Source organism: Streptomyces sp. NPDC002896 (assembly GCF_040295225.1).
Classification (GTDB): Bacteria; Actinomycetota; Actinomycetes; order Streptomycetales; family Streptomycetaceae; genus Streptomyces.
In genome coordinates, this window is sequence record NZ_JBEOVA010000001.1 from 172711 (window position 1) to 403396 (window position 230686).

193 protein-coding genes, 5 tRNA genes and 1 pseudogene (2 of these 199 running past the window's edge) are annotated in these 230686 nt (G+C 70.5%); 109 read left to right on the forward strand and 90 right to left on the reverse strand.

Annotation, left to right across the window (positions count from 1 at the left end; genetic code table 11):
• Positions 1 to 93, reverse strand: partial view of a tetratricopeptide repeat protein gene (locus tag ABT009_RS00650; protein WP_351287831.1) — the start only. 1422 nt of this gene lie to the left of the window's left edge; only the first 93 of its 1515 coding nucleotides appear in the window; the start codon lies at positions 91 to 93; its stop codon lies beyond the left edge, outside the window.
• Positions 94 to 190: 97 nt separating this feature from the next.
• On the opposite strand from ABT009_RS00650, the gene ABT009_RS00655 reads away from it, so the two are divergent.
• The 3 genes from ABT009_RS00655 to ABT009_RS00665 all read left to right on the forward strand — a co-directional run bounded on the left by ABT009_RS00655 (position 191) and on the right by ABT009_RS00665 (position 4103).
• Entirely contained in the window at positions 191 to 1561 is a 1371-nt protein-coding gene (locus tag ABT009_RS00655; RefSeq protein WP_351287833.1) for an FAD-binding oxidoreductase, read from the forward strand.
• Between the two features lie 156 nt (positions 1562 to 1717).
• On the forward strand, positions 1718 to 3259 hold the full coding sequence (locus ABT009_RS00660) for an RDD family protein (protein WP_351287836.1): 1542 nt from the start codon (positions 1718 to 1720) through the stop codon (positions 3257 to 3259).
• Between the two features lie 112 nt (positions 3260 to 3371).
• Positions 3372 to 4103, forward strand: a complete 732-nt coding sequence (locus ABT009_RS00665) for an RDD family protein (RefSeq protein ID WP_351287838.1) — start codon at positions 3372 to 3374, stop codon at positions 4101 to 4103.
• A 34-nt stretch (positions 4104 to 4137) separates the two neighbouring features.
• Here ABT009_RS00665 and ABT009_RS00670 read toward each other — a convergent pair whose 3' ends face one another.
• Positions 4138 to 4506: a hypothetical protein gene (locus ABT009_RS00670; protein ID WP_351287841.1), complete on the reverse strand. Its 369-nt coding sequence runs from the start codon at positions 4504 to 4506 to the stop codon at positions 4138 to 4140.
• Between the two features lie 493 nt (positions 4507 to 4999).
• Here ABT009_RS00670 and ABT009_RS00675 point away from each other — a divergent pair, with 493 nt between their 5' ends.
• Together ABT009_RS00675 and ABT009_RS00680 are read left to right on the forward strand one after the other, a co-directional pair.
• Positions 5000 to 7351, forward strand: coding sequence for an immune inhibitor A domain-containing protein (locus ABT009_RS00675; protein ID WP_351287844.1), 2352 nt, complete (start codon positions 5000 to 5002; stop codon positions 7349 to 7351).
• 123 nt (positions 7352 to 7474) lie between these two features.
• Positions 7475 to 7801 (forward strand): hypothetical protein, encoded by a 327-nt coding sequence (locus ABT009_RS00680; RefSeq protein WP_351287847.1) that lies wholly within the window; start codon positions 7475 to 7477, stop codon positions 7799 to 7801.
• A 32-nt stretch (positions 7802 to 7833) separates the two neighbouring features.
• Here ABT009_RS00680 and ABT009_RS00685 read toward each other — a convergent pair whose 3' ends face one another.
• On the reverse strand, positions 7834 to 8418 hold the full coding sequence (locus ABT009_RS00685; RefSeq protein ID WP_351287850.1) for an isochorismatase family protein: 585 nt from the start codon (positions 8416 to 8418) through the stop codon (positions 7834 to 7836).
• Between the two features lie 270 nt (positions 8419 to 8688).
• The gene (locus tag ABT009_RS00690; RefSeq protein ID WP_351287853.1) at positions 8689 to 10017 is read right to left on the reverse strand and encodes a nicotinate phosphoribosyltransferase; all 1329 of its coding nucleotides are present in this window, start codon (positions 10015 to 10017) and stop codon (positions 8689 to 8691) included.
• Positions 10018 to 10210: 193 nt separating this feature from the next.
• On the opposite strand from ABT009_RS00690, the gene clpS reads away from it, so the two are divergent.
• From clpS to ABT009_RS00725, 7 genes are all read left to right on the forward strand, one after another.
• Entirely contained in the window at positions 10211 to 10528 is a 318-nt protein-coding gene (gene clpS / locus ABT009_RS00695; RefSeq protein WP_351287856.1) for an ATP-dependent Clp protease adapter ClpS, read from the forward strand.
• 73 nt (positions 10529 to 10601) lie between these two features.
• Positions 10602 to 11207 (forward strand): DUF2017 domain-containing protein, encoded by a 606-nt coding sequence (locus ABT009_RS00700; RefSeq protein ID WP_351287859.1) that lies wholly within the window; start codon positions 10602 to 10604, stop codon positions 11205 to 11207.
• Positions 11208 to 11578: 371 nt separating this feature from the next.
• Complete coding sequence (locus ABT009_RS00705; protein WP_351287861.1) at positions 11579 to 13030, forward strand: amino acid permease; 1452 nt, start codon at positions 11579 to 11581, stop codon at positions 13028 to 13030.
• Between the two features lie 86 nt (positions 13031 to 13116).
• Positions 13117 to 13542 carry a M67 family metallopeptidase gene (locus tag ABT009_RS00710; protein ID WP_351287864.1) on the forward strand — a complete coding sequence of 142 codons (426 nt, stop codon included), beginning with the start codon at positions 13117 to 13119 and terminating at the stop codon, positions 13540 to 13542.
• A 131-nt stretch (positions 13543 to 13673) separates the two neighbouring features.
• Positions 13674 to 13775, forward strand: a complete 102-nt coding sequence (locus ABT009_RS00715) for a putative leader peptide (RefSeq protein WP_351287867.1) — start codon at positions 13674 to 13676, stop codon at positions 13773 to 13775.
• 112 nt (positions 13776 to 13887) lie between these two features.
• Positions 13888 to 14166: a MoaD/ThiS family protein gene (locus tag ABT009_RS00720; protein WP_181660636.1), complete on the forward strand. Its 279-nt coding sequence runs from the start codon at positions 13888 to 13890 to the stop codon at positions 14164 to 14166.
• Between the two features lie 5 nt (positions 14167 to 14171).
• A complete protein-coding gene (locus ABT009_RS00725) occupies positions 14172 to 15122 on the forward strand; it encodes a PLP-dependent cysteine synthase family protein (RefSeq protein ID WP_351287870.1) in 951 nt (316 codons plus the stop codon).
• 32 nt (positions 15123 to 15154) lie between these two features.
• On the opposite strand, the gene ABT009_RS00730 is transcribed toward ABT009_RS00725, so the two are convergent.
• Entirely contained in the window at positions 15155 to 15682 is a 528-nt protein-coding gene (locus ABT009_RS00730) for a type II toxin-antitoxin system PemK/MazF family toxin (RefSeq protein WP_351287873.1), read from the reverse strand.
• 237 nt (positions 15683 to 15919) lie between these two features.
• Here ABT009_RS00730 and ABT009_RS00735 point away from each other — a divergent pair, with 237 nt between their 5' ends.
• Entirely contained in the window at positions 15920 to 16672 is a 753-nt protein-coding gene (locus ABT009_RS00735) for an MBL fold metallo-hydrolase (RefSeq protein WP_351287875.1), read from the forward strand.
• A gap of 124 nt (positions 16673 to 16796) precedes the next feature.
• On the opposite strand, the gene ABT009_RS00740 is transcribed toward ABT009_RS00735, so the two are convergent.
• Positions 16797 to 18056 carry a PTS transporter subunit EIIC gene (locus tag ABT009_RS00740; protein ID WP_351287878.1) on the reverse strand — a complete coding sequence of 420 codons (1260 nt, stop codon included), beginning with the start codon at positions 18054 to 18056 and terminating at the stop codon, positions 16797 to 16799.
• Positions 18057 to 18439: 383 nt separating this feature from the next.
• Here ABT009_RS00740 and ABT009_RS00745 point away from each other — a divergent pair, with 383 nt between their 5' ends.
• From ABT009_RS00745 to rdgB, 4 genes are all read left to right on the forward strand, one after another.
• On the forward strand, positions 18440 to 18673 hold the full coding sequence (locus ABT009_RS00745; protein ID WP_351287881.1) for a PTS sugar transporter subunit IIB: 234 nt from the start codon (positions 18440 to 18442) through the stop codon (positions 18671 to 18673).
• A 136-nt stretch (positions 18674 to 18809) separates the two neighbouring features.
• Positions 18810 to 19541, forward strand: coding sequence for a ribonuclease PH (gene rph / locus ABT009_RS00750; RefSeq protein ID WP_351287884.1), 732 nt, complete (start codon positions 18810 to 18812; stop codon positions 19539 to 19541).
• Between the two features lie 161 nt (positions 19542 to 19702).
• Positions 19703 to 20095 (forward strand): hypothetical protein, encoded by a 393-nt coding sequence (locus ABT009_RS00755; RefSeq protein WP_351287887.1) that lies wholly within the window; start codon positions 19703 to 19705, stop codon positions 20093 to 20095.
• Between the two features lie 68 nt (positions 20096 to 20163).
• Entirely contained in the window at positions 20164 to 20766 is a 603-nt protein-coding gene (gene rdgB / locus ABT009_RS00760; RefSeq protein WP_351287890.1) for an RdgB/HAM1 family non-canonical purine NTP pyrophosphatase, read from the forward strand.
• Between the two features lie 120 nt (positions 20767 to 20886).
• On the opposite strand, the gene ABT009_RS00765 is transcribed toward rdgB, so the two are convergent.
• A tRNA-Leu gene (locus ABT009_RS00765) sits at positions 20887 to 20970 on the reverse strand.
• A gap of 44 nt (positions 20971 to 21014) precedes the next feature.
• A complete protein-coding gene (gene bcp, locus ABT009_RS00770) occupies positions 21015 to 21482 on the reverse strand; it encodes a thioredoxin-dependent thiol peroxidase (RefSeq protein ID WP_351287892.1) in 468 nt (155 codons plus the stop codon).
• A 194-nt stretch (positions 21483 to 21676) separates the two neighbouring features.
• Here bcp and ABT009_RS00775 point away from each other — a divergent pair, with 194 nt between their 5' ends.
• Together ABT009_RS00775 and ABT009_RS00780 are read left to right on the forward strand one after the other, a co-directional pair.
• Positions 21677 to 21997, forward strand: a complete 321-nt coding sequence (locus ABT009_RS00775; protein WP_351287894.1) for a DUF3618 domain-containing protein — start codon at positions 21677 to 21679, stop codon at positions 21995 to 21997.
• Positions 21998 to 22040: 43 nt separating this feature from the next.
• Entirely contained in the window at positions 22041 to 22382 is a 342-nt protein-coding gene (locus ABT009_RS00780) for a GroES family chaperonin (protein ID WP_351287897.1), read from the forward strand.
• Positions 22383 to 22540: 158 nt separating this feature from the next.
• Here ABT009_RS00780 and ABT009_RS00785 read toward each other — a convergent pair whose 3' ends face one another.
• The gene (locus ABT009_RS00785; protein WP_351287900.1) at positions 22541 to 25087 is read right to left on the reverse strand and encodes a transglycosylase domain-containing protein; all 2547 of its coding nucleotides are present in this window, start codon (positions 25085 to 25087) and stop codon (positions 22541 to 22543) included.
• Positions 25088 to 25316: 229 nt separating this feature from the next.
• Between ABT009_RS00785 and ABT009_RS00790 the strand changes: the two genes are divergently transcribed.
• From ABT009_RS00790 to ABT009_RS00805, 4 genes are all read left to right on the forward strand, one after another.
• Positions 25317 to 26126 (forward strand): ABC transporter permease, encoded by an 810-nt coding sequence (locus ABT009_RS00790; RefSeq protein WP_351287903.1) that lies wholly within the window; start codon positions 25317 to 25319, stop codon positions 26124 to 26126.
• Positions 26127 to 26202: 76 nt separating this feature from the next.
• Complete coding sequence (locus tag ABT009_RS00795) at positions 26203 to 27036, forward strand: ABC transporter permease (protein ID WP_351288571.1); 834 nt, start codon at positions 26203 to 26205, stop codon at positions 27034 to 27036.
• Positions 27037 to 27066: 30 nt separating this feature from the next.
• Positions 27067 to 28062 carry an ABC transporter ATP-binding protein gene (locus ABT009_RS00800; RefSeq protein ID WP_351288573.1) on the forward strand — a complete coding sequence of 332 codons (996 nt, stop codon included), beginning with the start codon at positions 27067 to 27069 and terminating at the stop codon, positions 28060 to 28062.
• 10 nt (positions 28063 to 28072) lie between these two features.
• Positions 28073 to 28984, forward strand: coding sequence for a DUF1707 SHOCT-like domain-containing protein (locus ABT009_RS00805; RefSeq protein ID WP_351287906.1), 912 nt, complete (start codon positions 28073 to 28075; stop codon positions 28982 to 28984).
• A 30-nt stretch (positions 28985 to 29014) separates the two neighbouring features.
• On the opposite strand, the gene ABT009_RS00810 is transcribed toward ABT009_RS00805, so the two are convergent.
• A complete protein-coding gene (locus ABT009_RS00810; RefSeq protein ID WP_351287909.1) occupies positions 29015 to 30355 on the reverse strand; it encodes an SGNH/GDSL hydrolase family protein in 1341 nt (446 codons plus the stop codon).
• A gap of 385 nt (positions 30356 to 30740) precedes the next feature.
• Between ABT009_RS00810 and ABT009_RS00815 the strand changes: the two genes are divergently transcribed.
• Positions 30741 to 32054: a DUF445 domain-containing protein gene (locus tag ABT009_RS00815; protein WP_351288575.1), complete on the forward strand. Its 1314-nt coding sequence runs from the start codon at positions 30741 to 30743 to the stop codon at positions 32052 to 32054.
• 70 nt (positions 32055 to 32124) lie between these two features.
• Here ABT009_RS00815 and ABT009_RS00820 read toward each other — a convergent pair whose 3' ends face one another.
• Positions 32125 to 32439 (reverse strand): hypothetical protein, encoded by a 315-nt coding sequence (locus tag ABT009_RS00820; RefSeq protein ID WP_351287912.1) that lies wholly within the window; start codon positions 32437 to 32439, stop codon positions 32125 to 32127.
• A gap of 80 nt (positions 32440 to 32519) precedes the next feature.
• On the opposite strand from ABT009_RS00820, the gene ABT009_RS00825 reads away from it, so the two are divergent.
• The 5 genes from ABT009_RS00825 to ABT009_RS00845 all read left to right on the forward strand — a co-directional run bounded on the left by ABT009_RS00825 (position 32520) and on the right by ABT009_RS00845 (position 37969).
• A complete protein-coding gene (locus ABT009_RS00825; RefSeq protein WP_351287915.1) occupies positions 32520 to 33341 on the forward strand; it encodes an alpha/beta fold hydrolase in 822 nt (273 codons plus the stop codon).
• A 173-nt stretch (positions 33342 to 33514) separates the two neighbouring features.
• A complete protein-coding gene (locus ABT009_RS00830) occupies positions 33515 to 35107 on the forward strand; it encodes a MauE/DoxX family redox-associated membrane protein (protein WP_351288577.1) in 1593 nt (530 codons plus the stop codon).
• Positions 35108 to 35273: 166 nt separating this feature from the next.
• Positions 35274 to 35747, forward strand: a complete 474-nt coding sequence (locus ABT009_RS00835; RefSeq protein ID WP_351287917.1) for a cupin domain-containing protein — start codon at positions 35274 to 35276, stop codon at positions 35745 to 35747.
• A gap of 44 nt (positions 35748 to 35791) precedes the next feature.
• Positions 35792 to 36391: an SMI1/KNR4 family protein gene (locus tag ABT009_RS00840; RefSeq protein WP_351287920.1), complete on the forward strand. Its 600-nt coding sequence runs from the start codon at positions 35792 to 35794 to the stop codon at positions 36389 to 36391.
• 123 nt (positions 36392 to 36514) lie between these two features.
• Positions 36515 to 37969, forward strand: coding sequence for an FG-GAP-like repeat-containing protein (locus tag ABT009_RS00845; RefSeq protein WP_351287923.1), 1455 nt, complete (start codon positions 36515 to 36517; stop codon positions 37967 to 37969).
• Here the strand turns inward: ABT009_RS00845 and ABT009_RS00850 are convergent.
• Together ABT009_RS00850 and ABT009_RS00855 are read right to left on the reverse strand one after the other, a co-directional pair.
• Positions 37930 to 38169, reverse strand: a complete 240-nt coding sequence (locus tag ABT009_RS00850; RefSeq protein ID WP_351287926.1) for a DUF397 domain-containing protein — start codon at positions 38167 to 38169, stop codon at positions 37930 to 37932. The two genes, ABT009_RS00845 and ABT009_RS00850, sit on opposite strands and share 40 nt — an antisense overlap.
• Complete coding sequence (locus ABT009_RS00855; RefSeq protein ID WP_351287929.1) at positions 38166 to 39014, reverse strand: helix-turn-helix domain-containing protein; 849 nt, start codon at positions 39012 to 39014, stop codon at positions 38166 to 38168. Before ABT009_RS00855 ends, ABT009_RS00850 begins: the two co-directional genes overlap by 4 nt.
• Before the next feature lie 219 nt (positions 39015 to 39233).
• On the opposite strand from ABT009_RS00855, the gene ABT009_RS00860 reads away from it, so the two are divergent.
• Complete coding sequence (locus tag ABT009_RS00860) at positions 39234 to 39878, forward strand: ATP-binding protein (RefSeq protein WP_351288579.1); 645 nt, start codon at positions 39234 to 39236, stop codon at positions 39876 to 39878.
• On the opposite strand, the gene ABT009_RS00865 is transcribed toward ABT009_RS00860, so the two are convergent.
• The gene (locus ABT009_RS00865; RefSeq protein WP_351287932.1) at positions 39875 to 43039 is read right to left on the reverse strand and encodes a DEAD/DEAH box helicase; all 3165 of its coding nucleotides are present in this window, start codon (positions 43037 to 43039) and stop codon (positions 39875 to 39877) included. The two genes, ABT009_RS00860 and ABT009_RS00865, sit on opposite strands and share 4 nt — an antisense overlap.
• Positions 43040 to 43227: 188 nt before the next feature.
• The gene (locus tag ABT009_RS00870) at positions 43228 to 44274 is read right to left on the reverse strand and encodes an SEC-C metal-binding domain-containing protein (RefSeq protein ID WP_351287935.1); all 1047 of its coding nucleotides are present in this window, start codon (positions 44272 to 44274) and stop codon (positions 43228 to 43230) included.
• 242 nt (positions 44275 to 44516) lie between these two features.
• Here ABT009_RS00870 and ABT009_RS00875 point away from each other — a divergent pair, with 242 nt between their 5' ends.
• The 3 genes from ABT009_RS00875 to ABT009_RS00885 all read left to right on the forward strand — a co-directional run bounded on the left by ABT009_RS00875 (position 44517) and on the right by ABT009_RS00885 (position 47254).
• The gene (locus ABT009_RS00875; RefSeq protein ID WP_502989799.1) at positions 44517 to 45329 is read left to right on the forward strand and encodes a class E sortase; all 813 of its coding nucleotides are present in this window, start codon (positions 44517 to 44519) and stop codon (positions 45327 to 45329) included.
• A 72-nt stretch (positions 45330 to 45401) separates the two neighbouring features.
• Positions 45402 to 45695: a DUF3311 domain-containing protein gene (locus ABT009_RS00880; RefSeq protein ID WP_351287938.1), complete on the forward strand. Its 294-nt coding sequence runs from the start codon at positions 45402 to 45404 to the stop codon at positions 45693 to 45695.
• Between the two features lie 38 nt (positions 45696 to 45733).
• Positions 45734 to 47254, forward strand: a complete 1521-nt coding sequence (locus ABT009_RS00885) for a sodium:solute symporter family protein (protein ID WP_351288583.1) — start codon at positions 45734 to 45736, stop codon at positions 47252 to 47254.
• Positions 47255 to 47260: 6 nt separating this feature from the next.
• Here ABT009_RS00885 and ABT009_RS00890 read toward each other — a convergent pair whose 3' ends face one another.
• Positions 47261 to 48721 carry an MFS transporter gene (locus tag ABT009_RS00890; protein ID WP_351287941.1) on the reverse strand — a complete coding sequence of 487 codons (1461 nt, stop codon included), beginning with the start codon at positions 48719 to 48721 and terminating at the stop codon, positions 47261 to 47263.
• Between the two features lie 129 nt (positions 48722 to 48850).
• Here ABT009_RS00890 and ABT009_RS00895 point away from each other — a divergent pair, with 129 nt between their 5' ends.
• From ABT009_RS00895 to ABT009_RS00910, 4 genes are all read left to right on the forward strand, one after another.
• Positions 48851 to 49381: a winged helix-turn-helix transcriptional regulator gene (locus ABT009_RS00895; protein WP_351287944.1), complete on the forward strand. Its 531-nt coding sequence runs from the start codon at positions 48851 to 48853 to the stop codon at positions 49379 to 49381.
• Between the two features lie 123 nt (positions 49382 to 49504).
• On the forward strand, positions 49505 to 49813 hold the full coding sequence (locus ABT009_RS00900; protein WP_351287947.1) for a DUF6412 domain-containing protein: 309 nt from the start codon (positions 49505 to 49507) through the stop codon (positions 49811 to 49813).
• A 163-nt stretch (positions 49814 to 49976) separates the two neighbouring features.
• Positions 49977 to 50834 carry a YidC/Oxa1 family membrane protein insertase gene (locus ABT009_RS00905; protein ID WP_351287949.1) on the forward strand — a complete coding sequence of 286 codons (858 nt, stop codon included), beginning with the start codon at positions 49977 to 49979 and terminating at the stop codon, positions 50832 to 50834.
• Positions 50835 to 50982: 148 nt separating this feature from the next.
• Positions 50983 to 51840, forward strand: a complete 858-nt coding sequence (locus ABT009_RS00910) for a fumarylacetoacetate hydrolase family protein (RefSeq protein WP_351287952.1) — start codon at positions 50983 to 50985, stop codon at positions 51838 to 51840.
• Between the two features lie 192 nt (positions 51841 to 52032).
• Here the strand turns inward: ABT009_RS00910 and ABT009_RS00915 are convergent, their stop codons facing one another.
• Together ABT009_RS00915 and ABT009_RS00920 are read right to left on the reverse strand one after the other, a co-directional pair.
• Positions 52033 to 52509, reverse strand: coding sequence for a heme-degrading domain-containing protein (locus ABT009_RS00915; RefSeq protein WP_351287954.1), 477 nt, complete (start codon positions 52507 to 52509; stop codon positions 52033 to 52035).
• Positions 52506 to 53585 (reverse strand): Gfo/Idh/MocA family protein, encoded by a 1080-nt coding sequence (locus ABT009_RS00920; RefSeq protein WP_351287957.1) that lies wholly within the window; start codon positions 53583 to 53585, stop codon positions 52506 to 52508. The genes ABT009_RS00915 and ABT009_RS00920 overlap by 4 nt, the downstream gene beginning before the upstream one ends.
• Positions 53586 to 53847: 262 nt before the next feature.
• Between ABT009_RS00920 and ABT009_RS00925 the strand changes: the two genes are divergently transcribed.
• From ABT009_RS00925 to ABT009_RS00945, 5 genes are all read left to right on the forward strand, one after another.
• Positions 53848 to 54729, forward strand: a complete 882-nt coding sequence (locus ABT009_RS00925) for a hypothetical protein (RefSeq protein WP_351287960.1) — start codon at positions 53848 to 53850, stop codon at positions 54727 to 54729.
• 168 nt (positions 54730 to 54897) lie between these two features.
• Positions 54898 to 55677 (forward strand): HAD-IIA family hydrolase, encoded by a 780-nt coding sequence (locus ABT009_RS00930; RefSeq protein ID WP_351287962.1) that lies wholly within the window; start codon positions 54898 to 54900, stop codon positions 55675 to 55677.
• A gap of 127 nt (positions 55678 to 55804) precedes the next feature.
• Complete coding sequence (locus tag ABT009_RS00935; RefSeq protein WP_351287965.1) at positions 55805 to 56401, forward strand: hypothetical protein; 597 nt, start codon at positions 55805 to 55807, stop codon at positions 56399 to 56401.
• Positions 56402 to 56413: 12 nt separating this feature from the next.
• A complete protein-coding gene (locus tag ABT009_RS00940; protein WP_351287968.1) occupies positions 56414 to 57082 on the forward strand; it encodes a class F sortase in 669 nt (222 codons plus the stop codon).
• Between the two features lie 418 nt (positions 57083 to 57500).
• Positions 57501 to 58577 carry a glycoside hydrolase family 6 protein gene (locus tag ABT009_RS00945; RefSeq protein ID WP_351287971.1) on the forward strand — a complete coding sequence of 359 codons (1077 nt, stop codon included), beginning with the start codon at positions 57501 to 57503 and terminating at the stop codon, positions 58575 to 58577.
• Between the two features lie 88 nt (positions 58578 to 58665).
• Here ABT009_RS00945 and glxA read toward each other — a convergent pair whose 3' ends face one another.
• The 3 genes from glxA to ABT009_RS00960 all read right to left on the reverse strand — a co-directional run bounded on the left by glxA (position 58666) and on the right by ABT009_RS00960 (position 63217).
• Positions 58666 to 60603 carry a radical copper oxidase GlxA gene (gene glxA, locus ABT009_RS00950; RefSeq protein WP_351287974.1) on the reverse strand — a complete coding sequence of 646 codons (1938 nt, stop codon included), beginning with the start codon at positions 60601 to 60603 and terminating at the stop codon, positions 58666 to 58668.
• Entirely contained in the window at positions 60600 to 62618 is a 2019-nt protein-coding gene (locus ABT009_RS00955) for a glycosyltransferase family 2 protein (RefSeq protein ID WP_351287977.1), read from the reverse strand. Before ABT009_RS00955 ends, glxA begins: the two co-directional genes overlap by 4 nt.
• Positions 62619 to 63143: 525 nt before the next feature.
• Positions 63144 to 63217 (reverse strand) — tRNA-Lys (locus ABT009_RS00960).
• A gap of 207 nt (positions 63218 to 63424) precedes the next feature.
• On the opposite strand from ABT009_RS00960, the gene ABT009_RS00965 reads away from it, so the two are divergent.
• The 4 genes from ABT009_RS00965 (at position 63425) to ABT009_RS00980 (ending at position 68916) form a co-directional block, all read left to right on the forward strand.
• Entirely contained in the window at positions 63425 to 64789 is a 1365-nt protein-coding gene (locus ABT009_RS00965; RefSeq protein ID WP_351287980.1) for a peptidoglycan-binding protein, read from the forward strand.
• 11 nt (positions 64790 to 64800) lie between these two features.
• Positions 64801 to 66135 (forward strand): SPFH domain-containing protein, encoded by a 1335-nt coding sequence (locus tag ABT009_RS00970; RefSeq protein WP_351287982.1) that lies wholly within the window; start codon positions 64801 to 64803, stop codon positions 66133 to 66135.
• A gap of 348 nt (positions 66136 to 66483) precedes the next feature.
• On the forward strand, positions 66484 to 67083 hold the full coding sequence (locus ABT009_RS00975) for a lytic polysaccharide monooxygenase auxiliary activity family 9 protein (protein ID WP_351287985.1): 600 nt from the start codon (positions 66484 to 66486) through the stop codon (positions 67081 to 67083).
• Between the two features lie 288 nt (positions 67084 to 67371).
• Complete coding sequence (locus ABT009_RS00980) at positions 67372 to 68916, forward strand: MFS transporter (protein ID WP_351287988.1); 1545 nt, start codon at positions 67372 to 67374, stop codon at positions 68914 to 68916.
• Positions 68917 to 68997: 81 nt separating this feature from the next.
• On the opposite strand, the gene ABT009_RS00985 is transcribed toward ABT009_RS00980, so the two are convergent.
• Positions 68998 to 69894: an SCO0930 family lipoprotein gene (locus tag ABT009_RS00985; RefSeq protein WP_351287990.1), complete on the reverse strand. Its 897-nt coding sequence runs from the start codon at positions 69892 to 69894 to the stop codon at positions 68998 to 69000.
• Positions 69895 to 70323: 429 nt separating this feature from the next.
• Entirely contained in the window at positions 70324 to 71898 is a 1575-nt protein-coding gene (locus ABT009_RS00990) for a hypothetical protein (RefSeq protein WP_351287991.1), read from the reverse strand.
• Between the two features lie 159 nt (positions 71899 to 72057).
• On the opposite strand from ABT009_RS00990, the gene ABT009_RS00995 reads away from it, so the two are divergent.
• The 3 genes from ABT009_RS00995 (at position 72058) to ABT009_RS01005 (ending at position 82516) form a co-directional block, all read left to right on the forward strand.
• Positions 72058 to 77481, forward strand: a complete 5424-nt coding sequence (locus tag ABT009_RS00995) for a hypothetical protein (RefSeq protein ID WP_351287994.1) — start codon at positions 72058 to 72060, stop codon at positions 77479 to 77481.
• A gap of 159 nt (positions 77482 to 77640) precedes the next feature.
• Positions 77641 to 77937 carry a WXG100 family type VII secretion target gene (locus ABT009_RS01000; RefSeq protein ID WP_351287997.1) on the forward strand — a complete coding sequence of 99 codons (297 nt, stop codon included), beginning with the start codon at positions 77641 to 77643 and terminating at the stop codon, positions 77935 to 77937.
• 100 nt (positions 77938 to 78037) lie between these two features.
• Positions 78038 to 82516, forward strand: a complete 4479-nt coding sequence (locus ABT009_RS01005) for an FtsK/SpoIIIE domain-containing protein (protein ID WP_351288000.1) — start codon at positions 78038 to 78040, stop codon at positions 82514 to 82516.
• A gap of 266 nt (positions 82517 to 82782) precedes the next feature.
• Here ABT009_RS01005 and ABT009_RS01010 read toward each other — a convergent pair whose 3' ends face one another.
• The 3 genes from ABT009_RS01010 to ABT009_RS01020 form a co-directional block, all read right to left on the reverse strand.
• Complete coding sequence (locus ABT009_RS01010; RefSeq protein ID WP_351288002.1) at positions 82783 to 83406, reverse strand: hypothetical protein; 624 nt, start codon at positions 83404 to 83406, stop codon at positions 82783 to 82785.
• Between the two features lie 37 nt (positions 83407 to 83443).
• Positions 83444 to 83737, reverse strand: coding sequence for a hypothetical protein (locus tag ABT009_RS01015; protein ID WP_351288005.1), 294 nt, complete (start codon positions 83735 to 83737; stop codon positions 83444 to 83446).
• Between the two features lie 271 nt (positions 83738 to 84008).
• Positions 84009 to 84470, reverse strand: coding sequence for a COG4315 family predicted lipoprotein (locus ABT009_RS01020; RefSeq protein WP_351288008.1), 462 nt, complete (start codon positions 84468 to 84470; stop codon positions 84009 to 84011).
• A 246-nt stretch (positions 84471 to 84716) separates the two neighbouring features.
• On the opposite strand from ABT009_RS01020, the gene ABT009_RS01025 reads away from it, so the two are divergent.
• The 8 genes from ABT009_RS01025 (at position 84717) to ABT009_RS01060 (ending at position 93747) form a co-directional block, all read left to right on the forward strand.
• Positions 84717 to 85688 (forward strand): CHRD domain-containing protein, encoded by a 972-nt coding sequence (locus ABT009_RS01025; RefSeq protein WP_351288011.1) that lies wholly within the window; start codon positions 84717 to 84719, stop codon positions 85686 to 85688.
• A gap of 227 nt (positions 85689 to 85915) precedes the next feature.
• Complete coding sequence (locus ABT009_RS01030) at positions 85916 to 86884, forward strand: DUF1996 domain-containing protein (protein WP_351288014.1); 969 nt, start codon at positions 85916 to 85918, stop codon at positions 86882 to 86884.
• A 76-nt stretch (positions 86885 to 86960) separates the two neighbouring features.
• A complete protein-coding gene (locus ABT009_RS01035; protein ID WP_351288017.1) occupies positions 86961 to 87536 on the forward strand; it encodes a sigma-70 family RNA polymerase sigma factor in 576 nt (191 codons plus the stop codon).
• Complete coding sequence (locus tag ABT009_RS01040) at positions 87533 to 88246, forward strand: zf-HC2 domain-containing protein (RefSeq protein ID WP_351288020.1); 714 nt, start codon at positions 87533 to 87535, stop codon at positions 88244 to 88246. Before ABT009_RS01035 ends, ABT009_RS01040 begins: the two co-directional genes overlap by 4 nt.
• 499 nt (positions 88247 to 88745) lie before the next feature.
• A complete protein-coding gene (locus tag ABT009_RS01045) occupies positions 88746 to 90068 on the forward strand; it encodes a Gfo/Idh/MocA family protein (protein ID WP_351288023.1) in 1323 nt (440 codons plus the stop codon).
• An 83-nt stretch (positions 90069 to 90151) separates the two neighbouring features.
• Positions 90152 to 91168, forward strand: coding sequence for an ABC transporter ATP-binding protein (locus ABT009_RS01050; RefSeq protein ID WP_351288026.1), 1017 nt, complete (start codon positions 90152 to 90154; stop codon positions 91166 to 91168).
• Positions 91165 to 91941, forward strand: a complete 777-nt coding sequence (locus ABT009_RS01055) for an ABC transporter permease (RefSeq protein ID WP_502989783.1) — start codon at positions 91165 to 91167, stop codon at positions 91939 to 91941. Before ABT009_RS01050 ends, ABT009_RS01055 begins: the two co-directional genes overlap by 4 nt.
• A gap of 90 nt (positions 91942 to 92031) precedes the next feature.
• Positions 92032 to 93747 (forward strand): glycosyltransferase, encoded by a 1716-nt coding sequence (locus tag ABT009_RS01060; RefSeq protein ID WP_351288028.1) that lies wholly within the window; start codon positions 92032 to 92034, stop codon positions 93745 to 93747.
• A gap of 181 nt (positions 93748 to 93928) precedes the next feature.
• On the opposite strand, the gene ABT009_RS01065 is transcribed toward ABT009_RS01060, so the two are convergent.
• Positions 93929 to 95338, reverse strand: a complete 1410-nt coding sequence (locus ABT009_RS01065) for a glycosyltransferase (RefSeq protein WP_351288031.1) — start codon at positions 95336 to 95338, stop codon at positions 93929 to 93931.
• A gap of 740 nt (positions 95339 to 96078) precedes the next feature.
• Between ABT009_RS01065 and ABT009_RS01070 the strand changes: the two genes are divergently transcribed.
• From ABT009_RS01070 to ABT009_RS01105, 8 genes are all read left to right on the forward strand, one after another.
• Entirely contained in the window at positions 96079 to 97971 is a 1893-nt protein-coding gene (locus ABT009_RS01070) for a fatty acyl-AMP ligase (RefSeq protein WP_351288033.1), read from the forward strand.
• Complete coding sequence (locus ABT009_RS01075; RefSeq protein WP_351288036.1) at positions 97968 to 101567, forward strand: alpha/beta fold hydrolase; 3600 nt, start codon at positions 97968 to 97970, stop codon at positions 101565 to 101567. Before ABT009_RS01070 ends, ABT009_RS01075 begins: the two co-directional genes overlap by 4 nt.
• Positions 101564 to 103126 (forward strand): PfaD family polyunsaturated fatty acid/polyketide biosynthesis protein, encoded by a 1563-nt coding sequence (locus ABT009_RS01080; RefSeq protein ID WP_351288039.1) that lies wholly within the window; start codon positions 101564 to 101566, stop codon positions 103124 to 103126. Before ABT009_RS01075 ends, ABT009_RS01080 begins: the two co-directional genes overlap by 4 nt.
• A 208-nt stretch (positions 103127 to 103334) precedes the next feature.
• Positions 103335 to 109589, forward strand: a complete 6255-nt coding sequence (locus tag ABT009_RS01085) for an SDR family oxidoreductase (RefSeq protein ID WP_351288042.1) — start codon at positions 103335 to 103337, stop codon at positions 109587 to 109589.
• A gap of 35 nt (positions 109590 to 109624) precedes the next feature.
• Positions 109625 to 118189, forward strand: a complete 8565-nt coding sequence (locus ABT009_RS01090; protein WP_351288044.1) for a beta-ketoacyl synthase N-terminal-like domain-containing protein — start codon at positions 109625 to 109627, stop codon at positions 118187 to 118189.
• 165 nt (positions 118190 to 118354) lie between these two features.
• Positions 118355 to 120181, forward strand: a complete 1827-nt coding sequence (locus ABT009_RS01095; RefSeq protein WP_351288047.1) for a glycosyl hydrolase family 18 protein — start codon at positions 118355 to 118357, stop codon at positions 120179 to 120181.
• A gap of 334 nt (positions 120182 to 120515) precedes the next feature.
• Complete coding sequence (locus ABT009_RS01100; RefSeq protein ID WP_351288050.1) at positions 120516 to 120905, forward strand: helix-turn-helix domain-containing protein; 390 nt, start codon at positions 120516 to 120518, stop codon at positions 120903 to 120905.
• Positions 120906 to 121183: 278 nt separating this feature from the next.
• Entirely contained in the window at positions 121184 to 121444 is a 261-nt protein-coding gene (locus ABT009_RS01105) for a hypothetical protein (RefSeq protein ID WP_351288053.1), read from the forward strand.
• An 85-nt stretch (positions 121445 to 121529) separates the two neighbouring features.
• Here ABT009_RS01105 and ABT009_RS01110 read toward each other — a convergent pair whose 3' ends face one another.
• Together ABT009_RS01110 and ABT009_RS01115 are read right to left on the reverse strand one after the other, a co-directional pair.
• Positions 121530 to 121841, reverse strand: a complete 312-nt coding sequence (locus ABT009_RS01110) for a hypothetical protein (protein ID WP_351288055.1) — start codon at positions 121839 to 121841, stop codon at positions 121530 to 121532.
• 395 nt (positions 121842 to 122236) lie between these two features.
• Positions 122237 to 122497 carry a hypothetical protein gene (locus ABT009_RS01115; protein WP_351288058.1) on the reverse strand — a complete coding sequence of 87 codons (261 nt, stop codon included), beginning with the start codon at positions 122495 to 122497 and terminating at the stop codon, positions 122237 to 122239.
• 345 nt (positions 122498 to 122842) lie between these two features.
• On the opposite strand from ABT009_RS01115, the gene ABT009_RS01120 reads away from it, so the two are divergent.
• The 8 genes from ABT009_RS01120 (at position 122843) to ABT009_RS01155 (ending at position 127213) form a co-directional block, all read left to right on the forward strand.
• Complete coding sequence (locus ABT009_RS01120; RefSeq protein WP_502989784.1) at positions 122843 to 123058, forward strand: hypothetical protein; 216 nt, start codon at positions 122843 to 122845, stop codon at positions 123056 to 123058.
• Positions 123059 to 123088: 30 nt separating this feature from the next.
• Positions 123089 to 123304, forward strand: a complete 216-nt coding sequence (locus tag ABT009_RS01125) for a hypothetical protein (RefSeq protein WP_351288061.1) — start codon at positions 123089 to 123091, stop codon at positions 123302 to 123304.
• Positions 123305 to 123334: 30 nt separating this feature from the next.
• Positions 123335 to 123550, forward strand: coding sequence for a hypothetical protein (locus ABT009_RS01130; protein WP_351288063.1), 216 nt, complete (start codon positions 123335 to 123337; stop codon positions 123548 to 123550).
• Between the two features lie 66 nt (positions 123551 to 123616).
• Positions 123617 to 125482 carry a zinc metalloprotease gene (locus ABT009_RS01135; protein ID WP_502989785.1) on the forward strand — a complete coding sequence of 622 codons (1866 nt, stop codon included), beginning with the start codon at positions 123617 to 123619 and terminating at the stop codon, positions 125480 to 125482.
• 40 nt (positions 125483 to 125522) lie between these two features.
• Entirely contained in the window at positions 125523 to 126203 is a 681-nt protein-coding gene (locus tag ABT009_RS01140; RefSeq protein ID WP_351288068.1) for a hypothetical protein, read from the forward strand.
• A 108-nt stretch (positions 126204 to 126311) separates the two neighbouring features.
• Positions 126312 to 126605, forward strand: coding sequence for a helix-turn-helix domain-containing protein (locus tag ABT009_RS01145; RefSeq protein WP_351288071.1), 294 nt, complete (start codon positions 126312 to 126314; stop codon positions 126603 to 126605).
• A complete protein-coding gene (locus ABT009_RS01150) occupies positions 126605 to 126895 on the forward strand; it encodes an IS3 family transposase (RefSeq protein WP_351288074.1) in 291 nt (96 codons plus the stop codon). Before ABT009_RS01145 ends, ABT009_RS01150 begins: the two co-directional genes overlap by 1 nt.
• A 75-nt stretch (positions 126896 to 126970) precedes the next feature.
• Positions 126971 to 127213: a hypothetical protein gene (locus tag ABT009_RS01155; protein ID WP_351288077.1), complete on the forward strand. Its 243-nt coding sequence runs from the start codon at positions 126971 to 126973 to the stop codon at positions 127211 to 127213.
• A 28-nt stretch (positions 127214 to 127241) separates the two neighbouring features.
• Here the strand turns inward: ABT009_RS01155 and ABT009_RS01160 are convergent, their stop codons facing one another.
• The gene (locus tag ABT009_RS01160) at positions 127242 to 127649 is read right to left on the reverse strand and encodes a helix-turn-helix domain-containing protein (RefSeq protein ID WP_351288080.1); all 408 of its coding nucleotides are present in this window, start codon (positions 127647 to 127649) and stop codon (positions 127242 to 127244) included.
• A 105-nt stretch (positions 127650 to 127754) separates the two neighbouring features.
• Between ABT009_RS01160 and ABT009_RS01165 the strand changes: the two genes are divergently transcribed.
• The gene (locus ABT009_RS01165; RefSeq protein ID WP_351288082.1) at positions 127755 to 128402 is read left to right on the forward strand and encodes a GOLPH3/VPS74 family protein; all 648 of its coding nucleotides are present in this window, start codon (positions 127755 to 127757) and stop codon (positions 128400 to 128402) included.
• A gap of 4 nt (positions 128403 to 128406) precedes the next feature.
• Here ABT009_RS01165 and ABT009_RS01170 read toward each other — a convergent pair whose 3' ends face one another.
• Together ABT009_RS01170 and ABT009_RS01175 are read right to left on the reverse strand one after the other, a co-directional pair.
• On the reverse strand, positions 128407 to 129279 hold the full coding sequence (locus ABT009_RS01170) for a 3-hydroxybutyryl-CoA dehydrogenase (RefSeq protein WP_351288085.1): 873 nt from the start codon (positions 129277 to 129279) through the stop codon (positions 128407 to 128409).
• Positions 129280 to 129396: 117 nt separating this feature from the next.
• Positions 129397 to 130614, reverse strand: coding sequence for an acyl-CoA dehydrogenase family protein (locus ABT009_RS01175; RefSeq protein WP_351288088.1), 1218 nt, complete (start codon positions 130612 to 130614; stop codon positions 129397 to 129399).
• A 231-nt stretch (positions 130615 to 130845) separates the two neighbouring features.
• Here ABT009_RS01175 and ABT009_RS01180 point away from each other — a divergent pair, with 231 nt between their 5' ends.
• The 7 genes from ABT009_RS01180 to ABT009_RS01210 all read left to right on the forward strand — a co-directional run bounded on the left by ABT009_RS01180 (position 130846) and on the right by ABT009_RS01210 (position 138598).
• Positions 130846 to 131676 carry an enoyl-CoA hydratase/isomerase family protein gene (locus ABT009_RS01180; protein ID WP_351288091.1) on the forward strand — a complete coding sequence of 277 codons (831 nt, stop codon included), beginning with the start codon at positions 130846 to 130848 and terminating at the stop codon, positions 131674 to 131676.
• A gap of 135 nt (positions 131677 to 131811) precedes the next feature.
• Entirely contained in the window at positions 131812 to 132444 is a 633-nt protein-coding gene (locus ABT009_RS01185) for a hypothetical protein (protein WP_351288094.1), read from the forward strand.
• Positions 132441 to 135038, forward strand: coding sequence for a putative PEP-binding protein (locus ABT009_RS01190; RefSeq protein WP_351288097.1), 2598 nt, complete (start codon positions 132441 to 132443; stop codon positions 135036 to 135038). The genes ABT009_RS01185 and ABT009_RS01190 overlap by 4 nt, the downstream gene beginning before the upstream one ends.
• A complete protein-coding gene (locus ABT009_RS01195) occupies positions 135035 to 136174 on the forward strand; it encodes an acyl-CoA dehydrogenase family protein (RefSeq protein ID WP_351288100.1) in 1140 nt (379 codons plus the stop codon). The genes ABT009_RS01190 and ABT009_RS01195 overlap by 4 nt, the downstream gene beginning before the upstream one ends.
• A gap of 66 nt (positions 136175 to 136240) precedes the next feature.
• Positions 136241 to 136672: a Zn-ribbon domain-containing OB-fold protein gene (locus tag ABT009_RS01200; RefSeq protein ID WP_351288102.1), complete on the forward strand. Its 432-nt coding sequence runs from the start codon at positions 136241 to 136243 to the stop codon at positions 136670 to 136672.
• Entirely contained in the window at positions 136669 to 137823 is a 1155-nt protein-coding gene (locus tag ABT009_RS01205; RefSeq protein WP_351288105.1) for a thiolase family protein, read from the forward strand. The genes ABT009_RS01200 and ABT009_RS01205 overlap by 4 nt, the downstream gene beginning before the upstream one ends.
• Before the next feature lie 55 nt (positions 137824 to 137878).
• On the forward strand, positions 137879 to 138598 hold the full coding sequence (locus ABT009_RS01210) for an SDR family NAD(P)-dependent oxidoreductase (protein WP_351288108.1): 720 nt from the start codon (positions 137879 to 137881) through the stop codon (positions 138596 to 138598).
• 43 nt (positions 138599 to 138641) lie between these two features.
• On the opposite strand, the gene ABT009_RS01215 is transcribed toward ABT009_RS01210, so the two are convergent.
• Positions 138642 to 139295 carry a TetR/AcrR family transcriptional regulator gene (locus tag ABT009_RS01215; RefSeq protein WP_351288111.1) on the reverse strand — a complete coding sequence of 218 codons (654 nt, stop codon included), beginning with the start codon at positions 139293 to 139295 and terminating at the stop codon, positions 138642 to 138644.
• Between the two features lie 159 nt (positions 139296 to 139454).
• On the opposite strand from ABT009_RS01215, the gene ABT009_RS01220 reads away from it, so the two are divergent.
• Positions 139455 to 140063, forward strand: a complete 609-nt coding sequence (locus ABT009_RS01220) for a TetR/AcrR family transcriptional regulator (RefSeq protein WP_351288114.1) — start codon at positions 139455 to 139457, stop codon at positions 140061 to 140063.
• Positions 140064 to 140083: 20 nt separating this feature from the next.
• Here the strand turns inward: ABT009_RS01220 and ABT009_RS01225 are convergent, their stop codons facing one another.
• From ABT009_RS01225 to ABT009_RS01240, 4 genes are all read right to left on the reverse strand, one after another.
• Positions 140084 to 141643: a dihydrolipoamide acetyltransferase family protein gene (locus tag ABT009_RS01225; protein WP_351288117.1), complete on the reverse strand. Its 1560-nt coding sequence runs from the start codon at positions 141641 to 141643 to the stop codon at positions 140084 to 140086.
• Positions 141640 to 142665: an alpha-ketoacid dehydrogenase subunit beta gene (locus tag ABT009_RS01230; RefSeq protein ID WP_351288120.1), complete on the reverse strand. Its 1026-nt coding sequence runs from the start codon at positions 142663 to 142665 to the stop codon at positions 141640 to 141642. The genes ABT009_RS01225 and ABT009_RS01230 overlap by 4 nt, the downstream gene beginning before the upstream one ends.
• 5 nt (positions 142666 to 142670) lie before the next feature.
• The gene (locus ABT009_RS01235; RefSeq protein ID WP_351288123.1) at positions 142671 to 143720 is read right to left on the reverse strand and encodes a thiamine pyrophosphate-dependent dehydrogenase E1 component subunit alpha; all 1050 of its coding nucleotides are present in this window, start codon (positions 143718 to 143720) and stop codon (positions 142671 to 142673) included.
• Positions 143721 to 143825: 105 nt separating this feature from the next.
• Entirely contained in the window at positions 143826 to 144329 is a 504-nt protein-coding gene (locus ABT009_RS01240; RefSeq protein WP_351288126.1) for a VOC family protein, read from the reverse strand.
• A 250-nt stretch (positions 144330 to 144579) separates the two neighbouring features.
• On the opposite strand from ABT009_RS01240, the gene ABT009_RS01245 reads away from it, so the two are divergent.
• From ABT009_RS01245 to ABT009_RS01260, 4 genes are all read left to right on the forward strand, one after another.
• Positions 144580 to 145845, forward strand: coding sequence for an aromatic ring-hydroxylating oxygenase subunit alpha (locus ABT009_RS01245; RefSeq protein WP_351288129.1), 1266 nt, complete (start codon positions 144580 to 144582; stop codon positions 145843 to 145845).
• A 29-nt stretch (positions 145846 to 145874) separates the two neighbouring features.
• A complete protein-coding gene (locus ABT009_RS01250; protein WP_351288132.1) occupies positions 145875 to 146666 on the forward strand; it encodes an SDR family NAD(P)-dependent oxidoreductase in 792 nt (263 codons plus the stop codon).
• Positions 146667 to 146697: 31 nt separating this feature from the next.
• On the forward strand, positions 146698 to 148434 hold the full coding sequence (locus ABT009_RS01255; protein WP_351288135.1) for a PEP-utilizing enzyme: 1737 nt from the start codon (positions 146698 to 146700) through the stop codon (positions 148432 to 148434).
• A gap of 184 nt (positions 148435 to 148618) precedes the next feature.
• Positions 148619 to 148933, forward strand: coding sequence for a putative quinol monooxygenase (locus ABT009_RS01260; RefSeq protein WP_351288138.1), 315 nt, complete (start codon positions 148619 to 148621; stop codon positions 148931 to 148933).
• A gap of 95 nt (positions 148934 to 149028) precedes the next feature.
• Here the strand turns inward: ABT009_RS01260 and ABT009_RS01265 are convergent, their stop codons facing one another.
• Genes ABT009_RS01265 through ABT009_RS01280 form a run of 4 tightly spaced genes read right to left on the reverse strand, consistent with a single transcriptional unit; the run spans position 149029 to position 152087 of the window.
• Positions 149029 to 150069, reverse strand: a complete 1041-nt coding sequence (locus ABT009_RS01265) for an NADP-dependent oxidoreductase (protein WP_351288141.1) — start codon at positions 150067 to 150069, stop codon at positions 149029 to 149031.
• Positions 150070 to 150073: 4 nt separating this feature from the next.
• Positions 150074 to 150292 carry a transposase gene (locus ABT009_RS01270; RefSeq protein ID WP_351288144.1) on the reverse strand — a complete coding sequence of 73 codons (219 nt, stop codon included), beginning with the start codon at positions 150290 to 150292 and terminating at the stop codon, positions 150074 to 150076.
• 5 nt (positions 150293 to 150297) lie between these two features.
• Entirely contained in the window at positions 150298 to 150693 is a 396-nt protein-coding gene (locus ABT009_RS01275) for a 2Fe-2S iron-sulfur cluster-binding protein (RefSeq protein ID WP_351288147.1), read from the reverse strand.
• The gene (locus ABT009_RS01280; RefSeq protein WP_351288150.1) at positions 150678 to 152087 is read right to left on the reverse strand and encodes an aromatic ring-hydroxylating oxygenase subunit alpha; all 1410 of its coding nucleotides are present in this window, start codon (positions 152085 to 152087) and stop codon (positions 150678 to 150680) included. The genes ABT009_RS01275 and ABT009_RS01280 overlap by 16 nt, the downstream gene beginning before the upstream one ends.
• A 251-nt stretch (positions 152088 to 152338) precedes the next feature.
• On the opposite strand from ABT009_RS01280, the pseudogene ABT009_RS01285 reads away from it, so the two are divergent.
• A pseudogene (locus tag ABT009_RS01285) lies at positions 152339 to 152488 on the forward strand (NAD(P)-dependent alcohol dehydrogenase); the annotation flags it as partial.
• 255 nt (positions 152489 to 152743) lie between these two features.
• On the opposite strand, the gene ABT009_RS01295 reads toward ABT009_RS01285, so the two are convergent.
• The 3 genes from ABT009_RS01295 to ABT009_RS01305 all read right to left on the reverse strand — a co-directional run bounded on the left by ABT009_RS01295 (position 152744) and on the right by ABT009_RS01305 (position 155679).
• Positions 152744 to 153541: a ThuA domain-containing protein gene (locus ABT009_RS01295; protein ID WP_502989786.1), complete on the reverse strand. Its 798-nt coding sequence runs from the start codon at positions 153539 to 153541 to the stop codon at positions 152744 to 152746.
• A gap of 3 nt (positions 153542 to 153544) precedes the next feature.
• On the reverse strand, positions 153545 to 154309 hold the full coding sequence (locus ABT009_RS01300) for an SDR family NAD(P)-dependent oxidoreductase (protein ID WP_351288153.1): 765 nt from the start codon (positions 154307 to 154309) through the stop codon (positions 153545 to 153547).
• Between the two features lie 95 nt (positions 154310 to 154404).
• Positions 154405 to 155679 (reverse strand): acyl-CoA dehydrogenase family protein, encoded by a 1275-nt coding sequence (locus ABT009_RS01305; RefSeq protein WP_351288155.1) that lies wholly within the window; start codon positions 155677 to 155679, stop codon positions 154405 to 154407.
• Positions 155680 to 155867: 188 nt separating this feature from the next.
• Here ABT009_RS01305 and ABT009_RS01310 point away from each other — a divergent pair, with 188 nt between their 5' ends.
• The 4 genes from ABT009_RS01310 (at position 155868) to ABT009_RS01325 (ending at position 160905) form a co-directional block, all read left to right on the forward strand.
• Positions 155868 to 157403, forward strand: coding sequence for an AMP-binding protein (locus ABT009_RS01310; RefSeq protein ID WP_351288158.1), 1536 nt, complete (start codon positions 155868 to 155870; stop codon positions 157401 to 157403).
• A gap of 50 nt (positions 157404 to 157453) precedes the next feature.
• Positions 157454 to 158059: a histidine phosphatase family protein gene (locus ABT009_RS01315; protein WP_351288160.1), complete on the forward strand. Its 606-nt coding sequence runs from the start codon at positions 157454 to 157456 to the stop codon at positions 158057 to 158059.
• 85 nt (positions 158060 to 158144) lie between these two features.
• On the forward strand, positions 158145 to 159155 hold the full coding sequence (locus ABT009_RS01320; protein WP_351288162.1) for a PDR/VanB family oxidoreductase: 1011 nt from the start codon (positions 158145 to 158147) through the stop codon (positions 159153 to 159155).
• A 511-nt stretch (positions 159156 to 159666) separates the two neighbouring features.
• Complete coding sequence (locus ABT009_RS01325) at positions 159667 to 160905, forward strand: acyl-CoA dehydrogenase family protein (RefSeq protein WP_351288165.1); 1239 nt, start codon at positions 159667 to 159669, stop codon at positions 160903 to 160905.
• Positions 160906 to 160997: 92 nt separating this feature from the next.
• On the opposite strand, the gene ABT009_RS01330 is transcribed toward ABT009_RS01325, so the two are convergent.
• The 12 genes from ABT009_RS01330 to ehuB all read right to left on the reverse strand — a co-directional run bounded on the left by ABT009_RS01330 (position 160998) and on the right by ehuB (position 170812).
• Positions 160998 to 161582 (reverse strand): GAF domain-containing protein, encoded by a 585-nt coding sequence (locus ABT009_RS01330; protein WP_351288167.1) that lies wholly within the window; start codon positions 161580 to 161582, stop codon positions 160998 to 161000.
• A 42-nt stretch (positions 161583 to 161624) separates the two neighbouring features.
• Positions 161625 to 162224 (reverse strand): GTP-binding protein, encoded by a 600-nt coding sequence (locus ABT009_RS01335; protein ID WP_351288170.1) that lies wholly within the window; start codon positions 162222 to 162224, stop codon positions 161625 to 161627.
• Entirely contained in the window at positions 162202 to 162597 is a 396-nt protein-coding gene (locus ABT009_RS01340) for a DUF742 domain-containing protein (protein ID WP_351288173.1), read from the reverse strand. Before ABT009_RS01340 ends, ABT009_RS01335 begins: the two co-directional genes overlap by 23 nt.
• Positions 162584 to 163012 carry a roadblock/LC7 domain-containing protein gene (locus tag ABT009_RS01345; RefSeq protein WP_351288176.1) on the reverse strand — a complete coding sequence of 143 codons (429 nt, stop codon included), beginning with the start codon at positions 163010 to 163012 and terminating at the stop codon, positions 162584 to 162586. The genes ABT009_RS01340 and ABT009_RS01345 overlap by 14 nt, the downstream gene beginning before the upstream one ends.
• Before the next feature lie 38 nt (positions 163013 to 163050).
• Positions 163051 to 164586 carry a sensor histidine kinase gene (locus ABT009_RS01350; protein ID WP_351288179.1) on the reverse strand — a complete coding sequence of 512 codons (1536 nt, stop codon included), beginning with the start codon at positions 164584 to 164586 and terminating at the stop codon, positions 163051 to 163053.
• A 420-nt stretch (positions 164587 to 165006) separates the two neighbouring features.
• Positions 165007 to 166182 (reverse strand): glycosyltransferase, encoded by a 1176-nt coding sequence (locus tag ABT009_RS01355; RefSeq protein WP_351288589.1) that lies wholly within the window; start codon positions 166180 to 166182, stop codon positions 165007 to 165009.
• A gap of 239 nt (positions 166183 to 166421) precedes the next feature.
• Positions 166422 to 166498 (reverse strand) — tRNA-Lys (locus ABT009_RS01360).
• A 238-nt stretch (positions 166499 to 166736) separates the two neighbouring features.
• Positions 166737 to 167495 (reverse strand): IclR family transcriptional regulator, encoded by a 759-nt coding sequence (locus ABT009_RS01365; protein ID WP_351288182.1) that lies wholly within the window; start codon positions 167493 to 167495, stop codon positions 166737 to 166739.
• Between the two features lie 198 nt (positions 167496 to 167693).
• On the reverse strand, positions 167694 to 168512 hold the full coding sequence (ehuA, locus tag ABT009_RS01370) for an ectoine/hydroxyectoine ABC transporter ATP-binding protein EhuA (RefSeq protein WP_502989787.1): 819 nt from the start codon (positions 168510 to 168512) through the stop codon (positions 167694 to 167696).
• On the reverse strand, positions 168502 to 169152 hold the full coding sequence (gene ehuD / locus ABT009_RS01375; RefSeq protein WP_351288185.1) for an ectoine/hydroxyectoine ABC transporter permease subunit EhuD: 651 nt from the start codon (positions 169150 to 169152) through the stop codon (positions 168502 to 168504). The genes ehuA and ehuD overlap by 11 nt, the downstream gene beginning before the upstream one ends.
• Positions 169149 to 169892: an ectoine/hydroxyectoine ABC transporter permease subunit EhuC gene (gene ehuC, locus ABT009_RS01380; protein ID WP_351288188.1), complete on the reverse strand. Its 744-nt coding sequence runs from the start codon at positions 169890 to 169892 to the stop codon at positions 169149 to 169151. Before ehuC ends, ehuD begins: the two co-directional genes overlap by 4 nt.
• Entirely contained in the window at positions 169889 to 170812 is a 924-nt protein-coding gene (ehuB, locus tag ABT009_RS01385; RefSeq protein WP_351288191.1) for an ectoine/hydroxyectoine ABC transporter substrate-binding protein EhuB, read from the reverse strand. Before ehuB ends, ehuC begins: the two co-directional genes overlap by 4 nt.
• Before the next feature lie 118 nt (positions 170813 to 170930).
• On the opposite strand from ehuB, the gene ABT009_RS01390 reads away from it, so the two are divergent.
• Positions 170931 to 171431 carry a DUF3830 family protein gene (locus ABT009_RS01390; RefSeq protein WP_351288193.1) on the forward strand — a complete coding sequence of 167 codons (501 nt, stop codon included), beginning with the start codon at positions 170931 to 170933 and terminating at the stop codon, positions 171429 to 171431.
• Here the strand turns inward: ABT009_RS01390 and ABT009_RS01395 are convergent, their stop codons facing one another.
• Together ABT009_RS01395 and ABT009_RS01400 are read right to left on the reverse strand one after the other, a co-directional pair.
• A complete protein-coding gene (locus tag ABT009_RS01395) occupies positions 171432 to 172832 on the reverse strand; it encodes an amidase (RefSeq protein WP_351288196.1) in 1401 nt (466 codons plus the stop codon). It abuts the gene before it with no gap.
• A gap of 79 nt (positions 172833 to 172911) precedes the next feature.
• Positions 172912 to 173859 (reverse strand): D-2-hydroxyacid dehydrogenase, encoded by a 948-nt coding sequence (locus tag ABT009_RS01400; RefSeq protein ID WP_351288199.1) that lies wholly within the window; start codon positions 173857 to 173859, stop codon positions 172912 to 172914.
• Positions 173860 to 174262: 403 nt separating this feature from the next.
• Here ABT009_RS01400 and ABT009_RS01405 point away from each other — a divergent pair, with 403 nt between their 5' ends.
• The 3 genes from ABT009_RS01405 (at position 174263) to ABT009_RS01415 (ending at position 177032) form a co-directional block, all read left to right on the forward strand.
• Positions 174263 to 175069 (forward strand): maleate cis-trans isomerase family protein, encoded by an 807-nt coding sequence (locus ABT009_RS01405; RefSeq protein WP_351288201.1) that lies wholly within the window; start codon positions 174263 to 174265, stop codon positions 175067 to 175069.
• Positions 175070 to 175102: 33 nt separating this feature from the next.
• Positions 175103 to 175840 carry a maleate cis-trans isomerase family protein gene (locus ABT009_RS01410; RefSeq protein ID WP_351288204.1) on the forward strand — a complete coding sequence of 246 codons (738 nt, stop codon included), beginning with the start codon at positions 175103 to 175105 and terminating at the stop codon, positions 175838 to 175840.
• An 82-nt stretch (positions 175841 to 175922) separates the two neighbouring features.
• A complete protein-coding gene (locus ABT009_RS01415; protein WP_351288207.1) occupies positions 175923 to 177032 on the forward strand; it encodes an LLM class flavin-dependent oxidoreductase in 1110 nt (369 codons plus the stop codon).
• Positions 177033 to 177164: 132 nt separating this feature from the next.
• Here ABT009_RS01415 and ABT009_RS01420 read toward each other — a convergent pair whose 3' ends face one another.
• Complete coding sequence (locus tag ABT009_RS01420; protein ID WP_502989800.1) at positions 177165 to 178922, reverse strand: putative bifunctional diguanylate cyclase/phosphodiesterase; 1758 nt, start codon at positions 178920 to 178922, stop codon at positions 177165 to 177167.
• A gap of 491 nt (positions 178923 to 179413) precedes the next feature.
• On the opposite strand from ABT009_RS01420, the gene ABT009_RS01425 reads away from it, so the two are divergent.
• Positions 179414 to 180748: a M6 family metalloprotease domain-containing protein gene (locus tag ABT009_RS01425; RefSeq protein WP_502989788.1), complete on the forward strand. Its 1335-nt coding sequence runs from the start codon at positions 179414 to 179416 to the stop codon at positions 180746 to 180748.
• Between the two features lie 65 nt (positions 180749 to 180813).
• On the opposite strand, the gene ABT009_RS01430 is transcribed toward ABT009_RS01425, so the two are convergent.
• The 7 genes from ABT009_RS01430 to ABT009_RS01460 all read right to left on the reverse strand — a co-directional run bounded on the left by ABT009_RS01430 (position 180814) and on the right by ABT009_RS01460 (position 187684).
• Positions 180814 to 180887: transfer RNA gene (locus ABT009_RS01430), tRNA-Lys, on the reverse strand.
• Positions 180878 to 181552 carry a bifunctional DNA primase/polymerase gene (locus tag ABT009_RS01435; protein WP_351288213.1) on the reverse strand — a complete coding sequence of 225 codons (675 nt, stop codon included), beginning with the start codon at positions 181550 to 181552 and terminating at the stop codon, positions 180878 to 180880. Before ABT009_RS01435 ends, ABT009_RS01430 begins: the two co-directional genes overlap by 10 nt.
• A 147-nt stretch (positions 181553 to 181699) precedes the next feature.
• Positions 181700 to 182050 (reverse strand): DUF8844 domain-containing protein, encoded by a 351-nt coding sequence (locus ABT009_RS01440; protein ID WP_351288216.1) that lies wholly within the window; start codon positions 182048 to 182050, stop codon positions 181700 to 181702.
• Positions 182051 to 182502: 452 nt separating this feature from the next.
• Positions 182503 to 183834, reverse strand: coding sequence for an AAA domain-containing protein (locus tag ABT009_RS01445; protein WP_351288595.1), 1332 nt, complete (start codon positions 183832 to 183834; stop codon positions 182503 to 182505).
• A gap of 122 nt (positions 183835 to 183956) precedes the next feature.
• Positions 183957 to 185582, reverse strand: a complete 1626-nt coding sequence (locus ABT009_RS01450) for an amino acid adenylation domain-containing protein (RefSeq protein ID WP_351288219.1) — start codon at positions 185580 to 185582, stop codon at positions 183957 to 183959.
• Positions 185583 to 185640: 58 nt separating this feature from the next.
• A complete protein-coding gene (locus ABT009_RS01455; protein WP_351288597.1) occupies positions 185641 to 186765 on the reverse strand; it encodes a hypothetical protein in 1125 nt (374 codons plus the stop codon).
• The gene (locus tag ABT009_RS01460; protein ID WP_351288222.1) at positions 186716 to 187684 is read right to left on the reverse strand and encodes a phosphatase PAP2 family protein; all 969 of its coding nucleotides are present in this window, start codon (positions 187682 to 187684) and stop codon (positions 186716 to 186718) included. The genes ABT009_RS01455 and ABT009_RS01460 overlap by 50 nt, the downstream gene beginning before the upstream one ends.
• A 262-nt stretch (positions 187685 to 187946) precedes the next feature.
• Here ABT009_RS01460 and ABT009_RS01465 point away from each other — a divergent pair, with 262 nt between their 5' ends.
• On the forward strand, positions 187947 to 188549 hold the full coding sequence (locus ABT009_RS01465) for a histidine phosphatase family protein (RefSeq protein WP_351288225.1): 603 nt from the start codon (positions 187947 to 187949) through the stop codon (positions 188547 to 188549).
• 54 nt (positions 188550 to 188603) lie between these two features.
• Here ABT009_RS01465 and ABT009_RS01470 read toward each other — a convergent pair whose 3' ends face one another.
• Positions 188604 to 190061, reverse strand: a complete 1458-nt coding sequence (locus ABT009_RS01470) for an NsdA family TPR-like regulatory protein (protein ID WP_351288228.1) — start codon at positions 190059 to 190061, stop codon at positions 188604 to 188606.
• 328 nt (positions 190062 to 190389) lie between these two features.
• Here ABT009_RS01470 and ABT009_RS01475 point away from each other — a divergent pair, with 328 nt between their 5' ends.
• Together ABT009_RS01475 and ABT009_RS01480 are read left to right on the forward strand one after the other, a co-directional pair.
• Positions 190390 to 190908, forward strand: coding sequence for a hypothetical protein (locus ABT009_RS01475; protein ID WP_502989789.1), 519 nt, complete (start codon positions 190390 to 190392; stop codon positions 190906 to 190908).
• A gap of 170 nt (positions 190909 to 191078) precedes the next feature.
• The gene (locus tag ABT009_RS01480; RefSeq protein ID WP_502989790.1) at positions 191079 to 191954 is read left to right on the forward strand and encodes a spermidine synthase; all 876 of its coding nucleotides are present in this window, start codon (positions 191079 to 191081) and stop codon (positions 191952 to 191954) included.
• A 95-nt stretch (positions 191955 to 192049) separates the two neighbouring features.
• Here the strand turns inward: ABT009_RS01480 and ABT009_RS01485 are convergent, their stop codons facing one another.
• The 5 genes from ABT009_RS01485 to ABT009_RS01505 form a co-directional block, all read right to left on the reverse strand.
• Positions 192050 to 192829, reverse strand: coding sequence for an SDR family oxidoreductase (locus ABT009_RS01485; protein ID WP_351288230.1), 780 nt, complete (start codon positions 192827 to 192829; stop codon positions 192050 to 192052).
• A 151-nt stretch (positions 192830 to 192980) separates the two neighbouring features.
• Positions 192981 to 194405 (reverse strand): GH1 family beta-glucosidase, encoded by a 1425-nt coding sequence (locus tag ABT009_RS01490; RefSeq protein ID WP_351288233.1) that lies wholly within the window; start codon positions 194403 to 194405, stop codon positions 192981 to 192983.
• Positions 194406 to 194782: 377 nt separating this feature from the next.
• Positions 194783 to 195676 (reverse strand): carbohydrate ABC transporter permease, encoded by an 894-nt coding sequence (locus ABT009_RS01495; protein ID WP_351288236.1) that lies wholly within the window; start codon positions 195674 to 195676, stop codon positions 194783 to 194785.
• Positions 195673 to 196701, reverse strand: a complete 1029-nt coding sequence (locus tag ABT009_RS01500) for a carbohydrate ABC transporter permease (RefSeq protein ID WP_351288239.1) — start codon at positions 196699 to 196701, stop codon at positions 195673 to 195675. The genes ABT009_RS01495 and ABT009_RS01500 overlap by 4 nt, the downstream gene beginning before the upstream one ends.
• Entirely contained in the window at positions 196698 to 198026 is a 1329-nt protein-coding gene (locus ABT009_RS01505; RefSeq protein WP_351288242.1) for an ABC transporter substrate-binding protein, read from the reverse strand. The genes ABT009_RS01500 and ABT009_RS01505 overlap by 4 nt, the downstream gene beginning before the upstream one ends.
• Positions 198027 to 198459: 433 nt before the next feature.
• Between ABT009_RS01505 and ABT009_RS01510 the strand changes: the two genes are divergently transcribed.
• The 3 genes from ABT009_RS01510 (at position 198460) to ABT009_RS01520 (ending at position 202486) form a co-directional block, all read left to right on the forward strand.
• Positions 198460 to 199515, forward strand: a complete 1056-nt coding sequence (locus tag ABT009_RS01510) for a LacI family DNA-binding transcriptional regulator (RefSeq protein ID WP_351288244.1) — start codon at positions 198460 to 198462, stop codon at positions 199513 to 199515.
• A 484-nt stretch (positions 199516 to 199999) separates the two neighbouring features.
• On the forward strand, positions 200000 to 201733 hold the full coding sequence (locus tag ABT009_RS01515) for a choice-of-anchor A family protein (protein WP_351288247.1): 1734 nt from the start codon (positions 200000 to 200002) through the stop codon (positions 201731 to 201733).
• Positions 201734 to 201835: 102 nt separating this feature from the next.
• Positions 201836 to 202486, forward strand: a complete 651-nt coding sequence (locus tag ABT009_RS01520; RefSeq protein WP_351288603.1) for a L,D-transpeptidase family protein — start codon at positions 201836 to 201838, stop codon at positions 202484 to 202486.
• A gap of 71 nt (positions 202487 to 202557) precedes the next feature.
• Here the strand turns inward: ABT009_RS01520 and ABT009_RS01525 are convergent.
• From ABT009_RS01525 to ABT009_RS01535, 3 genes are all read right to left on the reverse strand, one after another.
• A tRNA-His gene (locus ABT009_RS01525) sits at positions 202558 to 202630 on the reverse strand.
• Between the two features lie 95 nt (positions 202631 to 202725).
• Positions 202726 to 203352, reverse strand: coding sequence for an oligoribonuclease (orn, locus tag ABT009_RS01530; protein ID WP_351288250.1), 627 nt, complete (start codon positions 203350 to 203352; stop codon positions 202726 to 202728).
• A gap of 10 nt (positions 203353 to 203362) precedes the next feature.
• On the reverse strand, positions 203363 to 204571 hold the full coding sequence (locus ABT009_RS01535) for a helix-turn-helix domain-containing protein (protein ID WP_351288252.1): 1209 nt from the start codon (positions 204569 to 204571) through the stop codon (positions 203363 to 203365).
• Between the two features lie 930 nt (positions 204572 to 205501).
• Between ABT009_RS01535 and ABT009_RS01540 the strand changes: the two genes are divergently transcribed.
• Together ABT009_RS01540 and ABT009_RS01545 are read left to right on the forward strand one after the other, a co-directional pair.
• Positions 205502 to 206026, forward strand: coding sequence for a universal stress protein (locus ABT009_RS01540; protein ID WP_067280917.1), 525 nt, complete (start codon positions 205502 to 205504; stop codon positions 206024 to 206026).
• 178 nt (positions 206027 to 206204) lie between these two features.
• Positions 206205 to 206774, forward strand: coding sequence for a GPR1/FUN34/YaaH family transporter (locus ABT009_RS01545; protein ID WP_351288255.1), 570 nt, complete (start codon positions 206205 to 206207; stop codon positions 206772 to 206774).
• Between the two features lie 177 nt (positions 206775 to 206951).
• Here ABT009_RS01545 and glmS read toward each other — a convergent pair whose 3' ends face one another.
• A complete protein-coding gene (gene glmS, locus ABT009_RS01550) occupies positions 206952 to 208769 on the reverse strand; it encodes a glutamine--fructose-6-phosphate transaminase (isomerizing) (RefSeq protein WP_351288258.1) in 1818 nt (605 codons plus the stop codon).
• Between the two features lie 66 nt (positions 208770 to 208835).
• Positions 208836 to 209093: a hypothetical protein gene (locus tag ABT009_RS01555; RefSeq protein WP_351288605.1), complete on the reverse strand. Its 258-nt coding sequence runs from the start codon at positions 209091 to 209093 to the stop codon at positions 208836 to 208838.
• 165 nt (positions 209094 to 209258) lie between these two features.
• On the opposite strand from ABT009_RS01555, the gene ABT009_RS01560 reads away from it, so the two are divergent.
• Entirely contained in the window at positions 209259 to 210824 is a 1566-nt protein-coding gene (locus ABT009_RS01560; RefSeq protein ID WP_351288261.1) for a purple acid phosphatase family protein, read from the forward strand.
• Between the two features lie 48 nt (positions 210825 to 210872).
• Here ABT009_RS01560 and ABT009_RS01565 read toward each other — a convergent pair whose 3' ends face one another.
• From ABT009_RS01565 to ABT009_RS01600, 8 genes are all read right to left on the reverse strand, one after another.
• Positions 210873 to 211790 carry a DUF4429 domain-containing protein gene (locus tag ABT009_RS01565; protein ID WP_351288264.1) on the reverse strand — a complete coding sequence of 306 codons (918 nt, stop codon included), beginning with the start codon at positions 211788 to 211790 and terminating at the stop codon, positions 210873 to 210875.
• A gap of 123 nt (positions 211791 to 211913) precedes the next feature.
• Positions 211914 to 213686, reverse strand: a complete 1773-nt coding sequence (locus tag ABT009_RS01570) for an IucA/IucC family protein (protein ID WP_351288266.1) — start codon at positions 213684 to 213686, stop codon at positions 211914 to 211916.
• Positions 213683 to 214330: a GNAT family N-acetyltransferase gene (locus tag ABT009_RS01575; RefSeq protein WP_502989791.1), complete on the reverse strand. Its 648-nt coding sequence runs from the start codon at positions 214328 to 214330 to the stop codon at positions 213683 to 213685. The genes ABT009_RS01570 and ABT009_RS01575 overlap by 4 nt, the downstream gene beginning before the upstream one ends.
• On the reverse strand, positions 214327 to 215610 hold the full coding sequence (locus ABT009_RS01580) for a lysine N(6)-hydroxylase/L-ornithine N(5)-oxygenase family protein (RefSeq protein ID WP_351288268.1): 1284 nt from the start codon (positions 215608 to 215610) through the stop codon (positions 214327 to 214329). The genes ABT009_RS01575 and ABT009_RS01580 overlap by 4 nt, the downstream gene beginning before the upstream one ends.
• Entirely contained in the window at positions 215594 to 217036 is a 1443-nt protein-coding gene (gene desA, locus ABT009_RS01585; protein ID WP_351288271.1) for a lysine decarboxylase DesA, read from the reverse strand. Before desA ends, ABT009_RS01580 begins: the two co-directional genes overlap by 17 nt.
• A 175-nt stretch (positions 217037 to 217211) precedes the next feature.
• On the reverse strand, positions 217212 to 218090 hold the full coding sequence (locus tag ABT009_RS01590; RefSeq protein ID WP_351288274.1) for a siderophore-interacting protein: 879 nt from the start codon (positions 218088 to 218090) through the stop codon (positions 217212 to 217214).
• 168 nt (positions 218091 to 218258) lie between these two features.
• Positions 218259 to 219305 (reverse strand): ABC transporter substrate-binding protein, encoded by a 1047-nt coding sequence (locus ABT009_RS01595; protein WP_351288276.1) that lies wholly within the window; start codon positions 219303 to 219305, stop codon positions 218259 to 218261.
• 181 nt (positions 219306 to 219486) lie between these two features.
• The gene (locus tag ABT009_RS01600) at positions 219487 to 220326 is read right to left on the reverse strand and encodes a patatin-like phospholipase family protein (RefSeq protein ID WP_351288279.1); all 840 of its coding nucleotides are present in this window, start codon (positions 220324 to 220326) and stop codon (positions 219487 to 219489) included.
• 111 nt (positions 220327 to 220437) lie between these two features.
• On the opposite strand from ABT009_RS01600, the gene ABT009_RS01605 reads away from it, so the two are divergent.
• Entirely contained in the window at positions 220438 to 221106 is a 669-nt protein-coding gene (locus ABT009_RS01605; RefSeq protein ID WP_351288282.1) for a TetR/AcrR family transcriptional regulator, read from the forward strand.
• 99 nt (positions 221107 to 221205) lie between these two features.
• Here the strand turns inward: ABT009_RS01605 and ABT009_RS01610 are convergent, their stop codons facing one another.
• The 4 genes from ABT009_RS01610 to ABT009_RS01625 are packed head-to-tail and all read right to left on the reverse strand — an operon-like array spanning position 221206 to position 227031.
• Positions 221206 to 222366: an acyl-CoA dehydrogenase family protein gene (locus tag ABT009_RS01610; RefSeq protein ID WP_351288609.1), complete on the reverse strand. Its 1161-nt coding sequence runs from the start codon at positions 222364 to 222366 to the stop codon at positions 221206 to 221208.
• Positions 222367 to 222374: 8 nt separating this feature from the next.
• Complete coding sequence (locus ABT009_RS01615) at positions 222375 to 223319, reverse strand: hydroxymethylglutaryl-CoA lyase (RefSeq protein ID WP_351288285.1); 945 nt, start codon at positions 223317 to 223319, stop codon at positions 222375 to 222377.
• Complete coding sequence (locus tag ABT009_RS01620; RefSeq protein WP_351288288.1) at positions 223316 to 225391, reverse strand: ATP-binding protein; 2076 nt, start codon at positions 225389 to 225391, stop codon at positions 223316 to 223318. Before ABT009_RS01620 ends, ABT009_RS01615 begins: the two co-directional genes overlap by 4 nt.
• Positions 225392 to 225399: 8 nt before the next feature.
• Complete coding sequence (locus ABT009_RS01625) at positions 225400 to 227031, reverse strand: carboxyl transferase domain-containing protein (protein WP_351288291.1); 1632 nt, start codon at positions 227029 to 227031, stop codon at positions 225400 to 225402.
• A gap of 164 nt (positions 227032 to 227195) precedes the next feature.
• On the opposite strand from ABT009_RS01625, the gene ABT009_RS01630 reads away from it, so the two are divergent.
• From ABT009_RS01630 to tesB, 3 genes are all read left to right on the forward strand, one after another.
• Complete coding sequence (locus ABT009_RS01630; RefSeq protein WP_351288293.1) at positions 227196 to 227807, forward strand: SACE_7040 family transcriptional regulator; 612 nt, start codon at positions 227196 to 227198, stop codon at positions 227805 to 227807.
• A gap of 134 nt (positions 227808 to 227941) precedes the next feature.
• On the forward strand, positions 227942 to 229099 hold the full coding sequence (locus ABT009_RS01635) for an acyl-CoA dehydrogenase family protein (protein ID WP_351288296.1): 1158 nt from the start codon (positions 227942 to 227944) through the stop codon (positions 229097 to 229099).
• A 55-nt stretch (positions 229100 to 229154) separates the two neighbouring features.
• Positions 229155 to 230033, forward strand: coding sequence for an acyl-CoA thioesterase II (tesB, locus tag ABT009_RS01640; RefSeq protein ID WP_351288299.1), 879 nt, complete (start codon positions 229155 to 229157; stop codon positions 230031 to 230033).
• A gap of 43 nt (positions 230034 to 230076) precedes the next feature.
• Here tesB and ABT009_RS01645 read toward each other — a convergent pair whose 3' ends face one another.
• Positions 230077 to 230686: the 3' portion of a phosphatase gene (locus tag ABT009_RS01645; protein WP_351288302.1), read on the reverse strand. 188 nt of this gene lie beyond the right edge of the window; only the last 610 of its 798 coding nucleotides appear in the window; its start codon lies beyond the right edge, outside the window; its stop codon occupies positions 230077 to 230079.

The following is a 230686-nucleotide window of genomic DNA, read 5'->3' on the forward strand; positions in this document are numbered from 1 at the left end:
GGGAGTGGCCCGGGGCCCCGCCCCAGGCGCGGCCGGAACCTGCTGCCGCCCGGCCTCGGACGGCGGACCCTGCTGTCCCTTTTCGATCTCCATGACACAACTGTGCGCCAATACGAAGATCGCATCGCCGCCACACGAACGGCCTCGCCGACGGGTTCACACCGATGGCTGCGGGTGTCACGCTGTGATCATGAGCCGTACTCTCGTCGAACACCTCAGCGCAGGTCTGCCGGCCGAGGCGATCCTCACCGACCCCGACATCACGGCCTCCTACTCCCACGACATGGCGAGCTTCTGCGAGGCGGGCGTGCCCGCCGTCGTGGTGCTGCCGCGCACCGTCGAAGAGGTGCAGCACGTCATGCGCACCGCGACCGAGCTGCGCGTCCCCGTCGTGCCGCAGGGCGCCCGCACCGGCCTGTCCGGCGGCGCCAACGCCACCGACGGCTGCATCGTGCTTTCCCTCGTCAAGATGGACCGCATCCTGGAGATCAGCCCGGTCGACCGGATCGCGGTCGTCGAGCCGGGCGTCGTCAACGCCGCCCTCTCCCGCGCCGTCGGCGAACACGGCCTGTACTACCCGCCGGACCCCTCCAGCTGGGAGACGTGCACCATCGGCGGCAACATCGGCACCGCGTCGGGCGGCCTGTGCTGCGTGAAGTACGGGGTGACCGCCGAGTACGTCCTCGGGCTCGACGTCGTCCTCGCCGACGGCCGCCTCATGCACACCGGCCGCCGCACCGCCAAGGGCGTCGCCGGATACGACCTGACCCGCCTGTTCGTCGGCTCCGAGGGCAGCCTCGGCATCGTCGTACGAGCCGTCCTCGGCCTGAGGCCGAAGCCGCCCCAGCAGCTTGTGCTGGCCGCCGAGTTCGCCTCAGCGGCCGCCGCCTGCGACGCGGTCTGCAAGATCATGGAGGGCGGGCACGTCCCGTCCCTGCTCGAGCTGATGGACCGCACGACCATCCGGGCCGTCAACGCCTTCGCGAACATGGGCCTGCCCGACACCACCGAGGCCCTGCTGCTCGCGGCCTTCGACACCCCCGACCCGGCCGCCGACCTGGCCGCGCTCGGGGCGCTGTGCGAGGCCGCGGGCGCTACCCAGGTCGTACCGGCCGAGGACCACGCCGAGTCCGAACTGCTGCTCCAGGCCCGCCGGTTGTCGCTCACCGCACTCGAGGCCGTCAAGGGCACGACGATGATCGACGACGTGTGTGTGCCGCGCTCCCGGCTCGGCGAGATGCTCGAAGGGGTCGAGCGCATCGCGGAGAAGTACGGCCTGACCATCGGAGTCTGCGCGCACGCCGGGGACGGCAACACCCATCCCACCGTCTGCTTCGACTCGGCCGACGCCGACGAGTCCCGGCGCGCCCGCGAGTCGTTCGACGAGATCATGGGTCTCGGCCTGGAGTTGGGCGGCACGATCACCGGTGAGCACGGTGTCGGGATACTCAAGAAGGAGTGGCTGGCGCGCGAGATCGGACCCGTCGGAGTCGAGATGCAGCGCGCGATCAAGCAGACGTTCGACCCGCTGGGCATCCTCAACCCCGGCAAGCTCTTCTGACCGCCTCGACCCGGGCAAGCTACTCCGACCCCCGGCCGGCGTTCCGCGACAGTGCCCGAAAAGGGGTGCTTCCCGCGGGACCCGCCCGGGGGCGTGCACCGGTCTGATAGATGTGGACCCCAACTCCAGCCCCCGAGCAGATACGGGACGACGGACATGAGCGCCCCAACCCCGGCCCCCGGCGACGACAGGCCCCGCGAAGGCTACTACCCGGACCCGTCCATCCCCGGCTACGTCCGGTACTGGAACGGCGCTGCCTGGGTGCCCGGTACGAGCCGTCCGGCGCCCAGCGACGGCGAGCCCCTGCCCCCGCCTCCCGGTGCGGCCCGGGCCGCTGCGCCCGCCCCGGCCACGCCGAGGGCGGAGGAGACCGGCCCGGTCTTCCTCGACGAGGATCCGTCCGCCCCGAGGGCGATGCCCGGAGAGGCGCAGCACGGCATCAAGCCGGAACCCGCATCGGCGTGGGGCGCCGACGCGTCCCGGCAGACCGGCTTCGGCGGTGACCAGGACCGCCGCGTCTCCTGGGGCTCCCAGCAGCCGCAGTCGGCCGACCCGCGAGTGCCGCGCCCCACGGACGAGCCCGAGAGCGCGGACGCGGGAGGGACGCCCGGCACGGTGCGGATGCGTGCCGTGAAGCCGGGCCCGGCGGCGGGCTCCGGCCCGGCCGCGGGCGGTGACGCGGGCCGGGGCGGCGCACCCACGCCGACGGACGGCACCGTGACCTTCCGTCGCCCCAACGCTGCGGGCCGGCCGGCCGGTCCTGGTGGCGGGAGCGCTTCCCAGTCCGCCGCGTCCGGTGCGGCGTCCGGGCAGAACGCGGCAGCCGCCGCGGGCAGCGACGGCACCATGGCCATCCGGGCGTTCCCCGGAGCGGCCGCCGAGCGCGGTGCGGGCCAGGCCGCCACCCCGACGGCCCCGGCCGCTCCCCAGCAGTCCGCTTCCCAGCAGGCGTCCGCCCCGGCGACGCAGCACTCCGTGCCGACGCCGGGCGCTGCGTCCGCCACCCCCGCCATGCCCCGGCAGCCGGGCACGTCCGCACCGTCCCCGGTGACGTCCGGGCCCGGCGGCGGACAGCCGTCCTGGGCCCAGCAGGTGCACCGCCTTGCGCAGCCCGAGTCCGGCCCGGCGGCGTCCGCGGGCGGCGGCGAGCAGCCGGTCGTGCCGTGGAAGCCGCCGGTCCAGGACCCGTTCCTGGCCGCTGCCCAGGCCCAGGCGGCGGCCCGCCCCGCGGGCCTCGGCAAGCGGTTCGCGGCACGGCTGATCGACACCATCGTCGTCGCGGGCGTGACCGCCGCGGTCGCCGTACCGCTCGCCGCCAAGGCGGTCGACCACATCAACGCCAAGATCGACGCCGCGAAGCTCTCCGGCGAGACGGTCACGGTCTGGCTGGTCGACGGCACCACTGCGGGCTACCTCGGCATCGTCCTCGGCGTTCTCCTCCTCTTCGGTGTCGTCTACGAGGCGCTGCCGACCGCCAAGTGGGGCCGCACGCTCGGCAAGAAGCTGTGCGGGCTCGAGGTGCGGGACATCGAGGAGCACGCGCCGCCCTCGTACGGTGCCGCGCTGCGCCGCTGGCTGGTGTACAGCGTGCCGGGCGTGCTGGTCGTCGGCGTCGTGGGCGTCCTGTGGTGCCTGTTCGACCGGCCGTGGCGCCAGTGCTGGCACGACAAGGCGGCACGTACGTTCGTGGCGGGCTAGATGGTTCCCCGCGGGCCGGTGGGAGTCCACGTACGGGCGGTTCGGGATCGGCCGTACTCCGGACGGCGGCCCGCCCATTGCGGACCCGAGGGGTTCGCGGTCGACTCGGGCCATGAGCACCCAACCGCCGCCCTCCGGTTCCGGCGAGCCGCCGGAAGACGACCCGTTCAGGAAGAAGCAGCCACCTTCGGGTGCTGAGACCCCGCAAGGCGGTTCCCCGTACGACGCTCCGCAGGGTGGCTCTCCGTATGACACCCCCCAGGGAGGCGGCCCGTACGGCGCTCCGCCGCCCGGTGGCGGCTCCCCGTACGGCGGCGGGCAGCAGCCTCCGCCGCCCTATGGAGGCGGGGGTCCCTACGGCGGCGGCCCCTCCGGTGCCGAGGAACCCCTGGCAGGCATGCCACCGCTGGCCGACAGCGCCCGGCGCACACTGGCCCGCATCATCGACATGATCATCGTCGGCATCGTGGTGGCGCTGCTGTCCTGGGCGTTCGGGCTCAACAAGGTGTACGTGGACGAGAACAACGTCCAGGCAGGGCCGCTGTACGGGCGGGCGATCATGGCGGCCGTGCTCTACATCGCCTACGACACGTTCATGATCGCCAAATCGGGGCAGACCCTGGGCAAGCAGTGGATGAAGATGCGCGTGGCGAACCTCAGCGACGGCTCGACGCCCAGTGTGCAGACGTCGCTCGTCAGGGCGGCCGTGCTGTGGCTGCCGTTCGCCTTCTGCTGCTACTGCATCTGGACGGCGATCTGCGGCGGCTGGAGCTTCTTCGACAAGCCGTACAAGCAGGGTCTGCACGACAAGGCGGCCAAGACGGTGGTGGTCAGCACCGCTTGAGACCCACCTGTCTCCGGCTGACGAGAGCCGGCAGTCAGGGCTGGCGTACCCGCTCGGCACCCGCATGCGCGGCGGCGTGCCGTGCGGGCACCCGTGCTTCGGAGCCCGAGGCGGAAGCCGGAACGGGCCGGGAAGCGGATGCGGTGGCGGCCGCCGAGGCCGCGGCAGGTGTGCGGTCCGCGGCATGCCCGGTGGCCTCGGCGTCGGTGGGAACCGCGGTCGGGGAGACCGTCCTGGACTGAGGCATGGTCAGGGCGACCAGAAGGCCCAGCCCTAGTGCGGCAAGGGCGATGACGGCCACCCCCACGCCCGAACTCGTCTGTGACAACAGCAGCATGGCCAGGGTGCAGAGGACAACGGTTGCGGAACCGTAGGCGAGCTGTGCGGCGGTCGGACGAGGCATGACGTATCCGTCCTCGGGATGGGGGTTCCCCCATGCCCTCGTGTCATGGGGGAGGATGCGGAAATCAACGAGGGTGCGTACCTATGTCGACTTGTCTGTAACGCGCCGTCAAATGACTCTAATCGGCTGCATGCCCGAGTGGAACGCCGGTAAGCGTGACCTTACCCACGGCGCCGGTGCACAAGGGGCGCACGGAGTCATCGAGTCCACCAAGTGGACGGTCGAACGCGCCCGTTGAGGGTCAAGTCGCCCCATGCCGGTTGTCCGGTTGCCGAACTCCCCCTGTTGCATAGTGCAGTTGGCGTGCTCAAGTCAAGATCTGTCTTTTCACCCGTAACTCCGGTCCAATAACGGCACTGTTGACGCGCGTATATCCGCGCCGCGCGGCCCTCTGCGACCGAGAGCGTGACCTGCCGCGCCGGGGTCCCCTCTGCTCGAGCGAAGCCGAGAGCTTGGGGGAGGGAGCGACGCGGGGGAAAGGACGGACAGTCAGGTGACCATCAGACGACGGACGTTCAGAGCCACTGCGGTGGCCGTGGCGTTGGCCACGGCCACCGCGGCGTTCTCGGTCGGCGCCACAGCGCAGGCCGAGGAGGGCCAGGCCCCGGGAACGGCGGCCATCGACCGCCACGACCCGGCGGCGGCCAAGGCTCAGGTGGACCACGACCTCAAAGGCCCGCTGACGGACCGGCAGGAGGCGCAGCGCGAGGAGGCCCTGAAGCAGGTCATATCCGGCGACGCCGAGGTGAAGGACCGCGACGGCTCGCAGGTCGTGCAGCTCGACAGCGACAAGTACGTGGAGCTCGGCCGCGAGAAGACCGACCAGATCTTCACGATCCTGGTCGAGTTCGGCGACCAGATCGACAGCAGGTACGGCGGCACGGCAGGCCCGGGCGACAACGAGATCGCCGAGCCGGACCGCACCCAGGACAACAGCACGGCCTGGCAGGCGGACTACAACCAGCAGCATTTCCAGGACCTCTACTTCGGCACCGGCGCCGGCGTCGAGTCGATGAAGAAGTACTACGAGAAGCAGTCGTCGGGCCGCTACTCGGTCGACGGCGAGGTCTCGGACTGGGTCAAGGTGCCCTACAACGAGGCCCGTTACGGCTCCAACTACTGCGGTTCCAGCACCTGCGCCAGCGTCTGGAACGTCGTCCGCGACGGCGTCACGGCCTGGGTCGCACAGCAGGAGGCCGCGGGCAAGTCCGACGCGGACATCAAGGCCGACCTCGCGAAGTTCGACCAGTGGGACCGCTACGACCACGACGCCGACGGCGACTTCAACGAGGCCGACGGCTACATCGACCACTTCCAGATCGTGCACGCCGGTGAGGACGAGTCCGCGGGCGGCGGTGTCCAGGGCGAGGACGCCATCTGGGCGCACCGCTGGTACGCGTTCGGCACCGACGCCGGTGCCACCGGCCCGGACGGCAACAAGCTGGGCGGCGCCCAGATCGGCGACACCGGCATCTGGGTCGGCGACTACACCATCCAGCCGGAGAACGGCGGACTCGGCGTCTTCGCCCACGAGTACGGCCACGACCTCGGCCTGCCGGACCACTACGACACCTCCGGCGGTGGCGAGAACTCCACCGGCTTCTGGACCCTGATGTCCTCCGGCTCCTGGCTCGGCACCGGTGAGGACACCATCGGCGACCTGCCCGGCGACATGAACGCCTGGGACAAGCTGCAGCTCGGCTGGCTGAACTACGAGACGGCCAAGGCCGCGACCCGCTCCACGCACACACTGGGCGTGGCCGAGTACAACACCGACAAGGCCCAGGGCCTGGTCGTCGAACTGCCGAAGAAGGAGGTCACCACCGAGGTGGTCACCCCCGCGCAGGGCTCCACCCAGTGGTGGAGCGGCATGGGCGACGACCTGAAGAACACGCTCACCCGGTCCGTGGACCTCACCGGCAAGACCTCCGCGACCCTCAGCCTCGACGGCTGGTGGGACATCGAGGCGGGCTACGACTACCTCTACACCGAGGTGTCCACCGACGGCGGCGCCAACTGGACGGCGATCGACGGCACCGCCAACGGCCAGCCGATCAGCCGCGACGGCAGCGACAAGCCCGCCCTTGACGGCACGGTCGACGCGTACCAGAAGCTCGTCTACCCGCTCGACGCCTACGCGGGCCAGAAGATCGACCTCCGCTTCCGCTACGCGACGGACGGCGGCGTGGCCCAGAAGGGCTTCGCGGCCGACTCGATCACGGTCACCGCGGACGGCTCGGCGGTCTTCTCCGACGGCGCGGAGAGCGCGGACGCCGCCTGGACGGCGACGGGCTTCTCGCGCATCGGAGCGTCCTTCTCCAAGGAGTACGAGCAGTACTACATCGCGGAGAACCGCCAGTACGTGTCGTACGACAAGACCCTGAAGGTCGGCCCGTACAACTTCGGCTTCTCGACCACGCGCCCCGACTGGGTGGAGCACTTCCCGTACCAGAACGGCCTGCTGATCTGGAAGTGGGACACCTCCCAGATGGACAACAACACCAGCCAGCACCCGGGCACGGGCCTGGTGCTGCCGGTCGACGCCCACCCGCAGGCGCTGAAGTGGTCGGACGGCACGCTGATGCGCAACCGCATCCAGACGTACGACGCGCCGTTCACCGAGTACCGGACGGACGGGTTCACGCTGCACAAGGCGGACGTCGCCACGGTGATCAAGTCGCAGCCGGGCAACCGGATCTTCAACGACCACCTGAACACGTACTACGACGAGAGCAACCCGACGGGTGGCGTCGAGATCACTGACACCAACACCAAGATCGCGATCGTGAAGGAGTCCCCGAGCGGCTCGACGATCACGGTCAAGGTCTCGGAGGCCACGAAGTAAGACGCGTTGTCGCAGGTCAGAGCATGATCGGCCGTTGCCCCTCTGGCGGGCGGCGGCCGATCGTGTTTAGGTGCCTCCTGTGGGTCCGTTATTGACACGACGTCTTACGGGGGTATGGCACGTATGGCCGCAGGAGGCTTTTGCAAGCTGCCGGACGGAAGCGTGGTCGTCGCGCTGACACTGCCGAACCCCGCCGCGTGCGGGGACGGCCAGAATGTCCGGGTGGTCGTGCAGGCGGGCAACCGGGCCCGCGCCCTGACGCGGTTGCGCAACCTCGGACTGCGCGCGGTCTACCTCCGCGGGAACCTCGCGCCGCCCACGCCGGACGAGATAACGGCGGTCCTGCACCATCCCGAGAACCTGGTGTGGCGCACGGCGCCGGACGACGCCAGGGAGCTCTACCACCCGATCAAGGCGCTCTTCCGGGGCCCGGTGGCACAGAGATCGTGAGCGTGGCACGGGGCGCGCGATGCGCCGGGCGGCTACACGACGGGCTTGCCCGTCAGCTCCACGCCCGCCTCGCGCATCTCCTCGAGCGCCAGCTCGGTCGTCTGCTCGTCGACTCCCGCGGTGAGGTCCAGCAGGACCTGGGTGCGGAAACCCGCACGGGCCGCGTCCAGCGCGGTCGCGCGCACACAGTGGTCCGTGGCTATGCCCACCACGTCGACCTCGGTGATCTGGCGGTCCCGCAGCCAGTCGGTCAGCGGCGTCCCGTTCTCGTCGACGCCCTCGAAGCCGCTGTACGCCGCCGCGTACGCGCCCTTGTCGAAGACCGCGTCGATCGCGCCGGAGGCGACCGCGGGTGCGAAGTTCGGGTGGAAGCCCACGCCCTCCGTGCCCGCCACGCAGTGCGCGGGCCACGAGTGGCGGAAGTCCGGCCGGTCCGAGAAGTGGTCACCGGGAGCGATGTGGTGGTCGCGGGTGGCGACCACATGGCGGTACCCGGCGGGGGCCTGGCCGATCAGTTCGGTGATGGCGGCAGCGACGTCGGCACCCCCTGCGACCGCGAGGCTGCCACCCTCACAGAAGTCGTTCTGCACGTCTACGACGATCAAGGCGCGGCGCATGGTGGCTGTCCTTCGGCTGGCTGTGACGTCCCGGGGAGGGCTCCCCGGGCCCCCGGCCGGGGGTCTCGGATGGCGCGGCTCGGCCTGTGGAACCGAGCCTAGAGACTTCAAGTGCGTTGCGGGAGGGGGTCCTTGCCCGCCTGCGGATTCAGGTGTGCGCTGTCGTTGCATTCCCGCTCACCCCGCGTTCATGCGCGGGCGTTCCCAGCCGTACGGTTCCGCACCGGCAGCCCCAGACGTACGCAGGCCGGCGGCCCGCCCCGGGCGGTGTCAGACGTACTCGGTCGGGATCACCGGCTCCCCCCGGGACAGCTGCGTCGCCGACAGCGGCAGCCGGGCGCGGGCCTCGAAGTGCCGGTCGCGGACCACGTCCAGCGGCTCGCGGGCGACCACGTCCCCGCCCTTGACGAATTCGACGAGCAGCTGCTGGTCCCGCAGCTCGTCCGGGACCGGGCCGGTGCCGATCACCTCCGCCTCGGCGGCCCCGTACTCGTCGAGCCGCCGCGCGGCCCACTTGCGGCCGCCGATCGACGTCTTGCCGCCCGTCGCCTTCTTCGCGACGGGGATGAGCGGAGCAGCCGGGGCGTCGCTCTCGGCGCGCGCCACCAGCTTGTAGACCATCGAGCAGGTGGGGTGCCCGGAGCCGGTCACCAGCTGGGTGCCGACGCCGTACGCGTCCACGGGAGCGGCGCGCAGCGACGCGATCGCGTACTCGTCCAGGTCCGAGGTCACGACGATCCTCGTGTTCTTGGCTCCCAGCTCGTCCAGCTGCTGGCGCACCCGGTGCGCGACCAGCAGCAGGTCGCCGGAGTCGATGCGCACGGCGCCCAGCTCGGGGCCCGCGACCTCGACGGCGGTGCGCACGGCCTCGGCCACGTCGTACGTGTCGACCAGCAGCGTCGTACCGGTGCCGAGCGAGGCCACCTGGGCCTGGAAGGCGTCGCGCTCGGTGTCGTGCAGCAGCGTGAAGGCGTGCGCGGACGTGCCGACCGTCGGAATGCCGTAGCGGAAGCCCGCGGCGAGGTCGGAGGTGCTCGTGAAGCCGCCGACGTAGGCGGCCCGCGAGGCGGCGACGGCTGCCAGCTCGTGGGTGCGGCGGGCGCCCATCTCGATCAGCGGGCGGTCCCCGGCCGCCGACGACATGCGCGATGCGGCCGCGGCGATCGCCGAGTCGTGGTTGAGGATCGACAGGATCACGGTCTCGAGGAGCACGCACTCCGCGAAGGAGCCCTCGACGCGCAGGATGGGGGAGCCGGGGAAGTAGACCTCGCCCTCGGCATAGCCCCAGATGTCGCCGCTGAAGCGGTAATCGGAGAGCCAGGCGAGCGTGGGCTCGTCCACGATGCCGCGCTCGCGCAGGAAGCCGAGGACGCCCTCGTCGAACCGGAAGTTCTCCACGGCGTCCAGCACCCGGCCGGTGCCGCCCACGACTCCGTAGCGGCGCCCCTCGGGCAGTCTGCGTGTGAAGACCTCGAAGACCGACCGCCGGCCGGCCGTGTCCGCGCGGAGGGCGGCCTGGAGCATCGTCAGCTCGTAGTGGTCCGTGAAGAGGGCCGTGGACGGAACGTCCACCGGCAGGCGCAGGTCCGCAGCGTTCACTGTGGATCTCCTCGCGATGACTCGTGACTCGTGGGGCACCCCGGTCGGGGGCCGGGGTCCGGGGGGTGTGCCCCCGGAATTGCGGCATACGAGCGATGCTACCCCTAAATCTCGTCACTTTGACGATTTCGGTGGTTCATTTGTGGCGGGCACCGCCGGGCCGTTTGTGCGGTCCCCCACCCCAAGTGGCAGCATGGGGCCTGTGACGGCCCCAGCACCCCTAGAAGTCGAACGCCCCGAGTCCGCGGAGGAGTCCTTCGCCGTACCCGAGCCCGACGTCCCCTGGGTCACGATCGTCCACAACGACCCGGTCAATCTGATGAGCTACGTGACGTACGTCTTCCAGAGCTACTTCGGGTACTCCAAGGACAAGGCCACGAAACTCATGCTCGACGTCCACCACAAGGGCCGGGCTGTGGTGTCCAGCGGAACGCGCGAAGAGATGGAGCGCGACGTACAGGCCATGCATGGCTACGGCCTGTGGGCCACGCTCCAGCATGACCGGAAGTAGCGACTCTCCTTCGGATCGCCAAGCACCGCAAGCAGCGACTCTCCCCAGGACCGGAAGCAGACGACTCTCCCTCATGCCAGGACATTTCGAACCGATCTCCGGGGGCGGCGCGGCCGTCGCGCTCGACGAGGTCGAGATCTCCATCATCCGGTCGCTGGCGGTCCAGCTTCTGGAGCTCGTCGGGCCGGGCCCGGGCGGCGACGCGTCCGACGACCCGCTCGCCGAACTCTTCGCGGAGGGCCCGAGCGAGCCGCCCTCCGACCCCGTGCTGCAGCGGCTCTTCCCGGACGCCTACAGCGGGCCCGGCGGCGATGAGGCGGCGCCCGGCGAAGCCGACGAGCTGCGGGCGCACTCCTCGGAGTTCCGCCGCTTCACCGAGAACGATCTGCGGGCGAAGAAGCGTGAGGACGCCCTCGCGGTGATCCGCTCCCTGGATTCGCTGACAGTCGCGGGCCGTGGCGGCGCCGTGCTCGAGCTGACGGCCGACGAGTCCCGGCAGTGGCTCGGCGCGCTCAACGACCTGCGCCTGGCCATCGGCTCCCGCCTCGACATCGCGGACGAGGAGGACACCGATGTGCTCTACCGGCTGCCGGACGAGGATCCGCGTAAGCCGATGGTGATGGCGTATCTGTGGCTGGGCGGGCTGCAGGAGACGCTGGTCGACACCCTGATGCCCTGACGTACCGCCCGAGGCGCTCCCCTATGTCCCGACATGGGGGACTTGCCATGACCAAGGGGTGACACCGGCGTTCGCTCAACGGACGCTCAAATCCGGATAACGATCCAGTCACCAACTCGGCGACTTATGGCGTGTCGAGCCCCTTTTGTCCGCTTCTTCCTGTGGCGTGTGCCATATCCGCCTCAGTCGATCACCTCTGCGGCCGTGATAGATCTTCACGACCACCCGTCAGGAGCCACCCATGCCCTGAACGGGGGCGCCCACGCCGGCAGACCGCCGGTCGGCACAGCTCCATCACATCCAGGGGGATCGAGACCCGGTCCGAAGCCGCCAGGTGGCTCGGATCGGCATGGAGAAAGGCGCACACCAGCATGACCTCTGCGCAGGTCGACAAGCATTACGACGGCAATGAGGCCGTGGGCGGCGACGCCCCCGAAGAGGGGTACGAGCGCGGGCTCGGCAGCCGTCAGGTCCAGATGATCGCCATCGGCGGCGCCATCGGCGTCGGCCTGTTCCTGGGCGCCGGGGCGAACATCGCCAAGGCCGGCCCCAGCCTCATCCTGATGTACGCCCTCGCGGGCGTGATCATCTTCTTCATCATGCGGGCGCTCGGCGAGCTCCTGCTCTACCGCCCGGTCTCGGGCTCCTTCGCGGAGTACTCCCGCGAGTTCCTCGGCCCGTTCTTCGGTTACTTCACCGGCTGGACGTACTGGCTGATGTGGGTCGTCACCGGCATGGCGGAGCTCACCGCCGCCGCGATCTACGTCAACTACTGGTTCCCGTCGATCCCGCGGTGGGTCACGGCCCTGGTCTTCCTGGTCGTCCTCTTCGTGGCCAACCTGATCTCGGTGAAGCTCTTCGGCGAGATCGAGTTCTGGTTCTCGATGGTCAAGGTCACCGCGCTCATCGGCATGATCGTGATCGGCCTCGGCGTCCTCACGTTCGGCTTCAGCGCCGCGGGCGACACCGCCGCCGTCTCCAACCTCTGGGCCTTCGACGGCTTCTTCCCCAAGGGCGTCGGCTCCTCGCTGATGACCCTGCAGGGCGTCATGTTCGCCTACCTCGCCGTCGAGCTCGTCGGTGTCACGGCCGGTGAGTCCGAGAACCCCGAGAAGACGCTCCCCAAGGCGATCAACACCCTGCCCTGGCGTATCGCGCTCTTCTACGTCGGTGCCCTCACGGTCATCCTCTGCGTCGTGAAGTGGACCGAGTTCGCGCCCGGCGTGAGCCCCTTCGTCGCGGCCTTCGCCAAGATCGGCATCCCGGCCGGCGCCGCCATCGTGAACTTCGTGGTGCTCACCGCGGCCCTGTCGTCCTGCAACTCCGGCATGTACTCCACCGGCCGCATGCTGCGCACCCTGGCCGACAACGGCGAGGCGCCCAAGGTCTTCAACAAGCTGTCCGCCTCCAAGACGCCCGCGTTCGGCATCACGGTCTCCGTGCTCTTCATGGGCATCGGCGTGATCCTCAACTACATCGTCCCGGAGAAGGCCTTCGGCTATGTCACCTCGGTGGCCACCGCGGCCGGCATCTGGACCTGGCTGATGATCCTCGTCAGCCACATCCTGTACCGCCGCGCGGTCGACGCCGGGCGCCTGCCCGCGTCCTCCTTCCCCGCCCCCGGCGGTGCGGTGTGCAGCTGGATCGCCACCGTGTTCCTGCTCTTCGTCACCGGCCTCATCGCGTACGACGCCGACTCCCGGATCTGCCTGTACGTCATGGCCGGCTGGGCCGCCGCACTGGCCATCGGCTGGTTCGTCCTCAAGGCCCGCAACCCGCAGGTCGCGCAGCGCGGTGAGCGCACCCTCGAGAAGGTCGGCTGACCCGGGCCAACGCCCACGATGTCCAGCATGCGGGCCGCCTGTACCACCCTTCGGTACGGGCGGCCCGCCCGCTTATCCTGAGCGGCATGCTCACCATCACCCAGGCCCTCCACGACCAGATCGTCGCGCACGCGCGCCAGGACCACCCCGACGAGGCGTGCGGCGTCGTCGCGGGCCCCGTGGGCTCCGGCCGCCCCGAGCGGTTCATCCCGATGCTGAACGCCGCCCGCTCGCCGACCTTCTACGAGTTCGACTCCGGCGACCTCCTCAAGCTCTACCGCGAGATGGACGACCGGGACGAGGAGCCCGTGATCATCTACCACTCGCACACGGCGACCGAGGCCTACCCCTCGCGCACCGACCTCTCGTACGCCAACGAGCCGGGCGCCCACTACGTGCTGGTGTCCACGGCGGACACCGACGACGCCGGCCCCTTCCAGTTCCGCTCGTTCCGCATCGTCGACGGCGAGGTCACGGAGGAGGAAGTGAAGGTCGTCGAGGCATACGGCTGAGCCGCGGCCGAACCGGAAACCGACGAAAGAGCGCGGCCCTCGGCGGAGGCTGGTCCGGCTGGCGAACGGCAATCGTCCAGTCCGTGAGATGCCATTCCGGAGCCCGGACCGGGAATCGATACGATGACCCCATGGTTCTCATCGACGTGAGCGACAAGGCGCCGGGCATGCTGCTCGTGGCGCGGCTGCACGTCGACCTGTGCAGGCTGGCGAGCGCCATCTGTCCGCGCTGAGCCGCCCCGCCGTACGGCCGTGAGCCGCGGCGCCCCAAGCTCCACGCACGCATCCGCATGCAGCGCAGCCGCGCGCCCACCGACGAGATTTCTTCCGACAGGAGCCCACCCCATGGCCATCGAGGTCCGCATCCCGACCATCCTCCGCCAGTACACCGACGGTGCGAAGGCCGTCGAGGGCAGCGGGGACACCCTCGCCGCGCTCTTCGCCGACCTCGAGACCCGGCACGCCGGGATCCAGGCCCGGATCGTGGACGGCGGCGAGCTGCGCCGCTTCGTCAACGTCTACCTGAACGACGAGGACGTCCGCTTCCTCGACGGCATCAACACCAAGGTGGCGGACGGCGACAGCGTGACGATCCTGCCGGCCGTCGCCGGCGGGATGGCCTGATCGGCATGCGCTACGACTCCCCCCTCGCAGCCGTCGGCAACACGCCGCTCGTCCGGCTGCCCCGGCTCTCGCCGTCCGAGGACGTCCGGATCTGGGCGAAGCTCGAGGACCGCAACCCGACCGGCTCGGTCAAGGACCGCCCCGCGCTGCACATGATCGAGCAGGCCGAGAAGGACGGGCGGCTCACGCCCGGCTGCACCATCCTCGAGCCGACCTCGGGCAACACCGGCATCTCGCTCGCCATGGCCGCGAAGCTCAAGGGCTACCGCATGGTGTGCGTCATGCCGGAGAACACCTCGCAGGAGCGGCGCGACCTGCTCGCCATGTGGGGCGCGGAGATCATCCCCAGCCCCGCCGCGGGCGGCTCCAACACCGCAGTACGCATCGCCAAGGAGCTCGCCGCGTCGCACCCGGACTGGGTGATGCTCTACCAGTACGGCAACCCGGACAATGCGGGCGCGCACTACGCGACCACCGGCCCGGAGATCCTCGCCGACCTGCCGTCCGTCACGCACTTCGTGGCGGGCCTCGGCACGACGGGCACGCTCATGGGCGTCGGGCGCTATCTGCGCGAGCACAAGCCGGACGTCAAGATCGTCGCCGCCGAGCCGCGCTACGACGACCTCGTCTACGGCCTGCGCAACCTCGACGAGGGCTTCGTGCCCGAGCTGTACGACGCGTCCGTGCTGACCACCCGCTTCTCGGTCGGCTCCGCCGACGCCGTGACCCGCACCCGGGAACTCCTCCAGCAGGAGGGGATCTTCGCGGGCGTCTCCACGGGGGCCGCGCTGCACGCGGCGATCGGGGTGGGGAAGAAGGCGGTCAAGGCGGGGGAGTCGGCGGACATCGTGTTCATCGTCGCCGACGGCGGCTGGAAGTATCTGTCGACCGGGGTCTACACCGCGGCGACCACGGAAGAGGCCATCGAGACGTTGCACGGGCAGCTCTGGGCCTGAGCCGGAGTCCGCACCACCCGCAGATTCGGCGCCTAGCCCGCGAGATGGCGGACCTGGTCCCACAGGACCGGGTCCGCCACGCCCGCCCGTCGGCGGAACTCCCACACGGCCACGTTCCGCAGTTCGTCCGTCTCCAGGAAGCTCGGGCGGCCCTGGGCATCGCCCACGGAACCCGGGGGTAGCGGGATCACGCCCGGGCGCTCGTCGCGGTACTTGCTGGTGATCTTCGCCACGAGCGCGGTGTCGCCGTGCACCGACAGCACCAGACACGGCCGGTCCTTGGCCCGCGCGGCACCCTGCGTCGCCCGTCCTGGACGTCCCGAGGCGCCGCCGTCCGGCTCGTACGGCACGTTCGCCCACCAGATCTCCGCCGGCTTCGGCCTGGGCGGGGCGGCCACCCGCCGCCGCGGCCGCTCCGGCCGCTCACCGGGCCGTCCCGGCGCCCGGGTCCTGCCGCCCGGCCGGCGACGCGTACGGTGCGGCCCCCAGCCGTCGGCCAGCGCCGCGACCAGCGCGAGCAGCACCACGGCGGCCAGGGCGAGCCACCAGGACGTGTCCATGTACCGACGGTACCGGCGGGCCCGTCCCGCTGCCCGCCCCGGTTACCACACCCTGGGAGCTGTGCGGCGGATCAGGGTCGGCAGGCCTTCACCGCACAGCCATCCGATCCGGTGACACAGCAGGTGAGTTCGCCCACAACAGCCCGTGACGGAGAAGCGACGAAGGCTTTTGCGCCTTACGCTCGACGCACCGCACGACCCCCGTTTTCTCATACTGCCAGCGGAGGTTTCTGCTCCATGAAGCTCACCGTCGTCGGCTGCTCGGGGTCGTTCCCGTCCGCGGAATCGGCCTGCTCGAGCTACCTCGTCGAGGCCGACGGCTTCCGGCTGCTCCTCGACATGGGCAACGGCGCCCTTGGCGAGCTGCAGCGCCACTGCGGTCTCTACGACCTCGACGCGATCTTCCTCAGCCATCTGCACGCCGACCACTGCATCGACATGTGCGCCTATTTCGTGGCGCGCTACTACCGGCACGACGGCGGCCGCGCCGCTCCCCTCCCCGTCTACGGACCCGAGGGCACCGAGCAGCGACTGACCACCGCCTACGGCGACACGCCCTCCGCGTCGTCGATGAGCGAGGTCTTCGACTTCCACACCGTCAAGCCGGGCACCTTCGACATCGGCCCCTTCACGGTGCACACGGAGAGGGTGCGCCACCCCGTCGAGGCGTACGGCATCCGCCTCGAGCACGGCGGTTCCTCGCTGACGTACTCAGGGGACACCGGTGTGTGCGACTCCCTTGTCGAACTCGCCTTCAACACCGATCTGTTCCTGTGCGAGGCCGCGTTCACGTACGGCAAGGAGAGCATCCCCGACCTGCATCTCAACGGCCGCGAGGCGGGCGAGATCGGCCAGCGCGCCGGGGTCCGGCGCCTGATGCTGACCCACATCCCGCCGTGGACGGACCCCGAGGTCAACCTCGCGGACGCGCGTGCCGTGTTCGACGGGCAGGTGGAGCTGGCGGCGCCCGGAGTGACGTACGAGATCTAGCCGTACGAGATCCAGACGTACGAGGTCAGCCGCCACGAGGCCGTACGAGAGTCGGCCTCTACGACATGGCAGAGGCCCCCGGAGCTTGACTGCTCCGGGGGCCTCTGTGCTGTCCAGGACCTGCTTACGCCTTGGTGAGGTCCTCGACCTCGGCCTCGGGCTCGCGGCCCGGAGTCGGCAGGTCGAACTTGGTGATGGCGAAGCGGAAGACCACGTAGTAGATCGCCGCGAAGACCAGGCCGATCGGGATGATCAGCCACGGCTTGGTGGCCAGGTTCCAGTTCAGTGCGTAGTCGATGAAGCCCGCCGAGAACGTGAAGCCGGCGTGGACGCCCAGCATCCAGGTCACGGCCAGCGAGATCGCGGTGAGCACCGCGTGGATCGCGTACAGCACCGGCGCGATGAACATGAAGGAGAACTCGATCGGCTCGGTGACACCCGTGACGAAGGAGGTCAGGGCGAGCGAGATCATCATGCCCAGGACGGCCTTGCGGCGGTCGGGGCGCGCGGAGTGCGCGATGGCGAGGGCGGCGGCCGGGAGGCCGAACATCATGATCGGGAAGAAGCCGGACATGAACATACCGGCGTGGGGGTCGCCCGCGAAGAAGCGGTTCAGGTCGCCGTGGACGACCTGGCCGGCGGAGTTGGTGAAGTCACCGAGCTGGAACCAGGCGACGGTGTTCACGAACTGGTGCATGCCCACCGGGATCAGCGCACGGTTGATGGCACCGAAGAGACCGGCACCGGCGGCGCCGAGACCCGTCATCCACTCGCCGAAGCTGCTGATGCCCTCGCCGATGGGCTCCCAGACCAGACCGAAGACGACGCCGACCAGGGTGCCGACGAAGGCCATGATGATCGGGACGAGCCGGCGCCCGTTGAAGAAGCCGAGCCAGTCGACCAGCTTGGTGCGGTGGAACTTCTGCCACAGCACGGCGGCCAGCAGACCCATGACGATGCCGCCGAGCACACCCGGGTTGTTGTAGGTCGCGGCTATGTCCGCGCCCTTCTGGATCTTGGCCTCGGTGACCGGGAACGCCTTGAGCACATTGCTGTAGACCAGGAAGCCGACCAGCGCGGCCAGCGCGGTGGAGCCGTCGGCCTTCTTGGCGAAGCCGATGGCGACACCGATACAGAAGAGCATCGGCAGGTTGTCGAAGACCGCGCCACCGGCGGTGGCGAAGACCGAGGCGACCTTGTCCCAGCCGAGCCCGTCGGCGCCGAAGACGTCCGGCTGGCCGAGACGCAGCAGGATGCCCGCGGCGGGCAGCACGGCGATCGGCAGCTGCAGGCTGCGGCCGATCTTCTGCAGGCCCTGGAACAGGCCGGCTCCCCGTTTCTTCGCGGGGGCGGCGGTGGCCGCGGTGTCGGTACCGGTGCTCATGAACGTCCTCCGTGTGCCGGGTGCTGCCGGGGCATGGGGGAAGATGGGGATGGCAGCAGGGGATGTGGTCTACACCACTGATTGGTGTAGACCTGTTGTAGCACGGTGAAGGCCGGATAAGGAACCCGCGAATTTTGTGGCTCGAGACATATCGGGAAATCGTGCCATAAAGCAGGGCGCAGCGGTCGGGGTGGCGGTGTGGTGTGCGTTATAGGGGACGGCGGGGGCGTGCCGATCAGTCCCGAATGAGGCCTGGGCCGGGCTTGGCGGCGGTTGGAATACTGGTGTAGACCAGTGGTTGCAGCGGGTGACATGACCGCTCGTGAAGACGGCCCGACCGTGGGTTACCGTGACAAAACGGGTCAAGGTGAACGGAGCAAGAAATGGCCACCAAGGCTGAGAAGATCGTTGCCGGGCTCGGCGGCATCGACAACATCGAAGAGATCGAGGGCTGCATCACCCGCCTGCGGACCGAGGTCGTCGACCCGAGCAAGGTCGACGAGGCCGCGCTGAAGGCCGCCGGAGCGCACGGCGTGGTCAAGATGGGCACGGCGATCCAGGTCGTCATCGGCACCGACGCCGACCCGATCGCGGCCGACATCGAAGACATGATGTGACGACGTCGACGACATGATGTGACGACGTCGACGACATGATGTGAGCCGAGGGCACGGCCGCGCCGAGGCCGCCCGGCAGCCCCGTTCCGCACCCGACCGGAACGGGGTCTTCACCATTCGGGCTAGGCTCAGCAGCATGTCTCGAATCGACGGCCGTACGCCTGAACAGCTCCGCCCCGTCACGATCGAACGTGGCTGGAGCAAGCACGCCGAGGGCTCGGTCCTCATCTCCTTCGGCGACACCAAGGTCTTCTGCACCGCCTCGGTCACCGAAGGCGTCCCGCGCTGGCGCAAGGGCAGCGGCGAGGGCTGGGTCACCGCCGAGTACGCGATGCTGCCCCGCTCCACCAACACCCGCGGCGACCGCGAGTCCGTCCGCGGCAAGATCGGCGGCCGCACGCACGAGATCTCCCGCCTCATCGGCCGGTCCCTGCGCGCCGTGATCGACTACAAGGCGCTCGGCGAGAACACCATCGTCCTCGACTGCGACGTCCTCCAGGCCGACGGCGGCACCCGCACCGCCGCCATCACCGGCGCCTACGTCGCGCTCGCCGACGCCGTCGCCTGGGCGCAGAAGAAGAAGCTCGTCAAGGCCGGCCGCAACCCGCTCACCGGCACTGTCTCCGCCGTCTCCGTCGGCATCGTGGGCGGCGTACCGCTCCTCGACCTCTGCTACGAGGAGGACGTGCGCGCCGAGACCGACATGAACGTCGTCTGCACCGGCGACGGCCGGTTCGTGGAGGTCCAGGGCACCGCCGAGGCCGAGCCCTTCGCCCGCGAGGAGCTCAACTCGCTGCTCGACCTGGCCGTTTCCGGGTGCACGGAACTCACGGCCATCCAGCGCGCCGCGCTCGAACAGCAGCGGTAGCGGCGCCTTCCGCCTCGGCTCGCACGGGTGCCCGGCGGGCAAGGGCGACGAGGGGAAAAGGTAAAGAAGGAACCAAGAAGGCTCCTCCTCGCGTTATTACGGGTGCGGGCGTACGGGCCAAACCGTGCGCCCGTCCGCAACTCCCGGGAGGAACCGCCGACATGGCACCGCGCCGCCGACGTATCAGCACCGCCATCGCCCTGGTGAGCCTGGCGCTCGCCGCGCCGCTCGCCGCCGGCTGCAGCGCCGTCGACAAGGCACTGGACTGCGTGCAGACCGCCGACGCCATAGCCGACAGCGTCACCGAGCTCAAGCAGGCCGTCGACAACGCCGCCAACGACCCGACCCAGGCCGGCGAGGCGCTCGACTCCATAGAGAAGAACCTCGACGAGATCGGCGGCAAGACCGACAACGCCGACGTCGACAAGGCGGTCGACGACCTCGGCAAGGCCGTCACCAACGTCCGCGAGGCCATCGACAGCGGCGACGAGACACCGGACATCAGCCCGGTCACGGACGCGGCGGGCGAACTGACGAAGGTCTGCACGCCATAGGGGCGGCGGGGGCGCGCCCGTCCGGGGTACCGGACGGGCAGCCCTCACACCACCGCGATACTGGTGGCATGACCCGCCTGATCCTCGCCACCCGCAACGCCGGAAAGATCACCGAACTCAAGGCCATCCTCGCCGATGCAGGGCTCACGCACGACCTCGTCGGCGCGGACGCCTACCCGGACATCCCTGACGTCAAGGAGACCGGCGTCACCTTCGCCGAGAACGCCCTGCTCAAGGCCCACGCGCTGGCGCAGGCCACCGGCCTGCCCGCCGTCGCCGACGACTCGGGCCTCTGCGTCGACGTACTCGGTGGCGCCCCCGGCATCTTCTCCGCCCGCTGGGCCGGCCGCCACGGCGACGACCAGGCCAACCTGGAGCTTCTCCTGGCCCAGCTCGGCGACATCTCCGACGAACACCGCGCCGCCCACTTCGCCTGCGCCGCGGCCCTCGCCCTGCCCGACGGCACGGAGCGAGTCGTCGAGGGCCGCCTGACGGGCACCCTCCGCCACACCCCCGCCGGCGCGAACGGCTTCGGTTACGACCCGATCCTTCAGCCGGAGGGCGAGACGCGTACGTGCGCGGAGCTCAGCCCCGAGGAGAAGAACGCGATCAGCCACCGCGGCAAGGCGTTCCGCGCGCTGGTGCCGGTGGTGCGGGACCTGCTGGGCTGAGCCGCCCCGGCACGGGCCGCTGAACCCGAAGGTCCGTCGAGCACGAAGTTCCGTCGAGTGCGCAGCTCCGTCGAGCACGAAGGCCCCGTCCGGTCGTGCCGGACGGGGCCTTCGCATACGTGCGGCCGGAGGGACTCGAACCCTCACGGGTGTTACCCCACTGGGACCTAAACCCAGCGTGACTGCCAGTTCCACCACGGCCGCCTGCCGTCCGGTCATGCTACTGGCCGGACGGCCCGGGCCGGGTCTCAGATCCCCAAATCCTTGATGATCTTGGCCACGTGGCCCGTGGCCTTCACGTTGTAGAGGGCGCGCTCGACCTTGCCCTCCTCGTCGACGATCACCGTGGAGCGGATGACGCCCGTCACCGTCTTGCCGTAGAGCTTCTTCTCGCCGAAGGCGCCGTAGGACTCGAGGACCGACTTGTCGGGGTCGGCCAGGAGGGTGACCTTCAGGTCCTCCTTCTCGCGGAACTTGGCGAGCTTCTCCGGCTTGTCGGGGGAGATGCCGATCACGTCGTAGCCGGCGCCGGCCAGCACCTCGAGGTTGTCCGTGAAGTCGCACGCCTGCTTGGTGCAGCCCGGGGTGAGGGCGGCCGGGTAGAAGTAGACGATGACCTTGCGGCCCTTGTGGTCGGAGAGGGAGACCTCGTTGCCGTCGGCGTCGGGCAGGGTGAAGGCGGGGGCGGTGTCGCCGGGCTGGAGTCGCTCGCTCATGTTCTTCGGTCTCCTAGCAAGGGGGGCGGCAAGGGGGCGGATCCCCCATGGCTGGTTACGGAACGAGGGTAATAGGGGTGCCGTGGGGTGAGGTGGGCCGGAAGCTGACAGACTGTCGACCACAACAGCAGGTCGGCCCGAGAACATCGGCAGACCGGCGGAAGACCATCGGATACGACCACGGAGGCAGCGCGGTGTCGGATGCCAGGACCCCTGCGCAGATCGAGGCGGACATCAGGCTCCGGCGTGAGCGGCTGGCCGAGACCCTCGATGAGATCGGGATGAGGGTGCACCCGAAGACGATCGTCGGGGATGCACGAGCGAAGGTCGTCTCCGGTGTCGATCACACCCTGGGACGGGCGTATGTCGGCGTCAACCGGGCCGTGAGCGGTGTGCGGTCGCGGCTGGTGTCGGAGGAAGGGGCGCCGCGGCTCGAGCGGATCGTGCCCGTGGCGATCGTCCTCGTCGGCGTCGTGGGCCTGCTGGCCATGAGCTCGCGCAGGCGGAAGCGCTGACCCTCCGGGGTGCGGGCGAGGTGGAGACAGGTAGGTTCGGAGCGTGAGCGAGAAGACCCACCACGACAAGTTGCCCATCCGGATGCTGCACGACCGTGTGCTGGTGCGGCAGGACGCCAACGAGGGCGAGCGGCGTTCCGGCGGCGGCATCCTGATCCCCGCGACCGCGGCCGTCGGGCGGCGGCTGGCCTGGGCCGACGTCGTCGCGGTCGGGCAGAACGTGCGGACCGTGGAGGTGGGCGACCGGGTGCTGTACGACCCCGAGGACCGGGCCGAGGTCGAGGTGCGGGGCGTGGCGTACGTCCTGATGCGCGAGCGCGATCTGCACGCCGTGGCCGCGGACCGCTTCGAGGGTTCCCAGGACTCGACCGGGCTCTATCTCTGACGTAGCCAGGTCCCACGTCTCGTAGCCACGGTCTCCTGGCTGCGACGTACGGCTTGTGCCATGACGCGCCTTCGACCATGACGCCGTAAGGCCTGGTGACCTCCCCGGTCACCAGGCCTTACGTATGAGCCGCCGTATCACCGGGCGGCGGCTCGTCCTCAGCCCCGCCCCGGAGTGGCCTGGCCCTGCGGGACGACCGTCGTGCCGCCTGCGGGCGGCGCCTGGGGCCGGATGTCACCGGTGCCGCCCTGGGGCTGGCGGGGACTCTGGGGCCGGTCCCCTCCGGTCAGTCCAGGAGGCCGTTCCTCTCCGGCACCCTGCGTCGGGCCCGGCTGGGGCGCACCCTGAGCCGGTCCCTGGGTACGGCCGCCGGTCTGCCCCGGACTCTCCTGCGTGCGGCCCTGCTTGTCGCCCTGCTTGTCTCCCGGCTTACCGCTCTGCTTGGCGCCCGGTTTCTTGCTCGGCTTCGCTCCCGGCTTCTTGCTGGGCTGAGATCCGGGGAGTCCTCTGTGGCGCCGGTACCACTCCTCCTCGGCCCAGTCCTCGAAGGGGTCGGGTTCGTCGGCGCCCTCGGCCAGCTGCAGGTCGAAGTCCTGGACGTCCCGGCCGGCGAGGGCGGCCTCCGTGTACTGCGCCCAGATGCGGGCCGGGTAGTCCCCGCCGTTGATCCGCGACTCGCCGAGCGCTCCGTACAGGGGGGTGTGTTCGCCCGTGACCGGGTTCTGGCCCATGACGACGACGACCGTGGCGAGATCGGGTGTGTAGCCGGCGAACCATGCCGCGGTGTCGTTCTCCGCGGTGCCCGTCTTGCCGGCGGCGGGGCGCCCGGCCGCCTGGGCGGCGGCGCCGGTGCCGTCCTCGACGACGCTCTGCAGCATGTAGGTCGTCGTGTCGGCGGACTCGCGGCTGACGGCCTGCTGGGTGTGCTGTTTGGGCAGGCCGACGGACTCGCCCTGCCTGGTGACCTTCTCGACCAGCGTGGCCGCGCCGTATCTGCCGTGGTTGGCGAGGGTCGCGTACGCCTGCGCCATGTCGAGGACGCTGGCGGTGGCCGTGCCCAGCGCGATGGACGGCGAGGCGCTCAGATCGGGGGTGTCCTGGGGGACGCCGAGGTGGACGGCGGTCGACTTCACCCTGTCCGGGCCGACGTCGGCGGCCATCTGTGCGTAGACGGCGTTGACGGAGTTGTCGGTGGCGTCGCGCACGCTGATGGGGCCGTAGTCGGTCTTGTCCTCGTTCTCGGGGGCGTAGGGCGTGCCGTGCCAGCCCTCCACGCGGCGCTTGCTGTCGCCGTCGTAGATCGTGTTCGGGGTGATGGGGCGGCCGTCCTGGGTCCTCGACCCGTTCTCGACGGCCGCCGTGAAGACGAACGGCTTGAAGGTCGAGCCGACCTGGTAGTCGCGGCGCGTCGCGTTGTTGACGTACTGCTGTGTGTAGTCGATGCCGCCGTACATCGCGATGACCTTGCCGGTGTCGGGGTCGACGGACGCGCCGCCCACGCGGACATTGCCGTCCACGGGCCGGCTGTCCTTGCTGACCTGGGACATCACCTGGTCGTCCACGGCGTCGACGAAGGCCTGCTGCTCCTTCTTCTCGATCGTGGTCGTGATCCGGTAGCCGCCGACGGACTCCAGGGCGTCCTCGTCGAGAATCTTGTGGCTGATGAGGTAGTCGTTGACGGCCTGCACGATGTAGCCGCGCTGTCCGGACATCGCGGCGGCGGGCTTCGCCTCGTGGGGGACGGGGAAGTGCATCGTGGTGCGCTCGGCGGGGGTGAGCCAGTTCTCCTTGACCATGCCGTCGAGGACGTAGTTCCAGCGGGCGATGGCCCTGTTCATGTTCTGGGGGTGCGCCACGACGTCGTAGGCGCTCGGCGCGTTGAGGAGGGTCGCCAGGTAGGCGCCCTGCCCGGTGTCGAGGTGCTCCACGTCGACGCCGTAGTAGGCCTGGGCGGCGGCCTGGATGCCGTAGGCGTTGCGGCCGAAGTAACTGGTGTTCAGATAGCCCTCGAGGATCCGGTCCTTGCTCGCCTCGCGGGCCAGTTTGATCGAGATGAAGAACTCCTTCACCTTCCGGGTGACCGTCTGCTCCTGGCCCAGGTAGTAGTTCTTCACGTACTGCTGGGTGATGGTGGAGCCGGACTGCTTGCCCTTGCCGATGAGGGTGTTCCAGGCGCCGCGGATCATCGCCGCGGGATCGACCGCGGGCTCCGAGTAGAAGTCCCGGTCCTCGGCGGCGAGAACGGCGTGCTGCACCGTCTTGGGGATGCTCGCGAGCGCCACGTTCTCGCGGTTGACATCGCCGTCGCGGGCGAGCGGGGAGCCGTCGGAGTACAGGTAGACGTTGCTCTGCGCGACCGCGGCCGCGTTCGCCGGCGGGATCTGGACGAGCAGGTAGCCGGCGGCGAAGGCGCCGATGCAGAGCAGTGCCAGTCCGAGGCAGCTGCCGATGACCGTGCGCCAGGTGGGGACGGCCCGGCGCCAGCCGGTGCGCTTCGGCTGCCGGGGGCCGCCGGGCTTCGGCGCCCCCTCCTGCAGCTTGCCGGGGGTGCCCGCGGCGGCGGGCCCGAGCCGGCCGGACGCACCGCCCAGAACCAGGGCCGCGCCGGTGCCCGGGGTCGGGCCCGTGGCCGGGGCCCCGGGCGCCTTGGGCCCGGCGTCCCGCGGCGCCCAGCCTCCTTTGCTCTGCTGCGGCTCGTCGCTCATTTTGTGCGGTACTCCTGTTTCGAGTCGTACGCCCCCTTGCATACTCCTTTGCACACTTTCGCATCATGAGTTCCGCGCTGAGGGGTGGCGCGCACCGCGCGCCGTAATCAAGTGGCAGGCACCCGCGTATGCCCGTTAGGCTCTTGCACTTTGGCCCGGAACACCTGGAACGGGCTGGGCGGAGGCCGGTCGGCCGCCGGGCGGGCGCGGCAGTCGGGGGAGGTTCTTCGTGGGGAAAGGGCGGTTGTACACGGCCGTCGCGGTGAGCGCGTTCCGGCGGTACGCGACGTACCGAGTGGCCACGGCTGCCGGGGTGTTCACCAACACCGTCTTCGGCGTGATCCTGGCGTACACCTACGTCGCGCTGTGGGACGAGCGGCCGGAACTCGGCGGGTACGACCAGGCGCAGGCCCTCACTTATGTGTGGCTCTGTCAGGGGCTGCACGCGGCGGTGGCCGCGATGGACCGCGGCATGGAGGTGGAGCTGATCGGGCGGATCCGTACGGGCGACATCGCCATCGATCTGTACCGGCCGGCCGATCTGCAGGCGTGGTGGCTGGCGAGCGATATGGGGCGGGCCGCGTTCCAGCTGCTCGGCCGCGGCTTCGTGCCGATGGCGTTCGGTGCGCTCCTGTTCGAACTGGCGGTTCCCTCGGACCCGCTGACCTGGCTGGCCTTCCTGGTCGCCGTCGCGCTCGGAGTGGTCGTCAGTTTCGCGATCCGCTACCTGGTGGCGCTGTCCGCGTTCTGGCTGATGGACGGCGCGGGCGTGGTGCAGATGGCGTCGCTGACCGGGATCTTCTTCTCCGGGATGCTGCTGCCGCTGAACGTCTTCCCGGGCGCAATCGGCGAGATCGCGCGGGCGCTCCCGTGGTCGGCGCTGCTGCAGAAGCCCGCCGATGTCCTCCTCGGCGAGCGCACCGGCGTCGGGCTGCTGGAGACGTACGCGTTCCAGGGGGCCTGGGCGGTGGCGCTGCTGGCGGCCGGGCGGCTGGTGCAGTCGGCGGCGATGAGGCGGGTGGTGGTGCAGGGTGGCTGAGCTTCCTGCCGGTTCGCGGCTCACGGACGGGCTGCGTACGACGGACGGGCTGCGTACGAACGCTCCGGGTCGGCCGATGGGCGGAATCGGCCAGGACGGTCCACGGCTCAGGGACGGGCTGCGTGCCTACCGGATGATCGCCGGGATGTGGATCCGCTCCACGATGGCGTACCGCGCGTCGTTCGCGATGACCGTGGTCACGGACTTCGCGGTCACCGCACTGGACTTCGCCGCGATCCTGCTGATGTTCTCGCAGGTCGACGTGATCGGCGGCTACACCCTGCCTGAGGTCGCCCTCCTCTACGGCACCGCGGGCATCGCCCTCGGCCTCGCCGACCTGGGGTTCGGGTCGATCGAGCAGCTGGGGCAGCGGGTGCGCGACGGCACGCTGGACACCCTGCTGGTGCGTCCGGCGCCGGTGCTCGCGCAGATCGCCGCAGACCGCTTCGCGCTGCGCCGCCTCGGGCGGCTCACCCAGGGTCTGCTGGTCCTCGGGTACGCGCTGGCCGTCCTCGACATCGCCTGGACGCCGCTGAAGGTGCTGATGATCCCGCTGATGCTGCTCAGCGGGGCCGCCATCTTCGCGGCCGTGTTCGTGGCGGGCGCGGCCTTCCAGTTCGTCGCGCAGGACGCCTCCCAGGTGCAGAACTCCTTCACGTACGGCGGAAACACGCTCCTGCGGTACCCGCCGACCGTCTTCGGCAAGGAGCTGGTGCGCGGCGTCACCTTCGTGCTGCCGCTGGCCTTCGTCAACTGGCTGCCCGCGCTGTACGTGCTGGGGCGGCCCTACCCGCTGGACCTGCCGCAGTGGCTGGCGTTCGCGCCGCCGCTGGTGGCCGCCGCGTGCTGCGCCGGGGCCGGGGCGGCATGGCGCGCGGGACTTCGTTCGTACCGCAGTACAGGGAGCTGAGCCGTGATCGACAGCAGCGACGTGAGCGACATGAGCGACGACGAGTTCATCCGCCTGGACGGCGTGGAGAAGGTCTTCGACGTATGGCGCAGAACCGGCTTCCTGCGCCGCGAGAAACACCAGGTGCGCGCCGTCGACTCGATCTCCTTCACGGTGGCGCGCGGTGAGATGGTCGGCTACATCGGGCCGAACGGCGCCGGAAAGTCGACGACGATCAAGATGCTCACCGGGATTCTGACGCCGAGCGGCGGCCGCCTGCGCGTCGCGGGTATCGACCCCTCGCGTGAGCGCACGCGGCTCGCGCAGCACATCGGCGTCGTGTTCGGGCAGCGCACAACCCTGTGGTGGGACCTGCCGCTGATCGACTCGTACCGGCTGATGCACCGCATGTACCGCATCCCCGACGCCCGTTACCGCGCCAACCTCGACCGCTGCGTCGAACTTCTTGAGATGCGCGACCTGTTGGACGTCCCGGTACGGCAGCTGTCCCTCGGTCAGCGCATGCGCGGCGACATCGCCGCCGCCCTGCTCCACGACCCGGACGTGCTCTACCTCGACGAGCCGACCATCGGCCTGGACGTGGTCAGCAAGGCGAAAGTACGGGAGTTCCTGCGCGAGTTGAACGCCGAGCGCGGCACGACCGTGCTGCTCACCACCCACGATCTGACCGACATCGAGCAGCTGTGCAAGCGCGTGATGGTCATCGACCACGGGCGGCTGATGTACGACGGTGCGCTGTCCGGGCTGCACGAGGTGGGGGAGAGCGAGCGGACCCTCGTCGTGGATCTGGCCCGTGAACTGCCGCCGGTCGACATCGGCCCGCTCGCGCGCGTCGTGAGGGTCGAAGGGCCGCGGCAGTGGCTGGCGTTCCCCACATCGGAGTCGGCGGCGCCCCTGGTGGCACGTATCGCGGCGGAGTATCCGCTGGTGGACCTGTCCGTGCGGGAGCCCGACATCGAGGCCGTCATCGCAAACATGTACGCAAGTGGGGGCGACCTCCTGCAACCGCAGGCCGAGAACTCGTAGGCTGCTCCGTATGACGGACGCTGTGCCTTCTCCCGGGGCGAACCCGGGACCCGAGGACCCTGATCTGCGAGTCTCCGAGCCCGATCTGCGAGCCTCCGACACCGACCGCGAGCGGGTCGCCGAACACCTCAGGGATGCGCTGGCCGAGGGCCGCCTCGACATGGCGGAGTTCGAGGAGCGGCTGGAGGCCACCTACAACGCCCGTACGTACGGGGAGTTGGTGCCCCTCACCCGCGACCTGCCCGCCGGCTCGGTCGCCGTGCCCCTCGTGAAGCCGTCCGCCGACTCGCCTGCGCAGACGGGTGGCTGGGCCTCGCGGATCGGCGGCGAGGGCACGTCCTCGTGGGGCGTGGCGATCATGGCGGGCTTCCAGCGCAAGGGGCAGTGGACCGTGCCGCGGCGCTTCACGTCGTTCGCGTTCTGGGGTGGCGGCGAGATCGACCTGCGTGAGGCGCGGTTCGCCGAGCGCGAGGTCGTCATCAACTGCATCGCGATCATGGGCGGCATGAACGTCGTCGTACCACCCGGCGTCGAGGTCGTCGTACGCGGCATCGGCATCATGGGCGGCTTCGACCACCGAGAGGAGGGCGTGCCGGGCGAGCCCGGCGCACCGCGCGTCATCGTGACGGGTCTCGCCTTCTGGGGCGGCGTCGGCGTCGAACGCAAGATCACCCGAGCGGAGAAACAGCGCCTCAAGGAGGAGCGGCGCCGGGAGAAGCTTGAGCGCAAGGAGGCCCTCAGGGAGTTGCACACGTCGTTCCGTGACGACGTGGAGGATGCTCACCGCAAGATGCTCGATGGGCACCGCGACCTGAGGCGCGACCTGCGCGACGAGCGCCGCGAGCGGCACGAGGAGCACCGCGAACGCCGGAGGGCCCGCCGCGAGGAACGCGAGGAGCGGCGCCGCAGGGACTGGGACTGACAGCTCCGGAGCGCCTCGGCCCGGGGCGGGTCACAGCTCCGCGGGCGCCGACCCCTTCAGATGGGCGAGATTGAACGTCTCGGCCATCCGCCGGTACCCCGCATCGCTCGGGTGGAGGTGGTCCCCCGAGTCGTACTCGGGCCGCAGCCTGCGCGGGTTGTACGGGTCCTGCAGGGCCTTGTCGAAGTCCACGAACTCGTCGAACACGCGGCCTGAGCGGATCTGCGCGTTGACGGCCTGCCGGACGGTCTCCAGACCGGGCAGATACCCCCGGTGCCCCTGGAACGGCATCAGCGTCGCCCCGATGACCCGCAGCCCCCGGCTGTGCGCCTGCCGGGTCAGCTCCCGCAGCCCTTCCGTGATCTTGTCGGGATCGGTCTGATGCGGGGTCCGCAGGATGTCGTTGACGCCGAGCGCGATGACGACGGCCTTGACGCCCGTGCGGCTGAGCACGTCGCGGTCGAACCGCGACAGCCCGCTCGGGTTGTCCGCTGTCCGCTTCTGCCCGACGGCGCGCTGCCCCAGCCCGTCGGCGAGGATGCGGTTGCCGCTGATTCCCTCGTTGACGACGCTGTAGCGCGGCGCGCCGGACTCGTCGCGGAGCCGGTCCGCGAGGACGTCGGTCCACCGATGGTTGGCCCCGAACGTGGACGTCACCCCGTCGGTGAGCGAGTCGCCGACGACGACGACGGTGCCCGTCGACTCGTGGCTCAGCACGTCCAGCGCGGTCAGGTACCGCCAGTACGGGCTCTGCTCGGTGTACGCGGCCCCGCTCACGTCCTCGGTCCGGTCGCCCTCCGCGACGTACGAGATCTGGCGCGCCTGCGGGTGGTACGTGACCGGTCCTGACGGCGTCGGCGAGTACGTCGTGACGAGCATGTCCGCGTCGTGCGGTACCTCCATGCGTACCGCGTCGCTCACCACCTGCTGCCCCGCCGGGATCACCACCGAGGTGTTGCCGGAGAACGTCAGCCGCCGCAGCGTGCCGGCCGCGGCCGTCGCGTTGCTGGGCGCGGCGGCCACGGCGATGGAGGCGTGCGTGATGTCGAGCGGCTGCTGTCCGTACAGGTTCGACAGCGTGATGCGAGCGCTGGTGCCGCCGACGCTGGTGTGGACGACGTTGCGGACGGAGTGGCCCGCGAGCCCCTCCTGCTCCGTGCCGGGCTCGGCGGCCGCGGGCGAGGTGGCCCAGGAGCCGACCCAGGTGCCGGCGGAGGCAGGGGCCGCGGAGTTCTGGGGGTTCCGGGGCCCGGCCAGGGTGTCCTGGGAGCTGGTGTCGGCGCGTGAGACGCCGAAATATATGGCGGACGAGACCACCACGACCACCGCGACGATCGCGGCGAGCAAGGCATAACCATGACGCTTGGTCATGCGGTGCGTTTCTCCTCGGGCAAAGGGAGCCCGAGGCTCCGATCTTGGATTCCCCATGATGAGGCATGGGGTGGAGGGCAGCAGAGGGCACCCCCCGACCTCTCAGACGCCGGGAACTCATGGAGCGTTCCGGGAGTCGGTCAGTGAAAGGAGTGCGTTGGAGCACACGGCGTGGGCGGGCCGGCGCGAGGGGCGAGAAGGGCACAGAAGGGAGCGGGAAGGGACAATGCGTACGGGGGACGGCGACGGCGGTGACGCCGACGAGAACGGCGACAACGGCGACAACGGCGACAACGGCGACAACGGCGGCGACGGCGAAAGGTCGAACGGGCCGGTGGATCGGATGGAACGTACGAAAGCGGATGAAGCGGACGTAGGTGCAGGCATGGGGCAGCATGCCCGTGACAGGGGACCCTCACACGAGGTGTCCCCCGAAGGGTTCACCTACAGCGCCGCCGACGAGGAGAAGCAGCGCGGCGTGCGCCGTATGAAGGCCACCGCGAGCGGCCTCCTGCTGCTCGTCGCGCTCATCTACGTCCTGGCGACGTGGGCGCGGAGTGCCGGCGCCGGCCCGTGGACCGGCTATGTCGCTGCGGCCGCGGAGGCCGGCATGGTCGGTGCCCTGGCCGACTGGTTCGCGGTCACCGCGCTCTTCCGCCGCCCCCTCGGCCTGCCCATCCCGCACACCGCGATCATCCCCACGAAGAAGGACCAGCTGGGCGTCTCGCTCGGCGAGTTCGTCGGCGACAACTTCCTGTCCAAGGACGTCGTACGAAAACGGCTGCGCGCCGTGGGCATCGGCGGCCGCCTCGGTGCCTGGCTCGCCGAGCCCTCGCACGCCGACCGCGTCACCGCGGAGCTGGCCGCTGCGCTGCGCGGCGCCCTGACCGTCCTGCGCGACTCCGACGTCCAGGCCGTGGTCGGCGAGGCGATCAACCGGCGGGCCGACGCCCAGGAGATCGCGCCCGGCCTTGGCAAGATGCTGGAGAAGATCGTCGCCGACGGCGGCCACAAACGGGTCGTCGACCTGGTGTGCGTACGTTCCCACGACTGGCTCGTGGAGCACGCCGACTCCGTCATGGACGCGGTGCAGGGCGGCGCCCCCGGCTGGACCCCGCGGTTCGTCGACAAGAAGGTCGGCGAGCGGGTCTACAAGGAGCTGATGCGCTTCGTCACCGAGATGCGCGACATGCCCGAGCACCCCGCGCGCGGCGCCGTCGACCGCTTCCTCGCCGACTTCGCCGTCGACCTGCAGTCCGACACGGACACGCGGGCGCGCGTCGAGTACCTGAAGCGCGAGGTCCTCGGCCGCGGCGAGGTCCAGGACCTCATCGCGTCCGCCTGGTCCGCCGTCCGCTCCATGATCGTCGCCGCGGCGGAGGACGAGCGCAGCGAGCTGCGCCTGCGGGTGCGGGCCTCGCTGCTCTCGCTCGGCGCCCGGATGGCCGTCGACGGACGCCTGCAGAGCAAGGTCGACGGCTGGGTCGAGGGCGCCGCGGTGTACGTGGTCACGACGTACCGCGACGAGATCACGTCCCTCATCACCGACACGGTCGCCGGCTGGGACGCCGAGCACACCTCGAAGAAGATCGAGGCCCACATCGGCCGCGACCTGCAGTTCATCCGGATCAACGGCACGGTGGTGGGTTCGCTGGCCGGGTTGTTGATCTATACGGTTTCGCGGGTGTTCGGGGCGTAGGCCGTGGCCCGTCGCCCATCAGACGTGCTGGGCTACGCGGCGTACCGGCCTACGCGGCGGTCGGAGCCGACTACGAGGCGCGACGGTCGGCGATCGCCCAGGAGGCGAGCGCGACGCCACCCGCGACGGAGAACACGGCGGGCCAGGCGCCCATCTTCTTGGCCAGCGGATGGGAACCGGCGAAGGCGGCGAGGTACGCGGCGGTGAGCGCTCCGGCGGCCTTGCCCCCGGCCTCCCGCCGCCACTGCTGCGCGGCGGCGGCCCCGGCCACGGCGAGCACGGCCCCGCCGAGCTGACGCTTCTTGGTCCACCGGGCGACGCCGTAACCGCCGATGAGCCCACTCGCCGCCACGACCGCGGACGGTACCTTCTGTACCTTCGCCATGACCTGTCTCCTTGCCTGTCGGTCTGTTTCTGCAGGCTAACTCGGGGCCAGGCGGCGGTTCGTAAGGGGGGACACCGACGATGGACCACGTCGAGCGTGAGGGGGTCCGGCTCGCGTACCGGGACCGCGGCGGTCGCGGCGGCAGAGGCGAACCGGGCAGCCCACCGATCCTGCTCTTGCACGGCCTGGCCGGGCACATGGGGGAGTGGGACGCGCTCGCGGAGCTGCTGCTCGCCGACGGCCACCGGGTGGTGGCGTACGACGCCCGAGGCCACGGAGCCAGCACGCGCCGCCCACCGGACATGACGCGAGCGGCGTGCGTACGGGACGCGGTGGCCGTGATCCGCGCACTGGACCTCGCCCCGGTGACCCTGCTGGGCCAATCCCTGGGCGGCCACACGGCTCTGCTCACCGCGGCCGCGCACCCGGACCTGGTGCACGCCCTGATCCTGGTCGAGGCGGGCCCGGGCGGCCCGAACCCGGAACTCCCCACGCAGATAGGCGACTGGCTGGACGGCTGGCCGACCCCCTTCAAGTCCCTCGCCGAGGCCGAGCAGTTCTTCGGCAACGAGGCCTGGGCGAGGGGCCTGGACGAGCGCCCCGACGGCTGGCACGCGCGCGTGGACCGCGACGTCATGGTCGCCGCCGTTGCCGAGCTCGCCACGCACGCGTACTGGGACCAGTGGGAGCGGGTCCGCTGCCCGACGCTCGTCGTACGGGGCTCGAACGGCACGATGCCGGAGGCGGAGACGGCGGAGATGCCCGCCCGTCGCCCCGGAACGACGCAGCTCGCGGTCATCCCGGAGGCGGCCCACGACGTACATCTGGACCAGCCGGCCCGGCTGCACGCGGCGGCTGCGGACTTCCTGGCCGGTGTCGAAGGCCCAACTGGCCGCCGTTGAGGGGCCTCTTGGCCGGTGTTGAAGGGCCAACCGGGTGCTGTTGGAAGGCCCGGGGGCTGTTCCCGTACGAGGGTCGGTAGGAGTGAGTCGCGGGCGCCGCGTCGTGGGGCGGCCCGTTGGGCGGCCCTGTGTCCCCATGTCGAAGGTGCGGAGAGCGATGTGGGGTGAGCGGTATGGGTATGGACGTGGACCGCGTGGCAGCGATGGCACTGGCCGCAGTCTTCGCAGTTGCCGCGGTCGCCAAGCTGACCGATCGGGGTGGGATTCGCCGGGCGATCGCCGACTTCGGCCTGCCGGGCAGGGCCGCGGCGCCCCTGGGTTGGCTTCTCGTGGCGTGCGAATTCGCTACCGCGGTGGCTCTGGCGGTACACCCGTGGGCTCGTGGAGGTGCGCTGGCGGCCCTCGTACTGCTGATGGTCTTCAGCACTGCCATCGCTCTCAACGTGTCCCGCGGGCGGACCCCCGCCTGCCACTGCTTCGGTGGGCTGCAGGCGGCTCCGGTCGGGTGGTCGACCGTCGCGCGCAACGGGCTCCTCGCAACCTTCGCGGGATTCGTTGCCGCTGACGGTCACTTCGCCTGGCTCTTCGCGATTGCCGCGGTCGCCGTGTCGGCGGCCTGGGCGGTACTGGCCGGACGAACCGGACTGGCCGGACGGGTCGGCCTGCGGACGCACCGCATCAGGAGGGTACGGCCGGGCAGGCCCGCACCCGTCTTCTCGCTGCCGGACGAGGGCGGGCAGACGTGGACGCCGGAGCGCCTGCTGACGGGGCGCCGGCCGCTTCTCCTCGTCTTCAGCGACCACGCTTGCGGCGTCTGCAGCGCATTGCTGCCCGAGGTGGCCCGGTGGCAGGACAGCCACGGCGAGCGCTTGACCATTGCCGTCGTGAGCGGGGGTTCGCGGCCGGCGGCCCTGGCCCCGGTCGGCGCAGGCGACTCCGGGCCCGGGCCGAGACGGCTGCTGGCGGACCCCGACCGGAGAGTGCTTGCGGCCTACGGAGTCACGGCCACGCCCAGCGCCGTACTGATCGACGCCGAGGGCATCGTCGTGGCCACGCCGGCGCTCGGTGCGACGGAGATCGGCGAACTGGTCGCCAAGGCGCTGAAGCCTCGCGGCAGGTCGACGATCGCCCGGAGGGCGGTGCTCTTCGCGTCGGCCACGCTCGTCCCCGCTTTCGCCTCGGCCTGCGCGGCGGCCCGCAACGTCACGGGCGCCGCCCCCTCCGGAGGCAGTCCGACCCCCACCGGGTCCGGTCGGCCGAAGGAGCTCAAGGAGGGCGACACATGGTTGTGCGAACAGCGCTACGCACTGTGCACCTCGGCTGCATGCGAGCAGTCGCCCACCGATCCAGGCATCGTCATCTGCCGCTGCGAGGTCAAGGACGGGTACTCCGCCGGTCTCACCTCATGCGCCGAGCGCGCACCGGTCGGCGACAGACTGTTCTCCAATTTCTCGGTGCAGAACACCACCAGCCGTACGCACGCCATGACCTGCCCGAACCGCGGGCTATGGGGCAACTGCCTCGACGTGGTCTGCCAGATCGATCCGAAGAACCCCCAACGGGCACTGTGCCAGTGCAAGTCGGTGGAGAGCGAGAACTTCCTGACGTTCGGCGGCAACTGCGACACCCGCACCTGCACCACGGTGATCTGGTCCGCGGCAACCCAGCAGCTGCCGGGCGTGGCCGAGTACCAGAGCGCCATGAAGAAGATCGGTCTTCCGGTCACGTTTCCGGAGGCGTGTCCGAGCGGTACGCCGCGGACGTGAGGGCCTACGTGGGGCGGCATCCATGGACCCGAAGCCACACTGACGTATAGGGCGGCGAGCCAACCGTAACCGGAAGAATGCGACCTGATTTCCCGGTTCACCCGTGAATCAGTTGAATGTCGGGGAGGCTGGAGTCGGCCGCAAGTGACTGGATCGAGGGGGAGTCATGGGCGCCGACAAGGGCTACGCGTTGAGCGCAGGGGAAGGTCGAGGCGGCCCGAGCGGCTTCCTCGGCACGCCGGTGCGCATGCTCGTCGGCGGCGAGGAGACCGGTGGCGCTTACACGCTGCTCCAGCAGGCGGCGGAGAGGGGCTTCGGACCACCACTGCACGTTCACCACAGTGAGGACGAAGCGTTCTATCTGCTCTCCGGGAGCCTGCGGGTCGTGTGCGGAAGCGACCAGTGGGAGGTCGGCGCCGGCGGTTTCGTCTTCCTGCCACGGGAGGTACCGCACTCCTTCCTCGTGACGTCCGAGACCGCGGAGGTGCTCCAGCTCACCACCCCGTCCGGCTTCGAGCACTTCGCCGCCGATCTGGCCGACGTACCGCTGATTGAGGCGAACATCCCGCGGATCGCCGAGGCCTCCCAACGGCACGGCTACGAGATCCTCGGGCCGCCGCCGTTCCCCCGCGGGGCGTAAGGTCGCCGCGGTGAGCACCCAGATCCATGCATGAAGGAGCGGCAGTGGGCGGGAACGCTGAGATAGCGGCGCTGGCGGAGGTCGTGCCCACGACGCAAGGAGTGGCCGAGCAGATCGATTGGAGTGAGCTCGAGGAGATCTGGGGGACCCGGTTTCCGGCCGACTACGTCGCCTTCATGGAGACGTACGGGGCAGGGCAGCTCAGCGAGGAAATCGGAATACTGCTGCCCGTTCCGCTGCCCGATTCCTATTCGGACGGGAGCGGCCTACGGAACGAGACCCTGAACGCCCGTGACACCTGGAAGATGCTCGGCGGCAGACGGGGCCCCGCCCTCGACGTGGACCCCGACTCCATCCTGGCCTGGGGCGTCACCAGCGGAGCCGACATCTATTGCTGGCTGACCACGGACGACGTTCCTGACCGATGGCCCGTGCTGATCTACGGGCGGCACACGGATCCGACCTTCCAGATCCACCCTTTCGGGATGGCGGAGTTCCTACGCCGACTGCTTACCGATGAGGAATTCCAGGAGGAGACGATCAGCGTCGTCCTTCCGGAGGAGCACTCCTTCATCAACTGGCGCGAGCAGAAACGGCGTGTGGATGCCGACCTGGACCCCTCTACGGGGAAGCCCTGGTATTAGCAGCTTCAGGAGCCGTGGGGTACGGCTGTGCGGCGGGCTGACCGATGGCGCAGTGCAACCGTTCAACCGCCTCAGGAGTCACTTGTGTGACCACAATCCCAACATGAGGTGAAGAGGGACGACTTGCGAAGAAGACTTCTGGCAGCCACCGCTGTGGCTGCGATGACGGCCGGCGGCCTGGCCCTGCCCCTCGCCGCTCCGGCCTCCGCCGCCGGCGCCACCGCCGACGACTTCAACGGCGACGGCTACACGGACCTGGTGGTCGCCACCCCCAAGGCCAAGGTGAACGGAGGGTCCCAGGCGGGGCAGCTGACCGTCCTGTACGGCTCGGCGTCCGGGGTTTCGCCGAATCGTTCCGCCTTGATCAGTCAGAACACTGCAGGAGTGCCCGGCGCGGCGGAGGCGTACGACAAGTTCGGCGCGTCCTACGCCACGGGCGACCTCGACGGCGACGGCTACACCGACCTGGCCGTCGGCGTGCCGGGAGAAGACTCGACCGCTTCCGACATAGGCATCGTCCAGATCCTTTGGGGCGGCTCCCGAGGACTGGTGAACGGTGGGCTGACCGTGTACGGAGCGTCGGACTCGCGTTCCGCCTACCTGTACGGCTCCAACCTCGCGGTCGGCGACTTCGACGGCGACGGCCGCGACCAGCTCGCCGTTACCGGCTACGCCGGAGTCTCGGTGTTCGACGACGGATTCACGCGGTCCACGACTCCCGCCCGGACCGAGTTGTCCACCGGCCCCTCCCAGTTGTACCGGGGTACCGGATCGATCGTGGCGGGTGACTTCGACGGCAACGGCGCCGACGATCTGGTGGTGTCCGGGGACAGTGATCTCGAGGACGACGACGCCGCGGGCGTGTGGCTCGGCTACTACGCGGGCGGCTCCGACGGCATGACGTTCACCGAGAACCTCGGGACCGTGCCGCTCGACGCCGCGCACGTGCGGGCGGCGGGCGACCTCGACAAGGACGGGTACGACGACCTGGTCACCTACGGGAAGGGGGCCTCCGGAGCGGGCACCATCGCCGTTCACTATGGCGGCTCCGGTGGCATCCCGGGCAGCTCGCGCAGCGCCCTGATCGACCAGGACACCCCGGGCGTCCCGGGCGTGAACGAGTCGGGCGACGCGTTCGGCGCCGGCGTTTCGATCGGCGACGTCAACGGCGACGGCTATCCGGACGCAGCGGTGGGCGCGCAGGGCGAGGGTGTCGGCACCGTCGAGTACGCCGGGGCGGTCTGGCTGCTCAAGGGTTCGGCCTCCGGCCTGACCGGCAGCGGTGCCCAGTCCTTCACGCAGAACACCACGGGTGTACCCGGCATCGCCGAGCGCATGGACCGGCTCGGATTCGATGTTCGGCTTCAGGACCTGAACGGCGATGGCCGCGCGGATCTCACCGCCGCCGCCGTCGGCGAGGACGTCTTCGACGACGACGTCCACTACGCCGACGGTGCCGACTGGGTGCTGCGCGGCAGCGCCTCGGGGCTCACGACGTCCGGCGCCGTGTCGTTCAGCGAGAAGGCGTTCGGTCTGACCTACCGCAACAAGTCCTTCGGCTCGGTACTCGGAAGCTGACCTCGGCCGAGGCCCTCAATGAAGGTCCGCCAGGCGCCGGCCCGGAAGGCGACGACAGGGCCGGCCGCCTGCTTGGAATCGCGTATGAGTGCGCCGTCGACGGTGTGCGCACACTCGACGCACTCGCCGCCCGCGCCGTTGCTGTACGAAGACCTGAACCACAACAGGCTGTCCCCGAAAGTCGACTCTGCACTGGTCATCGTGTGTATTCCTTCAGAACGGACTTGATCAACTGGTTGGAACGCTGGGGGCTGAGAGCGGCGGCCCGCAGGCCGTCGAAGGCCCTGGTGTACTCGCGAACGTGGTGTTCGCCTTCCAGATATGTGGCGTCGGTAATGCCGTCCCGGTACACGATGTCCGGGTCTTCCGGATCAGGGAAGCCGAGCATGGTGAACGAGCCCGTGGCCGGGTAGGTGCCGGAGTCGAAGGACAGGACCTGCAAGGTGACGCTCGACAACTGGGCTGACTCCAGGACCCGCTCGAGTTGTTCGCGCATCAGCGCAAGGTCCCCGATGACATTGCGCAGAGCGCCTTCGTTCACGATGAACCAGGCGTCCGGGGCGTCGGGTCGGGTGAGCATGTCCTGGCGCTCGAGGCGAACGTGAACTGCCCGGTCGATGTCCTCCACCGACATATGGGCACCGGTCGTGTGGAGCTCCCGGGCATAGGCAGCGGTCTGCATGAGGCCGGGTAGCAACTCGCACTGGTACTGACGGAACGTGGAGGCGTCCTGCTCCAGACCGATGTAGATGTTGAACCACTCGGGCACGCCAGAGCCGTGGACCTGCCACCAGCCGCGCGTCTTGGCCTCCCTGGCCAGTGACTTGAGGAACTCACGCAGCTCGTCGCTGGTTTCGTAGAAGCGGCACAGGGCGTCGACGTCGGACGGCTGCACCCTTCCGCTGCCGGTCTCCATGCGGTTGACCTTGGAACCACTCCAGTCCAGCGCCGCACCGACCTGGGCGCAGGTGAGGGCGTTCTTCTCGCGGAGCTTCTTCAGCTCGATCGAGAGGCGACGACGGCGTGCCGTCGGTGAACCAGCCATCTCAACCTCCGTCTTGCTAGCGGGGGTTCAGTCTCCGCGCCAAGAGGCGTGCTTGCCAATCACCCAATGGTGCGAATCCCTTCGTGCACATTGCATGGCGGGATGTGTCGCCGTCATTCTGGCTAAGCGCTACGCACCGCATGGACAGGTAACGCTGCGCTGTCCTGCCGGGGACCTGGCGGGCGTCGAGAGGAGCTGGGCGTGATCCAACAAGCATGCATGTCGAGGAAGCCGTGGGATCTGGCCTTCGTGGCCGAACCCGAGGCGGTGTCGGCTCTGCGTCGCATCATGCGCACGCACCTGGGCCTCTGGGGCCTCCACGAGACGGTGGACGCCGCCCAACTCTGCGTAAGCGAACTCGTCTCCAACGTCATCGCGCACGTGGGCGTCGGCACCCCGATCACTCTCGCCGTCTCCATGAGCGGCACATACCTACGGATCGAGGTGCACGACCCCGACACCCGAGCCCTGCCGACGCTCCTCGCCGCGCCCACGGACTCCGAGTCAGGCCGCGGCATGGCACTCGTCGAAGCCGTCTGCGACCGCTGGGGAGTCCAACTCCGCGCCGACCGGAAGGTGGTCTGGTGCGAGCTGGCGACCGGGCTCTGCTCGCCCGACGGCCACAGCGGCGGTGCCCGCGTGACCCGGGTTGAGGCGATGCTCAGCCTCTACGAAGCGGCAAAGCTGCCTCGCCCGGCGAGTCTCGACCCGAGTCCTCTGAGCGTGGCGGTCGCGCAGGCGACGGCGGTCGACGCCATCGCCGATCTACTCCACTGGCTACGGGCCCACGGCTGTGATCCTGACGAGGCATTGGATCGGGCGCAGATTCACTTCGAGGCGGAGTGCGGTGGCCGATTGAACTAGCCGGCAGCAATGGCCGAGTATGTCCACACGTCGGCCGGAATCTGGTGCTTGAGCTTCCATGTGATCGCCATTGGCTTGGTGCCCTTGTGCTCGACATACTCGGCTGGGCCGAGCAGCATCCATGGCTGGGCTCCGCCGATATCGGTGCTCTTGTAGCGGCGTACGAAGAGCAGGACATGGCTGCCCTCAGCGGCATGACGCTGGTAGCGCAGTCCGGTGCGTGAGGTGTCCGAGGTCTGGTTCTGGGACTCCCAGTGGAAAAGCGTCTCGCTCAACGCGTAGTCGTGATAGCGGGTCTGTGGCGAAAAGTCCTTCTCGTCTTTGTCAAGGGTGATGAGTAGTGCGTCGGTCCGGATCGACTCGCACCACTTCACGCCCTCGCGGAAGTCGCCTGGCATAAAGCCACCGATGTACGACTGGCCGAGTGCCGGGAGGATCTCCTCACGGCTGTAGGAAGCGTGCACGGTCAGCGGGAGGCCCGTCGCGCCTCCGAGTCCGAGCAGAGGGATCGGGACGTGCTCTGTGTGGTCGAGGTTGTACTCCAGGACCTGACGCAGCTCGCTGCGCACAGCGTGTTGATTGCGCAAGGTCGCAAACCCGGCGTCGTAGTCCGCGAAGCCTTTACGGATGGAGCCCCCGAGCGGCCAGAGCTGGAAGAAGAGCATCCGGGCGTATGCCTGCCCCTGTTCGTCCAGTTCGCCGTATGCGGGAGCGTCGTCCTCCAACATGCGGGTGTACGCCGCAACCCGCAGCGGGTCGTCCACGTGGAGGAAGGCGGGGACGCGCTTGAGTAGCGCGGCTTCGCCTTCCGGTGCCTCGCCCTTCAAGAGACCGGAGCGCCGTAGCAGTCCGGTCCACGAGTTTCCGCTTCCCCGGTAGAGCTCTTTCAGTTCCCGACTGCTCTCGTGGAGATATCTGCTGAGCTGCGGCTCGGCATAGGCCGCGACTTCGCGGGCCAGGGCGGTGACGTTGACGCCGATCTGATCCTTGATATTGGCGATTACCGTGCTCTTGGCCTTCTCCTCGAGGATGATCTGGCAGCCCGAGGGAAGCTGCGGAAAATCATGCTTGATGTTGTCGAGTAGTCGATTGCGTGTGAGGTTCGTCAGAGCTCGGAACTGGTTCTCGAAACGGAACTCCTTGCGGTGTTGCCCGATGAAGTCCAGTACCGTGAGAACCGCTTTGTTCTCGCTACGGCGCAGGCCTCGGCCGAGCTGTTGCAGAAATACTGTCGCGCTGGATGTCGGGCGCAGCAGGAGCAGTGTGTCCACGTCTGGGATATCGAGTCCCTCATTGAAGAGGTCCACAGAGAAGATCACTTGCAGCCCGCCGTTGTTGAGATCGATCAGGGCCTGCTTGCGCTGTTCGGCCGGGGTTTCCCCGGACAGGGCCACGGCGTTCAGTCCGGCGGCGCGGAAGTACTCGGCCATGAAGTGGGCGTGCGCGACCGAAACACAAAAGCCCAGTGCTCGCATCGTGCCCGGTTCGGCGATCTTCTCTTCCACGGCCTTCACTACCAGCCGGGCCCGCGCATCGTTGCCGGTCAGCACATTGCTCAGAGCCGTCGCGTCATATGCCCCACGCTTCCACTCCACCGCGCTCAGGTCGGTGTTGTCACTGATGCCGAAGTAGTGGAAGGGGCTGAGCAGATCGTTCTCCAAGGCCTCCCACAGCCGCATCTCAGCGGCGATCCGCCCATCGAAGAATTCGTCCTGGATGTTCCTACCGTCCATGCGCTCGGGTGTCGCAGTCAGCCCGAGCAGTTCTTGGGGAAGGAAGTGATCGAGAATCTTCCGATACGTCGGTGACGTCCCGTGGTGGAACTCGTCGATCACGATCACGTCGAAGTGGTCCGGGTCAAGGCGGTCGAGGGCTCGTGCGTTGAGTGACTGCACGCTGGCGAACACATGCGTCCAGCGCTCCGGGATCTCCCCGCTATGCAGTGGCTCGCCGAAGTTTGCGTCCACCAGCACGTCCTGATAAGTCCGCATCGACTGCTGCAGAATCTCCCTGCGGTGCGCAACGAATAGCAGTCGCAGGTCGCGACCATGCTTTTTGCGTAGCTGCTTGTAATCGAGCGCGGCCATCACGGTCTTACCCGTCCCAGTCGCGGCCACGAGCAGATTCCGGTGCCGGTCATGGACATCGCGCTCCACCTCGAGCCGCTCCAGCATGTCGCGCTGATGGGGATAGGGCCGTACCTCCAGCCCAGACAGCGAGATCCTGCGGTCTGCGGCCGACCCCGAAGACGTACCGCCCGCGATGGCCAGAGCTTCTTGCAGACGTTCCCCGTCAGCATCGGGGTCGTACGTCTCGAAGGAGGGATCGTTCCAGTAGGCGTCGAAGGTCGCTTCGAACTTCCGCAGAACATCGGGCGTGGCCACGGACGACAGCCGCACGTTCCATTCCAGGCCGTCCAGCAGAGCGGCTTTGGAGAGATTGGAACTACCGACGTATGCCGTGTCGTATCCACTGTCGCGCCGGAACAGCCATGCTTTAGCGTGGAGTCGAGTCGACCGCGTCTCGTAGTTCACTTTGACTTCGGCGTTGAACTCGTTCACGAGCCGGTCGAGCGCGCGCCGCTCGGTCGCCCCGATGTACGTCGTCGTGATGACTCGAATCGGTACCCCTCGCTCGTGCGCCGCCTTGAGGGACTGCTCGATGATGCGCAGGCCATGCCACTTCACGAAGGCACAGAGCAGGTCCACGCGGTCGGCGGTGGCGAGCTCGGCGCGCAACTCGAAGCCGAGGCTCGGGTCCTCCGGGGAGTTGGTGATGAGAGCGGTGTCGGAGAGCGGGGTCGCCGGCCGGACAGCGTAGACACCAGGGGCCTCTTGGCGGGTCAGCGCGAGGAGCTGACGCGGTCCGTCGGCCACCAAGTCCACCCATTCTCTGGCCCCATCCAGAGTGCTGATGGAATCCAGAATGTGGTTCGCGGCGTATACCCGCTCCTCGGCAGGAATGCCTTGCAGTACGCGCCGTACCGTGCTGGCGACATGCCCTGCCAAGACATGCGGAACCGATTCTTCCCCGACTCGATCTCTCAAGGGGCGCCACCCGATGCCGGCCAGCTCCTTCAGTCGCTGCTCAAGGCGCACCGTGATGAGCTGCTCGTACAGCCCAGCCGACGGCGTTGCGGTGTCGCTGGCGATCTGAGGCATAGGCCCGCTCCATTGAACTCGTGATGGACGCAGCCGTTCTATCAGGGAGCACCGACATTCCCCTTGTGCCTCAAGAAAATTCGGATGAGCGAAGTCATAGGGAGCCACGCCGAGTACCTCAAACCACGGCACCGCCTCGATTTGGCGCAGTGCTTACGGCGGTGGTGCTGTCGCTTCGCCTCTCGCCGTTACCCGTCCGTCCCGTGGCACTCCCCATAACCCCGCCCCGACCCGCACCAACACCCCGCATCCCGCCGAGGCGGCCAAGCCACCGCCCGTCCCCGGGCCGCCAGTGTCGTCGCGTACTGCGGGAGCAGCGACGCGTCCGACGGGGACGCGGCCTCCGAGGCGGCGAAGGCCTCGTAGGACGGGACCGTGGCTGTGACGATGCCGAGGTTGGGGGTGCCGGAGGCGGCGAGTTCGCGGAGGGAGGTTTCCACTGTGGTGAGGTGTTGCTCGTGGGACGGGTACTCCGAGGCCAGGTCCGGGTACGCCGTGAGGAGTTCGGTGAGTTCGGGGGCCGGCCAGTGGAGTACCGCGACCGGGAAGGGGCGCGAGAGGGCCTCTCGGTAGGAGCCCAGTTCCGCTTGGAGGCGGGAAATCTCGGCGCGGAGCTCCGCGGGGTCCTCCGAGCCCAGGGACCATACGCGCTTGGGGTCGTGGAGTTCGTCCAGGGGCACCCGGGCGGGTGCCGTGGAAGACGTGTGCGCAGCGTGCAGTTCGTCGGCCAGTGTGTCCCACTCGTCGTGCGGGGCGCCGAGCATACGGCGGACGCGGTGGCGGCCGAAGAGGACCGGGTGCACCGTCTGCGGCGGCTCCGGGTCGCCGGCCAGCAGGAGGGTGACCGCCTGAGTGAACGTTTCCTGGGACGCCTCGAGCTCGTCGTGGGCCTCGAGCGCCTCGGCGACGATCACCCACGGCGCGGCGTCCTTCGGTGCCGCCGCCCGTAGGCCGTCGATGATCGCGCGGGCCTCCGCCTCATGGCCGTACTCCCAGAGGTTGGCGGCCTTCAGGGCCTTCACCAGCTGGGGGTTCTCCAGGGCCGCGGGGGAGGACGGCGAGAGCAGGCGGTCGTAGAGCGTCGTCGCGCGTTCTCGGTCCTCGGCCAGTTCGAGGTGGGCCGCGGCCTGCAGGAGCAGGTGCTCCGCGTCCTCGGGGTAGAGCCCGGCCGTGCGCACCATGCGCTCGGCTTCGGCGATGTGGTCGACATGGTCGGCAGGCGTGTCGGGGCGCATGGGGGACACCGTACTGCGGACAGGTGGCGGTGAAGAGGCATGTGTGCGTCAGTGTGGGCGGCGGTGCGTGATCTTTAGGCTGTGCCGCGCGTGGTCTCGGGGTGTGCCATGTGTGGTCTTTGGGCTGTCCCGTGCGTGGTCTTTGCGCTGTCCCAACGCTTCCCTTCGTGGCCCTGGTCACTTGAAGGCCCAGCACCTATTGTGCGGGCCGGTGCGGGCCGGCGGAGGGAGAGGCCGTGCGGGTGTGGTCGCGGGCGCGGGTTCCGGTGGTCGTGCAGGGGCAGCTCCGTCGGCGTGGGGCGGCCGCCCGGGTGCTGTGGACCGGCGCCGAGGTCGCCGTCACCGTCGGACTCGTCCTGCTCCTCCTCGTCGTCCATCAGCTGTGGTGGACCAACCGGCAGGCGCAGCAGGCCGCCGATCGGACCGTGCAGGCGCTTGAGCGGGAGTGGGGGAGCGATGGTACGCCGGGCGGTGAGGACAGCGGCGCGGACTCCGCCGACAGTGACGGTGGGGAGCAGGGCGCGAACCACGACGGTTCGTCCTCCGCCGCGGGCTCGTCCCCTGGTACCAGTACCCGAACCCGGCGCGCCACCGCCCCCCGCTGGGATCAGGCCTACGCCGTCCTCGCCATCCCCCGACTCGGCCTCCGCGTCCCCGTGGCCGAAGGGATCAGCAAGACGGGCGTCCTCAACAAGGGGTACGCGGGGCACTACCCCGGCACCGCCCAGCCCGGCCGTGCCGGGAACTTCGCCCTCGCCGGGCACCGCAACACCCACGGCGAACCGTTCCGCTACATCAACCGCCTCCGGCGCGGCGACGAACTGCGCGTCGAGACAAAGACGGCCGTCTACACATACGTCGTCGACAAGACCCTGCCGCAGACCTCGGCCCGCGACGGGGGCGTGATCGCGAGCGTGCCGCGCAGCCAGGTCAGGAGCGGATACGGGTACCGCGAGCCCGGCTACTACGTCACGCTCACCACCTGCACCCCCGAGTACACCTCCAAGTACCGCCTCGTGGTGTGGGGCAAGTTGCAGTCCATGCGGCCGCGCTGAGCCGGGCGGCGGATGGCGAGCGGCGCATGCTGGTGACCGGCCCGTACCGGTCGGTCGATAGGCTCGCCTTCCGTGAGCGCACCACCACCTGAACGGTCGGCCGACCGTCCCGCCGTTGTCCCCCGGTACCACCTGCTGTGGCTGCTGACCCCCTTCGTCCTCTATCTCGGGGCGCTCCCCTTCGTGAACCGCGTACAGCCGGTTCTCCTCGGGCTGCCGTTCCTCTTCGTGTGGCTGCTCGCCGCGACACTCCTCACGCCGCTCGCCGTGTGGCTCACCTGGCGGGGAGACCAGCGTCGGCGGAAGCAATGCCAAGGCCGTACGCAGGCCGAGGAGCGTACGCAGGCCGGCGGAGGTCGTCCGTGAGCGCCGCCACGATCGCCACCTCCGTCTTCGGCGTCTTCATGGTCGCCACCGTCGTGCTCGGTCTCCTGGCCGTGCGCGGCCGCGGTTCCGGCGGCGGGCTCGCCGAGTGGTCCGTGGGCGGGCGCAGCCTCGGGGCCGTGTTCATCTGGGTGCTGATGGCGGGGGAGAGCTACACGAGCTTCAGCTATCTGGGCGCGGCGGGCTGGGGGTACAACTACGGCGCCCCGGTGCTCTACGTCGTCGCGTACATGTCCTGCGGGTACGCGGTCGGCTACCTGGTGGGGCCGATGCTCTGGGGGTACGCACGCCGGCACGGGCTCGTCGGCATCACGGACATGATCGCGCACCGCTACGGGCGGCCCTGGCTGGGTGCCGTCGTCGCCGTGCTGGCGACCGTCTGCCTGTTGCCGTACATCCAGCTGCAGATCACCGGCATGGGCGTCGTCGTCTCGACGATCTCGTACGGTGCCATCAGCCTGAACTGGGCCTATTTCATCGCCTTCGCGGTCACCACCGCCTTCGTGGTCGTCAGCGGGCTGCGCGGCAGCGCCTGGGTCTCCGTCCTCAAGGACGTCCTGGTCATCGGGACGCTCGGCTTCCTCGCCGTCTACGTACCCCTGCACTACTTCGACGGGTACGGGCCGTTCCTCGACCGGCTGGTCGCGGAGAAAAGCGCCTGGCTCACCCTGCCGGGCCACGGCGGGGGCGCGACGGGCGGCGGCAGTGGACTCGGCCAGGCGTGGTTCGTCTCGACCTCGCTGCTCAACGCGCTGACCGTCGTCATCTTCCCCACCACCGTCGCCGGTTATCTGGGCGCGCGGGACGCGGACGCCCTGCGCCGCAACGCCATCTGGCTGCCCGCCTACAACGTGCTGTTGTTCGTGCCGATGCTGCTCGGCATGGCCGCGCTGTTCGTGGTCCCGGGACTGGCCGGCGCCGACTCCAACCTGGCACTCTTCAAGCTCGTCGTGGACTCGCTGCCCGCGTGGGCGGTCGGCGTGATCGGGGTCGCGGCCGCGCTGTCATCCATCGTGCCGATGGCCGTGTTCATGCTGGTCATCGGCACCATGTGGGGGCGGAGCGTGCTCCCGCTGTCGCCGCGCTGGCAGAGCCAGGGGCGGCAGAAGCTCGCCTCGCAGACCGTCGTCCTGGCCGCGGGCACGCTCGCGCTGATCATGACGTACGCGGCGCCCAACACCCTCGTACGGCTGTCGCTCATCTCCTACGAGGGGATGGCGCAGCTCGTGCCGATGCTGCTGCTCGGACTGGTGTGGCGGCGGCTCACGCTGATGGGTGCGCTGAGCGGGCTGGTCGCCGGCGGAGGGCTCGTCTGCTGGCTGGTCTTCTCCGGCCATGATCCGGTGTTCGGGGTCAACGCCGGGATCGTCGCGCTCGCCGTGAATCTCGTCGTGGCGCTCGTGGTGTCGTACGCCGGTCCGGGCGAGCGTGACGGGCGGCCGGACTCCGACGTGCTGGCGGTGCGCGACGCGGACGGCGGCATCGTCAGCGAGGACGCCCCGGCGGTCGCGGGGGCCGCTCCCGCAGCACCGGCCCCGTGAGCGCTGTCAGCGACGACGCCCCGTCCCTCGCGGGGGCCGTTCCCGCAGCGCCGGCACGATGAGCGCCGCCAGCAGCCCGAGCGCGGCCGAGAGGACGAGGATCGTGTTCGAGCCGTTGACGAGCGCGGCCGGCGAACCCGACGACGCAGCGGGTCCCGCCGAGGTGGCCACGGCGATCGTCAGCGCGACGCCCGCCGACGAGCCGATGTAGCGGGCCGTCTGGTTGGCGCCCGAGCCCATCGCGGCACGCTCGGCGGGCACCGACTCGACGGACAGCAGCGGCAGCGCGGCGTTCAGCAGGCCGCTGCCCGCGCCGGCGACGACGAGACCGGGCAGCAGCCGCGGCCAGGAACCCGCCGGGACGGCGCCCAGCATCGCCAGTACGCCGACGCTGTGCAGGACGAAACCGAGGGCGAGCTGATGGCGCGGGGTCACGCGGCCCGCGAGCCGCCGGGCCTGGAGTGCAACCAGGAAGGACACACCCGACCAGAGCAGGAACAGCCACGCCGTGGCCATCGCGGACATGCCGAGCGTCTGCTGGAGCAGCGCGGGGAGGAAGCTGAACAGGCCGATCACGGCGAGGCCGGTGAACAGGCCGCCCGCGAGCGAGGCCAGGAACGCCGGGCGCCGCAGCAGTCCGAGGTCGATCATCGGCACCGCGGTGCGCCGTTCGACGAGTACGAACAGGCTGGTCAGGACCGCGGCGGCGGCCATGAGCACGCCGATGGACGGGCGCAGCCAGCCCTCCCGGCCCAGCGTCAGCGCGGCCAGCACGGCGACCAGCGCCAGGCCGAACGCGAGTGCCCCGGCCAGGTCGGGGCGGCCGCCGCGCGGGGCTTTGGACTCCGTCAACGACCGGCCGCCGAAGGCCGCCAGTACGAGGGCCGCCGCGCCGAGTACGGCGTACGTCAGCCGCCAGTCCAGCTCCGCCAGGCCGCCCGCGAGCAGCGGGCCCACCGCGATGCCGCCGCTGACGAACGCGCCCCAGACGCCGGTCGCCCTGACCCGGCCCCGCGCGGTGGGGAAGGCGTGCACGATCAGGCCGAGGCTGCTGGCGAGGATCGCCGCGCTCGCCGCGCCCTGGGCCACCCGGGCGAGGGTGAACAACCAGGTCGAGGTCGCGAGCGCGCCGAGCGCGGTGGTGATGCCGAGTGCCGTGGTGCCGGCGAGGAAGATCCGGCGGCGGCCGTAGTCGTCGGCGAGGCTGCCAGCCACCAGCAGGAGCGCGGCGAGGCCCAGCGGGGTGCCGTTCAGCAGCCATGCCTGGGCTGAGAGCGGGGTGCCGAGGGACGCGGCCGTGAGGGGCAGCGTGACCATCGGTGCCGTGTAGATCATCAGGGCCACCGCGGTGGCGGCGCTGGTGAGGGCGAGGGTGGCGGCGGGGCGGGGGCGCGGGCCGGGGCCTGTGTCCGGGCCTGGCCTCGGTGGTGCGGTGGCCGCGGCTTCGGTGGCTGCGATCCGGGGCATGTCCTGTCCCTTCGAAACCCGAGAGTCCGACCTGATGGTTCATTCATTGAACCTAGGTCGTCACGCCACCGTAACAGCCACAGTTCAATCACTGAACCAAGTCAGCGAAAAATGACTACAGTGGACGCCATGGCTCTGGGTAAGGACTACGCCGCGCAGGAATGCTCCATCGCCCGCGCGCTCGAGGTCGTCGGGGAGCGCTGGACGCTGCTCGTCGTCCGCGACGCGCTGTACGGGGTGCGGCGGTACAACGACTTCCTCGTCCACCTCGGCATCCCGCGCGCCGTCCTGGCCACGCGGCTGCAGGCGCTCACGGCGGCCGGCATCCTCGACAAGCGCCGCTACCAGGAGTCGCCGCCACGCGACGAGTACGTCGTCACCGAGCGCGGCTGCGCCCTCTGGCCGACCCTGCGGTCGCTGGGCCTCTGGGGTCGCGAGCACTTCTCGGACGCCGAGAAGCTGCGAATCTTCCGGCACGCCGCCTGCGGCACGGAACTCGGGCCGTACGGCGAGTGCCGCGCCTGCGGAACCGTCGTACCCGTCGAGGACGTCGAAATGCTGCCTGGACCGGGACTCGACCCCGACCCGGCGGATCCGGTCAGCCGCGCGCTGCTCAAGCCGAAGAGGCTGCTCGAGCCGGTCGAGACCGATCCTGCTTAGGCCGATCCTGCTCACAGCGACGAGGCCTGCAGGGACCGATCCTGTATAACGGCAGGCAGGGTATTGCAGACGACGCGCGTGAACGGAACGGAACGCGCCGGTCAGGACAGGAGGTGGTTGCCCGTGATCGGATCCTGGGCGCCCCTGCGTCCGACCGCCCTGCTGCTCTTCCTCCTCGTCGAGACAGTGCTGGCCGACACCGGCAGCCTCACGGCCGCCGTCGCCCTGGCCGCCACCGCCGCGGCCGGCTCCGCCTTCGCCGCGTGCTCCCTCATCGGCTCGCGCTGCGCGCCCGCCGTGCCGCCCACCCGGGTACGCACGGCCATCCGCGACCGTGAGCATCGCACAGCGTTCCTGCCGCAGCGGGACCCCGACGCATCGGGGCGTACTCGACCCAGGGCACCCGGCCGTTCCCTTCTGACGGCCGCGTAACGGACCCGCACAGCTCCAACAGCTCTGGCAGCTTCGACAGCCCCATCGGGCGGGCGCTTCGGGTCGCGTCTTCGTCGTATCGCGGTCGTCATGCCGACCTCTCGTCCTTCCGGCCGTACTACCGGCCGTTCCCGGCACGATGAGACCCTCGGAGGGCTCCCGCATGTCCGTTTTCTCGGCTTTCGCCGATGTCGTCGAGCATCTCGCCGACCTCCTCCAGCCGCTGTTCCACGCCTCCGCGGCCGCCGCCGCGATCGTCCTGTTCACAGCGTTCGTACGACTCCTCGTCCACCCCCTGTCGCGGGCCGCGGCGCGCGGGCAACGGGCGCGCGCCGAGCTCCAGCCCCGGATCGCCGAACTGCGCAAGAAGCACGGCAAGGACACCGAGAAGCTGCAGAAGGCGATCATGGAGCTGCACAAGGAGGAGAAGGTGTCGCCGCTCTCCGGCTGCCTGCCCAGCCTGTGCCAGGTGCCCGCCTTCTTCCTCCTCTACCACCTGTTCTCCAACACGACGATCGGCGGCGAACCGAACGCGCTGCTCGGCCACTCGCTCCTCGCCGCACCCCTCGGAGACCGGTGGGTGGACGCGCTCGCGCACGGCGGGATGTTCGGCGCGCAGGGTCTGGTGTACGTCGGGCTCTTCGCGGTCGTCGCGGCGGTGGCCACGTTCAACTACCGGCGTTACCGGCAGCAGATGGCGGTCATGCCGCTGCCGACCGCCGGGGGCGACGGACAGCAGGCGGGCTCGGCGCAGCAGATTCCCGGCCTGGGCGCGATGACCAAGGTCATGCCGCTGATGTCGTTCCTGACGCTGTTCACCGTGGCGGTGGTGCCGCTGGCGGCCGCGCTGTACGTCGTGACCAGCACCACCTGGAGTGCGGTCGAGCGGGCCGTTCTCTACCGGGGCATGCCGGGGACTGCGGGCGCCGAGACCGCGGGCGCCGGTGCCGCGGGCGGCGGGTCGGCGAAGGCGGTCGGAGCACGCGCCGCTTCCGAGAAGTCACTGCGGTCCAGTACGTGAGCCGGGTATTGCGGACTGCACGCCGAGATTGGAGGATCAACCAGTCCTCCGATGGCTGCGTGCGTGCGATGACCGTATGGCTTGCATGGACCGCAGTGGCGCACCGTCCGTCGGCTGGGCTGGCCGCAACCAAGGGAGATGGACAAGCATGAAGCTGCTGCGTGTCGGTACGGCGGGGGCGGAGCGCCCTGCTCTGCTCGATGCCGACGGGACCCTGCGCGACCTGTCGGGGATCGTCGAGGACATCGACGGTGAGCTGCTGGCCGACGAGACGGCGCTCGGTCGTGTCCGGTCCGCGGCCGAGTCCGGTGAGCTGCCCGCGCTCGACGCCACCGGGCTGAGGGTCGGGCCGCCCCTCGGCCGTATCGGCAAGATCGTGTGCATCGGGCTGAACTACCACGACCACGCGACCGAGACCGGTGCCGAGCCGCCCGCCGAGCCGGTCATCTTCTTCAAGGCTCCCGACACGGTCGTCGGGCCGCACGACACCGTGCTGGTGCCGCGCGGCTCCGTGAAGACCGACTGGGAGGTCGAACTGGCGGTCGTCATCGGGCGTACCGCCCGCTATCTGGAGTCGCAGGAGGAGGCCCTGGCGCACGTCGCGGGGTACGCGGTGGCGCACGACGTGTCCGAGCGCGAGTTCCAGGCGGAGCGCGGCGGCACCTGGGACAAGGGCAAGAACTGCGAGACGTTCAATCCGCTGGGGCCCTGGCTGGTGACGGCCGACGAGGTTGCGGATCCACAGGCGCTCGGCCTCCGGCTCTGGGTCAACGGTGAGCTGCGGCAGGACGGGAACACGTCCGACCAGATCTTCTCGGTCGCGGAAGTAGTCCGGTACGTCAGCCAGTTCATGGTGCTGTACCCGGGAGACGTCATCAACACCGGTACGCCGGCGGGGGTTGCGCTCGGGATGCCCGAGCCCAAGCCGTTCCTTCGGGCGGGGGATGTGGTGGAGCTGGAGATTGAGGGGTTGGGGCGGCAGCGGCAGGAGTTCAAGGACGCGTAGCGCCTCCGGCGGGGTGTGCGGTTGAGACGGGCCCGGCCACTGGGGGTGCCCCCGGTAGCCGGGCCGCTGTCATTTGAGGCGGTACTCGCCGTCGTGGTGCTGTGCCCACCTGTTCCGCCTGCGGAACGATTGCCCACAGCGGGAGCGGCGCGTCTGCCCACAGCGGTAGCGGCGCGTCTGCCCGCAGCGGGATCAGCCCTTGAAGCGCTCCAATGCCTCCACCACCAAGGCGTGGTCCTCGATCTGGGGCAGGCCCGAGACCACCACCGTGCCGATTACTCCTGCGCCCTCGATCGTGATCGGGAAGGCGCCGCCGTGGGCCGCGTACACGTCGGGGTCGAGGCGGGAGGATGCCTCGAACGTCGTGCCCTTGGCGCGGAAACGAGAGCCGACCAGGTAGGAGGAGCAGCCGTAGCGCTCCACGACGCGGCGTTTGCGGTCGATCCAGGCATCGTTGTCGGGCGTCGAGCCCGGCAGCGCGGCGTGGAAGAGCTGCTGGCCGCCGCGGCGGATGTCGATCGCGACCGGCGCGTTCCTCGAGCGGGCCAGCTCCACCAGCAGCGCCCCGAGGGCCCATGCGTCGTCGTACGTGAACTGCTTCAGCACCAGGCGGCGTTCCTGGTCCTCCAGCTCGGCGATGTCCGGGGCGCCATTGCTCGCGGTGCTCACAGGGTCACCGCCACACCGTCGCGGGCCGAGCGGCGCGCCGCCTCCAGGACATCGAGGGCCGCGGCGGCCTCGTGGGCGGTGACCGGGTTCGGGCCCTCGCCGCGCAGGGCGGCGGCCACCGCCGCGTAGTACGCCGGGTAGTCGCCGTTCAGCGTCGGTACGGGGCGGCCGCCGCCGGTCAGCGGGGACTCGCCGGAGCCGATGCGGCCCCACAGCGACTGGGGTTCGACGCCCCACTCGGCCTCCGTGGCGGGGCGCTTGCCGTCGCGCAGGGCGGCCTCCTGCGGGTCGAGCCCGTACTTGACGTAGCCGGCCGAGGAGCCCAGCACTCGGAAGCGGGGGCCGAGCTGGGCCGCGGTCGCGGACACGTACAGGTGCGAGCGCACGCCGTTCGCGTGCGTGACCGCGATGAACGTGTCGTCGTCGGTCTCCGCGCCCGGCCGCCGCACGTCCGCCTCGGCGTACACCTGCACCGCGGGGCCGAAGAGAACCAGGGCCTGGTCGACGACGTGGCTGCCCAGGTCGTACAGCAGACCTCCGATCTCTTCGGGGTCGCCGGACTCGCGCCAGCCGCCCTTGGGGTGCGGCCGCCACCGCTCGAAGCGCGACTCGAAGCGCCAGGCGTCGCCCAGCTCGCCATCGGTCAGGAGCTTCTGGACCGTACGGAAGTCGTTGTCCCAGCGGCGGTTCTGGAAGACGGACAGCAGCAGCCCGCGGTCCTCGGCGAGCGCGGCGAGCTCGCGCGCCTCGGCCGCCGTACCGGCCACCGGCTTGTCGACGACGACCGGCAGTCCCGCCTCGAGGGCGGCGGTCGCGAGCGGGACGTGCGTCTTGTTCGGCGACGCGATGACGATCAGGTCGAGCTCGCCGGCGCGGGCCCACAGCTCGTCGGCCGCGGCCGCGAGGCGCACCTCCGGGAAGGCGGCGGCGGCCTGCTTCTGCCGGTCGGGGTTGGAGGTGACGACCGCGTCGAGGACGAGGCCGTCGGTGGCCGCGATCAGCGGGGCGTGGAACACGGAACCCGCGAGGCCGTAGCCGATGAGGCCGACGCGCAGGGGGGAGGTGGTGCCATTCATGCGTTCCACTAAATCAAAGAGTGCCGCCGTGGCGTTGTCCGGGCCGTGACCGGCACCCCGACGGCGGCCGTGCCGGGCCTCAGGCCGGCCGGTTGCCCGAACATCCGGCTGGTTGCCCGGGCATATCGTATTCGTCTGATTTCCGGCTGATCGAGCGGATTTTGGCGGCCGATCGGCCCTGGTGGCCGGTGTCGGTGCACGGCCCGCGGTCGAATGGCAGGACTCCAGCCGTTGCTCGTCCCGCGATCAGCAAAGGCCCTCCATGCGACTGTGCAGGTCCCTCGCGTCCGGCGGCAGTGCCGCCACCGCTGCCCTCGCCGCCACCGCGGTCATGTTCACGCCCGCCATCTCGATCATCACGTTCACCTCCGCCGCCCCCGCGGCGGCAGCCACCAACGACAGCTCCGCCGCCCTGCAGCCCACCTGCGCCACCGAGAACAGCGGCGACTTCCCGATCGGCACCAAGATCCACGGCGGCCCCGCGACCTACCAGGTCGGCGGCGGCCGGCAGGAATGGCTGATCGACCTCACCAACACCACCGGCGAATCCTGCGGCAACATCCACCCCGTCGTCGTACTCGTCGACGATCGGCGGTCGCTGCAGCCCGGGCAGGTGCGGCTGGAGTTCGAGGACAGTACGCGGCTGCGCGCCGTCGCTTTCGAACGTACCGACGAGGACGAGAACGTCGGCGTCTTCGGCGACGACTTCGGCGGATTCACCGTCGCCCCCGGCGCGACCGTCACCGTCAAGGTCCGGCTGTCCTTCACCGCCGACGCCCAGCCCGGCGGTGTCGTCGCCAATGCCGCGGTCGTCCAGCGCCGGGCCGACGACGGCGACTGGGTGGGCGAGTCCAACGACTACGCGTTCACCATCGATCCGGCCCCCGCCACGCCCAGCCCGAGCCCCAGCACCGAGCCTGATCCCAGCACCGAGCCTGATCCCAGCCCCAGCACGGCCACCCCGGACAGCTCGCCGTCCGCCCGCGAGCCGAAGGGCAAGGAGGCGGAGGCCGACGACGAGCTGGCCGGAACGGGACGGCGCCGACGCGCCCTCATCGCCCTCGGCGCCACCGCGGGCGGCCTCCTCCTCGGCGGCGCCGCACTCGTGCTCGCCGTCCGCCGTGCCCGGCCGCGCAGGCGCTGAACCGGCCCCCGTGCCCGGCCGCGCAGGTGCTGAACCGGCCCCCATGCCCGGCCGCCCAGGCGCTGAACCGGTCGTCTCGGCCGCTGGCTACTCTGGGCGAGTTCGGACAGAGCAGGCATAGTCAGCACCCGTTGGCACATCGCAGCACCGCGTACGGCAGGAGACGGCATGGCAGAGCGCAAGCCCATCGAATCGTGGCTCACCGACATGGACGGTGTCCTCATACACGAGGGTGTGCCGATTCCCGGCGCCGACGCGTTCATAAAGAAGCTCCGGGAATCCGGCAGACCCTTCCTCGTCCTCACCAACAACTCGATCTACACCCCGCGTGACCTGCACGCCCGCCTGGCCCGTATGGGCCTGGACGTGCCGGTCGAGAACATCTGGACGTCCGCGCTGGCCACCGCCAAGTTCCTGGACGACCAGCGGCCGGGCGGTACCGCGTACGTCATCGGGGAGGCCGGTCTGACGACGGCGCTGCACGACATCGGATACGTCCTGACGGACCACGAGCCGGACTACGTGGTGCTGGGCGAGACCCGGACGTACTCCTTCGAGGCCATGACGAAGGCGGTCCGGCTGATCAACGCGGGCTCCCGCTTTATCTGCACCAACCCCGACGAGACCGGCCCGTCGGCCGAGGGGCCGCTGCCTGCCACCGGCGCCGTCGCCGCGCTGATCACGAAGGCGACCGGCAAGGATCCGTACTTCGCGGGCAAGCCGAACCCGCTGATGATGCGGACCGGACTCAACGCGATCGGGGCGCACTCGGAGAGCAGCGCGATGATCGGCGACCGCATGGACACCGATGTGCTCGCCGGTCTGGAGGCCGGGATGGAGACCATCCTCGTCCTGACCGGTCTGACGACTCCCGAACAGATCGAGAGGTACCCGTTCCGGCCGTCCTCGGTCGTGGACTCGATCGCGGATCTCGTCGACCGCATCTGAGCCCTGTCAGGTCTTGAGGTAACCCCTGTAGGTCCTGACGTAACCCCTCGTTCGGCGCAGTCGTGTGCCCGCTGCGGATGCGCGGCGGGCGCGCAGGGAGGACCCTTCCTGTTACAGGAGGTTCACCATGGGCTCACTGCGACTCACTCTCTGTGCCGGGGCGGTGGTCGCCACCGCCGCGACGCCGATAGTCGCCGGGACGGCACTTCCGGCACACGCAGACGACACGGCCGCCGGTGTCTCCGTAAGCCCGTCGGGCCCGGCGCCCGGCAGTGGCATCGAGCTGCAGGCCCGGGGATGCACGGGCAGGACAGCTGTTGCCCGGTCGGCCGTGTTCGTCGCCGACGCCGAGCTGACCGTGCGGGAAGGCGCCGCGAGCGGCGACGGCACCCTGCTCTACGGCGAGACCACGATCAGGTCGACGGTGACCGCCGGAACGTACGAGATCAAGATCGCCTGCGACGGGCGCGACGACAAGGCCAAGGGTTCGATCACGGTGGCGGACCGCTCCGCGGCGACGACCGCCCCCAGCGCCCCGGCGTCGCCGACCGCGCCCGTCCACGCCGGCGGCGGCGGTGCCGCGGCGCAGCTCGCGGCCTCCCACACCGACGTCGAGGAGGACGCCGGACCCGGCAAGGTTCAGGCAGTGGTCGGCCTGGTGCTCGCGGCCGTTGCGGCGGTGGCCGTGGCGTATCGAAGCGTCCGGCGCCGCCGCTCGGAGTAGGGCGCGGACGCCATGTCGGGCGAAGAGCGTTCTTCCTCCGGCACCGGCCGCCTGCTCACCGGGGTCGCCTGGGTGGTGCTGCTGCTCGGACTGTGGCTGTGGGGCCGTGGGATCACCGACGTGCCCAGCGGCCTGTCGGCGCCGACCACGGGCGACGCGGCGGCGGTCGGGCGGCCGCTCGGTGTCGAACTCCCTCAGGCCCTCAAGCCGTTGCCGGCCGCGAAGCCCCTGCGGATCGATGTGCCGTCGATCCGCGTGCAGGCACCCGTGGTGGACCGCGGGCTAGGCCCGGACGGGGCGGTCGAGGCACCGTCCTACGAACAGGCCGGGGCCGTGGCCTGGTACGCGAACGGCACACAGCCCGGAGCGGCCGGAGCCGCCGTGTTCGTCGGCCATGTCGACACCGAGTCGCGGCCCGCGGTGTTCTTCGACCTCAGTGCGCTGCGGCCGGGCGCCAAGATCCGGGTCAGCCGGGACGACGGGACGGTGGCCGAGTTCACCGTGGACGATGTGCAGGTCCTCACGCGTGAGCGGTTCGATGCGCAGCAGGCGTACGGGGTGCGTGAGGCCGGGCGGGCGGAGCTGCGGCTCATCACGTGTGGGGGTACGTTCGACAAGGCTCGGCGCACCTATTCGGCGAACGTGGTGGTGTCCGCGTACCTGACGGGCCGTGGGCCCTGACAGCAGCGTCATCCCGGTACCGCCACCCGGCCCGGCCGACGGCCCGCTCCCCCCGGGAGCCGCCGACCGGGCTGGTCCTCGACCACGCTTCGCACGGGTCGCGGGAGAAACCCGGCGCCGGCGTGGGAGGTTCGACGTCCGGCCCCAGACACCGATGATCACGGCCGGTCCGGACCTGAGCCGACTCTAGAACGGATGGCGGGCAGGGTCAGAGACGATTTGACGCCAAGTCGCTCAGGGGTTGCTCTCCGTACACCGGAGTCCGCTGCGGTCGAGGCCCCGGTACCCGTGCACGAGGGCCTGGTACCAGTGCGCCGTGGCCCCGTAACAGCTCTCCGACGATGCCGGAGCGATCTCGTGGGCCGTGGGCGACCTATGTCAGGATTGAGAGCCAGACTGTGCACCCAAGGGGGAGTGGATGTACCGCAATGCAGGCATATTCCGGGGCAGTTCGGGGAGCTCCCCGGAAGCCCGCGGTTCGCGGCCGGGCGTCAGGGGGGTGAGGGCGTCGGCAGCCTTGGCGGGGGCGGCACTGCTGCTGGCGGGGTGCTTCTCCTCCGGTGACGAGCAGCCGAAGAAGGGCGCGGCGAAGACGCCCGTCCAGCAGCAGCCGAAGGACAAGGATCCGTACTGGGTCAATCCGGGCGGCAATGCCGCGAAGCAGGTGGCCGCGTACGAGAAGGCGGGCAAGGACGAAGACGCCGAGCAGATCCGGAAGATAGCGGAGCAGCCCACGGGGGAGTGGATCGGCCCGGAGAACCCGGAGCAGGAAGCGCGCGGTTTCACCGAGGCCGCCGAGAAGGCCGACCGAGACGCGATCCTCGTCCTCTACAACATCCCGCACCGCGACTGCGGCAACTACTCGGGCGGCGGCGCCGCCGACGGCAACGCGTACCGCGCCTGGATCGACGGTGTCGCCAAGGGCATCGGCGACCGGGGCGCCACGGTGATCCTGGAGCCCGACGCGGTGCTGCACCTCGTCGACGGCTGCACGCCCGACGAGTTCCACGAGGAGCGCTACGACCTCCTCAAGGGCGCCATCACGAAGCTCAAGGCGCTGAAGAACACCAAGGTGTACCTGGACGCGGGCAACGCGGGCTGGGGCAAGCCGGACCAGATCTTCGAGCCGCTGACGTGGGCGGGCGTCGAGCAGGCCGACGGCTTCGCGGTGAACGTCTCCAACTTCTACACGACCCAGGACAGCATCACCTACGGCAAGGAGCTGTCCGCGAAGGTCGGCAACAAGCCGTTCGTGATCGACACCAGCCGCAACGGCAACGGCCCGTACGCGGAGGGCGCAGCGGACGAGCGCTGGTGCAACCCGCCGGGCCGCGCGCTCGGCGAGGCACCCACGACCAAGACGGGCGACGACCTCGTCGACGCGTATCTGTGGGTCAAGCGCCCCGGCGAGTCCGACGGCACCTGCAAGGGCGGCCCGAAGGCCGGCGAGTGGTGGCCGCAGTACGCGCTGAAGCTGGCCGAGGCCTCCAAATAGCGGCAACCCGCCGCGCCCCAAAGGGGCGCGGCGGGTTGCGCGACCAGCCACAACGGACCCGCAGCCGAAGAGGAAACCTGCGGGAGCGCTACGGCACCTTGACCCACACCGCCTTGCTCGGCGTCCCCTGATCGTCCGTCACGAACAGCATGTACCAGCCGGACTCGACCAGATTGCGGTTCTTCGGGATGGTGACTGTCACGCCGTTCGCCGTCTTCTTCAGGTCCAGCGCGATGGAGCGCTGGTCGACGTCGGTGACGTGCGTGGAGGCGCTCGGCCGGATCAGCCGTGCCGTCTTGATGGACGACGCGTGCTTCGACGTGAAGGTCGCCGACTCCCCCCGCTTGATGGTCGTCTGACCACCGCTCAGCGACGGCCGCGAGTCCCGGTACAGGTAGGGCGGCGTGTAGATCTCGATGCGCTGCTCGAACGTGCCCGGCTTGGTGTTGGCCTTGTCGGCGTAGAGCGAGTCCGAGCCGAAGAACATCACGCGGCCGTCCGGCAGCAGGAGCGAGCCGGAGTGGTAGTTGCGGCCGACCAGCGGGTCGGCGACCCGCCTGAGGGTGTTGCTCTTCGCGTCGTAGATCCGCGCCTGGTGGATGTTGGAGTCGCCGCGCCCGCGGTAGTCCTCGGAACCGCCGGAGACCAGCACGGTGTCGTCCGGCAGGATCGAGGACTGCGGGTAGCGGGTGCCCTTCTCCAGCTCGGGGCCGTCCACGAAGTGCGGGTTGTCGGCCTTCAGGTCGATGATGCGCGTCTTCTTGCTGGACTTGTTGGACTCGCCGACCCCGCCGCCGCCGATGACCATGTACTTCTCGTCCTGCGCGGGCGGCAGCAGCACCGTGCCGGCGGTCTCCAGCAGCTTCTCGTCGCTCATGCCGGGGACCTTGGTGAACTTGTTCGTCTTCAGGTCCCAGATGCCCGGGTCACGGCCGACGTTGTCCGGGCCGTAGCCGGCGTTCGCCCCTGAGTAGAACATCCGGCCGTCCTGCATCAGCGAGATCGCCGGATACGTCGGGAACTGCCGGACGTCCTTCGTGTACGTCCACTTCTTGGTCTTCGGGTCGAATACCTCGTTCTTGCCGGGGACCAGCTGACCGATCTCGTCCAGGCCGGAGAGGCTGAGGATCTTGCCGTCGCTCAGCGTGGTCAGCGTCGGATACCAGCGGGCCTCGTTCATCGGGTCGACCTTGATGTACTTCTCGGCGACCGGATCGAACTCGTAGGCGTCCTTGATCCCCTGGAAGTCCTTCTTGTCCAAGGCGAGTTTCTGCGCGATGCCGTACGTGTTGCGGGCGTCGGCGCCGGTCAGGCCCTGCACGCGGTAGTTGTCCTGGGTCCCCGTCTCGTACTTGGCGCCGCTCTTCTGCGCCTCGACATAGATACGGCCCAGGCCCGGGTCGTTGCGCAGGAACTTGCCGGTCTTCTTGTCGAAGACCTTCTTGGCCCGCGGGACGAGGACCGGGTCCTTGGAGACGAACGTCTTGCCGTTCTCCTTGCCGGTGAACTTGGTGCCCGCCGGCAGCGTGATCGGCTTGTCGGGGTTCTCGTTGTGGACGATCATCAGGCCGCCGGCCTTGGTGACGTCGCCCTTCAGCTTCTCGTACCGTTTGGTGCCGCCCGCGATCAGCAGATTGCCGTTGGCGAGTTGGGTGTGGCCGGTGCAGAACAGGTCACTGGGCGTGGGGATCTTCTTGATGGTGTTCTTCACCGGATCCCAGATCCGGGTGTCGAACTTCTTCGCGTCGAAGTTCTTCTGGTTGTTTCCGGAACCCGCGACCAGAAGGACCTTGCCGGTGTGCAGCAGCGCCGCGTGAATCGTGTTCTGCCGGTACTGCTTCGGGAAGTCGATGACGTCCCAGTGCCCGTTCTCGGCCTTGTACTCGGGTCTGTTGATCTTGTATTGGTGGTACTGCTCCGACCCGAACCGGTAGAGGGCCGGTCCGTTCATGCCGGCCAGAGCTAGAACCACCGCCGTGCCTATCGCAATGCGACGGGCGCGGCGGCGGCTGGAGTGGTCCTTCACTTCTTACGTCCCCCAAGGGCGATCTGCATGGTCTGGTCCGGGGCGGCCGGATGGTCGGGGCCGGCGGCCTGGCGGTCGGAGCCGGACGCCCGGTCGGCGGCGGCCCAGCTCGGCTTCTGCTGCGGCGCGTGCGGGCCGTGCGGAGTATGCGGGGTGCCCGGGGCCGCGGCGCCGGGTGCCGGTGCCTCGGGGGACTCGACGGCTCCCGGCTCCTGCGCCGTGGCTTGCTTCTTCTTCTCCTCGCGCAGCGTCCAGCGCCAGGCGAAGATCGGCGCGGCCGTGATCAGGAGGGCGAAAGAGGCCCACGTGAGCATCGCCGGGTGCGCGTGCCCGAAGTAGAACGAGGCACCCATCGAGGCGCCGAAGACCAGAATGAAGAACAGGTGGATGCGGAACGTCCCGAACAGCGTGTCCGGGCTGGCCGAATCCCCCTTCGGGGTCACCACGAACTTGCTCTTGCGGCGCAGCACGGCGTCCATCAGCGACCGCGCGTAAATGGGCGCGGAGAGCGCGGACATCACCATGCCGGCCACACCGCCCGAGCCCTCCGGCTCGTGCGGGGAGACGTTGTGGCGGCGGTTCCAGACGTACAGGCCGATCTGCAGCGCCGACGCATTGCCGTACAGCATCAGCCAGATCGTCGGGTCGATGTTCACACCCGAGGCGCCCAGGCCCAGGAACAGCGCACAACTAAGCGCCGCCAGGATCCAGTTGAGGGCGGACATCGGGTAGAAGATGACCATCATCGTGTAGTTGAAGAAGCGCCCGGGCGGCAGCGAGAAGGGCGCCTTCCAGAACTGCTTGAGGATCGTCTCGTACGTGCCGCGGGACCAGCGCAGCTGCTGCGTGAAGAAGTCCGTCCAGGCGTTCGGGCCCTCACCGACCGCCAGCACGTCCGGCGTGTAGACCGACTTCCACTTCTTGCCCGTGGCCGGGTTCTTGTGGCGGTGGATCTCGAAGCCCGTCGCCATGTCCTCGGTGATCGAGTCGTACAGGCCGCCGATCTGCTTGAGCGCCTTGATGCGTACGGCGTTGGACGTGCCGACGAACATCGGGGCGCCGTAGGCGTTGCCCGCGCGCTGGATCAGGGCGTGGAAGAGGAACTGCTGGGACTCGGCGGCCTTGGTGACGAACGTGTCGTAGTTGCCGTACACCTGCGGGCCGATGACGAAGCCGACGTCCGGGTCGCGGAAGAAGCCGAGCATCCGCTCCAGGTAGTTCGGCAGCGGCACGTGGTCGGTGTCGACGGAGGCGAAGTAGTCGTAGTCGTCGCCGTGGGCGTCGAGCCAGGCGTTGTAGTTCCCGTGCTTGGTCTTGGCCCGGTGCGGGCCCTTGGCCTGGTTCCACTTGGCTATGCCCTTGCGGGAGAAGTGGTGCACGCCCAGGCGCTCGCAGACCTCCTTCACCTCCGGGTCGTCGCCCTCGTCGAGCAGCCAGACGTGCAGCAGCCCGCGGTGGCGCAGCTTGACCGCGGCCTCCAGCGTCTTCGTCACCATCTCGAGCGGCTCCTTGCCGGGCACGAACGAGGTGAGGAAGGCGACGCGGGTGCCGGTCTCGGGCACCACCGGGATCGGGTCGCGGGCGACGAGCGTCGCGTGCGCGTTCGACAACACATTCATGCAGCGGAAGAACTCGATCAGGCCGATCGAGACGAGCATGACGACGTCGAGGGCCGGCAGGAAGTCGTACGCCGGGTAGTCCCGTTCCGTCCAGTGCTCGGGCTGCAGCAGCCAGGCGAGCAGGACCAGGGAGAGCAGCGGAGCCGCGCCCAGCATCAGGGCCGCGCGGATGCGGTGCGGCTCCTGCGAGAGCAAAGATCGGTACCGCACCTTGTACGGCTTGGTCGGATCGGGTTGAGTAAGGGGGCCGGCGAGTCGGCTGTAGTGCTCGTAGTCGTATCTCGGAAGACTTTTCTTGAGCCGGAGAAAGCCGCCCGTCCGTTGCGAAACCACCCTCAGCTGGGTCGTCTGGGACGTGTCGGACTGCTGCCGGGCGCCCGTTGGCGTCGACGTCATGAGTCATCCCCCCACACGCGAGTCACCGCGTGTTCGTTGTTCCGAACGCCTGGTCCGGTCCCCCTCGACCTTCCCGGACGCGTCAGTGGCAGGCCACCGTCACCTGAGACATGGAACAGCGACCTTCCGGTTGCATGATGCCCCCCTCGGCATCCGTTCGTGAACGGGGCCCCTTTCCCCGCCCTTCCCGGCAACCGGTTCGAGCCGCCAACTGGCTTGTACCTGCTGTCTCATAGGAGCCAATAGCTCACAGCAAGGGTTCTACGCCGTTCATCATGATCGCAAGAGCACTTCTGGCTTATCGGGCGGGTCGGGGTCGGATTCGGCCTCGGCCCCTCGAGGGCCGCGGGCGTGCTGCAGGAACGTTTGCCCAGGTCGTACGTGAAGGCGCCCGCCGTCGTGGGGCCCTCAGCTACCGCTGGGAGGTGCCCCCAGCCCTGCGGAACGCCTGCCCACAACGGAACGGACCGGCCTGCGCCGGCACCAGAAAGGCCCCCCGCTCTCGCGAGGGGCCTTTCCTGTCTGTGCGCCGCCAGGGACTCGAACCCCGGACCCGCTGATTAAGAGTCAGCTGCTCTAACCAACTGAGCTAGCGGCGCCTGCTGACCCGGAGAACTCTACCCGAGTCCGGAGGGTGCTCGTGTCCACGCCGGGCCGAGGAAACCCGCAGAGGGCACGGTCGGCCTACCGGAAGGGGCCCCCACTCCATCTTTCGGACCGTCAACATGCGATATCGCCAGACCGTTGAGAAACTGACGATCGTGCAGATGCGCGGATATTTCTTTCAGGGGTGTGAGGGAAATCTCATGACTGCTCCGGTATTCGAGGAATTCGATCCCGCGAGCGGCTGTGACTGCTCGGGCTGTGTTCACTGGCGGCGTGTCGCGCCGCATTCCCTGCCGGTCCGCCTCGGCGGGCACCCCGCGGCTCACGGGGCACGCCGCGCCCTGGTGCTCGCGGCCGCGGCGGGCACCATGCTCGGCGCCGGCCAGCCGGTCGCGGCCGTCGCCGCCGACCTGCGTCCGGAGCGGCCGCCGGGCGCCCCGGCGGCCGACGGGCCCGACACCCCGCAGGGCAGCAGGGCGCCGCTGTACGGGGGGAACCGCCCCACGGCCAACCGGCTCCCGGCGGCGCCCCCGACGACCCGGGCGGAGATCATCAACCGGGCCAAGCAGTGGGTCGCCGCGAAGGTGCCGTACAGCATGGAGCGGTTCTGGGCGGACGGTTACCGGCAGGACTGCTCGGGCTTTGTCTCGATGGTCTGGAACCTCGGCACCAACGAATGGACGGGAAGCCTCAGTACATACGCGGTGCGTATCGGCAAGGAGCAGCTCCAGCCCGGCGACATCCTTCTCTTCCACAATCCCGCCGACCCGGTCAACGGGTCACACGTCACCGTTTTCGGCGGCTGGACGGACTACACGCACACGCATTACGTCGCGTACGAACAGGTCCGCCCGAATGCCCGGAAAAAGTCAACGCCGTACGCCTATTGGAGCCATTCGGCGGGCTATGTGCCGTACCGCTACAAGGGCATCAAGACGGGGACGGGCGGCGGCTCCGGCGGGGAGGCGGCGACGCCTTTCCCGGGGGCCGCGTACTTCGGCCCCGGCGCGAACAACAAATACGTAACGAAACTGGGGCAGATGCTGGTCGCACGCGGCGGCGGACGCTTCTACACCTCCGGTCCGGGTCCGCGCTGGACCGAGGCGGACCGCAGGGCGACCCAGGCGTTCCAGCAGGCGCAGGGGTGGAAGGGGAGCGGCGCCGACGGGATTCCGGGACCGAAGACCTGGGACTACCTGGTCAACGGCAAGGGCCGGGACATTCCGAAGGCGGCCAGCTCGGGTGGGACGCCGGGCAAGGGCGGAAGCGGCACGGGCGGGACCGGCACCGGCACCGGCGGAAACGGTTCGGGCGCCGGGAAGACGGTGCCCGCGTTCCCCGGCAAGGCGTATTTCCGGCCGGGGCAGTCCAACAAGTACGTCACCGAGCTGGGCCGGCAGCTGGTGAAGAAGGGATTCGGCAAGTACTACACGAAGGGGCCGGGGCCCCGCTGGAGCGAAAGTGACCGGCGCAACGTCGAGGCGTTCCAGCGTGCCCAGGGCTGGCGCGGCGGGGCGGCCGACGGCTACCCGGGACCCGAGACCTGGCGACGGCTCTTCTCATGACGGAGGCACGGATGAGTACGACCACATCGGAGTCCCCCCGGCCCGAGGGGACTCCGGAGCCCGGGGCCAGGCCGCCGAGGCTCATCCAGAACGAGTCCACCACCGAGATCCCCGTCCACCTGCTGTTCCGTGACGATGCGGGGGCGGCGGCCGCGGGCGTCGGAGCGGGAACGGGCGTGGGGGAGGACGGAGCCGGCGTGCCGCTGGGGTCCGCCTTCGTGGGCCGCGGCAGTCCACGGCCGGGCGGACCGCAGGCGGGCGGTGTGAATGCCGGGGGAGCGTACACGGGCGGGCCGCAGATGGGGGGCGCGCAGCCGCAGCCGTATCCGCGTGCCGTCCGGCGGGCCGCGGTGCGGGCCACCGGGCGGGTTGCGGCGCGGGCCGGGGTGCGGGTCGGAGTGCGTCCGGCCTGCGCGGACGACCCGGAGTTCGCCGAGTGGCCGGGGCGGTCGCTGCCCGGCCCCGCCGGTGTGCTCGCCGGGGTCGTGGGCGCGGCGGGCGGCGTGGCCTCGCTGTGGTGGTCGGGCGTGCTGCCCGATCTGGTGGCGCGGGCCGTCGGGTTGTCCGGATACGCGGGGCCGGGGCTCGGGGCGGCGCAGTGGGCGGCGCTCGCCGGATCCGGTGCGCTCGCGATGTTCGGCTTCGGCGGGCTGACGCGGGGTCAGGTCGGGCGGGCCTGGGCGCTGACGCACTTCGGCCGCTACCGGGGGACCGTCCGGCGTACCGGCCTGCTCTGGGTCAATCCGCTGCTGCTGCGGCGCCGCGTCGACGTACGGCTGCGGCACTGGCGCAGCGAGCCCATGCCCGCCGTCGACGCCAACGGGGTCGCGCTGCGCGTCGTCGTGCTCGTCGTGTGGCGGGTGAAGGACACGGCGCGCGCCCTGCTCGGCGTCGACGACCACCAGGAGTATCTGCGCGAGTGCGTCGAGGCGGCGCTGGCCCGGGTGGCGTCCCAGCGCCCGGCCGACGCGCCGTTCCCCGGCACCGGCGGCGGGGCCCTCCTCGAGAACGCGCCCACGCTGCGCGACACGGAGGCCGTTGCCGACGCGCTGACCCGGTACGTCGCGGCGGAGGCCGAACCGGTCGGCATCGAGGTGTTCTCGGTGCAGCCGGTCAGGATCGAGTACGCCCCGGAGGTGGCGGCCGTGATGCAGCGCCGCCGGATCGCGGCGCTCGACGCACAGCACCGCGACACGGTGCTCACCTCGGTCGTCGACTCGGTCGAGGACACCGTGACGCGGCTGACCACCCGCGGTCTCGTCGAACTGGACGACTACGAACGCAAGGCGCTGGTGAAAGACTTGACGGTGGCGTTCTACACGGGGCGGGCGAGCGACGGCGCGTAGCCCTCGCCGGCACGCCTGCGGTGCGGCCGCCGGTTCGGCACACCGTGCGGGCCCGGCGCCTGCGGTGCGGCCGCCGTGCGGAAACCGCGCGAGCCCAGCCCCCGGCGGGGCCGCCGCCGTGCGGCAAACCCTTCCCCGGTAATTGGTATGGACATGTTCAAGCGACGCCCATAATCTGGGCTTGGTCTAGACCTGAAATGCCAGTGGTCTACCCCATCCTGACGTCCCGTCATGCCCGGGTACGACCGCCTGTCCCGACCCGGCCGGACGACGCCGTTCGGCCGTGCCCGGGTCCACCGCGGTGCGCACGTGCTCACGGAACTCCCCACGTTCTCCAGGAGCGACAGCATGCGACGCAAGAAGACATACGCGGCCTTACTGGGCCTCACCACGGCCGGCGCCCTCGTGCTCTCGGCCGGCGGCGCCAGCAGCCACGGCTACACCGACCTCCCCATAAGCCGGCAGAAACTCTGTGCCAACGGCACCGTGACCGGCTGCGGCGCCATACAGTACGAGCCGCAGAGCGTCGAGGGGCCCAAGGGCTTCCCGGCCGCCGGCCCCGCCGACGGGCAGATCTGCTCCGCCAACCACACCAACTTCGCCGCGCTGGACAGCCCGAAGACCCCCTCGGGCGGTGCCTGGCCGACGACCAAGGTCACGGGCGGGCAGAGCTACACCTTCCGCTGGCAGTTCACGGCGCGGCACTCCACGACCGACTTCAAGTACTTCATCACCAAGAACGGCTGGAACGAAAGCCAGCCGCTGACCCGGTCGGCCATCGAGGCCACGCCCTTCCTGACCGTGCCCTACAGCGGTCAGCCGCCCGCCACGCTCTCGCACGCGGGCACGCTCCCCTCGGGCAAGAGCGGGCACCACGTCATCCTGGCGGTGTGGACGATCGCCGACACGGCGAACGCGTTCTACGCCTGCTCCGACGTGCAGTTCTGAGGCCCGGTCAGGGGTTCTGCTCCGGGCTCGCCCGTACCACCCGCAGATAGGTTCCGCGCACGTCGCGCCCGGCTGCGCGACGTGCGCGGAGCTGAACCGCCCCGAGCCACGGGCGGGATGACGCATCACCCGTAGGGACCTGTTTTTATAGTTTTTTCACCATTTCACGCCCTGCCGCACGGAAATCCGGCGACATCAGGGGCTTCATGGGAGGGAGCCGTCCGCGGATGCGTGGTTCCTCGCCCATCCGGGCCGACGGTGCCGGAGCGAGGACCGCGGAGGTTTCCGATGCGCAAGTGGCTGCCGCTGATCGCGGTGTGCTTGGGCGCGTTCATGCTGCTCGTCGACATCACGATCGTGACCGTCGCCCTGCCCGACATGGCCGCCGGACTGGGCACCACCTTCGCCGACCTGCAGTGGGTGATGGACGGTTACGCCCTCGCCCTGGCCGCGCTGCTCCTCGGCGCGGGCTCGCTCGCCGACCGCATCGGCCGGCGGGCGGTGTACGTGGGCGGCCTCGTGCTGTTCGCCGCCGCCTCGCTCGCGTGCGCGCTGGCGACGGGACCGGGCGCGCTCATCGCGTTCCGCGCGCTCCAGGGCATCGGCGGGGCCGCCATGTTCGCCACGACCATGGCTCTCCTCAGCTGCGCCTACCAGGGCCGCGACCGGGGCGTCGCCTTCGGCGTGTGGGGTGCGGTCAGCGGAGCCGCGGCCGCGGCGGGACCGGTGCTCGGCGGGCTGCTGACCGAGCACCTCAGCTGGCGCTGGATCTTCTACGTCAATCTGCCGATCACCGTCGTCGCGGTGCTCGTCACCATGCGCGCCGTCCAGGAGTCCCGCGATCCGCGGGCCGCCCGCATCGACGTCCCCGGCATGGCCACCTTCACGCTGGCCGCCGGGGCGCTGACGTACGGCCTGATCCAGGCCGGCGAGGACGGCTGGCTCCACGGTGCGACGCTCGGACCGCTCGCGGTGAGCGCTGTGGCCGCGGTCGTCTTCGTGCTGATCGAGCTGCGCACATCCGATCCGATGCTGGACCTCTCGCTGTTCCGCAACCGGTCCTTCACCGCGATCATGATCGGCGGAGTCCTGCTCGCACTTTCCGCATACTCCTGCCTTGCGTACCTGTCGCTGTGGCTGCAGTCCGTACGCGGCATGGGACCCGTGGCCGCCGGGCTGGCCCTGGTGCCGATGAGCGTGGCCGCGTTCGTCGCCTCCGCGCTCACCGGGCGTTTCCTGCACGGCGCTTCGCCCCGGCTCACCATCGGCGGCGGGCTGCTGCTCGTCGGCGCGGGCGCGCTGCTGCAGTCGCTCCTGGGCGCGAACTCGACATGGCTCACGCTGCTGCCCGGCCTCGCCGTCACGGGGATCGGCGTCGGTCTGGCCACCCCGGTGATGGCGTCCGCCGCGATGGCCCAGGTGTCGTGGCAGCGCGCCGGCATGGCGGGCGGAGCCCTCAACACCGGTCGGCAGCTGGGCAACGCGTTGGGCATCGCCCTGCTCGGCGCGATCTTCCAGGCCGGTCTGCTCCGGGTCCTGCGTGACGGGAACGCCCTGCCCGACGCGGACCGTGCGGCCGCCGCGGTGAGCGGTGGGCGCGCCCAGAGCGTGATCGCCGGCGCCGCACCGCAGGAGCGTGCCGCCGTCGCCCACGACGTGCACGCGGCCTTCGCCGCGGGTCTGCAGGACGCCCTGCTGCTCGCCTCGTTCGCCGGACTCCTGGGCGGCGTGATCGTACTGGCGCTGATGCGCCGCCCGGATCCGGCGTCCGACAGCCAGGGTCACCGGTCCGCGGCGGAGCCGGCGGCGGCCACTGCGGCCGGTACGAGCTGAACGCGCGCGGAGGGCCCTCGCCTTCGGGGGCCCTCCGGTCTGTGTGCGGCCAGGGCCTCCCGGCCCCGGCCGCCGTGCACGTCACTTGGCCAGCTTGCCGTCCGCCCGCACCGTGAACCACGTGCCGCCGACGCCCTGGCCGCTGGTGTCGCCGGGGTTCTGGTCGCCGGTGTACCAGTAGAGCGGCCAGCAGTCGAGCGCGAGCTGCTTGGTGCCGTCGGGGCGGGTGTAGGTGCTGATCAGCTTGGAGTTGATGCCCTTGATGTCCTTCACGTCCACCGGCTTGGCGGGCTTCCACAGCTTCAGGCAGTCGCCGAGGCAGTTGGACTTCATCGGCCAGTCGGTGTCCTTGGTGAAGCGGTAGAGCGTACGGCCCTTGCCGTCCCGGACGATCTCGCCGAGCTCCGGGTCGGCCACCGTGGACAGCGCGGGCAGGTCTTCCTGTGCGGTCGACGCCTTGGTCGCCTTCTTGCCGTCGGGTGCCGCGGCGAACCAGGTGCCGCCCACGCCCTGGCCGTTCGTCTGCCGGGGCTCCGTGTCCTGCGCGTAGCGGTACATCGGCCAGCCGGCCAGCGTGAGCTGCTTGGTGCCGTCGGCGCGGGTCACCGAGCCGAGCAGCGCGGGGTCGATGCCCTGGCCCGCCGACGCCCCGTCCGCCGGGACCGGGGGCCAGGCGGTCGCACAGTCGCCCGTGCAGTTGGAGACGGGCGGCGACGCCGTGTCGTTGTCGAACCGGTAGAGGGTGAAGCCCGCGCCATCGGTCACGACCGGGCCCAGCTCGGCGCTCTCCCAGACGCTCAGCCGGCCTGCCTCCGAGGGCTGTGCTCCGGCGTCGCCGCCGGCGGCGGGTGTCGCGGTGGCCGTGACCGGGCTTGCGGCGGCGGCCGGTGCGGCCGTGTCCTTGGAACTCCCGCACGCCGCCGTCATCATGACCGCCGCCACCGTCAACGCGACCGGAACATAGGTGAATTTGCGCATGGCTGCGCCCCTCTCTGCCTTCGTCGAATTCGTCTCAATGGCTGCTGTGCCCGGCGCCCCTGAATTCCGCCGGAAAGGTCCGCCCCGGCTGCCGGGGAGGAGGTCGACCGGCTGCCGGGGCGGAGATCGGGTCCCGGATTCCTCCCCCAGCGCCTCAAGGGCCTGGGGCGCCCTCAGGGCCGGTCACCGTGAAAACGGCTTCAGCGGCGGGGCGGTTCAATTCCGGGGCGGTGAGTTTCTTTCGCTTTTCGTCGGCCGGCTGTTCTGCCGTGGCCGTGCACGGTCGGCGGGCCGGTTGGTCATACGGGGCCGTCGCGTCGGTCATGCCCGGCCGACTCAGGTGGTCTCACACGGCCGGTTCGCGGCGGCATACCCAGCGAGGCGGTCCTACGCGGCTGGTCCAGGCCGTCGTACGCCACCGGACCGCCGTCACACCCGCCCGGTTCCGGCGCCCGCCAGAGTCTGCGTGGGCACGACCACCTGTAGGCCGAGCACACCGAGGTCCACGGCGCCGTCGGACTCGGCGTACCACCGCCAGTGCGCTCCGGGGACGTCTCCGACCGTGAGCACGATCCAGCCGCCGCCCTCGGGTGAGGCGAGGTCCGCCAGGGCCCGGGCCTCCTCCGCGGTCGGGGGCTCGAGGAGCACGATGAAGCCGGTGATCTCGCCCGTACGGACGGCGCCGCGCACCAGGCCGACGCCCAGCTCCTCGGCGGAGTTCAGCACCTCGTCCGGGGCCCTGCCCTTCACGTCCGCCACCGAGCGGACCCGTACCAGGCCGTTGAGCCCGGGCAGGGCGCTCGCGCTCGGGTCCACCGACACCACCACGGTGCGCTGCCTGGGGAGTTCCATCAGACCCCGGACCAGCGCCGCCACGGTGTCCTGGGCGACGGTGAGGTCGCCGCAGACGCTGAGCGCGCCGTTGATCTGGCCGAGGTCGACCATGACCTGAGCTCCCCGCTCGCTCACCCCGACCCGGGCGAGGTGCGGCAGGGCCAGGCCCATGTCGGCCGCGGGATCGCCCTCGACGACCGAGGGCAGACCCGTGCGCTCCCAGCGGGTCGGGGCGAGCGCGGTCCACGGCGCCGGGGCATCGTTCGCGCCCGAGACCGAGGCGAGCAGCTTGGTGGGCTCGGCGAGGACGCTGTAGACGCGGACCGGGCGGGCCGTCTCCGACGCGTCCGCCGGGACGAGTTCGCGCAGCGCCTGGCGGACCACCACCGGAGTCCGGGTGTCCGCCGCCAGCCGTCTGGCCAGCGCGCCCCGGCGACGGCGGCGCAGCGCCAGCGCCAGGCCGCGCGGCAGCCGCGGGCGGAGCACCTTGGCGGCCCTGGCCACGCCGGAGCCGGTGGCACGGGCGGCACGTCCGAGCGGGCGTCGCGCGACGATCACCACGGTCAGCGCGGTGACCCCGGCGATGCCGCCGATCAGCGCCGGTAGCGGGACCCGCTCGCTGATCGCCGCGAACGGACCGGACGCCCGGCCGGACGCCGCGCCGGACACGGGCGAGGCGCTGGGCGTGCCCGGCGAGGCGCTCTGCCCGGACTGCCGCGGTGCGGTGGTGGCCTTCGCCTGCGGCAGTACGCCGAACTGGACGCCGGAGCCGTCGGCGTCCTCCGGGAGGATCAGCGCGAAGCCGGGGACCAGCTGGTCCGGGCTGACGAACACCGATCCGTCCGGCAGCACGCGCCCGCTGTTCAGCACCAGGATCTCCTCGAACCGGTTGCCGTCGCCGAGGGTGCGCTGCGCGATGTCGAACAGCGTCTCCTGCTTGCCGCCGTTGTCCTGCGCGGACCTGACGACATAGAACTTCGTCAGGTCCTCGGCCAGGAGCACCTGGCCCGCCCGCTCCCGGGCCGACGCCGGAGCGAGCGCGTGCGCCGGTGCGGGCAGCGCCAGCCAGGTGACGAGCGCGAGCCCGCACACCGCCGTGAGCTGTGCCGTTCTGCGCCGCCGCAGACCCGTCTGCCACGGGTGGGTCGTCGTTGTCGGGGCGTCTCGCATCTTCCTCGTCCTCCTCCGTACAAGGCCGTTGACGCGCGCTGCCGGGCGCGTCGGCCGTCACACGGGCGGGGCGGACGGTCGGTTCAACACCCTGAACCGTTCCGGTGCGACACCCGTGCACAGGGCGCCGAGCGAACGAGAAGCGGGGAGGCGCTGGAGATGGCACGACGGCACACCACGGGCTGGGAGGTCCTGGGGTTCACGAGCGACCCCACACCGGGCGACCCGGAGGCGATCCGGACGCTGGCCGGGACCTACCGGGAACTCGGCGACGGGGCGGGTGAGGCCGTCGACCTGCTCCGCGACGATGGGGCGATACGCCGGGGCAAGGGCAAGGCGATGGACGCCCTGAAGGACCGGATCAACAAGGATCTGCCGGGTCTCCTCGAGAAGACCAGGGACTCCTTCCGCAGCGCCGCGCAGGCGTACACCACGTACGCGGACACCCTGGCGAACGCCCAGGACATGCTGGACCGGGCGATCGACCAGGGGCAGGAGGTGGCCGCGACCGCGAAGACGGACGTCCCGGCCCTGGCACCCGACGCCACACCGGACCAGGTCGAGGCCCACAACACGCAGCAGAACGAGGTCGACGCGGCGAAGGAGCGGCTGTCGGCCGCGGAGGCGCTGGGCCGCGACGCGCAGCGGCTGCGGGAGGACGGCTCCCGGAGTGCGTCGATCGTCCTGGACGAGGCGGCCGAACAGGCCATCCCGGAACGGGGCTTCTTCAAGAAGATCGGCGACTTCCTCGCGGACAACCCGCTCATCGAGATCATCGCGGGCATCATCGTCGGCATCATCGCGGTGTTCCTGCCGATCGTGGGCGTTCTGCTGGGCGCCGCCCTGCTCGCCCTATCGGTGATCCGGATGGTGTCGCAGGGGAAGATCGACGTCGGTGATCTCGTCATCGGCATTCTGACGCTGGTGCCCGGCGGTGTGCTGCTCGGCGCGCTGGGCAAGGTCGGCGCCTCGGTGGCCAAGCTGGCGAAACTCGCACCGGCCCTGGCCAAGCTGGGCAAGGGCGCCGGGACGATCTCGGCGGCCCTGACGACGATCATCAAGGGCTCGACGTTCACCCGGAAGATCATCAACCCGCTCAGCAAGGGGCTCGTGGGTCTGGGGGCGAAGCCGGGCGTCGCGCTGGCCGGCAAGGTACTGGTCGACGTGGGCACCGAGTTCAGCCTGGGGCTCGCGGCGGCCGGGATCACGGCGGCGGCCGACGGCAAGGAGTTCAAGCTGGGGCCCGCGGCCGTCGGGGCCCTGATCGGTGCCGCATCGGGCGGTGTGCTCTCGGCGTTCGGCGGTACGAAGTTCGCCAACAACATCAAGGACGCCTTCACCACCAAGGGCAAGTTCAAGAGCAACATCGACAAGGCGTTCTCCAAGTCGAGCCTCGGCATCGTCGACGGCAAGTTCAAGCCGAGCGGCGTCCTGCACGTGGACGGCAAGGGGCAGGCCCAGAAGACCGGCTTCCACGGCATCAACAGCTCGACCAGCTCGGATCCGTCGACCGGTGAGCTCAAGACCAAGGTCACCACTCCGGACGGTACGAAGACCGAAACGAAGATCACGCCGCCCACCACCAAGGGCGACGAGCGACCGCCCGTCGACGACCTGCCCTTCTCACCGCTGAAGGAGCCCGTCACGTCGACCAAGACGACGACACCGGACGGCTTCACCTCGGAGACGAAGGACGGCACGAACACCATCAAGTCCCCGGCCGGGGACAAGATCACCTCGAACGGCAACACGACGACGATCGAGACCCCGCTGGGCGGCAAGGGCCCCGGGGAGAAGACCGTCGACGTACTCGGCGGCGATTTCGCGCCGGCGATCAAGGACAAGTTCGGCATCGGCACCGACAAGCCGACGATCAACACCGAACTGACGCCCGGCGGCGGGTTCAAGACGTCCGGCACGTTCGGTGACGTCACCAAGCAGCCGGGTGGTGGCACGACGTTCAGCACGCCGGGGGCCGACGGCAATGGCCCGACGCCGCAGTTCAACGTGAACAACAACCAGATCTCCACGCCGGGCGGCCTCACCGTGACCGACCGCCCGGAATTCACCACGGTGAGCGGCGGCGGGCTATCCGTCGACAACCAGGGCGGCACGACCTCGGTGTTCAACAACCCGAACCCGGGAGACGGGACACCGCCCGTGGTCACCCACAACCCGGCCAACGGGAACATCGACGTCAACCTGGGCAACGGCACGACGATCACGGGGAACGCGGGCAACATCGGCAACGGCGTGACGTTCCCGAGCGGCACCCAGACGTCGGTCGACAACGCGGGCAACATCAACGTCATCCACGGCGGCGGGGGCGGCCAGGGCGTCACCGTGGCTCCGGTGAACGCGGGCGGCACGGTCACCGTCCACGACGGCAACACCACGACCACCATCCCGACGACCGGCGGGGCGACGATCAACACGCCGGGCGGGCCCACCACCACGCTGGACAACAACGGCTTCACGGTGAACACCGGGGGAGCGACCCCCGACACCGTGCAGTTCAACGGCAACAACGGAACGCTCGACGTGACCCCGTCCGGCGGGCACCCACCGGTGACGGTGAGCCCGAACGGCCACATCTCCGTCGGCGGGATCAAGACCGGCCACGACGGCGGGGGCTCTGTCACGGCCGGCAACAATTCGGTGGAGTTCTCGCCGATCGACATCAAGTTCAAGGGCCCGGACGACTCCTCGTTCCACGTCAGCCCCAACGGCCGCTTCGACGTCGACGGGATCCACCACACGCCGGGCGGGACGATCACCTCGGGCACGACCACGCTGAACAAGGACGGCTCCGCGGCCATCTCGCACGGCGGCCAGCAGTTCGACGTCGGCACCAACGGCCAGATCACGGTCACGCCCACCGGTGGCAAGCCGGGCATCGAGGGCGCCCCGCAGCCGACCCCCGGCAACCCTGTCAGCCTGGGCAACACCACCATCAGCGTGGACGGGGCCGGTAACCACACGGTCACCGTCACTGGCAACAACGGCACCACGGCGACGGTGTCGAACGGCACCACGACCCTGAACTCGGGCCCGTTCCAGGTGACCCACGGCCCGAACGGCATCAGCGCGAGCACCAACGGCCCCAACCCGATCCAGGTCGACCACGGCACCGACGGCATCACCAAGGTCAGCAACGGCGGCGCCACGGTGAGCACCGGCCCGGGCGGTACGACCACCGTCGGCAACCAGGGCGGCGGCGGCCAGCCCGCGATCACCGTGACCCCGCCGAACGGGAAGACGCCGACGCAGGTCACCACCGGCGACGGCAGCACCTCCACGCTGACGGACAACGGCGCCCAGACCAACGTGGGCGGCAACAACGTCGCGAACGGCACCGTGAACAACGACGGCTCCGTCAACACGACCGCCCCGGCGGGCAACAACACGACGGTCACCAACGGCCCGAACGGCACCACTGCCACGGATACGGGCGGCAATTTCAGCGTCGACAACAACGGAACCGTCAACGACGGGGGGATCACCGTCACGCCGAACACCGACGGCCTCAATCACCCCGTCGCCGACATCAACAACACCGCCGACGGCGGCGGCCACGCGACGCTCAGCAACAACGGGATCGACTCCCAGGGCATCACCACCAACGTGGGCACGAGCGGCGACGTGACGTTCACCCATCAGCCGGCGCCCGGTGGGCCGACCACGACCGCCACTTCGGCTCCCAACGGCACGATCACGACGCAGGGGCCCGACGGCACGCTCGTCGACGTGCCCCCGCGCTTCACGAACCACCCGGGCGGCGGCATCGAGTACACCGCGCACGACACGAAGATCACCAACCCCAACGGCGGCGTCATCACCTCGGACGGGCAGACCATCACCCACTCCAAGGACGGATTCACCACCACCATCTCGAATGGCCCGAACGGCCAGACGACCAGTACCGTCCACGACTCCTCCGGCGTCGGCCACAGCATCGACGGCAACGGTCAGGCGACCGTGCACAACTCGCCCAGCGGTGCGGACATCACCGGCACCAACAGCCAGGTGACCGTGAACACCCCGCAGCAGGAGGGCTGGGGCCTGTTCGGATCGCCGGACATGACGGGCGGCCAGAACACGCTGTCCAACGGGCCGAACGGTCCCACGATCACCACGCACGGCGCCGACCCGATCCACGAGCCGGGCAGCACGGTGAACCACGCCCCCGACCCGAACGGCCCCGACGGCGAGTTCTCGGTCAGCTACGGACCGGCCTCGGGCACCTTCGCCCCCGGCGGGGTCACCAACCTCGGCCCGTCCAACACCCACCTGGACCCCAACACGAACCTGCCCATCGACACGGCGGGCCGCCCGATCGGCAACGGCCCCGGCCAGACCCCGATCAGCACGGTGAACGGCGACGGCAGCAGCGGCATCACCGTGACCACGCCTGGCAACGGGCCCACCCTGAGCCACGACGGCTTCTTCGGCGGCAAGACCACCGTGGACACCGGCAACGTCACGATCACCAAGACCCCCGGCGGCCAGGAGAACGCGGGCACAGCCGGCGAGAAGTCCGGAATCATCGACGGTCCCGAGAACCCGCTCGCCCCCACGGACAGGCCGGGTCCGGAGACCTTCACCGTGGGCGGCAACAACGGGCCCAGCGTGGACGTCCCGGTCAAGGGCGACGGCGGAGCCACCGTCCACGGCGGCCAGTTCGACGTGAAGTCGACCGGCAACGGCACGTTCGAGGTCTCCGTGACCGGCGGCGGCAACGGCCCCGCCGACACGGTCACCATCGGCAAGGACGGCACGCTGACCGGACCGGGGGTCACCGCACCGACTCTTCCGCCGGGACAGCAGGGACCGGTTCAGCCCCCGCACGCCACGCTCAGCAACGGCACCACCGTCATGGGTGGCCCGGGCACGCCCCCCGTCGTCAACCCGCCCAACGGCAACGGCCCGACCACCACGTTCAACAACGGAACGGCCACCACGACCGACGCGGGCAACGGCGTGACGATCACCCAGAACCCCAACGGCAGCGCCACCTTCAACAGCAACGCCGGCGGAGAGAACACCACCGTCAACGTCGACAACGGCGGCGTGGACGGCACCGTCGTCAAGACCGACGGCGGCAACCAGAGCACGTTCAACGTCGGCCTGGGTGACAGCGGCGCCGTCAAGGTCAAGGACGGCAACGGCAACACCGTCTCGGAGCTGGACGCGGCCGGCTCGTTCAACGAGCAGCACTCCCCGGTCCACGAGTACTACTCGCACACCAGCGGACCCACCGCGGTCACCGACCTCCGCGAGTACGGCTACGAGGCCCTCACCAGCGTCCTCAAGGGCATCTTCAACCAGGGCGTGAGCGCCGGCTACCAGATCGGCGCCAACGGCGCCGACCCGCTCACCACCCTGGAGAACGCGGGCATCAGGATCGGCAACGGCATCGGCAGCTCGCTGGGCAGCAAGCAGATCGAGAACGCCTACGTCTTCAAGACCAAGGGCCCCGAGGTTCCGCTCGCCACCATTCCCACGAAGACGATCGGCAATCTGAACAACAACGCCGACATCGACCTGGCGAATCCGCCGGAAGAACAGCCCGTCAAGGTGTGAACCGCTCCGGCACGGCCCACGTGTGTAAGGCGCCGGAGCAAGAAATCGGCTCACGAGTCCATGAACTCGCCAACTCGCTGACTCGCGAACTCGCGAAACCCGCGACGTCACGAACTCGAGAACTCACGAATCAAGAACTCACGAACGGGAGAAATTCCGATGGCCGACTACATCGTCAACGACGAGAAGACCGCCGCAACCGCCTCCAGCACCATGAACGAGTACGACGTGGCCGTGGCGCAGCTGGAGAAGATCAAGCGTGATCTCGACGCCCTGACGGAAGACGGCTACAACACCCCGGCCGCCAAGAGCCAGTTCAAGCCCTTCGTGGAGGACTTCTCCAAGGGTTACCGGTCGGTCGTCGACGGCCTGACGGGCATCTCCAAGTACGTGGACGGCGTCGGCAAGGGCTTCTCGCAGCTCGACTCCGACCTGGGCAACAGCCTCTCCAAGTGACCCCCCCCGACCGGCCGGGCCGGACCACGACGGTCCGGCCCGGCCGGCTTTCGACATCCCTTTCGTCTGCGTCATCCGTGTGCCTCAAGGAGCACCGACCATGCGTCTGACCGTCACCGCCGTCGACCCGCAGCAGGGCCAGACCGCGGACATCATGATCGAGGCTGATCCATCGGTTCCGGTGGGCGAGCTCGCCGAGGAGCTCCGCCGGCGGCTGCGTGGCGGCGACCCCGACGCGCAGCCGGTCCTCTTCCACGGGGGCACCCCGCTGCCGTCCGACCAGCCGGTGGGCGCCACCGGCCTTCGGGCGGGCAGCCTGCTGGCCCTGGACGCGCCGGTGCCGGTCCCCGGCCGGGAGCCGGACGGGGTCGCGGAGGTGCGGGCCGTCGGCGGCGCCGACGCCGGGGCCGTGTTCCGGCTGCCGCCGGGTGATTACGACATCGGCGCGTCCGCCGCCTGCCGGATCCGGCTGACGGCCGACGGCCTCGCCAAGACGGCCGCCCAGCTCAAGATCGCCGCCGACGGCACCGCGACCGTACGGTCCGCGCCCGGCGAGGAGGCTCTGCTGGACGACACGGCCGCACCCGACTGGACGGACTGGCCGGCCGGCGGAGTCCTCACGGTCGGCCCCACCCTGCTCGAACTGGCCGCGCCCTCCCGTCCCGACGCCGCGCTCCACCCCTCCGAGGACGGCGTGGGTCTGGACTACAACCGGCCGCCACGACTGCTGCCCCCGCCGGTGCAGAACCGGTTCAAGCTGCCGGTACCGCCGGGCAAGCCGACCCGCAGCAAGCTGCAGCTGCCGCTGATCTTCGCGCCGTTGGTGATGGCCGGGGTGTCCGTGCTGATCTTCGGCAACCTCCGGTTCCTGGTCTTCGGTCTGCTGTCCCCTGTCATCGCGCTGGTCAGCCAGCTCTCCAACAAGCGCCGCGGCAAGGAGAGCCACCAGGAGCAGGTCGCCGAGTACGAGAAGAAGAAGGCGGAACTGGAGGAGGAGGTGACCGAGGCGGTGCTCGCCGAGCAGCGCGCCCGCCGGTCGGCCTGCCCCGACCCGGCCGCCGCCCTGCTCATCGCAGCCGGGCCGCGGCTGCGGCTGTGGGAGCGCCGCTGGCGGGACGACGACTTCCTGCTGATGCGCCTCGGCGTGGCCGACCGGCCGGCGATGGTGGAACTGGACGACCCGGCCGAGGCGGAGCACCGCCGGCGGATCACCCGTACCACCCGGGCCGTTCCGGTGTCCGTGCCGCTGCGCCGGGCCGGTGTCATGGGCGTCGCCGGGGGAGCGGCCGCCGAGCCGCTGGTGCGCTGGCTGATCGGCCAGGCCGCGACCCTGCACAGCCCGTCCGACCTGCGGATCTGCGTACTCGCAGGCAGCAGCGGCGAGGACCGCTGGTCCTGGGTGCACTGGCTGCCGCACTGCGCGCCGCTGGGCGAGGACACACTGACCCTCGTCGGCGCCACCGCCGAGTCGGTGGGGCGGCGGATCGCCGAGATCTGCGCGGTGATCGCCGCCCGGCAGACCGCCGGTGACCGGGGACCGCGCGGCGGCGCGGCCGGCGAGCCCGATGTGCTGGTCGTGCTCGACGGCGCCCGCAGGCTGCGCGCTCTGCCCGGCGTCATCCAGATCCTGCGGGACGGTCCGGCGGTCGGCGTGTACGCGGTGTGCGTGGACGACGAGGCACGGCTGCTGCCCGAGGAGTGCCAGGCCGTGGCGGTGGCCGGTCCGTCGGGGTCGCCCCTGCTCGGGGGAGGCCGGGAGCCCGGGGTACGGCTGCGGGTCGAGCAGACCGGCTCGGACCCGGTGGACGGGGTGCTGATGGACGCGCCGAGCCGGGCCTGGTCCGTCGGCGTCGCACGGGCGCTCGCGCCCCTCCGCGACGTCGGCGACGACGCCGAGGAGAGCCTGCTGCCCGGCTCCGTACGGCTGCTCGACGTCCTCGGCCTGGAGCCGCCGGTACCGGACGCGGTGGCCGCCGGATGGGTCGTGAACGGTCGCAGCACCCGGGCGGTCCTGGGCGAGGGCGTGGACGGGCCGTTCTCCGTCGACCTGTCCGCCGACGGCCCGCACGGCCTGATCGCGGGCACCACCGGCTCCGGCAAGTCCGAGCTGCTGCAGACGCTCGTGGCGAGCCTCGCGGTCGCCAACCGGCCCGACGAGCTCAACTTCGTCCTCATCGACTACAAGGGCGGCAGCGCCTTCGCCGAGTGCGAGGACCTGCCGCACACCGTCGGCATGGTCACCGACCTCGACACCCACCTCGTGGAACGGGCCCTGGTGTCCCTCGGCGCCGAGCTGAGGCGGCGCGAGCACATACTCGCCCAGGCCGCCGCCAAGGACATCGACGACTACACCGACAAGCGCACCCGGCGCCCCGAACTCGTGCCCATGCCCCGCCTGGTGCTGGTCATCGACGAGTTCGCCTCGATGGTCCGGGAGCTGCCGGACTTCGTCTCCGGCCTGGTCAACATCGCCCAGCGTGGCCGGTCCCTCGGCATCCATCTGATGCTGGCGACGCAGCGGCCGTCCGGCGCGGTGACCGCCGACATCCGGGCCAACACCAACCTGCGCATCGCGCTGCGCACCACCGACACCAGCGAGAGCCGGGACATCATCGACGCCCCCGACTCCGGGCAGCTCTCACCCCGTACGCCCGGCCGGGCCTACGCGCGGCTCGGACACGCGGCGCTGCTGCCGTTCCAGACCGGCCGGATCGGCGGCCGGCGGCTGGACCAGGAGGCCTCCGACGAGGAGCACCCGGCCCCCGTGCTCACCGAACTGCACTGGGAGGAGCTGGGCGACCCGCTGCCCCGCCCCGCGGCCGCCGAGCGCGCCGTGCAGGCGGTGACGGACCTGTCGGTGCTGGTCGAGGCGGTGCGTGGCGCCGCGGCGCAGCTCGCGGTACCGCCCGCGCGCCGGCCGTGGCTGCCGCCGCTGCCGGACTCGCTGGCGCTGGCCGACCTGTCCCGGGTTCCGGACGGAGCCGCAGCCGAATCGTCGCCGGCCCTCGACACGGCCACGGCCGGCGCCGAAGGAGCCACGGCCGAGCCCGGACGGCTCGCACCCGTCGCGTACGGCATGGTGGACATCCCCGCCGAGCAGTCGCAGCGTGAACTCGCCTTCGACATCGACGAGATGGGCCATCTGCACATCATCGGCTCGCCGCGCAGCGGCCGTTCCCAGACGCTGCGTACGCTCGCCGCGGCCCTGGCAGGCGCACACAGCTGCGCCGACGTGCACATCTACGGACTGGACTGCGGCAACGGCGCCCTCCAGGCCCTCACCGGACTGCCGCACTGCGGCGCGGTGGTGGACCGGGGGCAGACCGAGCGCGTGGTGCGCCTGCTGTCCCGCCTGTCCGCGGAGGTCGGCCGGCGCCGTGCGCTGCTCGGCAGGCAGGGCGTCGCGGACCTCACCGAGCTGCGCCGCATCCTGCCCGAGGAGGAACGGCCCCCGCACGTGGTGCTGCTGGTCGACCGGTTCGAGGCGTTCGAGCGTGACTTCGCCGCGTACGACCAGGGCAGTGTGATGGACACGATGACGCTGCTGATGCGCGAGGGCGCCAGCGTCGGCGTGCATCTGCTGCTGGCCGGCGACCGGGTCCTGGGCCAGAGCCGGTTCTCCTCCACGACCGAGGACAAGCTGGTGCTGCGGCTCAACGACCGCAACGACTACTCGATGATGGGCCTGAGCTCCCGCTCCGTCCCCGAGGACCTTCCGGCCGGACGCGGCATCCAGGTCAAGGACACCACCAGCGCGCAGATCGCGCTGGTCGACGGGGCCGACCCCAGCGGTGCCGCCCAGGCCCGTGCGCTGGTCGCGCTGGCGGAGCGGACCGGCGAGCGGGACGCGCACGTGGCCGACGTGCGGCGGCCGTTCCGGGTGGACGTGCTGCCCGACCGGCTCCGTTTCGAGGAGGCACTGGAGCGCAGGCCGCGGGACGTCTCGCCGCTGTGGGCGATGGTGGGCGTCGGTGGCGACGAACTGTCCGCCCAGGGAACGGACATGTCCGTGGTCCCGTCCTTCGTCATCGGCGGACCGCCCCGCTCCGGCCGCAGCACCGTGCTGCTCACGATGGCCCGCTCGCTGCTCGACCGGGATACGAAGATCGTGGTAGTCGCGCCGCGTACCTCGCCCATGCGGCGGCTGTCCGGACAGCCCGGCGTCGTCGAGGTCTTCACGGACTCCGACGTCTCGGTCGCCGACTTCCGGGCGGCGCTCGGCAGGGTGGACTCGCCCGCCGGTGCGATTCTCGTCGACGACGCCGAGATGATGATCAACTCGGAGATCGACAACGACCTTGCCGCGCTCGCCCGCGGCAGCGCCGGCGACGGATGGGGGCTGGTCGTGGCCGGCAACAACGAGGTCCTCCTCGGCGGGCTGTCCGGGTGGCAGGCCCTTGTCCGGCGCAACCGCTGCGGGGCGCTGCTTGCGCCGCGGTCGGCGAGTGACGGCGAACTGGTCGGGGCGCGTGTGCCGCGCGGGCTGCTGGGTGAGGACAACGAACCCGGACGGGCCCATTTGCAGCTCGGGGACGGGCGGTTCCTCACGGTGCGGGTGCCGGAGACCACTGTGGACTAGCGGTGGCGCGGCTGTTCGCCCCCGGCCCCACGGCCGGGGGCGAAGCGCGCTTGGCGCGTGCGGCGGTACGCCTTCGGCGTGGTGCGGTGCCGCGCCTGCGGATGGTTTTCGCCCCCTCCGCCCCTTCCCTTCCCGTCCCTGGGGGCTCCGCCCCCAGACCCCCTTTCGGCCTGGACGGCCTCGTCCTCAAACGCCGGACGGGCTGAAAAGCGGGAGGGCCCGGCCGTCCACTCGGACGGCCGGGCCCTGCCGGTCGGCGCCGCGCGTCAGCGTGCCGCGCCCACGGCGACCGGTGCCTCCTCGCCGAAGGCGAACGTCGACGTGAGGGCGTCGAACAGATCGTAGAGCTGGTCGGCCAGCGGGATGTTCGGGCTGAAGCACGTGATGATGAGGACGCGCTTGCTGCCGGGGACCGGCACCACCGTGTGCATCACCACCAACTTGTACGAGACGCCTTCGGCGACCTCGCTCTCCTCGATGCCCACCAGTCGGCCGACCGGACCGGCCCCGGGCAGCGTCTCCGTGGTGAAGGTGCGCGTCGTGCCCTCCCCCCGCCGGTCGCCGGTGGCGGAGAACTGCTTGGCCAGGCCCTGCGCCGAGAAGTCCTCGCCGGGCGGCGGCGTCACGCTGAATATGAGGAGTCCGGCCATCAGGAGGCCGTCCTCGTACATGGTCGTGGTGCCCGCGGCGTAGACAGCGCCGCGCCGGCGGGCTCCGTCCATGATCCGCCGCGCGTTCCGGAAGGACTGGTTGACGACCTCCCGGGTCTGCTTGTCGGGGGTCTGCCGCAGCAGTTCGGCCCTGCGCTCGGCCAGGGAGTCGCCGCTGAGGTCGTACTCCGTCCAGTTGTCCGGGATGCCGATCCCGAAGGTCTGCGAACCGTTGGTCATGGGACCGCGCTCCTCTTCTCTTTCTGCCGCTGCCGTTTCAGCCGTTGTTGCTGCCGTCATCGCCCTTGAGCGCCTGAGCCTGCTGGTTGTCGGCGTCCGCGAACGCCTTCACGATCGCCTCGCAGGCGTCCTTGAGGTCCTTGCTGTTGCGCTTGACCTGTGTGCGCCCGTCGTTCCACTTCTTGTCGAAGTTGCTGCCCGAGCGGACCAGCGGCGGGCCGACGTCGGCGGCGTTGAAGCCCGCCGGCTTGGTGTCGATGAGCTCCATCACCCGCCGCAGGAGCGTGCCCAGACGCTCCACCTCGTCTCCGGGCATTTCGATCTCGGCCATGGGCTCCTCCCTGAGAGCGTCGTCGGGCGGGTGTATCCCGTCTCGCTCTCCAGGAACGACCGCGGAGATGAGGTGGTTCAAAGCGCGTGTGCCGGAGCAGGGCCGCGCAGGAAAAATGCAGAACGCGCGGCTGAACACCGCGCGCCATCTGATTTCCCACACCGCCCCTTCCAACCGAACCGGAAGGAGAAAGCGGGAGGCACGCGGGGCGTCGTCTCGCACCCGCGTGCCACAGTTCCCTGAACGCCGCCTCCGGGACGGTACGCGGCCGTCACGCACCCTTGCGGATGAGCTTGCCGTCCACTCCGACGACGAACCACTCCCCGTCCAGACCCTGGCCGTTGACGTCGCCCGGCGCCGCGTCACCGACGTAGTAGTACAGCGGCCAGTCCCCGTACGTGACCTGCACGGCGCCACCGGACTTCTTGGCCTCCTTGATGAGCGAGGCCTTGGCGCCCTTGCCGGCGGCGGCCTTGGAGGTGCTGGTCAGCGCGGGCCACACGGCGATGCACTTGGCGTCGCAGTTGCTCGCGCCGTCCTTGTCCTTGGTGAAGGCGTACAGGGTCCGGCCCTGGCCGTCGACCAGGATGTCGCCGACACCGGAGTCCGCCACCTCGATGGCGGTGCTCTGGCCGCCGGACCCCTTCGCCGCGTTGCCGGCGTCGTTTCCCCCGCCGCAGGCGACCAGCCCCAGAGCCAGCGGTACTGCGATCAGAGCTGTGCGTGCGCGCATTGTGGTGACCTCTCTCGCTGTCATACGACACGGAGTCATCGCGTTGTGAGCCATGTGCTGTGAGTCCCGCGTCGTGAATTCGAAGGGGGTGTCATCCCCGCGCCCCACACGTGCGGAACGGCGTGCGGGTTCAGTTCGCGCGCTTCCCCGATTCATCGGGCTTCGAGAATCCCGGCATTGAACCGGCAGGGCCGTCCGTTCGTGAGTCGGTCAGCAAATGGCCCGATTCCGAGAAGGACGAAGAATATGCGCAAGCTGACTCTTGCCGTGTCCGCCGCCGTGCTCGCCTCCGCTCTCGTCGCCGCGTCCCCGGCGTTGGCCGACGACGCAACCGATATGCACGGCGGCCATACGGGGCACGCCGCCGGCCATGGCTCCGCCGATTCGGCCGCCCCGCTGACCGCCGTATCGCCCCAGGAGCCGGCCGTCTCCCTGATCGCCCGCCTCTCGGGCGACCAGGAGGTCCCCACCCAGGGCGGCCCTGCCGTGGGCGACAAGGACGGCAATGCCGTGGCCCTGGTCAAGATCAAGGGCGACCGCATCACGTTCGCCCTCACCTGGAACGGCATCGAAGCGCCGACCCTGGGACACATCCACCAGGGCGCGGCGGGCACCAACGGTGATGTGAAGGTCGGCCTGTTCACCACGCCGATGCCGTCCACCGTGCAGTCCGCGGCCGGGCAGACCACGGTGACAGACGCCGCGCTCGCCGAGAAGCTCCGTACCGACCCCACCGGTTTCTACGTGAACCTGCACACCAAGGAGTTCCCCGGCGGCGCCGTGCGCGGCCAGCTGCGGCCGCTCGCCAAGCCCGTCAACCCGCTCAGCATCATCCGCGGAGGCAAGCTGCGCGCCCTCGCCGACGGAGGCCAGGAGGTGCCGACCGGCGACCCGAAGAGGGTGGGCGACCCGGACGGGCACAGCATCACGTTCCTGTACCCGGAATCCGGCCGGGTCGGCTACTCCCTGGCCTGGGTGAACATCGGGGCCCCGCTGGCCGGCCACATCCACCAGGGCGCGCTGGGCCGCAACGGCGACGTGAAGATCCCGCTGTTCGTCTCCGCCGTCCCGAAGAACATCTTCGCGATCTCCGGCACCGTCAGCGTCCCGGACCCGTCGGTGATCTCGGGGATCAAGAAGAACCCGACCGGCTTCTACTCCAATCTGCACACCGAGGAGTTCCCCGACGGCGCCGTCCGCGGCCAGCTGTTCCGCTGACTCCTCCGCGGCATCGCCGCGATCTTCACGACCGTGCCGGCCGCGGGCTCGATGACGAGCTCGCGGCCGGCAGCGTACGTCCCGGCGGCGCATGAGCTACGTTCCGGCGACGCATAGGCAAGGGAACGGTCGAGAATCCGTCATGGTTCAAACACGAACTTGATTGGTCTGGACATTACTGCGACGCTGCTCCCGTGTGGATCAGACTCCTCCGCCCAAGAGCCCGTGTGCTGCGGGTCGTTCTGCCCGTAACGCTCGGCGTGGCCGTGGTCCTGGGAGTGTGGATCTTCGCTGCCGGGCCCACGACCCCGGCCCAAGCCGCACCCACGGACGAGCAGTACGTCGACATCGCCTCGGTCGCCCCGACCGCCTCGCCGGCCGACGGGCCCGACGCCTCCACCGGGACCTTCACCGAGGACTGCGGACGCAACGAGAACGGCCACCTCAACGCCGACAACGTCGTGGTCTCCCCGGGCGTGACGGGCGGAGCCCACCACACACACGACTATGTCGGCAATCTGTCGACCAACGCCCTGTCGAGCAACGAGAGTCTGGCCGCGGCCGGGACCACCTGCGTGGGCGGCGACCGCTCCACCTACTACTGGCCGGTGGTGCGGCGGCTGGACCGGACAGGGACGGACGCCCACGCCGTGGGCGGCGGAATGGACGGCAACAGCGGCGAGATCCTGACGCCGTCCTCGGTCCGGATCGAGTTCCGCGGCAACCCGGTGAGCAAGGTGGTCGCCATGCCCCGGTTCCTGAAGCTCGTCACCGGAGACCCCGTCGCGGTCGTCACGGGCGACGCCCGCGTACGCGCCCAGTGGGGCTGCTCCGGCCACGCCGGCCGCTTCACCACGAAGTACACGCTGTGCCCGGAGGGCAGCGGACCGACCCGTACGCTCGACTTCCCGAGCTGCTGGGACGGCCTCTCCACCGACAGCGCCGACCACCGCACCCACGTGGTGTTCCCCGCTGCCAACGGCGTCTGCCCGCGCGCCACGTTCCCCGTGCCGCAACTGCGCATCACCATCGCGTACGACCTTCCGCACGGCACGCGCTACGCCGTGGACTCCTTCCCCGAGCAGCACCGCGATCCGAAGACCGACCACGCCATGTTCATCGACGTGATGACCGACCGTCAGATGGCGGCGCTGGTGCGCTGCGTCAACGAAGGCCGCCACTGCCGGGCCAAGTGACGCGAACCACATTGAACCAAGGCTGCTCGCTGCCCGTGTTCAGCGCGTCAGCTCAGGAGAGGACGGGAGAGAGTGGATGGCGGCGGCACTGTGGTCCCGCACTCGGGAGAAGCAGAGAACAAGTGACGAGGTACTGATCCGTTCCTTGTACGAGGAACACGGCAGGGCCCTCCTCGCGTACGCGCAGCGGCTGACCGGTGATCACGCCGCCGCGGAGGACGTGGTCCAGGAGACCCTGATCCGGGCCTGGAAACACCCCGACGCGTTGGTGAACGGCAAGGGCTCGGTGCGCGGTTGGCTGCTCACCGTGGCCCGCAACATCATCACGGACCGGTACCGCGCGAAGGCCGCGCGCCCGACCGAGGTCGCCGAGTCCGTGGCCACCACACCGGTGGAGCAGGATCACGCGGACGCCGTGGTGGACTCGATGCTCGTCATGGAGGCCCTGGACCGGCTCTCACCGGACCACCGGGACGTGCTGAAGGAGATCTACTTCCAGGGCAGGAGCGTCACCGAGGCGGCCCAGAGCCTCGGGATACCGCCCGGGACCGTGAAATCCCGGTCACACTATGCCCTGAAGGCATTGCGGGACATGTACAGAGACAAACCAAGGACAGCGAAGCTCGTCGCGTTGAAGGAGGTGGCGGTATGAGCATTCAGCAGCATGACAGCGCTCTGCTCGGCGCCTACGTCCTCGGCGCGCTCGATGAGCAGGAGGTGCGGGCCGTCGACGAACATGTGGCGTCGTGCCAGAGATGCCGCGAGGAACTGGACGGATTGCGGGAGATGGAGTCGGCACTGGGTGAGGTGCCGCCGGAGGCGTTCCTCGACGGTCCGCCGGAGGGCGGCGATCTGCTGCTGCAGCGAACGCTGCGGCAGGTCCGCAACGAACGTGCCGGCGTCGAGCGGCGCCGGCGGGTAGTCCTGGCGGCGGTCGCCGCGGTCGCGGCTGCGGCCGTACTGGGCGGCGGGGTACTGATCGGCCGCGGTGTCGGCGGAGGGACCACGGAGGTAGCGGGGCCTGATCCGTCCTCGACCTCGGCTCCGGCCACCCCGCCCGCCGGCACAAAGGTGGGCGAGGGCACCAGCGCCACGACGGGCAGCCGGATGACGGTCAAAGTGATCCCCGCCGCCGACTGGGTCCGGGTCAACGCCTCGGTCAACGGCATCCCTGCGGGAGAACGGTGCCGCCTCATCGTGGTGGCCAAGGACGGCAGCCGCGAAGTGGCAGGCAGCTGGCTCGTCGCCAACGAGAAGAAGGGCGCCAACCTGGACGGCTCGGCGGCCGTACCGGTCGACAAGGTCGACAAGGTCGTGGTGGAGAACGACAAGGGCAAGGAGTACGTGGCCGTCCAGCTCTGACGTACACGTGAGGTACGGCGGGATCCCGATGGGGATCCCGCCGTACTGCTTTGTTTCCGCTGCGGGAGGGTGGGCACAACCCGAATTCATAAACCGTCACCCATTGGTCACCACGCCGGGGATTGCGGCAGATGTTCGCCTCCGAAAATTAATACGCGTGCAACAGGGCGAGCGTTCGGCATGGGGGTCCGAGGGGGTTTCGAAGGCATGGCTGAAGGACCGCTCCGCCCCAGGGGGAAGTCGGCGGCGGAGCGGCCTTTTTATGGACGCCGCTGTGGGGGTGCGACGGGTCCGCATACAGGAACGGCACGGGGTGCCGTGCGGTTCAGTGTTTACCTGACTTTTTCCATGAGGGACGTGAACGCCGCGATGACCTGCGGTTCTGCGACTTAGAGGCGCCGAGGGCGATGGCCGAAAAAACGGAAAAGTCCGTTATGGCGGGGGAGTCGGGTGCTCCGGTTGCCGTTGACATTGGACTGGACCAGCTCTAGCTTTTTGAATGCGCAAGCACCGCTTCGGCGAACTCCCGCCCGGTGTGACCGATCCTTTGGCGTTCCTTTGGCGTTCCCCTTTACAGGACGGCCCGATGACGTTCGAAATTCCGCAGCGCAATTCCAGCCTGCCCACTCTGCGGCATCTCTGCGAAACCCAACCCGACAGGCTTGTCGACGATGACGAGGAAGCGACGGGGATCGCTTTCATCGGATGCGGCTATGTCGCCGACTTCTACATGGCAACCCTTCGGAACTATCCGGAATTATCCCTGCGTGGTGTCTATGACTCCGACAGGGAGCGGGTTCGGAAGTTCTCGGAGCGCCATGGCGTCCGATCGTATGCATCTCTTGACGAGCTTCTGGCCGACGACTCCGTGAGCATCGCCGTCAACCTGACGAACCCACGCAGTCACTACGAGGTCTCCCGCCGATGCCTGGAGGCGGGAAGACACGTCTATTCGGAGAAACCTTTCGCCGAAGACCTGCGGCAGGCGACGGAACTGGTGGAGTTCGCCGAGCAAACCGGCCTGACTCTGTCGTCCGCCCCCTGCTCTCTGCTCGGCGAAACGGCACAGACCATGTGGCGGGCCCTCAGACGGGATGTCATCGGACAGCCACGACTGGTCTATGCGGAGTTGGACGACGGGGCGGTTCACCAGATGAACTTCCGGAGCTGGGCAAGCTCCTCCGGAGCGCCCTGGCCCTACCTCGACGAGTTCCGCGTAGGCCCGACTCTCGAGCACGCCGGCTACTACCTGACCTGGCTCACGGCGTTCTTCGGCCCGGCATCGGAGGTCATGTCGTACGGCCGCCTGATCCAACCGGACAAGCTCCCGGACGCGCCTCCTTCGGAGTTCGCCACCGATTTCACCTGCGCCTGCATTCGTTTCCACTCCGGTGTCGTCGCCCGGCTGACCTGCAGCACCGTGGCTCCCGAAGACCACTCCCTGCAGATCGTCGGTGACGACGGAGTGCTGTCCGTCTCGGAGTGCTGGGATTACGGTGCGCAGATCAAGGTCCGCAAGAGGACTGAAATGTCGGAGTCGACGCCCCATTACCTGACCGAGCCAGAGCAGTTGCCCTTGGTCCGCCCGGCGGATTACCCCTTCCGCTACGAGCGCTACAACGGGCACGACATGGATTTCTCCCGTGGCATCGCCGACATGGCGGAAGCGGTGCGAAACGGAGTGAGTCCACGGCTGACCGCTCGGCATGCGCTGCACGTCCTCGAGATCACCTTGGCCATCTCCTCATCCGAAGGAGCGGCACACACCGTCCTTCAGACCAAGTTCGACGAACTGGAGCCCATGGCCTGGGCCGCCTCGTGAGTGCACTGGCGTCACGTAAGCCCCACCCAACAGCTCAGCACTCGTCCCCCAGTCGACACACGTCTTCACCCCAGAGGCGGTTCATGTCATTCGCGGAACAGACGACTTGCGCCATCGAGGCGGACAACGTCGTCAAGACCTATCCCGGAGGCGTGCGCGCGCTCGACGGCCTCTCGTTCGCCGTCGCGCCCGGCCAGGTCTTCGGGCTCCTCGGTCCCAACGGGGCCGGCAAATCCACCACCATGAAGATCCTCACCACCCTCGCCCGCCCGGACTCCGGTTCGGTGCGTGTCGCCGGACACGACGCACTGCGCCACCCTGACCGGGTACGCCGTGCCATCGGCGTCGTGTCCCAGCGTTCGGGCGCGGATCCGATGATGACGGGCCGCGACAACCTCATCCTGCAAGGGCGGCTCTACGGGCTGCGCGGCACCGAGCTCATCCACAGGGTGGAGGCGCTGCTCGACAGGTTCGACCTCGTCCACGCCGCCGGACGGGAGGTGCGCACCTACTCGGGTGGCATGCAGCGCCGTCTGGACGTCGCGCTCAGCATGGTGCACACGCCCCAGGTGCTCTTCCTGGATGAGCCGACGACCGGGCTCGACCCCGAGTCCCGTACGGCGATGTGGGACGAGATCGAGCGGCTTGTCACCGACAACGCCCTGACCATCCTGCTGACCACTCATCACCTGGAGGAGGTCGACCGGCTCGCCCATCAGCTGGCCATCGTCGACAAGGGGCGGATCGTCGTCGAGGGAACACCGGAGGAGTTGAAGGGCGAGCTGCGTGGTGACGCCGTGCGCATCGAACTGCGCTCCACACCCGACGCCAGGGAAGAACAGCTCGCGCGCCATGTGCTCGGCAGCCTGCCGGGCCTCAGGGAGATCGCCGTCGAGGGCCGGAGGCTGAGCGCCCGCGCCGACGAGGGGGCGGCTGCCGTGCCGTCGGCGCTCGCCGCCCTCGACCAGGCGGGGCTGCCGGTCGCCACCGTCACGGTCGCCCGGCCCTCGATGGATGACGTGTACCTGCGCCATGTGGGCCGCCGTTCCGTGGTGACCGCGACCGCCGAGGACCCGCAGATCGTGGCGGCCGCCCGGTGAACGGTCCGCTCGTGGACACCATGTGGATGACGCATCGCCGTCTGCAGGTGATCCTGCACCAGCCCGGGTACCTGATCATCACGATGGTCCAGCCGGTCATCTGGCTGTTCCTGTTCGGGAGCCTGTTCAAGAAGATCGTCGAACTGCCGGGCTTCGGTGCCTCTTCGTATATGGACTATCTCGTGCCGGGCATCGTGGTGATGAACGCCCTCTCGTTCAACTCGTGGGCGGGCATGGGGACGCTGGACGAGATCGAGCGTGGCACGCTCAACCGCTTCCTGATCACGCCGGTCAGCCGCAGCGCCATAGTGAGCTGTACCGTCGTGGAGCACGCGCTCAGCACGGTCGCCCAGTCACTGATCATCGTTCTGCTCGGCTGGGCAGGCGGCGCGCACTACGCGGGAGGGGCCGGCGGGGTGGTCGTGCTGATCACCGCCGCGGTGCTGCTCGGCATGGTTCTCAGCGCGCTGTCCAACACCTTCGGACTGCTGGTCCGGCGGCGCGAGACCATCATCGCGCTGAACACCTTCCTCCTCCTTCCGCTGACGTTCCTGTCGTCGGCGTTCATGTCGTGGAACCTGATGCCGCAGTGGATGTGCGACATCGCGGTGTACAACCCGGTCAACTGGGCCTTGACCGCCGGGCGTACGGCACTCGGCGAGAACCCCGACTGGTCGACCGTCCTCACGCGCTGCGGCGGTCTCGCGCTCCTCGCCGCACTGATGGTCGGGGTGTCCCTCCGAGGCTTCCGCGCCTACCAGAGATCTGTGTGACCCATCCCGTCTTCTGCGTTGCCGAACCTGGGAATTCGCATGCATCGCCAGGTCGTTGCGCGCATCCAGTAACGAAGAGGCAATACTCACATGAAGCGTTTCACGGCCGGCCCGTCAATGCCGGCGATCTCCTCACGAGAGACAGCGGCTGAGAATCCGGCCGCCCTGGGCGACTACGGCGTCGACCCTGCCTGCTCGCTGCACATCCCCGCTGCGGAAATGCTTTCCGGCGACTGGATTCCGATCCGTCGGACCGCCGGGGGAGTCCTGATCGCCACCGCCGACGAATTACCGCACCGGTCCACGGTGAGCGAATGGTTCCCCGGTGAGGAACTGGTGTTCCGGAAGGCCGGGCGGCGCGAGATCCAGGAACTCATCGTCGATATGCGGCTGGACGAGGTCGCCGACGACATGGCCAACGAGTTCACCCGGCGCTCCCCGGAGTATGCGGCCCGAACCGGCATCAGACCGTGGCAGAAGGCAGCAGCATGCGCCCTCGCCCTCGTGGTGGCCGGCCTGCTCCTGGCTCAGGGCCTCGCCGTCGTCGTGACCGTCATCTCCGTGCTCTTCTGCCTTGGGCTTCTGTTCAAGGTGTTCCTTGCGATGGTGTCCTCGAAGAGGCCGCCGGAGGCTGCGGAGAACCGCGAGATATCCGATGACGAACTCCCCACCTACACGATCCTCGTACCGGCCTACCAAGAAGAGGCCGTCATCGGGGAAACCGTGCGCTGGCTCGCGGACATGGACTATCCCAAGGACAAGCTGGAAATCCTTGTTCTGGTGGAGCGCCGCGACGAGGCGACCGCCCGTGCGGTACGGGAAGTGAGTCCCCCTGATTTCATCCGCATCGTCCCCCTGGCGCCCGGGCTGCCGCAGACCAAACCGCGGTCCTGCAATCTCGGGCTCATGCTCGCCCGCGGCGAACTGCTCGTGATATTCGACGCCGAAGACCGGCCGGAACGCGACCAGTTGCGCAAGGTCGCGCAGCAGTTCGCAGCCGGTGGCGACCGGCTGGCCTGCGTCCAGGCGAAGCTGAACTACTACAACGAACGCCGCAACCCACTGACCCGGCTGTTCAGCCTGGAGTACGCGTTCTGGTTCGATCTGATGCTGCCGGGCCTGGCGCGACTCAAGCTGCCCATCCCGCTGGGCGGTACGAGCAACCACATCCGGACCGACGTCCTGCGCCGGGTGGGCGGCTGGGACGCCTGGAACGTGACCGAGGACGCCGACCTCGGTCTGCGGCTGGCGTCGGCCGGTCACCGGGTCGACATAGCCGATTCCACGACATGGGAGGAGTGCCCCTCGGTGCCGTGGGCCTGGATCATGCAGCGAACCCGCTGGCTGAAGGGCTATCTGCTCACGGGGCTCGTGTACACCAGGCGGCCTGTCAACGCGTTCCGGCAGTTCGGCCTGGCCGGCATGGTGTCGCTGCTGGGCATCGTCTTCGGCACACCGGTCGTCTTCATGTTCTGGCCCTGCGCCTTCCTGCTGGCCCTGGCCGGATGGGCGGGCATCCACGCGGACGGGCTCTCGGCACAGACAGCGGCCGTCACGGCAACCGCCATGTGGATCAGCGCCACGATCATGGCCGCGGCGATGCTCGTCGCGGCCTACCGGCGCCGCATGTCCTGGTGGACGGCGGCCATCGTGCCGTTCTACTGGCTGCTGCACGCGTTCGCCGGATGGCGTGGACTGCTCCAGCTCATCCGCGCCCCGTACAAGTGGGAGAAGACCAGCCACGGCGCACCGTCGTCCGGCGTCGATGGTCCCGCCGGGCGGCAAGGGGTGACCCGGCGCCCGTAGAGCGCGGTCGCGGCGCCCCGCAGCTCCGCCCGCACGGAGAACTTCATCCGTGCGGTGCGGCTCCGGCCTGCCCGGCGGGCGACTCCGGAGCCTGCTGAGCCGCACTCGGTCCGCCACGTCGCGTGAGAGACGGGACGAGCTGCCCGGGTTCGGGCGCTCGCCCGGCATCGGGCGACGGGTGTCAAGCGGCGACGCCCCGGTGCTTACCGGCGCCGCCGCGACGGCCCTGCGGTGCCGTCACACCACGGCTCCGGCGGGAAACGACGGCGGTGCGCTCCGCCGTCACGTCCGCTGCGGGGGGAAGCGCACTGGTCCGGGCGAAGGCGAGCGCGAGCTCGGTGGCCCGGACCACCGCGTTGCCCTCCGCCCTCACCGCCTCGCCGAGCTCGCGCGCCGCCTGGACCATCCCCGGGTCGTGCAGGCGCCACATCGCGGAGCGCAGGCCGTCGGTGTCGAGGCGGTGCAGCGGCAGGTGCACGCCCACGCCCTGGCGCTGGACGAGTTCGCCCCACATCGGCTGGTCGAGCATCCCGGAGGCGACCAGCGCGGGCACGCCCGCCCGGATCACCGCCCCGGTGGTGCCCGACCCGCCGTGGTGCACCGCGAACCGGCATCGCGGAAGCAGCGCCGAAAGGTCCGCGCTGTCCACCACCCGGATCCGCGACGGGTCACTGACCGCGTCCGCGGGCAGCCCGGCCCAGCCGGCGGTCACCACGGCACGCAGCCCCAGGTCCCCGGTGGCGCGCTCGATCATCGCCATCACCGCCGCCGGATCGGCGACGGGCGTACTGCCGAAGCCGAAGTAGGCGGGGGCGTCGCCCGCGTCGAGCCAGCTCTCCAGATCCGCGTCCAGGCCGTGTTCCGCCGCCAACGCGCGGTCCTCGCCCTCCAGTTCCAGCCAGCCGGCGAACGGGCGGTGGGCGGGCCATTCGATACCCGGTACCAGGTGGGAGCTGTAGCCCTGGATCTCGAGCGCACCGAGCATCCGGGCGCGCTGCGGGGTCGAGAGGTCCGTGGACGCCAGCCCGAAGGCCCCCCGCAACCTGTTGATGCCGTCGCGCCGTGCCTCCCACGAGGCGTGCTCGTAGGCGTCGTGGGTCTTCAGGTTCGCGCCGGGGATCCTGGACGACTTGCTCGTCACGAACGGGTTCGGCACCACGTGGTTCGGCCGTACCGGGAAGAGCTGCAGGAGAGCCAGCGGGATGTTCCGGGCCTCGGCGATCACCGTCGCCATGTCCTCGGTCAGCGAACCGGAGACGATGAGGTCGGCGCCCTCGCTCACCTGGTACAGCGTCCGGGCGATGTCGGCCGCGTGGGCCGCCATGACCGTGCGCAGCCCGGCGAGGAACTCCTCACTGTCGCTGGACGTGACCCAACTTCGGTCCGGGGACGGTGAAGCCAGGAACTCGCGCCAGTCCACCGGCAGGGGTTCCAGTGGCAGCCCGGCCGCGCGCACCATGTCGGCGGATCCGGTCGGGACAGCGAGCACGGGCTCGTGCCCGCGCCGGACGAACTCCCGGCCCAGGGCGACGAGCGGCTGGACGTCGCCTCGGGTGCCGTGGGTCATCAGGACGATACGCAGAGCCTTCATGTCGTAGCCACCTTCAGTACGTGTGAATGTGACCGGAACACGGGCCGGGGTGTGCGGGGGTTCGGATTCGCCGAGTGGGACAGCCCACACCGCCCGGCGGAACCGGAGTCCGATGCGCAGCGTCCGCCCCGCTGGCCGCCGCTGAGCGGCGTGCGTTCTCCACGCCGGCCGAATGGCGGCTGAGCGTCGACCGTGTGACGCATGCGCGCCGGCATACGGCGGCGGCCGTCGGCGCGAATCCCGTTACGCGAATGGTCACCCAGCAGTTACTCCGCCGGAGATTACTGCGGAGGAATATTCTGGAAATTCATATACGTGAAACAAAGCAGCCCTTCGGTGTCGGCCGAAGGGCTGATTGGTGGGCGCTGGTCAAGGCGCAGAAAAAGGGCCGCTCCGCCGCCAAGGGGGGGTGGCGGCGGAGTGGCCTTTCGGGATGCCGCTGTGTGTGGGCGGCTCCGCACACAGGAACGGCCCGGTGTCGAGCCTGGTTCGATGTTTGCTCGAAATTTTCTGATGAGATGGCGAGTACGCCGTTGACCTGCGGTTTGTTGCCCGTGGGGCGCTATGAGAGATGTCCGAAATGGGGAGAAAAATGGGTCCATAGGTTGTGAGTCGGGCGCTCCGCTTGTCGTTGACAATGGACTGGACCATCCGTAGTTTCTTGAACGCGCAAACACCCTTTGGGTGCTCTCTTGCCGGTGTGTTCGGTCTTTTGGTGTTCCCCTTTACAGGACGGCCCAATGACGCTCGGAATCTCACAGTGCAATTCAGTGCTCTCCGCTCTGCGGAACCTCTACGAAACCCAGCCGGAAAAGCTTCTCTTCACCTTCGTCGGCGACGACGGTGAGGATGCGGAGACGCTCAGGGCCGGCGAACTCGCCGAGGCGGTCGACTCGGTCGCGAGCTCCCTGCGGTTATGGGGCCTCGCCCCCGGCGACCGCGCGGTGCTCGTCTATCCGCCGTCCCTGGACTTCGTGAAGGCCTTCATGGGCTGCCTGGCGGCCGGGGTCCTGCCCGTGCCCGTCTACCCCCCGAACCCCTTCCGGCTCAAACGCGACCTCGTCGGCTTCAACGCCATCGTGGAGAGCTCGGGCGCCCGAGCCGCGCTCACCAACGGCCTCTTCGACCGCTCCCGCAGGGCCGGTTCGGTCGCCGGACTGCTGGGACGCTCGGAGCACAGCTGGCCGCGCATCCCCTGGTACCGCACCGACCGGCGATCGGGCCGGAGGAGCGGGAACGGATGCGACCCCGGCTCGTGGCACGAACCCGCGGATCCGGGTGACACCGCGTTCCTCCAGTACACATCCGGCTCCACGGGAGTCCCCAAGGGCGTGATGGTCACGCACGGCAATCTCGTCCACGAGATAGCCGCCAACGTGGTGGACCTCCGGCTCGATCCGGACACGCGGGGCGTGTTCTGGCTCCCGCAGTACCACGACATGGGCCTGATCAACGTCATCCTCAGCACGGCCCTCGGCAACTCCACGACGCACATCATGTCGCCGCTCACCTTCCTGCAGCGGCCCGCGCTCTGGCTCGACGTCATGTCCCGCGTCGGGGCCACGATCACATCGGCGCCGAACTTCGCGTACGAACTGGCGGTCCGCAAGACCACGCCCGAGATACGCGCCGGATGGGACCTCAGCTCCCTGGAGATGGCCATCACCGCGGCCGAACCGATCCGCACCAGAACGATCCGTGCCTTCCTCGACGCGTTCGCGGTCTCCCGGATCCGCCCCCATGTGTTCTACGGCGCCTACGGCCTGGCGGAGAACACGGCGAGCGTCACGAACCGCGGCCAGGGCGTGCTGCGCCTCGACAAGAAGGCACTGGAGGACGGCCAGGTCGTCCCCGTGGACGACACGTCCGATGCCCTCGACCTGGACGGTCATATCGAGTACTACGGCTGCGGCTTCTCCAGCAAGCCCGGCGACCGGATCCGTATCGTCGACCCCGACACCGGCGTCCCGTGCCCGCCGGAGCGGGTCGGTGAGATCTGGGTGCGGTCGTCGACGACCGCGGCCGGCTACTACGGACGCCCGGAGACGACCCGCGAGGTCTTCCACGCCACCGTGACGGGCGACGACGACCCGACCGAGTACCTGCGCACAGGCGACCTCGGCTTCCTGCACGAGGGCCAGCTGTTCATGACCGGCCGGATCAAGGACCTGATCATCATCCGCGGCCGCAACGTGTACCCGTCCGACATCGAGGACAGCGTCCGCGAGTGCCATGCGTCCATCCGGCCCGGCGGCATCGTGGCGTTCGCGCTCGGGCCCGACGAGAAGTTCCCCGGAGACACGGTGACCGGCCCGGATGCCGATGACGCCGGAGAGCGGCTGGTGGTCTTCGCCGAGACCGGCCGGAAACGGGTGGATGCGGATCTCGCCGCGGAGATCTGCGCGATGGTGCGCAAGTTCGTCTACGCCGACCACCAACTGTCCTGCCACACGGTCGTACTGGGACGGCCCGGGCTGGTGCGCAAGACCACCAGCGGCAAGGTCCGCCGCCGGGTGTGCAAAGAGGCCCTCCTGAGCGGCGAGATCGACCGCGAGGCCACCACGCTCCTGGTGTCGGTCCACGGAAACGAGATCCCCACCCGCGACGAGCTCATCGAAGGGCGACGTCCATGAACGCAAGCAAGGCCGACGGTAACGGCCTGATACTCGCCACAGATCCCCGCGATCCCCGCATGTACGACGTCGACGACGACTTCCGGCGGGTCCTCATCGACATGTCAGCGCTGACGGTGGCGTCCGCGACGCGCCGGGACCGCTTCTTCCACGCGACGTCGACGGCGGCCCGGGGCGTGCTGACGGTGCTCGACGCCCCTCTGCTCCCCGCGCACGGGTTACTCCGGCCCGGGCGCCGCTTCCCCGTCGTCGTCCGCTACAGCAACTCGGTCGGCACCGACGACGTCAAGCCGACGGTCCGGGGCCTCACGCTCCGGCTGCTCGACGCCGAACCCGACGCCGCGACCGGCCTCGAACCCGGGCTGCTCGACCTCACCTTCAACACCGGCCCGACCTTCTTCGCCTCCACCGCCGAGATCTTCCGACGCAGCTTCGGCACCCCCGAGGAGCGAGAGCGCAACATCAGCGAGAAGCCCGAAGTGCGGTCCATCATCTGGAACAACATCAGGACCGCCGGCTCCTACGTCACCTACGACTTCTACTCCCAGGTGCCGCAGGGCTTCGTCGCCGAGGACGGGCGGCAGTGGCTCATCCGCTTCCGCGTGTACCCGGTCGACGAACCGCTCGTACGCGGCGACTTCGACCACGGCGACCTGTGGTGGCCGCCGGACGCCCCCGAGGAGATCCCCCGCCCGGGGGGCGACACCCGCGCACCCGGCTTCCTCCGCGACGACCTGCGCCACCGCATCCGCACCACCGGCGTCCGCAACGTCCTCCAGGCCCAGCTCCACCCCCTGGACGGCACACCCGAGGGCACCGAGACCGCACTCGACCCGGCGCGCGCCTGGCCGGAGGGCCTCTCCCCCTGGTTCGACCTCGGCGACCTGCACCTGGACACCCTCGCCGACGACGACGCCGTCAACCGGCTCGCCTTCGACCCGGGCCTCGCCCCGGCAGAGCTGGGCATCGCCCTCGCCCGGTCGCCGCACTCCACCGCGTCCCTGAACCATCTTCGGGCGCTGATCTACCAGGCCGCGTCCTACGCCCGCCTCGGTGAGCGGCAGCCTCCCGAACTGACCCGGCTGCTGCGGCCCAGCCGGAACATCACGACGGCGGCAGTGGTCACTCCGTCCACCGCCGGATCCCCGGGCACCCACGGCCGCCCCCGCACCGTGGTCGTCATCGGCGCCGGACCGAGCGGACTCACCATCGCCCGCGAACTGGAGCGGGTGGGACACCGGGTGACCGTCCTGGAGGCCCGGGATGCGGTGGCCGGGAAGTGCGAGACCGTGGACATCGGCGGCCGGGCCTACGACCTCGGCGGCCACATCTGCACCAACGAGTACGAGCGGGTCGCCGAGCTGGCGACCGAGTTGGGCGTGGCGACGGAGGCCACAACCCCGTACCGGATTCTCGATGTCGAGCGGTCCGCCTCGACGCCGCAGGACACGTCGTTCTTTCGTAGAGATACGTTCCTGCGGTACCGGGCGCTCCGCGAGCGGGAGTTTCCGCGCATCGGCGAACCCGGCCTCGCGCACTCCGCGAAGGCGCTCGCCGCGCCTGTGTCGCAGTGGCTCGCCGAGCACGGCCTCCAGTCCATGGCCGCGTCCTTCGGCACCGGCTACACGGCGGCAGGCTACGGCTACCTCGACGACGACGTCCCCGCGCTGTACTTCGTCAAGTACGCGGAGATGACCGGGTTGCTGTCCCACAAGCCCCCACTCCTCGGCCACCCCGGCGCCTTCACCATCGCCGGAGGGTTCGCCACCCTGTGGCGCCGCGTCGCCGAGGAGCTGAGCGACCTGCGGTGCGCGGTGCGCGTCGAGTCGGTCGAGCGGCACACGGACGGCGTACGGGTGCACACGGACTCGGGCCTGATCGAGGCGGACGACCTCGTGCTCACGGTCGCGCTGGACCAGGTGCTGCCGATCCTGGACAGCACCGCGGAGGAACGCGAACTCGCCGCCCGCATCCGCGGCAACGACTACCACACCACCGTCGCCACGGCCTCCGGCCTGCCGGGTTCCGCTTTCTACTTCCTCAAGCAGCACAACGACACCCGCGAGGCGACCGGCCACTGCGTCGCGTACCACCACCGCTACCCCGACAGCGACGTCCAGACCTTCTACTCCTACGGCCGGGCCGAGGACATCACGCCACTGCTGCGGGACGACATCGCCCGCCTCGGCGGGGAGTTGGAGGAGGTGCACCTCCAGCGCCAGTGGGCGTTCATGCCGCACTTCGGCAGCGACGACCTGCAAAGCGGCGTCCTGGACCGGCTCGAGGTGATGCAGGGCCGGCACCACACGTACTACGCCGGCAGCCTGCCCTCCTTCGAACTGGTCGAGTGCACCGTCGCGTACGCCCAGGACCTCGCCCGTCGCCACTTCCCGTCCTCCGGCGGCGCGCGGACGCACAGCGCGCCCGCCGCCGTCCCCGGCCAGGCGGCCGTGACCGCCCCCGCTCTCGGCGCCCGACTGACCGTGAACGCCGTCCGCGACTGGCTGGTCACCAACATTGCCGCCGAACTCCGCCTGCCCGCGGCGGCCGTCGACACGGCCCGGCCGCTGGAGGAGTACGCGCTGGAGTCGCTGTCCGTCGCGGCCCTGCAGTCCCGGCTCTCCGACTGGCTGGGATACCGCATCCCGCACACCCTGTTCATGGAGCTGCCCACGATCGACGAGGCCGCGCGCTTCCTTGCGGAACCCGACGCGACGGCCCCCGCTGAGGCCCGGAGCGGCGGTGCCGATGTCGCGCGCCCCGCGCCGCGCCACCTGATCCCCCTCAACTCGGCGCGCCCCTTCTTCTGCGCCGGCGGCCTCGGCGGCTCCGCGCTCTATCTGACCTCGCTGGCGCGAGCGCTCGGGGACGGACGACCCTGCTACGCCTTCGAAGTGCCCGGTCTCGACGGCAAGGACGAGCCACTCGACGACGTGGAGGACCTCGGGGCCCTCTTCGCCGAGGAGATCCAGCGGATCCAGCCGCACGGCCCGTACCTCCTCGGCGGCCACTCCTTCGGCGGGGTCATCGCCTACGAGGCGGCACGGCAGCTGCGCGAACACGGCGAGAAGGTCCACAAGGTCGTCCTGTTCGACAGCTACGTCCCGCTGCCCGGCCGTGGCGCGCCCGCCGACGACGACCTGCGGGCCGTCGAGGAACTCCTCGCGCTACGCCACATCTCCTGCCTCGCGGCGGACACCTGCACCTGCGGTGTCGACCGCTCCAAGCCCCTGGACGAGCAGGGCGAGCAGATCGCGCGGGCCCTCGGGGCGCCCGACGACCCGGAGTCGTACGAGTCCCACCTCGTCAACGTGGTCGGCACCTATCAGGCGGGCCTGCGGGCCTTCGCGCTCTACCAGCCGGAGCCATCGGACCTGTCGGTGGTCCTGGTCAAACCGGAGGCCGGATTCGCACCGCTGGCAAGGGAGGACCACCGCGTACCGATGCACTTCGACCCGCCCAACGGCTGGGACACCGTCGAACTGGGCGACCTGACCGTGATCACGGTGCCCGGCAACCACTTCAGCATGTTCACACGTCCGTACCTGGCGGCCGTCGCCGAGGCCGCGCGCACGAGCCTGGCGGGTGCCAGATGACCACTGCGCAAGCGACATCCAACCCGTACACGGACGTCGTGGCGGCCGTCCGCTCGGTCCGCCGGCCGGTCCTCATCGTGCGGGACACATCGACCGGCCACCTGGGGGTCGCCGGCCCGGAGGGCCCCCACAGCGGCGAGATCGCCGGGACCCTGCCGCCGCTGTACCCGGAGTGGCTGGGCGACCGGTCGTTCGGCGAGACGCACGGCACGCGCTTCGCGTACATCGCCGGTGAGATGGCCAACGGCATCGCCACCACGCGCCTGGTGACGGCGATGGCGGAGGCGGAGATGCTCGGCTTCTTCGGCGCCGGAGGGCTCGCCCCCGAGCGGGTCGAGGCCGCCGTCGACGAACTCGCCACCGCCCTGCACGGCCGCCCCAACTGGGGCGTGAACCTCATCCATTCGCCGAACGAGCCCGCCGTCGAGGAACGCGTGGCCGATCTGCTGCTGCGGCGCGGCGTGCCCATCGTCTCCGCCTCGGCGTTCATGGATCTCACCCCGGCGGTCGTCCGCTGCTCGGCCGACGGGCTGCGTACGGACGCGGCCGGCCGTATCGTCCGGCGCACCCGCCTGTTCGCCAAGGTGTCCCGGCCCGAGGTGGCCGAGAGGTTCATGTCGCCCGCCCCGGCGGAACTGCTGAACGCGCTCGTGGAACGCGGGCAGTTGACCCCGGAGGAGGCGCGGCTCGCCGCTCGGGTGCCGGTCGCCGAGGACATCACCGCCGAGGGCGACAGCGGCGGCCACACGGACAACCGGCCGCTGGTGTCCCTGCTGCCCGCCCTGCTGGGGCTGCGCGACGAGATCACCGCCCGCCACGGCTACGACCGGACCATCAGGGTCGGCGCGGCCGGCGGCCTCGGCACCCCGGCGAGCGTGGCCGCCGCCTTCGCCCTGGGCGCGGCCTACGTCGTGACCGGCACGGTCAACCAGATCGCCGACGAGGCGGGGATCTCCGACGATGCCAAGGCGATGCTCTCCCAGGCCGACCTCGCCGACGTGACCATGGCTCCGGCCGCGGACATGTTCGAGCTGGGGGCGAAGGTCCAGGTCCTGCGCCGCGGCACGATGTTCGCCAACCGCGGCAGTCGCCTGTACGAGATCTATCGCACGTACCCGTCGCTGGAGGCGCTGCCGCCCGGGGAGCGCGACCGGCTGGAGCGGCAGGTGCTCGGTGTCTCCGTCGACGACATCTGGGCCGAGGCGCTGCGCTTCTGGCGGCAGCGCGACCCCGGCGAGATCACCCGTGCCGAGCAGGACCCCAAGCACCGGATGGCGCTTGTCTTCCGCTGGTATCTCGGCCGGTCCAGCCGCTGGGCGATCGACGGCGACATCTCCCGCCGGGCCGACTACCAGGTGTGGTGCGGTCCCGCCATGGGCGCCTTCAACCGCTGGGCCGCGGGAAGCTTCCTCGCCGGGCCGGGCAGCCGCCCGGCCGTCCAGATCGCCCGCAACCTGCTGGAGGGCGCCGCGGTGATCACCAGGGCGCACCAGCTGCGCACGTACGGGGTACCGGTGCCCGCCGGCGCGCTCGCCTTCGCGCCGCGCCCGCTGTCCTGACGTACCGGCGGCCCCCGAACTCTCCGGCGGCGCCCCCTGAGTCCCGCCGGCGCGGGCCCCCGGCGCCACAGTCTCGGCGGCCCGCCCTCAGCCCCGAGTTCCGGCGCCCGAACGCCGACGCCTGCCCCAGCGTCGGGTCTCCGGCGCCCGATTCTCCCCATCCCACCCTCTGCCCCTTGCCATGCCTAAAGACACCGAGGCGGAAACGATGTCCGAACCTGATCGCCCCCAGCAGGTGCCCATCGCGATCGTCGGCGCCGGCGCGCTCATGCCCGGCTCGACCGACGTCGGCGGCTTCTGGCGCACCATCGTGAACGGGCGGGACCTCATCACGGATGTACCGGCGACCCACTGGCTCGTCGAGGACTACTACGACCCCGACCCGTCGGCCCCGGACCGGACGTACGGCCGCCGCGGCGCCTTCCTTTCGCCCGTCGACTTCCCCTCCCTCACCTACGGTGTGCCCCCTAACACCCTGGAGGCGACGGACACCTCCCAGCTGCTTGCCCTGATGGTGGCCGACCAGGTGCTGACCGACGCCACCGGCGGCGACCTGGCGAACCTCGACCGCGACCGGGTCAGCGTGATGCTGGGCACGGGCGCGCTGGAGCTGCTGTACAGCATGTCCAACCGGCTCCAGCGGCCCGTATGGCTCAAGGCGCTGCGCGAGCACGGCGTGCCCGAGCCGGACGCCCAGGGCATCTGCGAGCGCATCGCCGGCCACTACGTGCCCTGGCAGGAGGCGACGTTCCCGGGGCTGCTCAGCAATGTCGTGGCAGGCCGCATCGCCAACAAGTTCGACCTGCACGGCACGAACCACACCGCGGACGCCGCCTGCGCCAGCTCGCTCGCCGCGCTGTCGGCCGCGGTCAACGAACTCGCCCTCGGCAAGTCGGACATGGCGATCGCGGGCGGTGTCGACACCCTCAACGACATCGTCATGTACATGTGCTTCTCCAAGACGCCGGCGCTGTCCCCGACCGGCGACTGCCGCCCGTTCTCGGACGCCGCGGACGGCACCATCCTCGGCGAGGGCCTGGTCATGCTGGCCCTGAAGCGACTCGCCGACGCCGAACGCGACGGGGACCGGATCTATGCCGTACTGCGCGGCATCGGCAGCGCATCCGACGGCCGCGCCACCGCCATCTACGCCCCGCTGCCGCAGGGCCAGGCCCTCGCCATCCGACGGGCCTACGAGTCCGCCGGGTACGGACCGGAGACCGTCGAGCTCGTCGAGGCGCACGGCACCGGGACCAAGGCCGGAGACCTCGCCGAGTACACCGGGCTGCGCGGAGTCTTCGGCGAGTCCGGCCGAGCGGACGGGTCCTGGTGCGCGCTCGGCTCGGTCAAGTCGCAGATCGGCCACACCAAGTCCGCGGCAGGCGCGGCGGGGCTGCTCAAGGCGGCTCTGGCGCTGCACCACAAGGTGCTGCCGCCCACCATCAAGGTCGACCGCCCCAACGCCAGGCTCGACCTCGGCAGCGGCCCGCTCTACCTCAACACCGAAGCCCGCCCGTGGGTGCGCGACGCCGCCCATCCCCGCCGCGCGTCCGTGTCCAGCTTCGGCTTCGGCGGCAGCAACTTCCACGTCACGCTGGAGGAGTACGTACCGAAGGAGGGGGCAGCCGCACGGCCCGCGCCCCGGTCCCGTACCGCCCCGTCCGAACTGGTGCTGCTCGCCGCCGACTCGCCCGAAGAGCTGCTGGCCGAGACGGAGCGGCTCGCGGCCGACCAGCGCGAGCCCGCCACGGTGGCTCTCGGCACGCAGCTCTCCTTCGATCCCGGGCGGCCCTTCCGGCTTGCCGTCACCGCCGAGAGCACCGGCGACTCCTCCGACCTGTCCGGCAAGCTTCGCCAGGCCGCCGCCCTGATCCGCAGGGATCCGAAGGCAGCTTTCTCGGCCCCCTCCGGTATCCACTACGCGACCGGTCCCGCCGATCAGGGCCGTACCGCCTTCCTCTTCACCGGGCAGGGCAGCCAGTACGTCGGCATGGGCGCCGACGTGACCATGCACGTCCCCCAGGCCCAGGCAGTCTGGGACCGGGCGGCGGACCTGCCGCTCGGCGACCGGCCGCTGCACCGGGTCGTCTTCCCCGTGCCGGTCTTCGACGACACCGACCGCGCCGCCCAGCAGGCCCTGCTGACCGAGACCGAATGGGCGCAGCCCGCGCTCGCCGTCCAGAGCCTGGCCCTGCTGTCCGTGCTGGACGCGGTCGGCGTACGGCCGGACTGCGTCGCCGGACACAGCTTCGGCGAGCTGACCGCACTCCACGCCGCGGGCGTCTTCGACGCGGACACGCTGGTCCGCATGGCGCGCAGGCGCGGCGAGCTGATGCGGGACGCGGCGGCGACCTCGGGCGCGATGCTCGCGGTCGCCGCGCCGCGCGAGGAGATAGAGGCCGTGCTCGGCGGTGGTCCGGACGCGGAGGGGCACATGGAAGGGCTGTGGACGGCCAACCACAACAGCCCTCGGCAGACGGTGCTGTCGGGCACCGAGGAGGCAGTCGACGCCGCCGAGCCCAAGCTCGCGGCCGCCGGGTTGACGGTGAGGCGACTGAACGCCGCGACCGGCTTCCACAGCCCTCTCGTCGCCCCGGCGAGCGAACCCTTCATGGACTTCCTGCGCGAAGTCCCCTTCACATCTGCTCGGTTGGAGGTGTACGGCAACTCCGACGCGGAGGTCTACCCGGACGACCCCGACGAGATGCGCCGCCGCGTCGCCGACCACCTCGCGCGGCCGGTGCGGTTCGCCGACGAGATCGAGGCGATGTACCGGGACGGCGTGCGCACCTTCGTCGAGGTGGGTGCCGGCGCGGTGCTGACCCGGCTGGCCGGCGAGATCCTCGGCGACCGCCCGCACCTGGCCGTCAGCCTCGACGCCAAGGGCCGCAACGGCATGACGAGCCTGCACGACGCCCTCGGCCGCCTGGCCGTGCACGGGATCGCGGTGGACTTCGCCGCGCTGTGCGTCCCGTATGCCCTGCCCACCACTGACGACACGACGAACGACGACGCGACGGACGAGACGACCGGCCGGAGGCCGCAGATGACCACCCCGATCCAGGGCAGCAACCACGGCCGTCCCTACCCGCCGCCGGGCGGCGCCGGCGAACTCCCGCCGCCGAACCCGGTCGTGGACCCGGTCCCGACACCGGCCCCCGTCGCGAGCCAGCCGGTGCCGGTGCCGGTCACTGCCTCGGGCCCGGCTCCTGTCGCGATCCCGGCTCCGGCGGCGGCTCCGATTCCGGCGGCCGCGGCCGCCGCGGTGCCATCCCAGTGGCTGCATCCGGTGGTGGTAGCCCAGCAGCAGACGGCCGAGGCACACGCGCGGTACCAGCAGCAGGCGGCCGAGGCCCACGCGACGTACCAGCGGCTCATGGCGGAGAGCCACGCGGCGTTCCTGAGGGCGTTCGAGGGCTCGTACGGCGGCGCGTACGCCGAGCCGGCGGGCGTACCGGCAGCCCCGGTCCCCGCCGTTGCCCCGGTCCCTGCCGTCGCCCCGGTTGTCGCGGTCGCCCCGGCCGGACCCGGCGCCGAGACAACGACGGCCGCAGCACAGCAGCACGCGGTGCCACCGCGCGCTGTGCCACCGCACGCTGTGCCGGAACCGGTCCTCGTAGCTCCGGCCGCTTCGGAGGCGGTGGACCTGGAGGGTCTGTTGCTGTCGATCGTGGCGGAGAAGACGGGATATCTGGTGGAGATGTTGGCGCCGGACATGGATCTCGAGGCGGATCTGGGGGTGGATTCGATCAAGCGGGTGCAGATTCTGTCGGCGTTGCGGGCGGAGGCGCCTGGTCTGCCGTCGGTGGAGGCGTCCGAGCTGGGCCGGTTGCGGACGGTCGGCGACATCGTCGGCAAGCTGCGCGACGGCGCCGAACTCGTAGCGCCCACTGCCCCGATGTCCGTGGACCTGGAGGGTCTGTTGCTGTCGATCGTGGCGGAGAAGACGGGATATCCGGTGGAGATGTTGGCGCCGGACATGGATCTCGAGGCGGATCTGGGGGTGGATTCGATCAAGCGGGTGCAGATTCTGTCGGCGTTGCGGGCGGAGGCGCCGGATCTGCCGTCGGTGGACACGTCCGAGCTGGGCCGGCTGCGGACGGTCGGCGACATCGTCGGCAAGCTGCGCGACGGCAGTGGCCCCGTGCCGTCGGCCGCACCGGCCGCCCCCGAGGCCGCCCGACCCGCCGCCACGGGCGGACTCGTGCACCACGCGGTGCGGACCGTCGCCGCGCCCCCGTCCGGGCTGGAGATGCCCGGGGTGGGCGGAGGCCTGCTCGCCGTCACGGACGACGGCGGAGGCGTCGCCGCCCATGTCGCGGAGCGGCTGAACGCGCACGGGCTGTCGGCCGCGGTCGTCAGCGAGGTCCCGCAGGACGCGTACGGAGTCGTCTTCCTGGGCGGTCTGCGCGACACGGCGACGCCCCAGGAGGCGCTCGCGGTGCACCGCGAGGCGTTCCGCATCGCACGGGCCGTGGCGTCGCGCTTCGAGAGCGGCGGCGGGGTGTTCGTCACCGTGCAGGACACCGGCGGAGACTTCGGCACAGGAGGGCGTGCGGGCGTCCGCGCCTGGTCGGGCGGGCTCGCCGCGCTCACCCGCACGGCCGCCCGGGAGTGGCCCGACGCCTCCGTCAAGGCCGTCGACTGCGAGCGCGCGGGCCGGACGCCCGAGGCCGTCGCCGAAGCGCTCGTACGGGAACTGCTCACCGGCGGAGACACGATGGACGTCGGCCTGCGCGCCGACGGCTCCCGCCTGACGGTGTGTGATGTCGAGGTAACCGCTGAACCCGCCGCCGACTCGGGGAGCGTCGGACCCGACTCCGTGATCGTCGCCACCGGAGGCGCGCGCGGGGTCACCGCGGCCTCGCTGCTGGCCCTCGCCCGCGCCCGCCAGCCGCGTATCGCGCTGCTCGGCCGCAGCCCGCTCGACGAGGAGCCCGAGGCGCTGCGCTCCGCCGTCGACGAGGCGGCGCTCAAGCGGGCCGTCATCGAGCAGGCCCGCCGGGAGAGCGCCGGGCGCCCGCCCGCCCCCGCCGAGGTCGGCGCCACCGTGGCCCGGGTGCTGGCCGCCCGCGAGGTTCGGGACACCATCGCCGCGCTGGAAGAGGCCGGTTCCAAGGTCCGGTATCTCGCCGTCGACGTACGGGACGAGACGGCGGTCGCCGCGGCGCTGGACGAGATACGGCAGGAGTGGGGGCCGGTCACCGGCATCGTGCACGGAGCCGGGGTGCTCGCGGACAAGCGCCTCGCGGACAAGACCGACGAGCAGTTCGACCGGGTCTTCGACACCAAGGCCGGCGGGCTGCGGGCGCTGCTGGCCGCCACCGCCGACGACCCGCTCGAGGCGCTGTGCGTGTTCTCCTCCGTCGCCGCCCGGTACGGCAACGCGGGCCAGAGCGACTACGCCATGGCGAACGAGGTGCTCAATCAGGTCGCCTGCGCCGAGCGGGCGGCCCGGCCGGGTTGCAGGGTCACCGCCATCGCCTGGGGCCCCTGGCAGGGCGGCATGGTCGACCCCGCGCTCGAAGGGCACTTCCGGAGCCAGGGCGTGGAGCTGATCCCGGTCGAGGAAGGGGCCCGGGCCTTCGTCGGGATGTTCGCGGCTCCCGGCCCCGACGGCCAGGTCGTCGTGGCGGGCGGGGGCGTGGCCGACGCCTTCGGCGGCTCGGCGCGGCAGGAGACCACCGCCGGGATACGGCTGACAGACGACTCCCATCCGTACCTGCTGGACCACACCATCGGCGACACGCCCGTACTGCCCCTGGCCATGGCCCTGGAGTGGCTGACCGCCGCCGCTCGGACCGGCCACCCGGGGGCCGGGGCTCCCACGGCGCTGCTGAACGTGAACGTGCTGCGCAGGGTCGCCCTGGACGATCTGGACGGTGCCGGTCACCGTCTCGTCGTGCAGGGGCGGCGCGACGGTGCGGCCAATGGTCCCCTGACGCTCCGTCTCCTCGGCGAGGGCGGCGTAGCGCACTACAGCACCGAGGCGGCGGCGACCGAGGCGAACACCGCCCCCGGAACGTGGACCGCACCCGCCGACCTGAGGCCGTCCGACCGCGCCGAGATCTACGACGGGCACGTCCTCTTCCACGGCCCCCGGTTCCAGGCCCTCCGCTCGATCGACGGCGTGTCTCCCGCCGGGGCGACCGGCACCCTCGTCGGCCTGCGCGAACTGGGCTGGGACGACCGGCCGTGGTGGACCGACCCGGCCCTCACGGACGGCGGCCTCCAACTCGCCGTGGTCTGGGCGGAGCAGACGCTCGGCGGGGCGACGCTGCCGATGTCCGCGGCCGGGTACCGGGTCCACCGCACCGGTCCGGCCGCCGGACAGGTCCGCTGCGTGGTCCTGGCGAGGGACGTGCGGGCCGAGGGCGCCACATGCGACATCGGCTTCCTCGACGAGGACGGTTCCGTGCGCGCCGAACTGCTCGGCGTGTCCCTCGTCCTGCGCCCCTCCTGACCCGCCGCGAACGACCGGAGAGCGAGACACCACGCATGCGATTCGAACCGATCGCCGTCGTCGGGCAGGGCTGCGTACTCCCCGACGCGCTGGACCCCGGCACCCTCTGGGAGAACATCGCGGCCGGCCGGGTCAGCCTGTCCTCCGCCCCCGACGGACGGTGGCGGCTGCCCCGGTCCCTGGCCATGGGCACAGCCGAGGACCCCACGGACCGCACCTGGACCGACATGGGCGGCTACGTGCGGGGCTTCGGCTCCGTCTTCGAACCGGACGCCTACCTGGTCGGGCCCGAGCGGATCACCGGCCTCGACCCGGTCTTCCAGTGGGTACTGCACGGCGCACGCCAAGCGCTGCACGACAGCGGGCAGCAGGGCCCGACGCCCCGCGCCGGTCTCGTACTCGGCAATCTGTCCTTCCCGTCCGCCGCGATGGCGCGCTACGCCGAGCACGTCTGGCGGGATGAACAGCCGCCCGCAGTAAGGGAGTTGTGGGCAGCTGCGGAGGACCGTGAGGGCGGTCGTCCGGACGCCCGGAACCGCTTCTCCTCGGGCCTGCCCGCGCACTTCGCGGCACGCGCCCTGGGCCTGGGGGCGGGCGCGTACGCGGTCGACGCCGCGTGCGCCTCCTCCCTGTACGCCGTCAAGCTCGCCTGCGACCGGCTGCACGACGGCACGGCCGACCTGATGCTGGCAGGAGCCGTCAACTGCGCCGACGACCTCTTCATCCACCTGGGGTTCTGCGCCCTGTCGGCGATGAGCCGCACCGGGCGCAGCCGTCCCTTCCATCGCGGCGCCGACGGGCTGGTACCGGCCGAGGGCGCGGCCTTCGTCGCGCTGATGAGGCTGCGTGACGCCGTCGCGGAGGACCGGCCCGTCCTCGGGGTGATCCGCGGCGTCGGCCTGTCGAACGACGGCCGGGCCGGCGGGCTGCTGACCCCCGCCGAGGACGGCCAGGTCCGCGCCATGCGGCTGGCCTACGAGTCGGCCGGGATCGACCCGCGCACGGTGTCGCTGGCGGAGTGCCACGCGACCGGCACACAGGTGGGCGACGCGGTCGAGATCCGCTCCCTCAGCCGGGTGTTCGACGGCTGCGACGGCCTGCCGGTCGGGTCGGTCAAGTCCAACCTCGGCCATCCGGTGACCGCCGCCGGGGTCGCCGGGCTCCTCAAGGTCCTCGGCGCGATGCGGGCCGGCATCCGGCCCGCCACCGTCGGAGCGGACGAACCGGCCGACGCCCTGGACGGCACGCCGCTGCGGCTGTTGCGCGAGAACGAGCCGTGGGACGGCCTGCGCCGCGCCGCCGTCAGCGCCTTCGGCTTCGGCGGCAACAACGCGCACCTCGTCGTGGACGCCTGGGAGGGGACGCCGGGCACGGTCTGCGTGCCGGTGCCGCCGACGGCCTCGCCGACGGGCTCGACGACGGCCCCGACGGGCCCAGCCACGGTGGCGGATCCCGGTTCCGATGGCGGCCCCGACAGCGGTCCCGGTCCCGTCGCCATCGTCGCGATCGGCGCCCGCGTCGGCGACGGAACCGACGTACACGACCTCACGCGCGCGCTGCTGGACGGCACGCCGACGTCGGATCCGCGCACCACGGTGGACGTCGAGCTGGCGGGACTGCGCTTTCCGCCGCGCGACCTGGAGCGCGCCCACGCCCAGCAGCTGCTGGTCATGGAGGCCGCCCGGGAGGCGGTACGCGAGATCGCCCTGCCGAGGGAACGGACCATGGTGCTCGTCGGCATGGGCTGCGACCCCGAGGTCGCGCGCTACCACGCCCGCTGGCGGGCCGCGGCCTGGTCGGGGGACGGTGACGTCGGTGAGGCGTTCGCCCCGCCGCTGGACGCCGCCGGTGTGCTCGGCACGATGCCCAACGTCGTCGCCAACCGCCTCAACGCCCAACTGGACCTCGCCGGACCGAGCTTCTCGGTCTCCGCCGAGGAGGCATCCGGCCTCGTGGCCCTCGACCTCGCCGCGCGTGCGCTCGCCGCGGGCGAGGCGGACGCCGCCGTGGTCGGCGCCGTGGACCTGTCGCACGAGCCGGTGCACCAGGCCGCGCTCACCGAACTCGGCATCGACCGGGCGCCCGGAGACGCCGCCGTCGCACTGGTGCTCAAGCGCCTCACCGACGCGCGCCGGGACGGCGATCCGGTGATCGCACTGCTCGGCGAACCCGGCCCGGAACCGGCTGACATGACCGTGGGTGCACAGGTCGCGGGCGCACAAGTCCCGGGCCCTCAAGCTCCGGCCGCACCAGTCCCGGGCCCTCAAGCTCCGGTCCCTCAAGCTCCGGGAGCCCCAGCCCCGAGCGCCCCAGCCATGGGCGCCGGAAACGGGAAGCTGGGGCGCCGCCCCGGCTTCGACCCCGCCGCCCTGTTCGGCACCGCCCACGCCGCCACCGGCCTGGTCGCCGTGGCCTGCGCGGCACTCGCCCTGCACCACCGGGCCCTGCCGGGAGCCGTCGGCGAACCGGCTGCCCCGGCCCTCGGTATCCGTACGGCCGATGTGGTCGTCACGCCGCTGGACGCACCGCCCGCCCGCGTCCGGCTGAGCGCCGCCGACGACACGGACACGGCCGCGTGGCTTGCCGCACCCCCGCCCCGGCTGCACGTCTACTCGGGCCGGGACCTGCCCGGCACCCTGGCCGCGCTGGCCGCCGGACACGAGTCCGACACGGGCCCGGCCCGCCTGGTCATCGTCGCCGCGACAGCCGAAGAGCTGACCGAACGCGCGGCCGCCGCCCGCCGCTGGCTCAGCGGCGAGAGCATCCGCCCCGACGGAGTGGCCTTCCGCGAGAAGCCACTCGACGGCGAGGTCGCCTTCGTCTACACCAACGGCTCGGCGGCCTACCCCGGCATGGGGCGCGAACTCATGCTGGCGTTCCCCGCGATCACCGCCGAACTGGAGTCCCGCTGCGGCCCGCTGGAGGAGACCGTCGGCTGGGCCTACCGCAACCACCCGGCAGGCGACGGCGACGGCGACGCGCCCCGCCACGGCCACGTACTCGACCAGATCTGGGGCGCAGCCCTGCTCGCCCAGTTCCACACCGAGATCAGCCGCCATGTGCTCGGCATCGCACCGGGGGCCGTGCTCGGCTACTCGTCGGGCGAGTCCGCCGCGCTGGTCTCCATGCGCGCCTGGCGCGACGTCCGCTCCCTGGTCACGGACATCCGCGGTTCCGAGGTCTTCGCCCGCGGTGTGGTCGGGGAGCTCGACGCCATACGCCGTGCCTGGGCCAAGGCCGGGGTCCGCGGCGACCGCTGGGCGAGCTACATCGTCAACGCCCCCGTCGACGCCGTACGGCAGCTGATCGAGGGAAGCCGGGCCGTGCACCTGATGGCCGTCAACGCCCCCGACATGTCCGTGGTCGGGGGCGAGGAGACCGAGTGCGAGCGTCTCCTGGCCGGTCTGCACAGCCTGCCGGGCGCGGCCCCGGGACACGCCATCCGCCTCGACTACGACATCGCCGTGCACGCACCCGAGGTCGAGGAGGTACGGCAGGAGTGGCGGCGGCTGCACCACCGGCCGACCGAGGCGGTGCCAGGCGTACGGTTCTACACCGGCGCGACCGGCGACTGGTACACGCCGACGCCCGACGCGGCGGCCGAGGCCATCACCGCGCAGGCCGTCGGCACCATCAACTTCGACCGCATGGTGGAGAACGCGTACGCCGACGGGGTGCGGGTCTTCGTCGAGCACGGCCCGCGCGGCCTGTGCACCGGCTGGATCGACCGCATCCTCGGTGACCGCGACCACCTCGCCGTATCGCTGGACGCGTCGGAAGGGCAGGGCATCCGCCGGCTGGTCAGATCGATCGCCGGGCTAGTGGCGGCGGGCGTGCGGCTGAACGCGGCCGCGCTGTTCGACCACTTCGCGTCGATCGCACCACCCCGCCGGGCAGCCGGCAGTCGGCTGACCTTTCCGGCCCACCCGCCGACGGTCCGGGTGCGGCCACCCGCGGCTGGGGCGGGAGCCGGGGAGCCTTCCGACGCCGGTACGCCATCCGGCCGGGACAGAGAGGCGGCCGCGTCTGCCTACGTGACCGCGGCGCGGCCGGGCATCCAGGACATCGTCCAGGACATGCCTCCGGCACCATGGCTGCCGCCGGTGCCCGTCCCGCTCACAGCACTGCCACTGCCACGGCCCGAAGCGGGCGTGCAGGAGATGCCCAGGGCGCCGTGGCTGCCGCCGTCTTCGCTCGGCGCCCCACCCGCATCGCTCCAGTCGCACCCGGAGGCCTCGCTCCCGGCGCAGCCGGACGCCGGCACGACCGGCGAGGCGGACACCGCGGCGGGTTCGGCAATTGCCGCGCTGTTGCCGCCGTCCGGCGAGGCACCCGCGGTGCCGGCATCTGCGGTCCTAACGGTGCCGGTGCCTGCGGTGTCGGCGGTGCCTGCGGTGGCGACGGTCGCGGTAGTCCCCACCGCCGCGGGCGGCCCCCAGTGGGCTCCGCCCCCGGCGCCCGCGGACCAAAGCCCGGCTGCCGCAGCGGTCGTCGGCACCGCCCGCCTGGCAGGCCTGCAGGCGGCGACGGCGGCGTACCAGAACGGGCTGGCCTCCGCCTTCCAGGAGTTCCTGAGCCAACAGGCCGGAGTACACCAGGAGTTCTTGGCAATGCGGCAACGGGCCGCGGCCGCGCTGCTCCACGGAGCTCCGTCCGGGCGGCTGACGGCGGCCCCGGCCGTCGGCCCGTCCTCCGCAACGGCCGGTGAAGGTACGCGGGTTGCCGGGGCACCGGCTCCGGCCGGTGCCCCGGCTGCGCGCCCCGCCCCGGCACTCGCGGCGGCGGTTCCGCTTCCCGTGCCGGCGCCCGCCGCGCCTGCGGCAACCACTTCGACCCCCGCCGCAGTGCCCGCCGCCCCGGCGGCAACAGCCCCAGTCCCGTCCGCAGCGGCCCCCGCACTCCCGACCACCCCCGCCCCGCCGCACGCGCACGCACACCACCCGGGCCCCAAGTTCACCCGCGACCAGCTGGAACAGCTCGCGAGCGGGCGGATCTCCGAGCTGTTCGGTCCGCTCTTCGCCGCCCAGGACGGTCTGCGCCGCCAGACGCGGATGCCGCAGCCGCCCATGCTGCTCGCCGACCGGGTCACCGGCATCGACGCGGTGCCCGCGTCGATGGGGACCGGCACCATCTGGACCGAGACCGACGTACGGCCGGACAGCTGGTACCTGGACCCCGCCGGCCGTATGCCCGCGGGCTTCATGGTCGAGGCCGGTCAGGCCGATCTGCTGCTCATCAGCTGGCTCGGCGCCGACCTGCGGGGAGACGGCGGCGACCGCGTGTACCGGCTGCTCGGCTGCGAGCTGACGTTCCACGGCAGCCCGCCCGTCCCCGGCGAGACCCTCCGCTTCGAGATCCGCATCAACGGGCACGGCGAGCACGACGGTGTGCGGCTGTTCTTCTTCCGGTACGACTGCTACGTAGACGACGAGCTCCGGCTGACCGTTAGGGACGGGCAGGCCGGCTTCTTCACGGACGCCGAACTGGCCGGAACCGGAGGCGTGTTGTGGGATCCGGCGGCCGACGCCCCGGACGCCGCGGCCCCGCTCGCTCCGCCCGCGCTGCCGCTTCCCGCATCCCGTCGCTCCTTCGGCGGGGACGCGGTACGAGCCTTCGCGGAGGGCCGCCCGTACGACTGCTTCGGCCCCGAGTGGCGCCCGACGCGCGCCCATGTCCGCACCCCGCGCATCGCCGACGGACGCATGCTGCTGCTCGGCGAGGTGACCGATCTCGACGCGACCGGAGGCCCCTGGGGGCGCGGCTATCTGCGTGCCGAGACCCCGATCCGCCCGGACGACTGGTTCTTCGCCGGGCACTTCAAGAACGACCCCTGCATGCCGGGCACGCTCATGCTGGAGGGCTGCCTGCAGGCGATGGCGTTCCATCTCGCGGCCCTGGGCTTCACCGCCGACCGCGACGGCTGGCGCTTCGAACCCGTCCCCGACACCGCGTACCGCATGCTGTGCCGCGGCCAGGTCACACCGGACAGCCGCCTGCTGACGTACGAGGTGTTCGTCCGCGAGCTGTCCGACGGCGCAGCGGGCGGCGACGGGGTCGGGGAGCCCGTCCTGGTGGCCGACGTCCTGTGCACGGTCGACGGGGTCAAGGCGTTCCTCGCCCGCGGCCTCGGTCTGCGGCTGGTACGGGACTGGCCGCTGGAGCACTGGCGCCTGCTCGGCCCGCCCGCGCGGCAGGAGACAGGCGCGCCCGTGCCGCTGCCCTCCCTCGGCGGTCTGGCGGGCCACCGCGAGAACACCGAGGCCGTGTACGGGTATCCGGAACTGCTGGCCAGTGCCTGGGGCCGGCCGTCGGAGGCGTTCGGGACGCTGTACGGGCCCGCGGAGGACGCACGCCGCGTACCCCGGCTGCCGGGTCCGCCGTACCACTTCATCAGCCGCATCGTCTCCGTCGACGGCCCGCCCGGCTCCATGGAGGCCGGTGTCGCGGTCGTCGCCGAGTACGACGTCAGCGACCGGAGCTGGTTCTTCGAGCAGAACAACAACCCCGTGATGCCGACGGCCGTGCTGATGGAGATCGCCCTCCAGCCGTGCGGATGGCTCGCCTCCTACGCGGGCTGCGCACTGAGCTCGGACAGGGATCTCCTCTTCCGCAACCTCGACGGCACAGCGACCGTCAGCGGCCACATCGGCCCGGACACCGCCACCGTGCGCACCCGCGCCGAGCTGCGGGAGATCTCACGCAACGGCGACATGATCATTGTGTCCTTCGAGGTCGAGTGCACCGCGGACGGCCGGCCGGTCTTCCGGGCCTCCACCGTGTTCGGCTTCTTCCCACCCGAGGCCTTCGCCGACCAGGCGGGCCTGCCGCCCACGGACGCCGAACTCCTGCGCCTGGCCGAGCCGTGCGACCGGACCCCGGCGCTGCGGACATCCCGACTCGCCGGACCGATGCTGCTCATGGTCGACCGGGTGACCGGCTACTGGCCGCAGGGCGGGGCTTCCGGACTTGGCCGGCTGCGGGCCGAGAAGGACGTCGACCCGGGGGAGTGGTTCTTCAAGGCGCACTTCCTCTCGGACCCCGTACAGCCCGGCTCGCTCGGCGTCGAGGCGATGTGTCAGCTCCTCCAGACGTATCTGATCGAAACGGGCGCGGGCAGCGGCCTCCGGCGGCCCCGGTTCGAACTCCTCACCATGAACCGCCCGTTGACCTGGAAGTACCGCGGCCAGGTGGTGCCCGCCAACGAACGGGTGACGGTCGAGCTGGAGGTCCACGAGACGGGCGAGGCCGAACGCGGCCGGTACGCGGTGGCCGAGGCGTGGCTGTGGGTCGACGGCAAGCGCATCTACCACGTACGGGACCTCGGAATGCGGGTAGTCGAAGGCGACCGCTACGGGGACGATGGACAAGGCAACACCGGAACCAGCACGAACACCGGCGCCGAGATCGTGCTCGACCCCGCAGCCGACGGCTGGCTGTCGGACCACCGCCCGACATGGACGGTGCCGGCGCTGCCCGGGATGTCCACCCTCGACCTGCTCGCGCAGGCGGCCGAGGCGCACACGGACCGCCCCGTGACCTCCCTGCGCGACGTCCGCCTGCACCGCTGGATACGGGTCACCGAGCCCCTCCGCCTCAGGACGGAGGTCACCGCCACCGACGGGTACGGGTCCGGCGGCGGCGAATTCACCGTAACCCTGCTGACCTGGCGTGAAGCGGCCACCGCCGCCCTGTCCCGCTTCGAACCGGCCGCGACCGCCACGGTCCGCGTCGGCGAGCGGGCCGCGGCCGACGGCCCTCCCGAGCCGTTCGCACCGCTGCAGGAGGCGGCTCCCGCCGAAGACCCGTACGCCTCGGGGGCGCTGTTCCACGGCCCGGCGTTCCAGTACCTGGTCTCGGTGCGTGCCGCGGCCAGCGGTGCGTCCGGTGTTCTCGACGCGGGACGGGGCGCGGTCCCCCGCGGTCTGCTCCACCCGGGCCTCCTGGACGCGGCCCTGCACGTGATCCCGCACGACCAGCTCTGGCGCTGGTCACCGGAGATCGGCAGGGACGTGGCCGCGTTCCCGCACCGCATCGCCGCGTTCGACGTATACGGTCCGATGCCGTCCGCCGGCGATGTGCACGTCGAGGCCCGGTTCGCCGGGTTCGACCAGGAGGACCGGCGGCTGCCCGCCTTCGACCTCCAGCTCTCGGCCGGCGGCCGGCTGCTGGTGGCCTTCCGCCTGGTGGAGATCCTCGTCCCCAAGGGACGGATCGCCACGGCCGATCCCGTCCTGCGCCGCACCTTCCTGCGGGACCGGCAGTACGCCGCGGGCATCGGACTGTCCGTGACCCGGGACGGGGTGACCCGCCTTTCGGCGGAGGACGCCGACCGGTTCGACTGGCTGCCGGGCACGGTCGCGGAGGTCTACGGTCTGCCGCCGGGAGCACGCGGCCGGGACCACCTGGCCGAGATCGCGGTACGGGACCACATCGCCCGCATCGCCCGCGTACACCCTTCGGCGGTCGTGGTGGCGGACGAGCTCACCAGGGGGTGGCCGGACGGCAGGCCCGACGCGGCGCACGTGGTCCGGGTCGGTCGGGACGGCGACCGGGTGGAGGTGCGGGACGCCGGGCCATCTCAACTGGTCCAGACCTATTGACGGTTGGTCCAGACCTTTCTATTCTCGCGGCACTGCGGTGAGCATGTCATGAACATGCGCGCTCGATCCCGAGTGCGCATGTTCCGCGTGCACGAGTGCTCACGGGCGGCGCAGGCCTGGTTCAACCCCCATGTACGACCGGACCTCACCCCGAGGAGGCGCAGGATGCGCTTCAGAGACAGAGCCGTGGCAGGGCTGACCACCCTGCTGCTCCCGCTCGCAGCCCTGGTCGGCCTGGCGACCCCCGCCGAGGCCGCGACATCCGCCACGGCCACGTACGCCAAAGTCCAGGACTGGGGCACGGGCTTCGAAGGCAAGTGGACGATCAAGAACACCGGCACCACGAGCATCAGTGCCTGGACCGTCGAATGGGACTTCCCCTCCGGCACCTCGGTGACCTCCGCCTGGGACGCCGACGTCACCAGCTCCGGCACCCACTGGACCGCCAAGAACAAGTCCTACAACGGGGCGCTCGCCCCCGGAGCCTCCGTCTCCTTCGGCTTCAACGGCGCCGGTTCCGGCTCGCCGAGCGGCTGCAAGCTCAACGGCGCGTCCTGCGACGGCGGCAGCGTCCCCGGTGACAACCCGCCCTCCGCGCCCGGCACCCCCACCGCATCCGACATCACGAACACCTCGGTCAAGCTCAGCTGGACCGCGGCCACCGACGACAACGGCATCAAGAACTACGACGTCCTGCGCGACGGCGCCAAGGTCGCGACGGTGACGGGGACCTCGTACTCCGACAGCGGCCTGACCGCCGGCACCGACTACTCCTACTCGGTGCAGGCCCGTGACAGCGCCGACCAGACCGGTCCGGCGAGCGGCGCGGTCAAGGTGCACACCACGGGCGGATCCACGGACCCGACGCCGACTCCGGGCAGCAAGATCAATCTCGGGTACTTCACTGAGTGGGGCATCTACGGCCGGAACTACAACGTCAAGAACCTCGTCACCTCCGGCTCCGCCGCGAAGATCACGCACATCAACTACGCCTTCGGCAACGTCACCGGCGGCAAGTGCGCGATCGGCGACGCGTACGCCGACTACGACAAGGCGTTCACCGCCGACCAGTCGGTGAGCGGCGTGGCCGACACCTGGGACCAGCCGCTGCGCGGCAACTTCAACCAGCTGCGCCAGCTGAAGGCCAAGTACCCGAACATCAAGGTGCTGTGGTCGTTCGGCGGCTGGACCTGGTCCGGCGGCTTCACCGAGGCGGCGAAGGACCCGGCCGCGTTCGCCGCCTCCTGCTACAGCCTGGTCGAGGACCCGCGCTGGGCCGACGTCTTCGACGGCATCGACATCGACTGGGAGTACCCGAACTCCTGCGGCCTGTCCTGCGACACCAGCGGGGCCGCGGCGTACAAGAACCTGATGGGGGCCCTTCGCGCCAAGTTCGGCTCGAGCAACTTGGTCACTTCGGCCGTCACCGCGGACGCCTCCTCCGGCGGCAAGATCGACGCCGCCGACTACGCGGGCGCGGCCCAGTACGTCGACTGGTACAACGTGATGACGTACGACTTCTTCGGCGCCTGGGACGCGGACGGCCCGACCGCTCCGCACTCGCCGCTCACCTCCTACAGCGGCATCCCGCAGGCCGGCTTCACCACGGCCGACGCGATCGCCAAGTACAAGGCGAAGGGCGTGCCCGCGAGCAAGCTGCTGATCGGCATCGGCTTCTACGGGCGCGGCTGGACGGGCGTCACGCAGTCCGCTCCGGGTGGCACCGCGACCGGGCCGGCAGCCGGGACGTACGAGCAGGGCATCGAGGACTACAAGGTCCTCAAGACGTCCTGCCCGGCCACCGGCACGATCGCCGGCACGGCCTACGCGCACTGCGGCAGCAACTGGTGGAGTTACGACACCCCGTCGACGATCGCCGGAAAGATGACCTGGGCCAAGGACCAGGGCCTGGGCGGTGCGTTCTTCTGGGAGTTCAGCGGTGACACCGCGAACGGCGAGCTGGTGAGCGCCATCAGCAGCGGCCTGCAGTAACGCCGGCCTGCGGTAACAGCGGTCGGCGGCAACGCCGGCCTGCAGTGACCGCAGCCGCCCCCGGACGGACCCGGGGAGACGGGAACGCCCCTCGTCTCCCCGGGTCCTGACTTGGACCCGCATCTGGCTCGATCGGATCGATGCGACCGGCGCAAGGCGTGACGCACCATGACGCGAGGCGTTGAACCGATGAGCGAAGCGGGCACAGGGCAGCATGTCCAATATCCTTGGACGACCCGTCCGAAGGTGTTGGACGCTAGCTCTTCTGGCGCCTGACTGCAAGTGATTTGCGAGAGTTTGGCCAATCGACTTGTCGGAAGGAAGAATCCACCTCGTGGCCAACGCACTGCAGGAATTGGTGAAGATCCGACTGGAGCAGCAGGGCTGGTCCTACGGCGACGTGGCACGGCGCGGCGGTATTCCGCGTTCCACCGTCCATCACCTGGCGACTGCGGAACGAGTGACCCGCATGCCGCAACAGGGCACCCTCGAAGGCCTGGCCCGCGGGTTGGAGCTGCCCCTGGACTCCGTGCGCAGGGCCGCCGCGGAGGCCTGCGGGATCCATCTGTACTTCGAGGAGCCAGCCGACACCGCAACCGCCGACCCCGAGGTCGCCACCCTCATCGCCAGCGTTCAGCGACTGTCCGTGGCCGACCGCCGGCACGTCACCGCGCTCATCGAATCCCTCCTGCGGAGCACCTCCGATAACGGTCACCTCCGATAACGGTTCCGGCTAGCACGATTGACGGTGGGCGACTACTGCGGATGGACCGAGCCGTCTGACGTGCCGTTCGCCGCCCCGCGTTCCACCTCGGGTTATCACTCATCGTCATATATCCATGGAGACCGGGGGATTTCAGGTCGCCTGCGTCCATGCCATACCTGATCATGCATGTCATGGCGAAGTATCAGATCGGACAAGAAATGGTTCGATCGAGAGCTATCCTCTCCTCGCGGGGGCGGGTGAGCCGCCCGAAGCCTCCGTGAGAGAGGGGGGTGTACGTGCTTGTCGTTCCAGGAGCGATTGCGACCGCCGTCGTCCGTGACCGGACGGGAGAGCCGGTGGTGCTGCTCTCCGGCGAACTCCCCTCGGCCTTCACCCCGTCCAGCGTGCAGGACCTGCTGAATCTGGCTGCCGCCGTGCTCAATGCGGAGGAGTTGGAGCTCTTTCGGAAGTGCCTCGCGGCACTGCGCTGTGGAGAGAAACTCGAGGAACGCCGCATCGAGGTGAGCGGAGCAGTACTGACCGTCTACCGGGGTTGATCCCCGAACAGCGGTAAGGGCTCCCGGGAATTGCTCCCGGGAGCCCATGTCGGATACCGACCGGATCAGATCGGATCAAGCCCGATCAGTAGTACCGGCGGCCGGAATTCCACCAGCAGTCCCCGTGGTTGCGGTGCCTCCAGTGGCCGTTGTTCCAGTACGACCTGTGGCCGCGGCGGTCCCAGCGGTCGCGGCAGTCGTCGTCCCACCGCCCCCGGTAGCGGTCCCAGCTGTTGTAGCCGTAGCCGTAGCGGTAGTCGTCGCAGTCGTTGTCGTGGTTGTGGTGCACGGCCCGGGGTGTCTGGGCCGGGGCGGCCATGGCCGTGCCCGTCAGGGGGATGACGACCGCGGTCACGGTCAGGGCCGCCGTCGCAGCGGCGCGCGCCAGATTTCTCACCAGAATTTCTCCTTGTGCTCGGTGGATTTCTGATGGCGCGTCGGACATTACTCGGAACCGCACACCCCGGTCATTCTCCGAATCGAGCCGCGAGGGCTTATCGGGTTACCTGCGACTTCTGGTCATGGAGCGTCGAAAACGCGCCCTGAGCTTTGCTTCATGTGGGTTTCCGGACTTGCGGAAGCGGTGCCGAGAAACACTCTCCAAGGTGATTCAACTCCGGTGTGTCGCCGAGTTGTTGCAGGTCGGCGGTGAAACGCGGAAACTGATTCCGCGGTGCACCGAGTAACGCGTTGAAGAATTCGTTTCCGATGTCATTCGGAAGAGTCCCGCCTGCGGAAACGGCCGGCGTCGAACGATATTCCGCACCATGTTCCGCGCAGTCGGTCACACGGTCAGCCGCGGTAAATGGTCAGCACAGCGCCGCTCACCTCGATGCGGCGTTCCTCGAGTTTCTCCCCGCAGCGCAGTGCCGCCAGGCACTTCCGGAAGAGCTCCAGCTCCTCCGTGCTGAGCACGGCGGCGGCCAGGTTCAGTAGCTCGTCGAGGCCGGACTGGGTGAGGGCTGAAGGGAGTTCACCGGAGAGCAGCACCACCGGCTCTCCCGTCCTGTCACGGACTACGGCGGTTGCGGAGGCCCCTGGAACAACAAGCACGTGCACCCCTCTCGCGGAGGTTTCGGGCGGTCCAACCCGCCTCGGGCGACGAGAGGATAGCCATCGAGGGCCCTGGCACCGCTCGTCGGAACGCGCCCGATTGGGCCGAACAGGTGAGGCTGCGCGTGCGCCGGCGTCCGGCGCGGCCCTGCTCATCACCTCTCCCACCTGCTGTTTCTTGTCGGTGCGCGAAGTGTTCGGCCGGGAGCGAGATGTCGCGAGTCGCTTGTCCAACGTGATTGGACGGTCTACTGTCCAACCTCGTCAGACAGATTGTCCGGCATGGATGGACGCTTTCGGGATTCGGTTCCGTCCGTCCGTGCCCTTCGTGTAAAGGACCCCACCATGCTCGGCATGCGAGAGCTGGACGCAGAGGCTGCGGAGCTGCTGCCCGGCCGCGAGGCCCTGGGCCGGCTCCGGTTCAACATCTTCCAGTCCACCGATGTGACCCGGCACGTCGCCTACGTCGACGCCCACAACGAGTCGCAGGCGGCCAACTTCTGCTCTCCGGACGCCGTCGCGGCCTCCGAGGCCAACCAGTCCATCAACGTCAGCCAGTAACCGGCACTTCCTTCCGAGAAAGGCTCCACCGTGAACATCGACCAGCTCAACGCCGAGGCCGCCGCCGAACTCCTGCCGAGCCGCGAGGCCCTGGGCCGCCTGCGGTTCAACTGGCTCTCGACCACCAACGTGACCGAGCGCATCGCGTACGTCAACGCGCACAACGAGTCGCTCGCGGCCAACGTGAACTCGCCGGACGCCATCGCGGCCTCCGAGGCGAACCAGACCATCAACATCAGCCAGTAACCGGCGCTCGCTTCCGAGAAAGGCTCCACCGTGAACAACGAACAGCTCAACGCCGAGGCCACCGCGGAACTGCTGCCCGGCCGCAAGGCCCTGGGCCGGCTCCGCTTCGACTTCACCCGGACGAACAACCTGTCCGAGCGCCTGGCCTACGTCGACGCCCACAACGAGTCGCTCGCGACCAACGTCGACTCTCCGGACGCCATCGCGGCCTCCGAGGCCAACCAGACCATCAACATCCGCCAGTAACAAGCCCGGACGTGTGCGGGCCGTGTTCTTGGGGGCGCGGTCCGCACCGGGAGGAAGAGCAGGACGGTGACCGAAACTCAAAGGGTTCATCACCCCGGTCCCGTGGGGGCGGCGGCCTGCGACGTGGACGAAACGTTTTCGGCGTACGAATACACGGAGATACTGTTTCCCGTTCCGCGACGCAGCGCAGGACTCCAACTGCTCGGCGAATACCAGGGATCCGGTTTCACAGAGCCCAAATACCTGGTCCGCCGGGGCGACGGACAGGTGGTCCAGCTGTCCCGGCTGCTCTACCTGGTGGCCGAGGCCGTCGACGGCGCCCGGAACACCGAGACGATCTCGCACCGGGTCAGCGGGCGCTTCGGGCGTGAGGTCAGCGCGGACAACGTCGAGTACCTCATCGAGCACAAACTCGAGCCGCTCGGCGTCACCGTGCCCTTCGGCCAGGAGGGCGATCAGGTCGCCGGTCCGACCTCCGATCTCCTCCTGGCCCTGAAGGCCCATCGGGTCATCTTCCGCGAGCGGCAGGTCGCCCGTATCGCGAAGGCCCTGGCATGGCTGCACCGGCCACTCGTGGTGGTCCTGGTGCTGGCGGCCGCCCTCTGTATGGACTTCTGGCTGTTCGCCGTGCACGGAGCGATGAAACCGGTGCTGCAGATGCTGGAGCAGCCGGTGCTGATGCTGGCCGTGTTCGTGCTGATCGTGGCATCACTCGTCTTCCACGAGTTCGGCCACGCCTCGGCGTGCAGATACGGCGGTGCGCGACCGGGGGCCATCGGGTGCGGTCTCTATCTGATCTGGCCGTCGATGTACACCGAGGTCACCGACGTCTACCGCATCGGGAAGGGTGGCCGGATCCGGACCGATCTGGGCGGCGTCTACTTCAACGTCGTCTTCGTGCTGGGGCTCGCCTGCGCGTACTTCGTCACCGGCCAGTCCGTCTTTCTCGCCGCGATCTACCTGGTGCACTTCGAGATCCTCGAACAACTGATGCCGGTCGTCCGGCTGGACGGCTACTACATCCTCGGGGACCTCGCCGGAATCCCCGACCTCTTCGGCAAGATCAAGCCCATCCTGCTGAGCATGCTGCCGGGGCGCCCGGTGGCTCCGGAGGTGGCCGACCTCAAGCGCCACTCGCGGATCATGGTGACCTGCTGGGTGCTGACCATGGTGCCGCTGATCATCGCCGAGCTCGGTTACGTCCTGTGGAACCTCCCGCGGCTGCTCATCACCAGCCTGCGCTCACTGACCGAGCAGCTGGGCGGGACCTGGATGGCCTTCGTCGACGGCCAGATCGCCGCCGGACTCGTCGGCGTCATCGGAAGCCTGATGCTCGTCTTCCCCCTGGTCGGAGCGGGATATCTCACCGTACGGCTGGGAGGGCGGCTCGGGAAGTACACCGTCCGCGCGACGGAGGGCAAGCCCCGGGTGCGCCTGGCTCTGTGCGGCGGTGTGCTGGCGGGAGCCGGCGCACTCTGCGCGGCGTGGCTGGGCGGAATGACGCCCGAGCCGCTGCCGCCGCAGCCGCCCATCACCCCGATCCTCCAGCCCAACGTTCCCACGGTCCGTCCGACGCCGTCGGCCTCCGTAGAGCAGCCGGTCCCTGGGAGCTCGGTCCCGTCCGTCCTCACCAGTTCGCCTGCCGATGCGGGCTCGGTCGAGCCCTCCGACGACGGCAGTCCGTCCGGCGAGGCCACCACCGCGAGCGGCTCCCCGTCCCCGAGCCCCAAGAAGGAAGTTCCGAGGCCCGGGCCGACGACTCCGGCGCCGACGCCGAGCAGCAGCCGCACCTCGGCGCCGCCCTCGCCGACGCCCAGCGCCAGCTCCTCGTCCGGCACGCCGAGCGCCACGCCGTCCGAATCCCCTTCGCCCTCGGCGACCGCATCCGAGTCGCCGAGCGCCACGGTCAGCCCGGAACCCTCCGCACCGTGACCCCCAAGATCCTTCCAGCACGTCCGCAAAGGAGCACTCAGTGACGACCCACCGAAAGCCACGAACCAGCGAAGCCGGCCGCAGAGCCGCGCGGCTGGGCATCCTGGCCACCGCGTGCATGGCCGGCTTCGCCACCGCGAACCCGGCCGGTGCGACATCGACCCAGGTCGCCCGCGTCGGCATCGCATTCGACGAAGCGCACGCGAAGGCCACCCCGAGGCATCGCGTCGACTACGACGACGAGTTCGCGATCCACGAGCTCGGATCGGTCATCGGCACCGGTGCGCGCAACAAGGCGGTCGCCCGCTCCGTCGGCTGCTCGCTCGACAACCCGTGCCGGTCGGTCGCCCTGTCCTTCCAGGTCGTCACCACGACCGGCACCCTCGCGCACCTCAACGCCACGAACACCAGCCGCGCCATCAACGACCACTGCGAGGGCTGCCAGACGTTCGCCGGCGCCTACCAGTTCATCGTCTCCACTCCCTACTCGTTCACCCTCAGCCGTTCGACCAGGGACCGACTCGGTGTACTCGAGCGGCGGCTTGGCGAGCTGGAGCGGAGCCGCGAGTCGATCGACGTCGTCAAGGGCCGCGCCGACTCCCTCGCCGCCGAGGTGGTGAACCTGCTCAAGGGGTCGCTGGCATCCGCACCGCGCGGCGCGGCGGTGGACCCGCTGCAGAACTTCCGGCCCACCGTCACCCTGCGGCGCCACATCGACTAGCCCGCCGGCACACCCGTACCGAACCTCCACCCGTCTCCCGGCTCGGGGAGCTGTCTCCCCGAGCCGGGGGCGGACCTCTTCTCCAGTCCACCGGAGGGATGAACACCCATGCGTTACCCACCAGAGCTGCGTCGCCAGGCCCTCGACCTGCTCGCCGTAGGCGAGCCCGTGAAGAAGGTCGCCGTCGACCTCGGCCTCAAGGAGCGGACGATCTACCAGTGGCGGCGCAGATACCTGCCGCACCTGCGGAGAGGGCGGTCCATCCCGCATGCCGGGGCCGAACTCAACGCCGCACGCAGACGCATCACCGAGCTGGAGACCGAGCTCGCCGTCCTCCGGCGTGCGACCGATCTGCTGTGTGACGCGGTGTCCCCAAAAGGCGATTCGAGGCAGTACATGTGATGGCCCACGACGGTCTGCCCGTGCGGATCGCCACCAGGGTCCTCGGAGTGACCGAGTCCGGGTACTTCACCTGGCGCTCCCGTCCTCCCTCCGCACGGTCCTTCCGTCACTCCTGGCTCACCGAAGTCATCAGCGCCATCCACACCGCCTCGGGCGGCACCTATGGATACCGACGCATTCACGACGAACTGACGCTGAGATACGGCATCACGGTCAGCCACGGAACGGTGCAGCTCCTCATGCGCAGGGCCGGTCTCCGGGGCCTCTCCGGTCTCTCCGGCGATCGTTAGCGGACCCCTGACGCGCCATGAGTCCGAATTCTTCGAGGCTTCGTACGCGAACGAGAGAGTGATCGGAGCACAGCCATGGAATTCCCGACGTTTCCCACGCCACCGCTGCCTATCGCCGTGTTCCTGCGCCCATATCTGCGCGTGGGGGAGGACCTGCCGGCGACGCAGGCACACCAGGTGATGCTGCACTGCGCGCTGGACGCCGCCTGTATCCCCGCGCGGCTGCCCGACACCGATGCCGTCGCCCGGATCGCCGAGCTCGACTACCAGACGGTGAGCACCGTGATCGGCTGGCTGCGGACCCTGAGGGAGCGATGAGCGGCCGACGATGCGGACAATGCCTCGGTCAGGCGGAGCCGGTGTCGGGGCCGGAGTCGGGAACCGCGTCGGCGTTGCGCAGGAGGGATTCGATGAGTGCGGTGACGTGCCGGCGGTCGGCCACGGACAGTCGCTGAACGCTGGCGATGAGGGTGGCGACCTCGGGGTCGGCGGTTGCGGTGTCGGCCGGCTCCTCGAAGTACAGATGGATCCCGCAGGCCTCCGCGGCGGCCCTGCGCACGGAGTCCAGGGGCAGCTCCAACCCGCGAGCCAGGCCTTCGAGGGTGCCCTGTTGCGGCATGCGGGTCACTCGTTCCGCAGTCGCCAGGTGATGGACGGTGGAACGCGGAATACCGCCGCGCCGTGCAACGTCGCCGTAGGACCAGCCCTGCTGCTCCAGCCGGCTCTTCACCAATTCCTGCAGTGCGTTGGCCACGGGACGGTTTCTTCCTGCTAGCGATGCGTTGACGTGTACGGGTGATGCCGAGTCTATGTCGGTGGGCGGGTGGTACTTCCAGACCAATCTTGCGAAAGAGCCTGTATGCCCACTCTGACCGAAGAACTTGCTCTCCTTCTCCTCAACGACTCCGGCCGGAGCACCGTCGACCTGGGACGCTGCCGCCGTGCGGTGGGCAGCGCGATCCTGCTCGACCTGGTGCGGGCCGACCGGATCGCCATCGAGTCGCCCGCGGACGCGTTACCGGGCGTCCTGCCCGTCGTGCGTGACGGTGCCGCCACCGGGGACCCGGTGCTCGACAAGGCCCTCGAGACACTCGGGGGCCGGCAGATACGGCTGGAGCGCGTGACGGAGACGATCGGCCGCGACTGCTGGCCGCCCCTACTGGAGAGCCTGGTCGGACGGGGGTTGCTACGGCAGGAGGAGGGGCGGCTCCTCGGTCTCGTCCGCACCCATGCCTGGCCCCTCGTCGATCACGCGTACAAGAGGGAAGCCGTGGGGCGCGTCCGGGGCGCGGTCATCGAGCGCCGGCAGCAGGACGAGCCGACGCTGCTCCTGGTGATGCTTCTGCACTCGGCCGGCGCCCTCGCGGCGGTCCTGCCGGGCGAAGACAGGGAGACGGTGGAGGCGAGGGCCGGGCGGCTCGTCCGCAGCACCGTGACCGACAGCCCATGGCACGAGGTGTTCCGGGGCCTGGACACGGCCCTGTTCACCGTACTTCTGGCGAGCTGACGCCTTACTTCCCGGGAGCTGAATACTCGTAGAACCCCTGGCCGCTCTTGCGGCCCAGGCGGCCGGCCGCGACCATCCGCTGAAGCAGCGGGGGAGCGGCGTACAAGGGCTCCTTGTACTCGTCGTACATCGACTCCGCCACCGCTTGGGCGGTGTCGAGGCCGATGAGGTCGAGCAGGCGCAGCGGGCCCATCGGATGGGCGCACCCCAGTTCCATCCCCCGGTCGATGTCCTCGGCGCCGGCGGATCCGGCCTCGACCATGCGCACCGCGGCGAGCAGATACGGCACCAGGAGTGCGTTGACCACGAATCCGGAGCGGTCGGTCGCCTCGATGATCTGCTTCCCCAGGCCCTCGGAGGCGAAGGCCATGGCGCGTACGACGGTGTCGGTGCTCGTGGTGAGGGCCGGGATGATCTCGACCAGGGACTGCACCGGTACCGGATTGAAGAAGTGCATGCCCAGGACATGGGTGGGCCGCTGGGTGGCCACCGCCAGGTCCACGACGGGAATCGACGAGGTGTTGGTGGCCAGGATCGCCTCGGGGTCTGCGACGACCCGGTCGAGCTTGCTCAGGACGCCGGTCTTGACGTCGCGGTTCTCGGCGACGGCCTCGATCACGAACTGACGGTCCGCCATGGCCTCGAGGTCGTCGGTGTAGGCGAGCCGGGAGCGCGCGCCGTCCCACTCCGCCTCGGTGATCTTGCCGCGGTGCAGAGCGCGGTCGAGGGACGCATCGATGCGCCGGCGGCCGGCCTCGGCGGCGTCGGATGACGACTCTGCGACCAGGACGTCGATGCCGCGCAGTGCGGCGACCTCGGCGATGCCGGAGCCCATGAGGCCGCAGCCGACGACGCCGAGACGGGAGAGGGTTTCCATGCGGATGGCCTTTGCGTGGGAGGCGGGCCTGGGATGTGGGTGGGAGCTTGCCGCATCAAGTGACTGTAGTCAATGAAAAGAAAGTCTGCTGCGGTCGGCCATCGGTCGGGAACCGCGTCAGGCGCTGGGGGTCCCGGCAGGACGTGACCGGCGATACGGCTTCACCGCGCGGCGGGCGATGGCGAACCTGTGCGTCTCCGATGGGCCGTCGTAGATCCGGAACGGCCGTACCTCCCTGACCAGCCGCGCCAGCGGGGCGTCGGCCGAGATGCCGAGCGCGCCGCAGATCTGCACCGCCCGGTCGACGACCCGGTTCACCGCCTCCGCTACGAAGACCTTGGACACGGAGGAGAGTTGGGCGGCGGCCGCCGAGCCGCTGTCCAACTCCCAGGCGGTACGCCAGATCAGCCCGCGGCTCGCCTCGATGTCGATCTCGGAGTCGGCCAGCATCTGCTGCACCATGCCGAGGTCGCCAAGCAGCGAGCCGAAGGCCTCGCGGGTGCCCGCCCGCTCCAGTGCCACGTCCTGGGCGCGGCGCGCGGCTCCCAGCCAGCGCATGCAGTGCGTGAGGCGGGCGGGGCCGAGCCGGACCTGGGCGTTCTCGAAGCCCCGGTCCACGGCTCCCAGTACCTGCTCGTCGCCCACCACGCACTCCTCGAACACGATCTCGCTGTGCCCGGCGAAGAGCCCCTCGTCCAGGGTCTCGATGTCCCGGACGATGCGCATGCCGGGGTTCCCGGCGTCGACGAGGAACATGGTGGCGTCGCCCGGGTCGCCGGGGCCGCCCTGCGTACGGGCCATCACGATGGCGAAGTCGGCGCCGTTGGCGCCGCTGATGAACCACTTCCGCCCGTCGATGCGCCAGCCGCCCGGGACCCGGACCGCCGTGGTCCGCAGCGCCCGGGGGTCGGCGCCCGCGCCCGGAGCCGGTTCGGTCATCGCGAAGCACGAGCGGTACTCGCCGGCGGCCAGCGGGCGCAGATAGCGCTGCTGCTGCTCCTCGGTGGCCACCTTCTCGAGCAGGTGCATGTTGCCCTCGTCCGGGGCCGCGCAGTTCAGGGCGAGCGGGCCGAGCACGGAGTATCCGGCGGCCTCGAACACCACGGACTGCCCGCGCAGATCGAGCCCGTGCCCGCCCCACCTCGCCGGTACGTGCGGGGCGAAGACGCCGGCATCGCGGGCTCCCTTCTGCAGGGCCTCCCGCAGTGCCTGCGGTGCGTCGTGCACGGAACCGCCGCACTCGCGCTCGGCCGGCACCACCACCTCGCGGACGAACTCGGCGGTGGCCTCGGCGAGCCGGGTGACGGACGGATCGACATCGAACTGGATCGGCATGGTTCCTCCCGCCCACGGGCGTACGGGCGCCGGTGCCCGTCGCATTCGCAGAAACTGTACAACGGATCAAGTTTCTCTACCCAGGGTGTGGCAGACGGGCATGCTCCGTCGAGGAAGCATGGCGGAGCAGTTGTAGAAACTGGAGGACAGGTTCAGTATGTCGGCACTGCCGAGCCGGCCGTCCCGCCGGGCCGTCACACCCTCCGGCTCCGACGATGGGAGAAGGCCACGATGAGCAGCCAGCAGGTCGTCCGGGTCGTCCGCCACTCCGACGGGATCGTCGAGCTGCTGCTGGACGATCCCGGACGTGGAAACGCCCTCGACCTCGGGACGGCCGAGGCGCTGCGGGACGCGGCCGCCGAGGTCGCGGCCGACCCGGGCGGCGCCGTCCTGGTGCGCGCGTCCGGCGGGAACTTCTGCGTGGGCGGTGACCTGCGTGCCTTCGCCGGCCGGGGTGCGGAGACCGGCACCTATGTGCACGCGGTCGCCACCGCCGCGCACGCCGCGATCCGGACCCTGCACGAGCTGCCGGTGCCGGTGGTGACAGCCGTGCGGGGTGCGGCGGCGGGTGGTGGAATCGGGCTCGCCCTGGCGGGCGACATCGTGGTGGCGGCCCGGTCGGCGCGGTTCCGCCTTGCCTACACGGCGATCGGGCTCACGCCGGACTGCGGTGCCTCGTGGGTGCTGCCGCGCCTGGTGGGGCCCCGGCGGGCCGCGGACCTGATCCTGACCAACCGGGTCCTGACCGGCGACGACGCCGAGCGGTGGGGTCTGGTGTCCCGTGTCGTCGAGGATGACGCCCTGGACGACACCGCCTACCGGATCGCCGCCGAGCTCGCCGCCGGCTCCGGCATCGCGCTGCGCGCCGCGAAGGACCTCTTGCGGGGAGCCCCCGAGATGCCGCTGGAGGAACTGCTCGCGGAGGAGGCGCGGTCAATCGCCGCCCTGGCGGGCGGGGTTGAGGCCCAGGCCGCGATGGAGTCGTTCCTCGCCGCCCGGTCGAGTGGTCGGGTGGTGCCGTCCAACGGGTCCGTGAGCGAGCGGCCGCAAAGTGTTTCTTGATTCCCTCTTCACTAACAGGTGCGCTGGAGCGTAACCTCCGGGCAACACGGATCGCAGTTCCGTACGACTCCCTACGACCCGGCAACCGTCGCCGCGCGGCTCCGCCCGCGCCACCCACAGGAAAAAGGTGTGGAGATGCAATCTGCTGCCGTGGAGCGGACAGACGCCCTCGACGAGTCACTCACCGAAGCCGTCGTCGACCTCGTCCTGCGCGGCATGTGGCGCGGCAAAGAGGCCTCCGAGCAACGACCGCTGGTCGACGCCGGGCTCGCCATGGTGAAAGGCCCCATGGCGCTGCCCACCGAGCGGGCCAAGAAGGCCGTGTCGGACATGCTGCGGATTCCCGCGGGATCCGGGCTGGAGCAGCAGATCACCGCGGTCTACGAGGCGTTCCTGCCGGTCAACAGGCAGGTGCGCGAGGTCTGCACCGCCTGGCAGTGCCGTCCGGACGGCAGCGTCAACGACCACAGCGACGATCTCTACGACGCCGAGGTCCGCGAGATGCTGGAGGACGTGCACGAGGCCATTCAGCCGGTGCTGCGCAGGCTGGAGCGGCTGCTCGCGGGCAGCGGCCGGTACCTCACCGGTCTGCAGGAGGCCCTCGACCGGTTCGACGACGGCGCCACGGAGTGGCTGGCGTCGCCGCTCTGCGACTCGTACCACACCGTGTGGATGCGGCTGCACCAGGAACTGCTGCTGGTCCTGGGGATCAGCCGAGCGCAGGACGAGGCCCTCGAGGAGGAGCTGGTCCGTAGGAGCCGGGGGTGAGCGTCACCGAGCCGCAGGCCGGCGTCATCGCGGCGCAGCCGGATGCGCCTGCACCCCGGCCGGATGCGCCCGGCCTCGCCCTGGTGCCGTACGGCCAGGGGCGGACCCGGGGACTGGACGCCGCTGAACTGGGCACGCACGGCATCGCGATGGACCGGCTGGTCGCACTCGGACTGCCGGTGGTGCCGGGCCTGACCGTGCCCGCGGGCGCGTCGGAGCCGCTGTGCGAGCCCGATACCGCCCGCGCGGCCATCGAACTGGTCGAGCAGATGTCGGGACGCCGCGTCGGCGACGCCGCCCGGCCGCTGCTGCTGCGTCTGTCGGCGAGCGCCCCCGCAGAGGTCGCCGGACTGCCGCCCGACCTCGCCTGTCTCGGCGTCAACCCCAAGAACGCCGGGGACCTGAGCGCCGTCATCGGCCGCGGAGACGCGCTGTACGAGGTGTGGGCCGCCACCGTCCGGATGATCGCCGAGTACGGCCTCGACGTGCCGGGCGCGCTGCTCGACGACGCCCTGCTCGACATCCCCGAGCCGCACGCCCGCGTCGACGCGCTGCTGTCCCTGGTGGCGGAGCACGCCACGCGGCCCTTCCCCGACGACCCCGCCGGACAACTCGCCCTGGCCGCCCGGGCGGTCCTCGCCCGGTGGGACTCGCCGCGCGCCAGAAGGTCCCGCCGCGCCCAGCGGCTCCCCGCCGATCTGGGCATAGCGCTGCACGTCCAGGCGCTGCGCATCGGCCCTGCGGACCGCTCCGGCTACGGCACGGCGGTCAGCCGCAACGCCGAGACGGGCCGCTTCTCGCCCCAGGGCTCGTTCTTCCGGGGCGTACGCCGCAGCGCGCCGCCCCCGGGCACCGGCGAACCGCTGGAGCGACTGGGCGGAGGGACTGCGCTGCTCGAGCATGCGCTGCTCACCCTCGAACGCCATCTGCACGCACCCGTCTCCGTCGACTTCGAGGTGCGCGACGGCGAGGTCTCCCTGCTCGCCGCCTCGGCGCAGACCCGCCCGCCGCTGCGCGCCTCGGTGTGCCTGGCCGCGGACCTGGCCCGCGACGGCTCACTCGGCCGCGAGGAGGCGGTACGCCGCATCGGCCCCGCCCAGGTGCAGGAACTGCTGCACGCCCAGCTCCGGTTGACCGGCGACGAGGAACTCCTGGTGCGGGGCCTGCCCGCGTCCCCCGGAGCCGCGGCAGGCGTGATCGCCCTGTCCAGCGAACGCGCCCTGGAACTGGCGGCCGACGGCACGGGCGCCGTCCTGGTCGCGCACGAGACCACACCGGCCGACGTCCCCGGGATGCTGGCCGCCGCCGCGGTGCTGACCGGCAGCGGCGGTATCGCCTCGCACGCCGCGGTGGTGGCGCGAGGCGCGGGCAAACCGGCGGTGTGCGGCGCAGAGGGGCTGCGCGTCGACCGGGCGGCCGGGACGGTGCGGATCGGCGACCGGCTGCTACGCGAAGGCGACCCGGTGTCGCTCGACGGCCGTACCGGCGCCGTCTACGCCGGGACACTGCAGGTCAGCGTCGCCGGGCCGCCGCCCGAACTGTCCACGCTGCTGGACTGGGCGGACGGCGCACGGCGGCTCGGAGTACGCGCCAACGCCGACACGGCATCGGAAGTGAGCACCGCCGTCGCCCTCGGCGCGGAAGGTGTGGGCCTGTGCCGCACCGAGCACCAGTTCCTCGGCGACCGGCTGCCGCTGATCCGCGGCGTCATCCTGGCCGACGGCTCGGCGGCCCGCGACGAGGCGCTGCTCGCCCTGGAACAGGCACAGCACGAGGACTTCAAGGCGCTGCTGGCCGCCGTCGGGGACCGCCCGGTCACCGTGCGCCTCCTCGACGCACCGCTGCACGAGTTCCTGCCCGCGCCCGGAGAGGCCGGGGACGCGGCCGCGGAGCAGCGGGCGGCGTCGCTGCGGGAGGCCAACCCGATGCTCGGGCTGCGCGGCGTACGTCTGGCGCTGCTGCACGAGAGGCTGTACCCGGCGCAGGCCGAGGCCCTCTTCTCGGCCTGGGCCGATGTCGCCGCCACCGGCGTCCGGCCGCGCCTCGAGGTGATGATCCCCCTGGTCAGCCTGCCGGAGGAGCTGGCCGCAGCGGCCGAATTCGTGCGCGGTGCCGCCGAGACGGTCGCCGCCCGCACCGGCGTCGAGGTGCCGTACCGCCTCGGCACGATGATCGAGACACCGCGCGCCGCCCTGCTGGCCGCCGAACTCGCCGAGCACGCCGAGTTCTTCTCCTTCGGCACGAACGACCTCACCCAGCTCACCTACGGATTCTCCCGGGACGACGTCGAACGCCAGGTGCTCGCCTCGTACCAGGAGCGCGGGTTCCTCACCGCCAGCCCGTTCGCCCGGCTCGACCCGCACGGCGTCGGCGCCCTGGTCGCGCTCGCCGCCGAGAAGGCGAGGAGCATACGCCCGGACATCAAGCTCGGCGTGTGCGGCGAGCACGGGGGCGACCCCGAGTCGATCGCGTTCTGCGACGACCTCGGACTGGACTACGTCTCCTGCTCCGCGCACCGCGTGCCGGTCGCCCGCATGGCCGCCGCGCACAGCGCGCTGCGCGAGGGGCGCAACGAGAACGGGACAGCACCATGACCAGTACCGTGACCGACCCCGTCGGCGGCGTGACCGAGGCGTCGGAAACCGAACTGGCCGAACTGCGCGACACCGTGCGGGCGGTGTGCGCGGACGCGGGCGGCATCGCGGCCGTGCGCGCACTCCCCGAGCACGCCCCCGGCATCGACGCCGAACTATGGGACACCCTCGGCCGGCAGGTGGGCCTCGCGGCCCTCGGCCTGCCGGAGCACGCGGGCGGCATCGGCGGCCTCGCGGAGATCGCCGTGGTCTGCGAGGAGCTGGGCAGGACGCTGGCGCCGGTGCCGCTGCTGTCCTCCACGGTGCTGGCGGGGCAGGTGCTGGCCAGGTGCGGTACGGCCGACGAGCCGCTCGCGGAACTGGCCGCGGGCAGGGTGCACGCCTTGGCCGTGGCCGCGCCCGACGGAGTCTGGCGGCCGGACGCGGTGCCGGTGGCCGTCACCTGGCGCGACGGCGTTCCGGTCGTCGACGGCACTGCGCCATTCGTACTGGACGGCGCCGACGCCGAAGCCCTGGTGGTCGCGGCCGAGGGCGCCGACGGCGTGGACCTCTTCCTCGTAGACCTCGTCGACCCGCACGGGCCGGGCGTGACCGTCCGACGGGTGCCCACGCTGGACCTCAGCCGCGGCCAGGCCGTCGTCTCGTTTGCCGGAGTCCGGGCGCGGGCCCTGACGGCGAACGGCGAAGGGACCGAGGTCGTCGGCCGCGCCTTGGACGTGGCCCTGGTGGCGCTGGCCGCCGAGCAGTTGGGCGGCGCTCAGGCGGCCCTCGACATGACGGTGGCCCATGTGCGGGACCGCATGCAGTTCGGCAGGGCCGTCGGCAGCTTCCAGGCCGTGAAGCACACCTGCGCCGACATGCTGCTCCAGGTGGAGGCGTCACGGTCGGCGGTGGTACGCGCGGTCCGGGCGGCAGGCTCGCCCGAGTCCCTCGCGGAGGCGGCGGCGGTGGCCCAGGCATGGTGCGGCGAGGCGTTCGCGTACGTCGCAGCGGAGTGCGTCCAGCTGCACGGCGGCATGGGCTTCACCTGGGAACACGACGCGCACCTGTACTTCCGGCGCGCGCAGTCCGACGCGGTGCTCCTGGGCGGCGCCGCGCACCACCGGGAACGGCTGGCGGGGCTGCTGGGCTGGTGACCCGGCCGCGCGGGACCTGTGGCAGCAGCGTGCAAGAGAAGGCAGAACGGCATGACCAACAGCGGCATGACCACGAGACTCATCGACGACGGCCTCTTCGAGAGCGTGGAACCGCCACGTCTCCTGGGGGTCCGCTGCACCGCCTGCGGCACCGTCGTCTTCCCCCGGCAGGACTCCTGCCCCAGGTGCCCGGACGGGACGATGGCCCCGCACGTGCTGCCGGAGCGCGGCGTGGTCTGGTCGTGGACGCTGCAGGCCTTCCCTCCGAAACCGCCGTACCGCCCGCCGGCCGAGGGCTTCCAGCCGTACGCCCTCGGCTACGTCGACCTCGGTGAAGTGCTGGTCGAGGCGCGGCTCGACGTGCCCCGCGGGCAGGTGCGGATCGGGCTGCCGGTCCGGCTGACCCTGGTGCCCGCGTGCCACGACGAGGACGGGACACAGGTGCTGACCTTCGCGTTCCGCCCGGACCCCGGACCGGACCCGGAAGGTGAGCGATGAGCCGGGCCGACGAGGTCTACGTGGTCGGGTGCGGGATGCACCCCTTCGGCCGCGACGAGACGGTGACCGGGATGGACATGGCCCGGCATGCCGTACGGGAGGCGCTCGCCGACGCCGGCGTCGGCTGGGAGGACATCGGATACGCGGCAGGCGGCTCCGATGTGTCAGGCAAACCGGACACGCTGGTGGGCCGCCTCGGGCTGACCGGCGTGCCGTTCGTCAACGTGCAGAACGGCTGCGCGACCGGAGCCTCGACCGTACTTGCCGTGGCCAACGCGCTGCGCGCGGGCGAGGCGTCGCTGGGACTGGCCGTCGGTTTCGACAAGCACGAGCGGGGCGCCTTCCATGTCTCCGCGGCCCGTTACGGGCTCGGCGACTGGTACGCCGAGACCGGGATGATGCTCACGACGCAGTTCTTCGCCCTGAAGACCCAGCGGTACCTGCACGAGCACGGCATCTCCGAGCGCGCGCTGGCGACGGTGGCCGCACGCGCCTTCCGCAACGGCTCCCGCCACCCCATGGCGTGGCGGCGCAAGGCGCTGACGGAGCAGGAGATCCTCGACTCCGCCGAGGTCAGCCCGCCGCTCACCCAGTACATGTTCTGCTCGCCGGGGCAGGGCGCAGCGGCGCTGGTGCTGGCCCGCGGCGACCGCGCGTTCGACCTGTGCGAACGGCCGGTCATGCTGGCGTCGTTGGCCTTCCGGACCCGGCGGTTCGGCTCGTTCGAGGTGTTCGCTCCCTGGCTGCCGCCCGGCCCGCACCGCAGCCCCAGCGTCGACGCTGCGGAGGCGGCCTTCCGCGGCGCCGGCCTGCGGCCCACGGACGTACAGGTCGCCCAGCTGCAGGACACCGACAGCGGCTCGGAGCTGATCCACCTGGCGGAGACCGGGCTGTGCGGCCACGGCGAGCAGGAAGAGCTGCTGGCGGCCGGAGAAACCGAGTCCACGGGCCGGATACCGGTCAACACCGACGGCGGCTGCCTGGCGGGTGGCGAGCCCGTCGGCGCCTCGGGACTGCGCCAGTTCCACGAGGTCGTACGGCAGTTGCAGGGCCGCGCACCGGGTGTGCAGGTGCTGGGAGGCCCCCGGGTGGGCTTCACGCACGTGTACGGGGCGCCGGGGATCAGCGCGTGTGCGGTGCTCACGGTCTGACACAGGGGCCAGGGGCAGCCGGCCCGACGAGGAGAGCGAGAAGGGAGGGCCTGGCATGGGCGACACCAGCATGGGTGACATCACCAGAGCCGTGCTGGTCACCGGCGGTGCACGCGGCATCGGCGTGGAGATCAGCCGGCAGCTGGCAGACCGCGGACTGAGGGTCCTGGTCGGGGCGAGAAGCCGGGACGCAGCCGAGGAGGTGTGCCGCGGCATCGGCGGATCGGCGATACCACTGGCGCTGGACGTGACCTCGGCCGAGAGCATCCGCGAGGCGGTGTGGGAGGCCCGGGAGCTGACCGGGGGCGTCGACGTGCTGGTCAACAACGCCGGGGTCTCGCTCGACGGCCACCGGAAGACCCCGGACTTCGACGAGGACGTCCTGCGGGCCACCCTGGACACCAACCTCGCGGGCGCCTGGCGGATGGCCGAGGCGGTCGTCCCGGGCATGGTGCGGGCCGGTTACGGACGGGTGGTCAACGTCACCAGCTCCTACGGCTCCCTGGCGCTGATCGACTCCGGCCGGCACCCGGCGTACCGGATCTCCAAGACCGCGCTCAACGCCCTGACCCGTATGCTCGCGGCCGAACTGTCCGGAACCGGTGTCCTGGTCAACGCCGCCGACCCCGGCTGGACCCGCAGCGGCATGGGCGGCGCCGCCGCGCCGCGCGGCCCCGAGGAGGGCGCCGACACCCCCGTATGGCTGGCGACGCTGCCCGAGGGCGACGACACGACAGGCGGGCTGTTCGCCGAACGGAAGCCACTGCCCTGGTGACCCACGCTGGGGACCCGCCCGGCTTGCCCGGCGGACCCGCGTATCAGGCGGATGCGGCCGAGGTGCCCTGCTCCGCGGCGACGATACGCAGGGCCAGCGACCTGACCGCGTCCTGCACCGAGCGGGGCGGCAGCCCGGACAGCGGGCCGCCCTCCGCGCGCAGCGCGGTGACGAGCATGGTCGTGGAGATGAGGGTGCGGACCGCGAGGGCCTGCGCCGCGTGCCGGGCCTTGGCGGCGCGGGGGCTGCGCGTCGTGCCCTCGGGCAGGTAGTCGTACGCCCGCTGGATGTGGCGCTGCTCGAACTCGTCGCGCAGCAGCTTGACGTTGCCGTTGGCGGAGGCGACCTGCACCTGGAACAGCCGTGCCTCGTCCGGGTTCTTCGCCACCCAGTCCCACACGGCGTCGATCACGCGCAACAGCCCCTCGGCGTCGCCGGGTTCGGTGTCCGGCCGGGCCGCCTCGACGACGGCGTTCAGCTGGTCGAAGACCCTGCGCATGGCGAGTTCGAGCAGTTCCTCCTTGCCGTCGAAGTGGTAGTAGACGGCCGTGGGCACCACCTCGGCCTCGTCGGCGATGTCCTGGATGCTGGTCTCCGCGAAGCCCTTCCGGCCGAAGACCCGCACCGCGGCGCCGATGATGTGCTGCCGCCGCGAGGGGCGGTGGGCGGGCTGCTTGCCGTTCTGCTTGGTGGCCATCCTGCTCCCCTTGCGGCTGCTGTGGCCGGTGTCGTCCGTACGCCCGGCGTACTGACCATGCTATCGAGTAACTCCGCGGGTGGCCGTGGTGCGTGTGCCCCGGAATTCCTGCTGAACATGTGGCATCCGAGGTCAGGGGCCGAGGGCATACTTGACACCATGACGACATCCGGAACCCGCGCCGCCCACCGTCCGTCGCGCCGGCAGTGGGTGGTCGAGGCAGCCACCGAGCTCTTCGCCACCCAGTCACCGGACGAGGTCACGGTGGCCGACATCGCAGCGCGGGCGGAGATGACGTCCGCCGCGGTGTACTACCACTTCTCCTCGAAGGACCAGGTCCTCGTGGAGGGCATGCGGGTGTTCGCCGCCGCGCTGCTCGAGCAGCTGGAGACCCTGGCCGAGGCGCACACGCCCGGCGCGGGCATCGGCCAGGAGGTCACAGCGCTGCTGGCCTGGCTGGGCGAGCACCGGTCCGCGGCGACCGTCTTCTTCGTCTCCTCGGCCGGGATGAGCCAGGAGGCCGAGGCACTGCGCCAGGAGATCCGCACACAACTGCTGGCAGAGCTGGCCGGGTTGGTGCGCAAGGCCCGTGAGGCGATCACCGACGCGGAAGCGGCGGTGATCGCCCTGGGCGTGCTGGCGCTGGTGGAGAACGCCGCGATCTCGCAGGTGCGGGGCGACGACGTCTACCGGTCGCTGGGGCACCGTTCCTTCACCCAGGAGGTCAGCCGGCTCGCCGACCGGCTGGTGGGCCTGACGACGGACTGAACCCGGCTGGGCCCAATCCGTCACACCAGCAGCCGCAGCGGCTTGGCCAGCAGCGTCTCCACCGTGCGCAGGTACTCGGCGGCGGGCGCCCCGTCGACCGCGCGGTGGTCGAACGTCAGGCTGAGTGTGAGCACCCGCGTGCGGCGCGGCCGGTCGTCCACCCACTCGACGCCGTCCCTCAGCCTGCCCACTCCGAGGATCGCGACATTCCCCGGGTTGATCACGGGCGTGAAGAAGTCGACGCCGTATCCGCCCAGCGAGGTGACGGTGAACGTGGACCCTTCAAGCCGGTCCGGTGAGATCCGCCCCTCACGGGCGGCACCGGCCAACTCGCGTGACCGCCGGGCGAGTTCGGTCATCGGGAGGCTTGCGGCGTCCTTGAGGACGGGCACCAGAAGCCCGTGGGACACCGCGACGGCGAATCCCACGTGGATCTCTTCGTACAGATGGACGCCGTCCTCGCGCACCGTCGCGTTGAGCAGCGGGTGGTCGAGCAGGGCCAGCGCCGCCGCCTTCAGTACGAAGTCGTTGAGGCTCGGGACCGGCAGGTCGCTGCCTTCCCACTCCTGCTTCAGCTGTGCCCGCAGCGCCACCACGGCGTCCATCCGCACCTCGTACCCGTGCGTGAGCTGCGCCATCTCCTGCAGGCTCGCGTGCATACGGCGGGCGATGGTGCCGCGCATACCGGTCAGCGGCAGCACGTCGCCGGGACGCGGAGCCGCGCCATGGGAGGCCGCGCTGCGGGCGGGCGCCCCCGCTCCCGGGCCGCGCCCCGTCGCGGTGGCGGACTCGGCCGCAGCGACAGGCGGAAGCCCTGCGACGGCGGCGGGCCCTGTGGCCGGAGCAGTGACGACTTGCTCGGCCCCCGGTGCCACCGCGTCGAGATCGGCCCTGCGGACCCGGCCGCCCGGGCCCGTGCCGTTCACCGAGTCGAGGTCGATCCCCCGCTCCCGTGCGAGCCGGCGGACCAGCGGAGAAACCGGCCCGGCCGCACCCCCGGACGCCCCGTCCGCCGGCCGCGCCGCCGCGGAGGCGGCGGCGGCGAGGAAGTCCTCCACATCCTCGGAGACGATCCGCCCGCCGGGCCCGGTGCCCCGTACCGCGGCGAGATCGACACCCAGCTCACCGGCCACTCGCCGAGCATTCGGCGAGGCCAGAATCCGGCCCCCGACGCCGGCACCGTTGACGGCGCCTTCGGCGGAGGCCCCCGAGGCGCCGACCGGAGAGGACCCTCCGGCCGGCGCGGTCCCAGGGGCCGGCAGGCCGCCGGCGGCGCCCACGCCGGCCTGGGTGCCGGGCGGCATCGGCGAACCCACCGCGCCCGGCGGCTGTTCGCCCGCGGTCAGCAGCCAGCCGATCAGTGATCCCGCCGGGACGGTGGTCCCGGCGGCGACCACGGGGTGGAACAACCCCGAGGCCTCCGCCTCGACGTCCACGTCGACCTTGTCGGTGGCCAGCCGCAGCAGTGCGTCGCCCTCGGAGACGGCGGCGCCGGCCGGCACCAGCCACTCGTCGATCGTGCCCTCCTGCATGGTCAGGCCGATCTTCGGCAGCAGAACCTCGACCGCCACGTCGGTCACGACCTTTCGAGGAGACGGCGGCAGCCCTGCGCGATGCGGGCGCGATCGGGCACGTACGCCTTCTCGAGGACCGGCGAGAACGGCACCGGGGAGAAGGGGGCGCCGATGCGCAGGACCGGCGCGTCCAGGTAGTCGAAGGCCGCGTCCTGGATCTGCGCGGCGATCTCCGCGCCGAGCCCGCCGAAGGTGACGGCCTCGTGCACCACCAGGCAGCGGTTGGTGCGGCGTACGGAGGCGATCATCGTCTCGGTGTCCAGCGGCTGCACGGTCCGCGGGTCGATGACCTCGACTGCCACGCCCTCGGCGGCCAGTTCGTCCGCCGCCGCGAGCGCCTCGCCCACCATGCGGCCCAGGGCGATGACGGTGACGTCGGAGCCGTGCCGTGCGGTGTGGGCCTGCCCCAGCGGGATGCCGTAGATCTCCTCGGGGACCTCGCTGGTGTTGCCGAGCAGGACCTTGTTGAGCATCACGACGACCGGGTTGTCGTCCCGGATCGCCGAGACGGTCAGGCCCTTGGCGCTGTACGCGTCGGACGGCATCACGACCTTGAGGCCGGGCACATGGGCGAGCCAGGCCTCCAGGCTCTGGCTGTGCTGGGCGGCGGCGCCCAGGCCGGCGCCCGAGGCGGTGGTGATGGTCAGCGGCACCGACACGGCGCCGCCGAACATGTACTTCATCTTGGCGGCCTGGTTGACGATCTGGTCGAGGCAGACGCCGATGAAGTCCATGAACATCAGGTCGACGACGGGGCGCAGGCCCCGGGCGGCGGCCCCCACGCCGAGGCCGACCAGCGCGGCCTCGGATATCGGCGTGTCGATCATGCGGCGGGGGCCGAACTCGTCGAGGAGGTTGTCGAACATGCGGAAGACGCCGCCGTACCCGGCCACGTCCTCGCCGGCGACGAACACGTTCTCGTCCTCGCGCATGGCCTGCGCAAGGCCCTCGTTGAAGGCCTTGACGTAGGTGAGCTTGCGGGCCGTGCCGCCCGGGGCGACGGCCGGTGCTTCGGTGATGGTGGTCATGGCGGTCACCCCGAGTAGACGTTGAGCAGCAGGTCGGCGGTGTCGGGCAGCGGGCTTGCCTCGGCGTACGCGATGGCCTCGGCGATCTCGTCGCGGGTGCGCTGCCAGGTGGCGTCCAGTTCCGCGCGGGTGGCGGTGCCGTCGGCGACGGCGCGGGCCTCCAGCAGGTCGATCGCGTCGCGGGCCTTCCACTCGTCGACCTCTTCCTGCGAGCGGTAGGGGTGGCGCAGTCCCTTGACGCCCTGGTGGTCGTAGTAGCGGTAGGTCTTGGCCTCGATCATCATGGGGCCCTCGCCGCGCCGGGCGCGCTCGACGGCCTCGACGGCTGCGCGGTGCACGGCGACCGCGTCCATACCGTCGACGATCACGCTCGGCATGCCGTAGGCGGCGGCCCGGTCGGCGACGTCGGTGAGCAGCATGTGCCGGGACTGCGGGGTGAACTCGGCGTAGCCGTTGTTCTCGCAGACGAACAGGACCGGCAGCCGCAGTACGGCGGCCATGTTGGCGGCCTCGTGGAAGGTGCCGATGTTGGTGGCGCCGTCGCCGAAGAAGCTCACGGCCACGCTGTCCTCACCCTTGTACCGGGCGGCGAAGGCGGCGCCGACGGCGATGGGGATGCCCGCGCCGACGATGCCGTTGGCGCCGAGCATGCCGACGCCGACGTCGTTGATGTGCATGCTTCCGCCGCGTCCGAGGCAGGCGCCGGTGACGCGGCCGTACAGCTCGGCGTACATCTCCCTGAAGCCGACGCCCTTGGCGACAGCGTGCCCGTGTCCCCGATGGGTGGAGGTGATCTGGTCATCGTCGCGGAGTGCCGCCATCACCCCCGCGGCCACGGCTTCCTGGCCGACGTAGAGGTGCAGGAAGCCCGGAAGCTTTCCGGCCTCCATGAGCTTTCCCGCCTCGGTCTCGAACAGCCGGATGCGCACCATGCGCTCGTGCAGATCCCTGACGAGCTGCGCGGACACCTGGTCCGCGGCCGCATCGGCCGGCTTCTTCGATGCCGCCTCGGCCGACTTCCTCGATGCCCTTTGACTCGATGCCCTTTGAGCCATCGTCCGCCCCTTCGCCCCGAGCGAGGTCTTCCAAGCAACCGGACTTTGTTGTGCCGGTCTACAGTAACTGGCAGAGCGCACCTTACTGAACAGGTTCTCTAATTACTACGCCCCGGACCGAGCCGCCCCCGGATCGGTGCCGCGCCGGTCGACCAGCTCCACCGCATTGCCCTCGGGGTCCGCCCAGAAGCTGATCCGCCGGCCCCGCGCCTGCACGACGACCGGGTCCGACAGCGGCCGCGCCCCGGCGGCCGAGAGGGCGGCCACGACCGGATCCACGTCGTCCAGAGGGAAGGTCAGATACGACAGGCCGCGGCGCGCCGTCAGCGGTTCGGCCGACCCGGCGCGGGTCGCGTCGAACTGAGGCCGTATCAACTTGATCCGGCCGCCCGAGGGGACCTGCAGCCAGACGACCCGTAGCTCCCCGCCGAGCCCGGCCGGCGCGGCGATCGACTTCGGGATGTGCGAGCGGTGCACCGCACGGCACCCGAGCGCCTCGGAGTAGAAGCGCTCCATCAGCTCCAGGTCGTGCACGACGACCCCCGCCTCGAAGGGCTCGGCCATCTCGGTCCGCACCTCGGGTGCCGGATCGTCCACGTCGTCGTTCACCGCATCACCTCACTGTCGAGCGTCCTGCCACATCGCACTTCAGTGACTGGAGCCAGTCAATAGAAAGATCCAGTAAAGGCTGGGCCTCGAATCTCGCAGAAAGCTGTGTGACCTGCGGGATGCCGGGCGCCCAACTTCGGTACTTTCTATTGACAGACCACACTAAGCCCTGTTGTTGTGTCCGTCACAGCCCAGCTGTCGCACGTCGAGCCCTTCACCGGCTCGCGGCTGGGAGGATTGTGAGGACATCGTGGTCCAGACCAGTTCAGCGGGGATCCAGGAGGCAGGCTCCGAGCGGCAGCCGCCCAACGCCCCCGAATACTCCTCGTGGATCAGCCAGGACCGGTCCACCGACGCCGCGGCCGTGGCGATGCGGCAGGAGGCGGCCGAACTCGTCGAGCGCGTGATGGCGCACTACCGCGGCAACACGACGCACGAGGCCGAGGACCAGTGGACGGAACCCGTCGCCAACTACCTGGACGCCGACCGCTGGCAGCGGGAGATGGACGCCGTCCACCGGAGCGTCCCCCTGCCGCTCGCCATGTCCTGCGAGCTTCCCGGGCCCAACACGTACAAGGCACTCGACGTGCTCGGCGTTCCGGTGCTGATCACTCGGGACCGGCAGGGCGCCGTCCACGCGATGATCAACGCCTGCCGGCACCGCGGGGCCAAGCTCATCGAACCGGGCTGCGGCGTCTCGAGGCGGCTCACCTGCCCGTACCACTCCTGGTCGTACGACCTGACCGGGGAGCTGCGTGGCGTGTACGCCGAGAAGACCTTCGGCGACGTGCCGCGCGAGGGCCGGGGCCTGGTGCGGCTCCCGGCCGGTGAGCGTGCCGGGATCGTCTTCGTCTCGCTGGACCCGGCCGCCGAGCAGGACCTCGACGACTGGCTCGGCGATCTGCAGCCGCTACTCGAGGGACTCCGCCTGGCGGAGTGCCACCACTACTCGACCAGTGAGCTGACCAGCCCCAACTGGAAGGTCACACTCGACGGGTACCTGGAGACGTACCACTTCGCCTCGCTGCACCCGAAGACGGTGTTCGAGACGAACCTCTCCAACATGATGGCCCACGACACCTGGGGCCCCCACCAGCGCATCGCGCCGGCCCTGCGCCCCATCGCGCAGGCGGTCGAGCTGCCGCCCGACCAGCGCGACCCCGGCGACTGCGTCGGACCCATCTACTGGCTCTTCCCCGGCCTGGCGATCGCCGGAGGCTGGCGCCAGAAGATCGCCGTATCCCTGGTGCTTCCCCGGACGGCCACCGAGTCGGTGACCCAGCAGATCATCCTGCTGCGGGTACCGGCGGTCACCGACGAGGAGCGCAAGGCCGCCGACCAGTTCGGCGAGTGGTTCCACGAGGTGGTCCGCGACGAGGACTACGCGACCACCTACGGAGTCCAGCAGGGCCTCGAAGCCCTCAGCGGCACCGACTTCGTCTTCGGGCGCAACGAGGCCGGACTCCAGCACTTCCACCGCACCATCCACGAACACCTGGACCGAGCCGCCAGGTGAGAAACCCACAACACGCGCAGGAGAACACCATGGTGGCTACGGGCAGCCTCGACGGACGTGTCGCGGTGATCACGGGCAGCACGCGCAGCATCGGACGCGCCATCGCCGAGGCATTCCTCGCCGACGGCGCCACGGTCGTCGTGACCGGCCGTTCGGAGGTCAAGGGCAAGCAGGCCCTGGAAGAGATGGGCGCCGGGGACCGGGCCGTCTTCCACCCCTGCGACGCCAACAGCCAGGAGGACATCGAAGCACTGGCGGACTTCGCCGCCGAGCGCTTCGGCCGGCTCGACATCTGGGTCAACAACGTCGGCGGCACCTCGGGCTTCGCCCCCGTCCACCAGCTCAGCGACGAGGCCTGGCACGACGCCCTCAAGCTGAACCTCAACGCCTACTTCTACGGCACCCGCCGAGCGCTGCCCAAGATGCTCGAGCGCGGCTGGGGCCGCGTCATCAACATCTCATCGGTCGAGGGCAAGCAGGCCAACAAGCCCGCGATCAGCCACTACATCACCAACAAGCACGCCATCCACGGTCTGACCAAGGCGACCGCCTTCGAGTACGGCACCCAGGGCATCACCTGCAACGCCATCTGCCCCGGCGCCGTCGACACCGACCTGATGCGCGCCGCAGGTCCTGCCGCGGCCGAGGCCGAGGGCATCTCGTACGAGGAGTGGCTGGGCCGCTTCGCCGAGCACGCCGCCACCAAGCAGATCACCACAGTGGAACAGATCGCGGCCGTCGCCTCGCTGCTCGCGAGCGACGCGGGCGCGGGCATCACCGGGGCGCTGATCAGCGTCGACGGCGGAACGGCGCAGTGGTAGAAACCGGGACGGACGGCGGGAGACCTCGGCCATGAAGAGCTGGATCACGGACTGGCAGCGCAGCGAGCGGCTGCCGCACTACACCCGCGCCAACGCGGGCGAGACCCTGCCCGACCCGGCCAGCCCGCTGGGCTGGACCCTGGTGTGGGGGCGCGGCCTGCAGGGGTGGCGCCGCGGCTTCGTCGGCTTCGGCATCTACCGCGACGAGGAAGTGGCCGGTCCCCGGCCGCCGTTCGTGGGGATGTTCGGCGGTTACTTCTACCTCAACCTGTCGCACATGCGGCTGTTCGGCATCCGTATGGGGCAGACGGCAGACCAGATCGACGCGGCCTTCGTCGGCCAGCGCTCCGACACCCCGCCGTACGTGCCGCACCCGGAGGACCAGGACGAGGAGCTGACCGCCAAGTCCGGCGCGACGCTGCAGCGGATGCTCGGCCAGACCAACTTCCCGGAGGCCGACGCCGACCGGGAGCGGCTGCGCCGGATCCGCCGCGAGCGGCCCGATCTGACGCGGCTTACCGACGCCGAGCTGCTCGAGCGCGTCCGCTCCCTCCTCGACGACGTGGAGGTGACCTTCCAGCGGCACGTGGAGTCGTCGCTGCCCGCGTCCGTCGGACCGGCCATCCTCGGCCCGCTGTGCGCGAGCGTGGACCGCCCCGGCGCGATGCTCGACCTCATCGGCGGCCTCGGCGACGTCGATTCGGCATCGCCGTCGACCGGGCTGTGGACGCTGTCCCGGCAGGTGGCGGGCTCGGCCGAGCTGACGGCGCTGTTCGGCCAGGGACCGGCCGCCGTCGAGCGGGCCCTGGACGGGGCCACCGGGGACGTCAAGGCGTTCCGCGACTCCTTCGAGGAGTTCCTCGCGGAGTACGGCGACCGCGGCCCCAACGAGTGGGACATCCACGCCCTGTCCTGGGAGGCGGCCCCCGTACAGGCGCTGGCCCTGGTCGACCGTGTCCGGCACAGCCCGGACGACGACTCCCCGGCCGCCCGACACGAGCGGCTGACCGAACAGCGCCGTAAGACGGCCGAGGAGATCAGGGCCGCACTTCCCGAAGAAGCGCAGCCCATGTTCGACGCGGGCATGCACGCCTCCACCGTGTGGATCGCGGCCCGCGAGCGGACCAAGGCGAACTGTGTGACCGTCGTCAACGAGATCCGGATGACGGTACGCGAACTGGGCCGCCGCGGCGTCGAGGCGGGACGTTTCGCCCGGCCCGAGGACGTGATGATGCTGCTGGAGACCGAGCTCGACGACTACATCGCCGACCCGGACCGCTTCGGCCCCGTCATCGCCCGGCGGCTCGGGGAGTACGCCGGACTCGCCGAGCTGGAACCGCCGTTCTTCATCGCCGAGGACGCCCGGACCGAGATCGACACCTGGCCGCGGCGCAGTGAGGAGCACACCGAGGCGGCCGGCGAGGGCGACGTCCTCACCGGTGTCGGCGGCAGCCACGGCACGTACACCGGCACGGTCCGCGTCGTCACCGACCCGGCCCAGTGCGAGGAACTGGAACCGGGCGAGGTGCTGGTGGCGCCGATCACCGACGCCGCCTGGACCCCCCTGTTCCTGGTCGCCGGGGCGGCCGTCGTGGACGTGGGCGCCCTCAACAGCCACGCCGTCGTCGTCTGCCGCGAGCTGGGCATCCCGGCCGTGATCTCCGTCGAGGGCGGTACGCAGCGGCTGCGGAACGGCATGGTCATCACGGTGGACGGCGACAAGGGCACGGTCACAGTGGACAGCGTCCCGGCGGCAATCGGTCTCTGACCGTCGTGCCCCTCCGCCGGGCGACGCCCTCGGGCCGCTGACCCGAACAGCGGCCCGGGGGTTCTGCCGCGTCAGCGGCGGCAGGGCGTCCGCCAGGATCCCGTGCCAGGCCCCGGACCAGCGCCCGGGGCCAGGCCTCGGACCAGGGACCAGACCAGGCCCCGGACATAACGAAAGGACTGCCGTGTCGGAAGAAGTCATCGTCGCCGGCTGGATGGACTACGCGCCCGAGGAGCGCGACGAGATGCTGAAGCACCTCGTCGACGTCGGAAGGCGCACCCGCGAGGCGGAGCCCGGCTGCCTGGACTACGCCATGACCGCGGACCCCGCCGACGAACGACGCATCCGGGTCTACGAGCGGTGGGCTTCCCAGCAGGCCCTCGACGAGCACTTCACCACCGCGCACATCAAGGACTTCCGGGCTGCCACGGCCGGGCTGTCCCGCGTGGGCGTCTCCCTGAGCACCTTCACCGTCGCGGTGTCGCGGCCGATGCGCTGAGCCCTGTCATACCGACATACGCCATACCGACATGCCGAAAGGCGGTTGTGGCCCGGAAGCCGGGCCGCAACCGCCTCAGTCGTTCTCCGCCCAGGTCAAGACGGGTCCGGTGCCAGCCTGACCAGCATCTTGCCGACGTTCCCGCCGTCCAGCAGCGACAGCAGTGCCCCCGCCGCGTTGTCCAGGCCGTCCACGACCGTCTCGCAGGCGGTGATCCGGCCTGAGCGCAGCCAGTCGGCGACCCGGTTCTCGAACTCCGGCCGCAGGTCGTCGTGGTCGCGCACGATGAAGCCCTGCAGGGTCAGCCGTTTGAGGACGGCCTGGATGAGCTGGTTGATGTCGGCGGACCGGCGGCCGGCGTCCGTGCCGAACTGCGACATCATGCCGCACAGGGCTACACGGCCGTTCGTGCGCAACGCGTGCAGGGCGGCGACCAGTTGCTCCCCGCCGACGTTGTCGAAGTACACGTCGATGCCATCGGGCGCCAGCCTGGCCAGCGCCTCGCGCACCGGCTCGGCACGGTAGTCCGCGGCGGCGTCGTACCCGAACTCCTTCACCAGCAGGGCGCACTTGTCCGGCCCGCCCGCGGTCCCGATGACCCGCCCCGCGCCCAGCATCCGCGCGAACTGCCCGGCGGCGCTGCCCACCGCCCCGGCCGCCGACGAGACGAAGACGGTGTCTCCCGGGCGCACCCGGGCGATCCGCGTCAGCCCGACGTAGGCGGTGAACCCGGTCTGCCCGAGCAGGCCGAGCCAAGTCGGCAGCGGCGCCAGGCCCGGGTCGATGCGCCCGGTGCCGTCGGTGTCCGCGGGATCGAGGACGGCCCACTCCCGCCAGCCGAGCTGGTGGCGTACGAAGGTGCCGTGCGGCACGGACGGACAGCGGCTCTCCTCCACGACGCCCAGCGCCCGGCCGTCCAGCGGCGATCCGGGCGTGAAGTTGTGCGTGTAGTGCTTCTCGGTGGTCTCCAGCCGCCCGCGCATCGAGGGATCGACGCTCATATAGAGGTTGCGGACGAGGAGTTGGCCCTCGCCGAGCGCCGGCAGCGGACGCTCCTCGACGGCGAAGTCCCCGGGGACCGGTTCTCCGTCGGGCCGTCGGACCAGGCAGACCACCCGCGTGGTGCCGGGAGTCATCGCCTCACTCCTCTGAGGGCTGCTGGGCGGACCGCCGCTGCGCGAGGCGGCCCACCCAGCCGGCCATCTGCAGGTCGGCATGGCGCAGTTCGCCCGACTGCCACCGGGCCTGGAAGTCGAAGATCCCCCGCGCACCGGTCTTCGGGTCGGTCACCTCGACCAGCCCGTCGTCGGTGAGCCGGTACACATGCCCGGTCAAGGGATGGACTACCTGCTTGGGCATGGTGCTCACTCCTGCGGTCGGCGGCGCACGCCGCGTTTGGTCACGGTAACCGGGCCGGCGACCCGGAGCCGGCAGGCGAGCCGGGTCACGCCGTCCACCGGCTTGCGCAGGGCCTCGATGCCCTCGCGCTCCAGCGGGCCCACGGGGGAACAGTTCTCGGCGCCCTCGTCGACCTCCACGAAGCAGGTACGGCAGGTGCCCTTGCCGCCGCAGACGGTGGGCCAGCGGTAGCCGAGCCGCTGGGCGGCGCTGAACAGGTCTTCGCCGTCGAGCACGTCGATGTGGACGCCGGAGGGCCTGACCGCCACACGGTGGGTCACGGTCACCGGTTCCTCGGCCACGGTCACCGGTTCACCGGACACGGTCACCGGTTCACCGGACACGGTCACCGGTTCATCCACTGGTCGAGCGTCTGGTTGAAGTGGCGGATGCGGCTCTCCTGGTAGTTGGCCAGGGTGATGCCCGGCTTGCGCATGGCCTTCAGACCCTGCTGGACGTAAGGCAGGTTCTCGCAGTCCTGGTCGAAGACGGGCCCGAGCACCCCGAGTTCGGGGATGTCCGCGAAGAGCATGTCGTCCGGCACCCAGCGGAGCTTGGCCGGGGGCGGCATCTCGCCGGGCTTCTTCGGAGCCGACATGAAGATGATCTCGGCGGTGCAGGAGTCCGGGTCGAGGCCGTTGGGCCGGAACCGGTAGATGATGTTGGACTTGGCGCCGCCCCAGGGGTTGAAGTTGGGGAACAGCAGGTAGTTGATGGCGTCCAGCAGTTCGGTGTCGGCGGCCTGGGAGAAGTCCTGGTGCGAGGTGGCCGCCAGTTGCGCGCGCATCCGCTCGGCGAGGACCTGGCGGGCGGTGCCGCCCGGCGGGATCGCGGGCAGTTCGTCCCCCTCCTGCATCACCAGGTCGCGGCCCTGGGCGGCCGAGTAGAACGCACGCGAGTCGTAGAACGTCTCCAGTACATCCTCCTCCGTGACGGAGTCCGCCACGTGCGGGCTGGGGGCGCCCTGGATGTTGATCATCCGGTTCCAGTTGGGCTGGTCCGCCATGACGTCGTACTGCGAGTTGGCATCGGCGAGCCACGGCAGCATCTGCGGGTGTGTGGCGATCACATGGAAGGACTCGATGAACGCGTCCTGTGCGATCTTCCAGTTGCAGGGCAGCACCTTGCCGATGTGCAGCGACTTGTAGCGGTCCTCCAGCGGCCAGATGTAGTACTCGTCGAAGGTGCCCCGGTAGCTGTCGAAGGACTCCGCGTACGGGTCCATGTTGACGAAGACGAAGCCGCGCCAGGTGGCCACCTTGGCCTCGGGCAGCGAGAACTTCTCCGGCGTGACATGGGGGAAGTCCCAGGCGCACGGCGGGGTCTGGAAGCTGCCGTCGAGGTTCCACGCGAAGCCGTGGAACGGGCAGCGGAACTCGGCGACGTTGCCGCCGCTGGTGCGCAGTTTCCGCCCGCGGTGCAGGCATACGTTGACGAAGGCGCGGATCTCGTCGGGCGCCGTGCGGACGATGATCAGCGAGTCGTCACCGATCTCGTAGATCTCGTGGTCGCCGACCTCCGGGATCTCGCTCTCGAGGCAGGCGAACTGCCAGACGCGGCGCCACACCTTCTCCATCTCGCGCTCGGCCCATTCGCGGGAGGTGAAGCGCGCGGAGTCGATGTCGTCGCTGCCCAGGTAGTCGTTCCTCTCGTACCTCAAGGCGGCGGGAACGGGGTGACTGTCCTGGTCGAGGTAGTCCTGGACGCTGGGCCCGGGGCACCGTGCCGTGCCCGCCTCCGACGTTTCGTCCATCATCTCTCCTCCAGCAGAAACTTTAGAGTGAGTGTAGTTATCTCTCGCAGTCAGGGGCAACACTCGCGACGGCGGCCGGAGTGGTACGACCCGAGATCGTTCGGTCTCCTCCCCGCTGGACCTTGAAGTTGTTGCGACCACACCCTCCCCAAGCCCGCCGGAGCGTGTCACACTCCGACGCCATCAAGGCTGTAGTGGCTCATAAGTTTCTCGCTCGCGGGGGACATCCCCCTCTCCGGCTTGGAGGTCTGGGAATGAAGGCGGTTCAGTACCGGAAGGTGGGAAGTGCTCCCGTGGTCGTCGAGGTGCCCGTGCCCGAACCCGGACCGGGACAGGTACTGCTGAAGGTGACGGCGGCAGGGCTGTGCCACTCCGATCTGGCGGTCATGGGCTGGCCGGAGGAGCTCGCCACCTGGTGCCGCGGCGGCCGCGCGGTGGTGCTGCCGCACGGGTGAGCCGGATGGGTTTCGCCCCCCGCCGCCCCCTGGACCCCCGCTTCTCAACGCCGGAGAGGCTGGAATCACCAGCCCGTCCGGCGTTTGAGGACGAGGCCGTTCAGGCCGAAGGGGGTCTGGGGGCGCAGCCCCGGGGATGGGACGGGTAGGGGCGGCGGGGGCGAAAACAAGGGACGCCGAGCAGAGGCGGCATCCGCGCCCCGCTCAGCCGGCCACCGGATCCGCGGCCTGACTCACCGCACCCACCACCCGCTCCATGCACCGCCCCAGCACCGTAAGGAACTCCGGCGTCCCCCAGGGCCCCCGATCCACACGCCCGGTATCCGCCATGCCCAGGTCCTGCACGTCGTAGCGGCCCCGGCAGTGGCCGAGGGTGAGGTAGCAGACCTCGCCGAGGCCGTACCGCTTCAAATACAGCACAGGACGGGGCGCCTCGTCGAAGGCCGCCGTGTCGCCCTCGGCGAAACCACGGCACGGCCCCGTGTATTCGGCGTGCAGCAGCACCTCCAGCTCCCCGTGCAACTCGCAGACGTACAGCTCGTCGGTGACCGTGAACGGCTCGATTCCGGCGACCAGCGGATGCTCGGGCTGGGTCACCCGTACCTCGTACGGCTGGATCGGCGGATGGGCCAAGAACTGGCTGCCGAGCACTTCGGCCAGTTCCCCGAGCAGCCGCGGGGTGGTGAACACCCGCGGCCCGTCGAGAGCCGGAGCCTCGATCACCGAGTTCGTGCCGTGCAGCGCGAGCCAGCGCCCGCCCCGCTCGACGAACCGCGCCAGCACGGCCTGTTGCGCCGGGCCGGGCCGGACATCGCAGGTGTAGGTGACCAGGAGGTCGGCCTCCTCCAGCGCGGCGACGCAGTCGTAGTCCTGGTAGACGCTCGTGCGCACCCGCGGATACTCACCGAGCAGCTCCAGCAGCCGAAGCCGCGCGTAGTCGAAGTCGTGCCACCTGCCGCCGCAGACCAGGACCGCGTCCAGGCGGCCGGCCGGGCCCGCCATGGCTCAGTACTGGACGCGGGTCAGCAGCCCGCCGTCCACCACGAGGTTGACGCCGACGCAGAAGGAGCCGGTCCGGCCGAGCAGGAACGCCACCGCCGCGGCCACGTCCTCCGCGGTGCCGTAACGCCCGATCGGCAGCTTGGCGAGCACCTCCTCGTACACCTCGGGTCGGCTGGTGCGGATGGTCTCCCAGGCGCCGCCCGGGAAATCGATCGGGCCGGGCGAGACGGTGTTGACGCGGATGCCCTTCGGGGCGAGCGCGTGCGCGAGCGCGGAGGCGTGCTGGACGACGGCGGCCTTCATGGCGGAGTACGAGTTGGCTCCGGCTGGACGGGCGGTGTCGGAGGCGTTGGTGGTGCCGATGGCCACGACGGCGGCCCGGTCGGAGGCCTCCAGATACGGCATGGCCGCTTCGACCAGTCCCGCGAACGGGATCAGATCACCGCGCAGGCTGGCCTCCCACGACTCGGGGCCCTTGACGTTGCCGGCCGAGACGTTGGACACCAGCAGGTCCAGGCCGCCGAGTTCGCCGGCCGCCCGCTCCACGAAGCCAGCGAGTGCGGCCGGGTCCGTGACGTCGACCGGCTCGGCGAACACCGTCGCCCCCTCGGCGCGCAGTTCGGCGGCGGCCTTGGCGAGCGCCTCCTCGCCGCGGGCGCACAGCGCCAGCGCACAGCCCTCGGCGGCCAGCGTCCCTGCTATGGCCCGGCCGATGCCCCGGCTCGCACCCGTCACCAGTGCGCCGGCGCCTGTCAGTCCCAGATCCATCGATGTCACTCCTCGGGGAAGCACGTGGAAAGCGGTCGTAGAAAGTGGTCGGTCGTCGGTGCCGGACAGTCGTCATCCATCCGGACAGTGGTCCTCTATCCGGGCAGTTCGGAGAAGGGCACGCGGTCCACGCGCGGCTCTCCGGGCAGCTTCAGCACGCGCTCGCCGATCAGGTTCCGCTGGATCTGGTCGGTGCCGCCGGCCAGCCGGTAGCCGGGTGCGCCGAGCAGGTGTTCCGTCCAGGCGAAGGTGCCCGGCTCCCCGGTGTCGGCGCAGATCCGGGCGCCCAGGAGCTCGGTGGCGACCTGCCCGGTCCGGGTGAGCAGGTCGGAGGCCATGAGCTTGGTCAGCGAGGCCTCAGGACCCGGCCGGCCGCCTGCCGCGCTCGCCCGGGCGACGCGCTCCACGGTGGCCGCCCGCAGCGCGGTACGTACATACAGGTCGGCAAGGCGCTGGCGTACCAGCGGGTCCCCGGTGCGGCCCAACGACCGCGCGAGGGCGAGGACATCGGTGAAGGTGCCGCCCTTGCGCCGGTTGCCGGACCCGGACGCCGTGCGCTCGAAGGCCAGGGTCGCGTTCGCCACCTCCCAGCCCTGACCGGGACTCCCGATGCGCAGCGCGTCGGGGACGCGTACGCCGCTGAGGAAGACCTCGTTGAACGAGGCGCCGCCGCTCATCTGCCGGATGGGGCGTATCTCCACGCCGGGGGCGTCCATCGGGACCAGGAAGGCGGTGATGCCGGCCTGCTTGACGACGTCCGGGTCGGTACGGGCGAGCAGCAGGCCGTAGTTGGCGAACTGGGCGCCCGAGGTCCACACCTTCTGGCCGTCGATCACCCAGTCCTCGCCGCCCTCGCCCTCGCCGTCCTGGCGGGCGCGGGTGCGGAGCGCGGCCAGGTCGGAGCCGGCGCCGGGTTCGCTGAAGAGCTGGCAGGCCAGGAGGTCCGTACGGAGGAACGCGCGGGCGTACGTCTCGCGCTGCTCGGGCGTCCCGAACAGGGACACCGCCATCGCGACCAGCCGTACCGTGACGCTGATCAGCTCGGTGGACGGCGGTACGTCGAACGCGGACTCCTCCTCGGCGAAGACCGCGGCGTGCGCGGCGGTCAGACCCTGGCCGCCGTTCTCCCGGGGGAGCGTGAGGGCCTGGAAACCGGCGTTGTGGCGGGCGCGGTGGTAGGCGCGGCAGCGGTCGAGCAGCCGCCGCTCCTCGTCGTCCGGGAGGTTGTGGAAGACGGCGAGATCGGCAGGGAGACGGTCGGGGGAGTCACCGGTGGCCTCGGCCTCGCGCCGCGGTCGGAGCGCAGTAGCCAGCCACTGCCGGACCCGGGTCCGCCACTCGTCCATATCCGGCGCATCCGGTCGGGACATGGTGACCTCCTCGGCACACTCACACGGCTCACTTACGAGACGGCTCTTGTAGTAACGGCAACGGCTCGGACCGGCATGCGACGCTCCCAAACCCTTGGAACACGTGGCGTGCCTTTGACCCGCATCAGAGTGTTCCGCACTTTCTTGATAAACGCTACAGTCTTGGCGTCGACTCTCCCGGAGGAGCCATGTCCCTGCAGTCACTCGACCGCCGCGCCCGCGATCTGCCGTACGGGACCGCCCTGGCCGACGACACGGAGACCGTGTCCTGGTCCCGGCTGGCCGACCAGGTGGGGCGTCTGACCCGGCGGCTGCTGGAGGTCGCCCCCGGACCCGACGACCGGGTCGCCGTCCTCGGCGACAACGCCGTGGCCACGATGACGGCCCATCTGGCCGGGCTCCGGGCCGGAGTCGGAACCGTGGCCGTCTCCCGGCAGCTGACCGCCCGCGAGCTGGTCGACCTGCTCGGCGACGCGGGCGCGAGGGCGGTGATCACCGGCCCGGCGGGCGAGGCGGCCGCCCGGCAGGCGGGCGCGGAGCTCGGCCTTCCGGTCGTCGTGCACGGAACGCCGGCCACGAACGACGCCATCGACTGGACCCGGTGGCTGGCGGAAGCCGATCCCGCGCCCGTGCCCGCGGGCCGGCCCGCCCGCCCCCCGCTCGTCTACACATCGGGTACCACCGGCCGGGCCCGCGGCACCGAAGTGCGCTGGGTGACCGGCCCGGTGGCCGACAGCGTCGCGTACCTGGAGGAGGTGGCCGCCCGCTCCGGCTTCCCGCCCGGACCGCATCTGGTGTGCGGCCCGCTCCAGCACAACGGACCTCTGACCGCGCTGCGCCACCTCGCGGCCGGCCAGCCGGTGGTGATCCTCGGCAGGTTCGACGCGGAGGAGTTCCCGCGCCGGGTCGAGCAGTGGCGGGTCACCTCGTCGGTCATGGTGCCGACCCACTTCACGAGGCTGCTCGCCCTGCAGGAGGAGATACGCACCCGCTACGACGTCTCCAGCCTGCTGCAGGTCTCGCACACCGGTTCAGCGTGCCCCCCGGAGGTGAAGCGGGCCATGATCGACTGGTTTGGTCCGGTGCTGACAGAGTCGTACGGGGCCAGCGAGGCGGGCACGGTCGCACGCATCAGCAGCGAGGAGTGGCTGGCGCACCCCGGCTCGGTGGGACGCGTCCAGCCGCCCTTCGACGTCGTGGTGACCGGCGACGACGGCCGGCCGCTGCCCGCCGGTGAGCTCGGGCTGCTGGCGTTCCGGGCTCCGGAGGGCCGGGGCGTGCGCTACCACGCGGACCCGGAGAAGACGAAGGCCGCCTACCTCGCCCCGGGCATCTTCACCCTCGGCGACATCGGCTACGTCGACCCGGACGGCTACATCTTCATCACCGACCGGGCCGCGGACGTCGTGGTCTCCGGCGGGGTGAACCTGTACCCGGCCGAGAGCGAGGCGGTGCTCCGCGAACACCCCGCGGTCGCCGAGGTGGCCGTCATCGGCGTGCCCGACCCGGACTTCGGCGAGTCGCTGCGCGCGCTGGTCGTGCCGGACGGCGGCGAACCGGCCGCCGAGGAGCTGGACCGGTTCTGCCGTGAGCGGCTGGCCGCGTACAAGTGCCCCAAGTCGTACGAGTTCGTCCCGGAGCTCGCCCGCAACGCCATGGGCAAGCTCGACAAACGGGCGATGCGCCGCCCGTACTGGAGCTCCGAGCGGACGATCGCCGGTTGAGCCGCCTCCTGTTCAACCCCTGCTGAAGGACCACCTGTGAAGGACCATTCATGACGGAACTCCTGCTCATCCGGCACGGCCTGCCTGTCGCGGGCGTGTACGACCCGGGGCTGTCACCAGAGGGCATTGCCCAGGCCGAGCGCCTCGCCCCCTGGCTGGCGTACGAGGGCGTCGACGCCCTCTACACCAGCCCGTTCCGGCGCGCCCGCGAGACGGTGGCGCCGCTGGAGCGGCTGACGGGCATGACCGCCGCCGTACTGGACGACCTTCGCGAGTGGGACTCCGACGTCGCGCACCCCTACATGCCGCCCGAGCAGATCCGTGCGGACGATCCCAGGTCCTCGGCGCTCGCCGAGGGGCGGTACGAGGACTTCGTACCGGATCTGGACTGGGACGCCTTCCGGGCGCGGGCGGTCCGGTCCGTGCACACCATGCTGGACGCCCACCCCGGCGGCCGGATCGCGGCCGTGTGCCACGGCGGCATCACCAACACCTACCTGGCGACCGTGCTCGAGATGCCCAGGATGTTCTGGTTCCACCCTGGCTACACCTCGATCAGCCGGGTGCGCCGTATGCCCGGGGGACGGATCGTGCTGCACTCGGTGAACGAGACGGCCCATCTGGTCGCGGAGCGCGCCGTCGACCCCGTCGGCTGATGCCCCGGCGGCCCGCCCGACGGATCGCCCCTACACCCTCTGGACTCCGCCCAGGATCCTTGCGAGACGAGACAAGTTGACGCCCATGACCAGCCAGCAGCAGCTCCAGGCCGCCCCCGCCCCCGAAGCACCCCAGTCGTCCCCGGCGGGCCACGACGAGGCGACGACCCTCCTGGTGGACACCCGTATCGAGGCCGCCGACGGCGTCGTCTCCCTCGTCCTGCGCCGCCCGGACGGCGGCCCGCTCCCCGTCTGGGAGCCGGGCGCCCATGTCGATCTGCTGCTGGAGGTCGGCCTGATCCGCCAGTACTCGCTGTGCGGGAGCCCCGCCGACCGCGCCGCCTGGCAGATCGCCGTGCTGCGCGAACCGGAGAGCCGGGGCGGTTCCGCCTACGTCCACGACCGGCTCGCGGAAGGCTCGGCCGTGCGGGTGCGCGGCCCGCGCAATAACTTCCCCCTCCGCCCGGCCGAGCACCATCTCTTCATCGCGGGCGGAGTCGGCATCACCCCGATCCTGCCGATGGTCGAGGCCGCCGAGGCCGCGGGGGCCGACTGGCGGCTGCTGTACGGCGGCCGCACCCGCGGCTCCATGGCGTTCCTCGACCGCCTCGCACCCCACGGAGACCGGGTGCAGATCCGGCCGCAGGACGAGTACGGCCTGCTGGACCTCGCCGCCTTCGTCGGCCCGCCCCGCCCGGGCACGCTGGTGCACGCCTGCGGTCCGGAGCCGCTGCTGCGCGCCGCGCAGGAGCAGTGCGCCGACTGGCCCTCCGGGGCGCTGGGCATCGAACGGTTCGCCCCGGTCCAGCCCGCCGAGACCGCTCCGGCCGCCGCCTTCGAGGTGGTGCTCACCCGATCAGGACTCACCCTCACCGTGCCGCCGGACCGCTCCGTACTCGAGGTGATGGAAGAGGCCGGTGTCCCCGTGCTGTCCTCCTGCCGGGAGGGCACCTGCGGCACCTGCGAGACGGATGTGGTGGAGGGAACCCCCGACCACCGGGACTCCCTGCTCGACGAGGACGAACGAGCCGCGGGCGACACGATGCTGATCTGCGTCTCCCGCTCGTGCGGCCCGCGCCTGGTGCTCGATCTCTGAGGGCTGGGCGCCTGGGGCGTCCGGGAGGCGTAACGCGGCGACTGCTCGTGCTGAACGCCCCGGGGCACAAGGCTCGCGAACCAGTGCGCAGTCCCTCTTATGGGTATCTCCCGTGACTTTTCAGTCACGGCTGAAACGCGACAATCGCCCGGTCAAACATGCGGGCTCGGCAGGACAGGCCTCGATGGCCGGTTTCCGGTGTTCCACGGTGACCTGCCCGCTGGGCAATTGCCTAGTGGGCAGGCCAACGGCGTGTGGTGTCAGCTCTGCTCCCACTCGTGCAGCTTTACTCCGCTGCGTATCAACATGTGAGCAAGTTGCCTACTGCATCGCACAGTTAGGACCAAAATGCAACACGTAGTTTTTCAGCCAAAGTCGATAAACGATCTTGGCTGTGATGGGTCGGCTTGTGGACGATATTCCCGTCGGCAGCCAGGGGACGGGGAACCACTGCCCGACGGTTGACCCCCCCGTCCCACCGGACGCGGGGGAGGCACGGAGAAGGGTTGTCGTGGAACGCTACTTCACCACCCCGAGACACGAGGATCTACGACAGCGTGTGCGTGACTTCGCCGAACGCGAAGTTCGCCGCCGAATCGCGGAGATGGAGGCCCAGCGCGGTGTCTCCCACGAACTGTCCCGGCTGATAGCGCGTCAAGGATGGATCGGCGCGACCATAGACAAGGCCTACGGCGGAATGGGCGCCGGGCACCTGGCCAAGACCATCATCATCGAAGAGCTGTCGCGCGTCAGCGGAGCGATGGGCGCGATGGTCCAGGCATCGCAACTGGGCACAGCCAAGATCATCCACTTCGGGAATCCCGTCCAACGACAGACCTGGCTGCCACGCATCGCCGCCGGCGAATGCCTGCCGACGATCGCCGTCACCGAGCCGGAATCGGGCGGCCACGTGCTGGGCATGGGCAGCACCGCGGTCCGCGACGGCGACGACTACATCCTCAACGGCCGCAAGGTCTTCGTCGGCAACTCCCACGTCGGTGACCTGCACGGCGTGGTCGTCCGTACGGGCCCCGGGTCGAAGGGACTGTCGGCCTTCCTGGTCGAGTCCCACCGCCCCGGCTTCTCACTCGCAGAGCACCAGCCCGCCATGGGCCTGCACGGCTTCTCGTTCGGCGAGCTGAGATTCGACAACTGCCGGGTACCGGCGGCCAACCTGCTCGGCAGCGAAGGCCAGGGCCTCGAGGTGGCCTACAGCTCGTCGATCCTCTACGGACGCCCCAATCTCACCGCGGTCAGCCTGGGCATCCACCAGGCCATCCTCGAAGAGACGACCGCCTTCTGCATCAAGCGCGAGCGGTACGGCAAGTCGCTCGGCGAGCTCGGCACCATCAAGCTCAAGCTGGGCAGGATGCAGTCGCGGCTGATGACGGCCCGACTGGCGGCCTACCACGCCGTGCACTCGCTGGACCGCGGGCTTCCCTGCGACGCGGAGCTCATGAACGCCAAACTCCTCAACCACGAGTACGCCGTCGACTCGGCCCGCGACGCCATGGAGATCCATGCTGCGGCGGGCCTGTTCGCCAACCGGCCCGTCGAGCGCTACCTACGCGACGCGCAGCACATATACGCCCCCGCCGGAACCTCCGACGTCCAGCTCCTGCGGCTGGGCGAACTGGCCCTCGGCACGGGCAAGGGGCAGTGGTCCGAGCGCCTCGCCGACCTCGTTCGGACCGCTCCGGCGGAGCACCGCCATGAGGAGCAACTGGCCACAGCCGGCCACGCTGTGTGAAACACAAGGGAGCCACGGACACAGCGCCGTGCCCGCGGCTCCCACATCGGGATCAGGTGCCCTCCGCGCGGGAGGGCACGCGCGCGCTTCCCTCAGCGGCCATCCTCGATGTCGTGAATGCGGCGGACCAGTTGCTCCGCCATCGCCTTGATCGTCTCCACGCCCTCCTGGCCCCACTCCCGGGTCTCCGTGTCCACCACGCAGATCGTTCCCAGCGTGATACCGGTCCGCGTGTCGATCAGGGGCGTACCCAGGTACGCACGGACACCCAGTTTGTCGATGACCGGGTTGCCCGCGAACCGGGGATAGGCGCAGACGTCACCCAGCGGCATCGCCTTGCGGCGCGTGACGACGTGCGGGCACCAGCCGTGGTCCTTGGGCATCTCCCGGCCGACGGGCTGGTCCTGCTGTGGCAGTTCAACCCCCACCTGGTCGGGCTCCTGTGTGTAGAGCCCGGCGAAGTACTGGCGGTCCTCGTCGATGAAGTTGACCATGGCATAGGGGGCGCCCGTTATATGGGCCAGGCTCTTGGCGAACTCGTCGAACTCGGGGACAGGGGCGTCACCGATCCCGATCTCCCGCAGCCGGGCCACGCGGGCGGACGACTGGGGGTCCGGGGGAGTCGCGAGCCGGTGGCTCGGGTCATACGGGGCGTACGGTTCAGGGGTGGTCGACATGGGAGCTCCGTTCGGCTGCGGTATTCGGCTGAGTGACTGGGGTCAGCGCAGGTAGGGCTCCGCCGCCGGCGTCGCGGGAACGGAGCTGCTGAGCACGTGCTGTACGAGTTCGAGCAGCACGCGGGTGCCCGAGCTGGAGATCCGGGCGTCGCACATCACGATCGGCACATGCCCCCTGAGATCGAGGGCGGCGCGCACCTCGTCGGGGTCGTAGCGGTAGGCGTTGTCCCACTCGTTGACCGCCACGACGAACGGTATGGAGCGGCGCTCGAAGTAGTCGACGGCGGCGAAGCACTGGTCCAGCCTGCGGGTGTCGGCCAGCACCACGGCGCCGAGGGCCCCGTTCGACAGCTCGTCCCACATGAACCAGAACCGCTCCTGGCCGGGCGTGCCGAACAAGTAGAGGACAGCGTTCTCCAGACTGATCCGGCCGAAGTCCATCGCCACGGTGGTGGTCGACTTGTCCTCGATGCCGTCCAGGTTGTCGGTCGCCGCGCTGACGGCGGTCAGCAACTCCTCGGTGCTCAGCGGGGTGATCTCGCTGACCGCTCCGACGAAGGTGGTCTTGCCCACCCCGAAGCCACCCGCGATCAGGATCTTCAGGGCTGTGGGGAAGGGGTCAGAGCCGCTTGCGAAGCCCACGCAGCACCGCCTCCAGGGTCTCTCGGTCGGTTGGGATTGCCGCCTCGATGGCATGGGGCGCCCGTGTGATGAGCGCTTTCTGCTCAGCGAGGTCGCTGATCAGGACTTTCGTGATGACGGCCGGCTGCCCGATGTGGGCGGCCAGCTCGGCCACCGAGACCGGGTCGGCACGGCACAGGTCGAGGATCTGGTCATGGTCGGGCCCGAGATAGATCTTGGGCCTGCTGCCCGTGGCCATCACGAGGGTGAGAAGGTCAAAGTGCGTCGAGGGCCGGGTGCGCCCGCCGCTGACGGTGTAGGGCCGGACCAAACGGCCGGCATCTTCGTCCAGCCACATCCCGTCCTGCGCGTCCGCGTCCTCAGAACCCCGCATCGAGAGGAACGTTCGTCGCTCGACGGGCGGGCGTGGCAAGGTGCGGGCGGGCCTTCTTGACCAGCATCCCCATCTCGTATCCCAAGACGTCGGGAAGGGTCTCCGGCCCGGCGAGTACCGCCAGTACGGCGCCCGAGCCTGCCGATGACACGAACAGCAACGCGGTGTCGACCTCCACGACGACCTGGCGCACCTGGCCGCCGCCGCCGAACCGGCCTGCGACACCCTTGCCGAGCGACGACAGCCCGGACGCGATGGCCGCCAAGCTGTCGGCATCGTCATCGGTGAGTCCGACGGCAGCCTTCTTCAGCCCGTCAGAGGACAGCAACAGCGCATGTCGAGTGCCTGGCACCGTGGCAAGCAAGTTCTGCAGGAGCCAGTCGAGTTCCTGGCCGTTGGAACGGATATCGCTCATTGGTGACGTTCTTCTCCTGTTAGTGACGGAGCCTGCGGCTAGCGAGAGCCGTCCGACGGACTCTCGCCCGCGTCCTCGGCACGATTGAAGCCCCCCGTGAAAGCGGTCCAGTTGCGCATGCTGGGCTCCACGTCCTGCTCCTCCCCGGTCATGGGAGTGCCGGGGTCGTCCCGGAGTTGCGCCACCAGGTGCTGCTGCGCGTGGCGCTTCGGCAGCTCCGGTCGCCCTTCCTGGGCTTCGACGTGGTGCGCCGAACCGTAGTCGCGCGGCGGGGCCGGCTCGGCGGTCCGGGGGTGCTGCTGCGGTACGTGCGGCGACATGGTCACCCGACGGACCTCCGGCAGCGGCTGCGCCACCGCCGGGGGAGGTGCCAGAGGCTGCGCCCCCGCCGCCGGGGGAGGGGCCAGAGGCTGCGCCGCAGGCGCCGCCTGGACGGCGGAACGCTGGACGGGAACCGCCGCGGTGGGGTGGGGCATTTCGGCTGCCGCCTGACGCGGGGCCTCGGGGTACTCGTCACCGAGCAGCCGGTGCGGGATGACGACAACGGCCTGGACACCGCCGTAGATGTTCCGCCGCAGCTGTACCGCGATGCCGTGCCGGCGGGCCAGTTCGGCGACCACGAACAGGCCGATGCGGCCGTCTGCGAGAAGCTTGCTGATGTCGACGTCGTGAGGGTTGGCGAGCAGCGCGTTGAACCGCATCTGGTCCTCGTTCTGCATGCCGAGGCCACGGTCCTCGACCTCCACGGCCAGCCCGGCTGCGACCCTCTGGGAGCTCAGGAGCACGTTCGTGTGCGGCTTGGAGAACACCGTGGCGTTCTCGACCAGTTCGGCCAGTAGGTGGATGACGTCGGCGACGGCGTGGCCGTGGAGGGTTCCCTCGATCTCCGGCACGAGCTTGACCCGGGAGTACTGCTCGACCTCGGCGATCGAGGACCTGAGTACCTCCATGAGGCTCACCGGCTTGCTCCACTGGCGGCGGGAGACGGCGCCGCCGAGCACGGCGAGATTCTCCGCATAGCGCCGGTTGCGGGTCAGCAGGTGATCGACCTGGAAGAGGCGCTTGAGCAACTCCGGGTCCTCGACCTCGTGTTCCAGCTCGTCGATCTCTCCGATCGCGCGATGGACGAGGGACTGGAGCCGTCGGGCGAGGTTGGCGAAGACCTCGGCCTTCTCCTTGCCCTCGCCCTCCGGCTTGGGCGGCGCGGCGGGCAGGGCCACCTCTATGAGGGTCGCCGCGGCGTTCCACCGCAGGAGAGCGATTTCGTGCGCGAGACGGTCCTGTGCGCTCGATTCAGGCGGGGTGTGACGGGCGAACGGGGGCTGTGCCGGCTGCTCACCGCGCTCCACGCGGCGCACCATGTCCTTGAGCTCCGCCTGGCCGCCGGCAACCAGCTGGTGCAGCGCCGCGTACCGGCGCGACGTCGCGCGGGTCTCGGCATTGGCGGCGACCACGGCACCGGCCAGGCAGCTGCAGCCGAGAACGGCGGCAGCGGCCAGAACGCCCCAGGTGGCGGCGTCGGCGGTGCCCTCCTGCAAACGCAGGACGATCACGACGACGGCAGCGGAGACCACCGTGAGGGCGGCTACGGGGAGTACGGCAAGGCGAAGCAGACGGGAGGAAGTGGCGGAGTCCAGCGCCGGGTCCTGGGCCGGAGATCTGCTGTGTCTCTTCCGTGGCCGTGTCCGGGCCGCGGCCGCCGGTGGACCGGCGGTCGGGCGCGCTGCATAGGTCGGTTCAGGCATCGGAGTCCTCTCGATCAGCCAGTTTCGGACACACACACCGACGCACCGCAGGCTGCCCGTCAACACGCGTACGTGATCGGGCAGTTAAATGCGTCGATACCCTACGCCACTCGCATTCAGGTGGCGTAATCGCACCGACGTACCAGGTGCTTTCGCAAATGAGCCCAAACAGCTGCAGAAAGGAACGCCCGCCGTGGTCTGTCACGGCAAACCCGACGACGACCTGCGAGAGGACGTCCCCGGCCAGCCTCAGAGGGGTTCCCGCAGCGGTGCTCGGTCGGCGCCGGAATGGATCCGTTCGATGAGGGTGGCGTAGGCGGCGATCATCCTGGTCCGGCTGAACCTCTCCCGGCTGATGGCCAGGGCCGGGGCGAAGTCGGTGCGGTGGGCTGCCGCTTCGTCCCAGGCCAGGGCGATGGCGTCGGGATCGGGCGGGGTCAGGTATCCGTGTCCGGCCACGAGCGCGGCGCAGTCGCCGACGTCGGTGGCCACCGGGACGGCGCCGCACATCATGCCCTCGATGAGGCTCAGCGGAGCCGCCTCGCCGGATGACGAGGTCAGGGTCACCACGTCGGCTGCGGCGTACAGGGTCTCCATGTCGCGCCGCACCCCGAGCAGGGACATCCGCTCCGCCAGCCGCTGCTCGTCGCCGAGGGCGGCTGCGATGTCGGTACGCAGACCGGGGTTGGCGGCGGTCATGCCCGCGCCGCACATCAGGACGTGGCCGCTGGGCTCGCGCCGCAGCCAGGCCCGGGCCGCACGCAGGAACAGCGGGACGTTCTTCATGGCGGCGTAGCGTGCCGCGAAGACGACGACGGGGGCGTCGGCCGGGATCTTGAGCGCTGCCCGCAGCCGGGCCCGGCGGTCCGGGTCGGGGCGGAACCGCAGCAGGTCCACGCCGTTGGGTATGACGTGCAGTAGCCCGGCCGGGACGCCCGCTGCCTCGTACGCCGCCCGGGTCGACTCCGCGCAGCAGATCGCGGCGGCGACCCTGCCGTCGGCGACCGCCCGCCTGAGGTCGTCCAGGGCCGGCCCCTGGTTCTCCGGGTCGGAGCGGTGCAGGCACACCACGACGGGTCTGCGCGGCAGGCCCGCCTGGTTGAGCAGGCCGAGGGGCTGCTCCTTCAGCGACAGGATGACGTCGGCGCCCGCCGCGGCCCGGGCCGTCGTGGCCAGCTCGGGCCCGGTGAACGCCCTCGCGGCGGCGCCGAGGCCCCGGCCCAGCGTACTGACCTGCACTCCGGCCGCTGTCAGCGACCGGTAGCAGGTGTCGTCCTCCATGCGCTGCGTGGTCGCCTCGCGGTGCATCTCGCCATTGATACTCAGCACCGCGTGCCGCTGCCCGCTCTCGTGGAGCCCCATCACGACATCGCTGTGAACGATCCGGGCTCCTCCGGAGAAGAAGCCTTCGTAGACCGACAGCACACGGAGTTCGTCCATCGCGTGCACCTCTTGCTTGTCCCGCATCACCGGGAGCTGTTTTACGCCCGTGATCTGCGGGTTGCCCGCTATGAGGAGCCATGAAGCTTGCGCGCTTGTGAACTCGGAGTTTCAACTTCGGGCACGCCCGGTTACGGGACTCTGGGGGCGCCGGAAGCTGTACAAACCAAAGGCCGCCCGCCCCCCGAAGGGGCGAACGGCCTGGTCAGTCGTATGACTGGTCATGGTGCGCCGCCAGGGACTCGAACCCCGGACCCGCTGATTAAGAGTCAGCTGCTCTAACCAACTGAGCTAGCGGCGCCTGCTGACGAAGAAAATACTACCTGGTCCCAAGGGGTGCTCGTGACCCCCTGCGGCCCCGAGAAGATCCCGCCCCTCCGCAGCCGCGTAATCCCCGGGTCACAGAGAGTCTGGACGCCCGCGGCCCTGTAATGACAAGGCCTCCAAGAGTTCCTGGACGCCCGCGGCCCGTAATTACAGGGCCTACGCCGAGAGCCCCGGGCGCACAGCAGGCCCGGGGCTCTCGGAAGCCCTGACTCCTAGATCGCCAACGACAGCACCACCGGCGCCGCCTCCCGGTTGAGTGCGTCCGCCGCCTGGCGCAGGCGGTAGGCGTGCTCGATCGGGAGGGAGAGGGCGAGGCAGCCGACGGCGGAGCCGGCCGTGACGGGGACGGCTGCGCAGACCGTGCCCACCGCGTACTCCTGCAGGTCGAGCACCGGCACCGTGGGCGGCTGGGCGTCGAGCCTGTTGAGCAGGACCCGCTCGTTGGTGATCGTCCGCGAGGTGAGGCGGGCCATCTTGTGACGGGAGAGGTGATCGCGGCGGCCGTTCAGGTCGAGCTGGCCGAGCAGACTCTTGCCGATCGCGCTGGCGTGCGCGGCGGAGCGGAAGTCCACCCACTCGTTGACCTTGGGCGTGCGCGGGCCGTCGGCGTACTGCGTGATGCGGATCTCGCCGTCGACGTACCGGCTGAAGTAGACCGCCGCGCCGACGGAGTCGCGCAGCTTGTCCAGCGTGTTCTGGAGCTTGTCACGCAGGGCGTGGTCACGGCCCTGTGCGGAGCTGAGCCTGGTCAGGGCATCGCCCGCGATGTACGCGCCGTCGGCCAGCCGCTTGATGTAGCCCTCGCGGCGCAGTATTCGCACCATCGGGGCCAGCCGCTCGGCGGGCAGCCCCGTGTCCCGCGCGAGCTCGGCGAGTGTCACGCCGGTGCTGCGCCGGGAGATGATCTCCAGTAGACGCAAGGTTTGCTGCACCGAGTGGTGCGGCACGGTCGGTTCGTGCTTCAGCGCCACGGCTTCCCCCTGCTATGGGCCTGTTCCGGACAGCTGGGTCCGTACCACGATAGCCGCCAACCGGCCCTTGCGGACCGGTTGTTGCCGAGATAGGTGGCGCGTTCCATGCCTCTCAGCAGGAACGCGCCACTCTGGCATATGCCACAGTCATGACCCGGCGCCACTGCCTCGGAGATTGCCGTTGGCGATCACCGGGCTTCACAAGACGGCGCTGAGAAATTCCCTCGTCCTGTCCTGCTCCGGATCACCGAAGATCTTTTCGGGTGTCCCGGATTCGATGACACGCCCGGAGTCGAACATCAACACCTGGTCCGATATGTCCCGAGCGAAGTTCATCTCGTGGGTGACGCAGAGCATGGTGATGTCCGTGGAGCGGGCGATGTCGCGCAGGACGTCCAGCACTCCGGCGACGAGCTCCGGGTCGAGGGCGGAGGTCACCTCGTCGAGCAGCAGCACCTGCGGGCGCATCGCGAGCGCGCGGGCGATCGCGACGCGCTGCTGCTGCCCGCCGGACAGCTGTGTCGGGTACGCGTCGCAGCGGTCGGCGAGGCCGACCATGTCGAGCAGCTCGCGGGCCCGCTCCTCGGCCTCGTCCTTCGACAGGCCGAGGACGGTGACCGGCGCCTCCGTGATGTTGCGCAGCACCTTCATGTTCGGGAAGAGGTTGAACTGCTGGAAGACCATCCCGATGTTCTTGCGGACCTCTCGGATGTGCTTCTCGCCGGCCGGGACCAGCTTGCCGTTCTTCTCCTCGTGCGTGAGGTAGTCGCCGTTGACCTTGATCGTGCCCTCGTCGGGGCGGGTCAGGGTCATCAGCAGCCGCAGGATCGTCGTCTTGCCGGAGCCCGACGGGCCGATCAGCGTGACGTGCTTGCCGGAGGCGACCGAGAAGTCGAGCTCGTCGAGCACCGTGTTGGTGCCGAACCGCTTGGTGACCTTGTCGAAGCGGATCAGCTCGCTGCCGTCCACGGGCGGGTTGGCCAGATTCTCTGCGAGGGGATTGGTGTCAGCGGACAAGGCGTCGCTCCAGGGATCGGAGGAGAAGGGAAGCCGGGTAGGCGATGACGATGAAGGCGATGCCGACCACCGTCAGCGGCTCGGTGTACTGGAAGGTCGCCGCGCCATCCAGACGCGCCTGCTGCAGCAGCTCCAGCACACCGATGGACATCAGCAGCGGGGTGTCCTTCAGCATGGCGACCACGTAGTTGCCCAGTGCCGGGACCACGCGGCGGAAGGCCTGCGGCAGGATCACGGCGAACCAGGTGCGGCGCGCGGGCAGGCTGAGCGCCGTCGCGGCCTCCCATTGGCCGACGGGCACCGCCTCGATGCCGGCGCGGTAGACCTGCGCGGTGTACGTCGAGTAGTGCAGGCCGATCGCGACGACGCCGGTGGTGAGGGCCGAGAACTGGATGCCCCACTCGGGCAGCACGAAGTACAGGAAGAACAACTGCACCAGCAGCGGTGTGTTGCGGATGAACTCCGTGATCAGGCCCACCGGCCACCGTACGAAGCGGGTCGGTGCGCGGAAGGCGATCGCCCAGACCAGGCCCAGCGTGAAGGAGATGAGGGAGCCGAGCACCAGGGCCTGCAGCGTCGTGAGGACGCCGTCCCAGAACTTCGGCAGGAAATCGGCGACGGCCGACCAGTCCCAGTTCATGAGGCACCTCCGCCGCGGGTGATGGGCTCGAGTTCACGCGCGGGGCCGCCCGGGCGCCGCAGCGACAGTCCCTTGAGGGCCGGCTCGGACTTCTGCCCGATACCGGCCTTGGCCTTGCGCTCCAGGGCGCGCATGCCGCGCGTGAGCAGGAACGCGAGCACGAAGTAGATGACGAGGGAGACCGTGTAGATCTGCGCGCTGTCCTGCGTGGCCAGGCGCACCAGGTACGCGGCGAAGGAGACGTCCCCGATGCCCAGCAGGGACACCAGCGCGGTGCCCTTGAGCAGCTCGATCAGCAGATTGCTGAACGGCGGGATCATCTCCGGCACGGCCTGCGGCAGCAGGATCAGCCGCATCCGCTGCCACGGCGTGAAGCTGAGCGCGACCCCCGCCTCGCGCTGAGCCGGCGACACCGCGTTCAGCGCGCCGCGGACGATCTCCGCGCCGTACGCCCCGTACGACAGGCCGAGCGCGAGGACGGCCGCCCACATGGGGACCAGCTGCCAGCCCGCGAGCGGCGGCAGCACGAAGAACATCCAGAACATCAGCACCAGGGCCGACGTGCCGCGGAAGACCTCCGTGTAGAAGCCCGCGAGGAAGCGGACGGCCTTCGAGCGGTGCGTGCGGGCGGCGCCGACGGCGAAGGCGACCACGGCGGCCAGCGCCGCGCTGTAGACGGTCAGCTGGATGGTGATCCAGATGCCCGGAAGGACCCAGTTTTCCCACAGTCCGGTGGTCATACGGCGCAGAGCTCCTTCGCCGTCATCGTGGTCATCTCCTTCTCGGTGAACCCGAAGGGCCGCAGGATCCGGAGGAGTTCGCCACTTGCCTTCATCTTGTGGATCTCCCGGTTGAAGGCGTCGCGCAGCTCCGTGTCCACGGGACGGAAGGCGAAACCGCCGCCGTCGATCTTCTTCTTGCCGTCGACGAGCGGCGCGAAGGGCGCGGTCACCTCGGCCTTCCGGCTCTTCTTGACCACCTCGCGGGTGGTGAGCGCAGTGCCCGCGAAGACGTCGACGCGGCCCGACTCGACGGCGTTCAGGCCGGCCACCTGGTCCTGGAGGATGACGATGTCCTTCTCCGGGTAACCGGCGGAGACGGCGTAGTCGATCTCGGCGTAACCGGTGCCGGTGGCGAACTTCGCCTTGGCCTTCACCACGTCCTCGTACGAGTGCAGGTTCTTCGGGTTGCCCTTGCGGACGATGAACGCGTCGAGCATCTGGTACTCGGGGTCGGAGAAGATGACCTGCTGGCAGCGCTCCTTGTTGATGTACATGCCGGCCGAGACGACATCGAACTGCTGCGAGTTGAGGCCCGGTATGAGGGAGCCGAACTCCGTGGCCACGGGCTGGACGTGGTCGACGCCGAGCCGCTTGAAGATCACTTTGGCCAGTTCCGGCGCCTCACCGGTGAACTGCCCGTCCGTGCCGATGTATCCGAACGGGATCTCTCCCGCGATACCGAGCCGCACCGTGCCCTGCGACCGCAGCCGCGCGAGCGAGTCACCCTCCTGCACGCGGCTGCAGCCCGCGGCGCCTCCCACGGTGGCCGCGGCACCGAGCGCGGCAGCACCTGTCAGCAGGGTCCGCCGTCCTATGTGCCGTCGTTCACCCCGTGATCCACCTCGTCGTTGTTCTCGGTCTCGTCTTGTCGGAGCCATGGGCGCGCGGCTACCCGAGAACATGCGAAGTATTCGGACGAGTTTGCGCCCGTGATCTTTACCCAGGACATGTGCGCGCCGTGTGCTGCGGTCTTGACCGCATGGGGACGATGGGTTCATGACGGATCGCTTCATCGAACTCTCCCTCGCCAAAAGGGGAGTGCACTGCACGGCGAAGCTGCTCGACGACCGGGCGCCGCTCACCTGCGCAGCGGTGTGGGACGCGCTGCCGCTCGGCAGCGACGTCTATCACGCCAAGTACGCCAGGAACGAGATCTACGCCCTCTTCCCGGCCTTCGCCGCCCAGGAGCCCCCACTCGAGAACCCCACCGTGACCCCCATCCCCGGCGACCTCTGCTACTTCTCCTTCTCCGGCACCGAACTGGGCACCCAGGCCTACGGATACGAGCCCGGCACCGACGTCCGGGCCGGCACGACGGTCGTCGACCTGGCCCTGTTCTACGAACGCAACAACCTGCTGCTCAACGGCGATGTGGGGTGGGTGCCGGGGATTGTGTGGGGGCAGGTGGTGGACGGCCTGGACCGGATGGCGGAGGCCTGCAACGACCTGTGGCGGGCCGGGGCACTGGGAGAGACGCTGAACTTCAGAAGGGCGTAGTCACAAGGCCGGCGGAGCCACTCCCGCCGCCCCCGCCTCGTACAGCGCATGCGCGGCCCGCAGGACCACCGCATCCCGGTGCCGCGCGGCAACGATCTGCAACCCGACGGGCAGCCCGGCAGCGTCCAGGCCCACCGGCACGGACGCCGCGGGCTGCTGCGTCAGGTTGAAGGGGTACGTGAAGGGCGTCCAGCCGGTCCAGCGCCGGTGCCCCGACCGGGCCGGCACCTCCACCCCCGCCTCGAACGCCGTCAGCGGTAGGGTCGGGGTGACCAGCAGGTCGTACGTCTCGTGGAAGCGGCCCATCCGGCGGCCCAGGTCCATCCGCACGTCCACCGCCGCCAAATAGTCCAGTGCGCTGTACCCGGCTCCGTACCTGCAGATCTCCTGCAGGCCCGGGTCCAGCAAATCCCGTTGAGCAGCGGAAAGTTGCTCAACCACTCGCGCGGCCCCGCTGAACCACAGCGTGTGGAACGCCTCCACCGGCTCGGTGAAGTCGGGGTCCGTCTCCTCGATGTACGCCCCCAGTTCCGCGAGCCGCTCCACCGCCCTGCGCACCGCGGCCGCGACCCCGGGCTGTACGGCGACCTGGCCGCCGAGCGACGGCGAGTACGCAATACGCAGCCCGCGCACCCCGCCCTCCAGCGCGTCGCGGAAAGTGCCGGAGGCCGGGCCCAGTTGCGACCAGTCGCGCCAGTCGGGACCGCTGATCACATCCATCATCAGCGCCGCGTCCGCCGCGTCCCGGGTCATCGGCCCGACGTGCGACAGCGTCCCGAAGGCGCTCGCGGGGTACAGGGGGACCCGCCCGTACGTCGGCTTCAGGGCGAAGATCCCGCAGAACGCGGCGGGGATGCGTACGCTGCCGCCCCCGTCCGTGCCCAACGACAGCGGCCCGGCGCCGAGCGCCACGGCCACCGCGCTGCCACCGCTGGAGCCGCCCGCGGTGCGCGAGGTGTCGTACGGATTGCGGGTCACGCCGGAGAGGGGTGAGTCCGTGACGCCCTTCCAGCCGAACTCGGGCGTCGTCGTCTTGCCCAGGAAGACCACGCCGTGCTCGCGCAGCCGCGCCACCGAGGGTGCGTCCTCGTCCCACGCGCCCTCGGGGCGGACCGTACGCGATCCGCGCAGCGTGGGGCCGCCGCGGAGCAGCAGGATGTCCTTCACCGAGACCGGTACGCCGTCCAGGAGACCGGCCGGTTCTCCGCGGCTCCAGCGCTGTGCGGACTCCTCGGCCCGCGCGAGCGCGTCGTCCGCGTCCACGCGTACGAAGGCGTTGACCGCGGGCTCCGTCTCCTCGATCCGCCGCAGTGCCGCGCGTGCGGCGTCGACGGGGCTGAACTCTCCCTTGCGGTAGCCGGCGATCAGCTGTGCCGCGGTCAGGTCGGTGAGCTCGGTCATTCGCTCTCCCCAGGGTCGTTGGCGACGGGCGGCGATGGACGGTGCGTGACGATGGACAGCGCTTGATCAAAGCGCTTGATCAACGCCCCGGTACATACCCACGTTTCTTGTCGACCACGTTCAGCAGCGGCCTCCCCGCCTCCCACCGGTCGTACAACTCGACGAACTGAGCCCCGAGCTCGTCCCGCCAGCCGACCGTGTCGCCGCTCATGTGCGGCGAGACGATCAGCCCCGGGGCCTCCCACAGCGGGCTGTCCGGCGGCAGCGGCTCGTGCTCGAAGACGTCGAGGGCGGCGCCCGCGATCCACCGCTTCGACAGCGCCTGGGCCAGGTCCTTCTCGACGACGAGTGCCCCGCGGCCCACATTGATGAACCGCGCTGACGGCTGCATCACGCCGAAGCGCCGCTCGTCGAACATGCCGCGCGTCTCGTCCGTGAGCGGGGCCGCGCACACCACCCAGTCGGCGCGCGCCATCAGCCGGTCCAGGTCCTCCGGGCCGTGGATTCCCGTCCGCGGCGCCCGGCCCACCAGGGCCGTGATCACGCCCAGTGCCTTCAGCGTCCTCTCGATCGCCCGGCCGATCGGGCCGGAACCGACCACGCACGCGCGCGTGCCCGCCACCCGCTGCGTTTCACGGTGGCGCCATGTGCGCTCCCGCTGCAGGTCCCACGTCCCCGGCAGATCCTTGGCCATGGCCAGGACGAGAGCGGCCACGTACTCGGCGATCGGCTGGTCGAAGATGCCGCGCGCGTTCGTCACGACGGTGTCGGACGCTACGAGTTCCGGGCAGAGCACATGGTCCACGCCTGCGCTCGCGGTATGCACCCAGCGCGGCCGCGGCCCCTCGCCGGGCCAGGCGCGGCGTACCGCGTCCGATGTGAAGTCCCACACCAACAGCACGTCCGCGTCCGGAAGTTGCGCGGCGAGCGAGGCCTCGTCGGTATGGACGACCCGGGCGCGTCCGGTCAGCCGTCCCAGCCGCGGCGGCGGCTCGGCGTCCAGGACAAGAAGGGTTACTTCGGACATCGGGGGGAAACCGTTTCGCAATGCCGGTCCGCTTCTCTCGATGGAATGCCTGTGCCGGTCACGGCCGTGACCGGAGTCAGTCGGAGATGTGCGGTCTGTCGTCGGAGATGTGCGGTCTGAGGTGTGCGGATTGACCACGCTGGCACCCGAACCTACCGTCGTCAACACAGGCCCGGCGCCAGCCGCCCGGTCCTGCATCCTCAGTCCCGGTCCTCGCTACCGGTCCACCGACCCTCGGTATCGGTCCACCGACGTTCGGTACCGGTCCCGGGTACCGGTCCTCAGTTGTCCCGACGTCCCGGCATGCGCCGGCTCCCGCTCCTCCTCCCGGCCGACGGGCCCCGGGCCCACGACCGGTCCTTCCTCACACAACTGCTCAGCTTCAGTGAACAGGGGCCTGGTTATGGACGTCTCCTTCCTCGGCGGACCCCGCCCGCAACGCGGTGTCGGTGTCGTCGCCCCCTTCGACTTCGCGCTCGACCGCGAGCTGTGGCGCTGGGTCCCGGACGACGTGTCGCTGCATCTCACCCGTACGCCGTACGTGCCCGTCGAGGTCAGTCTCGACCTGGCGCGGCTGGTCAGCGAGCACGAGACGCTCGGCGAGGCGGTCCGGGCGCTGAGCGCCGCCGAGCCGGAGGTCCTCGCCTACGCCTGCACGTCGGGCAGCTTCGTGGGCGGCATCGCGGGCGAGCGCGCCATGTGCGAGGCGATGACGCGCGCCACGGCCGACGAGGCGCTCCCCGCGCTGACCACCTCGGGTGCGCTGCTCGATGCGCTGGACGAGCTGGACGCCCGGCGCATCGCCCTGGTCACGCCGTACACGGTGTCGGTCACCAGGGCCCTGGAGGAGTACTTGGCCGAAGCGGGCGTGCACGTGACGGGCCGCGCCTGCCTCGGCCTGACCCGGCACATCTGGAAGGTGCCCTACCGCGACGTCGTCGCCATGGCGAGGCATGCTGTACGGGGAGCGGCGGACGCTCTCTTCATCAGCTGCACGAATCTGCCCACGTACGACGTGATCCCCCAGCTGGAGGCGGAGCTCCGGATACCGGTGATCTCGGCCAACCAGGTGACGATGTGGTCGGCGCTGCGCCGTCTGGGTACGCGTGCGGTGGGGCCGTATCAGGCGCTGATCGATCCCGGCGCGAGGCCGGGCGCGGCGCAGCTCGACCCCCCTGCCCTGCCCGACGGACCTCCCCCCTTGCCCTGACGCCAGGGGGCATCCCAGCGAAGGAGGCTGGACGTGACCGCACTCGGATTCCTGTACCCGGGCCACTCCGCCGAGGACGACTACCCGCGCATCGAGCAGCTGCTGGGCAGCGACATCCGCCTCGCGGTGATCCACACGGACATCGGCGAGGACGCCCACCGCGTCGACGCGCTCCTGGAAATGGGGTCGCCGGCGCGGCTCGCGGCCGGAGTCGAGGAGCTGCGGCTGGCCGGCGCCGAGGCGGTGGTGTGGGCGTGCACCAGCGGCAGCTTCGTCCACGGCTGGGAGGGCGCCCAGGAACAGGTGCGGTCGCTGGCTCGGGCGGCGGGCCTGCCCGCGTCCAGCACGTCGTTCGCGTTCGCCCATGCCGTACGGGAGGTGGGTGCGGGGCGCGTCGCGATCGCGGCTACGTACCCGGACGACGTGGCCGCGCTGTTCGCCGCGTTCCTGAAGGCCTCCGGCACGGAGGTCGTCTCCGTGCGGGGGAGCGGCATCATGACGGCGGCCGAGGTCGGCACGTGGGGGCGCGACGAGGTCGGGGAGCTGGCCCGGACGGGCGACCATCCGGATGCGGAGGCGGTCCTGCTCCCCGACACGGCCCTGCACACCGCGGCCCACATCCGCGACCTGGAACAAGAACTCGGCAAGCCCCTCCTCACCGCCAACCAGGTCACGGTCTGGGAGGCCCTGCGCCTGGTCTCACGCCGAGTGAACGCACCGGAGCTCGGAGCGCTGTTCACGAAGGAACCGATCGTGCAGGTGAAGGGCTAGGGCGGGCCGGCGGGAATAACCGGAGCCAACCTCCTGTTAGCACTGCGCGCCCCACGCGACGTACAAAACAGGAGGCACCACCGTGGCAGCGGACGACCCCAGCAAGGCCCGACACGAGATCCGCGGAAACGCCCAGGGCACCGCCCCCGTACCCCTGTCCGTACTGGACCTGGTGACCGTCGGCGCAGGCCGCACCGCCACCGACGCCCTCCGCACCAGCGTCGAGATGTCCCGCCTCGCGGAGACCCGCGGATTCCACCGCTACTGGGTGGCCGAGCACCACTCCATGCCGGGCGTCGCCTCGTCGTCGCCCGCCGTGATCCTCGCCCATCTGGCGGCGCACACGGACCGCATCCGCCTCGGCTCGGGCGGCGTCATGCTCCCGAACCACGCGCCCCTCGTCATCGCCGAGCAGTTCGGCACCCTGGAGGCGATGGCGCCGGGCCGTATCGACCTGGGCCTCGGCCGCGCGCCGGGCACGGACGGCGCGACCGCCGCGGCCCTGCGCCGCACGGACCGCCTCCACGAGGGCGCCGACGACTTCCCCGAGCAGCTCGCCGAGCTGACCCGCTTCCTGGACGACGACTTCCCGGACGGCCACCGGTACACCCGTATCCACGCCGTCCCCGGCCCGGTCCAGGCGACGTCGCCCGGCGGTGTCCAGTCCCCGCACCGGCCCCCGATCTGGCTGCTCGGCTCCTCCGGCTTCAGCGCCCGGCTGGCCGGAGTCCTCGGCCTGCCGTTCGCCTTCGCGCACCACTTCTCGGCGCAGAACACCCTGCCGGCGCTCGACCTGTACCGCGACTCCTTCCAGCCCTCCGAGGTGCTGGACGCCCCGTACGCCCTGATCGGCGTCTCGGCGCTGGCCACGGACGACGAGAAGGAGGCCCGCCGCCAGGTGCTGGCCGCGGCGCTGAACATGGTCCGGCTGCGCACCGGCCGCCCCGGCCTGGTCCCGACCCCGGAGGAGGCCGAGGCGTACTCCTTCAACTCCCTGGAACGCGACTTCATCGACAGCTGGAACGCGAACGTCGTCCACGGCACCGCCGACCAGGTCCGCACCGGCCTCGACGACCTCCAGAAGCGCACCGGCGCCGACGAACTGATGATCACGGCGAACGCACACGGCGGCGACGTACGCGTGCGCTCGTACGAACTGATCGCGGACGCGTACGGGATGCCGCGCGCCTGAACGGACCCCCTGTGGGCAGGCGTTCCGCAGGGCGATGGGGGCACCGTTCATGCCCTTAAGGCGATGGGGGAGGGTGGGCGCAGCCCACGACGGCGGGTGCGCCCTCATGGCAGGGCGCCCCAGTCGCTCCCGTCAAACGCCGGCGTCGGCCAGCAGTTCCGAGATGCGGTCCGGCGTCACCGGGCGGGAGTACAGCCACCCCTGCCCCGTGTCGCAGCCGATGCGCCGCAGCCGGGTCGCCTGCCCGGAGGTCTCCACGCACTCCGCGGTGACCGTAAGCCCCAGCCGGTGGGCGAGCTGCACCAGCGCCTCGACGATGACCTCGTCGGCGGGGTTGGGATGCGTCCCGTCGTCGTACCGGAACCCCCGTACGAACGAACCGTCCAGCTTGAGCACCGACACCGGCAGCCGGCTGAGATACGCGAGGTTCGAGTACCCGGTGCCGAAGTCGTCGATGGCGATCCGCACGCCCATGTCGCTCAGCGCCTGGAGGGCCTGCAGCGGCCGCCCCGCGGAGCCCATCACCGCGGACTCGGTGAGCTCCAGCTGCAGCAGACGCGGGGCGAGTCCCGTGTCCGCGAGGATGTCCGCGACGTCGGCGACCAGGTCGGAGTCCCAGACCTGGCGCACCGCCACATTGACGCTCACGAAGACCGGCTCCACGCCCGGATGGTCCAGCTGCCACTGCCGGGCCTGGCGGCAGGCGGTACGCAGCACCCAGCGGCCGAGCTGGACGATGGAGCCGTCCTCCTCCGCCAGTCCGATGAACCGATTCGGCGTCAACATCCCGAACTGCGGGTGGTGCCAGCGCACCAGCGCCTCGACCCCGTGCAGCTCCCCGTCCTCCATGCTCACCAACGGCTGGTACTCCAGGGCGAACTCACCGCGATCGACTGCGGGCCGCAGCGTGGACGACAGCGCCTGGCGGGTCATCCGGTGGGCGTTGCGCTCGGGGTCGAAGAGCGTCCAGCGGGCCTTGCCGTCCGCCTTGGCCCAGTACAGCGTGGTGTCCGCGGCCTGCATCAGCCCCGTCGCGGTGGTGTCCGCGGCCCGCTGTTCGACGATACCGATGGACGCCGACACGGACAGCCGCTGCCCCGAAAGGTCGAACGGCTCCTGCAGGGCTTTCAGCACGGACTCGGCCAGATCCGCGAGTTGTTCCGTGCCCTTCGAGTCCTCCACGAGCAGCGCGAACTCGTCGCCGCCGAGCCGCGCGACGAGGGGAGTGGCGGCCCGGGCGTAACCGACCTGGTCCGCGCAGCGTGTGAGCCGTTCCGCGACCGCGGCCAGCAGCCGGTCGCCGACCCGGTGGCCGAGCGTGTCGTTGACCGCCTTGAACCCGTCGAGGTCGAGATAGCACAGCCCGATCCGCCCGGCGCCCTCCTCGTACGGGCTCGCCTCCAGGGCCGCCGCCAGGCGCTCGAAGAACAGGGTCCGATTGGGCAGCCGGGTCACCGGGTCGTGCATCTGCAGGTGGCGCATCCGCGCCTGGAGTTCGCGGCGGACGCTGATGTCCCGGACCGAGAGCAGCACCGCACCACCACCACCACCACCGTCGGCGTCCGGCAGCGGCGCGACGGTGATCTGCACCCATACCGAGTGCCCGTCGGGATGTTTGAGGCGGCGGGTGCAGCGCAGCCGGGCGTGCCGGCCGCGCAGGACATCGCGGTACGCATGCCAGGTGCGCGTGTCGGACGCCAGGTCCATGAGGTCCGCCGCGGCCTGCCCGGCCAGGGCCTCGGGGCACCTGCCGAAGAGGGCGGCGAGCGCCTCGTTGGCGGAGCGGACGAGTCCCTCGCGATCGACGACGGCCATGGCGAGCGGGGCGGCGGCGAAGGCGGCGTGCACGACATCGGGGCCTGACTGCAGGGCATCGGGGTCGGCCTGCACGGCATCCGGGTCGCTCTGCACGACATCGCGGTCGACCGGGAATACGCGACGCTGCGTGACGGCAGGCCCGACGAGATCCGCCGCGGGCGCCGGGTCTTCGGATGTTCCGCTCACCGTTCGCTCCCGCAGTGCAGTCGTTCTCGGTCAGGGCCACGGGGCGCTCCCCAAGCCGTTCCTGCTGCGGGGAAGGCGGTCACTGACTGGGGAGGACCGCCCGAGCCCCGGTCCGGGCAGGAAATCGTGCCGATCATAGAGGCTGGCCTCCGGCCCGTTCCAGCCACGTTCCGGCGATACGCCGTACCCCTGCACGACGCCAGATCGTTTTTGCCCAGGCCCGGCCAGGGTTCCTTCGATGGATGACCGCTTGTGACATTGCGTGAACAACCGGGGTGTCGGAGGGCTCACCCGAGTGGTGCAGATAAACAGGGCGAACATCAACAAACCAACCCAGTCTGGGTGGGGTCTCCCGAATTCCCCACCCGGAGGTCGACTTGCCGCGTCAGCTCCCCCTCAGGGGGCTACTGCGCCTCCCCGGGGCTCTGGCATCGGCTGCCGCCGCGGGCCCCCGGGCCCCCCGGCACGGGGGCGACCGGACTCGCCTGCGCAGCACCACGGCCGCTTTCACCTCGCTGACCGCCCTCGCCGCGACCTCCCTGGTGGCCGGCCCGGTGTCCGCCGAACCCCTTGGCGGGCCGTGTGCCCTGGAGCGCACGGCGGCGCACCACTCGGAGGGTGTCGACACCTGGAACTCGGCCTATCCGCGCCCGACCGGCACCCTCGACGCGGTGATGGTCTTCCTCTCCTTCCCGGACTCCACGCCGCGCGTCTCCCCGGCGGCACTGGCCGCCGACTACTTCCCCGCCACCAGCCGCTTCTTCACGCACGCCTCGTACGGCAAGTTCATCCTGCGCCCGCACCCGCAGCCCGCGTGGATCCAGATGCCGCACGCCTCCACCTCGTACGCCATAAAGCGCGACTGGAACGCGTCACGACGCAGCGCCTATCTGCGCGACGCGGTGAACGCGGCCAATCCGCAGGTCGACTTCAGCAAGTACGACATCGTGTACCTCATCGCGGACCCGGATGCGCCGGGCGTCGACTCGGACGCCACGAAGGTGGTCAACTTCGAGCGCCCGCTCAGGGCCGACGGCGCGGATATCAGACGTGTGGTGACGGTCTTCGAGCGGCATCCGCCGGACCGCAACGTGCTGGCCCACGAGACGGGACACGTCTTCGACCTGCCGGATCTCTACCATCGGCCGTCCGACGGCAAGGGCGACTGGGACACGTACGTCGGCGACTGGGACGTCATGGGCAGCCAGTTCGGGCTGGCCCCGGACCTGTTCGGCTGGCACAAGTGGAAGCTCGGCTGGCTCCAGCCGCGGCAGGTCGCGTGCGTGCAGGGGCTCGGCAGCACCCGGCTGACGCTGGAGCCGCTCGCGGAGGGGCCCGAACCCGGCGGCGCGTTGGCCGGTCAGCCGTTCGGTTCCGGAGGCGGCACCAAGCTGGCGGTGTTCCGCACCGGCCGCAGCAGCGCACTCGCCTTCGAGGCCCGCGGGCCGGCCGGCAACGACGACGCGAGCTGCACCGAGGGCATCCTCGTCTACCGAGTCCGCAGCGAGACCGCGTCCGGCGGCGGCCCGGTCGAGGTCGTGGACGCCCATCCGCACTCGGAGTCGTGCTGGAGCGACTCGGTCTACCCGGAGCTGGCGGATGCTCCGGTGCGGCTCGGGGAGACGTTCACGGTGCCGGGCGCGAAGGTACGGGTGGAGGCGGAGGACCGGACGCCGTCGGGAGCGTGGACGGTGAAGATCACGACGGGGTGAGCCGAGTGACTGAAGAGACATATGTGAAAGGCCCCTCGCTCTCGCGAGGGGCCTTTCACCGTCTGTGCGCCGCCAGGGACTCGAACCCCGGACCCGCTGATTAAGAGTCAGCTGCTCTAACCAACTGAGCTAGCGGCGCCTGCTGACGTCGTAGACCTTAGCACCCTGGTCGGCGGGAGGAAAAATCGATAAGCGCAGGGCCGTCCCGGACGCCCGCCCGTCCCCCGCCGCAGCCCTCGGCCGGGCCTTTTCGGGCTGCTCCGCGGTGGTGCGGACCGCCCGCACGACGGCCCAGAGAACGACCTCCGGCCCGGGCAGCCACGGGCGCCGGGTGTCGGGCGCGACGAGCCAGCGGCAGTCGAGCCGGGCGGAGGCGGTCGGCCCGGGTACGAGCGCCGGGACCGTCACCGCGTCCCCGCGGCCGTGGCACAGCAGCGGCGGGACGCCGCGGCAGCGGCCGGCCCACTCCTCCCAGGCCAGCAGCGAGGGCAGCCGCTGGGCCGTTCCCGGCGCGGCGAAGAGCAGCATGCGTCCGCGGTACGCGGCGACGGGGCCCGATCCCGCTCCCTCGTCCCACAACCGGTCCAGCATGCGGCGCCCGAAGACGGCGGGGACGTTCACGACGTCGAACGCCGTACCGCAGGGCACCACGATCGGGACGCCGGGTCGCTCACGCCATAACGCGAGGGTGCTCCGCGGATCGCTGCCTGCTGAGGCGAGCCAGGACGCCCCCTCGGAGGTGACGTCCGAGACATCGAACTGCTCGTGGACGGACAGGGCCAGAGGAAGCTGGTTGCTGCTCATGGCATATGTGTGTACCCGCAGTGAGTGTGACGTTTCGGTTAGTTGCGGGAAACCGGGCCGCGGGCGGGACGAAAGGAGTACTCTGCCCGCGGGCATATGCCGGAAGATCGTGCTCGCGCCTCTTGCCCTCTGAGCAGCCGGACGGGCTCAGGCCTCTGCGTCGGCTCCGCGCAGCAGATCGCGCCCGTACTCGACCATCTTCTTCGCGTAGTCCTCGGTCCACTCGGCGCGAGCGGCGATGTCGGCAGGCGTCAGACGGTCGAAGCGGCGCGGGTCCGCGAGCTGCGCGGCGGCTATTGCCTGGTACTCGACGGCCCGGTCCGTCGCGGCCCGGAAGGCGAGGGTCAGCTCGGTGGCTCGGGACAGCAGCTCCCGAGGATCCTCGATCGACTCCAGGTCGAAGAAGTGCTCCGGGTCGGCGGCCGCCTCCGCAGGTTCGAAGAGCAGCGGCGCGGGGCGCAGCCGCGGCTCGATACGGGGCCGCTCGGGCTCCGCCATGGTTCTCCTCCTCTTATCCGTGGCCCTTGGGGGCCACGTTCCATTGTCCCGTGCCGCGCAAGTAGGCCCCCGGTCCAGGCCGCCGGGTTCCCCCTTGTCGGGGTGAGACTGGTACGCCGGGTTCCCCTGCGGGGTGGCTTTGCGCCCTTCCGCCCCAGCGGAACGATTGCCCACAACGGTGACGGCGGAGCCGCCCGCGCTCCTGCCAGCTGCAAGCGGCAACCGGCCACCGGCCGGAGGTCGCGAGCGTGCCGAAGGGGACGTGGCGCGGTTGTGCGCCCGCAGCGGCTGGCGCGAATTCCGGGCTCGCTGGACGACGTACGGCTCGGCGCCAGACCGAGGACGTACATGCCGGCGCGGCCCCGACCCACCCACCGGCAGGGCGCAAGGCGCGGACCGGCAGGCGCGTACGGCCGACCCGCCCACCGGCAGGGCGACGCGCGGCGCGCGGCCTACGGTTGCCAGGCCACCCGATGTTCCGCCAGGTGGCCCAGTACCGCATGGTTCGCCTCCCAACCGTCCGGGAACTTCACCGTCACACCCAGCTGCACCGGCTCCGTGGACGGATGGTCGTCGAGCAGCTCGGCGACCCCCGCACGGCACACCACGATGCACGCGTGCCGATGCCGTGAGGCCAGCACGCACAGCCGGCCCGTCTCCAGGTGGAACGCCGTCGCGTCCGGCCGCCCCGACAGCGGATGCAGCACGACGGTCACATCGAACTCCCGCCCCTGCAGCCGGTTCGCCGTGTCCACCGTGACGTCCACAACACCCAGTTCCGCAAGCGCCGAGCGCACGGCGGCCGCCTGGTCGCGGTGCGCCGTGCCGACCGCGATGCGGTCGGCCGTCAGCGGCACCGGATCGGGCGACCGCTCGGACACGGCCGCACCCCCGCGGTCCAGCAGACGCCGCACCACCTGCGCCACGGCACGCACCGCCTCGGGATCCGTCCGCGGCGTATGCCGGGCCGGCAGCTCCAGCAGCCCCCACCCCGCCTCGGCGGCCTCGTCGATGACCCGGTCCGGCCCCGAACCGTCCGACGCCACGGCGAAACCGAGCCGCCGGTCACCGTGCCCGGTACCGCTGCGGAACCGCGTGTACGGATAGAAGGCGTCCGACACCAGCGGCGCCGCCGACGCGGGCAGCCGCCACGACACGGGCAGCCGGTGCTGCGGCAGTTCCGGGTTGTGCGCCAGCAGCGTCGTCACGGCGGACGCCGAGGGGTCGTACGACAGACCCGCCCACTGTTCCGCGCCCACGATCGCGAACGGGTCCAACTGCCCCGGATCGCCCACGAACAGGGCCCGCTCGAAGAGCCCGGCAACGGCGAGCAGCGCGTCGGACCGCATCTGGTACGCCTCGTCGACGATGGCGTACCGCCAGGGCTCGACGCCCTTGACGTGCGCCCACTTGGCGGCGGTCGAGATGACGACGTCGAGCCCGGCGAGGTCGGCGGCCTTGGCGGACTTGCGGACGTTCGCCAGGCCGTCGAGCGCTTTGTCGTACGGATCCGTGTCGCTGCTGTGCAGTCGCCCCACGGGGAGGTCGGGATTCTTCTCGGCGAGTCGCACCACCAGGTCGTCGACCTGGGCGTTCGTCTGGGCGACGACCATCAACGGGTGTCCCGCGGCGGCCAGTTCAAGCGCAGCCCGCACCACGAGGGTGGACTTCCCGGCACCCGGCGGAGAGTCCACGACGACCCCGCGGTGCGCACCGTGCAGCGTGTCCCGCAGGATCGCCTCGGTGGCCAGGGCGGCCGCGGCGGCAGGATCGGAGCTCTCCAGCCCCGGGGAGCCGAGGCCGATCCGTGCCCCGAGGCTGTGCCGGGCCGCGGGGGCCGCGGGTCCGGGGTGAGCCGCGGGTCCGGGGTCGGCCCCTGCCCCCAGCAAGCGGCGGGCGCCGGCAGTCACAGGACGTCCTCCTCGGTCACCGGATCCGGAGATTCCACGGCGGCGGCGCCGTCACCCGGCGGGCCGCCGTGCGTCCACGGCGTCTCCTCCGGGTCCGGCAGGGAAGGGCCGCCACGCTGGTCGTGCTCGAACAGCGTGAAGCACAGCCGGTCGCCCTTCTCGGGCACCGAACCGGTCTCGGGCTCCTTGCCCCGCCCCATCTTGTCGAGTATGCGCAGCACGATCGCCACCCCATCGCCGCCGGCTCCCTCGCCGTCGACGCCCTCGTCGTACCCGACGAACTCCGCGGACTGCGGCTTGCCGTCCAGTGAGCGGTACACCTTGGCGCGCTCGCCGAGGTGGGGGCGGTCGTCGGTCCGGACGGTGACGAGCGGCCGGGGACTGGGCCGCTTGCTCTCGCTGTACGCCATGACGACGTCCGTCACCTCGCCCGCGAAGGCCTCGCCGGTGAGCCGCCGCCCGGCCATCACCAGCGGGTCGTCGAGGGCCTCCTGGGCCTCCAGCCGGGCCTGTTCGCGCTCGCGCGCGGCGAGTTTGTTCGCGGCGGTGACGGCGTCGTCGCGCCGCGGCTGAGGCGGTTCACCAGCGGCAACCCGGTCGCGGTGACTGGTGAAGGACCAGCGGTCGCGGGTCCAGCGGTCGGCGGCATGCGCGGCCTCGGGCAGCGCCCGCAGGAGGTCGACACCGTGCCACACGGCGTCCCACGTGGGCCGGGTCCGGCTCTCGACCAGGGCACGGATCTGCCGCTCGGCGGCGGTGAGTTCGCCGAGCCGGACGTCCGCCTCGATGCCGTCCTCGGCGGCGGCCAGGGCGGTACGCGCGCGGTCGTAGCGCTCCATAGCCGGGGCCAGCAGCCGGTTGTCGAACGCCGGATCGGTGGCCGGGCCCGCGGGCGGGCACACCAGCTGCCCCTGGGCGTCCCGCGCCAGCTCGGCCCGCAGCGCGGCCTCCGCGCCGGACTCGCCGTCGGGCGGATCGATCCAGGCGAGCAGCGCGCCGAGGTGCTGGTCCTCCAGGCTGCTCTGCCCGGTCGCCCAGTGCCGGGACAGCAGCTCGGTCATGGCGGGCAGCAGCGAGGAGCCCGGTACGCGGGCGCGCTCCGCGAAGTGCGTCAGCCAGCGGCCGAGCAGTGGTACGCGCGCCGGGGCCGGGTAGGGCGCCTCGGGTTCCTGCTCGGCGGTGCGCCGGAAACGCATGGAGCGCCCGAGCAGCCGTACGAACTCGACGCCCGCGCGGCTCGGCACGATCAGCTGCGGTGCGTCCGAGCACAGGTCGACCTCGACCTTGACGCGCTTTCCGGTCTCCGGGTCGGTCTCGGTGCGCTCGGCGGCCTCGACGCCTGCCGCGTACTCGTCGATGTAGGGCAGGACGATGTCGGCGAGCTCGGCGAGGAAGGCGAACCGCAGGTCGCGGTCGCGCGGCTGTGGGACGACGAGCAGGCGGGGCGCGTCGCGGTCCGTGCCGACGAGCGCACCGAGCGGGGCGCCCGACTCGCCCGCGGTGGTGAGCGGCACGAAGACGAGCGGACGCTCGGACAGATGCCGGTGCCGGACGGTGGCCGCGGGCTGGGCGCGTCCGGTGCTCATGGCTTCGAGCCGGGCGAGCGTGGAGATCAGCGACACGGGGCCTCCTTGCCGGGGGGCGGCGCCGGCCGGGCGCCCTCAACAGACGCAAGCGCCGTCAGCATGGGGTGCTCCCCAGAGCCTCCGCCCGCAGTGCGGCCGCCCTGCGCAGGGCCCTCACCGCCGGGTCCGCGAGGTCGCCGGCCGTGCCGTGGGCGGCCGCGAGCACGGTGTCGGCCGAGGTCAGGGCGCCGAGCTCGCCGCGGACCGACCGGCCCAGCGCCGTCACGGCGCCCTCGGCGCGGGCCCGGTCGCGGCAGTGGAAGGCCAGCTCGCAGGCGGACAGGCACTCCGGTGCGTACGCCGCGGGGACGCATTCGACCGCGGACCGCAGCTCGTCGGCGGGCCGCTCCACGTCGAAGGTCGTGCCCTCGGGCAGGGCCTCCGCGATGTCCTCGATACGGGTGAGCCGGGTCAGCTGGCGGCGGGTCACCGACAGCTGCTTGCGGACGTCCACGGCGGACGCGGTCGGCAGGTTCGAGAAGTCCTTGGGGCAGACCAGCAGGACGCGGTGGCGCACGGGCGGCACGGGGTCCATGCGGGCGGCGACCTGCTCCAGCGCCAGCACGTACACGGCGGACTGGCGCGCGGCCGCCCCGACCTTCGCCGCGTCCGCCGCACCGTCGATCACGGGGAACGACTTGATCTCGACGACCGTCCAGCTGCCGTCGGGGTGCACCACCACCGCGTCCGGCTCCAGGAAGGCGGGGGAGCCCGCGACGTCCAGCGCGAGCATGGGGTGGTCGAGCAGGGTCCACGCGTCGGCGCTGGTCGCCTCGCGCAGCGCCAGCGACGTACGCGCCGCGCGTCCTTCCGGGCCCGCCGCCGACAGATCCGGGGTGTGCGTGCGGCCCGGCTCGGGGGGCTCGGCGGAGGCGTCCAGCCGCTCGTGCACCAGGCGCAGCAGCACGGCGCCCCCGTCGGCCTTGACGCGCGCCTCGAAGGCATTGCCGCGGATGAACGCGAACTGCGACTGCCCGAAGGAGGATGGCGAGCCGAGGGCGCTCGCCAGCGCCGCCTTGTTCACGCCGGCGCCGTCCAGCAGCGCGCGCCGCTTGCAGCCGGGGTTCGCCGCGAGCGCGGCCAGGGCGCGCGCGTCGAGCGGCTGCGGCGGCCGGGCGGGGCCGCGCAGCTCAGCGAGCCGGTGCCGGAGCGCCGTCCCCCGTGTCGGCGGGGCTGGCACTCGGCCCGGTGCGCGGCTTGCGCTGTCCGGGTACGCGCTGTCCGGGAATTCGCTCACCCGCCGAAGTCTGGCATCCGGCACTGACAATCGGGGAACCTGCGGCGTGGGAGGCGCCCGGGACAGCGGTCCCGAGGGGCTCGCGGTCCGCCCCCAGCCGGGCCCGCACGAGATCCGCAAACCGCATCACGGGCTGGGTGAGGAGAAGCCCGACACCCATCACGGCCGCTCCCGCGAGTGCGTCGAGGAAGTAGTGGTTCGCGGTGCCCATCACCACGACGGTGGTGATCAGCGGATACGCCACAGCGGCCACCTTCGTGAGCCGGCTGCCTCCGTACCGCCACAGCACCACACCGCACCACAGCGCCCATCCGACGTGCAGGCTCGGCATCGCCGCGTACTGGTTCGTCATGCCGCCCAGCCCGCGCGGCGCGCTCGCATCCCCGCCCCACCAGCCGTACGAGCTGTACCGGGCCATCGTGTCGACGAAGCCGTGGCCCGCCGCCAGCAGTCGTGGCGGGCACGTCGGCAGCAGGGTGAAGCCGACGAGTCCGATGAGCGTGGACGTCATCAGCCAGGTGCGGACGGCGCGGTAGTGGACCCCGCGGGAACGGAAGATCCACACCAGGATCGCGGGCGTGACCAGATAGTGCAGCGACGCGTACCAGAAGTCCGCGGGTATGCCGAGCCAGGGCTCGGCCGTGAAGAGACGGTTCAGCGGGTGCTCGGCGTTGAGATGCAGGGTCTTCTCGAGACGAAGGATCGCGAGGCCGTGGTCGACGGCGGTCGACACGTCACCGCGGGCGAGCAGCCGGCCCGCCGAGTACGCGGCGTACACCAGCATGATCAGGGGCAGTTCGGTCCACCAGCGTGGCCGGCTCGCGCCAGGCGTCCTCGCACCCGGTGCGTCGGTCTGCGCCATCCGATGGTCTCCCTCCCGCCCTCCCAGCGGCCCGCTGACAACCCGCCCACTTTACGGTGTATGTGAACCGTGTACGCGAACGGTGTCAGCCGGGACGCTTCCTGATCTTCAAGACGCAGAGATCGCTCGCGGGGTTGCTCGATCGGGACCCGGGCGCGACGGTTCGTACCTGTGCGCGATGATGGAGGGGCGGGTGGACCCTGTCCCGAAAAATCAGCTCAATCCGCCCGCTCTGTCCTGTTCGCTCTCGGAAAGGCGCTCCATGGCACCGCGCATCCTGCTGGCCCGGCACGGACAGACCGAATGGTCACTGGCCGGAAAGCACACCGGCAGGACGGACATCCCGCTCCTGGAGGAGGGCCGGCGCGGCGCCAAGCTGCTAGGCGAACGCCTGCACCGCGCCCCGCTCGACGGGCTCCCGGACGCCGAGGTGCGCACCAGCCCGCTGGCACGCGCGCGTGAGACCTGCGAACTGGCCGGCTTCGGTGACCGGGCCACCACCTGGGACGCGCTTCTGGAATGGGACTACGGCGCGTACGAGGGCATGACGCCCGCCGAGATACAGGCGATCAGGTCCGGTTGGCTGATCTGGCGCGACGGGGTGCCCGAGGGCGAGACGCTCGCGCAGATGACCGCCCGCGCGGACGAGGTCGTCGCATGGGCCCGGTCGGCCGACCGCGACGTGCTCGTCTTCGCGCACGGCCACATCCTGCGGTCCATCGGCGCGCGATGGCTCGGCCTCGACCTCGCCTTCGCGGCACGCATCCGCCTCAATCCGACGTCGCTGTCCGTGCTGGGTTGGGCATACGGAGAGCCGGCGATCGAGTCGTGGAACGACCTCGGCCATCTGACCTTCGGGGCGTAGCGGCCGGGACCCCGGAATCCCGGCCACCGCCGAAACCCCGGGGACCCTGGGAAGTCACGCCGAGCGCGACAGTTCGCCGTGGCGTTCCAGGAACGTCGAGACGCCCGGTGCCCTGCGATGCGGCGCGAGCACACGAGCCGTCGTCGCCAGCATCGACAGGACGCGCGACGACTGGACCTCGTTCAGCAGGTCCAGTACGCGCAGGCCCGCCGCCGACGCCTCGTCCGGGTGCCCGGCCCGGGCCAGATCGTCGGCCAGTTCCGCCGTGTACAGCGCGGCGTTGCGGGTGAAGTGCGGGTCCTGCAGCGCGGTCGCGCGGCGTGCATGGCGGGCCGCGCGGGCCCAGTCGCCCAGGGCCGACCAGCACTGCGCCTCGAGCCCTTCCAGTTCTGCCGCGCCGTAGAAGCTCATCCACTCCGGGTCGGCGTTCGAGGGGCCGCAGTCGAACAGGGCCTGGGCGCGGGAGAGCGACCGCTCGCAGCCGGAGCGGTCGCCGAGCCCCGCCCAGCCTCCCGCCTCACGCAGCGCGAGCAGTGACAGCAGTCGCGGCGACGCCAGATTGCGGGCCACGCGCTGCGCCGCCTGCGCGGCGCGCACCGCCTCGCGCGGACGGCCCGCGTCCCGGGCGAGGAACGCCGTGTTGCAGAAGGCATGCGCCTCCAGTGCCGCATCCCCGGACATCCGGGCGGTCGCCAGTGCCTCCGCGTAGTGCGAGCGTGCGTCCTCGAAGCGCCCGGAGTCGTGCGCCAACCAGCCGACCGAGATGGCGAGTTCGCCCGCTCCCGCCTGCAGCCGCTGTGCGGTCGTCTGCCGGGCGGTGCCCGCGTCGAGCAGGGCGTAGGCGGCGCGCAGCGGTGCCGCGGCACGGCGGTACAGGCCGTCGGCGCCATGCCGGTCGTCGAGCAGCCGGATCTTGCGTACGGCCTCCTCGACCGCGTTCGCCTCGGCGTGCCCGACCCTGCGGACGGGCCGGCCGGCTGCCGTGGCGGCGGCGGCGCCGTCCCTGGCGAGCCCTAAAGGCGCGAAGGAGACGGCGGCCACCGTGGCCGTACCGCCCGTCATGAACGCGCGACGCTGCACGTCGCTCTCCTTGTGGTTCTCGGTCTCGTGGTGCGGGATTTCGTCGTACGGGATGTCGCGGCGCGGGAGTCCGTCGTGCCTGCCGCTGCGGTGCTCGGCCGTGGGGAGCGGCGGGGCTTCCGACCGGGTCCGCGCCCGGCCGCGTACCTCGGAGCGAGGGGCGAACCCCAGGTCCGCGAGCGAGCGGCCGGGGAACATGTGCAGGAACACTCGCTCGTAGGCGTAGTTGGGGCAGCGGATCTCGCCTGCCTCGACCCGCCCGATGTACCGCGCGTCACAGCTGACCCGCTCGCCGATCTCGCGAGCGGCTCGCCGTACCGCGGCGGCGAACTCGCCCGGTGAGCGCGGTCCCCGCAACTCACGGAAGGCGAGATTCGGTTGGAGATCCCGTCGGCGGGACGGTGACGACGAGGTCGCCGGTGACGACTCCATGGCCGGGCCCTCTCCTACGCATCGTGCCGGACTCCGGGGGGAGTTGTACTCCTGGGCCGTACCTCTGCCGCCCCTTTTGCTGCCTCTGTTCCGGCGGGGCAAGAAGGTACCCCGTGTGACAGCACCGCCACGCACGGTTTAAGCACAAACCGGATAACTCATACGGGATCTGCCATGAACTGCCATCCTTTGCGGCGGTGTCCTGCCGTAGCCGTTGACGCCGCACGGACGTTGGACGATGCGGAGAGGGAGCTGCACGGTCCCGGAAGGCCGCGTGGCACCGAACCGAGCGACTCGAGCGTGGAGGGGTTCCGTGTTGGAGGCCGGAATGGAGAACAACGCACACGCACCTTGTCCGTCGCTGTCGACCGCGCAGCACAGGCCGACGCCGGAGGGCAGCGCACCGGCGCGCGGAATGGAGACCGGGGGCCCCTCCCAGGGTCTGCTGGCACGGGCAGAGGACTCCTGCGACCTGGTCACCGTGCCGGTCCGTCAGGGCCTGGAGGCGGTCGACATCCTCCGGCGCGGTGCCTCGGAGGCCGTCGGTCCCGTGCTGCACGACGGGGGCTGCGACGTGCTCGGCTTCCTGGTGCCGCCCGGCACCGCGGACGCCTGGGACGTTCCCGGCAGCGCCTGCACCCAGACCTTCGGCCGTGGCATCGGCACCGCGCCCGTACCGCCCATCGAGGGCACGCGCTGGCTGCTGCCGCCCGCCGCGGCCCAGCCGGCCGGCTCGGTGCATCCGGCCGACGCGGAGGTCACGGCGCAGGTCACCGACCCGGTGGTGCTCCGGGAGGCGCTGGATGAGGCGGCTCGGATGATTGCTGCGGCGGACAACTGCCGCTGAGCGCCCGCGCTGGGCGGGGCGTGTTTCCTCGCCGCTCCGCGGCACCGGGCTCCCTGCCGCTCCGCGGCGGTTTTCCACCCACCCGCCCCTTCGTGCCGCTCCGCCGCCGATGCTCTGCCGCTCCGCGGCACCGGTGCGCCCTCAGGCCCCAGGCACCCGATAATGAGCAGGTGGCGCGGGCGAAAGACAAAAAGGCGAGGGGCAGGCGGGACGCCGTGGCGGCCGTCGTGGCCGAGGTCGACGGTGGGCTCGCCGAGCTGATACCCGACCGGGACCGCGTGCGGGCCTGGACGCTGCTCGTCGACGGGGCGCCGCAGTCGCACGTCGATCTCGACGACCCCGCGTACCTCGCCTTCGAGTACCAGCGCAGGCTCGGCCACGTCATCGATCTCGTCGCGCCGCCGGGCAAGCCGGTGCAGGCCGTGCATCTCGGCGGGGGCGCGTTCACCCTCGCCCGGTACGTCGCGGCCACCCGCCCGCGCTCCACCCAGCAGATCGCCGAACGCGACGCGGCCCTCGTAGAACTCGTCCGTCGCGAGCTGCCGTTGGACCCCGGCGCCCGCATCCGGGTGCGCTCCACCGACGCCCGCGCCGCCCTCGCCAAGATCCCCGACGGCTGGGCCGACGTGGTGATCGCGGATGTGTTCAGCGGTGCTCGCACGCCCGCGCATCTCACCAGTACCGAGTTCCTGGACGACGTACGCAGGGTCCTGGGACCGGGCGGCTGGTACGCCGCCAATCTCGCCGACGGGCCGCCGCTCGCGCATCTGCGCGGTCAGATCGCGACGGCCGCGGCCGTCTTCCCCGAGCTCGCGCTCGTCGCCGACCCCACCGTGCTGCGCGGAAAGCGCTTCGGCAACGCCGTCCTCGTCGCCTCCGGCCTGCCCCTGCCCGTCGCCGAACTGACCCGGCGCGCCGCGAGCGACCCGCACCCCGGACGGGTCGAGCACGGGCGGGCTCTCGCCGACTTCACCGGGGGAGCAGCAGCGGTGACGGACGCCAGCGCGGTCGCCTCACCTGCGCCGCCGCCGTCCGTCTTCCGCTGAGCGCCGCCGTCCGTCTTCCGCCGTCAGCTGCGCCGCCGCCGTCCGCCTTCTGCTGAGCGGCGACCCTGTGCTCTTCCCGGACGGCACCCGACCGACTAACCGAGCCCGCCGTTGCTCTGCAGCAGCTGGCCGTTGATCCAGCCGCCCTGTTCCGAGCAGAGGAACGTGACGAGGTTGGCGCAGTCCTGTGGCAGCCCGAGGCGTCCCAGCGGCGTGGCCTGTGCCAGGTCCCTCTTCATCTGGTCGGTCATCCAACCGGTGTCCGTCGGCCCGGGGTTGACGGCGTTCGCGGTCACGCCGAGGTGGGCGAGCTCGCGGGCCGCTGCCAGAGTGATGCGGTCCAGGGCCCCCTTGCTCGCGCCGTACGGGAGGTTGCCGACCGTGTGGTCGCTGGTCAGGGCGATGATGCGGCCGGTGGCGCCCGGGCCGCGGAACCTGGTCGCGTACTCCCTGATCAGCAGCCACGTCGCGCGTGCGTTGACCGCGAAGTGCAGGTCGAAGCTCTCGACGGTGGTGTCGAGGAGACCGGAGTCGACCGACTCGCAGTGGCAGAGGACGAGTGCGGTGACGTTCCCCAGCTCGCCTTCCACCGCGTCGAACAGTTGCCCGGGCGCGGACGGGTCGCTCAGGTCGGCCTCGACCGCGGTCGACCTCGCGCCGAGCTCGGCCAGCCGCTTCGTGAGCCGGCCGGGGGCCTCGGGCTCGGCTCCCCACCGCATCCGCTCGTCGTACGGCGTCCAGTAGGTGAACGCCACGTCCCAGCCGGCCCCGGCCAGGCCTTCGGCCACAGACGCGGCGATGCCTTCCGACCGGCCCGCCCCTGTGACGAGCGCCAGCGGACGGTCACGATGCGGGAGGGTCTGACTGTCGGTCATGGGCCGTCCGCTCTCCCTGAGAGTCGTCTCGTCGGTCGTCGGCGCCCAGTCTGCTCGCCGGGAAGGTGATCGGCATTCGAATATCCGGCTTCCGGTGTGCGGCGCGACGCCCCCCCGAACGCCGCGCCGCACTCTCCTCCCGTCCCCCGGTCTATTCGGTGGTGGCCTCCTCTGCGGGCAGCGCCCCTGTCCGCGCCACATCCCCGTACCACCGGGCGCTCGACTTCGGCGTGCGCGCCAGCGTCGCGTAGTCCACGTACACCGCGCCGAACCGCTTCTCGTAGCCGTATGCCCACTCGAAGTTGTCCATCAACGACCAGAGGTAGTAGCCGCGGACGTCGGCGCCGTCGGCGATCGCCTGTCGTACGGCGGAGAGGTGGCCGTGCAGATAGGTGATGCGCTCCGGGTCGTGGACGCGGCCGTCGGGGTCCGGCTTGTCGTCGTAGGCCGCGCCGTTCTCGGTGATGTAGAGCGCCAGGCCCGGCGCCTCGCGGGTGTAGCGCATGATCAGCTCGTGCAGGCCGGTGGGGTCGATGGTCCAGCCCATCTCCGTGCGGTCGCCGGGCGTCTGGTGGAACGCCACGTCGTCGGCGGCCGGCCAGGGGGAGTTCTCGCTGACGCCGTGGCCGTCCGCGCGCGGCCCCGAGGGGGCGTTCTCGGCGGCCGAGACCAGGGTGGGCGTGTAGTAGTTGAGGCCCAGCGCGTCCAGCGGCTGGTGGATCGCCGCGAGGTCGCCCTGCTGGACGTACGACCAGTCCGTGAGCCGGGCCGTGTCGGTGAACAGGGTCTCCGGGTAGGCGCCGTGCAGCATCGGGCCGTGGAAGATCCCGTTGGCGAGGTTGTCGATGCGCCGCTTGGCGTCCAGGTCCTCGGGTGCGTCCGAGACCGCCCTGAGCACCGAGGAGTTGAGGCTCACCGCGACGCTGTTGCGGGCGGGCATCACGCCCCGCAGCGCGGACGTGCCCAGGCCATGGGCCAGGTTGAGGTGGTGGGCGGCGCGCAGGGCGGCCGCCGGGTCCGTGCGCCCGGGGGCGTGCACCCCGGAGCTGTAGCCCAGGAAGGCGCTGCACCACGGCTCGTTGAGCGTGATCCACTGCTCGACCCGGTCGCCGAGGGCCTCGCCCACGATCGCCGCGTACTCGGCGAAACGGTACGCCGTCTCGCGCTCCGGCCAGCCGCCCGCGTCCTCGAGCTCCTGCGGGAGGTCCCAGTGGTAGAGGGTGACGGCCGGCTTGATGCCGTGCGCGAGGAGCTCGTCGACGAGGCGCCGGTAGAAGTCAAGGCCGCGCTGGACGGCGGGGCCGCGGCCGGTGGGCTGCACACGCGGCCAGGACACCGAGAAGCGGTACGCGGTGAGGCCGAGCTCCGCCATGAGGGCGACGTCGTCTCGGTAGCGGTGGTAGTGGTCGACGGCGATGTCACCGGTGTCGCCGCCGATCACCTTGCCGGGGGTGCGGCAGAAGGTGTCCCAGATCGAAGGGGTGCGGCCGTCTTCCCGCACCGCTCCTTCGATCTGGTACGCCGAGGTGGCGGCTCCCCAGAGGAAGGCGGACGGGAAGGTCAGGGGTTCAGGCATGGAAGCGCTCCCATGGGAAGGTCGTGTAGACCGGACGGAAGGGATCGAGGAAGGGAGGGAGGGATCAAGGAAGGGAGGGGGCGAGGAAGGGAATCGGGGATTCCGGGGGAGTGGCGACGTGATCGGGGGCGGAGGGCAGGCGGAAGGGCCAGGCCAGGTGAAGGGGCTGGGGCGACGGTGACCCGGCCCCCGTACGGCACGGGCCGCCGTACGGAACGGACACCCGTGCCATAGGACACCCGGTCCGTACGACGCCGTCTGTACGGACGCTGTCTGTACGGACGCCGTCTGTACGGACCGGCCCGCGCGGCGGCCGTCGGAGCGAGGGCGGACTGACACGTGGAAGCCGGCCCGCACGGAGCCGGCCCGCACGGATATCAGCCCTTGACGGCGCCCTGCATGATCCCGCCCACGATCTGCTTGCCGAACAGGAGGAAGGCGATCAGCAGCGGCAGCGTGCCGAGCAGCGCGCCCGCCATGATCACCGATTGGTCGGGGATGTAGCCGGTGCCGAGGTTGTTCAGGGCCACCTGGACCGTCGGGTTCTGCCCGTTCAAGGCGATGATCGGCCACAGGAAGTCGTTCCAGGCCATCACGAACGTCAGCAGACCGAGCACCGCCATCGCCGGCCGCGCCGCGGGGAAGACGACGTGCCACACGATGCGCAGACTGCTCGCACCGTCGACGCGCGCCGCCTCGATCAGTTCGGTGGGCAGCGCCTGCACGAGGTACTGCCGCATGAAGAACGTACCGAAGGCGCTGACCAGGGTGGGCAGGATGACTGTCTGCAGATGGTTGGACCAGTTCAGATCGCTCATCCACAGATACAGCGGTACGACGGCCAGCTGCGGCGGGATCATCATCGTGCCGATGGTCAGCAGCAGCAGGATGCTGGAGAACCGGAACCGCAGCTTGGCGAAGGCGAACCCGGCGAGCGTGGAGAACACCACCGTGCCGACCGTGATCGTCGTGGCGACGAAGACGGTGTTGAACATCGCGGTGCCGAGTCCGGCCTGGTCCCAGGCGGTCTGCAGGTTCTTGAACAGGTTCCCGCCGAACCACAGGGGCGGTGGCGTCTCGGCGAGCCGCCGGTCCGTGCGCGAGGCCGCGATCGCCGTCCACACCAGCGGTGCCAGCGAGATCAGTGCGAAGACGGCCAGTACGACGTAGGTGACCGGGCCCGCGTGCAACTGCTTGCCCGCGCCTAGCATCCTGGGGCGCCGGGAGCCCTTCACCCTTGCCTGAGGGAGGGTCACATCAGTTGTGGTCATTGGGACTTCCTCAGCCGTCGGGTGATCAGCATATTGATCGCGGCCACCACCAGCAGGATCAGGAACATGGACCAGGCGATCGCGGACGCCTTGCCGAGATTGCCGATCATGAAGCCCTGGTCGTACATGTACAGGCCGAGCGTCTGGTACTGGTGCTCGGCGCCGCCCTTGGAACCGCTGACCCCGCCGAACAGCAGTGGCTCGCCGAACAGCTGCGTCGCGCCGATCGTGGAGACGACGACCGTGAACAGGATCGTCGGCCGCAGCATCGGGATCGTCACATGGCGGAACTGCTGCCAGCGGCCGGCGCCGTCGAGCGCCGCCGACTCGTACAGGTCAGCGGGGATCGCCTGCATCGCCGCGAGGTAGATCAGCGCGTTGTAGCCGGTCCACCGCCAGATCACGATCGTGGAGACGGCGAACTGCGAACCCCAGTCCGACTCGCGCCAGTTGATCGGCTCGACCCCGACGAAGTGCAGCAGCCAGTTGATCATGCCGCCGTCCCAGGAGTACAGCAGCACGAAGACCAGCGTCGCCGCCGCCACGGAGGTGGCGTACGGGGTGAGCATCACGACCCGCCACACGGTCGAGCCGCGCAGCCGGTAGTTGAGCATGTGCGCGAGCCAGATGGCCGCCAGCAGCTGCGGAACGGTCGAGATCACACCGATGGTGAAGGTGTTGGTCAGGGCGTTCCAGAAGAAGTCCGAGGACAGCAGGTTCTTGTAGTTGTCCAGGCCCGCCCAGGTCTGGTTGTCCAGCGCGGACAGCTGCACGTTGTGCAGCGAGTACCAGGCCGTGTACAGCAGCGGGACCAGCGAGAAGGCCCCGAAGATGACGAAGAAGGGGGCGATGAACACGTACGGCGACGCCTTCATGTCCCAGCGGTACAGCCGGCTGCGCCATGAGTCGGTGCCGGCCGGCTGCGTACCGCGACCGTGAGCGCCCCGGGCCGCGCCCGGCTCATTGCCGGGCGCGGCCTCGGCGCTCGACGCGGGATGCGCGAGTGCCTCTTTGGAGCTGGTCACTGGCCGAGCACGTCCTTGATCTCCTTGGTGGCCGACTCCCAGCCCTGCTTGGGCGTCTTGCCCTTCTGCTCGACCTGCAGGATGCCGATGTCGGTGATCGCGGTGCCGATCGGCTGGTCCTTGGCGCCGAGGTACTGCGTCGGGATGGTCTTCGCCGAGTCGGAGAAGATCTGCGTGATGGGCGCGTCCGAGAAGTACGCCGTGGTGTCGGCCGCCGGCTTCAGGTTCGCGTACGCCGACGGAGTCGACGGGAAGCTCGCCTGCTCGGCGAAGACCTTCGCCTGCTGCTCGGGCGCGGTCAGCCACTTCGCCAGGGCGATGGCCTCCTTCTGGTGCTTGCTCGCCGTGGGCACACCGAGGAACGCACCGCCCCAGTTGGCCGCGGTCGGCGCCGCCGCCACGTCCCACTTGCCCTTGCCGGAGTCACCGGACTTCTGCTGGATGTAGCCGATCATCCACGCGGGGCAGGCCACGGTCGCGAAGGTGCCGTTGGCGTAGCCCTGGTCCCACGGCTTGTCGAACTGCTTCAGCTTCGCCGACATGTCGCTGGTCGCCACCTCCATGGCGACGTCCCAGGCTTCCTTGACGCCTGCGGACTTGTCCCAGACGACGTTGCCGTCCTTGTCGTAGTACCGCTCGGTCGCGCCGCCGAGCGCCGCGTTGTAGACGGAGGAGGCGGAGTCCACGAACTTGGTGCCCTTCGGCGCCTTCTTCATGTAGTCGTTGCCGAGGTCGACGTACTTGGACCAGTCGCCCTTCCACAGCTCGGCGAGCTTGGTGCGGTCCGTCTCCAGGCCGGCCTTCTCGAACAGGTCCTTGCGGTAGCAGATGGCCATCGGGCCGATGTCGGTGCCGAGCCCTATCGTCTTGCCGTCCTTGGTGGTGGCCTGCGCCAGCTTCCAGTCCAGCCACTGGGACTTGTCGACCTCCTTGCCGAGGTCGACGAACTTGTCGGCCTGCGTCTGCACGGCCTCGGTGACGTTGCCGACCTCGATCGCCTGGATGTCGTCGGTACCGGAACCGGCCTGCAGACGGGTGAGCGTCTTGGGCCAGTACACGTCGGTGCGGGTGGTGACGTTCTCCTTGATGTTGATGTCCGGGTGCAGCTTCGTGTACTCGTCGTACAGACCGGCCTGCTTGTAGCCGAACACGCCGAAGGTGCCCACCGTGAGCGTGATCTTGCCCTTCGGGTCGTCTCCGCTGCCGCCCGAATTGCTCGAACCGTTCTCCGAGTCCTCGGCGCAGCCGGCCAGCAGCCCCGTAGCGAGTGCGGCCACGGCCGCGAGGGCCACCATTCGGCGGGACCCGCGGGTACTCGTGCGCATTGCGTCCTCCAGTTGCCTGACGTGCCGACCCCCCGGCCAACTGCTCTGTTGGGCCCGTGTGTTCACGCTGCGGCTCGGGCGGGGAACGTGCGGGATGTAAGGTGCCAGGTATTGTGGGAGCGCTCCCACAAGTGATGTGTTGAAGGGTCGCCGGTCGGCGCGGGGGTGTCAAGGGACCGGACAGCGAGATATGTCTTCAGTTATCGGGCTGTTAGGTACCGGGCTGCAGGGCGGTGGCGGGCGGACCGCGGGCCGGGGTTAGGGCCGTACCGCGGACCGGACTGACGGACGGACTGAGGGCTGGACCGAGGGTCGGACCGGGGTCACGCCGAGGCTGGACCGAGGGCCGAGTCCCCCGGTCGGCGATCGACCTGACCAGGCCGGAGATCGGACTGTTAGATTCCTCGCCTGGCACGTGAACGGGAGGCGGGCAATGGCAGCGCACGGAGCGCGGAGCCGGGGTGGCCGGCGGCCGACTCTGGAAGAGGTCGCCGCACGCGCGGGCGTGGGCCGCGGCACGGTCTCCCGGGTGATCAACGGTTCGCCACGGGTCAGCGACGCGACCCGGGAGGCGGTCGAGGCCGCCGTAGCGGAACTCGGCTACGTACCGAACACGGCGGCGCGGGCACTCGCCGCCAACCGTACCGACGCCATCGCCCTGGTGGTGCCCGAGCCCGAGACCCGGTTCTTCGCCGAGCCGTACTTCTCGGACATGCTGCGCGGCGTCGGCTCACAGCTCGCCGAGACGGAGATGCAGCTGCTGCTGATCTTCGCGGGCAGCGACCGGGAGCGTAGGCGCCTGGCCCAGTATCTGGCCGCGCACCGGGTGGACGGGGTGCTGCTGGTCTCCGTACATGCCGACGACCCGCTGCCCGACCTGCTGGCACAGCTGGAGATCCCGGCCGTCATCAGCGGCCCGCGGTCCGCCGAGGAGAGCCTGCCGTCGGTCGACTCGGACAACTACGCGGGGGCGCGCTCGGCTGTCGAACATCTGCTGGCGCGCGGCCGCTCGACGATAGGGACCATCACGGGCCGCCTGGACGTCTATGGTGCGCAGCGCCGCATCGACGGCTACCGGGACGGACTGCGGGACGCGGGCCACGAGGTGGACGAGGACCTGATCGAGGCGGGCGACTTCAGCGAGGAGGGCGGCCGCCGCGCCATGGTGGAGCTGCTGCGGCGGCGTCCCGGCCTGGACGCGGTGTTCGCGGCCTCCGACGTGACGGCGGCCGGCGCCCGGCAGGCACTGCGCGAGGCGGGCCGCCGCATCCCCGACGACGTGGCCCTCGTCGGCTTCGACGACTCGGCGATCGCCCGCCACATGGATCCGCCGCTGACGAGCGTGCGGCAGCCGGTCGAGGAGATGGGCCGGGCCATGATCGATCTCTTGCTCGCCGAGATCGCGGACGCCCGCCCGGCCGCGTCCCGGGGTCTGGATCGCCAGCAGGTCGTCCTGCCGACGCAGCTGGTGGAGCGGGCCTCGTCCTGAGGATTCGCCCGGTGCCCGTGCCGGTGCCGGGGGCGGATGGGCGGATGCGTGAGCGGGGTGCGTGGGGACGCTCCGGGATGCGCGCGCGGGTGTGCCCTTGATCATGTGTTCGCCTTGGGCGCCGAATGGATCAGCCAGAGTCCGATATGCCGGTGATCTACGGTTTTCGCCATGACTGTTCGCATCAGATTCACAAATGGCGAATGTCTTGAATACGCCGATCAGGGCGGTGGGGCCTCCGTCTACTGCTACGCGACAGGCGCGAACGGCACACTGCTGGTGTACGAGCGAAGAAAAGGCAGGCCCCCGGCGAAGGGCGGCCAGCCCCTTGCCGTGTACAGCCCCTCGGCCTGGTTCAGCGTGAGCGGTGTCCCCTGGGCCGGTGTCCAGGGGCCCGGATCGCCGGACAGCTACCTTCTGGCCCGCTGTGATCTGCTCCCGCTCTGACGGCCGATTCGGCACCGTGCTTGCCAGGGTGCGGAGCATGGGCCTGGCGTGTGCTGTCGTGGCGACCGCGGTCCCGGCTCTGGTCGTGGGACCGGGTGCCGTACCGGCCCTGGCGGCGACGCTGCCAGGCGGGTTGGGGCCGTGTGTCCCGGGTGACTGCCCCGATCCGTTTCCCCCTGTCAACAACGGTCCGTTCGCGGGGCGGGACAACGGCATCAACGTCCTCGTCGGAGACGACTTCCTGGTGCGCGGCCAGGTGGCCGAGGCGGAGGGCCGGATCGTCGTACTGGACGACTTCGACATGGCGAAGGGTTCGGGCGGAAGCGCCACCTACAATGTCGGGATCGCGGGTGTGGGGTCCCGCGTGCCACCCGAGGACGGGGCGGACTTCCTGGCCACCGGAGGTGACATCACCGTCGCCCCCGGACAGACGCTGCTCGCCGACGGCGGAGTCGTCCGGCACGCGGGCACCGTCACCGGTCAGGTCACCGGCACCGTCGTCAGAGACGCGGACGCCGTCGCTCCGTACCTGCCGCTGCGCGACGAGCTCACGAACGCCAGCCAGTGCTATGCGTGGGTGGACGGTGCGCCACGGCAGGAGACGGGCACGGTCGTCCACACGTCGGCGCAGACCACGTTCACCGGGGACGGCGTGTCCTCGCTCCAGGTGTTCGACGTCGACTTCGACCTGGTCGGCACCGCAGGCGCCCAGCAGGCCATCGCCTTCACGAACATCCCGGACGATGCGACGATCCTGGTGAACGTCTTCGGAGACGAGCGGACCATCAGCACCTTCAGCGGCGGCCTCGACGACACGGACCCGTGGAACGCCGTCCGCGACCGGCTGCTGTGGAACTTTCCCGACGCCGAGACCGTGAACCTGCAGGGCAACGGGAAGTTCCAGGGCAGCGTGCTGGTGGGCGAGCAGGGCTCGCTGACCACGGTCTCGATGCCCAGTGTCAACGGACGGTTCTTCGCCACCGGCTCCCTGATCCACACCAGTGCCCCCGGCGGCGGAGGCGAGGAGTTCCATGCCTACCCGTTCAACGGGGACCTTCCGGACTGCTCGGACGTACTGCTCACCGGAAAGGTGCGGGTGCGCAAGACGGACGCCGCGACCGGCGCCCCGCTGCCCGGCGCCCGGTTCGAGCTGTGGCACGAGACCAACGGCACCGCGGGCCTCCAGACGGGTGGTCTCACTCCGGACGAGCAGGTCGGTGACGTCTGCACCACCGACGCCACCGGCGAGTGCCGTCAGACGGTCGACTTCGGTACCTACTACTGGCGCGAGACGGCCGCGCCGGAGGGCTACGCACCGCTCGACCCCGGTGTCCTCGGGCCGCTGGAGCTCTCCGCGGACAACGCCGAGGAGGGCGTCGAGGTCGTCGCGGAGAACACCCGTATCCCGCAACCGCCGCCCGTGACGGGCACGGTCCGGGTCCGGAAGGCCGACGCCAAAAACGGCCGCCCGCTGGCGGGCGCCGTCTTCGAGCTGTGGCGCGAGACCAACGGCGTGCGCGGGCTGCAGACCTCCGGCGGGCGCCCGGACACCCGGCTCGGGGCGGGATGCGCCACCGACGGCGCGGGTGGCTGTTCCTTCACGGGTCTGCGGCTCGGCGCGTACTACCTGCGCGAGACCGCCGTCCCCGAGGGCTACGTGATGCCGCGCACTCCGGTGAGCGGTCCGCACGCCCTCACCCGCCGGAACGCCGCGCAGGGCGTCACGGTCAGGCTCAGCAACCGCCGGGGCGAGCCGGGCAAGGGCAAGTAGGCGAGCGGGCCCATGGGAAGCACGAGACCGCACGCAGGGCCAGTCGCGCGCCGCACTCGGCCCGCCCTGTCCCGCCTGACCGTCCCCCTGGCCACCGCAGCCATGGCCCTGTCCACGGCCGCGGTGGCGCAGGCCACGGCGGCACCCGGCGCCCCACCGGCCTGTACGGCGCCCACGGGCCCGTATCAGCGCCAGCTGGAGCAGTACCTGAAGCGGCCGGTGGACGGTGTGCAGTCCCCGGCGGACTGCGAGGCGATCCGCCGCTTCCAGGCCGGGCACCGCATCAGCCCCGCCCGCGGGTACGCGGACCTGGCCACCTACCGGGCGCTCGTCGCCGTCCAGGCCCGGTCCCACCCCAACGCCGCGGGCGCGTGCCCGGTCCGCTCCTACCGGGTGACCTGCGTCGATCTGACCCGCCAGCTGCTGTGGGTGCAGGTGGCCGGGAAGGTGCGCTTCGGCCCGGCACCCATCCGTACGGGGCGCGACAGCCAGGAGACCAGGCCGGGCTGGCACACGATCTACCGGCGCCACCGCGATAACAGATCGACGCTCTACGGCAACGCGCCCATGCCGTACTCCCAGTTCTTCGACAAGGGCCAGGCCCTGCACGGCCACCCCGGTTCCCTCTTCGACGGCGGCGGGTCGGCCGGCTGCGTCAATCTCTCCCTCGGGGATGCGAAGGCCCTGTGGGACCTGCTGCGGACGGGCGACCGCGTCTATGTGTGGGGCACCAAACCGGGCACCGCGGGTTGAGTACGGGCCCCAGCAGCTCGCACACGAAGAAGGCCCGGCCTGCTCTCGCAGGCCGGGCCTTGATCGTTCAGGGTGAGTGACGGGACTCGAACCCGCGGCATCCTGGACCACAACCAGGTGCTCTACCAGCTGAGCTACACCCACCATGACCGGCGGTTCTCCGTGTGAGGATTCCCCGACCGGCCGAGAAAAAGTGTACAGGGTCCGAAGGGGTGCTCGCGCCCGCCTTTCCCGGCGCCCTACTGCCGAGGCGCGGCAGGGGCCCCTTCGGCGGGCAGGACGTGCCTGAGCGCGATGGTCTTCGCGGTCTCCGAGTCCGGTCCCGGCTGCGGTACGAAGATCGCCTCGCGGTAGTAGCGCAGCTCGGCGATGGACTCGCGGATGTCGGCGAGCGCCCGGTGGTTGCCGTTCTTCTCGGGGCTGTTGAAGTACGCCCGCGGATACCAGCGGCGGGCCAGCTCCTTCACCGAGGACACGTCGACGATCCGGTAGTGGAGGTACTCCTCCACGCGCGGCATGTCGCGCAGCAGGAAGCCGCGGTCAGTGCCGACCGAGTTTCCGCACAGTGGGGACTTCCCGGGCTCCTTGACGTGCTCACGTACGTACGCCAGAACCTGCTCCTCGGCGTCGGCGAGCGTCGTACCGCCCGCCAGCTCGTCGAGGAGGCCCGAGGCGGTGTGCATCTGCCGCACCACCTCGGGCATGGTCTCCAGCGCCGCGTCCGGCGGGCGGATCACGATGTCCACCCCTTCGCCGAGCACGTTCAGCTCAGAGTCGGTTACCAGGGCGGCCACCTCGATGAGCGCGTCGTTCGCCAGCGAGAGCCCGGTCATCTCGCAGTCGATCCACACCATGCGATCGTTCATGTGTCTTACCCTACGGCGCGCTCCGTGGGCCGGGCAGACTCGGGCGAGCGGATGCGTACGTATCCGAGCTGGGCTTGCCCGCCTCCGCGGGTGGCGACGCGGCCGCTCCCAGCCCGTTCGCCCCGGCGGTGCGCCTGTTCTGCGGCGGCAGCGGGGTCTCCGGAGCCGAGGACGTCCCGGCGTCCGCCGGCTTCTCGGCCCCCGGCCTGCGGGCACGGTACGCGGCCCGGTAGGCGGCCGGGGACGAGCCGAGCTGGCGCCGGAAGTGGCCGCGCAGCGCCACGGGCGAACGGAAGCCGCAGCGGCCCGCGACCTCGTCGACCGAGTAGTCGGACGTCTCGAGCAGCCGCTGCGCCTGCAGCACCCGCTGGGTGATCAGCCACTGCAGGGGAGCGCTCCCGGTGAGCGAGCGGAACCTGCGGTCGAAGGTCCGCCGGCTCATGTACGCGCGCGCGGCGAGGGTCTCCACGTCGAACTGCTCGTGGAGGTGCTCAAGCGCCCAGGCGACGACCTCGGCGAGCGGGTCGGCGCCGATCTCCTCCGGTAAAGACCTGTCGAGATAGCGCTCCTGGCCGCCGCTGCGGCGCGGCGGTACCACCAGGCGGCGGGCCAGCGCGCCCGCGGCCTCGTTGCCATGGTCCGAGCGCACGATGTGCAGGCACAGGTCGATGCCGGCCGCCGTGCCCGCGGAGGTGAGGACGTCGCCGTCGTCGACGAAGAGCTCCCGCGGGTCCACGTGGACGGACGGGTAGCGCTTGGCCAGCGTCGGCGCGTACATCCAGTGCGTCGTCGCCGGACGGCCGTCCAGGAGGCCGGCTGCGGCCAGTACGAACGCCCCGGTGCACAGCCCGACGATGCGGGCCCCCTCCTCGTGGGCCCGGCGCAGCGCCTCCAGGGCCTCCTCGGGCGGCGGCGAGGTGATCGACCTCCAGGCCGGCACCACCACGGTGCCCGCCCGCGCGATCGCCTCCAGGCCGTACGGCGAGGTGAGTTCGAGACCTCCCGTCGTGCGCAGCGGCCCCTCCTCGCCGGCGCACACCAGCAGGCGGTAACGGGGCACTCCGGCGTCCTGGCGGTCGATCCCGAACACCGAAAGCGGAATGGAACTCTCAAAAATGGGTCCGCCGCTGAACAGCAGCACCGCGACGATCTCCTTGCGGCGGCGCCCGGAGAGCTTCCGGGCTGCACCCTCCGGTGCGGCAGTGGAGTCGTGGCTCATGCTGCTAAGCCCCCCTCGGTGGTCGCGGCTCCCTGTTCGTGTCGGGCTTGTCGCTCCTGCACGTTTCCCCTCGGTCCTGCACGAGTCCCCCGCCGTAAGACAGTCATGATCGAATCTACTGTGTCCCGTGGTGCCGGCGTGACCAGTTCTGCATCCGACGCTATGTCGACATGGCAACTTGGCGTGAAGCATTCGATCACGAAGCGTTGCATTCCGGCAGCGGGCAGGGAAGTGCGCGTGGGCTCCGTGGCTGGTCCCCGTAGGGTGCGGGGTCCCTCCGGAGGGCTTTCGACCCTGGTGGAACCCGGGTTGGGGGGCGGTTCGGCCAAGGGGGCTGAGGTCGGGCGAAGTTGGCCGAAAAGAGGTGGGGGTGCGGGCTGGTGGGCCGGTGGTTCACCGGCGTGTTTTGGCCTGTGTGAGGAGCGCCGGGGTGCGCCCCTCAAGGGGGGCGATGCGCCTCTGGTGTCCCTGAGGTCACGTGAGTTACAGCCCATGTTCCAGTGACTGCCGTCGTGGGTTGTGCCCACCCTCTCCTAGCTACCGCTGGGAGGTGCCCCAGCCCTGCGGAACGCCTGCCCACAACGCGGGTGGTGATGCCTGCCCACAACAGGGAGCGGTGATGCCTGCCCGCAACGCGAGCGGCGGCGCCTGCCCGTCCCGCGCGCCCTGGCATGCGCCAGGAGGCGGGTGAAGCGGCTGTACGGGGCAGCAACCATTGCCATACCGGCGCTCCTCATGCATGCTCCGGGGAACGCCGTCGCGAGGTCGGCGTGCTCTGGGCAGGAGAGGAGTGCCGCCGTACCCTTGGGGGTATGGGGTTGGGAAGATGATTCCCGGACACAGCTCCGGCGCCAACCACCGTCCCGCCTCGCACACCGCACATCCTTGATAGCCGACCCTCCCAAGAGGACTCCCTTCGCCGAGACACCGATGGCCGGTCACGAATTCTTCGATCCCGCGGACCGCAAGAGGCAGGTCGCCGATCACACGGCCGACCCCCTCGCGGCAGAGGAAACACGACACCCCTGCGATCCCGCCTTCAAGCACGGCGTCGTCGTCGGCTTCGACGGTTCGACCTCGAGCGAGCGGGCCCTTGCGTATGCGATCGGTATGGCCCGCCGCTCCGGCTCCGGCCTGATCATCGTGCATGTCGCCAACCGGCTGCCGACCACGGTCTGGGCCGGCTGCGAACCCCCGGTCTTCGTCGACGTCCCTGACCACCGCACCGAGGTGCTCGGCCTCGAGCTCGCCTGTGCGGACTATCTGGCCGAGGTGCCCTGGATCCTCGTCGAGCGTGGCGGCGACATCTGCCACGAGCTCGAAGAGGTGGGCCAGGAGTACGCGGCGGACGCGATCGTCGTCGGCTCCACGCACGGCATCGTCGGCCGCATCTTCGGCTCCGTCGCGGGACGGCTCGCGAAGCGCGCCCAGCGTCCCGTCGTCGTCATTCCGTAACTTCCCGTTGTCCCAGGTGAGATAGAGCGCGAGCGGAGTCAACTTCCGCTCGTCCGCGGGGCAATCTACTCATGCGTAGAGGTGATTTGTGCCCTTGTGAAGGGTACATACCGGTCGCCGGGCCCGCACCGTACGGGCCGGCGTCACGCAGCACAACTGCACATGAAGGGAGCCCGTTGTGGACAACGACGTCTCTGCGGGAAGCAGCATCTCGACTCTCGGCCATCTCGCCCTCGGTCTCACCCTGTTGGCCTTCGGCCTCGGACATGCCGATGTGATCGACGGCGTGACGGCGTCCGACGCCGTGTCCCTGGCCACCTACGTGGGCGGCGTCGCCCTCTTCGTCGCGGGCCTGCTGGCCCTCCGCGACCGCGACGCGGCCACCGGCACCGCCTTCTCGGCCCTCGGTGCCCTCTGGTTCACCTGGGGCGTCACGGCAGGCGACCGGGTCTCCGACAACGCGGCCGGACTGTTCATGCTTCTGTTCGCCCTCGTCGCGCTGAGTCTGACGCTGGGCGCCGCCGGCGGCGGCAAGCTCACCCAGGGCACGTACGGGCTGTTCTTCGTCTCCCTCGTCCTTCTCGCCATCGCGGGCTTCGCGGGCAATGACGCCCTCGCCAAGGCCGGCGGCTGGTTCGCCGTGGTGGCGGGCGCGGCGTCCTGGTACGGGGCGACGGCAGCCCTGGCCCACTGGCCCACATCGCTTCCGCGGCGCGCTGCCGGCCGGGGGGTGACGGCCACCGGCTGAGGCAGCCGCAGGCCGGGGTTGGGCAGCCCCGGCCACTGAAAGGAACGACCCCCTGTGTGCTTGGTGGCACACACAGGGGGTCGTTCACCCCTTTTTGCGCCTGAACCGGCGCCGCTCTCGCGGACCTGGTTGCTCGCCGTGGGGGTTCCTCAATTAATGGTTGCGGTCCGCGCGGGATTATTCGACGGTGACCGACTTGGCGAGGTTTCGCGGCTTGTCGATGTCCCGGCCCAGGGCCAACGCCGTGTGGTAAGCGAGGAGTTGGAGCGGGATGCCCATGAGGATCGGGTCCAGCTCGTCCTCGTTCTTCGGGACCACGATCGTCTGGTCGGCCTTCTCCTGCTCCTGGTGGGCCACCGCGAGGATCTTGCCGCTGCGGGCCTTGATCTCCTCCAGCGCGGCGCGGTTCTTCTCCAGCAGGTCGTCGTCGGGGACGATCGCGACGGTCGGCAGCGCGGGCTCGATCAGGGCGAGCGGGCCGTGCTTCAACTCCGAGGCGGGGTAGGCCTCGGCGTGGATGTACGAGACCTCCTTGAGCTTCAGAGAGGCCTCGCGGGCCACCGGGTAGCCGCGCACGCGCCCGATGAACAGCATCGACTTGGCGTCGGCGTACTCGTCGGCCAGCTTCTTGATCTCGTCCTCCTGCTCGAGGATCTCCGCGATCTGCGCGGGCAGCTTGCGCAGGCCCGCGATGATCCGCTTGCCATCGGAGACCGACAGGTCACGGGTGCGGCCCAGGTGCAGCGCGAGCAGCGCGAAGGCGACCGTGGTGTTGGTGAAGCACTTGGTGGAGACGACGCAGACCTCGGGGCCCGCGTGCACGTACATGCCGCCGTCGGCCTCGCGGGCGATGGCGGAACCGACCACGTTCACCACGCCGAGGACCCGGGCGCCCTTGCGCTTGAGCTCCTGCACGGCGGCCAGCACGTCGTACGTCTCACCGGACTGCGAGACGGCGATGTACAGGGTGTCGGGGTCGACGACCGCGTTGCGGTAGCGGAACTCGGAGGCCGGCTCGGCGTCGGCCGGGATGCGCGCCAGCTCCTCGATCATCTGGGCGCCGATCATGCCCGCGTGGTACGAGGTGCCGCAGCCGAGGATTTTCACGCGGCGGATCTGGCGCGCCTCGCGGGCGTCCAGGTTGAGGCCGCCGAGGTGCACGGTGGAGAAGCGGTCGTCGATGCGGCCGCGCAGCACGCGGTCCACGGCGTCGACCTGCTCGTGGATCTCCTTGTGCATGTACGTGTCGTGGCCGCCCATGTCGTACGACTCGGCCTCCCACTCGACGGTGGTCGGCGAGGCGGTCGTCCGGGTGCCCTCGGTGGTGTACGTACGGAAGTCGTCGGCCTTCAGCGTGGCCATCTCGCCGTCGTCGAGGGTGACGATCTGGCGCGTGTGGGCGACCAGCGCGGCGACGTCCGACGCGACGAACATCTCCTTCTCGCCGATGCCGAGCACGACCGGGGAGCCGTTGCGGGCCACCACGATGCGGTCGGAGAAGTCGGCGTGCAGGACCGCGATGCCGTACGTGCCCTCGATCAGGCGGAGGGCGTCGCGGACCTTGTCCTCGAGCTTCTCGGCCTGGGAGCGGGCGATGAGGTGCGTGACCACCTCGGTGTCGGTCTCGGAGAGGAACTCCACACCGTCGGCCGTGAGCTTGGCGCGCAGCTCGCCGGCGTTGTCGATGATGCCGTTGTGGACGACGGCGACCTTGCCCTCGGCGTCCATGTGGGGGTGCGCGTTCTCGTCGGACGGGGCGCCATGCGTGGCCCAGCGGGTGTGTGCGATGCCGACCGTGCCCTTGAAGCGGGCCGGGACCTTGGCCTCCAGGTCGCGGACGCGGCCCTTGGCCTTGACCATCTTCAGGCCGGCGGTCTTCGGGGAGGTCACGACGATGCCCGCCGAGTCGTACCCCCGGTACTCCAGCCGCTGCAGGCCCTCGAGCAGCAGCGGCGCCACGTCACGTTTCCCGATGTATCCGACGATTCCGCACATTTAAGTCGTCCCTCTGTTTCCCCGAGTCGATGTAGTTGTCGCCCGCGCGCCGATCCCTGGACGGTGTCAGCCGTAGACGATGCGCCGCAGCTGCCTGAGCGAGAGCTCGGGCGGTGCCACCGCGCGGTACTTCAGGTCCGCCTCGATCTGTTCGAAGATCGCCGCGTTCACCAGGCCCTGGGCCTGCAGCTCACGGTGGCGGCGACGGACGTATTCATCCGTCGTCTCGTCGAAGTAGGCGAGCACGTCCTGGATCACGCGCAGCGCCTCGCCCCGGTTGAGGGGCGTGGACCGCGTCAGATGATCAACAAGTTCGTCGTGCACCCGGTAGATCTTGGGGTACGAGCGACGGTTTCGCAAGAATCCTGCCCGATATCGGGCAGCGAGCTGTTGAAGCTCTTATGAGCGGCTGTTCGCGAGCTGTCCATCCTGCGTCCTGCGACTCGTTGCCTGTGGAGACGATTTTCAGGCCTCATGGACATTCCTCGCATGGGAGTACCCGAGAAGCTGGCCGAGCGCATGAGCATGGCCGAGCAGCACGAATACCTGCGCGCCAGATTCTCGCGGCGCTCGATGATCAGGGGCGGCGCCGTCACGCTGGGTGCCGTCACGGGTGGCGCGTTCGTGTCGGGCGCCACCGCCCAGGCCGCGGTCCCGACGCAGCGCACCGCCTCCGCGACCGAGACGGTCGACGGCGCCCTCGTCGCCCCCTTCGGCCGCCACCTCGCCTACGGCAACGACGCGCGCACGGAGATCACCGTCTCCTGGCAGGTCCCGGTCGCGGTGAAGAACCCTTTCATCCGGATCGGCGCCCAGCCCTGGGACCTCTCCCGCAAGATCGAGGCCGAGGTGCGCACCCTGTACACCCCGGCCGGCGTCGGCGCGAGCGGCGACCACACGCAGTACTACCTGCACGCCAAGCTCACGAACCTGCGGCCGGGCAAGACGTACTACTACGGCGTCGGCCACGCGGGCTTCGACCCGGCCGAGCCGCACCTGCTCGGCACCCTCGGCACCTTCACCACCGCCCCCGCGAGCGCGGAGCCGTTCACCTTCACGGCCTTCGGCGACCAGGGCGTCAGCTACCACGGCCTCGCCAACGACGGCCTGATCCTCGGCCAGAACCCGGCCTTCCACCTGCACGCCGGCGACATCGCCTACGCCGACCCGTCCGGCGCGGGCAAGACCGCCGACACCGGCTTCGACTCGCGCGTGTGGGACCAGTTCCTTTATCAGACGGAGTCGGTCGCCAAGCAGGTCCCGTGGATGGTGTCGTACGGCAACCACGACATGGAGGCGTGGTACTCGCCCAACGGTTACGGCGGCGAGGAGGCCCGCTTCACGCTTCCCGACAACGGCCCCGACAAGCAGAACCTGCCGGGCGTCTACTCCTTCGTCTACGGCAACACGGCGATCGTCTCGCTGGACCCCAACGACGTCTCCTTCGAGATCCCGGCCAACCTCGGCATCTCCGGCGGCACCCAGACCACCTGGTTCGAGGCCCAGCTGAAGAAGTTCCGGGCCGCGCAGGACATCGACTTCATTATCGTGTTCTTCCACCACTGCGCGTACTGCACGTCCACGGCGCACGCCTCGGAGGGGGGCGTGCGCCAGGAGTGGGTGCCGCTGTTCGAGAAGTACAACGTCGACCTCGTCATCAACGGCCACAACCACCAGTACGAGCGCACCGACGTCATCAAGGGCAACGAGGTCGCCAAGAAGCTGCCGATCGGCGGCACGGCATACCCCGAGACCGAGGGCGTGGTGTACGTGACGGCGGGTGCGGCGGGTCGCAGCCTGTACGCGTTCACCGCCCCGGACTCGTACGAGGGTCACGAGCACGAGGTGGACTCCGTGGCCTCGTTCATCAACCTCAAGGACGGCAAGCAGAACGAGACGGTCGCCTGGTCCCGGGTGCGCTACCTCAACTACTCCTTCCTGCGCGTGGACGTCACCCCCGCGCCGAAGGGCCGCTACACCACGCTGAAGGTCCAGGGCATCGCCGAGACGGGTGACCGGATCGACCACTTCACGGTGGCGCGCAAGGCCAAGTAGCTCACGCGCGCCCGGAAGGCGGGGCACACGCACACCCGCAGGCGGCCCTCACATGCTCTTGAGGACCGCCTGCTTGGCCATGGTGAACTCCTCGTCCGTGAGGATCCCCGACCGGTGCAGCTCGCCGAGCTCGCGCAAGCGGCGCAGCAGGGCGTCGTGGTCGCTGCCCCCAGCGGCCGGGCGCGCGGGGGCGGGTACGGGCACGGATTCGGGCGAAGGCGCGGACAGTGGCTGCTGGGCGGACGTCAGCGCGTCCCCGGGTGCACCCGGGTGCGCCAGGCGGGCCTGCACCGCTGCCGCGATCAGGGCCATCAGGGGGTCCTTCTTGAACCCCCACAATTCCACCGAATACGGGTCGTACTTGGGCGGAGCCTTGGTGGCGGGGGAGTTCTTCAGGGTGAAGCGGAGGTAGCCGTTCTCGAGGCCCACCGCGGGGTGCCACTCGACGGCCGCTATGTCGGTCAGCGCGAGCGCCCGGGGGCCCGCGGCGGACTTGGCGTCCTCCGTCTTCCAGTTCCACTCCAGCCGGACGTGCTCCCCGTCGAAGCTCGCCGTGCCGTCGCCCGCCGAGACCGACAGCGGCACGGGCGGGCCCGGCAGCAGATACGAACCGACGGCGCCCGGCGGCACCTGCTCCAGCAGGAGCGCGTGGCGCACCTCGTCCACGAAGTACTCGGCGACCCCGTACCGGTCGGGCTCGACCGTCAGCTGATAGGGGTCCGAGGCGTCCGCGAGCCTGCCGCCCGTGGCCTGCAGCAGCGGATCGGCGCCGTCGCGCAGCCGCAGCCTCAGCCGCCCGGACTTCTTGCCCTGCCCGAACGAAACGCCCGCCAACGCTTCCAGCGGTACGGCGAGTTCACCCAGCGTTCTGCGGAGGAGGCCGACGCCCTTGTCGTTTCCCGGCACCAGCCGCAGTGTCTCTCCGTCGAAGGTCCACGTCCCGTCGCGCTGGATGATTTCCACCATACGGCGATTCTGGCATCCGGCTCCACGGCGAGTGGTCTATACCTCCGACGGGCGCCCCCGGAGGACCGTACTCCGGGGGCGCCCGCCCGTTCATGGGCCGTCAGAGGACCGCTATGAGGTTCATCAGAGGCCCGCTATGGGGTTCTTCAGGTCGCCCACCAGCTGGAGCGCCCCCGACGGATCGGCCAGGTCGACCATCTGCGCGTTGTTGCGCAGCTGCAGCCGGTTGAGGCAGGACAGGGCGAACTCGGGTGCGAACATGTCGTACTGGCGGAACTTGTCGGCGAGTTCGGGCGCGGACTCCTGGTAGTCCCGTACGCAGTCGGCGACGGCCCGCCAGAAGGTGTCCTCGTCGAGCACGCCCTCCGTGACGAGGTTCGCGGCCAGGAAGCGGAAGAAGCAGTCGAAGACGTCCGTGAAGATCGACAGCAGCTTCATGTCCTCCGGGACCTCGACCCGGATCCGCTCGACCACGGGCGGCAGCACCGCGTCCGGGTCCATGACCGCGATCTCCTCGGCGATGTCCTTGAAGACGGCCCGCTGCACGACGCCGTCCTTGAGGACCAGGATCACGTTCTCGCCGTGCGGCATGAACACCAGGTCGTACGCGTAGAAGCTGTGCAGCAGCGGGGTGAGGTAGGCCCGCAGATAGTGGCGCAGCCACTCGGTGGGCGTCAGGCCGGACTGCTCGATCAGCCCGGCCGCGAAGGACGCGCCCTCGCGGTCGGTGTGCAGCAGCGACGCCATGGTCGCGAGCCGCTCGCCTTCCTGCAGGGACGGCACGGGGCTCTCGCGCCACAGCGCGGCGAGCATCTTGCGGTACGGCGAGTAGCGGTCGGTCGCGGCCTCGTACTCCAGGTGCCGGTAGCCGACGGCGGCGCGCTCGCGGATGACCGACAGGCCCGTGGACTTCAGCACCTCGTCGTTCTCGACGAGACCCGCCAGCCAGTCGTTGATCGCCGGCGTCGCCTCCATGTACGCGGCCGACAGCCCGCGCATGAAGCCCATGTTGATGACCGACAGGGCCGTTTTCACATAGTGCTTGGCCGGGTCGCTCGTGTTGAAGAACGTACGGATCGACTGCTGGGCCAGGTACTCGTCGTCGCCCTCGCCCAGGCACACGAGGTGGCGCTGGGCGACTTCGGCCGCGAAGGTCACGGAGAGCTTGTTCCACCACTGCCAGGGGTGGACGGGGATGAGGAGGTAGTCGTCCGGGTCGAGACCCTGGTCCGTGAGCGTCCCCGAGAACCGCTTCAGCGTCTCCTCGCCGAGCTCCGACCGGAGCAGCGACTCGTAGTCCAGGCCGACGCCCGCCGTGAACGCGGCCCGGGAGCGGTGGGCGGCGAGCCATACCAGCCGCACGGGGCTCGCGGTCTCCGGGGCGTACGAGAGGTACTCGTGGACGCCGAAGCCGAGTCGGCCGTTGTTGGCGACGAAGCAGGGGTGGCCCTCGGTCATGCCCGTCTCGATGGCCTGGAAGTCCGCGCGGGCCAGCTCGGCCGCCGGGACGGCCGGCTTGGTGAGCTTGTAGCAGGTGCCGGAGAGGGTGGAGGAGATCTCCTCCAGATAGACCGGCAGGATGGCGTCGCTCAGGCCGAGCGAGTCCTTCAGCTCGATGAAGAACTCCAGGGCGTGCAGCGGGAGTTCCGTGCCGTCCCGGTGACGTGTGATCGACTCCGGGAACACCTGCCAGTGGTCCAGGCGCAGACGGCGGGCGGTGAAGCGGTACTCGACGGTGCCGTCGTCGCTGCGGACGACGTACCGGTCGTCGCCGACCGGTTCCGGCGTGAAGAGCCGCTCGTGGGCGAACTCGGCGAGCGCTTTGCGAATGAGGAGGCGGTTGGCCTGCGCCCAGCGCTCGGGGGACAGGTGCGCCACGGCGTCGGACAGGGTCATATGGCCACTCCTTGTGCGTCCGCCTTCGCGGACGCCTGAGCGCCCGCTCGTGCGGTTTCGCGTACTGCTGCTTCTCGTACGACCGCTGCTTCGAACTGCGCGCGTGTGCAGAAGCTCAGCAGGGCCTTCTTCTCGGGCTTTTCGATCTCGCGTTCGGGTACGAAGCCGACGGCCTCGTTCAGCGCGTGCACGGCTTTGTTGTGTACGTCGGGTTCGACGACGACGCGCTCCGTCGCCGGGTCCGCGAACAGGTGCTCCATCACCGCGGTGATCACGGCGCGGGTGAAGCCGTGCACGGGCGTGTCCGTCGGCGCGACCAGGAAGTGCATGCCGACGTCGCCCGGCTGCGGCTCGTACAGGCCGACCAGCTCGACGTGCGCCGGGTCGTAGCGCTCCATCAGGAACGCGGGCTCGCCGTCGTGCAGGCCGAGGAACGCGTCGTGGTGCTCGGCGGCCGCGATGGCCATGTACTCGCGCTCCACGTCCTGCAGTTTCGCGTCCTGCATCATCCAGAACGCGGCCTTGGGATGCGTGACCCAGCCGTGCAGCAGTTCGGCGTCGGCCAGCGGGTCGAGGGGCCGGACGGCGAAGGTCCCCAGGTCCTGCGGGCTGCTCGTGCGGCTCATGCGGCTCGTGCTGCTCATACGGCGAACTCCTGGAACGCGATGGTCTTCTCGACGGGGTAGTACTCCCGGCCCAGCAGCTCGCTGATGATGTAGCTGTTGCGGTACGGGCCCATGCCGAGGTCGGGACTCGTGATGCTGTGCGTGTGCACGCCCGCGTTCTGCAGGAAGATCCCGCGGCCCGTCGTGTCGACGGAGTAGTTGCGGGCGACGTCGAAGCGGCCGTGGGAGTCCCAGCGGATGCGGTCGCGCACGGGCTCGAGGAAGGCGGGCGTGGCGTACTTGTAGCCGGTCGCCAGGATCAGGCCCTCGGTGCTCAGCTCGTAGTCCTTGCCCTGCTCCTCCTGACGCAGGCCGAGGGCGTACGTGCCGTCCTCGTAGGCGGCCGTGTGCAGGGCCGAGTTGGTGAGCAGCCTGGTCGGGACCGGGCCGCCGAGGCTCTTCTGGTACAGCAGGTCGAAGATCTCGTTGATGAGATCGCCGTCGATGCCCTTGAACAGGCCCTTCTGCTGGGTCTCGAGCCGGTAGCGGGTGCCCTCCGGCAGCGCGTGGAAGTAGTCGACGTACTCCGGCGAGGTCATCTCCAGCGTGAGCTTGGTGTACTCCAGCGGGAAGAAGCGCGGGGAACGGGTGACCCAGTTCAGCCGGTAGCCGTGGACGTCGATCTCGCTCAGCAGGTCGTAGTAGATCTCGGCGGCGGACTGGCCGCTGCCCACGAGCGTGATCGACTCCTTCCGCTGCAGCTCCTGCTTGTTCTGCACATAGCGGGAGTTGTGGATGAAGTCGCCGCCCAGACCCTGGCAGGCCTCCGGGATGTACGGCGGGGTGCCGGTGCCCAGGACGAGGCGGCGGCCGTAGTACGTCTCGCCGCCCTCCGTCCGTACGGCGTAGACCTCGCCCTCGTCCACGTACGAGACCTCGGTCACCGTCGTGTTGAAGCGGATGGAGGAGACCTTCGAGGCGGCCCAGCGGCAGTAGTCGTCGTACTCGACGCGCAGCGGGTAGAAGTTCTCGCGGATGTAGAACGAGTACAGGCGGCCCGATTCCTTCAGGTAGTTGAGGAAGGAGTAGGGCGAGGTCGGGTCGGCGAGGGTGACCAGGTCCGACATGAACGGCGTCTGGAGGTGGGCGCCGTCGAGGAACATCCCCGAGTGCCACTCGAAGTGCGGCTTGGACTCCAGGAAGACGCCGTCGAGCTCGTCGATGGGCTCGGTGAGGCAGGCCAGGCCGAGGTTGAAGGGGCCGAGGCCGATCCCCACGAAGTCGTGGATGTGGCTGCTGGGCTCAGGAAGCGCGGTCAAGGGACTCTCCCAGGTACTGCTCGGCGTGGCCGGCGATCAGATCGAGGACGGCGGCGATGTCGGCGACCGTCGTCTCGGGGTTGAGCAGGGTGAACTTCAGGTAGTGGCGGCCGCCCACTTTGGTGCCCGCGACGATCGCGTCACCGGAGGCGAACAGCGCCTTGCGGGCGTACAGGTTGCAGCGGTCGATCTCCGCCGGGTCGGTGACGGACGCCGGGATGCAGCGGAAGACGAGGGTGGAGAGCTGCGGCTGGACCACGACGTCGAAGCGCGGGTCGGCGGCCAGCAGTTTCCAGCCCTCGGCGGCCAGGTCGCACACCTCGTCGAAGAGCTCGCCGACGCCGTCGGCGCCCATCACGCGCAGCGTCATCCACAGCTTGAGCGCGTCGAAGCGGCGGGTGGTCTGCAGGGACTTGTCGACCTGGTTGGGGATTCGTTCCTGCACCATGCGGCGCGGGTTGAGGTAGTCGGCGTGGTACGTGGCGTGGCGCAGCGTGGCCGCGTCCCGTACCAGGACCGCGCTGGAACTCACAGGCTGGAAGAAGGACTTGTGGTAGTCGACGGTGACGGAGTCGGCGCGCTCGATGCCATCGAGGAGCTCCCGCCGGGTGTTCGACACCAGCAGCCCGCAGCCGTACGCGGCGTCGACGTGCATCCACGTGCCGTACTGGGCGCACAGCTCGGCGATCTCGGGCAGCGGGTCGATCGAGCCGAAGTCGGTGGTGCCCGCGGTGGCGACGACCGCCATGGGGACCAGGCCGTCGCGGACGCAGCGCTCCAGCTCGTGGGCGAGCGCGAGCGTGTGCATGCGCTTGTCCTGGTCGCAGGGGATCGAGACGACCGCGTCGGGGCCGAGGCCGAGGAGTTTCGCGGACTTCTTGACGCTGAAGTGGCTGACCTCGGAGGCGAAGATGCGCAGCCGCGCGGTGTCGTCGACCTTGGCCTCCTCGCGGGCAAGCAGCAGCGCCTGGAGGTTGGACTGCGTACCGCCGCTGGTGAACACGCCGTCTGCGGCCGGGCCGAGGCCGATGCGCTCGGTGGTCCAGTCGATGAGCTTGCGCTCGATCAGGGTGCCGCCGGCCGACTGGTCCCAGGTGTCGAGGGATGAGTTGACGGCGGACAGGACGGCCTCGCCCAGCACGGCCGGGATGACGACCGGGCAGTTGAGGTGCGCGAGATAGCGCGGGTGGTGGAAGTAGACGGCGTCCCGGAGGTAGACCTCCTCGAGCTCGTCGAGGGCCGCGGTCGTGTCGCCCAGTGGCCGGTCCAGGTCGATCTTCTCGATGCGGGGGGTGAGGGCGTCGACCGTGACGCCGGTGAACGGCCGGTCGGTGGTGGCGAGTTTGGCCGCCACCCGCTCGACTCCTTCGGTCACGGAGCGGCGGTACCGCTCCGCGGTCGTGTCATTGAGCAGGTGCGAGCGCATGGGGGTCCTCCGGACGGCTCAGGACAAGGGAAGGGGTCGCGACGACGAACTTAGGTTAGCCTAACCTAACTCGATCGTGCGACCCGTCCCACCTGTGTCTTTGTGGCGTGTTCCTGTGCCTGGATTGCGAAGTTTGGCGTAATTACGCCTGTATGCTTTGTTGTTGAGACCCTGATCACGCCTGCTCGCGCAGCTGTTCCTCCGTCAGGCCGCGGCGCCAGTAGCCGACGAAGGTGACACGTCGGCGGTCGACCCCGCGCTCCCGTACGAGATGGCGGCGCAGCGCCTTCACGCACCCGGACTCGCCCGCGATCCAGGCGTACGGGGCGGTGGCGTCGGGAAGTTGGGCGGACCGGAGGGCGTCGAGGGCCATGGGGGAGCCCTCGGCGGCCTCGGCGCCCTGGTTGCGCTCGTCGCGCACCAGCCAGGTGATGTCCGCGTCGGCCAGGGTGTGCAACTCCACGCGGTCCGCGGCGTGCTCGACCTCCAGCCAGACGCGCGCCCGGGTGCCCGGCGGCAGCCACTCCAGGATGGCCGAGGCCGCGGGCAGGGCCGTCTCGTCCGCCCACATCACGACGAGATCGGTGTCGGCGGGCGGGCGGAAACGTACCGCCGTGTTGTCGGCGATCGCCGGGCCGAGGACCAGGACGCGGTCACCGGCCCGGGCGCCGGCCGCCCAGCGCGAGGCCGGGCCGGCCGCTGTGGCGGCCCCGGGCTCCACCCCGTGCAGCGCGAAATCGATGTCGATCTCGTCGACGCCGTCCGGCGTGTGCCGCTGGGCGCGCACCGTGTACGAGCGCATCACCGCCCGTACGTCGTCGGGCAGTTCACGCCAGGCGTGCCACCAGTTGTCGCCCGCCTCGAGCGGTACGACGGGCTCGGTCTGGCCGGGGTGCGGCAGGAAGAGCGAGAGGCTCTGGTCGCGGCCGCCCGAGGCGAAGACGTGCGCATCGGGCCCGGTGAACGTGACACGGACCATGGACGGGCCGAGCCGCCTCGTCCGTACGACGTGAAGTGCGAAGAAACGGAACGGGGCGGCCACGGCTGTCGTCATCTCGGACTCCTGGAGCGTCGATGAGGGCTATGAGGTCTGTTCTTGTCTCGCTGCTCGGGTGGATCGAGGGCCTCGCTCGGGTCGAGCGGGCTACTCGGGTCGAGCGGGCTGCTCGTGTCGAGCGGGTCGGCCGAACCTGTCAGGGCCGGCCGACCTGTAGGGGTGCGGTCAGCTGACCTTCTTCGCCGTCTCGATGGCCTTCGCGAGGTTCTCGAGGATCGGCGCGCACTTGTCGTAGGAGAGGATCGGCTCGGGCGTACGGGCGATGACCTGGCCGGCCTTGACGGCGGGCAGCTTCTTCCAGGTCGCCTCGGTGATGTCGGCCGGCTGGATGGCCGACGTGCGGTCGTCCATGATGATGATGTCGGCCTTGTACTTGTCGACGTTCTCCCAGCTCAGGTTCTCGAACCAGCCGCCGCTGGCCGCCAGGGCCTTCGCCGACGGCTCGACGATGTTCACGCCGAGGGCCTTGAAGTACTCCAGGTCGATGGAGAGGTTGGAGCCGGAGACGTAGAAGATGTCCTGGCTCGCGGAGCCGGCCAGCACCTTGATGTCGGGGTGGGCCTTGGCGGCCTTGCGCAGCCGCGCGGCCGCGTCCTCGAAGCGCTTCTTCGCCGCGGTGATCTTCTCCGACTTCACGTCGGCGCCGAGCGACTCGGCGAGGGCGAACATGCGCTGTAGCGGCTTGTCCAGCTGGCGGTCGTAGACGGAGATGCCGACGCTCGGGGCCAGCTTGAGGATCTGGGACGCGGACTCCTCGGGGACGTACCAGAGGGTGCCCTTGGCGTCGAACATGGTGGAGATCAGCACGTCGGGGGAGAGGGTCGCGTACTTCTCGATGTTGAACTCGCCCCAGGTGTTGCCGATGACCGTCAGCTTGCTGACGTCCATGTCGCCGGCCTGGACGTCGGCCTTGCCGTCCTTGGTCTTGGTCGGACCGAAGACGCCCTTGACCTCGATGCCGTAGTCGTAGAGGGCGGCCGCGACACCGGTGAAGGCCACGATGTTCGCCGGGATCTTGTCCAGCTTCACGGTCTCGCCGCGGTCGTCCTTGAAGGTCCAGGGGCCGGACTTCGTGGCCTCCGCCGAAGCGTCCGAGCCGCCGCTCTTCGCGTCGGTGTCGCCGCAAGCGGTCAGCAGGGCGCCGAGACCGAGGGCACCGCCCGCGGCGAGGATGCCACGGCGGGAGAGGTGGGAGGCACGGGCGTTGGGCATGGGGCGGCTGCTTTCGTGACGGGGCGTAGCGCCCCCCGGACGATTCGAAGGTAGGTTAGCCTAACCTCAGCGCTTGTCCAGGGGGCGGGTGCCTGTCGGAGGCCGGGGTGCGCCGCGGCAACCCCGGTGAGCAGCCTGTGCAGCGGGAGTTTCGGCCGTGCCGGCCTGTCCGGCTGGAGTCTCAGCTGTGCCAGACGGCGCGGACCTGCTCGGCGTACGCGGCGGCCTGCCGGTGGCCCGCACGGGCCGCGCCGGGGATGCGGGAAGCGTCCAGGGGGTTGCGGCCGAAAGCGCGGCGGGCCGCCCGGTCCGGAACGAGCAAGGCCGCCCGGACACCGTCCGCCACCAGGGAGGCCACCTGGTCGGCGGTGCTCGGGCTCGCACCTGGCGCCTTGGGAATAGGGGCCAGTGCGATGACCCGTCGGCAGTCGTTCACCAAGTCGGCGTTGGTCGTGGAGCGCACGCCCCCGTCCATCCAGCGGCCCTCCCCGATCGTGATCGGCGGGAACAGCGGGGGCAGCGCACAGGTTGCCGACATTGCCCGCACCAGGTCGGTCCCGCTGTCGGCGCTGAAGCCGGTCGGCTTTCCGGTGAGCGCGTCCACCGCGAACAGCCGCAACGGCCTGTCCGGCCAGGTGTGGACCGGCAGTTGCGAGCCGATCGCGTCGAACACCTCGGTCTCGGGCACGTCGCGAACGGCCAGCGCCAGCCTTCCCATCCGCCTGAGGGCGGTCTCCGGGTCGCGGGAACCCAGCGCGGCCCAGAGGTACTTGACGGTCATGCCGAACGTGAAATGCACCTGCAGCATGGCGCGCTCCCCGTTGAGCTGCACCGCGTAGAGGTCGGCCGGCGCTGCCCCTGCGGCCAGTTCCAGCGCGGTCAGCGCGCCGCCCGATGTGCCGGCGAACAGATCGGCGCCGGTGAGGTCCACTCCCGCCTCGGCCAGCCCTGCCAGCATGCCGACCTGCCACGCGTACGCGGTCAGCCCGCCCCCGCCCAGCACCAGCGCCGTGTCCGCCATGCCCGCCCCCTTCTGAAACCGGGGATGTGTCCCCGGTTATTGCGGCGACGCTAGCATCGCAATCGGGGAGCAGTCCACGCTTCCGTGTGAGCCGAGAGGCGGGTACAGCAGATGGCTGTCCGTAAAGAGACGTCAGCGCCGCTACGACGCGACGCGCAGCGCAACCGGGACGCTCTGCTGGCCGCAGCTCGGGAGGTGTTCGCGGAGCTGGGACTCGACGCCTCGCTCGACGAGATCGCCCGGCGCGCAGGGGTCGGCAACGCCACGCTGTACCGGCACTTCCCGAGCAGGGCGGCGTTGATCGAGGCCGTCTTCCACGACCTGCTGGCCGGGACCCGGCACATGGGCGAGCAGGCTCGGGCCCACGCCGATGCATGGGCCGGGCTGACCCGCTATCTGGAAGGGATCTTCGAAGGGCTGGCAGCCGACCGGGGGGCCAACGACCTGATGACGACCGGCATCCAAGGAGTCGCATCCCTCGAAGCGCTGCACGCCCACAACCGCGAAACGATCGGCCTGCTGATCGGTCGGGCCCAGGCGCAGGGCGCCATGCGCACAGACGTCACGGCGGAGGATCTGCTACTGCTCCTGGCAGCGCTCGGACGGACAGTGCCTGCCCTGACCGCCGTCGTCCCGAATGTCTGGCGACGCTATCTGGCCGTACTCCTCGATGGTCTCCGTGCGCAGCCCACCGCTTCCCTCCCTGCCCCGTCCCTCACCGCTGCACAACTCGGTGATGTCCTCCAGGACCTTGGTCCGCACGCGGCCGGCCCGAAGTGACATGCATCGTCGGCCGGCCGCAACACCGCTGTGCAGGTTGAGGATTTCCGCCCGTGCGGGCATGGACGCGCACGAAGGCGGGCGGTGGTCGAAGCAAGGTCAGCCCGCGAGCCCCAGTTCACGGGCGATCAGCATCCGCTGGACCTCGCTCGTGCCCTCGCCGATCTCGAGGATCTTGGAGTCCCGCCACATGCGGGCCACCGGATACTCGTTCATGAAGCCGTAGCCGCCGTGGATCTGGGTCGCCTCGCGGGCGTTGTCCACGGCGATTGTCGACGAGTAGAGCTTGGCCAGTGCGGCCTCCTTCTTGAACGGCTCGCCGCTGATCAGGCGCGATGCCGCGTCCCGCCAGGCCAGCCGGGCCGTGTGGGCCTTCATCTCCATGTCGGCGATCTTGAACTGGATGGCCTGGTTGGCGCCGATCGGGCGGCCGAAGGCGTGGCGCTCCTTCGCGTACTTGACGGACTCGTCCACGCAGCCCTGCGCCAGGCCCGTCGCCAGGGCCGAGATGGCGATGCGGCCCTCGTCGAGGATCCGCAGGAACTGGGCGTATCCGCGGCCTAGTTCACCCAGCAGGTTCGCGGCCGGGACCCGTACGTCGTCGAACGACAGCTCCCGGGTGTCCGACGCGTTCCAGCCGACCTTCGAGTACGGCGGTGCCACCGTGAAGCCCGGGGTGCCCGACGGCACGACGATCGACGAGATCAGTGGCTTGCCGTCGTCCGTGCGGCCGGTGACGGCGGTGACCGTGACCAGGCCCGTGATGTCCGTCCCCGAGTTGGTGATGAAGCACTTCGTGCCGTTGATCACCCATTCGTCCGTTGTCTTGTCCAGTACGGCGGTGGTGCGGGTCGCGCCCGCGTCCGAACCGCCGTCAGGCTCGGTCAGACCGAAGGCGCCCAGGATCTCGCCCGAGCAGAGGCGGGGGAGCCACTCCTCTTTCTGTGCCTCGGTGCCGTAGCGGAAGACCGGCATCGCGCCCAGCGAGACCCCGGCCTCCAGGGTGATGGCGACGGACGAGTCCACTCGGGCGAGTTCCTCGAGCGCGATCCCGAGCGCCAGATAGTCGCCGCCCATCCCGCCGTACTCCTCCGGGAACGGCAGGCCGAACAGGCCCATACGGCCCATCTCCCGCACGATCTCGTACGGGAACTCGTGCCGCTCGTAGAAGTCGCCGATCTTCGGGGCGACGACGTCGTGCGCGAACTCCTCGACCGTGCGGCGGAGTTCCTCGTGTTCCGGCGACAGCCGGTGGTCGATCGTCATGCTTACGACTCCTTGTGGGAGAGGGCACGCACCGTGCGGGACGGGCTGGGCCGGCTGAGGTGGGCGGCCATCCACACGCTGGTGGCGGTGAGACGGTCGAGGTCGACCCCGGTCTCTATGCCGAGGCCTTGAAGCATCCAGACCAGGTCCTCGGTGGCGAGGTTCCCGGTGGCGCTCTTCGCGTACGGGCAGCCGCCGAGGCCGCCCGCGGAGGCGTCGACGGTGGTGACGCCGTGCTGCAGCGAGGCCAGCGTGTTGGCGAGGGCCTGGCCGTAGGTGTCGTGGAAGTGCACGCCGAGCGCGTCCGTGGGCACGCCCGCCTCGTTCAGCGCGGCGAGCAGCGCCTGCACATGGCCCGGTGTGGCCACGCCGATGGTGTCGCCGAGGCTCAGCTCGTCGCAGCCCATGTCCAGCAGCGCCCGGCAGACCCGGACGACCTGGGCGACGGGCACCGGGCCCTCCCACGGGTCGCCGAAGCACATCGACAGATAGCCGCGTACGTGGATCTGCTGGTCCTTCGCGCGGGCCACGACCGGCTCGAACATGGCCAGGGACTCGTCCACCGTCCGGTTCAGATTGGCCTTGGCGAAGGACTCGGTGGCGCTGGCGAACACGGCGATACGGCGGGCGCCGAGCGCGAGGGCACGGTCGAGGCCGCGTTCGTTCGGTACGAGCACGGGCAGGGCGACGCCTTCCAGGTCCCGTACGAGCGGGAACAGCTGCTCGGCGTCCGCCAGTTGGGGCACCCACTTGGGGTGCACGAAGCTCGTCGCCTCGATGGTCGTGAGGCCCGCGTCCGCGAGGCGGCGGATGAAGTCCGCCTTGATCTCGGTGGGCACGGCGGACTTCTCGTTCTGCAGCCCGTCGCGCGCGCCCACCTCGTGGATCCGCACCCGCGCGGGCAGGTCCTGGACCGGGACGGCCATGGGCAGTCCGGCTGCGGTCATGACGCCACCTCCTCGGGGGCTGATGACTTCTCGGTGGCGGATGACCCGTCGGGTGCCGATGGGCGGCCCGCAGCGGGTGGGGACGACTCCCCGGCTGAGGGCGGCTCGTCGGCGGACGGGCCGTGATCAGCCGGCTCATGCGGGTCGACGACGGCCAGCACCTGGTCCATGGCGACGGTCGAGCCGGGCACGACGTCCAGCTCCCTGACCGTGCCCGCGTGCGGGGCGGAGATGACGTGCTCCATCTTCATCGCCTCGACCACCAGCAGGCTCTGGCCCGCGGTCACCTCGTCGCCCACGGCGACCTTCACCACGGTGACCGTGCCCGGCATGGGCGCCGTCAGCGAGTCGGCCCCCGAGAGGGCGGCGCCGGTCAGTGCGGCGGCCACCGGGTCGTGGTCCCGCACGTGCCAGGCGTCCCCGTCCCGGCCCAGCCAGTCGCCCGCCCGGTGGAAGGTGTGCCGGATGCCGTCGAGGGTGACCGTGACGCGGTCGGGCTCGACGGTGTGTGTGCCCCGGGCGACGTACTCGACGGGGTCCAGGCCCGGGAGCTGCAACCAGTGCCTGACCGGGGCGGGTTCACCGCCGAGCCGCCAGCCGCTCGGCACCGAGAAGGGGTCGGTCCAGCCCTCGCCCCGGGGCTCCAGCGCCGCCTGGCGCACGGCCGCCGCGGCCTCGTACACCTCGTCCGGCACCGACTGGTCCACGAGGGCGTCCGTCTCACGCTCCACCAGGCCGGTGTCCAGGTCGCCCGCGACCACGGCCGGATGGGCCAGCAGCCGGCGCAGGAACCCGGCGTTCGTCTGCACGCCAAGCGTGACCGTCCCGGCCAGGGCGGCCCGCAGCCTGCGCAGCGCCGTGGCGCGGTCGGGTCCGTGGGCGATGACCTTCGACAGCATCGGGTCGTAGAGGCTGCCGACCTCCGTGCCCTCGCTGAGCCCCGAGTCGGTGCGCACCCCGTCGCTCTGGGGCTCGTGCAGCGCGAGCACCGTGCCGCCCGAGGGCAGGAAGCCGCGCGCGCCCTCTTTGATGGACACGGTCTCCGCGCAGATACGGGCCTCGACGGCGTGACCGTCGAGCCGGATGTCCTCCTGCCCGTACGGCAGGGGCTCGCCCGCCGCGATCCGCAGCTGCCACTCGACCAGGTCCAGGCCGGTGATCAGCTCCGTCACCGGGTGCTCGACCTGGAGGCGGGTGTTCATCTCCATGAAGAAATACGAGGACGGGTCGCCGCCCGGGACGATGAACTCGACCGTGCCCGCGCCCCGGTACCCGCAGGAGCGGGCCGCCTGGACGGCCGCCTCACCCATCGCCGCGCGGGTCTTCTCGTCGAGGAGGACGCTCGGCGCCTCCTCGATGATCTTCTGGTGGCGGCGCTGCAGCGAGCACTCGCGCTCGCCGAGGTGGATCACATGGCCGTGCGCGTCCGCCAGGACCTGGATCTCGATGTGCCGGGGCCGGTCGATCCAGCGCTCCACGAGCAGCGTGTCGTCGCCGAAGGAGGCCCGCGCCTCGCGGCGGGCGGACGCGATCTCGTCGAGCAGCGCGGACTCGACGCGGGTGAGACGCATGCCCTTGCCGCCGCCGCCCGCCGACGGCTTCAGCAGCACGGGCAGACCGATCTCGCGCGCGGCATCGGCCAGTTGGGCGTCCGTGAGGCCGCTGCCGGACGAGCCGGGCACGACCGGCACCCCGGCCGCCTGCACGGTCTCCTTGGCGCGGATCTTGTCGCCCATCAGCTCGATCGCGGAGGCCGGCGGCCCGATGAAGACGAGACCGGCGTCGGCGCAGGCCTGGGCGAAGGCCGCGTTCTCCGCCAGGAATCCGTATCCGGGGTGGACCGCCTGGGCGCCCGTGCGGCGTGCCGCGTCCAGCAGCCGCTCCACGGACAAGTAGCTCTCGGAGGGGGGCGGCGGACCGATCCGTACGGCCGTGTCCGCCTCCCGTACGTGCCGGGCGCCTGCGTCCGCGTCGCTGAAGACGGCCACCGAGCGCACACCCAGCGCCCGGAGCGTACGGATGACGCGGACGGCGATCTCGCCCCGGTTGGCCACAAGAACCGTGTCGAACATTCCCACCCTCACATCCGGAAGACGCCGAAGCCGGCGGCGGTCGAGTCCTTCTCAGGAAGCGGGGCGTTGGCGCACGCCGTCAATGCGAGACCGAGCACCTGCCGGGTCTCCAGCGGGTCGATCACGCCGTCGTCCCACAGCCGCGCCGTCGCGTAGTAGGCATTCCCCTGCGACTCGTACTGGGTGCGGATCGGGGCCTTGAAGGACTCCTCGTCCTCGGCGGGCCACTCCTCGCCGCGCGCCTCCAGCTGATCGCGCTTGACCGTCGCGAGCACCGAAGCCGCCTGCTCACCGCCCATCACCGAGATCTTGGCGCCGGGCCACATCCACAGGAACCGCGGTGAATACGCCCGACCGCACATCGAGTAGTTGCCCGCGCCGTACGACCCGCCGATCACCACGGTCAGCTTCGGGACGCGCGTACAGGCCACGGCTGTGACCATCTTGGCGCCGTGCTTGGCGATGCCGCCCGCCTCGTAGTCCCGGCCGACCATGAAGCCCGAGATGTTCTGCAGGAAGACCAGCGGGATGCCGCGCTGGTCGCACAGCTCGATGAAGTGGGCGCCCTTCTGCGCGGACTCGGAGAACAGGATGCCGTTGTTGGCGACGATCCCCACCGGATGGCCGTGGATGCGCGCGAAGCCCGTCACCAGCGTCTGCCCGAACTCCGCCTTGAACTCGGCGAAGCGGGAGGCGTCGACCACGCGCGCGATGACCTCCCGGACGTCATACGGGGTGCGGGGATCCACCGGCACCGCCCCGTACAGCCCGGTCGGGTCCACCTTCGGCTCCACCGCCGGCTCGACCGGCCAGGGAAGCTCCCCGCGCGCGGGGAGGGTCGAGACGATGGTCCGCACGATGCGCAGCGCGTGCGCGTCGTCCTCCGCCAGATGGTCCGTCACACCCGAGACCCGCGAGTGGACCTCGCCGCCGCCCAGCTCCTCGGCGGTGACGACCTCGCCCGTCGCGGCCTTCACCAGCGGCGGGCCGCCCAGGAAGATCGTGCCCTGATTGCGGACGATCACGGCCTCGTCGCTCATCGCGGGCACATACGCGCCGCCCGCCGTGCACGACCCGAGGACGGCCGCGATCTGCGGGATCCCCGCGCCCGACATCCGGGCCTGGTTGTAGAAGATCCGCCCGAAGTGCTCCCGGTCCGGGAAGACCTCGTCCTGCATGGGCAGGAAGGCGCCGCCCGAATCCACCAGATAGACACAGGGGAGGCGGTTCTCCAGGGCCACCTCCTGGGCGCGCAGATGCTTCTTCACCGTCATCGGGTAGTACGTGCCGCCCTTGACCGTCGCGTCATTCGCGACGATCACGCACTCGCGGCCCGAGACCCGGCCGATCCCGGCGATCACGCCCGCCGCCGGGGCGTCCCCGCCGTACATCCCGTCCGCCGCCAGCGGGGCCAGCTCCAGGAACGGCGAACCCGGGTCGAGCAGCGTGTCCACGCGGTCGCGCGGCAGCAGCTTGCCGCGCGCCACATGGCGGGCGCGGGCCCGCTCGCCCCCGCCGAGCCTCGCCTCGGCCAGCCGGGAGCGCAGCTCCTCGCCGAGGGCGCGGTGCGCCGCCTCGTTGACCCGCCAGGCCTCCGACGCGGGGTCCGCCGCGCTCGTCAGCTCCGGTGCCTCGTGCATCGCGTCGAGCCCCCTTGCCCGTACCGATGAAGCCAGTGAAGCCGGTCAAGCCGTCGCGGCAGCCCACCTGTGCGGCTGCTGCGGCCGCGTGGCCGAAGTTAATGACCGTTAACCCATTTCCCTCAGGTTAACGAGCGCTAACCTCCCTGTCTAGAATTATCTGCATGGTCACCAGAACCGACGCCCCCACCCGGCGCGAGCAGATCCTCAAGGAGGCCGCCCGGCTCTTCGCCGAGCGCGGCTTCCACGGCGTCGGCGTCGACGAGATAGGAGCCGCCGTCGGCATCAGCGGCCCCGGTCTCTACCGCCACTTCGCCGGCAAGGACGCGATGCTCGCCGAGCTGCTCGTGGGCATCAGCGGGCAGCTGCTGACGGGCGGCAAGCGGCGGGTCGCCGAGACCGACGGGGATCCCGAGGCGCTGCTCGACTCCCTCATCGAGGGGCACATCGACTTCGCGCTCGACGACCGCCCCCTGATCACCCTGCACGACCGTGAGCTGGACCGCCTCCGGGAGAGCGACCGCAAGTTGGTGCGCCAGCTGCAGCGGCAGTACGTCGAGCTGTGGGTGGAGGTCGTGCGCCAGGTCTACCCGGACCTGGTCGAGCCGGCGGCGCGGGCCGCGGTGCATGCGGTGTTCGGGCTGCTGAACTCCACGCCCCATCTGAGCAGGCCGGGGGCGCTGCCCGGGCGGGCGGCCACGGCGGAGCTGCTGCACCGGCTGGCGCGGGGCGCGTTCGCGGCGGCTGCGGGGAGTGGGGCCGAGAAGCCGTTCTGACGTGACCTGCGTCTCTGGACTGTCGCGGTAACTGGCCGGTAACCTGAGTCTGAGCAAGCGCTTAGTCCTGTGTCTGTCTGCTTGCCCAGTCCGCTGGTTCCGATGGTCGCGAGCCGTAACGAAGGAGCATGTCCGTGCGCCGTACCGTTTTCAATGAGGACCACGAGGCGTTCCGGGAGACCCTGCGTGCCTTCATCGAGGCCGAGGTCGTGCCGGTCCACGACGAGTGGTTCGCCGCCGGCCAGGCGCCGCGCGAGTTCTACTACAAGCTCGCCGAGCTGGGCGTCTTCGGCATCCGGGTCGACGAGGAGTACGGCGGCGCCGGCATCGACTCGTACAAGTTCGAGGCCATCCTGTACGAGGAGACCGCCCGCGCGGGTGTCTCCTTCGGCGGCTCCGGCGTGCACGTGCTGCTCGGCCTGCCGTACATCAAGCTGCTCGCCACCGACGAGCAGAAGAAGCGCTACCTGCCGAAGTTCGTCTCCGGTGAGGAGATGTGGGCGATCGCGATGACCGAGCCGGGCACCGGCTCCGACCTCGCGGGCATGAAGACCACCGCCAAGCTCTCCGAGGACGGCACGCACTACGTCCTCAACGGCGCCAAGACCTTCATCACCGGCGGCGTGCACGCCGACCGCATGATCGTCTGCGCCCGCACCGCCGCGCCCACCGCCGAGGACCGCCGCCACGGCATCTCCCTCTTCGTCGTGGACACCAAGGCCGAGGGCTACTCCGTCGGCCGCAAGCTCGACAAGCTCGGCCTGAGGACCTCCGACACCGCCGAGTTGGCGTTCGTCGACGTCAAGGTGCCCGTCGAGGACCTCCTCGGCGAGGAGAACAAGGGCTTCTACTACCTCGGCCACAACCTGGCCTCCGAGCGCTGGGGCATCGCCTTCGGCGCCTACGCGCAGGCCAAGGCGGCCGTCCGGTTCGCCAAGCAGTACGTCCAGGACCGCGTCGTCTTCGGCAAGCCCGTCGCCGCCTTCCAGAACACCAAGTTCGAGCTGGCCGCCTGCCAGGCCGAGGTCGACGCCGCCGAGGCCGTCGCCGACCGCGCGACGGAGGCCCTCGACGCCGGTGAGCTGACCCCCGCCGAGGCCGCCAGTGCCAAGCTGTTCTGCACCGAGGTCGCGCACCGCGTGATCGACCGCTGCCTCCAGCTGCACGGCGGCTACGGCTTCATGAACGAGTACCCGATCGCCCGCCTGTACGCGGACAACCGCGTCAACCGCATCTACGGCGGCACCAGCGAGATCATGAAGTCGATCATCGCGAAGGACATGGGCCTGTAGTCCCCGGCAAGGTTCTTGATCAACAGCTGTAACACGGCACCTGCAAACTAGCTGCATGCATCAGGCACTCCAGTCCCTGCTCGATCTGCTCGACCTCGAGCAGATCGAGCAGGACATCTTCCGTGGCCAGTCCCGCCCTTCCCTGGTTCCGCGCGTCTTCGGCGGCCAGGTCGCGGCGCAGGCCCTCGTCGCCGCCGGGCGCACCGTCCCCGGCGATCGGCACGCACACTCCCTGCACTCGTATTTCCTGCGCGCGGGGGACCCCGGCGCGCCGATCGTCTACACGGTCGACCGCATCCGCGACGGGCGCTCCTTCACGACGCGGCGGGTGGTCGCCGTCCAGCACGGACAGCCGATCTTCCATCTGTCCGCGTCCTTCCAGACGTACGAGGAAGGGCTCGACCACCAGGCGGACATGCCGTACGCGCCCGATCCCGAGACGCTGCCCACGGCCGCCGAGTCACTGCCGAAGTACGCGGACGTCTTCCGCGACCCCAGCGTCGCCGAGCGGATGCTCGAGGCGCGGGAAGCGGTCGATCTGCGGTACGTCGACGAGCCGCCGTTCGGCACGGTCGGGCAGCCGCGCGAGCCGCGCTCGCAGGTGTGGTTCCGCACCAACGGCAAGCTCGTGGACGATCCTCTGCTGCACGTCTGCCTCGCCACGTACGTCTCCGACATGACGCTGCTCGACTCCGTGCTGCTCGCGCACGGGCGCGGCGGCTGGGCCATCGGCGACGTGGTCGGGGCGTCCCTCGACCACGCGATGTGGTTCCACCGGCCGTTCCGGGCCGACGAATGGCTTCTGTACGACCAGGAGTCGCCCTCCTCGTCCGGCGGGCGCGGGCTCGGGCAGGCCCGGATCTATACGCAGGACGGGCGGCTGGCCATTTCCGTGATCCAGGAAGGGGTTGTGCGGGTGCCTCGGCCGAGGTGAGCTCGGCCGGGGGCGGGGCCTTGGTCCCGCTCCGCGGCGTCGCTCACGCCGCCTCGTTCAGGTCTGCCTGTGCCAGCAGGTACGCCGTCATCGGGTCGTAGTGGCGCGGGCTCGTCACGTGGTCGTCGAGGGGGACCGTGACCTGGACGGTGCCCTCGGCCTCGCCGATGAAGAGGGCCGGGTCGTTGCAGTCCGCGTAGCCGACGGAGTCGATGCCGCGCTGGCCCGCGCAGCCCGCCCAGCCGTGGTCGGCGACCACCAGGTCGGGCAGCGGGCGGCCCTCCCGCTCCAGGCCGTCGAGGATCGCGGCCATCGGTTCGGGGGAGTGCGTGTGCCAGAGGGTCGCGCCCCGCTCCAGCACCGCCACGTCCGCGAACTGCCAGACGTAGCCCCCGTCCGCCTGCAGGCCCTCCGGGATCACCATGATCTCGCACCCGGCGGCGCGCAGGGCCCCGGCCGTCGCGCGGTGCACGTCGAGCAGGCCGCCCGGGTGACCCGTCGCGAACAGCACGCGCTGCCTTCCCGCGGCCGCCTTGCGCAGCCGGGCCGCCATGCGCTCCAGCGCGTCGACCGTGAGCTCCGCGTCGATGGTGTCCTGCCCGTGCCGGTGTTGCGGGTCGTCGTTGACACCGCACCGCTCGGCCATCACCGCG

Excerpts from the sequence above, each read along its gene's own strand:
- ABT009_RS00655 (WP_351287833.1), top strand. The coding sequence starts at position 191 with ATGAGCCGTACTCTCGTCGAACACCTCAGCGCAGGTCTGCCGGCCGAG.
- ABT009_RS00660 (WP_351287836.1), top strand. The coding sequence starts at position 1,718 with ATGAGCGCCCCAACCCCGGCCCCCGGCGACGACAGGCCCCGCGAAGGC.
- ABT009_RS00665 (WP_351287838.1), top strand. The coding sequence starts at position 3,372 with ATGAGCACCCAACCGCCGCCCTCCGGTTCCGGCGAGCCGCCGGAAGAC.
- ABT009_RS00670 (WP_351287841.1), bottom strand. The coding sequence starts at position 4,506 with ATGCCTCGTCCGACCGCCGCACAGCTCGCCTACGGTTCCGCAACCGTT.
- ABT009_RS00680 (WP_351287847.1), top strand. The coding sequence starts at position 7,475 with ATGGCCGCAGGAGGCTTTTGCAAGCTGCCGGACGGAAGCGTGGTCGTC.
- ABT009_RS00685 (WP_351287850.1), bottom strand. The coding sequence starts at position 8,418 with ATGCGCCGCGCCTTGATCGTCGTAGACGTGCAGAACGACTTCTGTGAG.
- clpS (WP_351287856.1), top strand. The coding sequence starts at position 10,211 with ATGGGGCCTGTGACGGCCCCAGCACCCCTAGAAGTCGAACGCCCCGAG.
- ABT009_RS00700 (WP_351287859.1), top strand. The coding sequence starts at position 10,602 with ATGCCAGGACATTTCGAACCGATCTCCGGGGGCGGCGCGGCCGTCGCG.
- ABT009_RS00705 (WP_351287861.1), top strand. The coding sequence starts at position 11,579 with ATGACCTCTGCGCAGGTCGACAAGCATTACGACGGCAATGAGGCCGTG.
- ABT009_RS00710 (WP_351287864.1), top strand. The coding sequence starts at position 13,117 with ATGCTCACCATCACCCAGGCCCTCCACGACCAGATCGTCGCGCACGCG.
- ABT009_RS00715 (WP_351287867.1), top strand. The coding sequence starts at position 13,674 with ATGGTTCTCATCGACGTGAGCGACAAGGCGCCGGGCATGCTGCTCGTG.
- ABT009_RS00720 (WP_181660636.1), top strand. The coding sequence starts at position 13,888 with ATGGCCATCGAGGTCCGCATCCCGACCATCCTCCGCCAGTACACCGAC.
- ABT009_RS00725 (WP_351287870.1), top strand. The coding sequence starts at position 14,172 with ATGCGCTACGACTCCCCCCTCGCAGCCGTCGGCAACACGCCGCTCGTC.
- ABT009_RS00730 (WP_351287873.1), bottom strand. The coding sequence starts at position 15,682 with ATGGACACGTCCTGGTGGCTCGCCCTGGCCGCCGTGGTGCTGCTCGCG.
- ABT009_RS00735 (WP_351287875.1), top strand. The coding sequence starts at position 15,920 with ATGAAGCTCACCGTCGTCGGCTGCTCGGGGTCGTTCCCGTCCGCGGAA.
- ABT009_RS00740 (WP_351287878.1), bottom strand. The coding sequence starts at position 18,056 with ATGAGCACCGGTACCGACACCGCGGCCACCGCCGCCCCCGCGAAGAAA.
- ABT009_RS00745 (WP_351287881.1), top strand. The coding sequence starts at position 18,440 with ATGGCCACCAAGGCTGAGAAGATCGTTGCCGGGCTCGGCGGCATCGAC.
- rph (WP_351287884.1), top strand. The coding sequence starts at position 18,810 with ATGTCTCGAATCGACGGCCGTACGCCTGAACAGCTCCGCCCCGTCACG.
- ABT009_RS00755 (WP_351287887.1), top strand. The coding sequence starts at position 19,703 with ATGGCACCGCGCCGCCGACGTATCAGCACCGCCATCGCCCTGGTGAGC.
- rdgB (WP_351287890.1), top strand. The coding sequence starts at position 20,164 with ATGACCCGCCTGATCCTCGCCACCCGCAACGCCGGAAAGATCACCGAA.
- bcp (WP_351287892.1), bottom strand. The coding sequence starts at position 21,482 with ATGAGCGAGCGACTCCAGCCCGGCGACACCGCCCCCGCCTTCACCCTG.
- ABT009_RS00785 (WP_351287900.1), bottom strand. The coding sequence starts at position 25,087 with ATGAGCGACGAGCCGCAGCAGAGCAAAGGAGGCTGGGCGCCGCGGGAC.
- ABT009_RS00795 (WP_351288571.1), top strand. The coding sequence starts at position 26,203 with ATGGGCGGAATCGGCCAGGACGGTCCACGGCTCAGGGACGGGCTGCGT.
- ABT009_RS00800 (WP_351288573.1), top strand. The coding sequence starts at position 27,067 with ATGAGCGACGACGAGTTCATCCGCCTGGACGGCGTGGAGAAGGTCTTC.
- ABT009_RS00805 (WP_351287906.1), top strand. The coding sequence starts at position 28,073 with ATGACGGACGCTGTGCCTTCTCCCGGGGCGAACCCGGGACCCGAGGAC.
- ABT009_RS00810 (WP_351287909.1), bottom strand. The coding sequence starts at position 30,355 with ATGACCAAGCGTCATGGTTATGCCTTGCTCGCCGCGATCGTCGCGGTG.
- ABT009_RS00815 (WP_351288575.1), top strand. The coding sequence starts at position 30,741 with ATGGGGCAGCATGCCCGTGACAGGGGACCCTCACACGAGGTGTCCCCC.
- ABT009_RS00820 (WP_351287912.1), bottom strand. The coding sequence starts at position 32,439 with ATGGCGAAGGTACAGAAGGTACCGTCCGCGGTCGTGGCGGCGAGTGGG.
- ABT009_RS00825 (WP_351287915.1), top strand. The coding sequence starts at position 32,520 with ATGGACCACGTCGAGCGTGAGGGGGTCCGGCTCGCGTACCGGGACCGC.
- ABT009_RS00830 (WP_351288577.1), top strand. The coding sequence starts at position 33,515 with ATGGGTATGGACGTGGACCGCGTGGCAGCGATGGCACTGGCCGCAGTC.
- ABT009_RS00835 (WP_351287917.1), top strand. The coding sequence starts at position 35,274 with ATGGGCGCCGACAAGGGCTACGCGTTGAGCGCAGGGGAAGGTCGAGGC.
- ABT009_RS00850 (WP_351287926.1), bottom strand. The coding sequence starts at position 38,169 with ATGACCAGTGCAGAGTCGACTTTCGGGGACAGCCTGTTGTGGTTCAGG.
- ABT009_RS00855 (WP_351287929.1), bottom strand. The coding sequence starts at position 39,014 with ATGGCTGGTTCACCGACGGCACGCCGTCGTCGCCTCTCGATCGAGCTG.
- ABT009_RS00860 (WP_351288579.1), top strand. The coding sequence starts at position 39,234 with ATGTCGAGGAAGCCGTGGGATCTGGCCTTCGTGGCCGAACCCGAGGCG.
- ABT009_RS00865 (WP_351287932.1), bottom strand. The coding sequence starts at position 43,039 with ATGCCTCAGATCGCCAGCGACACCGCAACGCCGTCGGCTGGGCTGTAC.
- ABT009_RS00870 (WP_351287935.1), bottom strand. The coding sequence starts at position 44,274 with ATGCGCCCCGACACGCCTGCCGACCATGTCGACCACATCGCCGAAGCC.
- ABT009_RS00885 (WP_351288583.1), top strand. The coding sequence starts at position 45,734 with ATGGTCGCCACCGTCGTGCTCGGTCTCCTGGCCGTGCGCGGCCGCGGT.
- ABT009_RS00890 (WP_351287941.1), bottom strand. The coding sequence starts at position 48,721 with ATGCCCCGGATCGCAGCCACCGAAGCCGCGGCCACCGCACCACCGAGG.
- ABT009_RS00895 (WP_351287944.1), top strand. The coding sequence starts at position 48,851 with ATGGCTCTGGGTAAGGACTACGCCGCGCAGGAATGCTCCATCGCCCGC.
- ABT009_RS00905 (WP_351287949.1), top strand. The coding sequence starts at position 49,977 with ATGTCCGTTTTCTCGGCTTTCGCCGATGTCGTCGAGCATCTCGCCGAC.
- ABT009_RS00910 (WP_351287952.1), top strand. The coding sequence starts at position 50,983 with ATGAAGCTGCTGCGTGTCGGTACGGCGGGGGCGGAGCGCCCTGCTCTG.
- ABT009_RS00920 (WP_351287957.1), bottom strand. The coding sequence starts at position 53,585 with ATGAATGGCACCACCTCCCCCCTGCGCGTCGGCCTCATCGGCTACGGC.
- ABT009_RS00925 (WP_351287960.1), top strand. The coding sequence starts at position 53,848 with ATGCGACTGTGCAGGTCCCTCGCGTCCGGCGGCAGTGCCGCCACCGCT.
- ABT009_RS00930 (WP_351287962.1), top strand. The coding sequence starts at position 54,898 with ATGGCAGAGCGCAAGCCCATCGAATCGTGGCTCACCGACATGGACGGT.
- ABT009_RS00935 (WP_351287965.1), top strand. The coding sequence starts at position 55,805 with ATGGGCTCACTGCGACTCACTCTCTGTGCCGGGGCGGTGGTCGCCACC.
- ABT009_RS00940 (WP_351287968.1), top strand. The coding sequence starts at position 56,414 with ATGTCGGGCGAAGAGCGTTCTTCCTCCGGCACCGGCCGCCTGCTCACC.
- ABT009_RS00945 (WP_351287971.1), top strand. The coding sequence starts at position 57,501 with ATGTACCGCAATGCAGGCATATTCCGGGGCAGTTCGGGGAGCTCCCCG.
- ABT009_RS00955 (WP_351287977.1), bottom strand. The coding sequence starts at position 62,618 with ATGACGTCGACGCCAACGGGCGCCCGGCAGCAGTCCGACACGTCCCAG.
- ABT009_RS00965 (WP_351287980.1), top strand. The coding sequence starts at position 63,425 with ATGACTGCTCCGGTATTCGAGGAATTCGATCCCGCGAGCGGCTGTGAC.
- ABT009_RS00970 (WP_351287982.1), top strand. The coding sequence starts at position 64,801 with ATGAGTACGACCACATCGGAGTCCCCCCGGCCCGAGGGGACTCCGGAG.
- ABT009_RS00975 (WP_351287985.1), top strand. The coding sequence starts at position 66,484 with ATGCGACGCAAGAAGACATACGCGGCCTTACTGGGCCTCACCACGGCC.
- ABT009_RS00980 (WP_351287988.1), top strand. The coding sequence starts at position 67,372 with ATGCGCAAGTGGCTGCCGCTGATCGCGGTGTGCTTGGGCGCGTTCATG.
- ABT009_RS00985 (WP_351287990.1), bottom strand. The coding sequence starts at position 69,894 with ATGCGCAAATTCACCTATGTTCCGGTCGCGTTGACGGTGGCGGCGGTC.
- ABT009_RS00990 (WP_351287991.1), bottom strand. The coding sequence starts at position 71,898 with ATGCGAGACGCCCCGACAACGACGACCCACCCGTGGCAGACGGGTCTG.
- ABT009_RS00995 (WP_351287994.1), top strand. The coding sequence starts at position 72,058 with ATGGCACGACGGCACACCACGGGCTGGGAGGTCCTGGGGTTCACGAGC.
- ABT009_RS01000 (WP_351287997.1), top strand. The coding sequence starts at position 77,641 with ATGGCCGACTACATCGTCAACGACGAGAAGACCGCCGCAACCGCCTCC.
- ABT009_RS01005 (WP_351288000.1), top strand. The coding sequence starts at position 78,038 with ATGCGTCTGACCGTCACCGCCGTCGACCCGCAGCAGGGCCAGACCGCG.
- ABT009_RS01010 (WP_351288002.1), bottom strand. The coding sequence starts at position 83,406 with ATGACCAACGGTTCGCAGACCTTCGGGATCGGCATCCCGGACAACTGG.
- ABT009_RS01015 (WP_351288005.1), bottom strand. The coding sequence starts at position 83,737 with ATGGCCGAGATCGAAATGCCCGGAGACGAGGTGGAGCGTCTGGGCACG.
- ABT009_RS01020 (WP_351288008.1), bottom strand. The coding sequence starts at position 84,470 with ATGCGCGCACGCACAGCTCTGATCGCAGTACCGCTGGCTCTGGGGCTG.
- ABT009_RS01025 (WP_351288011.1), top strand. The coding sequence starts at position 84,717 with ATGCGCAAGCTGACTCTTGCCGTGTCCGCCGCCGTGCTCGCCTCCGCT.
- ABT009_RS01035 (WP_351288017.1), top strand. The coding sequence starts at position 86,961 with ATGGCGGCGGCACTGTGGTCCCGCACTCGGGAGAAGCAGAGAACAAGT.
- ABT009_RS01040 (WP_351288020.1), top strand. The coding sequence starts at position 87,533 with ATGAGCATTCAGCAGCATGACAGCGCTCTGCTCGGCGCCTACGTCCTC.
- ABT009_RS01045 (WP_351288023.1), top strand. The coding sequence starts at position 88,746 with ATGCGCAAGCACCGCTTCGGCGAACTCCCGCCCGGTGTGACCGATCCT.
- ABT009_RS01050 (WP_351288026.1), top strand. The coding sequence starts at position 90,152 with ATGTCATTCGCGGAACAGACGACTTGCGCCATCGAGGCGGACAACGTC.
- ABT009_RS01060 (WP_351288028.1), top strand. The coding sequence starts at position 92,032 with ATGAAGCGTTTCACGGCCGGCCCGTCAATGCCGGCGATCTCCTCACGA.
- ABT009_RS01065 (WP_351288031.1), bottom strand. The coding sequence starts at position 95,338 with ATGAAGGCTCTGCGTATCGTCCTGATGACCCACGGCACCCGAGGCGAC.
- ABT009_RS01070 (WP_351288033.1), top strand. The coding sequence starts at position 96,079 with ATGACGCTCGGAATCTCACAGTGCAATTCAGTGCTCTCCGCTCTGCGG.
- ABT009_RS01075 (WP_351288036.1), top strand. The coding sequence starts at position 97,968 with ATGAACGCAAGCAAGGCCGACGGTAACGGCCTGATACTCGCCACAGAT.
- ABT009_RS01080 (WP_351288039.1), top strand. The coding sequence starts at position 101,564 with ATGACCACTGCGCAAGCGACATCCAACCCGTACACGGACGTCGTGGCG.
- ABT009_RS01085 (WP_351288042.1), top strand. The coding sequence starts at position 103,335 with ATGTCCGAACCTGATCGCCCCCAGCAGGTGCCCATCGCGATCGTCGGC.
- ABT009_RS01090 (WP_351288044.1), top strand. The coding sequence starts at position 109,625 with ATGCGATTCGAACCGATCGCCGTCGTCGGGCAGGGCTGCGTACTCCCC.
- ABT009_RS01095 (WP_351288047.1), top strand. The coding sequence starts at position 118,355 with ATGCGCTTCAGAGACAGAGCCGTGGCAGGGCTGACCACCCTGCTGCTC.
- ABT009_RS01120 (WP_502989784.1), top strand. The coding sequence starts at position 122,843 with ATGCTCGGCATGCGAGAGCTGGACGCAGAGGCTGCGGAGCTGCTGCCC.
- ABT009_RS01145 (WP_351288071.1), top strand. The coding sequence starts at position 126,312 with ATGCGTTACCCACCAGAGCTGCGTCGCCAGGCCCTCGACCTGCTCGCC.
- ABT009_RS01150 (WP_351288074.1), top strand. The coding sequence starts at position 126,605 with ATGGCCCACGACGGTCTGCCCGTGCGGATCGCCACCAGGGTCCTCGGA.
- ABT009_RS01155 (WP_351288077.1), top strand. The coding sequence starts at position 126,971 with ATGGAATTCCCGACGTTTCCCACGCCACCGCTGCCTATCGCCGTGTTC.
- ABT009_RS01165 (WP_351288082.1), top strand. The coding sequence starts at position 127,755 with ATGCCCACTCTGACCGAAGAACTTGCTCTCCTTCTCCTCAACGACTCC.
- ABT009_RS01170 (WP_351288085.1), bottom strand. The coding sequence starts at position 129,279 with ATGGAAACCCTCTCCCGTCTCGGCGTCGTCGGCTGCGGCCTCATGGGC.
- ABT009_RS01175 (WP_351288088.1), bottom strand. The coding sequence starts at position 130,614 with ATGCCGATCCAGTTCGATGTCGATCCGTCCGTCACCCGGCTCGCCGAG.
- ABT009_RS01180 (WP_351288091.1), top strand. The coding sequence starts at position 130,846 with ATGAGCAGCCAGCAGGTCGTCCGGGTCGTCCGCCACTCCGACGGGATC.
- ABT009_RS01185 (WP_351288094.1), top strand. The coding sequence starts at position 131,812 with ATGCAATCTGCTGCCGTGGAGCGGACAGACGCCCTCGACGAGTCACTC.
- ABT009_RS01195 (WP_351288100.1), top strand. The coding sequence starts at position 135,035 with ATGACCAGTACCGTGACCGACCCCGTCGGCGGCGTGACCGAGGCGTCG.
- ABT009_RS01200 (WP_351288102.1), top strand. The coding sequence starts at position 136,241 with ATGACCACGAGACTCATCGACGACGGCCTCTTCGAGAGCGTGGAACCG.
- ABT009_RS01205 (WP_351288105.1), top strand. The coding sequence starts at position 136,669 with ATGAGCCGGGCCGACGAGGTCTACGTGGTCGGGTGCGGGATGCACCCC.
- ABT009_RS01210 (WP_351288108.1), top strand. The coding sequence starts at position 137,879 with ATGGGCGACACCAGCATGGGTGACATCACCAGAGCCGTGCTGGTCACC.
- ABT009_RS01215 (WP_351288111.1), bottom strand. The coding sequence starts at position 139,295 with ATGGCCACCAAGCAGAACGGCAAGCAGCCCGCCCACCGCCCCTCGCGG.
- ABT009_RS01220 (WP_351288114.1), top strand. The coding sequence starts at position 139,455 with ATGACGACATCCGGAACCCGCGCCGCCCACCGTCCGTCGCGCCGGCAG.
- ABT009_RS01230 (WP_351288120.1), bottom strand. The coding sequence starts at position 142,665 with ATGACCACCATCACCGAAGCACCGGCCGTCGCCCCGGGCGGCACGGCC.
- ABT009_RS01235 (WP_351288123.1), bottom strand. The coding sequence starts at position 143,720 with ATGGCTCAAAGGGCATCGAGTCAAAGGGCATCGAGGAAGTCGGCCGAG.
- ABT009_RS01250 (WP_351288132.1), top strand. The coding sequence starts at position 145,875 with ATGGTGGCTACGGGCAGCCTCGACGGACGTGTCGCGGTGATCACGGGC.
- ABT009_RS01255 (WP_351288135.1), top strand. The coding sequence starts at position 146,698 with ATGAAGAGCTGGATCACGGACTGGCAGCGCAGCGAGCGGCTGCCGCAC.
- ABT009_RS01265 (WP_351288141.1), bottom strand. The coding sequence starts at position 150,069 with ATGACTCCCGGCACCACGCGGGTGGTCTGCCTGGTCCGACGGCCCGAC.
- ABT009_RS01270 (WP_351288144.1), bottom strand. The coding sequence starts at position 150,292 with ATGCCCAAGCAGGTAGTCCATCCCTTGACCGGGCATGTGTACCGGCTC.
- ABT009_RS01280 (WP_351288150.1), bottom strand. The coding sequence starts at position 152,087 with ATGATGGACGAAACGTCGGAGGCGGGCACGGCACGGTGCCCCGGGCCC.
- ABT009_RS01295 (WP_502989786.1), bottom strand. The coding sequence starts at position 153,541 with ATGGCGGGCCCGGCCGGCCGCCTGGACGCGGTCCTGGTCTGCGGCGGC.
- ABT009_RS01300 (WP_351288153.1), bottom strand. The coding sequence starts at position 154,309 with ATGGATCTGGGACTGACAGGCGCCGGCGCACTGGTGACGGGTGCGAGC.
- ABT009_RS01305 (WP_351288155.1), bottom strand. The coding sequence starts at position 155,679 with ATGTCCCGACCGGATGCGCCGGATATGGACGAGTGGCGGACCCGGGTC.
- ABT009_RS01310 (WP_351288158.1), top strand. The coding sequence starts at position 155,868 with ATGTCCCTGCAGTCACTCGACCGCCGCGCCCGCGATCTGCCGTACGGG.
- ABT009_RS01315 (WP_351288160.1), top strand. The coding sequence starts at position 157,454 with ATGACGGAACTCCTGCTCATCCGGCACGGCCTGCCTGTCGCGGGCGTG.
- ABT009_RS01320 (WP_351288162.1), top strand. The coding sequence starts at position 158,145 with ATGACCAGCCAGCAGCAGCTCCAGGCCGCCCCCGCCCCCGAAGCACCC.
- ABT009_RS01330 (WP_351288167.1), bottom strand. The coding sequence starts at position 161,582 with ATGTCGACCACCCCTGAACCGTACGCCCCGTATGACCCGAGCCACCGG.
- ABT009_RS01340 (WP_351288173.1), bottom strand. The coding sequence starts at position 162,597 with ATGCGGGGTTCTGAGGACGCGGACGCGCAGGACGGGATGTGGCTGGAC.
- ABT009_RS01345 (WP_351288176.1), bottom strand. The coding sequence starts at position 163,012 with ATGAGCGATATCCGTTCCAACGGCCAGGAACTCGACTGGCTCCTGCAG.
- ehuD (WP_351288185.1), bottom strand. The coding sequence starts at position 169,152 with ATGAACTGGGACTGGTCGGCCGTCGCCGATTTCCTGCCGAAGTTCTGG.
- ehuC (WP_351288188.1), bottom strand. The coding sequence starts at position 169,892 with ATGACCACCGGACTGTGGGAAAACTGGGTCCTTCCGGGCATCTGGATC.
- ehuB (WP_351288191.1), bottom strand. The coding sequence starts at position 170,812 with ATGGCTCCGACAAGACGAGACCGAGAACAACGACGAGGTGGATCACGG.
- ABT009_RS01390 (WP_351288193.1), top strand. The coding sequence starts at position 170,931 with ATGACGGATCGCTTCATCGAACTCTCCCTCGCCAAAAGGGGAGTGCAC.
- ABT009_RS01395 (WP_351288196.1), bottom strand. The coding sequence starts at position 172,832 with ATGACCGAGCTCACCGACCTGACCGCGGCACAGCTGATCGCCGGCTAC.
- ABT009_RS01400 (WP_351288199.1), bottom strand. The coding sequence starts at position 173,859 with ATGTCCGAAGTAACCCTTCTTGTCCTGGACGCCGAGCCGCCGCCGCGG.
- ABT009_RS01405 (WP_351288201.1), top strand. The coding sequence starts at position 174,263 with ATGGACGTCTCCTTCCTCGGCGGACCCCGCCCGCAACGCGGTGTCGGT.
- ABT009_RS01435 (WP_351288213.1), bottom strand. The coding sequence starts at position 181,552 with ATGAGCAGCAACCAGCTTCCTCTGGCCCTGTCCGTCCACGAGCAGTTC.
- ABT009_RS01440 (WP_351288216.1), bottom strand. The coding sequence starts at position 182,050 with ATGGCGGAGCCCGAGCGGCCCCGTATCGAGCCGCGGCTGCGCCCCGCG.
- ABT009_RS01460 (WP_351288222.1), bottom strand. The coding sequence starts at position 187,684 with ATGGCGCAGACCGACGCACCGGGTGCGAGGACGCCTGGCGCGAGCCGG.
- ABT009_RS01465 (WP_351288225.1), top strand. The coding sequence starts at position 187,947 with ATGGCACCGCGCATCCTGCTGGCCCGGCACGGACAGACCGAATGGTCA.
- ABT009_RS01470 (WP_351288228.1), bottom strand. The coding sequence starts at position 190,061 with ATGGAGTCGTCACCGGCGACCTCGTCGTCACCGTCCCGCCGACGGGAT.
- ABT009_RS01475 (WP_502989789.1), top strand. The coding sequence starts at position 190,390 with ATGGAGAACAACGCACACGCACCTTGTCCGTCGCTGTCGACCGCGCAG.
- ABT009_RS01485 (WP_351288230.1), bottom strand. The coding sequence starts at position 192,829 with ATGACCGACAGTCAGACCCTCCCGCATCGTGACCGTCCGCTGGCGCTC.
- ABT009_RS01490 (WP_351288233.1), bottom strand. The coding sequence starts at position 194,405 with ATGCCTGAACCCCTGACCTTCCCGTCCGCCTTCCTCTGGGGAGCCGCC.
- ABT009_RS01495 (WP_351288236.1), bottom strand. The coding sequence starts at position 195,676 with ATGACCACAACTGATGTGACCCTCCCTCAGGCAAGGGTGAAGGGCTCC.
- ABT009_RS01505 (WP_351288242.1), bottom strand. The coding sequence starts at position 198,026 with ATGCGCACGAGTACCCGCGGGTCCCGCCGAATGGTGGCCCTCGCGGCC.
- ABT009_RS01510 (WP_351288244.1), top strand. The coding sequence starts at position 198,460 with ATGGCAGCGCACGGAGCGCGGAGCCGGGGTGGCCGGCGGCCGACTCTG.
- ABT009_RS01515 (WP_351288247.1), top strand. The coding sequence starts at position 200,000 with ATGGGCCTGGCGTGTGCTGTCGTGGCGACCGCGGTCCCGGCTCTGGTC.
- ABT009_RS01520 (WP_351288603.1), top strand. The coding sequence starts at position 201,836 with ATGGCCCTGTCCACGGCCGCGGTGGCGCAGGCCACGGCGGCACCCGGC.
- orn (WP_351288250.1), bottom strand. The coding sequence starts at position 203,352 with ATGAACGATCGCATGGTGTGGATCGACTGCGAGATGACCGGGCTCTCG.
- ABT009_RS01535 (WP_351288252.1), bottom strand. The coding sequence starts at position 204,571 with ATGAGCCACGACTCCACTGCCGCACCGGAGGGTGCAGCCCGGAAGCTC.
- ABT009_RS01540 (WP_067280917.1), top strand. The coding sequence starts at position 205,502 with ATGGCCGGTCACGAATTCTTCGATCCCGCGGACCGCAAGAGGCAGGTC.
- glmS (WP_351288258.1), bottom strand. The coding sequence starts at position 208,769 with ATGTGCGGAATCGTCGGATACATCGGGAAACGTGACGTGGCGCCGCTG.
- ABT009_RS01560 (WP_351288261.1), top strand. The coding sequence starts at position 209,259 with ATGGGAGTACCCGAGAAGCTGGCCGAGCGCATGAGCATGGCCGAGCAG.
- ABT009_RS01565 (WP_351288264.1), bottom strand. The coding sequence starts at position 211,790 with ATGGTGGAAATCATCCAGCGCGACGGGACGTGGACCTTCGACGGAGAG.
- ABT009_RS01570 (WP_351288266.1), bottom strand. The coding sequence starts at position 213,686 with ATGACCCTGTCCGACGCCGTGGCGCACCTGTCCCCCGAGCGCTGGGCG.
- ABT009_RS01575 (WP_502989791.1), bottom strand. The coding sequence starts at position 214,330 with ATGAGCAGCACGAGCCGCATGAGCCGCACGAGCAGCCCGCAGGACCTG.
- desA (WP_351288271.1), bottom strand. The coding sequence starts at position 217,036 with ATGCGCTCGCACCTGCTCAATGACACGACCGCGGAGCGGTACCGCCGC.
- ABT009_RS01590 (WP_351288274.1), bottom strand. The coding sequence starts at position 218,090 with ATGACGACAGCCGTGGCCGCCCCGTTCCGTTTCTTCGCACTTCACGTC.
- ABT009_RS01595 (WP_351288276.1), bottom strand. The coding sequence starts at position 219,305 with ATGCCCAACGCCCGTGCCTCCCACCTCTCCCGCCGTGGCATCCTCGCC.
- ABT009_RS01600 (WP_351288279.1), bottom strand. The coding sequence starts at position 220,326 with ATGGCGGACACGGCGCTGGTGCTGGGCGGGGGCGGGCTGACCGCGTAC.
- ABT009_RS01605 (WP_351288282.1), top strand. The coding sequence starts at position 220,438 with ATGGCTGTCCGTAAAGAGACGTCAGCGCCGCTACGACGCGACGCGCAG.
- ABT009_RS01615 (WP_351288285.1), bottom strand. The coding sequence starts at position 223,319 with ATGACCGCAGCCGGACTGCCCATGGCCGTCCCGGTCCAGGACCTGCCC.
- ABT009_RS01620 (WP_351288288.1), bottom strand. The coding sequence starts at position 225,391 with ATGTTCGACACGGTTCTTGTGGCCAACCGGGGCGAGATCGCCGTCCGC.
- ABT009_RS01625 (WP_351288291.1), bottom strand. The coding sequence starts at position 227,031 with ATGCACGAGGCACCGGAGCTGACGAGCGCGGCGGACCCCGCGTCGGAG.
- ABT009_RS01630 (WP_351288293.1), top strand. The coding sequence starts at position 227,196 with ATGGTCACCAGAACCGACGCCCCCACCCGGCGCGAGCAGATCCTCAAG.
- tesB (WP_351288299.1), top strand. The coding sequence starts at position 229,155 with ATGCATCAGGCACTCCAGTCCCTGCTCGATCTGCTCGACCTCGAGCAG.